The sequence below is a fragment of the Cypionkella sp. PAMC25878 genome (genome assembly GCF_058135695.1).
On sequence record NZ_CM176871.1, the window covers coordinates 1,982,899 to 2,207,369 of the forward strand.

Here is a 224,471-nt window from a genome sequence, read left to right on the forward strand (position 1 = left end):
TCGAAGTCGCCGTTGTTGACGCCGACGATGGTTTGCTCATGACCACCCGAGAATTTCACTTCGCTGAAGAATTTCTCCAACGGGCCGTATTTGGCGATCAACTCGGCGGCGGGCACCAGATAGCCCGAGGTGGAGTTCGGCTCACCGAAGGCGAATTTCTTGCCCTTGGCGTCTTCGATGGATTTGATGCCGGAGTCGGTGCGGGCAAAAGCGATGGAATAATAGCCGGTGGTGCCGTTCAGGTTTTCCTTCGTCAGTTCGACGTCCACGGCCTTAGGGTCGGTCAGGTAGATCTTGGCATAGGCCGACGCGCCGAGCCAAGCCATGTCAAGGGTGCCGCCCAGCAGGCCCTGGATCACGCCATCGTAGTCAGCCGGGGTGAAGACCTTGACCGGAACACCCAGTTCTTTTTCAATCGCGGCGCGGTAGCATTCGTTCGAGGTCATGCGGTCTTGGGCGTTCTCGCCACCCAAGATGCCGATGTTGAATTCTTTCAACTCTTGCGCATGGGCAGAGGTGATGCAGGTGGTGGCAGCCAGAACGGCGAGCAGCTTCTTCATGGTCGTCTCCAGATTGGGCCCGTTGGGGCCGGGTAAACTTTGGTGAGGGTCAGGCCAACATCGCATCGGCGTAAGCGTCGTCTTTCGGGCCGGTGATCGAAGTGGATGTGGCGGATTCGTTGAAGCTGGCGTCGGCGCCGTAGATGTCGCGGGCAACGCCGGTGGTCAGTTGGTCAGGCGTGCCGTCGAACACCACGCGACCATCGCGCATCCCGATCACCCGGTCGCAGTAGCGGCGCGCGGTGTCGAGCGTGTGCAGGTTGGCGATCACCATGCGGCCATCTTCTTCGTGGATGCGGCGCAGGGCGTCCATCACCACTTGCGCGTTCATCGGATCGAGGCTGGCGATCGGTTCATCGGCAAGGATCACCTTGGGGTCTTGCATCAAGGCCCGCGCAATGGCGACGCGTTGCTGTTGGCCGCCAGAGAGGGCTTCGGCGCGTTTGGGGGCTTGTTCGGCGATCCCCAAGCGGTCCAGAATCTGCATTGCGCGGGTGATGTCGGCATCGGACCACAGGTTGAACATCGTCGCGAAGGTGGAGCGGTGGTTCAGCAAACCATGCAGCACGTTTGAGGCCACATCCATCCGTGGCACCAGATTAAACTGCTGGAAAATCATCGCGCATTGGCCCTGCCATGCCCGCTTTTCCGCGCCGTTCAGGGTTAACACGTTGCGGCCTTCAAACACGATCTCGCCCGAGGAGGCATCGGTCAGACGGTTCATCATCCGCAGCAAAGTCGATTTGCCCGCGCCTGAACGGCCAATCACGCCCACGAAAGCCGAGCGGTCGATTTCAAAGCTGACGCGGTCCACGGCGGCTTTGTGGCCGAACAGGCGTGTGACGTTTTCGACCTTGAGCATTGCGGCCCCCTTTTGATTGAGGGGCTGATACGCCGGATTCGTGACGGTTGGTTATCGGCGGTGTGACGCTTGGGTAACAAAGAGCGCTCTGCGCAAGTCTTTGCTATGACATAGAAACTTCATCACTCTGTTACCTATCCGTCATGGCAGGCTCCTAGATCACCGCTCAGCAACCGTCGCGGCTATCCCCGACGGGTCGGCTTAACAGGAGACTTCCATGACCGTTTTCAAAACCCTGACCTCGGGCGTCAGCCTGCTGGCGATGCTGGTGGCTGGTGCTGCCTCGGCGCAGAGCCTTGACGAAATCACCGCTGCCGCGAAGAAAGAGGGTGCCTTGACCACCATCGCGCTGCCGCATGACTGGTGTGGCTATGGTGCCGTGCTGGAGGGGTTCAAGAAGAAATACCCCGAGATCGCTGTTAACGAATTGAACCCGGATGGGTCTTCGGCGGATGAGCTGGAAGCCGTGCGTGCCAACAAAGGCAACACTGGCCCGCAAGCGCCTGACGTTCTGGACGTTGGCCTGTCGTTTGGCCCTGCCGCCAAAGAAGAAGGTCTGATCCAGCCGTATAAAGTCTCGACCTGGGACAGCATTCCGGACAGCGCCAAGGATGCCGATGGCTTCTGGTACGGCGACTATTATGGCGTGATGGCGTTCATCGTGAACACCGATATGGTCAAGAACATCCCCGCTGATTGGGCCGATCTGATGAAGCCGGAATATGCAGGCGCTTTCGCGCTGACCGGCGATCCGCGCTCGGGCAACCAAGGCCTGATGTCGGTGATGTCGGCTGGCATGGCGATGGGGGCTGCTCCGGGGGCTGACTCGGCCGCCAAGGGGCTGGAGTTCATGGGTGCGCTGAACAAAGCAGGCAATTTCGTGCCAGTTTCCGGCAAGACCGGGACGATTGCGCAGGGGGCTACCCCGATCGTTGCGGCTTGGGATTACAACGCCTTGGCTTGGCGCGACACCCTTGCAGGCAACCCGAAAGCTGAAGTGATCATCCCGGCTTCGGGCACTTTGGCGGGCGTCTATGTGCAGGCGATTTCGGCTTACGCGCCGCACCCGAATGCCGCAAAACTCTGGATGGAATACCTCTATTCAGACGAAGGTCAACTCGGCTGGTTGAACGGCTATTGCCACCCGATCCGCTTCAACGATCTGGCAAAGCGCGAGGCGATCCCGGCGGATATGCTGGCGAAATTGCCTCCGGCTGCTGCCTATGAGAAAGCCGTGTTCCCGACTTTGGAAGAGCAAGCTGCACATAAAGAGGCCGTGACCGCTGGTTGGGATTCGGTCGTCGGCGTCAAGGTCGAGTAAACTCTTTGCCCGCCCTCGGCCTGTTGGTTGGGGGCGGGTTTCTTTTTAGGATCAAATAGATGAGAAGTTCCCGCCTTTGGCGTGCCCTGCCGTGGAACGTCCTGGGGGTATTGCCATTTTTGCTGTTCGCGCTGCTGTTTTTGCTGATGCCCACCGCGAATATCGTGGCGGGGGCGTTTGTCGATGACGCGGGCGGCTTTACGCTGAAGAACATTTTCAATCTCTTCACGCCCGAGATTATCAATGCGTTCTGGTTGTCGATCCGGCTGAGCTTTGCCTCGGCCCTGATCGGCTGCGCTTTGGGGTTTGCGATTGCCTTGGCGGTGGTTTTGGGCGGCTTGCCTGCTTGGCTGCGCGGCATTGTGATGACGTTTTCGGGGGTGACTTCGAATTTCGCTGGGGTGCCGTTGGCCTTTGCCTATGTGGCGACTTTGGGCCGGGTGGGCTTTGTGACGCTGCTGCTGCGCGACTGGTTCGGGGTGAATATCTACGCTTTGGGCTTTAATATGATCAGCTTCTGGGGGCTGGTCGCGGCCTATGTGTTCTTCCAAATTCCGCTGATGGTGCTGATCATCACGCCTGCGATTGACGGGTTGAAGCGCGAGTGGCGTGAGGCGGCAGAGGTGTTGGGCGCTACCGGCGGCCAGTATTGGCGCATGGTGGCTTTGCCGGTGCTGGGGCCGTCGCTGTTGGGCACGCTGGCTTTGCTGTTCGCCAATGCGTTCGGTGCTGTGGCGACGGCGAATGCTTTGACGGGGTCGCTTTTGTCGATCGCGCCGATCCTGCTGTTCAACCAAATCCGCGGCGATGTGCTGCAAGACCCGCATCTGGGTTATGCCTTGGCCTTCGCGATGATCGTGATCACCGGGATTTCCAACGGAGTCTACGTCGTGATGCGCGCCCGCTCTGAGAGGTGGATCAAATGAAGCGTATCCTTGCTTGGGCCGCGATTGCGGTTGGTGTGGTATATTTCTTCCTGCCGCTGGTGGGGATGCTGGAATTTTCGCTGAAGATGCGGCGGGGGGAATATTCGCTGGATGCGTATCGGTCGGTGATGGGTGATCCGCAGTTTCAGGCGACCTTTGGTTATTCGGTGCTGATGGCCTGTCTGACGATTGTGTTCGGTGTGCTGGTTGTGGTGCCGACGGTGTTCTGGGTGCGGCTGAAACTGCCGCGCCTGCGCCCGTTCATGGAGTTCATTACCCTGCTGCCCTTGGTGATCCCGCCGATTGTGATCGTGTTCGGCTATATCCGTTTGTTCAATACCTCCAGTTGGTTGCCGCTGACCGGATCGACGTTGGGCACCGATTTTCTGCTGATGTGCGGCTATGCGGTGCTGGCGCTGCCCTATATGTATCGTGCCGTCGATACGGGCCTCGCGGCGATTGATCTGCGCACGCTGACTGAGGCGGCGCAGAGCCTTGGCGCGGGGTGGATCACCGTTCTGGCAAAGGTGATTTTGCCGAATGTGCTGGTCGCGGTGCTGTCGGGGGCGTTTTTGACCTTTGCCATCGTGATCGGCGAATATGTCTTTGCGGCTTTGCTGGATCGGCCTGCGTTTGGGCCGTATCTGGTCTGGGCCGGGGGCAATAAAGCCTATGAACCGGCGGCTTTGGCCGTGATGACTTTCGCGCTGACCTGGGCCTGCATGATGCTGATCCAACTGGCGACCAAATTCTCCAAACATACAAGGATGCCGCGCTGATGGCGTATCTCGATCTTAGTGCGCTGCAAAAATCCTATGGCGCGAACCAAGTGGTGAAATCGTTTGATCTGGGGGTGGCGAAAGGTGAGTTCGTCTCGCTTTTGGGGCCTTCGGGGTGCGGCAAGACCACAGTACTGCGCATGGTGGCGGGGTTTGAAACGCCTACCCATGGGGCGATCAAGATCGACGGGCAGGATGTGACGCACCTGCGGCCCAATCAGCGCAATATTGGCATGGTGTTTCAGGCTTATGCGCTGTTTCCAAACCTGACGGTGGCGCAGAATGTCGGCTTTGGCTTGAAGATTGCCGGGGTGTCGGCCAAGGAGATCATTGCGCGGGTGGCCGAGATGCTGGCGTTGATCGGGTTGCCGGAAATGGGCGCGCGCTATCCGTTCCAGCTTTCGGGCGGGCAGCAGCAGCGGGTGGCTTTGGCGCGGGCGCTGGCGCCTCGGCCACGGGTGTTGTTGTTGGATGAGCCTTTGTCGGCCTTGGATGCGAAGATCCGGGTCAGTTTACGGGCGGAAATCCGCGATATTCAGCGCAAGCTGGGCATCACCACGATTTTTGTGACGCATGATCAGGAGGAAGCCCTGTCGATGTCAGATCGGGTGGTGGTGATGAACGGCGGGCGGGCGGAACAGGTCGGTGCGCCGTTTGAGATTTATAACCATCCGAAAACCCGGTTTGTGGCGCAGTTTGTCGGCACCTTGAACACGTTGGATGCCATTGTCACCAATCCGGCGGGCGGTGAGGTGACGGTGCAGGGCCAGCCCTTGCGCCTTCCCCAAGCGATTTCGGCGCAAGCGGGCGCGACGGTGGGATTGGCCCTGCGCCCTGAAGTGGTGCATCTGGAGGCGGATGCCGACCAGATCAGCCGGGGCGATTTTGCGCTGCCCGCGCGGATTGCGGCGGTGCAGTTCCTCGGCGCGGTGATCCGGGTCAAGGCCGAGACGGCGGCGGGGGCGATCTCGCTTGATCTGTTCAACCGTCCTGATGCACCGCCGCCGCCCTTGGGGGCAGAGGTGGCGCTGCGGTTCCGCGGCCAAGATGTGATCGTGTTGGCCTGAAACGGGAGCTAAAACCCTTTCGGGCGCGACAACCAGCGCGCCAAGATCGGGCCAAGCAGCAGGATCAGCAAAAACCGCGTCATGTGCATCGTCATAACGAAAGCCACATCAACCGGGGTAGAAGCGGCGATGATGGCCACCGAATCCATCCCTCCGGGGCTGGTGGCGAGATAAGCGGTCAGGGGATCAATCCCGGCAAACTGCACCAAGACCCAGGCTGCCCCACCGCAGACCGCGATCAAGGCCATGATCGAGGCGAACACCCGTGGGAAGGCCCGCAGCGCATGGCCCAAAGTGGCCGGGGTAAAGCGCAGGCCAATCGCCCAACCGATCGCGGCATAGGTCAGCGCCAGCAGCCACGGCGGCAGGTAAATCTGCATCCATCCGGTCTGCATCAGCAACATTCCCGTGCCGATGGGCAGCAGGAAAGTTGCTCCGGGCAGGCGCAATCTTTGGCCGACAAAGGCCAGAACCACGGCGAGGGCCAAGGTCTGCGCGATGCCCAACGCGGGCATCTCCGGAAACCAGATGATACTGGGCGCAGGCTCGCCCGCCACGCCAAACAGCCGTGCCACCACGGTGGCCACCACCGCGACACAGGCGACGCGTAGGTATTGCATGAAGGCGACAAGGCGGATGTCCGCGCCATACGCCCCAGACAGCAACACCATGGCCGAGGCCGCCCCCGGCGATGAACCCCAGATTGCCGTGGTGCCCGGAAGTGCGCCAGAGCGTGCCAGCAGCCAGCCCAGCAGCGCCGAGGCCGCAATGGTCGAAAGTGTGCCGGCCAACACGATGGGCCATTGGGCCGCCACCTCGGTCATCATCGAAATCGGCAGGATCGTCGCCACCATCAGCCCGACGATGCCCTGTGCCGCCGTCATCGCGGGGCCAGGCAGGGTGATGCTAAATCCACGCAGCGCGAGCATAATCGCTGCGATCATTGGCCCCAGCAGCAGGGCTGCGGGTAGGTGCAGCGCCTCAAACCCCGCAGTGATCAGCGCGGACAGCAAGGCGAGCGCTGCCCATTGCAGCACCTGCGCGCGGCGGTTTGACGGGGGCGGGGTCTGCGGCAACAGAGCGGCTTTCAGCGGAGAGTCGGAAGCAGGGATGCGCCTACCTAACGCGGGCTGCGGGGCAGGGCAATCGGCCTCGACGGCGCTTCGACCGCTCTGGACAGCTTGGCGCGGGCCTGCCAGTCTAGGGCGAATCCCAAGCCCGAGGCCGCGATGGATCACACTACCACCCGCGATCCCGACCGCGATTCTGCCGACGACCCTATGATTGAGCAAAGCCAGAGCTTTGTCGTTCTGGGCGATGTCGGGGCGCCGATCTTCGCCACATGGATCGCGCGGCATGCCCGCCGTTTGGGTCTGCGCGGGGCGATTTTGCGGCACCATGCCGAGCGGGTTGAGATGGTGGTGACTGGCCTGCCCGACCTGCTGGATGCAATGGCATTGGGCTGTAGCCTTGGCCCGCAAGAGGTTTGGGTCGAGCGGATTGATCGGACACCGACCGCGTTGCAAAATCTTAACGATTTCGCTTCGATAGCGGATTAACTTATGATCATATGTGAGGATGGCGCCGAAATTTTCGGCATCTGCTGCGGTGGCTCTGTACGAGAACGGGTTTCGGGCTTTCGGTTTTCGCGCGGGGCCGCAAGGTTTGGTTGGGGATTGTGGGGACGATAATGTCGGGGATGTGGGTTGCGAATGGCTTGTCGCAGGATTTGCCATTGGGCGTGGTGATGGCGGGCAGCTGGCAGGGGGCGGAGCTGGCGATCTGGCGCTCTGCCACTGGGCGGCTGTCGGCGTGGAATGATCGTTGCCCGCATCGCGGGATGCGGCTGTCGCATGGTTTTGTGCGCGGTGAGACGCTCAGCTGCATCTATCACGGCTGGACTTATGGCACCGACGGGGCCTGCAGCAAGATCCCGGCGCATCCGGCGATGGTGCCGCCCGCCGCGATAAAGGCCGAGGTCTATGCCTGCGTTGAAGCGGATGGCGTGATCTGGGTTGCGCCTGCGGGGACCGAAGTTGTGCTGCCGGATCTGAGCGGGCTGGTGGCGGTGCGCTCGGTCACGGTGCAGGCCGATGTTGCGGCGCTGACGCGGGGCTTGCCGGGGTTTGTGCAGCATGGCGCGGTGTGGCGTGGGCAGGTTGAGGGCGCTGCGGTGGCTTTGGTGGTGCAAGATCGCGGCGCATCGGTCACGCTGCACGGCTTGGGCGCGGGCGACCGGGTGCGGCTGTCGCGCTGGCTGGACGGCGTGCGTCGCTTGGTGGAAGAAGGGGTTTTGGCATGATCGCGCAGGCGGTTCTGAACGAATGGTATCCGGTGGCGATGGCGGCACAGGTGGGTGCGTGGCCGGGGCGACAAACCCAGCTTTTGGGCAGCGATATTGCGGTGTTTTTGGACGCTGGTGAGATTGTGGTGCAGCGCGCCGATGGGTCGGCGCTGGCGGTGTGCTTGCGCTACGGCCATGTCTGGGCCTGCCTCGGCACGCCCGCGCATGATCTGTTTCCGATCCCCGAGGCCGATCAACCGGGGCGGCGCTTGGTGGATTGCGGCGTGGTGCGGGTGAAATGCTCGCCATTGCGGGCGGTAGAGAATTTCCTTGATATCGCCCACTTTCCCTTTGTGCATACCGATGTTCTGGGGGCCGAGCCGCATACCGAAGTTGGCCGCTATGAGGTGCAAATCCGCGAAGACAGTGACGAGGTTTGGGCGACCAAGGTGCATTTCTATCAACCGCAGGCCGCGAAATCGGCGTCGGGCGGGATTGTGACGGAATATATGTATCGTGTCGCCGCGCCCACCGCTGCGGTGCTGTATAAAACCTGCCCGAACAAGCCTGACGCATGGGATGTGATCGGGATTTTTGTGCAGCCTCTGACCGAGGAATTGTGTGAGGTCTGGCCGTGGATGGCGTTGTTTGATGATGCCACGCCGCAGGCCGATCTGATCCAGTTTCAGCAGATGATCTTCCTGCAGGACCGCTCGATTCTGGAGAACCAGATTCCACGGCTGTTGCCTTTGGACCCCGGCAAGGAAATCCCGACGCAGGCGGATATGACCTCGATCGCCTATCGGCGCTGGTTGAAACGCAAGGGGCTGACCTACGGCGCGCAGATGGTGGCGGCATGAAGCTGTATGATTACGTCCTCTCCGCCAGCTGCTACAAAATCCGGCTGATGGCGACGCTGCTGGGGGTGAAGTTAGACCTCGTGGCCGTCGACTTTCATCCGGGGCGCGAACACCGCGCACTGGCGTTCCGCAACCTCAATCCGGCCGGCACGCTGCCGGTTTTGGTTGATGGCGATCTGGTGCTGACCGAAAGCACCGCGATGCTGGTCTATCTGGCGCAAGCCTCGGGGCGGGCTTGGCTGGGCGACAGCACCCCGGCGCGGGCTGCAAAAGTGCAGAACTGGCTGGCGTTTTCGGCGCGGCTGGGGGCCAGTCTGGGCATGGCGCGGCTGCATGACATGCTGATCTATCCCGGCGATATTGATGCGTTCCGTAGGGCGGGGGTGGAGTGTCTGCGCGAACTCGAAGCGCATCTGACTGAAGCGCGTTTCGCGGGGCGGATATTCCTTGAAGGTGACGCGCCGACAATTGCCGATATCGCCTGTTTCCCGAATGTCGCTTTGGCCCCGGATGGTGGGGTGACGCTGGACGATTACCCCGCAATCCGCCTGTGGTCGCGTGCGCTGCGCGCGCTGCCGGGGTTCATCGAGATGCCCGGCATCCACCGCCTGCACGAATTAAAACCCGCCCCCGAAGCCGTGCCCGCGCTTGAGGATTTGTGATGGCGTATCTGCTGAAAAACTGCGCCGCGATTGTGCCTTCGGCCAGCAATTTGGTGCTGTCGGGCCAAGATATGCTGATCACGGGCAAGCAGATTGCCGCCATCGGGCCGAACCTGACCGCCCCCGGCGCGGAAGTCATCGACGCCTCGGGCTGGTTCATTTATCCCGGTCTGATCAACACCCATCACCATTTCTTTCAATGCTTTATCCGCAACCGCGCCGATCTGGATTGGACGAAACTGTCAGTGATCGAATGGCTTGACCTGATCTATCCGATATTTTCGCGGCTGACCGAGGATCAGTTTTATCATTCCTCGGTGGTGGCCTTGGCGGAACTGATCAAACACGGCTGCACCACGGCGTTTGACCACCAATACAACTTCCCGCGCCATGCCGGGTCGCGCATTGTAGACCGCCAATTTGAGGCCGCCGATCTGCTCGGCATCCGCTTTCATGCCGGACGCGGTGGCAACACCCTGCCGAAATCCGAGGGCAGCACGATCCCGGATGAGATGTTGGAGACCACCGCGCAATTCATCGGCGATTGTGAACGGCTGATTGATACTTACCACGACGCTGGCCCGTTCAGTATGCGCCAAGTCGCGGTGGCACCCTGCCAGCCGGTGAATTGCTATAAGGATACGTTTGAAGAATCCGTGCGCCTCGCCCGCGACAAAGGCGTGTTGCTACACACCCATGTTGGCGAAGGCGAAAGCCCGGTGATCGAGGCGCGCACGGGGCGCAGAACCGTGCAATACCTTGAGGAGATGGGATTTTCCGGCCCGGACACTTGGTATGCGCATTGCTGGGAATTGACCCATAGCGAGTTGGCCCAGATGGCCACCAGCCAAACCGGCGTGTCGCATTGCCCCGAGCCGGTCTATCTGGTCGGCGCGGAAGTCACCGATATTCCGGCGATGCAGGCTTTGGGTTTGCGCGTGGGTCTGGGCTGCGATGGGGCGGCCTCGAACGACAATTCCAACCTGATGCACTGCCTGCATTCGGCCTATATGCTGCAATGTCTGGTGGCCTCGACCCGCAAACATCCGGTGCCGGACCCCTCAGCTTTCCTTGGCTACGCCACCCAAGGTGGCGCCGATCTGCTCGCGCGAAAAGACCTTGGCCGCCTCGCCCCCGGCATGGCCGCCGATCTGTTTGCCATCGACACCCGCCGTCTGGAATATGTCGGCACCCGCCACGACCCGGCCAGCCTGATCCCGAAAGTCGGCGTCGGCCGCCCGGTTGATATGACGATGATCAACGGTCGCATCGTCTGGCGCGACGGCCAGTTCCCCGGCCTTGATGAGCGCGATTTGTTCACCAAAGCCGAAGCATCCTTCCACCGCATCCTGTCTTGATCCTAAAGGAAATCCGATGACCCAAACCCGCCGCTCTTTCTTGAAAACCTCCCTCGCCGCCAGCACCGCCATGGCGCTGCCGATCCCGGCCTTCGCGCAAGACGGCGTGCTGAAAGTCGCGCTGATCGTGCCCTCGCCCGCCGCCGATGTCGGCTGGTCGCACACGCTGGAGCTTGGCACCGCAGCGCTGCAGGCCGAATACGGTGACAAGATCAAAGTCACTTTGTTGGAGAATATCGCCGAAGGCCCGGACGGCGACCGCATCATGAACAAGACCGTGGCGGACGGAAACACCTTCCTGATCCTCGGCTCGTTTGGCTATATGAACGGCGGGCTGAAGCTGGCCAAAGCGCATCCGGAAGTGTCGATCCTGCACGCCTCGGGCTATGAGACCGCGCCGAATTTCTCGCCGTTTGGCGCGCGTTATTATCAGGGCACCTACCTGATGGGGATGGCGGCGGCGTCCTTGTCGAAGTCGAAGAAACTCGGCTGTGTGGGCGCGTTTGCGATCCCCGAACTGATCACCTCGATCAACGCCTTCACCTTGGGGGCGCAGGCGGTCGATCCGGCGATTGAAGTGTCGGTGGTTTGGGTGAACTCGTGGTTCGATCCCGCTTCTGAACAGGAAGCCGCCAAGGCGCTGCTGTCGCAAGGCTGCGATGTGGTGTTCTCCAACGCGCAGGACACGCCGTCAGTGGTGGCCGCGTGTGAAGAGGCTGGGGCCTATGTGTTCAACCTGAACTCGTCGATGAAGACCTATGCGCCGAAGAAATATCTGGGCGTGGTGGGCACCGATTGGGCGCCCTACTTCAAGGCGAGCGTCGCCGCGCACTTGGCTGGCACCTTCGCGGGGGCAAGCGCGTGGCTGGGCATGGCAGACAAGTGCGTGTTCGTCGCCGACTGGAACCCGGACATTGCGCCTGACACCGTGGCGAAGATTGAGGCGGTTCATGCGACCTTGCTGGACGGCAGCTTCAGCCCGTTCACCGGGCCGCTGACCAATCAGGACGGGGCCGAGGCTGTGGCTGCGGGTGTGACCTTGGGCGATGACGCAATCCTGTCGATGGATTGGCATGTCAAGGGCGTGACCACGCCGCTGCCGAAGTAAGCCCGTGACCGCGCTGTTGTCTTTACAAGCCGTATCAAAGCGTTATGGCGCGGTGCAAGCCAATGCCGGGATTGATCTTGTGGTCGATCCCGGTTCTATCCATGCGATTTTGGGCGAGAATGGCGCGGGGAAATCCACGCTGATGAAGCTGATTTACGGGGTGGAATCGCCTGACGCCGGGGTAATCCTGTGGAAGGGGCAACCGGTGAACCTCGCCAGCCCCGCCGAGGCGCGGGCCTTGGGGATTGGCATGGTGTTCCAGCATTTCTCGCTGTTTGAAACCCTGTCGGTGGTGCAAAACATCGCGCTGATCGTGCCGGGGCGGAAGGCGGATCTGGCCCGCCGCATCCGGGCCTTGGGCGATGAATTTGGCCTGAATGTCGATCCCGAAGCGATGGTGCATGCTTTGTCAGTGGGAGAGCGGCAACGGGTGGAAATCATCCGCTGCTTGCTGCTGAACCCCGAACTGTTGATCCTCGATGAGCCAACCTCGGTGCTGCCGCCGCAAAGCGTGGCGCGGCTGTTTGAGACGCTGCGGGCTTTGCAGGCGCGGGGTATGGCGATCTTGTTCATCAGCCATAAGCTGGAAGAAATCAAAGAGCTATGCGACACCGCCACCATCCTGCGGGGCGGTCAGGTGACGGGGCGGCTGGACCCACGCGCCCATTCCGCCAAGGATCTGGCGACGCTGATGATCGGCCGCGCCATGCCGCCGCCGTTGCCTGCAACGGTGCAGGAGGTGGGCGAGGTGCGGTTGGAACTCGGCGGGTTGGATTACGTCAATGACGATCCATTTGGTGTCTCGCTGTCGGACATTTCCCTGCGCGTTCATAGCGGTGAAATTGTCGGCATTGCGGGGATTTCTGGCAATGGTCAGCAAGAACTGGCGGCGTTGATCTCGGGTGAGGTGGTGCAGGCGGGCGATATGATACGCATGATGGGGCGCAGCGTGGACGCGGTGGGCGTGGCGCAGCGCCGCAAGATGGGCTTTGCCTTTGTGCCAGAGGAGCGCTTGGGCCGCGGGGCGGTGCCGGAAATGTCTCTAGCCGACAATGCCTTGCTGACCGCGCATGGAGCGGGTCTGGTGCAGCGTGGCTTTATCCGCCGCAAACCCGAACGCGCCTACACCGCCGCCTGCATCGCTCGATATGACGTGCGCACCCCCGGCCCGGAAGCCGAGGCGGGTGCGCTTTCCGGTGGCAATCTGCAAAAGTTCATCATGGGCCGCGAGATGATGCTCGACCCCAAACTGCTGCTGGTGTCGCAGCCGACTTGGGGCGTCGATATTGGGGCTGCCACCGACATTCGCCAGCGCTTGGTGGCGATGCGCAACGCGGGGGCGGCAATCTTGGTGATTTCCGAGGAATTGGAGGAGTTGTTCCAGATCTGCGACCGCCTGCATGTGCTGCATAAGGGCCATCTGTCGCCGTCTTTGCCAACTGCGCAGACCAATGCAGAGCAGGTCGGCACCTATATGATCGGGGCAGGCGCATGAGGGTCAGCTTTATTCGCCGCGAGCGGGCCTCGCGTATGGCCATGCTGTTAGCCCCGATCGCAGCCTTTGCCTGTGCGATTGTGGCAAGCGTGATCCTGTTCACCTTGCTGGGCAAAGCCCCCGGTCAGGCGTTGTATTCGCTGCTGCTGGAACCGTTTCTGACATGGTATAACTTTTCCGAAGTCCTGCTGAAAATGGCCCCGCTGCTGCTGATTGCCCAAGGCTTGGCCATCGGGTTTCGCGCCAATGTGTTCAACATCGGGGCGGAGGGCCAGTTGATCATCGGCGCGATTGCAGCCTCGGCCCTGCCGGTGTGGTATCCGCAGGGCGATAGCGGCTTCATGCTGCCCGCGATGCTGGCGATGGGCGCGTTGGCGGGAATGGCTTGGGCTGGGATCGCCGCCATGTTCCGCACAAGGTTCAATGCCAATGAAATTCTGGTGACGCTGATGCTGTCGCTGATCGCCGCCCAAGTGCTGAATTACCTGCTGCTGGGGCCGTGGAAGGACCCGCATGGTTTTAACTTTCCGCAAAGCGTGATGTTTCCCGATGCGGCTTTGCTGCCGATCCTGCTGCCCGGCACGCGGGTGAATATCTCACTGCTGTTCGCGCTGGTGGCCAGTGCACTGGCCTATATCCTGATGCGCCACCGCTTTGCCGGTTTTCAATTGCTGGTCGGCGGGCTTGCCCCCCGCGCCGCCCGCTATGCCGGGTTCAGCGAAGCCCGCGCGATCTGGGTCAGTTTGCTGCTCGGCGGTTTGGCGGCGGGCCTTGCCGGAGCGGCAGAAGTGGCGGGACCCTTGGGCCAGTTGCAACGCTCGGTCTCGACCGGATACGGCTATTCGGCGATCATCGTGGCCTATTTGGGCGGGCTGAACCCTTGGGGCATCGTGATTTCGGCTTTCGTGATGTCGGTGATCTATATTGGCGGCGATAATGCGATGGTGTCGGCGGACCTACCGATTGCTGCGGTTTGGGTGTTCCAAGGCTTGCTGCTCTGCTTCTACCTCGCGGGCCTGACCTTCATCCGCCACAAGGTCAGCTTCACCCGCAAGCCACGGGCCACGCCATGAATGCGGTTGATTTCATTCTGGCCGGGATGCTGGCCGCTGCCACGCCGATGCTGCTGGCGGCTTTGGGCGAGATGGTGGTGGAACGTTCCGGCGTGTTGAACTTGGGGCTGGAAGGCATGATGGCGCTGGGCGCGGCTTTGGGGTTTATCACGACCTATACCTATCAAAGTCATGCTTTGGGCTTTCTGGCCGCGGGCTTGGGTGGGGCAGGGCTGTCGTTGCTGTTCGCGTTGATTGTGCTGGGGTTTGTCGCCAATCAGGTGGCGGCGGGGTTGGCGATTGGCATCTTAGGCACTGGGCTGTCCGCGCTATTTGGCAAAAGCTTTGAAAGCCTGACGATCAGCGGATTGCCGAAACTGGCGCTGCCGTTGCTGTCTGATCTGCCCGTGGTGGGAGTGCTGTTCGTGCAGGATGCGGTGGTTTGGTTGACGATAGCCCTCGCGCTGGCGATCTGGGCCACGATGAACCATTCAAAACTGGGACTGATCATCCGGGCGGTGGGCGAGAACCCGCATGCCGCCCGCGCGATTGGCTTTCGGGTGCTGCCGATCCGCTGCGCTGCGATTGGCTTTGGCGGAGCACTTGCGGGGATCGCCGGGGCCTATGCCTCGACGGTCTACACCCCGCTTTGGGCCGATGGCATGATCGCCGGACGCGGCTGGATCGCTTTGGCGCTGGTGGTGTTTGGCACTTGGCAAACCGGGCGGGTGGTGTTTGGCGCGTTTTTGTTTGGAGCTTTGTCGTTGGGCGAGTTGACGACGCAAGCGGCGGGCGTCAACATCCCGTCGCAGCTTTTGGCCTGCGTGCCCTATATCGTGACGATCCTGATGCTGGCGGTGATTTCTTCGAACCGGAGGCGGATGCGGCTGAACACGATTGCCTCGTTGGGGCAGCCGTTTGAAAAGTAGGCTTGCTGCATAGATCGCTGGGGGTTTCACACCCCCAGACCCCTGTGGGATATTTGAGCACAGAGGATGACAATTTTATTCAAATGGTTCGTAATAAGCGGCGGCAGACCGTCCCTCTCGCGGTGATTTAGCGCTCTGTTTGGCGAGGATTTCGACAAAGCTGCGCCCGGTCTTTGCCTCGGCACATAAGACGACCTGTGCCGCTGCCCGCGCATCCTCGCCCGCATCATGGTGCTGAAACTGCAACGACAGCGCCTTTTTCAGATGGCCCAGACCATGGCCGCCGTTGCCTTTGAACTCGGGCCAAGCGTGGCGCGCGATGGTGACGCTGTCGACCCAATGCAAGGCGGGCACATCGAGGCCATGCCAGCCACACGCCGCCTCTACCGCGCGCTGATCAAAGCGGGAGTGTTGCACAATCGGCTGCTGCGCCATCAGCGGCGCGAGGGCGGCGATCAGCTGCGGGAATTGCGGGGCGTGGCGAACGGCAGCGGCATCTATGCCATGCAGTTGGGTGTTGAAGTCGGAAAACGGCTCAGCAGGGTCGACCAGCAGGCTGAAATTGTCAATCTGGCCCCAATCATCGACGCAAGCGAGGCCAACCTGACAAATGCTATGCGCATTGCGGTTGGCGGTTTCGACATCAAAGGCGATGAAGCGATAGGGCGGGGTCAGATGGCCGGGGATCATCGCGCGGTCTTTGAATGGATCACAACACGCCCCAATATTCCGAAATCTGGTCAGGGCTGCAGTTTGACGCATCTGGCGATAGAAGGGCAAGCCTTGAACGGCGCTGTTAGACCTCAGCCGCCGCAGATCGCATTTGCGGCAGGCAACAGCCGTGGCAGCAGGATCGTCGCCAGCACCGCGCAGGCGGTCAGGGCGGCGATCAGCACGGTCGCGGCGGCCACGTCTTTGGCCTTGCCGATTGTGGGGTTTTCTGCGGGCGAGATCACATCGCAGAGATGCTCAAGCGCGGTGTTCAAGAGTTCGGCGATGAACACCAAGGCCACGGCAAACAGGGTCCGCGCCCATTCGGCGGCAGTGAAGTGCAAGCCCAGACCCAGCGCTGTCATCAACACGGTGGCCGCCAGATGCAGGCGGGCGTTATGTTCCTCGCGCAGGGCGGTGGCGAGGCCACGGCCAGCGTAGCGGAAGCTGCGGGCGCGGGCGGTCCATGAGAAGCGTGCGGGGGCGGGGGTGTCGGGGCGCCATGCCAAGGGCGAGGCGGGGCGCAAGCCGAGTTTATGCAAAGCGGTGCCGATGAGGCCGAGCAGGGCGATGAACAGGGTACAGCAGATCATCGGTTTGACGCTTTCTCTGCCAGCAGAGTAAAGGCGCTGTGCGGGGTGAGGGTCAGGTGCAGGGAGGCTTTGCCTTGCGCATCCGCGATCAGTTTACCGCCGATATCACCGCGCAGCAGATAGGCTTGATGCGGCTGTAACCCTGCAAAAGCAAGGCTTTGTACCTGACCCGGCTGGCGCGGATACAGCACCATCTCTAGCCCGCCTGCGGTATTGCGCGCTTTCGCTACCAAGGTCTCGGCATAATTCACCGCCTCAATATACGGCCCCGCGACCACCTGCGGTTGCATCAGCGCAGCCAGGCCACTCGCCCGGTGCGCCCGCGCCATTACCTCATGCGCCACGGCCCAAAGCGAGGCGTTTTCGCGATGCGACACCCCGGCGGCGATCACTTCGGGGCAATCCGTTTCCAGTAGCGTCAGCAGATCGCCCGCCGCCACTTCATCGCCGATCTCGCGCGCTGCCAGCGCCAACCCGGTATATCCTGCCGCCCGCGACGGGCCATAATTCCCCACATCCAGCCGCCAAATCGCCTGCCGCCACCCGCGTCCACGCAGCGCATACCGCAGGCTCTGCCACTGCCGCAGCGCCATATCGGGGGCGATGGCGTGCAGGTAAACGCACGGATAGCCCTGCATCAGCGCCCCGCCCACCGCCGGAGCCGCAATCCCGGTCAGGCTGGAGCGGAACGCCACCAGATCGCCTTTGGCCCCGATAAACTCAGCCTCCAGCCCGGCCCGCAGCGGCCCAGAAATCCGCAGCCAATGGTCAGTCCTGTGGCGGTTCGAATGGGCGCGGATCGCCGCGGCAGTGATCAGATTGCACAGGGGGTAGACCCAATGCGGCTCACACGGCAGCAGGCCAAGGCGAGAGGTTTCGTACTGCCGCGTCAGGGTCTCGATGATCTGCGGCTGGCTGTAGGTGAAGCTTTGCCCGCCGCTGATCTGCACCTGTGTCGCATCAAACGGATAGCCGCAGGCATTGGCACGCAGGGCGATTTGGGCGGCCACAAAACCCGCATACATGATGTTGCCTTGGGCAATCGGATCCGGATCGTGGCGCAGATTGCCCCACAGGTTTTCCCATGCCCAATAGCGCCAGACTTTCGGATTTTGTATCTTGATCAGCAGGTTATCCTGCGCCTGATGCAGATAGCCCTTACAGGCCGGAGCAAAGTGCGCCTGCACCAGCGCCAGTGCGAAAGCGACAAAATTCACCTGATAGCGCAAGGCTGCGGTCTGAAACGGGTCGCGATGCTCAAAGCCGTTGAATTGATCGGCGGGCTGCAAGGCGCGGTCCAAGAGCAGACGCAGGCGGGCAAGATCGGCGGGAGACAACTCGTCGGCAGAGGGGGCAGGTATAGGCAGGGCGGGACAGTTGGCGAGATGAAGGTTAAGCTGGGCGCGATGGTTCTGTGCGCGGTGCAGGGCGCGGCGCTGCCAGAGCCAGATCGCTGCAAAACCCAGTATAATCAGGGCGGGGGCGGTCAATTTTTGCGTCGGAGAGGGAGTGTTTTCCGCCGCAAGCCACGCCGCGCCCAGCCAAACCATCGGCGGTAGCAGCAGATTGCCCGTCGCAAACCAGATCAGCAGGGCCACGCCGAACAGGACGCCACCGGCCAGCATCGCCCCACTTGCGGCAAAGCCCGCTCCCGGTGCCATCAGCCCCAGCGCAAAGCCTGCCCAAGTCGCAGGTGCCAACAGCAGCAACGCCACAGCCGCGCCGAACAATGTGGCATAGACCCCCGCAGAGCACCGCAACAGCCTGCGGGTTTGTGGGCCATGTAGATGGCTCAATTTGGGGAACAGCAAAGGTTCCGCGTTTAGCAAACTACTTTGCATTGCAAAGCTACTCCACAAATAAAAGCTCAGGCCAAATCCGGTTCGGCATCGGGAAATGTGGCGGGCAAACTGGCGGCCAAGGGGGCCGCATCGCGCAGCACCTGCTCCAGCACGCTGAGGTAATCGAGAAACTGCTGCTGTCCGCTGGAGGTGATCGTCACCGCCGTATGGGGCCGGTTGTCTTCATAGCCCTTGACCACCGCCACCAGCCCGCTTTCCTGCAACACCTTCATATGGCGGCTTAAATTTCCATCGGTGAGGCCGCAATGTTGCTTCAACTCGGTGAACGACAGCCCTTTAGGATGGGTGATCAGCGCGGTCAGCAAACTTAACCGCGCTTTTTCGTGCATCACCCGGTCCAGCCCGTCATAGGCATATCGGGCGGTGGGTTTAACCATGATTGCGCCCCGCGAGATACAGGCACAGCGCCACCAGCAGCTGCCCCAGACCAAACGGCAGCCCCATCAACCACGGCGATAGCCCGCCAGTGCTGGCCAAAATCAGCGACGCAAGCCCGGCCAGAAAATACCACGCCCCTGCAATCCGCAGGCTGGCGGGCAGTCGCGCTCCCGCGCTGAACAGGCCAAGCGCGATCAGAATCTGCCACAATCCGGGTAGCAGTCCCATCGCCTCGGGCACGAATCGATAGAGCACAGCGGCGATGCTGGCCCCGGCAAGACCGGCTGGCAGGAAGGCTTCCGCCATGCTCCAGACGAACGGACCCGCCAGCCCGCCATGGTGACGCTTGGACAAAGCCCACATTTCCGTCCCGATCAGCGCCAGCGACAGCACTGCAACCCCAAGCCACAGCGTGAAATACTCCAGCGCCGTCTGCACACCCTGTTGATTTTGCCACATTGCCGCGATCAGCGCTAAAACCCCAGTTCCAGCCACCACCGTTGGCCCAAAGCCGCGAAACAGCCGCGCGCCCGCAATCTGGTTGCGGATCAGGGCTAAGTCAGCAAGGGCGCGGTTGATCTCGGTCATACCGCTTCCTAGTACGTACACTTTGCGTTGCAAAGTGCTTTGCTAAAGGCTTCAGGCTTTCACGGCACCAAACATATCGGTAAACGCGTTCCAGCGCAGGCCAGAGGCCGCGATTTCCGATTCCCTGTAAGCCTGAACCGATCTGGTGCTATTTGATCTGCTGATTGTTGACGAAGACATGGCCGTCCGGGCGGATTTCCACATCCGATTGCAGTACATCCTGATCTGGTCCGGCGTCTTTCGGCTTATCGGTCAACATCGCCAAGCCATAGCGCAGCCCGATCACCGCATCCGACGGGATCACGCCGCGCCGAATGAACTCCTCCAGCACCGCCATCCCGCCACTTATCCGGGCCGAGCCTTTGCCGGTGGGCACAGCCTTTGGGTCGCTGTTGTCCATCGTCAGCCCACCGCTGGCGGTGATCTTCGCCCCCAGCGCCTGCAGCACAAAACGGTTCAGATCCATCGCATAGATCACGGCATCCTGCTTCGCGAGGATTTGCGCCACCGACATCTTCATCACGCCCGACAGATCCAGATCAAACTGCGCCGGGTCATGCCCAAGCCCGGCGCTTGGGTCGAGCACCGCCCATCCCGCCGCATTGGTCGCGATATCGTCCAGCTTCAAGGCAAACTGCCAGGGGGCGGGCACCTTCCCCATCGGCAGCCGCGTCGTCATGCGCAGCGGGCCAAGGCTTAGCCCCACATCCTTCTGCCCCAGCTTTGGCAGATCCAGCGTGGCGGTTATCCCATCCATGCCGATCTCAAAGCTTAAGCCATCCGCAGCGAAATCGAAGCGGAAAAAGCTGGGCTTGGTTTCATAGCTCGCCGCATAGTCCAGATCAGAACCCGCATGGCTTGTCACCCCGCTGCTGCCCGAGTCCTTGCTTGTCAGCCGAACGACGAAGCCGGGCAGCATCAGCTTTGTCGCATCCACCTCACCGTCGCGTTCCGGCAAATTCAGCCAGTCGAAGCCAGCGGGCAGCGTCGCCATCAGGGTGATTTCCCCATCCCGCATCTCGCCGCGACTAAATTCTTTTGCACCAGTCTGGTCGTTTTCGGTCGAGGTATCGACACGAAACAGCGCCGAAGCCAGATGGACCTGCGCCTGCGCGGGGGGCTGCTGCGAGAAGGAAAATCCCGCGTCCAGTTTGCCGAAATCAAGATTGGCCACCGTCATGCTGCGGGCGGTGCCGCTGGTCTGCGCGGGGTCATCCGCCGCAAGCGCCACCGTCAGCTGTTCGGCCTGCAAGCTGAAGTCATTGCCCTGCGCGCTATGGCTGATCCGCAAGCGCGCCGCCACGCCACCAATACGCAAATCAAGCAAATCCTGCCCATCGCGCGTCCGCAGTTGCAACGGGCCAAGCAACCCAATCGTGACACTGCCATCGGCGGCATCGGTGGCCTCCAGCACCTCGGCCAACAGCAAAGGCTCGGTCGCACCACGCATCACCAGCCGCAGGTCGGTCAGCCGCAAGCCGTCTTTGAGCGGGGTGACTTCCGCGCTCAGCCGCATGCCCCGCGTCTCAGCTTGCGATTGCGCATTTTGCCACAGATCATCCGCCGTCAGCGCCAGCACTGGAAACGCCCATAGCCCCGCCAGTACCGCCCAGACCAACACCCGCATTCGGGCCTCCCTTGTTGCCACAAGTTCATCCAGTTTGCCTGCGCACAGCAAGCGCTATTGATAGCGCAACGCCTCAATCGGATCGAGCCTTGCGGCGCGGCGGGCCGGGAAATAGCCAAACACCACCCCGATCAGTGCCGAAAACCCAAAGGCCAGTGCCACCACCGCACCCGAGGGCGCAAACGGGATCGCCATGTACACCGAGCCGCCATAGGCAATCGCCAACCCCAAGCCGATGCCAATCGCCCCGCCCAAAAGCGACAGCACCACCGCTTCGACCAGAAACTGCAGTAAAACCTGCCCAGCACTCGCCCCCACCGCCAGCCTTATGCCAATCTCGCGCGTGCGTTCGGTGACCGAGACCAGCATGATATTCATGATGCCGATACCGCCGACCAACAGGCTGACCGCCGCCACTGACGAGAGCAGCCCGGTCAGCACGGTATTGATGCCGCCGAGCATATTCGACAGCTCTTTGCTGTCCGAGACGCTGAAATTATCCGGCTGCGTCAGCCCGATCCGCCGACGCTCGCGCAGCACAGCTTGCACCGCCGCGATACCATCTTCCGCGCTGATTGATTTGCGCAAGGCCACCGCGATGCTATCGACATTGGCATTGCCCTCCAGCCGCCGCTGCACCGCCTTGGCGGGCATCAACACCAGATCATCCTGATCCTGCCCAAAACTGCCCGAGCCGCGCGCAGACAGCACCCCCAGCACCTGACAGGCGACGTTTTTCACCCTTATACTTTGGCCGACCGGGTCAGAATTGCCGAACAACTTTGCCGCAACCGTTTGGCCCAGAACGCAAACCGCCGATCCGGCACTTTCCTCATGCGGCTCAAAACTGCGCCCCGTCCGCAGCGCCCAATTCTGCACGCGGGTGTAATCGCCACTGGTGCCATAGACCTGCGTCGCCGCATTGGCATTGCCGAACACCACAGTTTGCCCGGAACTGACCACCGGGGCGGCATAGCCCACCAGCGACAAATCCGCCAAAGCCTCGGCATCCTTCAGGCTAAACCGGGGGGCGGAGGCACCTCCGGTCGGCGGGCCAAAGCCGCGGGTGCCGGGGCGCACGGTCAGCACGTTGGTGCCGAGGGCAGCCACGCTGGCGCTGACCTGCGCCGAACTGCCTTGCCCGATCGTCACCATCGCGATCACCGCAGCGACGCCAATCACCACGCCCAACACGGTCAGAAACGTCCGCAGCTTGTTGCGGATGATGGTGGTGAAGGCGAGGCTGACGGTTTCCCACAACATCCTAAGCGCTCCGCGAGATCAGGGTAGGGGTGGCCTCATCGCGGCTCAGCTTGCCATCGGTGAACACCAGCAGACGTTGGGCGTAAGCGGCGATGTCGTTCTCATGCGTCACCATCACAATGGTGATGCCGTCGCGGTTCAGGGCTTGCAACAGCTGCATGATCTCATGGCTGCGCTGGCTGTCGAGGTTGCCCGTAGGTTCATCCGCCAAGATCACCATCGGATCACTGGCAAGCGCCCGCGCAATCGCCACCCGCTGCTGTTGGCCGCCCGAGAGCTGTGACGGATCATGGCCCTCGCGACCCTCTAGCCCAACCTTCTGCAAGGCCAACCGCGCGCGGGCAACACGCTCGACCTTCGGCAAGCCCTTATAGATCAAGGGCAATTCGACATTCTCCAAAGCCGATTGCCGGGCTAGCAGGTTGAAGCCCTGAAACACAAAGCCAAGGCAATGCCTGCGCAGCAACGCCCGGCGGTCTTGGTCTAGATCCTGCACCTCGACGCCCTGAAACAAATATTTCCCCGCCGAGGGCCGATCCAGACAGCCGATGATATTCATCGCGGTGGATTTTCCAGACCCCGACGGCCCCATGATGGCGACGAATTCTCCGCGTTCGATGCTAAGGTCCACCCCATCCAGCGCCCGCACTTCTGCCTCACCCCGGCCATAGGTGCGGGATACGCCGGAAAACTGGATCAACGGCGGCATCAGCGCGCCCCGGAGGTCTGGTCGGTGATCACCGCATCGCCCTCGGTCAGTTCACCCGTCACGACAGTAGAGCGCCCGTCCGTCGCCCCCAACACCACCGCGACCTCAGCAGGCACCCCCGCCTGCAACAGCCAGATCGACTTGCCACTGCCAAGGCCCGCAGAACCACGACTGCCGCGCGTGGGCAGGATCAGCCCGACCAGACCACCAGACGATCCACGCCCAGCCTCATGCACGGGGGGCGCATAGCGCAACGCCGCATTCGGCACCAGCAGCGCGCCCGCGACCTTATCCACCGTGATCACCGCCGTCGCCGTCATGCCGGGGCGCAGCAGGCCATCGGGATTATCCACTGACAACACCGCCTTATAGGTCACCACCTCATTGGTGGTTTCCGGGGCAAACCGCACTTGGGTGATCACCGCCGGAAAACTGCGGGCCGGATAGGCCTCAACCGTGAAATCCGCCACATCGCCAACCTTGACCTTGCCAATATCGGCCTCGTCAATATCGACCAACAGCTGCATCCGCTGCAGATCCTCCGCCAGCTTGAACAAAACCGGCGCCTCAAAGCTTGCCGCCACGATCTGCCCCGCTTCGGCGGTGCGATCCAATACCACGCCATTGATCGGGCTGCGAATCTGCGCCTTGCCCAGATCGGCGCTGACCAGATCGAGATTGGCCTCGGCCAAAGTCAAATCCGCCCGCGCAATCTCGACCGCCGCCTGCGCGCGCTGATCCGAGGCCTCATAACCCACCATATCCTTGCGTGTCGCCACCCCGCGCGCCGCCAACTCCTGTTGGGTTTTCAGCACCGCCGCCGCTTCCCGTGCCGAGGCTTCGGCTTGCGTCACCTTGGCCTTCGCCGAGGCCAGTTGTGCGCGCGCATTATCGACTTGTGCGGTCAGCTTGGTGGTATCCAACTGCGCCAGCACTTGGCCGACTTTCACCGTATCGTTGTAATCCACCAAAACGCTGGTCAAAGTCCCCGACAGTTCCGAGGACACCTCAACTTCCGTCGTCGGCTGCACCGTCCCGGTGGCTGTCACCACCACCACCAGATCGCCCTTGGCGACGGCTTCGGTCGTATAGCGCACCTCCGCCGTCCCGGCGCTGCGGCCGACATAATACCACGCCGCCGCCGCAGCCAAAACCGCCAGCACCAACACCACCCAAGGCCAACGCCGCCGCTTGGCCCCACCCCCGGCCAACATTCTGGCAATGTCATCGCTGCTTTGCATCTGCGTCCTTCGAGGCTTTGGGGGTTATACGCCACCTCCAGCACATTCCGTCTGCAACAGATGCGCCGCAGCGGCGGTTTTGCAAGCCCGGACCACAGCCTGCGCTTAACTGCCGCGATAGGTCGAATAGGCGAAGGGCGAGATCAACAACGGCACATGGTAATGCCCCTCTGCATCCGCCACGCCAAACCGGATCGGGATTTCGTCCAAAAACAGCACCTCACCCGAGGCTTGTCCCGAGGCCATCAGATATTCCCCGGCGCAAAACACCAGCTCATAAACCCCCGCCGTCAGCGCCTTACCCTCCAACATCGGCGCATCGGTGCGGCCATCGGCATTGGTCACGGTTTCAGCGATTTTCTTGTGGCTCATCCCGCTGATCCGATACAGCATGATCTTCACCCCATGCGCAGGCTTGCCCTTCGCCGTATCCAGCACATGCGTGGTCAACTTGCCCATCTTCGCCCCCATTTTGCGCCAGCCTACCCCAGCTTGCTCGCCCCCGCACCCCCTGCCAAGCCGCAAAACTCCTTTCGGGATTATTTGATAAACCTGCGTCGATATTCGATATAGTCTGAAACAAAAGGAGTCCCCCATGCCCCGCTACCCCCGCGATTTCCGAGGCCATGGCCCCGATGCGCCCGACGCTGCTTGGCCGGGTGGTGCCAAAATCGCGATATCTCTGGTGCTGAACTACGAAGAAGGCGGCGAGAACAACATCCTGCACGGCGATGGCCAGTGCGAGGCGTTTCTGTCTGACATCGCAGGCGCTGCCCCTTGGCCCGGTCAGCGCCACTGGAACATGGAATCGATCTACGATTACGGCGCCCGCGCGGGCTTCTGGCGGCTGCACCGGCTGTTCACCGACATGGATATTCCGGTGACGATCTACGGCGTCTCGACCGCGCTTGCCCGCAACCCCGAACAAGTCGCCGCGATGAAATCGGCGGGGTGGGAGATCGCCAGCCACGGCCTGAAATGGGTCGATCACCGCGATATGCCGATTGAGGAAGAACGCCGCCAAATCGCCGAGTCGATCCGCCTGCACACCGAAGTCGTCGGCGAGCCGCCGCGCGGCTGGTACACGGGCCGCTGCTCGCTCAACACCGTCGATCTGACCGCCGAAACCGGCCAATTCGACTGGATTTCCGACACCTATGACGACGATCTGCCGTATTGGCGCGAGGTGGGCGAGCGCGACCAGTTGGTGATCCCCTACACGCTGGAAGCCAACGACATGCGCTTTGCGACAGCACCGGGCTACATCGAAGGCCAGCAGTTCTTCCAATACTTGAAAGACAGTTTTGATACCCTCTATGCCGAGGGCCAAGAGGGCAGGGCGAAGATGTTCTCCATTGGCCTGCACTGCCGCCTGATCGGGCGTCCGGGCAAAATCGCCGGGCTCAAGCGCTTCCTCGACTATGCAAAATCCCACAATCACGTGTGGTTCCCCCGCCGCATCGAAATCGCCGAACATTGGGCAAAGGCCCATCCGCACAAGCGCTTCGAGCGGCCTTCTCAGATGACACGTGAGCGCTTCATCGCCGCCTATGGGAGCATTTTCGAACATTCACCCTGGATTGCCGACCGCGCCTTCGATCTGGAACTCGGCCCCGCCCATGATAGCGCCACAGGCCTGCACAGCGTCCTCGCCCGCAGCTTCCGCACGGCCAGTCCCGCCGAACGCCTCGGCGTGCTGCAAGCCCACCCCGACCTTGCGGGCAAACTCGCCGCCGCCAAACAACTCACGGCTGACTCGACCGCCGAACAGGCCAGCGCCGCGCTCGATGCCCTCACCGATGCCGAGCGCGCCCAATTCCAAACCCTAAACACCCAATACACCCAAAAACACGGCTTCCCCTTCATCATCGCCGTGCGCGACCATACCAAAGCGCAAATCCTGCAAGCCTTCCAAAGCCGCATCGCCAACGACACCGAGACCGAATTCAAAACCGCCTGTGCCCAAGTCGAACGCATCGCCGCACTGCGCCTGAAGGATCAACTGCCATGAGCCAATATTACACCCCCCCCGGTGGTCTGCCCGCCCAAACCACCCTGATGACGGGCCGCGCGGTGTTCACCAACGCCTATGCCTTCATCCCGAAAGGCTGCTTTTCCGACATCCTGACCAGCTGCCTACCGGGCTGGCGCGGGACCAAACTCTGGCTGATCGCGCGGCCCATGTCTGGCTTTTCCGAAACCTTCAGCCAATATGTGATGGAGGTGCAACCGGGCGGCGGCTCTGACGCGCCCGATGCGGAAACTGGCGCGGAACATTTCCTGTTCGTCACTGGCGGCCTGATCACCCTGACCATCGACGGTATGGGCTACGAGTTGGACGCAGGCGGCTACGCCTTCATCCCGCCCGGTGCCACATGGCGCCTGCTCGCCGAAGGCAAGCAACCCGCCCGCTTTCACTGGATTCGCAAACTTTACGAGCCCGCCCCCGGCGTCGATATCCCCCCCGCCTTCGTGATCAACGAAAAAGACGTGAACCTCAGCCTGATGCCCGACACCAATGGCGTCTGGGGCACCACCCGCTTCGTCGATCCCAATGATGTGCGCTACGATGCCCATGTCAATATCGTCACCTTCCAACCCGGAGGCGTGATCCCGTTTGAAGAAACCCATGTCATGGAACATGGCCTCTATGTGCTGGAAGGCAAAGCGGTTTACAAACTCAACCAAGACTGGGTCGAGGTTGAGGCAGGCGATTTCATGTGGCTGCGCGCCTATTGCCCGCAAGCCTGCTACGCCGCAGGCCCCGGCCGCTTCCGCTATCTGCTCTACAAAGACGTCAACCGCCACGCCAACCTGCGCGGGCCGGGTGGCTATCGGCCAAACCGCTAAATCTGCCTAAAACTTAGCTAAAATTATCATCCTCTGTGCTCAAATATCCCACGGGGAGCGCGAGGGGTGTGAAACCCCTCGCTTGTCCAGAAGTCCAAGGCGCACCATGTCCGATATCCGCCCCGAACCCCTCACTGCAGCAGCCTTCGCCCCATTCGGCGATGTGCTGGAGGCGACGGGCGATTTCCGCCTGATCAACGACGGTATGTGCCAGCGCCACCACGACCGCGCCCGCCTCGACTTCGCCCCCGAGGTCAGCCCGCAAAACCGCCCCGGCCTCTCGATCTTCAACGCAACCCCGCGCCAACTTCCCTACAGCTTCGATCTGATCGAGCGTCACCCCGAGGGCTGCCAAGCCTTCATCCCGATGACGCAAAACTCGTTCCTCGTCATCGTCACCAACAGCCCAGCCGACAAACCCCGCGCCTTCCTGACCAATGGCGCGCAAGCCATCAACCTGCACCGCGGCACATGGCACGGCGTGCTCACCCCGCTGCAAGCCCCTGGCCTGTTCGCCGTCATCGACCGCATCGGCCCCAGCGCCAATCTTGAGGAATACCGCTACCCGCAGCCGTGGGTGGTGTCAGCACTCTGACTCCGGTACATATTTCCAAGCCTTCTCAAGCCGTTCCTTGCTGAAGGCAATCGCCACCCCATTGAGCGTATGGGTACAGCAAGTACACCACGGTTCAATCGCTTCGGCTGTTAAATCCGGCGCGACCCTTTCCAACTGGTTCGCCGCATTCACCCGCAATCCGCTCCAATAGCTGTTTTCACCTAAGCGCACAAAGTCGCGCTCCTCATCCACGCGCCGCGCCACCATATGATAAAGTGCATCCCTGTCTGCAATCCGGGGCAGGGCCTCGGACACCACCTCATCCCAATCCCGCCCCAGCCGTGACAGCAAAAACCGATAGAGCGGCGTGTAGTCCAGCCCATGCCGATGTCCCGGATGCATCGAGCCACGCATCCTTTCATCTTTCATACTGGCTTTGGTATGGCGCTCCCACCGCGCCTCGCCACCGCGATCGCCATGCTCCACATGATGCGTCCGCGTATTCACGCGGCGATACAGCGGCTCTTTTTGCCCGCCCCGCATCACTTACAACTTGATATCATAAGTCACCCATTTCGCCTTCTCGGCGACCCGGTCATATAAGCCCCGCGCGCGGTAATTGTCCTCTGCGGTGATCCAGCGGATCAGCGACCAGCCCCGCTTGCGGCCGACATCCGCCACGCCTTCCACCAAAGCCTCCGCCGCCCCCGATCCTCGCGCCTCAGGCCCGACAAACAGATCGTCGAGAAATCCGCCAATACTCGCCGACAATGGCCGCGCATAGCTGCGGTAATGCGCGATCCCCACCACCACACCATCGACCTCTGCCACCAAACCTTCGGTGCCATGCGCGGGGTCCATCAGCCAGCTCCAGACCCGCGCCCGCATCTCCTCGGTCTGCGCCACGCCATAAAACGCCGCATACCCCGCATAAAGCCGCTCCCAAGCCGCCAGATCCCCTGCCGCCACTGCCCGAACAATCATCGCGTTTCCCCCCATCCCATGTCGCCCCCAGCCTAGCCAAGCTGGGGCGTCCCCGCTAGTCTGCGGCTCATGAAATTGCTCAGCTATAACATCCAATACGGCTATGGCGCGGACGGCCACTACGACCTTACCCGCGCCGCGAAAGTCATAGGCGCCGCCGATATCGTCGCCCTGCAAGAGGTCGAGCGCCACTGGTCGCGCACGCGCCACGACGACCAACCCGCGATCCTCGAACGCCTCTTGCCAAACTATTACACAGCCTACGGCCCCGGCTTTGACATGGACGCCTCGACCACCGATGGCAGCCGCGTGATCAACCGCCGCCGTCAGTTCGGCACCATGATCCTGTCGCGCTGGCCGATCCTGTGGAGCCGCCTGCATCTGTTGCCAATGCGTCGGATGCTCAGCCCGCTCAACACCCAAAACCCCGCGCTTGAGGCGCTGATCCAAACCCCGCTCGGCCCGATCCGCGTGATCTCATTGCACCTCGCCCATGTCGGCACCGAAGAACGCCTCGCCCAAATCGGGCACCTGCTGCATCTGCACGCCCAAATCCCCCGCACGGGCGGCCCATGGAGCGGCACCGACGACGAGCCTTCCCGCAACTGGACCGAATCCCAGCCCGAGCCGCCCTGCCCACAAACCGCGATCTGGATGGGTGATTTCAACTGCGAACCCGGCAGCGCGGAACACGCCCGGATCAGCGGCCAAACCCCTTACCACCCCGGCGCGCTCTATGCCGATGGCCTGACCAACGCGGTCGCGCATCTGGGCCAAACCGTGCATACACATGAGAAAATCATCGCCGGAGTAACCCGGCAGCGCCAGTTGGACCATTGCTTTGTCACGGGCGACCTTGCCCCATATCTGCGCCGGGCTTGGACCGACAACAGCGAAATCGCCTCAGACCATCACCCGCTTTGGGTGGAACTTGGCGCGGCGGGGTGAACCCCGCCCTACTCCTTGTTCAAAACAGCGTCCGATATCCGGTAGGGCGGGGTCCACCCCGCCGCGCGTTAGACTCTCCGCAAAACCGCCTCAAACGCTGCCAAGAACGTATCCACATTCGCCTTTGAGAACACCAGCGGCGGCCTGATCTTCAAAACATTCGACCTTGGCCCGGTGGCCGAGATCAACACCCGCGCCTCGCGCAAGCCATTGACGATCCGCCCGGTTTTCGCAGCATCCGCCGCCAGCGGCCCGCCCGAGACAATCTCTTGCCCCAAAAACAACCCCGCCGCCCGCAACGGCCCAAGGCAGTCAAACCGCGCCGCCAGCCCGCGCAGACCATCGGCAAAATAGCCGCCTACCACCCGCGCATTTTCCTGCAAGCCTTCTGACTTGATCACCTCCAGCACCGCCATCGCCGTCGCTGCTGCCACCGCATTGCCGCCGAAGGTGTTGAAATACCGCGCTTTTGCGCCGAAAGCCGCGATCACCTCGGGCCGCATCACCAGCCCCGCCACCGGATAGCCATTGCCCATCGGCTTGCCCAAACTCACCAGATCCGGCACGATTCCATGGCGCTGAAACCCCCACATCGTCTCGCCACAGCGGCCAAACCCCGGCTGGACCTCGTCGGCGATAAACACCCCGCCCGCCGCGCGGATCGCTGCAACAGCCGGTGCCAGAAACCCCGCAGGCCCCTCAAACACCCCATCCGAGGAGAAAATCGTATCGACAATCAACCCCGCAGGCTTGATGCCATGCCGCAGCATATCGTCAATCGCCGCCTGCACTTCTGCCGTAAACGCAGCCCCCAAATCCCCCGTCATCCGCAACGGATCAGGCGCGCGGACGGTGCGCACATGCTCACCCAGAGCGACGCCTTCACCCAAAGACGGAGACATTCCCGCAATCGCGTAAGTCACGCCATGATAAGCGTTTTCCGTGACGATAAACCCGGTGCCGCCGGTATGGGCGCGGGCAATCCGAAACGCCAGGTCATTGGCCTCAGACCCGGTGCAGGTGAACATCACATGGGAAAGCTCGGTGGGAAACGTCGCCAGCAACCGCTCGGCATAATCCAGCACGGTGTCGTGCAAATAGCGGGTATGGCTGGAAAGAATCGCCGCCTGTTTCGCGGTTGCCGCCACCACGGCGGGGTGACAATGGCCCACCGAGGCCACATTATTATATGTATCTAAATAGGCGTTGCCGTCGCCGTCAAAGAGCCAAACGCCTTCCCCCCGCACCAGATGCACCGGGGTTTCATAGAACAACCGATAGGCAGGCCCCAAAGCCTTTGCCCTGCGCGCCACCAGCGCTTGATCCTCTGCCGACAAATCGCCTTTGCCGGGCACATAGGCATTCACCATGGTTCCGTCGTTTTTCATAGGGCCTCCAAGGCGTTAAGCAGATTGGCGCGGGGCACGGCGGCAAGAGACGTTAACCCCTCCCGCGCCGTCGCCATATTGCGCAGAATATAGGGCGCGTTATCAGGGTAGCGCTGCGCCCGCGCCGAGGCGACGGTGATCGTCGTCAACATCCGCGTCGCCACCAGATCGGGGAACACCTGCCGTTCTGGCAGGGTCAGCGGCAACACCGCATGATAGGCGCGGGCGAAGTTCAGCAGGCTTTCCAGCGGCTTACTCGGATCAACGCAATAAGACGCCGCAACCGCCGCATCGCAGATCAGCGGCGTATGCACCATATCGCCAAAATCCAGAACCCCAGCGATCTCATCAGGATTGTCCGGTGATACCAGCACGTTATGCGGGTTCAGATCGTTATGCACCACCTGCCAGCGCAGCCCTGCCAACGCGGGCGCTATTGCGTCAAACCGATCCAACGCCGCTCCCGCCAGCCCTTGCAAATCATCTGGCACCGCAGGCAGCATCGGGCGCAATGCACTGGCTTGCTTGATATCCCACTGCAACACATAGCCCGCCGCCGGATGCGCAAACCCGGCCAGTCCCAGCGTCAACCGCGCCGCCATCCCGGCCATCGCGCGGGCCTGCACCGGGCTGCGCGGGGTCAAATGCTGCGGCACCCCTTCCAGATAGGTCAGCAGCCGCAACGTGCCATGTGGCGTGCTCACCTCGGTCGCCCCGCTGGTGGTGCGGATCACCTGTGGCACCGGCAGCCCCGACCCCTCCAGATGCAGCAACGCCTTGGTCTGCAAATCGGTGACCTCAAACGGCTCGGCGGGGTTGGCGAGTTTCAGCACATAGGCCTGCCCCGGTGTGGTGAGGCGGATGTTCAGATCGCGTTCCGATGTCAGCCGTTTCAGCGCACCTTCTACGCCAAAATGCGCGCGCGCAAGATTTGCAGCCTCGGCATCGCCGAGCGTTGGAGGGGCAGAGGACAACAGCTCGCCCAAGCGCGTATCGGTCATGGCAATCCCGGTTCTGGTCGGGCGCATCAGGCCTTCAAGGTGGCGAAGTGTCAAGCGCTGCGGCGCAGTTTTGATCGGGCAGGGCAGGGCGCAGAGCTTAACAAGCCCTTAATGCCATGTATCTAACCCTTTGAAATCATATAACCCATCGTCTTGTCCACGCGTGGACACTGACCCCGCCGCAGCCAACCCCCTTGCCCCGCGCCCGCCTTGCTCTAGGTTGCGAGATAACAAAGGAACCCCGATGCCCCCCGCCCTGATTGTCGCCCACGGCCAACCCTCCAGCCCCGGACCCGCCGCGGCGGAGCTGGCTGATCTCGCGGCCAAAGTGGCGGCACATCTGCCCGGCCAAACCGTCGCCTCCGCCACTCTCGCCGAACCCGAGGCCCTCAGCGAAGCCATCGCCAAACTCGGCCCCGGAGGCCTGCTGTTCCCCGTCTTCATGGCCGGAGGCTGGTTCACCCGCACCCACCTTCCCGCCCGCCTGACAACCGCAGGGGCGCAAGGCTGGCAAGTGCTGGAACCGCTCGGCTGCCTCACCACCCTACACGACCTCGCCGTGAAAACCGCCGCCGAAGCGCTGCAAACCCGCGCGGGCCCGATCATCCTCGCGGCCCACGGCTCATCCAAAACCTCGGTCCCCTCCGACATCGCCTATCATGTCGCCAACAAAATCCGCGCCGAACTGGGCTGCGCGGTCCAGGTGGGCTTCATCGACCAATCCCCGCAACTGAAAGACCTGCCCGGCCTCGGCCCCGAAGCCCTCTGCCTGCCGTTCTTCGCAGCCTCCGGCGGCCACGTCACCACCGACATCCCCGAAGCCTTGGTCCGCGCAGGTTTCACCGGAACCCAACTCCCCGCCCTCGGCCTGCGCCCGGAAATCCCCGCCCTGATCGCCGAAGCCATCCGCGCCGCAAGCCCGGTTTGCCTGCAAGAATGTCGGTTTAAGCATGGATAACGCGCATTTAGCTCAGCGTTGCGTGCCTCCGGCGGAGAATTTAGGCCAATGTGAAAGAGTAGAGAAAGGGTCGTCCTCTGCGCTCAAATATCTCCGCCGGAGGCTGCTGAACTGTCAGCCCGCGCGGCCTCAGACGGTATGCAGGTACAGATCGAAATCGACCTCTGACACCGTCCGCATCACCCGCGCATATTCGGCTGCTTTGATCGCGGTGAAGGTGCGGTGCATATCCTCGCCCAAGGCGTCCTTCAGGAACGTCGAGGCCTTCGCCGCCTCAATCGCCGAGCGCCAGTCCACCGGAATCGGCGGCGCATCCGAGGCATCGGTGTAGCCATTCCCGGTGGTTTCCGGCCCCGGATCCATCTTGTTCGCCATGCCATACCGCACCCCGGCCAGCACGGTGGCCGCCACCAGATAGGCATTGGCGTCCACCCCTGCCGGGCGATGTTCAATACGGCGCGCGCGGATGTCGCCCGCAGGGATGCGCAGGGCGACCGAGCGGTTGTTCACCCCCCACGTCGGGCTGACCGGCGCGTAGGAGTTTGAGGCAAACCGCCGCCATGAATTGGCATGAGGCGCGAAAATCAACATCGACTCGGCCATGGTGGCGCGCAGGCCGCCGATGGCGTGCAGGATGGTGTCGTTATACTGGCCCTCGACTGCCTCGATGAACACGTTCTTGCCAGCGTCATTCAGCATCGAGACGTGAAAATGCATGCCCGATCCGGCGTAATCCTCATTCGGTTTCGCCATGAAACAGGCGGTCACGCCATGCTGGCGGGCGTGATAGCGCACCATCCGCTTGAGCCGCAATAGATCATCCGCCGCCTGCATCACATCTTCGCGGTAATGCAGGGTCAGCTCATACTGGCCGGGGGCAAATTCGGAAATCAAGGTTTCCGCCTTGATACCCGCCTTGGCGGCGTCGGCGTAGATATCGTTAAACAGCGGCAACATCCCGTGCAGCTGATCCACCGAATAGACATCGGTTTTCGAGTTCCGCCGTCCGTCCAACACATCGCGCGCGGGCACCATTTTGCCCTCGGGGGACCGCTCGTTCGCCAGCAGGAAGAATTCCAACTCGAACGCGCCTGCCGGGTGCAGGCCCGCGGCGGCCAAGGCATCGACTTGGCGTTGCAGGGCATGGCGGGGGTCGGAACTCATTGGGGTGCCGTCAAGGTTATAGACGCACATCAGCACTTCGCCGCGCGGCGGCTTGCTGGCGTGGATCGGGCGCAGGGTTCCCGGTAGCGGCCAAGCGCGACGGTCGCCGTCGCCCTGGTCCCAGATCAACCCAGTTTCATGCACATCCTCGCCGCAGATATCGAGGCCCAGGATCGAGATCGGCAAATGTCGCCCGGATTTGAACATGCCCAAAAGCTCATGCCGCCGGATGATCTTGCCGCGGCCAATGCCATTGGCATCGTGCAGCACGATGTCAAACGCTTCGATCTCGGGATGCGCGTCCAGAAAGGCTTCAGCCTCGGCGACGGTGGAACCAGAGGGGCTGTGAGTATCGGTCATGGTTATCTCAAAACAATTCGGACAGGGTTTCGTCAAAGGCGGCGATCAAACGATCGACCTGACGTTTCTTGGTGGCGGGGCTGATCAGCATCATGTTGTGGAAGGGGGCAATCAGGCAGCCCCGGTTCAAGAGGGCGACATGCAGCGCGGATTCCACGGATGGTTGATGCGCCAAGGCGGCTTCGGTGCCATTGTGCAACGGGCCGGGGGCGCAGATGAACTCCACCCGCGCACCAACACGCACCACATGCCACGGCGCTTTGTGCCGGGCGATGGATTTGCCAAGACCCTGCGCCAGACGGTGTGCGAGGCTTTCCATATGGGCATAGTTTTTCGTGGTCATTACGCCCGCGAGAGTGGCCTTCAGGCAGGCGAATTGCATCGGATTGGCCGAAAGCGTGGTGCCCATGCCGGAATGGCCGGGGCTGCGGGCAGCGTTGGCCGCCTCATACCGCGCGGCGGTTTCCGGGGTCAGACCCCAGACAGCGGTGGGCATCCCGCCCGCCACGCATTTGCCAACCACAAAGATATCGGGCGTTAGGCCATACACGCCCGTATAGCCGCCGAGCCCGCTGGAGATCGTATGCGTCTCATCCATCATCAACAGCGCGCCGTATTTCAGCGACAGCGCGCGCAGCCCATCGTGGAAGCCGGGGTCGGGGAGGACCATGCAAGAATTGGTCATCACTGGCTCGGTCAGGATTGCCGCGATGTCACCCTTGGCAAGCGCCGCCTCTACCCCGGCCAAGTCATTGAATTCGCAAGCGACAGCACCCGAAGTCAGATCGGCGACTTGCCCCATCAGCCCTGCGCGATTTTGTGTAACGCCGTTGGAAAGCTCCACCATCGCGTCATCGACGGTGCCGTGATAGCAGCCGTTGAACACCAGAATTTTCGCACGGCCCGTGATGGCGCGGGCCACCCGAATGGCGAAACGATTGGCATCGGTGGCGCTGGTGGCGATCTGCCAGCGGAAATCACCGAAGCGTTCCGTGAGCAGGCGGCCTGCCTCCAAAGCATCCTCGGAGGGCAGCATATAGGTCAGCCCGCGCGTCGCCTGATGCCGAATGGCTTTTGCGACCGGGGCGGGCGAGTGGCCAAACATGCTGCCAGTGTCGCCCAAGCAGAAATCGTCGATCTCATAGCCGTCAATATCGGTGATCCGTGCGCCCTTGGCCTTGGTGATCAACGGCAGATGCGGCATCGGCCAGTCTTTCATCCAGTGCAAAGGCACACCATCGAGGAATATATCCGCACCTTTGTCGAGTGCCGCGCGGGCCTTTGGGCGGCCTTGCGCAAAACGTTTGGCTTCGCGCAGGCGCAGCTTTTGCAGACGGTCTGGGTGAATTCCGGCGATCAGAGACTCGGACATCAGGGGTACCTTTCAGGACTTGACGCCTTATGCCAAATAATTTGATCAAAAGAAAGGGGCGCGACAGCCGCGCCCCGAAATCGGAATTCGCGCGAATTCCGTCTACGATTTTCGCGCGAAAATCGGCTACCTTGCCACCCGCACCTCGATCATGCGTGGCCCGCTGTGTGGCTGGATCAGCGCCGCGTGCAGCGCTTCTGGGTCCAACGCCACGCTCGCAAACGGCAAGTCGCAGGCGGCGGCAAACGGCTCCATGTTCAGGGGCGAGGGCGAACACCCGATCACCTCGGTATTTGCCCCACGCATCGCATCGGCGATCTCGCCGAAGGCCGCGTTGTTCCACACGACATAGGTGATCGGCAAACGCTCATCCACCGCCGTGCGCAACTCACCGGGGCTGAACTGCAAGCCGCCATCGCCGATCAGGCAGATCACCTGTTCGCCCGGTGCCGCCAGTGCCGCGCCAACAGCCGCCCCCGGCCCGAAGCCCAAAGCGCCGAAACCCGTCGCGGCATTGAAGAACCCTCCCGCGCGGTCATGATCGTAGTAGAGGTTCGCGGCATAAATCGCTTGGGTGCTATCGCCAACGATCAAAGCCCCCGGCACGGCAGTGCGGATAGTCTCGACCATTTCTAGCCGCCCCGGCATCAGCACGTCCAATTCTGCTAATTCCGCCCTTGCTGCCTTGCGCGCGGCCGCAGCCCGGCCAGCCCCATCGGCCTGCTTCGGCGCGACGAGCTGCAAAAGCGCCACCATCACCGCGCCCGCATCACCGTGCAGCGCAACGCCAGCCTTGTGCCGCCGCAACTGCTTGGCGCAGATATCCACCCGGATCATCTCCGACAGATCCGGGAAACCACCGCGCACATACATGTCGTAGTCTGTCGGGCCAAATTCGGTGCCAATCGCCAGCACCTGATCTGCCGTTGCGATCAGCGCACGCGGCGCATCCAAGCTGGGCGAGGCAGGCACCACCAGCGGATGACCATACATCATGCCCCGCGCATTCACCGTCTGCACAACCGGAGCGTCCAACTTCTCGGCCAAGGCCTGCAACGCCGCCTCTTGCCCGCGCGCGCCACCGCCAGCCAAGATCACCACCGACTGCGCCGCGTTCAACTTCGCCACCGCCGCCGAAACATCCGGCACCGCCGCCACGGGCAACGCGGCAGGCGCAGGCAATTCTGCACAGTCCAATGGCATCACATCGGTCGGCACTTCGATATGCACAGGCCCCGGCCGCCCCGTCGCCATCGCGGCGAAGGCCCAGTCCAAAACCTCACCGACCTCAGACGCATCCCTGATCTGCCGGGTTGGACACAAAGGCCGCACCATCGCAGCCTGATCCGGCAACTCATGCAGCAAGCCCAGCCCCAGCCCCAAAGAATCGCGACGGTTCACCCCCGAGATCACCAGCATCGGCACCGAATCTGCCGCCGCTTGCCCCATCGCGGTCAGCGCGTTCAAAATCCCCGGCCCGGTGATCACCAAAGCCACCCCCGGCTTACCGGAAACCCGCGCATAGCCATCCGCCATAAAGGCACAGCCCTGTTCGTGCCGCGCCGTCACATGGCGCACCGAACTGCCCGACAGTCCGCGATACATTTCCACCGTATGCACGCCGGGAATACCGAAAATCACCTCAACCCCGCGCGCAGCCAGACCTTCAACCAAACGCTCACCAACCGTTTTCATGCCGCCATTCCTTGCTTCAACGCGGCATAGCGTGCGATCCGCTTGCACGCCTCAATCACCAAAGCATCGTCTTGTGTCAGGCTGATCCTGATCCAGCCCGCCAGTGCCGCGCCAAAGCTTTCGCCCGGCATCACCGCGACACCTTCATCGGCCAGCAGCCCCAAAGCAAAACACTCTCCACTCAGGCCCGTGGCGTTCACATCCACCACGGTGAACATCCCGGCATCGGGCTTATGCACCCGCAACCCATTCACCCCGTTCAGTTGTTCATAAATCAACGCAGCGCGGCGCGCGAAGCGTTCTGCCATTCCCTGCGCCACTTCCGAAGGGGCCGACACCGCCAAAGCCGTCATATCGGCGATGAAGGGTTGGTTGCCGAACAGCATGGTTTCCGCCACCGGCAGCAGCCGCGCCGAGAATTCCTCGGGCCCGACGCACCAGCCAGAGCGGAATCCCGGTGCCGCGTGCGATTTCGAAATCGAGGCCGTCACCACCACCCGATCGGCCAGATCGGCATTGTCCAACGGTGAGGCAAAGGTGCCACCCGCAAACACCAATTCCTCATAAACCTCATCACTCAGCATCCACAGATCATGCTGCTTCGCCAAAGCCCCCAAGGCCGCAATATCATCCCCCGTCAGAATAGCCCCGGTGGGATTGTGCGGCGTGTTCAGAAAAATCATCCGGCTGCGCGGGGTGATCCGGGCGGCCACATCCGCCGCCTGCATCCGAAAGCCATGCTCGGCCCGCAGCGGCACCGGCACTGCAACCGCGCCCGTGGAAGCAATCAAGCCCTCGTAAGTTGCATACAAAGGATCGCCCACCAGCACCTCATCGCCCGGCCCGGTCAGCGTCAGTAGCACCGCATAAAGCGAGGTTTGCGTGCCGGGCAGGCAGGCAATTTGCTCCGTCGAAATCGCGCGGCCCGTCCGCTTGGAATAGCGCGCAGCCAAAGCCTCAAGCAAAGCAGGCTCGCCCCGGCCATTGGAATAACCCAGACGCCCGGCATCCATCGCCCGTTGCGCTTCCGCGATCAAAGCGGGCGGAGTGGCGACATCCGGCTCGCCAATCGTCAGTTGAATGACAGGCTTACCCGCAGCTTGCAGAGCCTTGGCGCGGGCGTGAACCTCCCATTTTGCTCCACCCAGATGGGCAAGACGGTCGGTGATGGCGGCATATTTCATGGCAAAGTCCGATCTGGCTGATAAGCAGCAACAAGGTCAATGTTCAGAATGGCGCCCACAGAAGTCAGCGCGATGGCGGGGATTTCGCCAAGGGCGAAGGCTTCGGGCAGGATCGAGCCTTCCAGCCACAACCCGTCAATCACCCCATTGCAGGCGATGGCGTCGCGGCGCAGTTGCGCATCGCTGACAGGGCGGGGTAGGGCGGCAATTAGCCCCTGCAACATGTTGCGAAACGCCAAATAGTTCGCGGTGTGAATCTCGCGCATCGCGGCATCGCGGCGCACATCATGCACAAAAGCCGCCCATAGCCCCACCGCCACCGGGTCCGCCACCGGAGGGCTGACCGATGCCACCACGAAATTCGCCAGCCGCGCCATGGCGTCATCCGGTCCGCCATGCAGCACGGCTGCTGAATCCGTGGTCATCCGTTCCATCAGCCGCTGATAGGCGACGCGGGTGAGGTCTTCTTTCGAGGTGAAGTAATGCCGGATCAGCCCCGGTGTGACGCCCGCACGCTCAGCAATCGCGCGCACCGTTGCCGCATGAAGCCCGCCTTCCGCAACCAGATCGAGCGCTGCCGCGATCAAATCCTCGCGGCGACGTTCTTCACTTTCCCGGCGATAGGGGCGGCGGTCTGCCATAGCGGGCCATTCTTGTTATACGATTGTGTAATTCAACCTTAATATGAGACGGAGTTGCAGGTGTTGCAAGTCTTACGGAAAATTTTGCTGGGTTGTGCGCAAAACGCCAATGCTGCGCACAGGCGCTAGTTTAGCGCAAATTGGCCTGACCACAAAGCGGTGAAATCTAAGGCGGGCTAGGACTTTGCCCTAATGGCTCTGCCGCTTGGAGGCGGCGGTGACATCCGCCACATCCTTGTGGATGATCACATCGGTCTGCGGATAGGCCTGCAAAATCGCCCGCCGCAGCGCCGCCCCAATCGCATGGGCGTCGCGCAAAGACTGCTCGCCATCCAACTCGATATGCAGGTTGACGAAGACCTTGCTGCCCGCCATCCGGGTTTTCAGATCATGAAAGCCGCGCACCCCCGGCCAAGCGGCGGCCATATCCGCAATCCCGGTGACAATCGCGGGATCAGCGGTGCGGTCCATCAGCGCATCAAACGCCCCCTTGCCGATCCGCAGTGCCCCCACCGCCATAATCGCCGCCGCCGTCAAGGCCACCACCGAATCGATGCTGCCCAGCCCAAAGCTTTTCGACGCCCAAAGCGAAATGATCGCGCCCATGTTCGGCAGCAGATCGCCCATGTAGTGCAAACGATCGGCTGCCACCACGCGGCTGCCCGTCCGCTTTGCGACGCGACCCTGCCACCACACCAACACCACCGTCAGCGCCACCGAGACGCCCATCACCAGCATCCCCTCGCCTTCGCCAACCAGATGCGCCTCGGTCGGGCCCAACAGCCGCGTCACCGCCGCCCAAGTGATCACCCCGGCCGAGATCAACACGAAAAACGCCTGCCCCAACGCCGCCAGATCCTCGGCAGAACTATGCCCAAAGGCATGGTCCTCGTCCGCAGGCTTGGCGGCATAGATCAGCGCCGCCATAGCGCCCAGCGACACCATCAGATCCATCGCGCTATCGGCCAGCGAGGCCGCCACTGACAACGACCCGGTCGTGCCATAGGCCCAAAGCTTCAGCCCCACCATCACCCCGGCAATCGCCACCGAAGCGAGGCCCGCCGACAGATTCAACTTCATGCTGGCGGATGTGCTCATCTTACGCTCCTAAAACCCGGACCCGCGCCATACCCAAGCCGCCGCTGCAGTGCAAGCACTCTGCGGTCGCAGGCCGAACCGCAGGGCGCTAGTCTAAAATCTCCGCCGGATCGACACCCCAAAGCGATGATTTCAATATCCAGCCCTTTTCACCGCCCGCATTGACCCGACACCAATCAGCGTTACATTCCAGCAGCTTAGCAATCACACCCACTTCCGCCTGAAACGACACCCGCGCCTGCCCATCCGGGCTGTCGCGAAACTCCGCCATATCTTGCGTCACCAGCACCGATCGCGACCCCGACAGCAGGTTGAACTGCATCCAGCCACCCATGCCCTGATAATCTTCCACCCGCCGCCAGCGGTCATATTCGGCGGTGATCCTGAGCGGCATCCCCGCCGTGGTGAACACCCAGTCGATCCGGTGCGTCATCCCCGGCCCGCGCCGCACGTTGCCCTCGCGCCCCTTCAGGCTGACATAGCGCGGCAGCGGCAGATTGGTCACCGGGCCTTTGTTCGGATCGCGCGGGGTTTTGTCATCCGGCGCAGGCGTCATCGGCAGTTCTTCCTGCGCCTGCGCGCCGCCGGCCAGCAAAGCCGCCGTCATCCCCACCAAAAACTGCTTCCTGTTCATCCCGCCGCGCCCCAAATACAGACGGGGGCTTGTACCTTGCCCCGCTTCCCGCCACTTTGCCAAACAATACGCTGATTTGGAAGTGCAGGGAGGCCTTCATGCCCGCAACACGCTTAAACGTTGTCGTGACGCGACGATTGCCAGAAGCCGTCGAGACTCGGATGAAGGAATTGTTCGATGTCGAGCTGCGCGACCCCGACGTGGGCATGAGCCGCGATGACCTCGCAGCCGCGATGCGGCGCTGCGATGTGCTGGTGCCAACGATCACCGATCAGATTGATGCGGGCCTGATCGCGCAAGCTGGCGACAAGCTGAAACTGATCGCCAATTATGGCTCGGGCGTCGATCATATTGATGTCGCAACCGCCCGCCAACGTGGGATTCTGGTCAGCAACACTCCCGGCACCGTCACCGATGATACCGCCGATATGACGCTTGCGCTGATGCTGTCCGTCACCCGCCGCATCCCCGAAGGTCTGGCCGAAATGCAGGCGGGCAAATGGCAAGGCTGGTCGCCGATGGCGCATCTGGGTGGCCGGATCGGCGGTCGTCGTTTGGGCATCCTTGGCATGGGCCGCATCGGCCAAGCCGTGGCGCGGCGCGCCCGCGCTTTCGGGATGCAGGTGCATTACCACAACCGCAAACGCGTGCGCCCCGAGGTGGAAGCCGAGCTAGAGGCGACCTATTGGGAAAGCCTGGATCAGATGATCGCCCGCATGGACATCATTTCTGTGAACTGCCCGCACACCCCCTCCACCTTCCACCTGTTAAACGCGCGTCGGCTGAAATTGCTGAAACCAACGGCGGTGATCATCAACACCTCACGTGGCGAAGTGATCGACGAAAACGCTCTGGCCCGAGGCCTGAAAGCCGGTGAAATCGGCGGCGCGGGCCTCGATGTCTACGAACACGGCACCGAGATCAACCCAACCCTGCGAGAGCTCCCAAATGTTGTGCTGCTGCCGCACATGGGTTCCGCCACGGTCGAGGGCCGCATCGAGATGGGCGAAAAGGTCATCATCAACATCAAAACCTTCGCCGACGGCCACCGCCCGCCAGATCAGGTCGTGCCGGGGATGCTGTAATCATGCTGCGCCTTGCAGCTCTGCTGACGCTTGCCGCCAGCCCCGCGCTCGCCATGCTGTCGCCGTTTTATGACAGCGCCGAAAAGATCACCACGATCCTGCAAGACGCGGCGGTTGCAGATGCGCTGCGTCAGGCTCCAATCGGTGCGATCAGCAACACGGGCAGTTTCTCCGATGGGGCCGATGAATGGACGGTGCGCACGCAAGAGTGCGATCTTGTGCTCAAGTTGATCGCTAAGCCGCCCGGTATGCCGGGCAAAACCACCTATAGCGTCGAAATCACCACACTTTGCCCCTGAGGTGGTGGTTGCAAAGCTGCTTTCGGGCTGAACCGATGGAATTGGCTTTGAAAGCTGGGTTGAAATACACTTGGTCAGCCCTTACCTAGCCCGCAACAACAACACGCAAACCGGGACGGACATGGAAATCTTCACTTATCCGGGCTTTATTGCCCTGCTTCAGGTCATGGGGATTGACCTTGTCCTCGCGGGCGACAATGCCATCGTGATCGGCCTCGCCGCTGCGGGCCTGCCGAAAGATCAGCGCAACAAGGCCATTCTGGTCGGCATCATCGCGGCCACCATCATGCGGATCGGTTTTGCCCTGATCACCACGCATCTGTTGGCGATTGTCGGGCTGTTGCTGGCCGGGGGCATCCTGCTGCTCTGGGTCTGCTGGAAGATGTGGCGCGAGCTGCAACAGGGCCACGGCAGTGACAATATGGCCGAGGAATCGCTGACCGACCGCGATCTGAACGCCGATGGAACCGTCGCAGGCGGCGCGCCGCGCAAGACCTTTGCGCAAGCCGCGTGGCAGATCGTGATTGCCGACATTTCGATGAGCCTTGATAACGTGCTGGCTGTGGCGGGCGCCGCGCGTGAACATCCGACCGTGCTGGTGATCGGCCTTGTGCTGTCGATCGCGCTGATGGGCCTTGCCGCGACGTTTATCGCGCGCCTTTTGAACAAGCACCGCTGGATCGCCTATGTCGGCCTTGCGATCATCGTCTATGTCGCGCTGAAAATGATGTGGGAAGGTTGGCACGAAGTGCAGCCTTTCGTGCTGGCGCATCTGGGCTAAGACCACTGGCATCTGCCGCGAAAGCCGCCCTTCGTTTGGGGCGGCTTTTTGCTGTCACGGGTTGAAGTGTTAAAAATCTGTTAACGGCGCTAGATCAACTATCTGATATAAAGGTATAAAAAAAGGTCCCGAGTTGGGACCACCTTAAAACCTGCCGGGCAAATACGGCGTCAAATCCAATTCCGGCTGCCGCCCCGCTACCAAATCCGCCACCAATCGCGCCGTGATCGGGGCCAAGGTCAGCCCGATATGCCCATGCCCGAAAGCATGGATAACCTCCGCTCCAGCCCGGCTCGGCCCAATCACTGGCACCGAATCCGGCATCGAAGGCCGGAACCCCATCCACTCCCGATCCGGCGCGCCGAGGTCTGGGAAAATCACCCGCGCCCCCTCCACCAGCTTCCTGATCCGATGTGGCGATGGCCCAGCCGTCAGCCCCCCCAACTCCACCGTCCCCGCCACCCGTAGGCGGCCACTCATCGGACACAAATAAAACCCGCGTGCCGTCGGACAGGCAGGCCGGGTCAGGCGCGGTGAGGCCATATCCCACTCCACATGATACCCCCGCTCGGTATCCAGTGGCACGCGATCCCCCGCCTGCAACGCCAGTGCTTTCGAATGCGCCCCCGCCGCGATGATCACCCTTCGCGCCCGCAGCCGCAAATCCGGCCCCTCCACCACGATGCCATCGAACTGCCGCGTGATCGTGCGCGCCTCGGCCCGCACAAACGCGGCGCTTTTACCGATATGGGCGGCGAGGGTCTGCACCATCAGCCCCGGATCGGACAGAAACACCGCCTTCGGGAAGAACGCAGCCCCACCTTCCACGGCAGGCAAGCCCGGCTCCATTCCCGCCAGCACATCCGGCGAGATCAGCTCCACCGTGATCCCATGGCTGCGCCGAAACGCCATATCCGCCTCGGCGGCTTTGAAGCTGGCGGCAGTCTCATACAGATACAGAGCCCCCTTATGCTGCATCAGAGCCGAGCCGCCAATCCGTTCCGCCAAGCCCTGCCAACTGGGGCAGGCATCGGCGACCAGCGCCGCAATCGCCGCCGCATTGCGTCGGGTGGGGGCGGGCAGGGATTGCATGGCAAACCGCGCCAGCCACGGCAGCAGCGAAGGCAAGGCCGCGCGGCGGATGGCGAGGGGGGAGTTCTTGTTCAACAAAAGCGACGGCAGGTTGCGCAAAACATCCGGGCTGCCCACCGGCATCACCGCATAGTCGGCGATAGTGCCGGCATTGCCATAGCTCGCCCCCATACCGGGCTGGCCGGGATCCACCAGCACCACCTCGCGCCCTTCAGCCGTCAAAGCCTCGGCAATAGCAAGCCCGACGACCCCCGCCCCAAGGATCGCAATATCAGTGGTGACGTACTGGGTCATTCTGGGTCCGTAGGTAAAGGCGGCGGTTTCTGCGGTTTAAAGGCTGAAACCGCCGCTTTTCAAGTTACATGCAAGCCTCGAACAGCGCGCGGGTGTTTTCCCGCGTCATAGCAACCGGGTTGCCGCCGCAGGACGGATCTTCCAGCGCCATTTCCGTCAGCATGTCGAGATCCTCGCGCTTCACGCCCATCGCGGTCAGGTTGGCGGGGATGTTCAACTCGGCCCGCAAAGCCATCACAGCGGCGCGGAAGCCATCGAAACCACCCTTGATGCCAAGATAGGCGGCGGCTTTCTCGATGCGGTCCTCAATGGCCGCACGGTTCATGTCCAGCACCATTGGCATCACCACAGCGTTGGTGGTGCCGTGATGGGTGCCATAGACTGCGCCGACAGGGTGGCTGAGGGAATGGATCGCGCCCAGACCCTTCTGGAAGGCCACCGCCCCCATCGCTGCTGCCGACATCATATGCGCGCGGGCATCGAGATCGTTCGGGTTGGCGTAGACTTTCGGCAGGTTCTCAAACACCAGCCGCATGCCTTCCAAGGCGATGCCTTGGCTCATCGGGTGATAGAACGGCGAGGAATAGGCCTCAAGACAATGCGCCAGCGCATCCATGCCGGTGCCAGCAGTGATGAATTTCGGCATCCCCACCGACAGGGCCGGATCGCAGATCACCACCACGGGCAGCAGTTTGGGATGGAAGATGATCTTTTTCTTATGCGTCGCCGAGTTGGTCAGAACGCCTGCGCGACCAACTTCCGAACCCGTGCCAGCGGTTGTCGGCACCGCGATGATCGGGGCGATTTTGCTGGCATCGGCGCGGGTGTACCAGTCGTCGATATCCTCCAGATCCCACACCGACAGGTCTTTGCGCTGATGCGCCATCAGGGCGATCATTTTGCCAAGGTCGAGGGCCGAACCGCCGCCAAAGCAGATCACGCCATCATGGCCGCCCGCGAGATAGACCGCGATTCCGTCTGCCATATTGGTTTCATTCGGGTTCGGATCGACTTCGGAAAACACCGCAGTGCCAAGACCGTGGGCTTTCAGGATGGCTACGGCTTCGGCGGTGATCGGCAGGCTGGCCAAAGCCTTGTCGGTGACGAACAGTGGTTTTTTCACCCCTGCGGCGGCGCAATGTTCGGCCAGTTCGCTGATGCGGCCAACACCAAATTTGATCGCGGTGGGGTAGGACCAGTTCCGGTTGGGGACAGAGTGGGTCATGGTTTAGACTTTCTTCAGATGGTAGGATTTCGGGCGGGTGACCGAGAGGAAACCCAAGTAAGACAGGCTGCCGCCGCGCCCGGTGTCTTTGCAGCCGGTCCAGCACAGCGCGGGGTCGAGGTAGTCGGCGCGGTTCATGAAGATCGTGCCGGTTTCAATCTGCGCGCCGAGTGCGGCGGCGGTGTCGTAATCCTCGGTCCAGATGCTCGCGGTCAGGCCATAGGGGCTGTCGTTCATCAATTTGATGGCTTCGGCATCGTCCTTGACCTTCATGATGCCGACGACCGGGCCGAAGCTTTCCTCCATCATAACCCGCATCGAATGATCCACGTTCACCAGCACTTGCGGCGCAAGGTAGGCGCCGCCGTCATCAGCCGGGAACAGGGCAGGGTCGATCAGGGCCTTGGCACCTGCGGCCACGGCTTCGGCTATCTGGCCGCGCACCACGGCGGCGAAACGTTTGTTCGCCATCGGGCCGAGGGTTGATGAGGCCTCAAACGGATTGCCGAGTTTCAGGGTCTTCACCCAAGCCACGGCCTTTTCTACGAAGGCATCGTAGAGCGATTCATGCACATAAATCCGCTCGATGCCGCAGCAGCACTGGCCCGCGTTGAACATCGCGCCATCCATCAGGGTATCGACGGCGGCATCCAAGTTCGCATCGGCGCGGACATAGCCGGGATCTTTGCCGCCGAGTTCAAGGCCCAAGGGCGTGAAGGTGCCCGCAGCTGCGCGTTCAATCGCCTGACCGCCACCGACCGAGCCGGTGAAGTTGACGAAATTGAACGCGCGGTTGGCGATCAGATGTTCGGTGGTTGCATGGTCGAGGACGACATTTTGGAACACATCGGCGGGAATGCCCGCGGCGTGGAAGGCTTCGGCCAAACGCTCGCCCACCAGCATGGTTTGCGACGCATGTTTCAGAACAACCGTGTTTCCGGCGATCAGGGCGGGAACAAGGGTGTTGATCGTGGTGAGATAGGGATAGTTCCAGGGTGCTACGATAAACACCACACCCAAGGCTTCGCGCGCGAGGTAGCGGCGGAATTTATCGCTGTCTTCAACGGTTTGTGGGGCCAAGGTGGTGGCTGCAATCTCGGACATATATTCCGTGCGTGCATTGACGCCGCCAAATTCGCCGCCAAAGCGGGTGGGGCGGCCCATCTGCCACGCCAGTTCCTCGACGATGGTTTCGGCATTGGAGTTCAGATTAGCAACCCCGGCTTTCACCAGTGCAATACGCTCTGCCAAGGGGCGCGCGGCCCAGCCTTTTTGTGCGGCGCGGGCGAGGGCAACGGTGGCTTTCGCAGCCTCCAGCGTCAGCGGTGTCCTCTCGGCATAGACCGAGCCGTCCACCGGGGAAATCAGTTGAATTGGTTTCATAGCTTACCTCGTAGGGTGGGGTTTCACCCCACCGTTCATGCGATAGGTGGGGTAAAACCCCACCCTACATATTTACGCGCGTTCCAGCAGGCGCTGGATTTCAAAATCGGTCACCACGCGGTCGGTTTCCGAAATCTCCCACTGGGCGGCGTGGTGGTAATGCTCCACCACATCATCGCCAAACGCCTTGCGGTACATCGCCGATCCGTGCAGCAAATCGGCGGCTTCGCGCAGGTTGTGCGGGATTTCCCGCACATCGCCTGCGGTGTACATATCGCCCTGCATTTCGGGCTCCAACTCCAGCTTCTGCTCGATGCCGTCAAGGCCCGCGGCGAGCAGGGCGGCGCAGGTGAGATAGGGGTTCACATCGCTGCCGGGGATACGGCACTCCACCCGGATCGCTTTGGTATGCTCGCCACAGACCCGGAACCCTGCGGTGCGATTGTCGGCAGACCAGACGGCTTTGGTGGGCGCAAACATGCCCACGGTGAAGCGTTTGTAGCTGTTGACATAGGGGGCGAGGAATACCGTCATCTCGCGCGCATAGGCCAGCTGCCCCGCGATATAGTGCTTCATAAGCTGGCTCATGCCGTGCTTGTCTTTTTTGTCATAGAACGCAGGCTTGCCGTCGAGCGTCCACAAAGATTGGTGGCAATGCGACGACGACCCCGCCTTGCGGTGATCGTATTTCGCCATAAAGGTCACCGACTTGCCCTTCGACCAAGCGATTTCCTTGATGCCGTGCTTGACGATGCTGTGGTTGTCGGCGGTGTCCAGAGCGTCGGAGTATTTGTAGTTCACCTCCTCTTGCCCCGCATCCGCCTCACCCTTGGAGTTTTCAATGGTGATGCCTGCACCATAAAGCCCGTTGCGCACGGCGCGCATCACGTCTTCTTCCTTGGTGGTCTGGAAGATGTGGTAATCTTCATTATAGGCGCTGACGGGTTTCAGCCCGGTGAAATTGCTGTCGCGGAGGGATTCGTAGCTGTTTTCAAACAGATAGAATTCCAGCTCCGTCGCCATCATCGCATCGAAGCCCATGGCGCGGGCACGCTCCACCTGACGCTTCAGGATGTTGCGCGGCGCGTGGGGCACCGGGTTGTGGTGGTGATCCAACGTGTCGCCCAGCACCATCGCGGTGCCTTCCAGCCATGGCACCCGGCGCAGGGTGCTCATGTCGGTTTTCAGGATGTAGTCGCCATAGCCCGTCTGCCAGTTCGAGGCTTTATAGCCCTGAACCGTGGTCATCTCCATATCAACGGCAAGGAGATAGTTGCAGCAATGCGTCTCCTCCCATCCGCCATCGACGAAGAATTGCGCGTGAAAGCGCTTGCCCATCAGGCGGCCTTGCATGTCGATGCCAGCCACCAGAACGGTGTCAATTTCGCCAGCCTTCACGGCGGCTTTAAGCTCAGAAAGTGTCATATTGCCGGGCATGTCCGGGATCTCCGCTGTTGAGTTCCCCGTCTGGTGCGGGGTCATGTGCATTTGGGGCCAAAGCCCCGCCGAGAAGCCTTTAGCCGCGCGTCAACTGGCCTTCGCCTGCCGCTGGATTTCCACCAGACCCATGTTCAATACAGCCGCCAACTGATCCGCCATCACCTCGGCGGCCTCTGGCGTTGCAATCAGATCGTTGCGGATTTCCAGCATCGCATTGGGCAAGCCATAAGGCGTCGCCTGCACGCGCAAAGTATGCGTCACATCATCAGCCGCTGAATAGGGCGCGTTCAATTCGGCTTGCAGCCCGGTCAGCTTATGCGCGGCGTTCAAGATCGCCACCGACAGATGCGGGTCGGCATCATGGATCACGCCGAACTCCACCCGGCGGAGCTTGTCGTGATAGATCGGGGTGAAGGAGTGGATGGTGATCATCACAGGCTGCAGCCCCAAAGCGATGCGCTTGGCGATCAGGCTGTGCAGGCCGTTGGCCCATGGCAGATACACGGCTTCGGTCCGCGCCAGCCGCTCACTGGCCGAGATCGTGGCATTGCCGGGAATGTCGTGGATTTCCGAGCGTACAGGCATCGCCCCCGGCATATCCGGCGCACGGTTGCAGTCATAGACAAGGCGGCTCACCGGGGCGTGGATCAACACTGCACCCAAGCGCTGCGCGAGGCCGCGAGAGACCGCCAAAGCGCCGGGGTCCCAGGCGATATGTGCCATGCGCTGCGCAGGCGTCAGCCCCAGATCGCCCCACGCAGGCGGGATATGGTTGCAGGCATGTTCGCAGACCAGAATGATCCGGCCAGCGGCCTCGACATTCTCGATCACAGGCAAAAATGCGTCGACCAGCGGCACGGGCGCTTTGGGGGGCGCAGGCGTTTTGAGTTTCGTTGCACCTCGCATGGCGTCGAGTCATCCCCTAGAGTTGCTCCAAGGCTCACCTTTTGCCGCAGTTCTGTCAAGAATGTTTCTTTCGGGGCGGCGCTGATACAATCTTTTCCAAACCCTACAATTTGCGCTAGGCTTGGCGAAAGAGGAGGCCGCGATGGATGCCAGACTAAGTTTAGACGAGCAACTGCGCGCAGCTTTGCCCGATCTGACGCGGGCCGAGCGGCAACTCGCCACGCATGTGCTGTCGCATTACCCGGTGGCGGCTTTGGGCTCGATCACCATTCTGGCAAAAGCTGCATCCGTGTCCACGCCGACGGTGGTGCGGCTGGCACAAAAGCTGGGCTATAAGGGTTATCCCGATTTCCAAGCCGCGCTGAGGGGCGAGGTCGAGGCGATGCTGATCTCGCCCCTCGCCAAGCATGATCGCTGGGCGGGTGGCGTGCCCGACACGCACATTTTGAACCGCTTCGCCGATGCGGTGATGAGCAATCTGCAAGCCACCTTGGGCCAGATCGACCATGCCGAATTTGACGCGGCCGCCCGGTTGTTGGCTGACCCGGCACGGCATGTCTTCGCGATGGGCGGGCGGATCACTCATTCGATGGCGGATTATTTTACCTCGCTGATGACGATTGTACGGCCTGAGGTGACGCTGCTGTCGGACAGTTCGTCGACTTGGCAACCCGCGCTGCTGGATATGCGGCCAAGCGATGTGTTGTTGGTGTTCGACATCCGCCGCTATGAAAACGCGGTGCTGCAAGTGACGGAAATGGCAAAGGAACGCGGGGCTGAGATCGTGCTGATCACTGATCGGTGGATTTCCCCGGCTTCGGCGCATGCGCGGCACACCTTGGCCTGCCATATCGAAGCGCCCTCGGCTTGGGACAGCAACGTGTCGCTGATGGTGCTGGTAGAAACGCTGCTGGCAGCGGTGCAAGATCTGACATGGGATGTCACCGAAGGCCGGATGAAGCGGTTAGAGGAGCTCTATGCCCGCACAAGGTTCTTCCGCCGTCACCGTTAGACCCCCTGAGTTCATCCTCTGCGCTCAAATATCCTCGGGGTGAGGCGTGCCACGCCGAGGGGGCGAGCCCCCTGCACGCGCTGAAACCGCCCGCCATAAGCGTTCAAAAGCACTGCCGCCAGCAATACCGCGCCGCCAATCAGCGTGCCGCGCGACACCGTCTCGTCCAACAACAGCCAAACCCAAAGCGGGGCCAGCAGCACCTCAACCAGCGACAGCAATGTCGCCTGCGCGGCGGGCACTACTTTGCTGCCAATGGTATAAAGCAACATGCCGCCCGTCAGCGTCACTGCCCCCATCAGCGCCGAAATGGCAATCTCGGGCAGCGGGATCAGCACGGCTTTGCCAAGGATTGCCAAAGCCACCGCCCCGGCGATCATCGAGAAAAACCCGCCCAAGGCCACCGCAGGCAGCATGTTGGCGAGCCTGCCCCAGCGCAATGTCACGGTGAAAATTGCAAACCCAAGCGCCGAGACCAAAGCGGCAATATTGCCGTCCATCGCCCCCCCTGCAAGGCCGCCGCCGACCATCACCAGAATGCCCAAGGCGGCGAGAGCAATGGCAAACCATGTAAGCCCGCTCACGTCTTCGCCCAGCAACACCTGGCCCAAAATCGCGGCACACAACGGTGAGGCCGCAAACAGCAGCACGGCATTGGCGACGCTGGTGGCTTGGAACGCATAGATCGCGCCCGAGAAAGCCATCACCAGCCCAAGGCCACCCAGCACGCCGGCCCAGCCGACCGAGCGGATTTCAGTCATGATGCTGCCGCGTGCGGCAAGCCCGATCCAAATCGCCAGCACCGGCAACATCCCCGCCGAGCGCCAGAACAGGATCGCCCAAGATCCGGTATCTGGGATCAGCCGGATGATCAGCCCCTGCGTTGACCACAGCACCCCGGCAAGGATGATCAAAATTGCGCCGCTCAGATATGACATTGCCGCCCCCGTTTGCGGCAAGTTGGGCGCGACGGCGGCGCAGGTCTGGCCCAATCGCGACCTTTGCCGCATTGATCCCACCGAAACAACAGGCGAAACCGATTTCCGCGCGGAAATCGTGCACGGAATTCGCGCGAATTCCGCTGCCTCAGTAGCCGCGGGTGCGATCCACCAGATGCAACAACGGCGCGCCTGCCTCACCGCGACGGATGTTTTCCACCAGCACTTTCGCCGCTCCGGTGGCGCGGGTGTCGGCGGCGATATGCGGGGTGACGGTGACGCGGGGATGGCTCCAGAACGGATGATCTGCGGGCAAAGGCTCGATGCGAAACACATCCAGCGTGGCATGGCCGATCTGACCCGAGTCCAGTGCCGCCAGTAGGGCTGCATCGTCGATCAGCGGCCCGCGTCCGGGGTTCAGGATAAACGCGCCGGGCTTGAGCCACGACAGGCGTTCCGCGTTCAGGATATTCTCGGTTTCGGGGGTTTTCGGCAGCAATGTGACCACGATATCCGCGCCGCGTAAGGCTGCTTCCAGTCCGGCCTCACCATGAAGGCCCTGAATGCCTGCGGTCACTTTCTCGGTCCGGCTCCAGCCCACCACGTTGAAATTTAACGCCGCCAAAGCCTGCGCGCAGGCGGTGCCGAGCGCGCCCATGCCGAGCATCGCCACCTTCCTCTCGCGTGCCAAGGGTGGGCAGGCCGCGTCCCAGATATGGCCCGGATTGATGATATGGCGGTCCATGCCGAGATGATGGCGCAGCGTGTGACCGACCACCCATTCCACCATGCCCTCGGTCAGCCCGTTATCGACCATCCGGCACAACGGTTGGGTCAGCGTTGTGTTGCCAACGATGCGTTCAACCCCGGCCCAGAGGCTTAGCACCGCCTTGCAGCCGACATAAGGCGTGAAATCCTGCAATGGCGCGGAAGGCGCATAGATGATGTAATCTACTGTGGCAGGGTCAGGGGCTTCGGTCACCACTTGGGCGTCGATCCCGGCAGCCGCCAGCAACTGCGGCAGCAGGTCGCGATATTCCTCCCACACGGCGGGGGCAGAGAAAAACACGGTGAGGCTCATTTCAGGCTCCTGTAACTTCAACCGGCACTGCTCACAGCGGCATTCACCGCGAGCGCCAGAATGATGGTGTTGTAAAAGAACGAGCCGACCGAATGCAGCAGCACGACTTTGCGCATCTGCGCTGAGGAGGTGGTGACATCGCTGACCTGCGCGGTCATGCCGATAACGAAAGAGAAATACAGAAAATCCCAAGGGTCTGGCTTATCGGTGCCGGGAAACTCAAGCCCGGCGGGCGTTTTGGCCTTGCGGGGCTGATAGAACAGATAGGCATAGTGAAACCCCGCCAGCACATGCACGGCAGCCCAGCCCAGCGGGACCGAGCCCAAAGCCATCAGCCGCGCGGGTGTGCTGTCACTCGGCGCGCTGAGCACCAGAATAATTGAGGTGAGACTGATCGCCCCTGCGGCCAGCGCCAACAGCAGGATTGCGACCACGCCGGCATCATTCTGCTCGGCATGGATGCGCAATTCGTCCGAGGATGTGGTGGCCGCGAATTGCAGCATCAGCCCCAGATAGCTGACGAAAAATGCATTGGCCGCCGCCAGCACGCGCAGCTCAAACGGCAGTGGCGTCAGTTGCACCAGCAGGGCAACGACTGCGCCGATCACAAAGGCGAGCACAAAGCGGATGTGACGTTTCATAGGATTACCTCGGTCGATGCACGATGGCACTTTGCACCAGCCCAAAGGCCAGTAAAATCACCAAAGTCGCCGAGCCGCCATACGACAGCAGCGGCAGTGGCACGCCCACCACCGGAGCCATCCCCATCACCATTGCAAGATTGACCGCGAGGTAGAGAAAGAAGTTCATCGCCACGCCGATGATCAACAACTGGCTGAAACGATCCTTGTTCTGGATTGCCGCGATGATGCAAAACACCAAGACCAGCGTGTAGAGCGCCAGCAGAGAAATCGCACCGATGAAGCCGAATTCCTCGCCCAAGGTGGTGAAGATGAAGTCGGTGTGCTTTTCCGGCAGGAAATTCAATCGGCTCTGCGTGCCTTGCATGAATCCTTTGCCCGCCCAACCGCCCGATCCCAAAGCAATCTTGGCTTGGATGATGTTGTAGCCGGTGCCCAAAGGGTCTGCCGAAGGGTCCAGAAACGTATGGATGCGTTTGTATTGGTAATCATGCAGCACCTGCCACGGCGTGCCTTCCGACATGATCACTGCCGCAAGGCCGCCGCCGCCCAAAGCCGCCACCGCGCCGAAATACCACAGCGACACACCTGCCGCGAACATCACCCCGGCCCCGCCCAAGACCAGCATCATCGAGGTGCCAAGGTTGGGTTGCTTCAACACGAAATAGGTTGGCAGCAGAATAAGCGCCACCGGGATCACCACCCACAGCGGGCGCGAGACTTTCTTGTCATCCAGCCAATCGTAATAGGCCGCTAAGATCATCACCAGCGTCACCTTCATCAATTCCGAAGGTTGCAAGCGCATGAAGCCGAGATCAATCCAGCGCTGCGCCCCCATACCAACGGTGCCGAAGAAATGCACAACCAGCAAAAGCAGCATCGCCACAAGGTAAGATACCCCCGACATGCTGCGCCAGAACCAGATCGGGATGAAGGCCACGAAGAACAACAGCCCCAGACCCATGCCAAAACGCTTGATCTGCGGCAAAGCCCAAATGTCCATATCGCCGCCCGCGATAGAATACAGCATCAGCCAGCCGATAGCGGCGATGGCGGTCAACACCAAAATCAGCGCCCAGTTGATGTAGAACACCTTAGAGATGCCACTGGGCGCAAGCTTGAGGCGATATTCCAGAAAACTCATCGCCGTTTCACACCTTTGAGGCTGCGGGCTGGCTGCCATCGGGCAGACGCAACCGCAGCTCTTTCATCCTGGTCTCGATCGTGCCGCGCTGATCGGCGGGATAGGCGGTCAGCGGCGGGATGCCCCCGGTCAGGGCGCGCAACAACGCATCGCGCGCGATCGGCCCGGCCACGGCGGAGCCGCCGCCGCCGTGTTCCACCACCACCGACACCGCATAGCGGGGCGCATTGGCGGGGGCAAAGCCGACAAATAGCGCATGGTCGCGCAAGCGCCACGGCAAGGCTTCGTTCTTCGTAGCCCCGCTGCGCTTTTCGGCATCGGAAAAGTTACGCACCTGTGCTGTGCCAGATTTGCCGCACATCTGCATGGTGTCATCGGCAATCCGCGAGCCACGCCCGGTGCCATGCGGACCGTTCACCACCTCATACATCCCCATCTGCACCGCGCGCAGTTTCGAGCCATCGACACCCAGCCCCTCGCCCTCGGCAATCGGCACCTCAATGTCGTTCACCGAATGGATGATGCGGGGGGCTACTTGTTTGCCGCTAGCGATCCGCGACGCCATCACCGCCAATTGGAGTGGCGTGGCCAGCACATAGCCCTGACCGATCGAGGCGTTGATGGTGTCGCCGATCACCCAAGCCTGACCGTAGCGTTCCTGCTTCCACGCCTTGTTCGGCATCTTGCCTTCCGAGATTGCCGACATTGGCAGGTCGTGGCGGATACCAAGCCCGAGACTGCGCCCGGTTTCGGCCATCTTGTCGATGCCAACTCTTTGACCAACATCATAAAAAAACACATCGCAGCTTTCTGACAAGCCGCGTTTCAGATTGACCGAGCCATGCCCGCCGCGCTTCCAGCAGTTGAATCGGATGCCGCCCATTTCGATATAGCCGGGGCAATGGACTGCGGTATTTTCATCAATCACGCCCGCTTCCAGAGCGGACAGTGCCGTCACCATCTTGAAGGTTGATCCCGGCGGATAGGCCCCCTGCACCACCTTATTCGCCAGCGGGCGGTGGTCATGCTCGGTCAAAGCGGCGTAATCGGCGCTGGAAATCCCGCGCACGAACAGGTTCGGATCAAACGAGGGTGAGGATACCGCCGCGATGATGTCGCCATTGTTGACATCCATCACCACGCAGGCGGCACTTTCCTCGCCTAAGCGGGCTTGGACGAAATTCTGCACATCGGCGTCAATCGTCAGCCGCAGGTCTTTGCCTTTCAGACCTTCGGCGCGGTCCAATTCGCGCATCACCCTGCCAACATGGTTGACCTCAATGCGCTTGGTGCCTGCCGTCCCGCGCAGCGTGTCTTCCATCCATTTCTCGACCCCGATCTTGCCGATCTGAAACTTTGGGATCATCAGCAGTGGGTCGATGGACTCGCCGGTTTCTTGCTGCTTTGTGCGCAGTTCTTCCAAGTCTTTTTCCGAAACGGGGCCGACATACCCCACGATATGCGCGAAATCAAAATCGCGTGGATAAAGTCGGCTCAGTCCAGATTCGGGTGTCACGCCGGGCAGGGCGGGGGCGTTGATGGCGACTTTGCTGAAATCGTCCCAGTCCAAACGCTCGGCCACGGTGATCGGCACGAAGGCAGAGTTCACCCTTGGGTTCAGCTCTTTCATCGCGTCGGCAAGATCCGCGGCGGTCATCGGGATAATGTGGCTGAGGCGGTTGAGCACCTCTTCCACTTCGGCATCGGTTTTGCCGGCGTTTTCGCGGGTGATCACCACGCGGTAATTCTGCTCATTCCCAGCGATCAGCTTGCCGTTTCGGTCTTGAATCAAGCCTCGCGCCGGGGGGATCAGCCGGATGCTGACACGGTTTTCTTCGGCCAGCAGGCGAAACTCATCGGCCTGCTCGACCCCGATAAACCGCATCCGCGCGCCCAATGCCGCGACCATCGCCGCCATGCAACCGCCCATGAACAACGCCCGCCGCGTCACCGAGCGTGAGGTGGCTTCAGTATCGCGCGGCGCCCGTCTCACATCCGTCTCCCATAAGCATCAATTTCGCCCATCGCAGGCTTGTGCAGGTCCAGCACATAGCGCGACAAGAACACCACGACTGGATAACACAGAACCGACCAAACCACCTGGATCATTGCAAATCCAAAGCCGGTTTGCGGCACCAGCACCATCGCGAAGAACGTCCGATATACCAGCAGCATTGCCACCATCAGACCCGAGACCAATAGCCATTCAACCCCAAAGTTCAATTCACGAGTCAGTGCAACGCGACCCCGCACGAACTCTGAAGCCAAAAGCACCAGTGCTGTCCAGAGGCCGGGGGGTCGATCCAGCAGCATATCCTCCAACAGCACCACGGCGGCGATCAGCAGGGCAGGCAGGTAATCCGGGCGGCGCATCGTCCAGGCAAAGATGATGCAGAGCAGCAAATCTGGGCCCGGCGTGCGGTTCAGCCAGACGGTGAAACGGCACCACCCGGCAGTCTCGGCGCAATCTGACATCATCGCCATCGGCAAAGGCAGCAGCCGCCAGAACAGCAGCAGCAGGGCGATGGCCACGAACAAAGCGCGGTGCAGCCAAACCTCACGCGCGGCGGGGTCAACCATTGCTGGCTCCCGTCTCGGAGGCGGGCTCTGGCGTGGTTGGCGGCTTTGGCGGCCCCTGCACCGGGGGGGATGTCACCAAAGCACCCGGATCGGTGATCGGCGTCAACTCATGGCTGCGCAGCACGCGCAGGAATTCGAGGCGCTGGTAGTCCGCCGACAAAGCCACCCGCAGCCGCTTGTCGGTGCCCAGCACGACCGAGCCCACCAGCAACCCCGCCGGAAACATCCCGCCATCGCCCGAGGTCACCACCCTGTCGCCGGGCCGCACCTCATCGGGGTCTTCCAGAAAATCCAATGGCGGCAGGTCTGAGTTGTCGCCCGACAGCAGCGCCTTCTGCCCGGAGGGCTGCACCGTCACCGGCACCCGGCTGTTGCTGTCGGTCAGCAAGATCACCCGGCTGATCTGCTGACCCACCCCGGAAATCCGGCCCACCAGCCCGATACCATCCATCGTCGCCCAGCCGTCCTTAATGCCATCGCGCGCGCCGACATTCAGCAACACCGACTGGCGGAAGGGTGATCCGCTATCGGCCAAAACCACCCCCGTCACATGGGTCAGCATCGGATCCAGCCGGACATGGTTCAGATCGAGCAGCCGGGCATTCTTCTGCTCCAGCTGCAACGCCGCCTCTTTCCACGCCTTCATCTGGCGCAATTCCTCGCGCAACTGCTGGTTCTGCTCATAAAGCCGCGCGTAAGATTGGTAATTGTCCAACACCCCCGCCGTCCATGTGACCGGCGCCGCCGCCCATTGAAAGCTGGGCACGAAGCGGTCGACCAAAGCCGCGCGGAAGCGTTCCACCCTTGGGCTGTCGATGCGCCACAAAAAGAACAGCCCCAGCATCAACAGAATCAGCAATCCCACCAGAACCCGGCGCAGCGGGCGGTGGAACTCTTCTGGATCAATGCGGTTTCTTGCCATGACTGGCCCGTTTCACTTGAAAGACCGGAGGACCACCGGTTTAGCTATCGTAGTCGATAACGTGGCGCAGTTGCTTCTCATATTCCAGCGCTTTGCCGGTGCCCAAAGCCACGCAGTTCAGCGGCTCATTGGCGACCGAGATCGAAAGCCCGGTTTGTTCACGCAAGCTTAGGTCCAGATCACCCAACAGCGCACCGCCGCCCGTCAGCATGACGCCACGGTCGACGATGTCAGCTGCCAAATCCGGTGGAGTTGTCTCCAAAGCTTGCATCACCGCATCGCAAATCTGCTGCACGGGTTCCGACAGAGCCTCGGCCACTTGCGCCTGATTGATCTCGGTTTCCTTCGGCACACCGTTCAACAGGTCGCGCCCGCGAATGGTCATGCTGGCCCCACGCCCATCATCCGGCATCCGAGCGGTGCCGATGCTGGTCTTGATACGCTCAGCGGTGGATTCACCGATCAGAAGGTTCTGATGACGGCGCAGATAGCTGATAATCGCCTCATCCATCCGGTCACCACCGACGCGCACCGAGCGCGCATAAACGATATCGCCCAACGACAACACCGCGACTTCCGTGGTGCCGCCGCCGATATCCACCACCATATTGCCAGTCGGATCGGTGATCGGCATCCCCGCCCCAATCGCTGCCGCAATCGGCTCTGCAATCAACCCGGCGCGACGCGCACCTGCCGACAAAACCGACTGCCGGATCGCGCGTTTTTCCACCGGGGTGGCACCATGCGGCACGCAGACGATGATTTTCGGTTTCGAGAAGGTCGTGCGCTTATGCACCTTGCGGATGAAATGCTTGATCATCTCCTCCGCCGCTTCAAAGTCAGCAATCACCCCATCGCGCATCGGGCGGATCGCTTCAATCGACCCCGGCGTGCGGCCCAGCATCAGCTTGGCATCCTCGCCCACCGCCAGCACCTGCTTTTTGCCGTCCTTGGTGTGGTAGGCGACCACCGAAGGCTCGTTCAGCACGATGCCCTTGCCGCGGATATAAACCAGCGTATTGGCGGTGCCGAGGTCGATCGCCATGTCAGACGAGAAAATGCTGGAGAGGATAGACATGCTGAGGTGATCCTTGAGGCCCGCGAAAAACAAACGCCCGCGACTCAGCTTGTGACCGAGGCGGGCGCTTTCATATAAGACCATGCCAGAGGTAGGGAAAGGCCCGAGCTTTTTTAGTCGCGCCTTTCCGCCTTGGACAGCAAGCTTGCAGTTTTCCCACTTTAGGGCCGCAAGACTGGGCTGCTCTAGCCCTGATCTTTGTAGTTTACCGACTTTTTGTCACTATCGGGGGCCGATTTCTGCCGTCGTACCACCAGTTTATTCAGCGCGTTCACATAAGCTTTAACAGATGCGACCACCGTATCGGTGTCCGCCGAGGCTCCGGTGACGATGCGACCGTCTTCTTCCATCCGCACTGAAACCGTGGCTTGCGCGTCGGTGCCTTCGGTCACGGCCTGCACTTGATAGAGCTGCAAACGCGCCGAATGTGGGAACAGCATTTTCACCGCATTGAACGCCGCATCGACCGGACCGTCACCTGTGGCATCAATCGAATGATCCACCCCGTCGATGGTCAGCGTCAATTCCGCCTCACGCGGGCCTTCGGTGCCGCAGACCACGCGCAGGCGTTTGACTTGAATGGAATCGTGCGCGTCATTGGTGGCTTCATCGGCAACCAAGGCGAGCAGGTCTTCGTCATAGACCTCCTTTTTGCTGTCGGCCAAAGCCTTGAAGCGCACGAACACGTCGTTCAGCTGGTTGTCGGCCAACTCGTAGCCGAGTTCCTTCAGTTTCGAGCGCAACGCCGCGCGGCCCGAGTGTTTGCCCATCGAGATGTTGTTCGCGGTCAGGCCAATATCCGCCGGGCGCATGATCTCAAAGGTTTCAATGTTCTTCAGCACACCATCTTGGTGGATGCCGGACTCATGCAGGAAGGCGTTCTTGCCGACGATGGCCTTGTTGAACTGCACCGCAAAGCCCGAGACGCTGGAGACTCGGCGCGACAGGTTCATGATCTTGGTGGTATCGATGCCGGTGCGGTACGGCATGATATCGTTGCGCACTTTCATCGCCATCACGACTTCTTCCAGGGCCGTGTTCCCCGCGCGTTCGCCCAAACCGTTGATCGTGCATTCGATCTGGCGCGCACCCGCCTCAACCGCAGCCAGAGAGTTCGCCGTCGCCATGCCCAGATCATTGTGGCAATGAGTGGCGAAAATTACGCTGTCCGCCCCCGGCACCCGCTCCAGCAACATGCGGATCAAGTCAGCGGATTCGCGCGGGGCGGTGTAGCCGACGGTATCGGGAATGTTGATCGTGCTGGCCCCGGCTTTGATGGCGATTTCGACCACTCGGCACAGATAATCATGCTCGGTCCGGGTCGCATCCATTGCCGACCATTGCACGTTGTCGCACAGGTTGCGGGCATGGGTGACGGTGTCGTGGATGCGGGTCGCCATCTCATCCATCGTCAGGTTCGGGATGGCGCGGTGCAGGGGGGAGGTGCCGATGAAGGTGTGGATGCGCGGCGAGGGCGCGTGTTTCACCGCCTCCCAGCAGCGGTCAATGTCTTTGTAATTGGCCCGCGCGAGGCCACAGATGGTGGAGTTTTTCGAGCGTTTGGAGATTTCGGTGACGGCGGCAAAATCACCTTCGGAGGCGATGGGAAAGCCAGCCTCGATCACATCGACGCCCATTTCATCCAAGAGGCTGGCGATCTCCAGCTTTTCATCATGGGTCATGGTGGCGCCGGGGGATTGCTCGCCGTCGCGCAGGGTGGTGTCGAAGATGATCACTTTGGGCTGAGATTGCGCCTGCTCGGCGCGGGAGGGTTGCGATTTAGCGGCTTCGGCGCGGGATTGCGCGGCGGTGTCGGTCATGGGTTTATTCCTTGAAGAGTGTTGCTGCTTTCCGGGCGCTGATCACTTCCGAGCGGTCGCACCCAAGGGCACGCTCAGAAGCGGGTAAGAAGCAGCAGCCCACGGGAAAGCGGCGCGCTGGGCGCGGCGCAGGTCGAGGTGATGATAGTTTCCCGTGCCATGTTGGCGACTATACGGCGGATTTGTTGGAAGGGAAGGGGGGTATGGTGAAAAAGTGGTGCCGCTTCGGGGGGCATCGACCCCCCGCTCGGCGGCGCTGCCGGGGGATGAGTTTGCGGGCGGTGCGCGGGTGAGAGGGGGAGCCTCCGGCGGGAGTATTTGGGAAAGAGCAATTCTGCGAGAGGGGATTGGGGGGGGCGGAGGTGTAGGGGTTTGTCCGCGCGTGGGCAGGGTTGTAGATGTAATAATTACAATGGGTTAACCGGGGTAAGTTCATAGAATCTTAACCTTTGCGCTCGGGTGGGCTTGGCGGCAAAGGTGGCTGAGTGGTTTTGTCGGCGGCGGCGGGCTGGGGCAGCCAAAGGCGTGTCGTTGCGCTCGGTTCTGCGGCATCTGCCATCGTGTGGATCAAGATAATATTCGATGCGCAATGGCGAAGTGGCCGCCACGGGCTATCTTTGCGCCGTTGGTGCGCAGCAGAGATAGTGCAGCACAGGGTTGGAGGATCGCGATGCGGGCATTGGTGATTGGGGCGTCGGGCGGGATCGGGGCGGCTTTGGCGGGGGCTTTGGCTGCGCAGGGCGAGGTGGTGGCTTTGTCACGCTCTGCCGATGGGTTGGAGGTAACGGATGAAGCCTCGGTTGCGCGGGTGTTGGGTGGGGTGTTGGGGAGGTTTGACTGGGTGTTCATCGCCTCGGGGGCTTTGGGGGTGCCGGAGAAATCGCTGAAAGCTGTGTCGGCGGAGGCGATGCTGGAGCAGCTCGCGGTGAATGCGGTGGGGCCAGCGCTGCTGATCAAGCATGTGCTTCGGCTGTTACAGAAGGACCGGGTGGCGCGGGTGGGGGTGTTGTCGGCCCGCGTGGGGTCGATTGGCGACAATGCTTTGGGCGGCTGGTATTCTTACCGGGCGGCGAAGGCGGCGCTGAATCAGATCGTGCATACGGCGGCGATTGAGCTGGCGCGCAGTCATCCGTTGGCGGTGCTGGCGTGTTTGCATCCGGGTACTGTGGCCACATCGTTTACGGCGGGGTATCCGGGGCAGAAGGACGCCGCTGATCTATCCGCCGCGCGGTTGATTGCGGTGCTGGGTGGGCTGACCCCGGCCCAGTCGGGTGGGTTTTATGATTATGCGGGCAAGGCAGTGCCGTGGTGACGGCGGGCGCTGGCCCGATGCCTGCCGCTTAGGGATTGGCCGGGGCGGCCGTTTCGCCTGCGGGCGGGGACGCGTCTGCAGGGGCGGTGGGTGGTTCGGGAGCCGCTGGGGCCGCAGGCGTTGCAGGGGCTTCGGGTGGCTGTGGCTGCGCCGGGGCATTGGGGAGTGGGCCGACTAGCACACCAGCTTTCCAGATACCTTCCGAGATTTCACCGCCCTTATAGGTCAGTTTGCCCGCGCCCTCGCGCTTGCCTGCGACGAAACCGCCCTCGTAGCGATCTCCCGTTGGATAAATCGCGATGCCATTGCCCTGCATTGCGCCTGCCAGCCAATCGCCGCTGTAGCTGAAGCCGTCGGGTTGCGTCAAAGCGCCCTTGCCATCGCGCAGGCCCACTTTGAAATTGCCCTTGTAGACCGTGCCATCCGCCCAAGTCGCGGTGCCGACGCCTTCACGCACGCCAGCTTTCCACGCGCCTTCATAGCGGAAGCCATCGGGGTAGCTCATGCTGCCGATGCCTTCAGGCTTTTCGCCGACCAAAGCCCCGGTGTAGGTCGCGCCATTGGCATAGACCGCCGTGCCTTGCCCGGTGATAGCACCTTTCAGCCATTGGCCCGCGTAGCTGGAGCCATCGGCATAGCTGATCTTGCCCGCGCCCTCTGGCTGATCGGCTTTGAAGCCGCCCTCATAGGTGGAACGGTCGGCATAGATCATGCGGCCTTGACCCTGCATCTGGCCCGCCACCCAATCGCCCTGATAGCTGCTGCCATCCTTGGCGGTGAATGTGCCCTTGCCGTCGCGCTTGTCAGCCTTGAAGCTGCCCTTGTAGATATCGCCATTGGCATAGGTCTCAGTCCCCTTGCCGACCCGCAGGCCCTCGACGAAATCGCCCTCGTAGACATCGCCATTCGGTTGGATCAGCTTGCCCAGACCGTTGATCTGACCGTCTTTCCACGCACCGACATAGGTTAATTTGTTCGGCATGGTCAGCGTGCCGGTGCCTTCGCGCGCGCCTTTGACCAAGGTGCCTGTGTAGGTGGTGCCATCAGGATAGCGGATCACGCCCTCGCCCTGCTTTTCGCCCATCTGCCAGTTGCCCGCATAGCTGTAGCCATTGGCATCGGTCAGCTTGCCTTGACCGTCATGTTTGCCCTCGGTGAGCGCGCCGACATAGACCGAGCCATTGGCATAAGATGCGCGGCCTTGCCCGGTCATTTTGCCACCGCGCCAGTCGCCGTCATAGGTGCCGCCATCGGCGAAGGTGATCTTGCCTTTGCCCTCGGGCTTGCCGGCAGCGAAGTGACCCTCGTAGACTGAGCCGTTTGGGTAATGCGCCACGCCCATGCCGCGGATTTCGCCACCGACCCATTCGCCCGCGTATTCATAGCCGTTCGGCAAGCGGTAGGTGCCGGTGCCATCTTGCAACCCATTGACGAAGGTGCCCTCGTAGACCGAGCCATCGTCATATTGCTTGCTGATGATCTCGCCTGCGTCCTGTGCCAGTGCCACCCCAGCCAGAGCCACCACCATCGCCGCCGCCAAGCCTGTGTTGCGCATCACCATTATCCCTGTTGTCGCGGCGCACCCTAGCCGAGCCCGCGCCCTGCTGACAAGTCGCCCGCTTGGCCTTCCCCTCGGCTCTGAACCTGCTAGAACCGGGAAAACCCTAGCCCGGAGCATAACATGGCCGCGACGTTCCGCCTGACCCTCGCCCAGTTGAACCCCAGTTTGGGCGCGATCGAGGCCAATGCGGCACTAGCCTATGAGGTCTGGTTGCAGGGACGCGCGGCGGGGGCGCAGATGGTGGCGCTGACCGAGATGTTCATCACCGGGTATCAGACACAAGATCTGGTGATGAAACCGGCGTTTCATTTGGCTGCGATACAAGCGGTGGAGGCTTTGGCCGAGCGGATTGTCGATGGCCCGGCGCTGGGGATTGGCGGGCCATGCGTGAAGGATGGTCTACTTTACAACGCCTATTACGTCCTTGAGGGCGGCAAGATTGCGGCCACGGTGTTGAAGCATGAACTGCCCAACAGCGATGTGTTTGATGAAAAGCGGGTGTTCGCCTCGGCGCCGCCGCAGGGGCCGTATCGGGTGGGGCCGCTGCGGATTGGCTCGCCAATTTGTGAAGACGCCTGGCATGCGGACGTGTGTGAGACCTTGGCCGAGACCGGGGCGCAGATCCTGCTGGTGCCGAATGGGTCGCCCTATCATCGCGGTAAACCCTCGGTGCGGACCAATCTGATGGTGGCGCGAGTGATCGAGACCGGGTTACCGCTGGTCTATCTGAACATGATCGGCGGGCAGGATGATCAGGTGTTTGACGGGGCCTCGTTTGTGCTGAACCCCGGCGGGGCATTGGTGGCGCAACTGCCGCAGTTCGATGCTTGCGTGACGCATGTGGATTTTGTCGAAACCGATGATGGCTGGCGGGCTTTGCCGGGGATCATGGAGAAGATGCCGATCTCCTACGAGGCTGACTACCGGGCCATGGTGATGTCTTTGAAGGATTATCTTGGCAAGACCGGGTTTAAGAAGGTTTTGTTGGGGCTGTCGGGCGGGATTGATAGCGCCATTGTGGCAGCCGTTGCCGCCGATGCGATTGGGCCGGAAAACGTGCGCTGTGTGATGCTGCCGTCGCGCTATACCTCGGCGCATTCGCTGGACGACGCGGCGCAGGTTGCGCGGGCTTTGGGCTGTCAGTTGGACACGGTGTCGATCTCGGGCGCGCAGGAGTCTGTTTCGCGCGCGCTGGAACATCTGTTCGAGGGCACCGCTGAAGACGTGACCGAAGAAAACGTGCAGTCCCGCCTGCGCGGGTTGTTGCTGATGGCGATGTCGAACAAGTTTGGTGAGATGCTGCTGACCACGGGCAATAAATCCGAGATGGCGGTGGGCTATTGCACGATTTATGGCGATATGAACGGTGGCTATAACCCGCTGAAAGACCTGTATAAAACTCGGGTTTTTGACACCTGCCGCTGGCGCAATGACAACCATCGTCCTTGGATGCTGGCCCCCGCAGGCGTGGTGATCCCGCCGCGCGTCATTGATAAGCCGCCGAGTGCCGAGTTGCGCCCCGATCAGAAGGATGAGGACAGCCTGCCGCCCTATCCGGTGCTGGATGCGATTTTGGATGGGCTGGTGGAGCAAGAGCTTTCGGTCGCTGATCTGGTTGCCAAGGGGTTTGATCGCGCCACGGTGAAGAAGGTCGAACATTTGCTGTATATCAGCGAATACAAACGCTACCAATCCGCCCCCGGCACAAGGCTGACCCGCCGCGCCTTTGCAGGCGACCGCCGCTATCCGATTGCGAACCGCTGGCGCGACAACGCCTGATGCCGCTCTATATCCTCGCTGCCTTCCTCGAAATCGCGGGCTGCTTTGCGGTCTGGAGCTGGTGGCGGGGGGCATCGGTATTGTGGCTGGTTCCCGGTGCTATTGCTTTGGCGGGCTTTGCATATGTGCTGGCTTTGACGCCGCCGAGCCACGCGGGGCGCAGTTATGCGGCCTATGGCGGGGTTTATATCGCGGCGTCGCTTTTGTGGCTTTGGTTGGTTGAGGGCAGCAAGCCCGACTGGGCCGATTTTGGCGGTGCGGCCTTGGCTTTGGCCGGAGCGGCGCTGATTTTATGGGCCCCGCGGGGCTAAACCGCGCTGATTTCACACTGCGGCAACAGGCGTTCGACATCGGGCAAGTGGCAGAGCTGCGTGGCATCCGTCGTCACCGCCGCACTGGCTGCGGCCGCGCCATAGGCCAATGCCTGAGCTGAATCCATCCCTCGCGCAAGGCTGAGCACGAAGCCCGCCACAAAGCTGTCGCCCGCGCCGACCGTGCTAACCACCTGCACTTTCGCGGCTTTCGCAAACACGCGCCGCCCGGCTTCGGCCATCACCGAGCCATCCGCGCCGCGTGCCACGATCACCCGCTGTGCGACGCCGCGCTTGACCAGATCAGAGGCAAAATCAGCACTTTGCACGCGCGTTTCCAGCGTGTGCCCCGCGATGCTTTCGGCTTCCTCGCCATCCATCCGCAGCACAAATAATCCGGGGATCGGATGGCTGACCGCTTGGCGCAGCGGCGCGCCCGAGGTATCCAGCACCACGTTCAAACCGGGCATCGAGCTGGCCAATCGTTCAGGAAAATCCACTGGAACCCCCGGCGGCTGGCTGCCCGAAATCACCCCAATCGCACCGGGTCGGGCCGAGGCCCGCAACAGCATGAACACGCGGTCCTGATCGATCTCTGACCAGATCGGCCCCGGCAGCATGAAGCGGTACTGCCGCCCGGTCTTGGCTTCGGTGACGGTCAGGCTTTGCCGGGTTTCGCCGGGGGCGGTCAGGGCCAGAAAAGGCACGGATTCTTGCCGGATCAGCCCGGCCAGACGATCGCCGGTCAACCCGCCCAACGCCACCAGTGCCAGGCTTTCGCCGCCCAAAGCCGCAATCGCGCGGCTGACGTTCAAGCCACCGCCACCGGGATCGAGCAGCGGTTCCGAGCAGCGCAACTTCTGATCCGGCACCAATTCCGCCACTCCCGTCGCCATATCCAGCGCGGGGTTCAGGGTGAGGGTCAGGATAGGCGTTTGCTGGGAGACCATGGGACCGTGGCCTTATTCGACGATCTCAATGGTATTCTGAAAAGTGCCTACCTTTTCAGAATTCTTATCGCGCAAGGTGGTTTCCAGCACATAGCGACCGGGGGCGATACCCGACAATGTATAGGTCAGATTGGCCTGAAACTCACGGTTCTGGTAGCGCGAGGTCAGATCGAGATTAGCGACCGACGGCAGTTCCCCCAGCACTTCGCCCGCCTCGGTCATCACCTTCAAGTCGACAATAAAACCAATGGTGTAAAGCCCATCACCGCCCGAGCCATAGCCAAAACCAAACGGCTCGGCATAGATCAGAATCGGCTCGCCGCCTTTGAACTTTTCATCCGGGCGCGGATTGTAGATGCCATATCCCGCAGCGGGTTGCGTCACCAGAACGGTCTGATGAATGCCGATGTCCTTGCTGCTGTCCCAGACCGTCGCGAGCAGGGCGTTCGCTGCATCTATAGCCCCACTGGCATTATCGGCGGCCATCAAAGCCTCAATTTCAGCGGCTTTATCAAGCACCGGCCCGGCACCGGCAGGCATTGCAAGCGCTGTGCCGAGAACAACGGCGGCGACGGTTTTGGCAAACATGGATCAACTCCCCAATTTCAGATTAAAATCATCACACTGCACGGGCAGGATAGAACTGACATGATAGAAAGATTTTCGCGCGCTGTCCAAGCGGCAAGCGTGCTGGGGCGTGGATTGTTTACTCCCACCACGGATCAATCGCGCCGATTTCTTCGTCGCTCCAGCCGAAGTGATGCGCGAGTTCATGCACCAAGACATGGGCGACCAGTTCTTGCAGGGTGACATTGCCGCGTTCGACCCATTCATCCAAGATCGGGCGGCGGAACAGCCAGATCATATCGGGCTGAAGCGGTTGATCGGACACGGATTTCTCGGTCAGCGGGGTGCCATCGTACAGGCCCGTCAACTCGAACGGGCTTTCGCAGCCGAGTTCGGCGAGCATCTCATCGCTGGCAAAATCCTCGATCCGCAGCGCGACTTGCTGGGCAGCCTCGCGATAGGGCAGCGGCAATTCGGCGATGGCCGCGCGGGCGAGGGCCTCGATTTGATCGGCGTCTGGGGCGGTCAGGCTGGCATGGGGCGTGGTCATGGCCGCAGCCTAGCCGCCGCGCGGAAAGCTGCAAGGCGATAACTGGACAAACGGCGGGTCATATGACAGGGAAGGGCGGTTGCAGGAGAGCCGACATGACCGATCGTCCCACGATTACCCGCTTTGCCCCATCGCCCACCGGCTATATCCATGTCGGCAATTTGCGCACGGCGCTGATGAACTATCTGATCACCCGCAAGGCTGGCGGCACGTTCATTCTGCGGTTGGATGACACCGATCAGGAACGCTCGAAACAAGAATACATTGACGGGCTGCTGTTCGATCTGGAATGGCTGGGTCTGCATTGGGATCGGGTGGAACAGCAATCTCTGCGGTTTGATCGCTACCGCGAGGCGGCGGACCAGTTGCGCGCGGCGGATCGGTTCTATGAGTGTTTTGAGTCTCCGGTGGAGTTGGATCTGAAGCGCAAGAAGCAACTGAACATGCACAAGCCGCCGGTCTATGACCGCGCGTCGCTGCGGATGACGGAAGATGAGAAGGCCAAAGCGCGCGATGAAGGCCGCGCGGGCTATTGGCGTTTCCTGCTGGATCAACAGCGGATTGAGTGGAATGACGGCATCCTCGGGCCGATCTCGATTGATGCGGCCTCGGTGTCTGACCCGGTGCTGATCCGGGCGGATGGGCAGATTTTGTATACCTTTGCCTCGTCGGTCGATGACATTGATATGGGCGTGACCTCGATCGTGCGCGGGGCGGATCATGTCACCAACACCGCGACGCAGATCCAGATCATGCAGGCGATGGGCGGCACGCCGCCGAATTTCTCGCACCACTCGCTGCTGACCGGGCCGAAGGGGGAGGAATTGTCCAAGCGTCTGGGCACGTTGAGCCTGCGCGACCTGCGGGCGCGGGGGGTGGAGCCGATGGCACTGCTGTCGCTGATGGCGCGACTGGGGTCATCGAAGCCGGTGGAATTGGCGTCCTCGATGCAAGACCTGATCGACGGCTTTGATATCGGCAGTTTTGGTGCTGCCCCGACGAAGTTTGACGCCGAAGACCTGTTCCCGCTGACCCGCGCGCATGTGCAATCGCTGCCGTTGGCAAATGTGTCTGAGAAGATCGCGGCACTGGGCGTGCCCGCCGACAAGGCCGAGTTGTTCTGGAACGTCGCCAAGGCCAACATCACCGTGCTGGCTGATCTAGAGGGCTGGTGGGTGCTGTTCCGCGATGGAGCAACTCCACTCGTCGATGACGAAGACCGCGAATTCGTGGCGCAAGCCTTTGATATGCTGCCCGAAGGGCCGTGGACTACCGCAACTTGGGGCGAGTGGACCAATGCGGTGAAAGAGGCGACGGGGCGCAAGGGCAAAACCCTGTTCCGCCCGCTGCGCCGGGCTGTCACGGGCTTGGATGCAGGTCCAGAGATGGCTGACGTGATGCCCTTGCTGCAAAAGCGACCAAAACTTTAATAAAATTTGGTCATCCTCTGCGTGAAAATATCCTGGGGATCCGGGGGCTAGCCCCCGGTCACTCCGCCAAATCAGCGCGCCAGAACCAACCAGCCTGCGATCTCGGCCAACTGCTGCATCGCCCCCAAAACATCCCCGCTTTGCCCGCCGATCTGGCGCAGGGCGATACGGGCGAAGATCAGTTGCGCTGCGGCCATTGCGGCCAAGACACAGAGCGCAGAGGGCCATGGCAGCAAAACCGCCAAGCCAAGGCCTGCCAGCGCCAGCCCGACCATCGCACGCGCAAAGCTGGTGGCAGCCGCTGATTTCCCCATGCCATCGCTGCGCGCGGCGGGCAGCCACAGCAGGGTAAACCCCAACCCGGCACGGCTGGATATCGCAAGCGCGATCACAGCGAAGGGCGCGAACGCAGGCTGATGCGCGGCCAAAATCGCCAAAGCCTGCCAGCGCAGGCCCAGTGACAGGATCAACGCCAGACCGCCATAGCTGCCGATGCGGCTGTCGCGCATGATTTCCAGCTTGCGGTCGCGGTCGCGGCCGCCGCCAAAGCCGTCGGCGCAGTCGGCAAGGCCGTCTTCATGCAACCCGCCCGTCGCGATCACACTTGCGGCCAAAGCCAGCCCCGCCGCCAAGGCGGACGCTATGCCAAGCGCCAAAGCCCCGGCCAGAACCGCCGCTGCGATGCCGCCCACCAGCGCCCCCGCAAGCGGAAACGCCCAGACCGCAGCGCCAATGGCGGGGGCTTCGGCCATCTGCCCCGCAGGCAGGCGGGTCAGCAGCATTACCGCCAACTGAACCTCTGCCGCGCGGGCGCGCAGCGGTGTCATGCCTCGGAAACTCCGGCCTCGCCGAAGGTGGCCATGCCGTTATGACAAGCAAGCGCGCTGCGCAGGATGCCCAAAGCCAAAGCCGCGCCCGAGCCTTCGCCCAAGCGCATGTCAAACTCCAGAACCGCGCGTTTGTTAAGTGCGGCCAGCAGCTTGCGATGCCCCGGCTCGGCGCTTTGGTGGCCGACAAGGCAGTGATCCAGCAGGGCCGGGTTCGCCGCATAAAGCGCCGAGGCCGCAGCGGTGCAGATAAAGCCATCTAGAATGACCGGGATGCGCGCGGCGCGTGCGGCCAGAACTGCGCCACAAATCGCCGCCTGCTCGCGCCCGCCCAAGGCCGCCAGAACGCCCATCGCGGACAGGCCTTTGTGGCGCGCAAGCCCGGTTTCAATCGCGGCGATCTTGCGCTTGATGCCGTCGCTGTCTGATCCGGTGCCAGTCCCGACCCATCCGGCGACCTCACCGCCAAACAGCGCTGAGGCCATGGCGGCGGCAACGGTTGAATTGCCGATGCCCATTTCGCCCAGGATCAGCACATCCGCCGTCACATCCACCGCATCCGCCCCGGCCTGCATCGCGGTCAAAGTCTCGGCCTCGGTCATCGCGGGGCCTTGGGTGAAATCGGCGGTGGGGCGGTCAAGTTCAAGTGCGATTACCGACAGCTCCGCCCCATTGGCGCGGCAGAGTTGGTTGATCGCGGCACCGCCTGCCTGAAAGTTGCCGACCATCTGTGCGGTCACCGCCTGCGGATAGGGGTTGACGCCTTGGGCGCAGATGCCGTGGTTTCCGGCGAAAACTAGGGCTTGGGCGCCGGCGATCTGCGGACGGGCCGTGCCACGCCAGCCCGCCATAAACACGGCCAATTCCTCCAATCGCCCCAAAGATCCCGGCGGTTTGGTCAGGCAGTTTTGCCGCGCAAGCGCGGCGTCGGCGGCTTTTGTATCGGCTTGCGGCAGGGTTGCGGCCAGATCGGCGACGGCGGCGAGCGTGGTCAGTTTCATCATTTCACCTTCATTGGCAGGCCCGCGACGGCGAGGATCACCTCATCCGCCTCGGCTGCGATCCATTGGTTCAGGGTGCCTGCTGCATCGCGGAACGCGCGGGCAAGGGCGTTTTCGGGCACGATGCCCATGCCGACTTCATTGGTGACAAACACCACCGGGCTGGACTGGGCGGGCAGGGCGGCCAGCAAAGCCTGACCCGCCGCGCGCCAATCGTGGTTGCCCAGCATTAGGTTGGTCAGCCAGAGCGTCAGACAATCGACCAAGCGCGGGCCTTTGCCATTGGTCGCGGTGAGGGCTGCGAGCAAATCCAAAGGTTCGGCATGGGTGATCCACTCGGGTCCGCGCCGTGCCTGATGTTCGGCGATACGGGCGCGCATCTCCTCATCCCAAGCCTGCGCAGTGGCGATGTAATGCGCGGGGCGACGTTCGGCTTGGGCCATCTGCAAAACGCGAATCTCCGCGATCCGGCTTTTGCCAGAGCGCGCGCCGCCGGTGATCAGGATGGTTTTGTGCATATCGGCCCTTGCCCCTTGGCTGATGTCAAAGCAGAAACGGGGCCAGCGCGAAAGGAGAAATGCGACCGTGCCTGCTGATGCCCCGACAGATGCCCCGACACAGACCGCGACAGATTGCCAGACCGAGATCATGCTGATCCGCCACGCACCCGCGCTGACCGAAGGGCGGATGGCTGGGCGGCGTGATGTGGCGGCCGATTGCAGCGATGCCTTGGCCTTTGCGGCTTTGCGCGGCGCGGTGGGGGCGGTGGATCATTGGCGGATCAGTCCGGCCTTGCGCTGTGCGCAGACAGCGGCGGCGCTATGGCCTGACCTTGCGCCGGAACAGGACGCGCGGTTGTGGGAGCAGGATTTTGGCGCTTGGGAAGGGGTTCCTTTTACCGATTTGCCGGATTTGGGGGTGCTGTCGGGGGCGGTACTGGCTGCGCATCGCCCACCTCAGGGCGAGAGTTTTCTGGATCTCTATGAGCGGGTGACGCCTGCCTTGCTTGAGGTCGGGTCGCTGGGCGGTCGCGTGGTGATCGTCGCCCATGCCGGAGTGATCCGCGCGGCTTTGGGGCTGGCTTTAGGAGTGCCTGAATTAGGGTTGGCGTTTCAAATCGCGCCACTGTCGCTGACCACGCTTGTGGCGCTTCCGGGCGGGGTGTTTTCGGTGGCGGGCGTCAATCGGATGCGGCGATGAGGCAGGATACCCTCCGCGTCGCGGGGCATTTTGGCGAGTTGTTGCAAGGGCGGATCGGGCGCGATGGCCCGGTGGCGCTGGTGACCTTGCCGTGCCCGGTGCTGGGGGTGACGGCAAGCCTTGCAGCTGGGCAGGGGTTTGCGATCACCGAGGCCAGCGCTGCGATCATCCCCGAAGAACGGGCTGTCAAACTGCTGTGTTTGTTAGGTCTTTCAATCTCTGGCAGGCTCGGTTTCGCGGCGGAGATGCCCCCCGGCGGTGGCGCAGGTGTCTCGACGGCTGCCTTGGTGGCACTTGCGGGTTTGGCGGGTTGGCAGGGAGAGCCGATGGCTCTGGCGCGGGCCTGTATTGCGGTGGAAGGGGCGTCGGACCCATTGATGCTGCCGCTGCCGTCGCAGACACTTTGGGCATCACGTCATGGGGAAATTCTTGCCACGCTGCCGCTGCCGCCCGAAATGGAGGTCATCGGCGGATTTTTCGGCCCGCCGCGCCGCACCGATCCCCGGGACATGGATTTTCCCGATATTGCGGATCTGATCCCGCAATGGCAGGACGGCTGCGCTGCCCGCGATCTACCACGCATCGCAGCTCTGGCCAGCCTGTCGGCAAGCCGCACCTTGGCACATCGCGGGGCGCAAAGTGATCCTATCGCGTCGCTTGCAGTAGACCTTGGGGCCTTGGGCTATGTCATCGCTCATACTGGGGCGGCGCGGGGGCTGATCTTCGCGCCCGGTGAGGTTCCGCAGCACGCCAGCGTCGCTTTGCAGGCTGCGGGCTTGCGCGGTATCCTCCAGTTTCGAGCCGGAGGGGGCAGATGAGTTTTGCCGCGATGATGCTTGTGGCGATGGTGTTGGACAGCGCAATCGGCTGGCCTGCACGGCTTTACGCGGTGATCGGCCATCCGGTGACGTGGATCGGCGCGTTGATCCGCTGGCTGGACCTTGCGCTGAACCACGATGCTGCCCCTGATCTATCGCGTCGGATAGCTGGGGTCGCGACGGCGCTGGTGGTGATTGGCGGCACAGGCGGGCTGGCGTGGGCATTGCAATCTGCATTGCCTGTGGGCTGGCTGGGCATCCTGATCGGCGGCGTTTTGGCTTGGCCACTGCTGGCGCTGCGCGCGATGTACGCCCATGTTGCGGCGGTGGTTTCGCCGTTGCAAAACAACGATCTGGTGCAGGCGCGCGTTGCGGTGTCGATGATCGTCGGGCGCAACGCTGCGGTGCTGGACGAGGCGGGCGTGGCGCGGGCGGCGATGGAAAGTCTGGCCGAAAACACCTCGGACGGCATCGTTGCGCCGCTGTTTTGGGGAGCCATATTCGGTTTGCCGGGGATTGCTGCCTATAAGGCGATCAATACGCTCGATTCGATGATCGGCCACCGCACGCCCCGGTTTGAGGCGTTTGGTTGGGCCTCGGCGCGGATCGACGATCTGGTCAATCTGATCCCAGCGCGGCTGACGGGGGCGGTATTTGCGTTGGTCTCCACCGCCCCGCGCCAAGCCGCGAAAGTGATGTGGCGTGATGCTGGCCTGCACCGCTCGCCCAACGCGGGCTGGCCTGAAGCCGCGATGGCTGCAGGTCTTGCTGTGCGGCTGTCGGGGCCGCGGGTTTATGCCGATCGTATCGCTGACGAGCCTTGGGTCAATGCGGGTGCCGCCGACCCAACCCCTGCCGATCTGCAACGAGGCCTTGCGCTTTATGTCCGGGCGATGTTTGTGCTGGGCGCAGCGCTGCTCGGTTTAGCGCTGGTCTGAGGGGGCAGATGCGCGATCACGGGGGAAATATTGACGGGGCCATCGCCTGCTTTGGCGGCACCGATTGGATTGATCTGTCCACCGGCATCAACCGCGTGGCCTATCCGATCCCGGTTTTGCAGCCTGAGGATTGGACGATGCTGCCCACGCAAACCGCCAAGCAAGCCCTGCTGAACGTGGCCGCCAAAACCTACCGCTGCACCGCCCCGATGCTGGCGGTGGCAGGCGCGCAAGCCGCGATTCAGATGATCCCGCGGCTTGCGAAGCCGGGAAAGGCCCGCGTGCTGGGGCCGACCTATAACGAACATGCCGCCGCTTTGCGCGCCGCTGGCTGGAGGGTTGAACAGGTCAGTCAGTTCGGCCAGTTGGCGGGGGCTGACCTCGCGGTGGTGGTGAACCCCAACAACCCCGATGGCCGTTCCTACCCGCCCGCCGACCTGCTGGCTTTGGCGGGGCAGGTCGGGCGGTTGGTGGTGGATGAAAGCTTCGCCGATGCGCAACCGGAGGTGTCTTTGCTGCCGCAAGCCGGGCAGTCGGGTCTGCTGGTGCTGCGCTCTTTCGGCAAGTTCTACGGGCTCGCTGGGGTGCGGTTGGGCTTCGTGATTGGCTGCGCTGAGGATATTGCGGCGCTGCATGAAATGTGCGGGCCGTGGCCTGTGAACGGTGCGGCGCTGCGGATCGGGGCTGCGGCCTTGGCAGACAAGGCTTGGGCCGAGGCGACGGTGCAGCGCTTGCGGTCTGAAGTTGTACAGGCCGATGCTTTGGCATTGGCGGCAGGCTGGCAACTGATCGGCGGTTGCGAATTGTTCCGTAGCTATGAGACACCGGATGCAGAAACCGCACAAATCCGGCTGGCAAAACAGCAAATTTGGAGCCGTATCTTTCCCTATTCGAACCGATGGCTGCGGATCGGCCTTCCTGGCTCATCCGCCGAATGGGCGCGGCTGACTCGCGCGTTGGAGGCCTGATGCAGTTCACCGCAGACGAATCCGCCACCCTGTTGCGCATCCTGCAATGGCGTCGTGACGTGCGGCATTTCCGCCCCGATCCGGTGGATGAGGCGGTGCTGGAGCGGCTGCGCGCTACGATGGATTGTGCGCCCTCGGTCGGCAACGCGCGGCCGTGGCGGGTGATCCGCGTCGATGATCTCGCCCTGCGCGCTGCCGTGCGCGCCAATTTCAGCCGCTGCAACGCCGAGGCCGCCAAGCTTTACACTGGCGAAAAGCATGCGGAATATCTGGCGCTAAAGCTGGCGGGGCTCGAGATGGCCCCGGTGCAACTGGCGGTGTTCAATGTGATGCACCCCGAGGCCGGGCATGGTCTTGGCCGCCAAACCCTGCCCGAAACCCTGCGCCAATCGACGGCGATGGCGATCCATACGTTGTGGCTTGCGGCGCGGGCCGAGAATTTGGGCCTCGGCATGGTCTCAATTTTGGAACCGCATGACATCGAGGCGTTGCTGGGCGTGCCTGAGGATTGGGAATTTGCCGCCTATCTTTGCCTCGGCCATCCCGAATTTATGGACGATACCCCGCTGCTGCACCGCACGGGCTGGCAAGAAAACACCCAGACCGAATGGCCGCGCCGCTAGCGCGCCAAGGCCAGCAAGGCATTGACATCGACATGGGTTTCTAGATGCGCAGCCAGCGCGTCCAGCACCGCATCCACCCCCGCCGCGTAGGTTAACCTTGAGGCCTGCGCACCGATCTGGCGGAGGAATCCTGCGCGAAACGCATCATTGGCGAACATGCCATGCAGATAACTGCCCATCACGCAGCCATCCGCTGAAACTGCCCCCTCGGGCTGTCCATCCACATAGGCGAACGGGCGGGCGCGATCCGGGCCTTCTGTGCGACCAATGTGAATCTCATAGCCCTGCATCGGTAGTCCTGTGGCTGCGTGAACGGCCTCGGTCCGCGTCAGCCGCTTGTCCGGCGTCATCACGGTTTCCACCGCCAAAGCTGCAAGCCCCAGCGTCTCACCCGCCAACCCTTCAATGCCCTCAGGATCGCGCACGATCTGGCCCAGCATCTGATAGCCGCCACAAATCCCCAAGACGCGACCGCCCCGCCGCAGATGCGCAGCCAAATCCACATCCCAACCCTGCGCACGCAGATAGGCCAGATCGCCCCGCGTCGACTTGGAGCCCGGAATGATCACCAGATCGGTATCGCCCGCAATCACCTCGCCCGCCCGCACCATCTGCAAGCTGACGCCGGGTTCCTGCGCCAGTGGGTCGAGATCATCGAAATTGGCAATCCGCGAAAGTGTCAGCGCCGCGATGTTATAGCCGCCCGCCCCGCCGCCTTTTGGCAGGTCTAAAGCATCCTCGGCAGGTAGTTTCGCCGCATCCGTGAAGAACGGCACCACGCCAAAGCCGCGCCAGCCGGTGCGGCTTTCGATCAGGTTGTAGCCGTCGTCAAACAACCGTGGATCGCCGCGAAACTTGTTGATCAGGAAGCCTGCGATCATCGCATTGTCCGCAGGGTCCAGCACCGCCTGCGTGCCGATAATCTGCGCGATCACCCCGCCGCGATCTATATCTCCGGTCAGGATTACTGGGCAATCCGCCGCCCGCGCAAAGCCCATATTGGCGATATCGCCGTGGCGCAGATTAACCTCCGCCGGGCTGCCCGCACCTTCCACGATCACCAGATCATATTGCGCCTTCAACCGGTTGAAGCTGTCCAACACCGGCATCATCAACGAAGGCTTCAGCGCCGCATAGTCCCGCGCTTTCACTGTTGCGATGCGCTTGCCCTGCACCACAACTTGGCTTCCCGTCTCGGACTCGGGCTTCAGCAACACCGGGTTCATGTCGGTGTGCGGCTCCAGCCCGCAAGCCAGAGCCTGCAAGGCTTGTGCGCGGCCAATCTCACCGCCGTCCGCCGTCACTGCCGCGTTGTTCGACATATTCTGCGGCTTGAAGGGTGCGACCGAAAGCCCGCGCAACTTTGCTGCACGGCACAGGCCTGCGACCAGCAGCGACTTGCCGACGTTCGAACCCGCGCCTTGGATCATGAGGGCGGTCATTTTGGGACGTCCAGCCGCGCTTTTGCACAACCTACGGAAGCCTCCGGCGGGGATATTTTTGCCAAGATGAAAGCCAAAGGCGGGCGCAACACCTCGGGCCGATAGATCGGGGGAGGTGTTGCGCTTTCACCTTGGGCGACCATCGGGGTCCCCCCCTGTGCCGCATGACCTGTCTGACACACGATAGTTAACACTTCGTTGCTTTCATCTTGGCTCAAATATCCCGGGGGTTTGGGGGCTGACCCCCAATCTGTCAGTTCAGCAGGCGCAACACATCAAAACTCCACCCCCGGCTGCGCCTTGATGCCGGATCGGAACGGATGCTTGATCAACGTCATCTCTGTCACCAGATCGGCGGCCTCAATCAATTCGGGTTTCGCGTTGCGCCCGGTCATCACCACATGCGTCAAGGGCGGTTTTTCAGCGGCAAGAAATGCCAGCACCTCGACGATATCGAGGTAATCATAGCGCAAGGCGATGTTGATCTCATCCAGCAGCACAAGACGGTTGCTGGGATCGCGGATCAACTCTTTCGCCTTCTCCCATCCCTTAGCCGCCATCGCGATATCGCGAGCGCGGTCCTGAGTTTCCCAAGTGAAGCCTTCGCCCATGGCGTGGAACTCGCACAGATCGGCGAAATGCGTCTCGATGATCCGCCGCTCGCCGGTATCCCAGGCGCCCTTGATGAACTGCACCACCGCACAGGGCATCTCATGCGCAATGCAGCGCAGAATCATCCCGAATCCGCTGGAGGATTTACCCTTGCCCGCCCCGGTATGCACGATCAGCAGGCCTTTATCCCCGGCCTTGCCCGCCATGATCTTATCCCGCGCGGCCTTCTTCTTGGCCATCTTGCGTGCGTGGCGGGCGTTTTCGTCACCCGAAGTGTCGGTATCGGGGGTCGCTTCAATCACGGGCAGCTCTGGGTCGGCCATCAGGTGTTTTCCGTTGCTTGACAAGGGAGGCGGTTGTGCCGCAGGTGGGCATGCGCTGGTTCCTGTTTATGACAGGCGAAGAGGGAATGCGAAAGGGGGCGACCCCGAAAGCTGCCGCCCCCGCGACCGTGACCGGAGAGGTTGCCCGAGGCCACTGGAGCAATCCGGGAAGGCGGGCCACCGTGGGGGGCAACCTCTGTATCCGCAAGCCGGGAGACCTGCCAGCGCGCGACTGAACGGGCGAACGGGGTGTTTCGCAACCAGCAGGCAAGGCCCCTTGGCCGTGCCTTTCTGGCCATCCCATCGCTCAATTTGGATAGGCCGATGACCGTAACGCTGCATGTCTGCACCACCTGTAAGGCCGGAGAGGTCGTAGAAGACGGTGAAGCGCTGCCGGGGGCGCGGCTGCATGCGGCCTTGTTGGCGGGCGACATTCCCGAGGGTCTGCGCATCGTCGGCGTCCCCTGTCTGTCCGCCTGCAATTCTGGTGCAGCGGTGGCGCTTTCAGCCCCCGGACGCTGGTCCTATGTCTATGGCCGTCTAACCGAGGCCGATGCACCTGATATTCTTCTCGGTGCCGCCGCCTATCTCGCCGCCCCCGATGGTATCGTGCCGTGGCGTGCGCGCCCGGTAATTTTCCGCAAGCAAAGCCTTGCCCGTATTCCCCCTTTGGAGCTTCCCGATGTCTGATCTTGCAAAAATCCCCGTTACTGTGATCACCGGCTTTCTGGGCGCGGGCAAAACCACGCTGATCCGCCATTTGATGCAGAACCCGCAGGGCAAGCGCTTGGCGATCTTGGTCAATGAGTTCGGCACCGTTGGCGTCGATGGCGACATTCTGAAATCCTGCGCCGATGCGAACTGCCCGGTGGAGAACATCGTCGAGCTGGCCAATGGCTGCATCTGCTGCACCGTCGCCGATGATTTCATCCCGACGATCGAGGCTTTGATGGCGCTGCCCGTGCGCCCCGATCACATCATCATTGAGACCTCGGGGCTGGCGCTGCCGAAACCGTTGTTGAAGGCTTTCGACTGGCCCGCGATCCGCTCTAAAATCACCGTTGATGGCGTGATCGCCTTGGCCGATGCCGAGGCGGTCGCCGCTGGCCGTTTCGCGCCTAATGTAGAGGCGGTGGATGCGCAACGCGCCGCTGATCCCTCCCTTGATCACGAAACCCCGCTGTCCGAGGTGTTTGAGGATCAAATCGCCTGCGCCGACATTATCCTGATGTCAAAGGCCGATCTGGCGGGGGAAGCTGGCCTTGCCGCTGCCCGCGCCGTAATCATGGCGGAATCTCCGCGCTCGATCCCGATCTTGTCGATGTCCGAAGGCATCATTGACCCCGCTTTGATCCTTGGCCTGAACGCAAAGGCCGAGGATGATCTCGCCGCGCGTCCCTCGCATCACGATGGTCATGATGATCACGAGCATGACGATTTCGACACCGTGGTGATTGATCTGCCCGAGATCAGTGATGTTGATGCGCTGGTGGCCGCGATCCAGCGCCTTGCGACCGAGCAACACATCCTACGCGTCAAAGGCTATGTCGCTGTCACCGGCAAGCCGATGCGCCTGCTGGTTCAGGCGGTGGGCGCGCGGGTGCGGCATCAGTTTGACCGCCCGTGGGGGGGCAGTCCGCGCCAAGGTCAGCTCGTGGTGATCGCCGAGCATCACCACGTTGATCTGGCCGCGATCCGCAGCGTGCTGGGGGCCTGAACCATGCATGTCGTCTTCCGCGAAAGCCATGGGCTGGAGGATACACAAACCCCGTTCGATCTGGGTCAGACCCCGGCCGAACTGGTGGTTTTGTCGTTTTCCGACAGTGACCTAGGGGCTTTCGCGGCGGGCTGGCATCGTGCGGCACAAAGCGGAGCGGGTACCAAGCTGCCCACTCTGCGCCTCGCCAATTTGGTCGCCCTACAGCACCCAATGTCGGTCGATACCTACGTCCAGCAAACCCTGCCGGGCGTCAAAGGCATCCTCGTCCGGCTGATTGGCGGCGAGAATTACTGGCCCTACGGGTTGATGCAGTTGCAAGACCTCGCCCGTCGTCAGGGCATCGCCTTGGCCGTCCTGCCCGCCGATGGCCGTGAGGATAAGACGCTCGACGCCCATTCCACCCTGCCCATCAGCACCCTGCGCCGCCTCTCGGCCCTGTGCGATGCCGGAGGCGCGGTCGCCGCCCAAGCCGCTTTGGCACAGCTTGCCCTTGCCGCTGGCCTCTACGCAGGCCCAGTGATGGGTGACAAAACCGTCCCCGATTGCGGCTGGTATGACCCCGATCTTGGCGTGATCCCTCAGCCCGCTGCTACAGGCCATGCCATCGCCATCACCTTCTACCGCAGCTACGTCACCGCCGCCGACACCGACCCCGTCGATGCCCTGATCCGCGCCTTCCGTGTGCGTGGCTTTGTAGCCTACGGCCTGTTCGCCCCTTCGCTGAAAGCCACCGGAGCCGACGCTTTCCTGCGCGCCGCCCTAGCCCATCTGAACCCCGCCGCCATCGTCAACGCCACCGCCTTCTCCGCCCGTGGCAGTGACGGCACCACCCCCCTAGACGCAACTGGCTGCCCCGTCTTCCAAGTCGCCCTCTCCACCGCCCGCAAGCGCGACTGGAGCGCTTCCGAGCGTGGCCTCTCCCCCGCCGACCTCGCCATGCACGTTGTCCTGCCCGAAGTCGATGGCCGCATCTTTGTGGGCGTGGTCAGCTTCAAATCGCCGGGAAAACGCGACCCCGATCTGCAATTCTCGCGCTTCGCCCACCGCGCCGATCCTATGCGCATCAATGCCGTGGTGGACCGCATCCTCGGCTGGCAACACCTTGCCACCACGCCTGCGCCGCAGCGCAAACTGGCAGTGATCCTGTCCACCTATCCCGGCCGTCCCGACCAGATTGCCCATGCCGTTGGCCTTGATGCCCTCGCCAGCACCGAGGCCCTGACCACGGCCCTAGCCGCCGCAGGCTACGCAGTTCAGCCCGCCGAAAACCTCGCCCAAGCCCTGACCACCGAAACCCTGACATGGCCGCTCGACGCCTACAAAACCGCCCTCACCAGCCTGCCAGAACCCCTCCAAGCCGCTCTCGGCGCGGCATGGGGCGCACCTGAATCCGACCCCGCCGCCCACAACGGCCACTTCCACTTCGCCGCCACCCTTGCAGGCCAAGCCCTGATCGCCCTGCAACCCGAACGCGGCACCGTGACCAGCCGCGAAACCGACTACCACGACCTATCCCGCACCCCGCGTCACGCCTATGTCGCCTTTTACCTCTGGCTGCGCGCGCAAAACCTACACGCCCTGATCCACATCGGCGCACATGGCACGCTGGAATGGCTGCCGGGGAAATCGGTGGCCCTGTCCACCGAGTGCTGGCCCGAAGCCCTGACCGGACCGCTGCCCGTGGTCTATCCGTTCATCGTCAACGACCCCGGCGAGGCCGCGGCAGCCAAGCGCCGTATCGGGGCTGTCACGTTAGGCCATGTCCCACCGCCTTTGGCGCAAAGTGCCACCCCCGAGAACCTGCTGCGCCTTGAACGCCTGCTCGACGAATACTCCACCGCCGACGGCCTAGACCCGTCCCGCCGCAACCGCCTGATCGCTACCATTCGGGATGAGGCACAAGCCTCGGGGGTTGAGGCTGACCTTGGCCTGGACCAAACCGCCAGTCCCGCCGAGGCGATCACGCGTATTGATCGGTTCGTATGCGATATCAAAGAAAGCCAGTTCGGCGACGGCCTGCATGTCTATGGCCAAGCCCCCGGGGAAACCGAGGGTCTGCTGACCGCGCTTGCAGGCAAGCGCGTCAACGCTGGGCCCGCGGGCAGCCCATGGCGGGGCCGCAGCGATGTGCTGCCTACAGGCCGCAACCTTTATTCTGTGGACCCCCGCGCTGTGCCTTCGCGCGCCGCCCATGCCCAAGGCGTCAAGCTGGCCGAAGAACTGCTGCGCCGCCATCTGCAAGACAAGGGTGACTGGCCGAAGGGGCTGGTGATCGACCTTTGGGGATCGGCCACCATGCGCACAGCCGGGGAAGAACTGGCGATGGCGATGCATCTCGCGGGGCTTGCGCCGAAATGGGATGACGGATCAGAACGGGTGTCCGGCTTTGAAATCCTGCCCCTCGCGCTGCTGGATCGCCCTCGCATCGACGTGACTTTGCGCGTGTCCGGCCTGTTCCGTGACGTGTTCGGCGGGTTGTCCCAACTATTCGACGCCGGGGCCGCAGCTTTGTCACAACGCGACGAAGCCGCCGACATGAACCCCTACATCACCGCTGGTCCCCGTGTGTTCGGCCCGAAACCGGGGCTTTACGGTATGGGGATGGAGCCTGCGTTAGAGGATTACACCCCCGAAGGACGTGCTGCGGCAGGTGAGGCTTGGCTGTCAGGCTCGGATTGGACCGTTGATGCCAAAGGCCAAACCCAGCACAACCGGGCCGCTTTGGAAGACCGCCTGCGGGCCGCTGACGGTTATGCCCATGTGCAGGATCTGGTGGAAACCGACATCCTTCTGGCCCCCGATTATGCCGCCCATGAGGGCGGTTTCGCCGCCGCCATGGCCGCGATCGGAGCCGCCGAGCCTGCGCTTTACCACATCGACGCCACCCGCCCCGATGCCCCGAAAGCCCGGCTTGTCGCCGAGGAAATCGGTCGCGTGGTGCGCGCCCGCGCCGCCAATCCAGATTGGGCGAGCGGCATGATGCGGCATGGCTTCCGGGGGGCGGCAGAGGTCACGGCGACGCTGGACAACCTTGCCGCCTACGCGCATCTGACCCGCAGCGTGCCCGCGCATCTCTTTGATTTGTATCACGAAGCCACTTTGGGCCGTGCCGATCTGGTGGCCTTTATGGCAGCGGAAAACCCTGCTGCCCTCGCCGCGCTGCGTGCGCGGTTTCAGGCGTTGCAGGATGCAGGCCTGTGGATCACGCGCCGCAATTCCATCGCGGCCATGATGGGGGCAGGGGAATGAGCACGCCCGTCATCCAAGGTTGGTGCCCCGGAGCCTTGCGCCCGATGCAATCCGGCGATGGCTTGGTCGTCCGTGTCCGCCCCCGTGCGGGCCGTCTAACCCCCGATCAAGCGCGCGGCATTGCCCAGCTTGCAGCGCTTCACGGCAACGGGCTGATTGATCTGTCCAACCGCGCCAACCTGCAACTGCGCGGCGTCACCGAAGCCAGCCATCCCGCCCTGATCGACGGCCTGCGCGGGCTCGATTTGATCGACACCGATGCGACCGATGAGGCCCGCCGCAACATTATCGTCTCGCCGTTTTGGACGGAGGGGGATGGCTCGCAAGAGATCGCTGCGGCGTTGGCCCAAGCACTTAGCGCTCAAGATGCGCCCAGTTTGCCGGGCAAGTTTGGTTTTTCGATTGATCTTGCCAAGTCTTCCACCATCCGAACAGCCCCCGTTGATATTCGCATCGAGTGGCACCTGTCTGGCTGGTTGGTGCGCGGCGAAAGCTTCGTCACTGGCGCAATGGTCGATACTCCAGAAGCAGCGGCAACCGCCGCACTAGAATTGGCGCGCTGGTTTGTGGACAGTGGCGGGGTCGAAGGCGGGCGCGGAAGAATGGTTCGGCTTTGGCAAAATGAACCTCGAAATACCCGGCATGATCGCCTGCCCCTGCGGTTTAGGGAAGGCAGCGATGCAATGCTTGGGAACGCCCCGCCTCCCAAACCGGGGGCATTCGCGCAAGGCCAACTGGTCGGCTTTGAGTTTGGCCAGATGCAGGCCGAAACCCTCGCCCAGCTTGGCGACCTAGGCCCTCTACGCGTCACACCTTGGCGGATGCTGCTGATCGAAGGGCTGACCGAGGCCCCGCAAATCCCCGGTCTGATCACCCGCGCCGATGATCCGATGTTGCGGGTGATCGCCTGTACCGGTGCCCCCGGTTGCCTGCAAGCCCATGCCGCCACCCGCCCGCTCGCCCGCGCTTTGGCCCCTAAACTCATCGAAACCCTGCATGTCTCTGGCTGCGCCAAAGGCTGTGCCCACCCGACCGCAGCGCCCCTGACCCTGACGGCCACCCCCACAGGCTTCTCCCTGATCCGCAACGGCACCGCCTCTGGCACTCCGCTGCGCGAAGGGCTATCCGCCGATGACCTCACCGAAACCAATATCCTGAACGAGTTCCCCTGATGCCGCACAGCTACATCACCGATGGCGCCGAGATTTACCGCCGTTCCTTCGCGATGATCCGCGCCGAGGCCGATCTCGCCCGATTTACGCCCGAAGAAGAAATCGTCGCGGTGCGGATGATCCATGCCGCCGGAATGGTTGGGCTTGAGGCGCATATCGAATTTTCCCAAGGCATGGCGATTGCGGCGCGGGCTGCGCTGGAAGCAGGTGCGCCGATCCTATGTGATGCGCGGATGGTGTCCGAAGGCGTCACAAGGGGCCGGATGCCTGCGGGCAATCAGGTGATTTGCACGCTGCATGACCCTGCGGTGATCGCTTTGGCGAAGGAAATGGCCAATACCCGCTCCGCCGCCGCCTTGGAGCTTTGGCGTCCCCACCTCGCTGGGGCCGTTGTTGCCATCGGCAATGCCCCCACTGCCCTGTTCCACCTTCTGAACATGCTGGAAGACCCCGCTTGCCCGCGCCCTGCCGCGATCATCGGCTGCCCGGTCGGTTTCATCGGGGCGGCGGAATCGAAAGCGGCATTGATGGAGGTGCTTCCGGTGCCGTCGCTGATCGTGCGCGGACGGCTGGGCGGCTCGGCGATCACCGTGGCCGCGATCAACGCGCTTGCAAGCCGGGTGGAGTGAATGGGCAAGATCATCTGCACAGGCCTTGGCCCCGGCGACCCCGATCTGATATCGGTGAAATCTGACCGATTGATCCGGGCGGCAGCGCATGTCGCCTATTTCCGCAAGGCGGGGCGGGCAGGCCAAGCGCGGCAGATCGTGCAGGGGATGCTGGCATCGGGTGTTGTCGAATATGCGATGGAATACCCTGTCACCACGGAAATGCCGTTCGACAGCCCGGAGTATAACGATGCTTTGGCGCAGTTTTATGATGATTGGGCCAACTGTTTGGCACAGGTCGCGACGACCGCCGATGTGATCGTGCTCTGCGAAGGCGATCCGTTCTTCTACGGCTCTTTCATGCACCTGCACACCCGCTTGCAAGGCCGCGCCGAGGTCGAGGTGATCCCTGGCATCACGGGTATGACAGGCTGCTGGAACGCCGTTGGCACCCCCTTTACTTGGGGCGATGATGTGTTGTCGGTGTTGATGGCGACGCTGCCCGAGGCCGATCTGATCACCCATATGCAGCGCTCTGACGCGATGGTGATTATGAAAACTGGCCGCAATCTGCCGAAAGTGCGCGCCGCGTTGGAGCACGCCGGGCGGCTGAACGATGCATGGCTGGTTGAACGCGGCACCATGCCGACCCAACGCATCGCCCGGCTGTCCGAAGTCGATGTCACCGATTGCCCGTATTTCGCCATCGTGCTGGTCCACGGCCAAGGCCGCCGCCCGGAAATTGGCGGTGTCGAATGAGCGGTTGGCTGGCAGTCGCGGGCCTTGGCCCCGGCGCGGAAAACATGGTGACGCCAGAGGTCCGCGCCGCTTTGGCCGAGGCCACCGATGTGATCGGTTATTTCCCCTATGTCGCCCGTATCGCCCCGCGCCCCGGCCTGAACTTGCATGGCTCGGACAACCGGGTTGAAATTGACCGCGCCGATCATGCCCTGCGCCTTGCGTCCGAGGGGGCAAAGGTGGTGATCGTCTCCTCCGGCGATCCCGGCGTCTTCGCAATGGCCTCGGCTTTGTTTGAAGCGTTGGAAAATCGACCCGACCTGCACCATTTGGATATCCGCATCCTCCCCGGCATCACCGCCATGCTTGCCGCCGCCGCCCATGCCGGCGCGCCCTTGGGTCACGATTTCTGCGCGATCAACCTTTCCGATAACCTCAAACCATGGCCCCTCGTCGAACATCGCGTCCGCCTCGCGGCCCAAGCCGATTTCGCGATGGGCTTCTACAACCCGCGCTCCGCCAGCCGTCCGCACCAATTCGCTCGCGCCTTAGAAATCCTGCGCGAGGAATGTGGCCCCGACCGCCTGATCACCTTCGCTCGCGCAGTGTCCACCCCGGAAGAACGCATCCAGACCGTCACCCTCGCCGAAGCCACGCCCGAAATGGCCGATATGCGCACGGTTGTGATCGTCGGAAATTCCGCCACCCGCCGGGTTGGCCGCTTCGTTTACACACCGCGTTCCGCATGAGACAGCCAAGCCATCACCTCGGCCACCGAGCCCACCATGCGCCGCGCGGGCAGGGCCGGGCGGTCGATCAGGATCACCGGAAGGCCCAAAGCGCGGGCGGCGATCAGCTTAGCCTCTGCCCCCGCGCCACCTGCATTCTTGGCAACGATATGGCTGATATTATGCTGCATCAGCAGCGCCTTATCGCCCTCTACCTCAAACGGCCCGCGCGCCAGAACCACGGTGCAGTCGGGCAAGGGCGGCGTATCGGGCGCATCGACCAGCCGCAGCAGATAGTGGTGCGGCTTGGCGGCGAAGCCAGCCAAATTCTGCTTGCCGATCGCCAAGAAAACCCGCGCCGGGGCGTCTGGCAGGGCTGCAACAGCCGCCTCCATGCTACCCACATGAGTCCAACGGTCGCCTACCCCCGCCACCCAAGGCTTGCGCTCCAGCCCCAGCAATGGCACTCCAGCCTGCGCACAAGCCTCCATCGCGTTGCGGCTTATCTGCGCGGCAAAGGGGTGCGTGGCGTCGATCACGGCGCCAATCCGTTCAGCGCGCAGATAGTCCACCAGCCCCGCCACGCCGCCAAAGCCGCCGACCCGCATCGGCAGGGGCTGCGCCACCGGGCTATCGGTGCGCCCGGCGTAAGAGAACACCGCATCCTGCCCCGCAGCAGCCATGGCCCGCGCCAACAGGCTGGCCTCGGTGGTGCCGCCCAGCAGAAGGATGCGAGTCATGGGTAAGCCTTGGGTTGCGATCATCGGTCTGGGTGAGGATGGCTTGGCGGGCCTATCGGATGCAAGCCGTGAAGCTTTGGCGCGGGCTGAAATCATCTTCGGTGGCCCGCGTCATTTGGCCTTAGTGGCGGCAGGCGATAAGGGCCGTGCTTGGCCGATCCCGTTTTCGGTGGCCCCCGTTCTGGCCCACAAGGGGCAAAACGTGGCCGTGCTCGCCTCGGGTGATCCGTTCTGGTTCGGCGCGGGCAGCAGCCTGACCGCCCAGCTTTCCCGCGACGAATGGCAAGCCTTCCCTGCGCCCTCGACCTTCCAGCTTGCCGCTGCGCAAATCGGCTGGCAGATGGAGGAAATCACCTGCCACGGCCTGCACGCCGCTCCCTTTGCCCGCCTGCGCCCCGCGCTGACCAAAGGCGCGCGGGCGATCTGCCTGCTGCGCGACGGCGACGCGCCGCAAGCCCTTTCGGCATGGCTGATCGAACAAGGCTTTGACGCCAAGCTGAGCATTCTGGAATCCCTCGGCGGCCCCAATCAGCGCATCCGCCAGACCACCGCCGCCGCTATTGCGCTGACCGACATCACTGCCCCGGTCGCCGTCGCCATCGAGATCACTGCAGGCAAGGGTCTATCGCGTGCCTTTGGCCTCGACGACGCCCTGTTCGCCCATGACGGCCAGATCACCAAACGCCCGGTGCGCGCGCTGACGCTCTCTGCCCTCGCGCCCCGCGCAGGTGAATTGCTGTGGGACATTGGCGCAGGCTCCGGCTCGATCTCGGTCGAATGGTGCTTGGCGGGGGGGCGCGCGCTGTCGTTTGAACTCCGTGCCGACCGCGCCATCAACATCCGCACCAATGCCGCCAGTTTCGGAATAGACCACCGGCTGGCCTGCATCGAAGGCCCGGCAGCCGAAACCCTCTCCGGGCATCCGCTGCCTGATGCCGTCTTTGTCGGCGGCGGTGGCAATGCGGCGCTTTACGATCAACTTTGGCACATCCTGCCCGCAGGCGCCCGCATTGTCGCCAATGGCGTCACCTTGGAAACCGAAAGCCTGCTGGCACAGCAACACGCTCAACGCGGCGGCACGCTTCTGCGCATTGACCTAGCCACGGCCGCCCCTTTAGGCCGGATGCGTGGCTGGGATGCCACCCGCCCGGTCGTGCAGTGGAGCGTCACAAGATGATCGTTGCAGGCATAGGCTTTCGCAAAGGTGCCAGGATCGACAGCCTGCGCGATGCTCTGCGCGCTGCAGGGGGCGAAAAGGCGCAGGCTCTCGCCACCGCCGAGGACAAAGCTGACTCCCCTGTCATCCAAGCCCTTGCCGCTGAAATGGCCCTGCCCCTGCACGCAGTTCCCTTGGAAAGCCTGCAAAACCAAGCCACCCTCACCCAATCCGCCCGCGTCCAAGCCCACTACGGCACTGGCAGCCTTGCCGAAGCCGCAGCGCTTGCCGACGCTGGCCCCGGCGCACGGCTTTTAGGCCCCCGCGTCACATCCCAAGACGGCAAGGCCACCGCAGCCCTTGCCGAAAGGAGCCCCATATGACCATCCATTTCATCGGCGCAGGCCCAGGTGCGCCCGATCTGATCACCCTGCGTGGCCGTGATCTGATCGCCTCCAGCCCAGTCTGCCTTTATGCCGGATCGCTGGTGCCGCAAGCGCTGCTGGCGCATTGTCCGCCCGGTGCCAAGATCATCAACACCGCCCCCTTGTCGCTGGATGAGATCATAGCCGAACTCGCCGCCGCCCATGCCGCAGGCCAAGATGTCGCCCGCCTGCATTCAGGCGATCTGTCGGTCTGGTCGGCGATGGGCGAACAACTCCGCCGCCTGCGCGCCCTGAATATCCCCTATGACGTGACCCCCGGTGTGCCCTCCTTCGCCGCCGCCGCCGCAGCTTTAGCCACCGAATTGACCCTGCCGGGCCTGACCCAATCGGTGGTTCTGACCCGCACCTCTGGCCGCGCCACCGCGATGCCAGACCGCGAGAATCTGCCCGCCTTCGCCGCCACCGGGGCCACCCTCGCCATCCATCTGTCCGTGCATGTGCTTGAAAAGGTTGTCGCAGATCTGACGCCGCACTACGGACCCGATTGCCCCGTCGCCGTGGTCTGGCGCGCAACTTGGCCGGATGAGCGTATCGTCCGCGCGACACTTGCCACTCTGCAAACCGCCATTGGCGCGGAAATGGAGCGCACGGCGCTGATCCTTGTCGGCCCCGCTTTGGCCGCCGAAAGCTTCGAGGAAAGCCGCCTCTACGCCGGGGATTACGACCGCCGCTTCCGCTCCGTCGGCACCGAACCCCGCTTCCCGGACGCCAAATGAATCCCCCCGGCCTCCTGATTTCCGCCCCCGCCTCGGGCACCGGCAAGACCACGCTGATGCTGGGTCTGCTCGCCGCCTTTCGGGCGCAGGGGCTTAACGTACAGCCGTTCAAATCCGGCCCCGACTACATCGACCCCGCCTTTCACGCCGCAGCCTCGGGCCGCGCTTCGGTCAATCTGGACAGTTGGGCGATGACCCCGACGCGGATCGCAGGGCTGGCTTCGGTAGCGGCAGACGCCGATCTGATCCTCGCCGAAGGCTCGATGGGCCTGTTCGATGGCGTTGCCAAACCGGGGGAATTCGGCTCTGGGGCTAGCGCCGATATCGCGGTGATGATGGGGTGGCCGGTGGTGCTGGTGCTGGATGTCTCGGGCCAAGCGCAATCCGCCGCTGCCGTCGCCATCGGTTTCGCCAAAATGCGCCCCGAGATGCCCTTCGCCGGGGTCGTCTTAAACCGCGTCGCCTCACCGCGCCACGAAGCCCTGGTCCGCGCAGGGATGGAGGCGGCGGGTATCCCGGTGCTGGGCGCGCTGCCGCGTCGCGCCTCAATCGCACTGCCCGAGCGGCATTTGGGCCTCGTGCAGGCCGAAGAACAGCCGCATCTGCAAGCCCTGTTGGCCGAAGCTGGGGCGTTCATTGCCGAACACCTCAACCTCGACACCCTGCGCGCCGCCGCCCGTGGCCATCTGCCGCCCGCGCAACCGCTGAAAATCATCCCGCCCGCCAACCGCATCGCCTTGGCTCGCGATGCCGCGTTTTCTTTCGTCTATCCGCATCTTCTGGCCGGATGGCGCGCGGCGGGGGCCACGATCCTGCCATTCTCGCCGTTGGCTGACGAAGCACCTGATCCCAGTGCTGAAACCTGCTGGCTGCCCGGCGGCTACCCCGAACTTCATGCCGGAAAACTCGCTGCCAACGCGTATTTCCGCCAATCCCTGCAAACCTTCGCCCAGACCAAACCGGTGCATGGTGAGTGCGGCGGCTATATGGCGATGGGTGCGGGCCTGATCGACGCGCAAGGTGAGCGCCATAAAATGACCGGGCTTCTGGGGCTAGAGACCAGCTTTGCTAAACGCCGGATGCATCTGGGCTACCGCCTAGCCCAAACACACGCACCACTGGCTGGCCATCCGGCCAATACCCGCCTGCGCGGCCATGAGTTTCACTATGCCACCATCCTTGCCCAGCCCGATGCGGCCCTTGCGCATGTCACCGATGCGACCGATACCATGGTGCCTGAAACCGGCTCGCTCCGCATCCAATCGGGTGGCGGGCAATCCTCGGGCACCTTCTTTCATTTGATCGCAGAGGCGACATGACTGGCTTTGTTTCCTTCGTATCCTCCGGTCCCGGCGACCCGGATCTGCTGACGGTCAAGGCCGTGCAGCGCTTGGCCGCCGCCGAAGTCGTGCTGTTTGACGATCTGTCTTCCGGCCCGATCCTTGGCCATGCCGCGCAAGCCGATCTGATCGCGGTCGGCAAAAGGGCAGGGCGACCCTCGCCGAAACAAGATCACGTCAGCCGCCTGCTGGTCGATCACGCTTTGGCAGGCCAGCGCGTCGTGCGGCTGAAATCCGGCGATTGCGGTATGTTTGGGCGTTTGGAGGAGGAAATCGTCGCGCTGCAAGCTGCTGGCATTGCTTACGAAATCATCCCCGGTGTCACCTCTGCCTCTGCCGCCGCGGCCGCCGCTGGCATCCCGTTGACCCGCCGCCTCACCGCGCGGCGCGTGCAGTTCATCACCGGGGCGGATGTGACCGGAAGCTTGCCGGAAAGCACCAATATGGCCGCCCTCGCCGACCCGATGGCAACCACCGTTGTCTATATGGGCCGCCGCACCTTCGCCGATCTGGCGAGCCGCTTGATCGCCCATGGTCTGCCCGCTGACACGCCCGCGCTGCTGGCTGAAGCCGTCTCAACCCCCGATCAACAAATCACCCGCCACACCATCGCCAGCCTCGCCGCGCATCTGCAAACCGCGCAAAGCCCGCATCCAGCGCTGATCTTCTACGGCCCCTTGGCCGAGTTCCCGGCATGAGGCTTTACGTCTGCACCCTATGCCAGTTGGGCCGTGAGGGCTTTGCGAACACCTTGCGCGCAGCCCTGCCCACCGACGTCGAAGTGCTTGAAATCGAATGTATGTCCGGCTGCACCCGCGATCAGACCATCGCCTTTCGGGCGGATGGTAAAACCGCCTATCTGTTTGGCGACATCACAGCCGCTGATCTGCTCGAGCTTGAAAATTTCGCCCGCCTCTATGCCGCCTCGCCAGACGGCAATTTCGCCGATGCCCGTGTATTGGGAAATCTGCGCACGAAGGCCATCGCGCGCATTCCCGGCTAGGCCATTCGCATCAAAGTGTCGGCGTTGCGCCTTCAAAAGCCGTATTTCCGCTTGACCCAAACCGGGGCTTAGGCGACTGATGAAGGGGCATGGTGTTCTAAAAACGCAAAGCGTCTGAACTGAAACGAGAATGAGGAATGGGTGGACCAATCGGCACCCCAAGCCTCAGCCGCCCCCGCGACTGTATGCGGTGAGCGGCCTTCCGAAATGCCACTGGCTGACGGCTGAAAAGCCTCAAGCTGGGAAGGCGGAAGGTCGCTAAGACCCGCGAGCCAGGAGACCGGCCGTGCAAAGAAACGCTAAACACCGTCGGGTGTGACGGTATGGAGAGTAAAATGACCACGAAGACCCTCGCTTCCAGCAAAGCCACCGCACTGATGTCAGTGCTTTTTGTTGCTATGATTGGCGCCTCGACCGTGTTTCTGACCGGTTTTGCTCATTCGCAAACCCTACATGACGCAGCACATGATGTGCGTCACGCTTCTGGCTTCCCCTGCCACTGAACGCATGATCCAACGTATGGTGACCAGCGCGGTGTTCGCTGGTTTTGCAGCAGGCCTGCTTGCGGCCCTGCTGCATTTCGCATTCGTGCAGAAGCTGATCCTTCTGGGCGAAGACTATGAAACCGGCGCATTGGTGCATTTCAACGGTGTGGCAGCACCTGCGGAAGACCAGGATCATGCCGCCCCCGAAGCGCCAGCGGCAGATGCAACGGCTCCGGCTACGCCCGAAGCTGTCGAGGCTGACGGCCATGAGCACAAGCACGAGGCCGCTGAGGAAGGCGGCGCATTCGCGCGCAATGCTTCGACCAGTCTGTTCTACGGCCTTGAGTTTGTCGGCTATGCCCTTGTTCTGGTCGCAGGTTATGGCCTTGCAGAAGTGTTCGGCAAACGTGTGACCCTGCGCGAAGGCCTGCTCTGGGGTATCGCGGGCTACGCCGCCTTCCAACTGGCCCCGGCGATGGGGCTGGAGCCTGAACTCCCCGGCACCATGGCCGCCGATCTTACCGCGCGTCAGATCTGGTGGATTGGCACCGCGATCTGCACCGCTGCCGCTTTGGGCCTGCTGGGCTACGGCAAGGGCGTGGCTTCGGTGATCGGCGCGGTCGCTCTGCTGGCTGTCCCGCATGTGATCGGCGCGCCCGAATTGGACAGCTATTCCGGCGTTGCACCGCCCGAACTGGCCTCAACCTTCGCGGCACGCTCGCTGGGGGTGGGTCTGATCGTCTGGTCGGCTTTGGGCGCGCTGTCGGGTTGGCTCTGGTCGCGCCCGCAGTAAGGTTGACTAAAATCAACGCGCGCCAATCCTTGCGGTTGGCGCGCGTTTTGCTGCAAATAGCGCAGTTTTAGGAGGCGCCATGTTTGATCTCACCCTCACCCTCATCGGGATCGGCACGGGCAATCCCGACCATCTGACCCTGCAAGCCATCAAGGCGATCAACGCTGCTGATCTGATCCTGATCCCCCGCAAGGGCGAGGGGAAAGCCGATCTGGCCGAATTGCGCCTCGCGATCTGCCGCGATGTGCTGACCAACCCTGCGACCCGGATCGTGGAGTTTGATCTGCCGGTGCGGGACGAAACCATCGCGGACTATAAGGCGCGGGTTGAGGATTGGCACGACCGGATCGCGGACGTGTGGCGGGCCGCGATTGGGGCGGCGGAGCGGGTGGCTCTGTTGGTTTGGGGTGATCCGAGCCTGTATGATTCCACGCTGAGGATTGCTGCGCGGTTGGTGCCGAGCGAGCGGGTTCATGTGGTGCCGGGGGTGACGTCAATTCATGCCCTCACAGCGGCGCATGGGATGGCTTTGAATGAGATTGGGGCGCCGTTTATCGTGACCACGGGGCGGCGGTTGCGGGAGGAGGGGTTTCCCAGCGGCGTTGATACGGCGGTGGTGATGCTGGATGGGGAGTGTTCGTTTCAGACGCTGGACCCTGCTGGGGTGAGTATCTGGTGGGGGGGGTATGTGGGGATGAAGGAGGAGATGATTGTCGAGGGAGAGCTGGCCGAGGTGGGCGCGCGGATTGTGAGCCTGCGGGAAAAGGCGCGGGCGGCGCATGGGTGGATTATGGATATTTATCTGCTGCGGCGCGGGTAGGTTTAGGGGTGTGTCCACGCGTGGACAAGCAGTTGGTTTATGGTTTTTCAAGGGGTTAGCTGGGGGTCGGTAAGGGTTTTTTAAGGTTTGGGCGTGGTGGAGTGGAGCCCCATCCTATAGACCCAACGCTTTGCGGAGTGCCGCATTGGCGCGAGTTTGCCAGCCTTTGCCACCTTGTTTCAGGCTTTCCAGCACATCGGGGTCGAGGTAGAGCGTGACGCGTTGCTTGCGTTCCTCTGGCGGCAGGGGCGGGCGGCCGAGATAGCCGTGTTTTTGCAGATCGGCGACCAGTTCGGGGAAGGCCCAGATCGGGCGAAATTTTGCGAGTTCTTCATCGGTCAAAGGTTGAGCGTCAGGATCAGACAGCGCGGCGGCGGTGATCTCGGCATCTTCCTCGGGCGTCAGCGGAGCCACATAGGGCCTTACTTTTCGGGCGTGCTCCATCTTTGCCGTTCCCTTTCATTCGCCTTGCGCAGGCTGATCAATCGCCGAGTTGCGCCGCGTTCGGTGTAAGCGATGAAATACAACCGCGCCCCAACCATCCCGAGCGCAGCCTTGCGATCCTCGCCATAGTCAAAGCGTTCGTCCATCCAGATTTCCGCCGAAAGCCAGTCAAAGCCAGCTATGGCCGCAAAATCCACGCCATGCTTGGCGAGGTTGGCTTGGCGCTTTGGCTCATCCCAGTCCCACATTTATATGCATACATTAAGGGGAAATGCAAGGGTGAGGATAGGGGAGGGATGGTTAAGGAAGTGTGAAAGGTCGGGGGTGAGAGCTGCGATGTGTGAATCTGCTTAATGGAGCGGAACCACATATTCTAAACGTGTTTGGAGAAGTCCATAAACCTTCCAAAATAATCGAAAAGACCAGCAAGACGCCTATCCATATATTCTTCAATCTCCGCAATCTCGTCAAAATGCTCGTTCCAAGCCGAGGAATCGGTGTCCGACCCGTCCAATCTTCCGACAACTATGGCGTGGCGCCGTGCTTTGACAAATATTTCAAACAAGTCTTCGTGAAATTCCTTTCCAAAGAAAAAGCGCGCGCGTTGTGCCGTATCTAAAAATGAATAAATTTGATTGCTATCTGGTCGTTCGGATTGCGAATATCTTGTCAGCAAAAAGTGAGTTTCTCTAAAGATCGAGAATCTTTTTTCAAACAGCTTTTCTCTCAACGTTGCTTGGTTTGTTTGCCATTGTTGATACGCAACGTAAGCAACCACTAGGGCTATTGTTGGAGTCAACAAAGCAGAAAGCACCTGAACAATTTGGAGTGGAGTTGTGCAGCTTATCCCCTCACACATCCAACTCCTCCACAAACCGTGCGTTTTCCTGAATATACTGGAAGCGCAATTCAGGCTTCTTGCCCATCAAACGCTCGACCAGATCGCCAGTCTCGCCCGGTGCATCCTCGTCAATCGTGACGCGGATCAGTTTGCGGGTGGCGGGGTTCATCGTGGTGTCTTTCAGGTCTTTGGCGTCCATCTCGCCCAAGCCCTTGAAGCGTTGCACGTCGATTTTGCCTTTACCGCCCAAACCCTTGGCCAGCCAAAGCTCTTTCTCGGCATCGTCAGCCACATAAAGCCGCCGCGCGCCTTGGGTCAGGCGATACAGGGGGGGGCAGGCCAGATACAGATGGCCTTTGTCGATCAGCGGGCGCATTTGGGTGAAGAAAAAGGTCATCAGCAGACTGGCGATATGCGCGCCATCCACGTCAGCGTCGGTCATGATGACGATTTTATCGTAGCGCAGGTCATCGACTTTAAAGCGGCTGCCCATTTGCACGCCCAAAGCCTCACAAATGTCGCGGATTTCGGAGTTGTCGTTGAGTTTGCCGGAAGCGGCACCAAGCACGTTGAGGATTTTACCCTTCAGCGGCATGATGGCTTGGGTTTCACGATCGCGCGCGCCTTTGGCGGAACCGCCTGCGCTATCGCCTTCGACGATGAACAATTCGGTATTGTCCCGGGTTTTGGATGAGCAATCGGTCAGTTTCCCCGGCAGGCGCAGCTTTTTAGTGGCGGTCTTGCGCTGGGTCTCCTTCTCTTGCTTGCGTTTCAGGCGTTCTTCGGCGCGCAGGATCAGGAAATCCATGATCGCGCCTGCGGATTTTGAATCTGACACCAGCCAGTTATCAAAATGGTCGCGCACGGCGTTTTCGACGTAGCGGGTGGCTTCTTCGGTCGCCAAGCGGTCTTTGGTTTGGCCGACGAATTGCGGTTCACGGATGAAAACCGAGATTAAGGCGCAGCCCCCGGCGAGCATATCGTCGCGGGTGATGAGTTCGGCTTTGCGGTTTTTGGTAAGCTCGCCGTAGGCGCGGATGCCTTTCAGGATCGCGGACCAGAAGCCGAATTCATGGGTGCCGCCTTCGGGGGTGGGGACGGTGTTACAGTAAGATTGCAGGAAGCCGTCGCGCACCGGCGACCAGTTGATCGCCCATTCGACCGAGCCGGGGACTTGGAATTTTTCCTGGAAGCTGACTTTGCCCGCGAAGGGGCGGTCGGCGTAGGTGGTGGTTTTTTCCAGCGTATCGGACAGGTAATCGGCGAGGCCGCCGGGGAAGTGGAAGGTGGCCTCTAGCGGCGTGTCGCCGTCGGGGATGGCGGATTTCCAGCGGATTTCGACACCGGAGAACAGGTAGGCTTTGGAGCGAACCATTCTAAGCAAACGGGAAGGGCGGAAGTGGTGGCTGCCGAAGATTTGCGGATCTGGGTGGAAGGTGAAGGCGGTGCCGCGGCGGTTGGGGGCGGCGCCGATCTTGGCGATCGGGCCGAGGGGCGTGCCGCGCGAGAAGCTTTGGGCGTAGAGTTCTTTGTTGCGGGCGACCTCGACATAGAGGTGATCGGAGAGGGCGTTGACCACCGAGGAGCCAACACCGTGCAAACCACCTGAGGTCTCATAGGCTTTGCCGTTGAATTTGCCGCCCGAATGCAGGGTGCAGAGGATGACCTCAAGCGCGGATTTGTCGGGGAATTTCGGGTGCGGATCGACCGGGATGCCGCGGCCATTGTCGCGCACGGTGAGCGAGCCGTCGGCGTGGAGTTCGACCTCAATGCGGTTGGCGTGGCCTGCGACGGCCTCGTCCATCGCGTTGTCGATGATCTCGGCGGCGAGGTGGTGGTAGGCGCGTTCATCAATGCCGCCGATATACATGCCGGGGCGGAGGCGGACGGCCTCTAGCGGCTCCAGCACCTCGATCGAGGAAGCGTCGTAGGTGTCGGGCGTGCCGGAGAGGAGGTCGTTGGCCATGCGTGCTCGATTCTTGTTTTGCGGCTTTGGGGGGGATTATCACAGATCGGAGGGGAGGGGCGCAAGATGTGGGGGTGTTGCTGGATTGCGATACGGGGGGTAGGCTGTGGAGAAACATCGGGGGGCTGAGATGCGGGTATTGTTTACGGGCGGGTCGGGCAAGGCGGGGCGGCATGTGGTGGCCTATCTGGCGGCGCAGGGGCACAAAGTGCTGAACGTGGATCGGATGGCGTTGCGGCTTGCCGGAGTGGCGGATTTGAACGCGGATATTTGTGACTCGGGCCAGATGTTCAACGCGATGGCGGCGCATATGGATGGGGCGGAGTTGGACGCGGGGGCGGCGCCGCGGTTTGATGCGGTGGTGCATTTTGCCGCGGTGCCTGCGCTGATGTTGCAGGCGGAGAATGAAACCTACCGCGTCAATGTGATGGGCACTTATAACGTGCTGGAGGCGGCCTGTAAGCTGGGTATTCCGAAGGTGATCATTGCCAGTTCAGAGACAACCTACGGGGTTTGTTTTTCCAACGGAGTTGTCGATCCGAAAGTGCTGCCGCTGGAGGAGGATTACGATATTGATCCGATGGACAGCTACGGCATGTCAAAGAAGGTCAATGAAGCCACGGCGCGGAGTTTTCAGCGGCGCTTTGGCAATGACATTTATGCGTTGCGGATCGGCAATGTGATCGAGCCGCAGGAATATCGGACTCGGTTTCCCGAGTTTTTCGTTGATCCGGGGCAGCGGCGGCGGATCACCTTCAGTTATATGGATGCGCGGGATCTGGGGCAGATTGTCGATCTGGCTTTGCGGAAGGATGGGCTGGGGTTTCAGGTTTTCAATGCCTGCAATGACACCAATTCGGTCTGTCAGAGCAATCAGGAATTGCTGGCGCGGTTCTTCCCGAAGGTGCCTTTAAGCCGCCCGGTTGGGGCGCGGGAGAGTTTGCTTTCCAATCGGAAGGTGCGGGAGGTTTTGGGGTTCCGGCAGCAGCATGATTGGCGGGACTATGTGGATGATCCGACGGTGTGATTGGGGCGTGTCCACGTGTGGACAGGGTAGAGATGGGTTTAGGATCAAGGGGTTGAGGTGAGGTGGTAAGGGTTTGTTAAGGTTTGAGGGCGGGGGGTGAAGCCCGCCCTACGGAAGATGCTTGAAGGCGACCAACGGCGACATTCAGTGAGTTTTGTGACGACAAACAAGGAGAAGAAAATTGCGGGAAGAAATAATACAAACCTTTGAGGTGAAAGTCCTTTATGTAGATATGATTTTAGGGGACTCTGACTGGCAACCTGAGTTCAATGCAAAGATAAATGATGCAGGCTTCACTTTTACTGGAGGTCTTTATGTCGGTTTGGATATCAGTGGCGGCTTTGAGGATGATTTTTTTATGGGGTGCTATGTCCCGGTTGCGCGACGGGTAGAACCGATTAAGCGACCGCCGGAAAATGGGGGAGAAGCTTCAATGCCCGAATTCATGGAGTATCGCGCGTTTGCGCATCAATCTGATTGGGGAGCAGCTTTTGTGAATGGGCTAATTGCGGCAAATCGGGGCAAACTGCCGACAGAATGGATGAAAGCTGCAATGATGCGACTTGAGGCTGTTAGCGTTGTGAACTGAACGTCATGATCACGAATGAGAAGATTGCCTTGCCAAATCGTAGAGAGCGCCGCATTTCGATCATTCCCTTGGTCTGTTTACAACCCTCTAAGCACCACACCCCGCCCGGAATCAAGGCGCTTGCGCCGCCGGGCAGCGCCTCACCGCCCCCACGGGCAGGCGCTATTGCAGCGTCCCGCGCCGAACTTCTGGGGAGTTGGTTGAGGCATAAAGCGCCTAGAACAGATGTTGCAGCGCCCACCCGGCGGTCAGGCGCCGCCCTGTGGTGGGATTGGGGCGAGGAGAATGGTGGGGTAAAACCCCAGCCTACGGGCTACGCGGGTTCTGCCGAACGCGCTTCCCACATCGCTTTGAACGCGGGGCGGGATTGGCAGCGGTCTAGCCATGTTTTCACGGCTGGGAATTCACCCAGCAGCGTGGGGTGGCTTTGGGCGTAGCGGACGACTTCGGCCACGTTGATATCGGCGGCGGTGAAGCGGTCACCGACCAGCCAGTCATGGCCTGTGAGATGCGCTTGCAGCCGGGAGAGCGGGCGGCGGAGTTTCTCGGCATTGACGGCGATGCTGGCTTGGCCCTCGGCGGTTTTGTCGCCGCCATCACCGATGATATAGAGGATCTCCAGCGCCGGGGTTTCCACCGAGGTGGCGGCGAACAGCGACCATTGCTCCATCAGCGCTGCTTCGGCTTTGTTTTGCGGACCGAGCGTGCCGCCATGGCAGCGGGCGATATGTAGGGTGATGGCGAGGCTTTCGGTCAGCACCAGACCGTCTTCGGTATAGGCGGGGATTTGGCCTTGCGGGTTGACCGTGAGATAGCTGGCGGAGGTGGTGTTCAGCGGCGTGTCTGCGGCTTTGGGGTCTGCCAGCCGATAGCCTTGGATCACCGGGACATGGGTAAACGGCAGACCGAGTTCTGTCAGCAGCCACAACGGGCGCGAGGCGCGGGAGCGGTAAACTCCGTAGAGGGTGATCATGGGCGGGCTCCTGTGGTGGCGATTTTGCAGTATTCTTAGGCAAAGATCGCGGCGGCGGAAAGGGGCGGCGGCGGGCTTCGCGGAATTCGGAAGATTCCTGACGTTTGCTGCGCTGCGGCGACAGGATTTTACTTGCCGTAACGGCAGGCTTGCGCCACCACAGACAGATGTCCGAGCCGAAGTCCCCAGCTGACGCCGCGCAGACGCCCTCGCGCGAGGATAGAGCCGAGATTGTCGATCGGCTCTATGAGGTTGCGCTTGACCCGATCCGGCTGGAAGATCTGCTCGATGTCTGGGAAGGCCGGATTGCGCCTTTGCGCAGCGGGCCGGGGCATGATCCGGTGCAGTTGGATGACCCAGAGATTGAGGCGCATATGGCGCGGGCCTCGGTTTTCCTCGATCGGTTTGAGGCGACGCGCGGTGATGGTGGTTACCGCTCGGTGCTGGAGGATATTCCGCGCTCGGCGGCATTTCTGAGTGACGGTGGGCCGGTGCTGGCGGGGCATAATCGACCTGCGGCGGTGGCGTTTGGGTTGAAGGAGGGCGCGCGTTTATCTGACCTGCCGTTTGAGGTTGAGGATATTGCGCTGTTGCGCGGGGTGATTGCATCGGTCGCGGCGGGCAAGGCCGCGAAGGTGATCACCTTGCGGATGCGGTCCCATCGCACCGGTAGTCCGGTGATCGTGCGGGTGGGGCCGGTGGAAAGCCCGGGCTCAAAGCCGCTTGCGCTGGTGATGTCCACCGAACTGGTCTGGCCCGAGGGTTTTGAGCTGACGGTGCAAGAGGCGTTTGGGCTGACAGCGGCGGAAGTCGAGATCGTGCGCGGGATCACACTGGGGCTGCCGGTGAAGGATATTGCCGAGGCGCGGGGCCGCTCGGCCGAGACGGTGCGCACGCAGGTGCGCTCCATTTTGGCGAAGACCGAGACGCATAGCCAGTCAGAGCTGGTGCGGGTGGTCTTGGGGCTGATGGATGTGGCGGTGCTGCCCTCGGAAGGGGCGGTGGTTGTCGCCAAAGCCGGGACGCTGGAGGCGTTGGCGTTTCAGCAGATGCGGGGCCCGGATGGGCGGCGGTTGGAGTGGATCGAGTTTGGCCAGCCCTCGGGTGCGCCCTGCGTGTTCATGCATCTGGATTTCGGGCTGATCCGCTGGCCTGCCAGTGCGGAACGTGCGGCACGGCGGCGTGGGATGCGGGTGATCGTGCCGGTGCGGGCGGGCTATGGCCGCACCGAGTTGCATCCGAAAGGCGTCGGGCATCTCGAAGGCGTTACGGCGGATTACATCGCGGTGCTGGAGCATCTGGGGGTGCGGCGCGCGGCGGTGATCGCTTTGGGCGCGGATTTGCGTTTTGCGATGAGTTTGAGTTTGGAGCGTCCCGAGATGGTGACGGGGATTTTGGGCTGCGCCTGTCAGTTGCCGTTGCGCACGGCGGCGCAATATGAGCGGATGGATAAGTGGCAGCGCTTTATCCTCGCCAATGCCCGCTATGCGCCGAAAATCCTGCCATTTCTGGTCAAGGCCGGGTTTTCCTTGGCGCGGCGGTTGGGCAAAGAGAAGTTTTTCGCGCAGGTGAATGGCGGCTCGCCTGCCGATATGGCGGCCTTTGCCGACCCGGAGATTCGCGAGGCGATGCTGGCGGGGTCGGAAGTGTGTTTGGGCGAGCGGGTTTTGGCGTCGGAGGCGTTCACGCGCGAATGTATCGGATCAGAAAAGGATTGGTCGCATCTGGTCAAGCGGGTGCAGGCACCGGTGGTGTTGTTGCAGGGCGATCAAGACCCGCAGACCCCGGTGCAGACCATCCGCGAGTTGATGGCGGAATATACCCATCTGGATATCCGCTTTATGCCGAACACCGGGCAGTTGCTGTTCTTCAAGGAATGGCCGCAGGTGTTCGAGGTGTTGGAGCGATTTTTGCCGAGGCGGTGAGAATCTGGTGGGCCTTACCGCAATTTGGGTATGCGGGCGGGGTGGGGCTTGCGCTATCAAAGGGTATGTTCAGAAGCGCTTAGCTGGAACCTTTAAGACGAAAAACTTTTTCCCCGAAGAAAGGGCGGTGGCATCTGGGGTGCCGCCGCCTTTCTTGTTTGCGCGTGTGCTGTTGGTGCGGCGCGATGTACTGAGAAGGCGGTGCCGTCCGCAGAGGTATGAGGCGGAAAAGCAAAGACGCTGGGGGCGCGTTTGCCCGCCGAATGGAGCCCCTTTGAACGGCGCTGCCGGGGATCGGATGGGCGGGCGGTTTGCAGCTTGCAGCGGCAGCAGCCGCAGGAGGGGGCTCGATGCCCCCGATGGCGGCACATGGTTATGGGGTTGTGCGGGCGGAGTGCTCCGCACGGGAGTATTTCGAAAAGAGCAATTCCTTGTGCGGGGAATAAGTGGCGGGGTGACACCGAGAAATCAGCGTTCCCTAGGGTCAGTTTATTCGCGCGCCTACCGCAATTTGGGTATGCGGCGGCGCTGAGACTCGGGCTATCAAAAGATATACTCAAAGCCGTTTGTTGGAACTTTTGCGACCAAAGCGTTTTTCCCCGAAGAAAGGGCGGTGACATCTGGGGTGTCACCGCCTTTCTTGTTTCGGGGCCTTTCTTGTTTTGGACCGCGAGGATCAGGCTTCGCTGGGGTATTTCAGGCCGATCTGGGCGCGCAGGGTGTCGAGGGTTTGCATGATCTGCACGGTTTCCTGAGGCGATAGGATGGCGCTTGCGATCTTGCCTGCGGCGATCAGCGCTTCGGCTTCCTCGGCTTGATACTGCATGCCGCGGCCAATGCGGGGAGCGTTGAAGGTCTCTAGCAGGGTGTTGTCACTGGCGTAGACGCGGAAGCTGGTGGGTTCGTACCAGACGCGGTCGATCTCAATGCGGCCTTTGGAGCCTACGACGCAAGCGCGGTTGGGGCCGGCGCTGTCGGAGGAGGACAAAGTGGTGGCGATGGCGCCCGAGGCATAGTGGAAGATCGTCGCCACTTGCGCATCGGCCCCGGTTGCGCGGAAGGTGGCGGAGGCGTGCATGGTGTCGGGTTTGCCCAAGATGTCCCAGGTGAAGGAGATCGGGTAGATGCCGAGATCGAGCAGCGCACCGCCGCCGAGGGCGAGGTCGTTCAGGCGGTGTTTCGGGTCATCGGAGAGTTTTTGGCGATGGTCGGCGGTGATCGAGCGGACCTCGCCAATCGTGCCAGCGGCGATGATGTCGCGGATGCGGTGCATGTGGGGCAGAAAGCGCGTCCACATCGCTTCCAGAACCAACAGGCCTTTGGCGCGGGCGAGGGTGGTGATCTCGATGGCCTCAGCGGCATTGATGGTGAAGGGTTTTTCGACCAAAATATGTTTGCCCGCATTCAGCGCCAGCTTGGCTGCCGCGACATGCTGCGGGTGTGGGGTGGCGATATAGATGATGTCGACATTCGGGTCGGCGGCGAGGGCTTCGTAGCTGGCGTGGGCTTTGGGGATGTTGAAGGCTTTCGCAAAGCGTTCAGCGCTGGCGGCGGTGCGCGAGCCTACGGCGGTGACGCTATGACCGGTCAGGTGCAGGTCTGTGACGAACAACTCGGCGATCCAGCCGGTTGCCAGAATTCCCCAGCGGATTTTATCAGCCATATGTTTGATCCTATACGTGTTTTCTGGCCGCCGTGGCGCGGCACGGAGCGTTTGATGGGGACAGCGTAGGGCATCGGCGGCTGGAATGCCAACCGCGGTTGAGAGGTTTTGACGAGGGGCTACGGGGATTGTTGTGGCAAGGCGGCGAGTCAGTTGCCCACAGAGTCATTGCTGGCGATGAAGCGGTAGCCGACGCCGGGTTCGGTCATGATGTAGCGCGGGTTGGCGGCGTCGTCGCCGAGTTTGGCGCGCAACTGTCGGATGAACACCCGCAAGTATTGGCTGTCTTCTGCGTGGGCGGGCCCCCAGAGCGTGCCGAGGATCATCGACTGGCTGACCAACCGACCGGCGTTGGAGGCGAGCATCCACAGCATGTCAAACTCGCGTTTGGTCAGGTGCAGGATTGTGCCGTTTTGGCTGACTTGGTGTAGGGCCGCATCGATGCGCAGATCGCCTGCTGTGATAACGGCGGGGGCGGAGTCATTCGGGCTGCGGTCGCGCAGCAGGCTGCGGACGCGGGCGAGCAGTTCTTTGACGCTGAAGGGTTTGACGACGTAATCCTGCGCACCTGCATCTAGGGCGGCGACCTTGCCCGCCTCATCGGCGCGCACAGACAGTATCAGCACGGGCATCGTGCTCCACCCGCGCAGATCGCGCAGCACGCTCAGGCCATCGGCATCGGGCAGGCCGAGGTCGAGGATCAGCATCGCCGGGGTTTCGCGGGCGGCCGCCAGCAGGCCTTCGCGGGCGGTGGCGGCCTCGATCACATCATGGCCATCGGATTCCAGCGCCACGCGCAGAAAGCGGCGGATCGGGGCTTCATCGTCGATGACGAGGATACGGGCGGTTGTCATATGGCTTTCGAGGGCTCAGGTTTGGGCTGCGGTGAGGATTTGCAGCGTGATCACGATACGCGTGCCGGTGCCGTTTGGCCATGTGGCTTCGGCGCGGATGGAGCCACCCATGGCTTCGATCAGGCCTTTGCAGATCGCCAAGCCTAGCCCGGTGCCTGCGCGTTGGCGATCGCCGCTTTCAACCCGGAAGAACATCTCGAAGATGCGGTCGCGGTCTTCGGGGGGGATGCCGGGGCCGCTGTCGGCGATGGTCAGGGTCAGCAACGTGCCGTTGGTTTTGGCCGAAAGCGTGATCTCGCTGCCTTCGGGCGCATATTTGGCGGCGTTGTCGATGATGTTGAACAGGACTTGTTCCAGCAGCACTGGATCGGCTTGGACTTGCGGCAAGGGTTGCGGCAGATCGGTGGTCAGCGGATGCAGCCGCAGGATGGCGCGCATGCGGTGGCGGGCGGAGCCTACGACTTCGGCCAGATCGACGGCGGTGAGATGGGGGTGGAGTGCGCCATGGCCAAGCCGGGTCATGTCGAGCAGGTTTTGCACATAGCGGTCGAGGCGTTCACCTTCTTCGCGGATCAGTTCGGCCAGCTCTAAGCGGCTGGCCTCGGGCAGATCGTCGGGGTCAGTCAGACTGCCTGCGGCGCCGATGATGGTGACAAGCGGGGTGCGCAGGTCGTGGCTGACCGAGGACAGCAAAGCGGTGCGCAGGCGTTCGGTCTCGGTGGCAAGGCGGGTGGAGGCGAGGTCTTCGGTCAGCCGTAGGCGCTCCAGCGCCAGCACGATCTGATCATTGAGCGCATCCATCAGGCGTTGATCCAGCCGGGTCAGCGCGCCGTCGTCGCTAAAGGCGATGCCGAGAACACCCAAGCGGTTTTCGTTGGTTTTCAAGGGCATGAAATACCAGCGCGCGGTGGGCAGGGTGTCTGATCCACGCCCGGCGGGCTGGCCTTTGTCCCATGCGAATTGGGCGGCGGTTTGATCGCGGACTTCTAGGCGGTCTTCGGGGGGGAAGCCGCCGACGACTTGCAGCGTTTCGCTGGCATCGGGCATCAGCAGGATGCTTTCGCAGCGCAGGCTTACCGCGACATGGCTGACCACTGCCCAGATCAGATCATCGCGCTGGGCGGCGGCGGCGACTTTGCGGCTGAAATCGTAGAGTTTGTTGGTGCGGTCGGCGATTTCGGTTTGCACGCGGACGCGCTGGCGCAGGCGGGCGGCGAGGTTGCCGGTGATCAGAGAGGCCACGAGGAACAGGCAGAGGGTGAGCACTTCGCCGCGGTCGGTGATGGTGAAGGTCCAGCGCGGCTCGACGAAGAAGAAATCGTAAGAGAAAAAGCCGAGGATCGAGGCGAGGATGGCGGGCAGATTGCCTTGACGCGACGCCACGAGCACCACGGCGGTCATGAAGATCACCGACAGGGATGCCACGGGGAACAGCCTGTCGGCCAAAGTGGCGGCGAGATTGGCGAGCAGAGTAATGCCGATAGCCTCGGCGATGCCGCGAAGCGGGGTCAGGGTGAGGCGGGGGCGTTCTGAGGCTAGGCGTTCGTCGGGTTGCGAGGCGACGGTTATCTCGAACGACCCGGCACCGCGCATCAGGTTTTGCACCACGTCTTCTTGCAGCCAGCGGGTGAACCACGGGCGGCGGCGGGGGTAGCCGACGATGATGCGGCGGACATTGCGCGCGCGGGCATAGGACAGGATGGCGCTGGCGGTGTCGTTCTCGGCCTCTAGGGTTGCCACCTCGGCGCCTAGGCGTTCGGCGAGGCGCAGGGCGGTGGAAATTCGGTCACGCTGCGCTTCGCCAAGGTCATTCTGGCGGGCGGAGGTGACATTCACCGCGATCCAATCGGCGCGGGCGCGGTCGGCTGATCGCTTCGCCACGCGGATGGCTTCGCGGGCGGCGGGGCTGTCGTTCAGGCAGACAAGGATGCGCTCTTGGGTAGGCCACGGGCCTTCGATGGCATTGGCGGCCATATGCTCGCGCAGTTGGGCATCGACACGGTCGGCGGCGGTGCGCATCGCGAGTTCGCGCAGGGCGGTGAGGTTGCCTTTGATGAAGAACGAGGTGAGGGCGCGGGCGGCCTGATCCTGCGGATAGATTTTGCCAGCTTTCAGGCGTTCCAGAAGTTCATCGGGGGGCAGGTCGATCAGTTCGATCTCATCGGCGAGTTCCAGCACCTGATCGGGGACGGTTTCACGGACGCGCACGCCGGTGATGCGGGCGACGGTTTCGTTCAGGGTTTCAATGTGTTGGATGTTCAGGGTGGTGTAGACATTGATGCCAGCGGCCAAGACTTCGGCCACGTCCTGCCAGCGTTTTTCGTGTCGCCCACCTTCGGCATTGGTATGGGCCAGCTCGTCTATCAGCGCCAAAGTGGGGCGGCGGGCGAGCAGGGCATCCAGATCCATCTCGGTCAAAGCGCGGTTTTTGTAGAGCACGGGTTTGCGCGGCAGCAGGGGCAGGCCTGCGAGTTTCGCCTCGGTCTCGGCGCGGCCATGCGTTTCTATGACGGCGGCGAGCACATCGACGCCCTTGGCCCATTCGCGGTGGCCGTCGTCCAGCATCGACCAAGTTTTGCCGACACCGGGGGCCGCGCCGATGAAGATCTTCAACCGCCCACGGCCTTCGCGGTTGGCGCGGTCCAACAGGGCTGCGGGCGAGGGGCGGGTGTCGGTGTCAGCCATGGCTTTGGCCCCTAGCCGCAAAGCCTGCGCTGCGGTAGTTTTGCCGGGAATAAGGGAGGAAAGTTTGTGTCTGCATCATCCCGTGATCCCTGCCGCGTGTGGCGTAAACTGGCGCAAATGAACCGACTTGCCAACCATCGCTTGCATGGTGCCTGCGCGCTCCTGTCGGCAGAGGAGTATGCCGCGCCGCGCGTGGGTTTTTTCCCGTCCATCCGCGCGACGTTGAACCATATTTTGCTGGTGGATCGATTTTATATCAATGCGCTGGAGGGCAATCGGCTGGACCGTGCAGCGCTGGACGATGCGCGGGGGTTGGTGACGCTGGAGGCGCTGGTTGTGGCGCAGGGCGCGTGTGACGCGCGGTTGTTGGCGTTTGTAGGGGGGCTCACGCCCGAGGGGCTGGCCCGGATCGTCAGTGTGGATCGTGGCGAGCGGCAGCAACTTGACCGGGCGGATGATCTGCTGTCGCATCTGTTTCAGCATCAGACGCACCATCGTGGGCAAGCTCATGCGATGCTGTCTTCGACAGCCATAGCCCCGCCGCAGTTGGACGAGTTCATCGTCGGCGATGATGCGGCAGCTCGGGCGGCGGATATGGCCGCCCTTGGCTGGACCGAGTCCGATCTGATGCGCTGAGGCGGTCATTTCGGCAGGGGGAAGGCCGCATCCAGCGCGAGGTTGGTTTGCAGCACATTTACCGTCGGCTCGCCATACAGGCCCAGCAGTGGGGCTTTGGTTTGTTGTGCGATCAGCGCTTGCACGGCGGCGGGATCGGCGTTGCGGGCGGTGGCGATCCGGGCGGCTTGGGCGGCGGCGTTTTCCGGGCTGATGTCGGGGTCTAGGCCAGAGGCCGAGGTTGTTACTGCATCAATCGGTGCCTCTGCGCCGTTCTCGGCGGTATAGGCGGTGCGGCGTTCGGCGACGCTGGCGATCAGGGATGCGTTGGTGGGGCCGAGGTTGGAGGCTCCAGACGGGGTCGCGCCGTAGCTTGAGGCCGAGGGGCGGGGGTGCAAATAGACTGCTTTCGTGAAGGACTGCGCGATCAGGGCAGAGCCTACCACCGCGCCACCTTTCTCGATAAAGCTGCCGTTGGCTTGGGTCGGGAACAGCGCCTGTGCCGCTCCAGTGATTGCCAAGGGATAGGCGAGGCCTGTGAGCAGGGTGAAGCCAAGCGTGAGGGTGATTGCGGGACGAAGATGGGAAAGCATGATGGGCTCCTTAGGCCAGATTGAGCGCGACGAGGGCGAGGTCAATCGCCTTGATGCCGATGAAGGGCACGATCAGGCCGCCTAAGCCGTAGATCAGCAGATTGCGGCGCAGCAGCACCGCTGCCGAGGAGGGGGTGTATTTCACGCCGCGCAGCGCGAGGGGGACGAGGGCAATTAGGATCAGCGCGTTGAAGATCACCGCCGACAGGATCGCCGAATTGGGCGAGGCGAGGCCCATGATGTTCAGCACTGCGAGGCCGGGATAGGCGCCTACAAACATCGCCGGAAGGATGGCGAAGTATTTCGCCACGTCATTGGCGATGGAGAAGGTGGTCAGCGAGCCGCGCGAGATCAGCAGCTCTTTGCCGACCATGACGATTTCGATCAGTTTGGTTGGGTCGCTGTCGAGGTCGATCAGGTTGGCTGCCTCTTTCGCCGCCGGGGTGCCTGCGTTCATCGCCACGCCCACATCGGCTTGCGCCAAGGCGGGGGCGTCGTTGGAGCCGTCGCCGCACATCGCGACCAAACGGCCGCCGGATTGTTCGCGCTTGATCAGGTCTAGCTTCATTTCCGGCGTGGCTTCGGCGAGGAAATCATCGACTCCGGCCTCAGCCGCGATGGCGGCGGCGGTCAGGGGGTTGTCACCGGTGATCATCACGGTGCGGATGCCCATGGCACGCAGTTCGGCAAAGCGTTCGCGCACGCCGGGTTTCACCACGTCTTTCAGATGCACTGCGCCGAGGATGGTGAAGCCTTTCGACACCAGCAGCGGCGTGCCACCAGACCGCGCAATCGCGTCAATTTCTAGCGCGAGGGCGGGGGCGGGGATTTGCGTGGTCAGGCGCACCACGGCGTCGATGGCCCCTTTGCGCAGGCTGGTGCCGTCGGCCAAGTCCAAGCCAGACAACCGGGTCTGAGCCGTAAACTCCACCGGAGAAGCCCCCGTCGGCAGCGCAATATCTTTGCCCAGCAGCGCGCGGGCTTTCTCAACAATCGAGCGGCCTTCGGGGGTTTCATCGGCCAGCGAGGCAAGATAAGCCGCCTCGGCCAAGGTGGCCATATCGACACCCGGCGCGGGGATCAGGGCGTCGGCCATGCGGTTGCCGAAGGTAATGGTGCCGGTTTTGTCCAGCAAAAGCGTGTCGACATCGCCTGCGGCTTCAACGGCGCGGCCGGATTTGGCGATGACGTTGAACTTCACCAGACGGTCCATCCCGGCGATGCCGATGGCGGACAGCAGGCCACCGATGGTGGTGGGGATCAGTGTGACGAATAGTGCGCCCAGCACGACGACGGGGATGTTCAGCCCGGCAAAGCTGGCGAAAGCGGGCAGGGTGACGACGACGAACAGGAAGATCAGCGTCAGCCCGGCGAGCAGGATGTTCAGGGCGATCTCATTCGGGGTCTTTTGACGCTCGGCGCCTTCGACCAAGGCAATCATGCGGTCCATGAAGCTTTTGCCGGGCTCGGCGGTGATGCGCAGCACCAACCAGTCGGAGACGACCGTGGTGCCGCCGGTGACGGAGGAGCGATCGCCACCCGCCTCGCGGATCACCGGGGCGCTTTCGCCGGTGATGGCGCTTTCGTTCACCGAAGCGACGCCGCGCACGGCCTCACCATCGGTGGGGATGATATCGCCCGCTTCGACCAGCACGAACTGGCCTGCTTGCAACTCATCAATCGGGGTCAGCAGAGCGACATCGAATTCGCTTTGCGGGCCCTCCAGACGTTTGACATAGCCTTTGGTCTTGGTGGCACGCAGGGTGTCGGCGCGGGCTTTACCGCGACCTTCGGCCAAAGCCTCGGCAAAGTTGGCGAACAGCACGCAGAGCCAGAGCCAGATTGAGATATGCAGCGCTGGCCAGCCGCCGACCGTGCCGCTGCCAATATCGCGCAGCGCCAGAATGGTGGTCATCAGGGCGACGACCGCTGTGGTGAAGATCACCGGGTTGCGGGCAAGGCTGCGCGGATCAAGTTTGACGAAGGTTTGACGCAGGGCTGCTGGGGCCAGATCGCGCAGGCTTGCGGTTGGGATAGGGTTAGACATGATTTCAAGTCCTTAAAAGCTTTGGCCAGCAATGCGCGCGGTTTCTTCCGCAATCGGTCCAAGGGCCAGCACAGGAAAGAAGGTGAGTGCGCCGAGGATCAGCACGGTCAGGATCAAGAGCGTGACGAACAGCGGCCCATGGGTCGGGAAGGTGCCTGCGGTGGCCTCAGCCTTGGTTTTGCGCGACAACGAGCCTGCAATCGCCAAGACCGGAATGATCATCGCATAGCGGCCAAGGATCATCACCAGACCCATGGCGGTGGTGTGCCACGGCAGCGATGCCCCCCAGCCGCCGAAGGCCGAGCCGTTGTTGCCGGTGGCGCTCGAATAGGCGTAGAGCACTTCGCTGAAGCCATGCGGGCCGGGATCTTGAATCGCGGCCAAGGCGCTGGGTAGGGTGGAAGCAAACGCGCCGACCACCAGAATACCCAGCGGCATGGACAGGAAGCCCACCACGGCCAGCGTCACTTCGCGGGCTTCGATCTTGCGGCCAAGGTATTCGGGGGTGCGGCCCACCATCAGCCCGGCCAAGAACACCGCGATGATGCAATAGAGCAGCATGCCATAGAGGCCGGAGCCGACACCGCCGAAGATCACCTCACCGATCTGCATGAACACCATCAGCACCATGCCCGACAGCGGCATAAAGCTGTCATGCATCGCGTTGACCGAGCCGTTCGAGGCTGCCGTGGTGGACGCCGCCCACAGCGAGGACAGCATTGCGCCGAAGCGGGCCTCTTTGCCCTCCATATTCGCGCCGATGCCAAGGCTCGGGTTGCCTGCGGTCTCGTAGAAATGGATCACCGCAAGGCCCGCCAGCAGCATGATGCCCATGGCGGCAAAGATCGCCCAACCTTGGCGGCGGTCGCGTGCCATGGAGCCGAACAGGAAGCAGAACGCCACCGGGATCAGCAGGATCGACAAGCATTGTGCAAGGTCAGATGCAATCGTCGGGTTCTCAAACGGATGCGCCGAGTTCACGCCGAAAAAGCCACCGCCGTTGGTGCCGAGTTGTTTGATGGCGATCTGCGCTGCCGCAGGGCCGCGCGGGATGATCTGTTCAGCGCCTTCAAGGCCCGTGGTATGGACCGCGCCCAGCAGGGTCTGCGGCACACCTTGGGCAGCCAGATACAGCGCCAGCGCAATCGACAGCGGCAGAAGAATCCACAGCGTCGCGCGGGTCATATCGGCCCAAAAGTTGCCCAAGCCGCTATCTTTCGGGCCGGTAAAGCCCCGGATCACCGCGACGCCCACCGCCATACCGCTGGCGGCCGAGACGAAGTTTTGTACGGTCAGCCCGGCCATTTGGCTGAGGTAAGACAGTTGCGCCTCGCCGGAATAGGCTTGCCAGTTGGTGTTGGTGATAAAGCTGATCGCGGTGTTGAAGGCGAGATCGGGCGACATCGCGCCAATGCCATCGGGGTTCAGCGGCAGATAGTCCTGCAAGCGCAGCAGGGCGTAAAGCACCACAAAACCCGCTAAGTTGAAGGTCAGCACCGCCATGGCGTAAGCGGTCCAGTTCATCTGGCGGTCGGGGTCGACGCCCGCGCCGCGCAGCACAATGCGGTCGACCCAAGCCAAAGCCGGGATACGGGCCTCAAACACTCGTTGCATCCAGACAGCTAAGCCAAGGCCAAGTGCTGTCAGCACGGCGAAGTAGAGAATGTATGAAATCAGGGTCATCATTTGCCCCTAGAAACGATGGGGGGCGATCAGCGCCACCCCGAGATAGACGAAAAGCCCCGCCGCAACGGCAAGGCCTAGGATCAGGTCGAACATGATTTCCTCACAGACGGTCTAGGATGCGGATCAGCGCCGCACAGCCGCCAAAAGCGGCAAAGGTTAGGGAGAGGTAGATGAGATCGGACATGATGTGCTCCGGGATTGACCCGTGTGTTTTGCCAGAGCCCCGCGTGAGGGCGATATGTCGAAGGTGAGGCTTTCGCGTAAAGGCGGCGTAAAGATGGGTGGGTTGGGGGTGGGGCCTTGCCGCAAGATGAGGCCTTTCAGGGTAATTGAGGTTCGGATCGGCTGTGCCAGCGGGTGTGCTCGATGCTTGCCATGTCGGTAACAGGTTCAAACCGGGGTGTTGTGCTGCAGCAAACGCTGTTGCTCCGGCCCACAGAGGGCGCGAAAGGGTCGACTTTCGGCAAGGCTGTGAGCAAGCAGGTGGCGGAGGCGCCGAAGCGCGCGTTGCCCGCTATTGCTGCGCTTCGCGATCCCCGCGGCGTATGATCGCCCCCGTGGTGCGATTTCCCTCGCGCAATGTGCGCCAGTAACGGCGGGCCTGTTTGGGTGATATATCGGCCCATGGGTTTAAACAATCGCATGGGTTGAAGGTGAACGCTCTCTATGATCTTGCTCAGATAGTGACCAACCGCCAAGGCTATGCCGCGCGCAGTCCTGTCGCCGTTGCGCAGAGCGTGCAAACCGTGCTGCCCGCCGGTAAGCTTTGATTTCGGTTTTTGCAGGAGTTTTCCATGAACGCCAACCTGTTCGACATTCTTGCCCGCTCGATCACCGATGCCGGGGCCACGGCGATTGAGACGCTGGACGGCGCGCGGATCACCTACGCCGATCTGGTCGCCCGCATCGGCCGGATGGCCAATGCGCTGGTGGCTTTGGGGGTGAAGCCGGATGACCGTGTGGCGGTGCAGGTGGAAAAATCGGTCGAGGCGATCATCCTCTATCTTGCCACCGCCCGCGCGGGTGCGGTGTTTTTGCCACTGAACACCGGCTATACGGCGGCTGAGATTGCGTATTTCATCGGTGATGCGGAGCCGAGTTTGTTTGTCTGCGACCCTGCGCGTGCGGCTGATCTGACACAGGCCGCTGAACAGGCTGGGGCGCGGATGGTGACGCTGGATGCCAAAGGCAAGGGCAGCCTGAGTGATGCCGCAGCCTCGGCCCCTTCAGGTTTTGACACAGCGCTGCGCGACAAGGACGATCTGGCGGCGTTGTTGTATACCTCGGGCACCACGGGGCGTTCGAAAGGTGCGATGCTGACGCATGGCAATCTGGTGTCCAACGCGCTGACGCTACGCGAGGCGTGGCGCTACACCGACAAAGATGTGCTGATCCACGCCTTGCCAATTTTCCACACCCATGGGCTGTTCGTGGCCACAAACGTCACGCTGTTCTCGGGCGCGTCGATGATCTTGCTGCCGAAGTTCGACACCGAGCGCATCTTTGATCTGATGGCGCGGGCGACGGTGCTGATGGGGGTTCCGACTTTTTACGTCCGCCTGCTGGAGGATGATAGGTTGAATGCAGAGACCACCGCCCCTATGCGTTTGTTCGTTTCGGGTTCGGCTCCGCTGCTGGCCGAAACCCACCGCGCATGGCGGGTGCGCACGGGTCATGCGATCCTTGAGCGTTACGGCATGACCGAGACCAATATGAATACCTCGAACCCCTATGATGGCGCGCGGGTGGCGGGCACGGTGGGGCTGGCGCTGCCAGGGACTGAGGTGATTGTGACTGACCCTGAAAGCGGCGTGGAGCTGCCACAGGGTGAGATTGGCATGATCGAGGTGCGCGGGGCCAATGTGTTCAAAGGCTATTGGCGGATGCCGGAAAAGACTGCGGCCGAACTGCGCGCGAACGGCTTTTTCATCACCGGCGATCTGGGGCGGATCGACGACAACGGCTATGTCCATATCATCGGGCGCGGCAAGGATCTGATCATCACTGGCGGCTACAACGTCTATCCCAAAGAGATCGAGGCCGAGATTGACGAGATCCCCGGCGTGCTGGAATCCGCAGTGATCGGCCTTGCGCATAAGGATTTCGGCGAGGCCGTGACGGCGGTTGTTGTGCCCACGGGTAGCCCTGCGCTGACCGAAGCCGCCATCGTCGCGGCATTGGAAGACCGTCTGGCGCGGTTCAAGCAGCCCAAACGGGTGGTTTTCATGGACGAGCTTCCGCGCAATACCATGGGCAAAGTGCAGAAGAACCTGCTGCGCGACCAGTACGCGGGGCTGTATCACAAGTAGGGCGTTCGCAAGCTGGGCGAGATCTGGTCTGCCATACCGACGCGCGGCATACGGGCGATTGCCTTCGCTGCAGGGGCGGGGACGAGGTGGCAGGGCATTTCTGTATCGGTCCTGTGGCTCCATCTCGCGCATGTCATGACAGCTGCGGGTTGCGCGGAGGCGGGGTTTTGCAGCGATGCTGGCAAGCGATCTGTTGGGCTGCGGATAGGGCGCGTCTGTTCCGACCGACCGCCGCCAAAGCGGCCTGGGCCTGAAGCCGCCATGGGTGTCGTCCTGAGCGACGCGTGCCACTTCAAAGATATGTCACGCGCGCGCCAACTGCTGCTGCAAGATTTGCAGGCTGTTGCTTGCCACCGCCCATGCAGCGGCGGAACCGACCACATATCGGGTCTGCCGGGCGCGCGAGACCGCCACATTGAGAATTTTGGCGGGGCGCGCCGCCCATTGCCGTGCCCTGACGCGTTTCGGAACTTTGCGGGCCATCACGGGTCTTTCTGCGTTTGCAATTTTCGACAGCGGTCCAGATCGGACGAAGGATCTTGGGATTTACTGCAGATATTGGGCCGCAATGCGGCCAGAGGGTTGGTCAGCGGGGCAGGCTATTCATATGCCGCAAGTATCAAGCTTAGCTGATTTAGCCGTCTAATCACGGCGGTGAGAAAGGGTGAATTGCCGGCATCGAACGCCAAGGCGGCGCGTCGGATGCGGCGCCCTTGGCCCGACACAGGACATTCTTTGATGAAAACCAGAACCTTGGGCAGCAATGGCCCCGTTGTTTCAGAGATCGGCTTTGGCTGCATGAGCCTGACCGGTGTTTATGGTGCTGTCCCCGAGCGCGCCGATGCCATCAGTCTGATCCGCGATGCCTATGATCTTGGCGTCACCTTCTTTGACACCGCCGAGTCTTATGGCCCATGGATGAACGAAGATATTGTTGGCGAAGCACTGGCATCTCTGCGCGATAAGGTGGTGATTGCCACCAAATTTGGCTTTGACATTGACCCTGTCACTGCTGCCCGCAGCGGCGGCGTCAACAGCCAGCCCGCGCAGATCCGCCGGGTGGCCGAGGCCGCGCTGAAGCGGTTGAAAACCGATCGCATCGACCTGTTTTATCAGCACCGCGTCGATCCGGCCGTGCCGATTGAAGATGTGGCGGGCACGGTGCGCGAGCTGATTGCCGAGGGTAAGGTCGGGCATTTTGGCTTGTCCGAAGCCGCGCCCGCTACGATTCGCCGCGCTCATGCGGTGCAGCAAGTCGCGGCGGTGCAAAGTGAATACTCGTTGTTCCACCGCGAGCCCGAGATTGAATTGCTGCCGACGCTTGCTGAGCTTGGCATCGGCTTTGTGCCGTTCTCACCGCTGGGCGCGGGCTTTCTGACCGGGGTGATCACCGCCGAGACCACCTTCGCGCTGGGGGATTTTCGCACGATGGTGTCGCGCTTTAGCACAGAAGCGCGCGGGGCCAATCAGGCGCTGGTGGGTCTGGTCAGCGCCGTGGCCGCGCGGCACGGTGCCACGCCGGCACAGGTGGCGCTGGCATGGCTTCTTGCGCGCGGCGCGAAGATCGTGCCGATCCCTGGCACCAAGCGCTTGGCCCGTTTACGGGAAAATCTTGGCGGTGCGGCGCTGAGCCTGACGCCTGAAGACCTGCAGCAGCTTGACCACGGCAGCGCTGCAATCTCGTTGGTGGGGGAGCGGTTGCCAGCGGCCATGCTTGCGATGACCGGGCTTTAACTCTGGCGCTGTCTTGCGACTTGAGTGCGGCGTCAGCCGCTAGCCGCGCCAACGCAGCCTATCGACCCGCAATGAAAATGCAGGCGAGCCGCGCAACCGCGATGGATAGTAAAGGTGGTAGCCGGGGAAACTCTGGCTCCACTCTTGCAAGACAGGCACTACTGCACCGCGGTCGATCCACGGTTGCAGGTGTTTGTCGGTCAGGCAGCACAGCCCCAAACCAGCCACTGCCGCTTCGATGATCAGATCGGGGTCATTGCTGATAAACTGGCCTTCGACCTGACATTGACCGAGCGGTCGCCTTGGCCGAACTCCCACGCATAAAGCCCGCCGAGGGTGGGCAGGCGCAGGTTGATGCAGTTGAAACGCGTCAGATCGGCGGGGGTTTGCGGCTGGCCATGCTGGGCCAGATAGCTTGGTGCGCCTGCCACCAGCATCTTCAGATCGGGGCCGATGCGCAACGCGATCATGTCTTTTTTGACGCTTTCGCCCAAACGTACCCCAGCATCAAAGCGGTCTGCGACGATGTCGGTGAACTTCTGATCCACAGAGATTTCAATATTGATGTCAGGGTAGTCCTGCATCAGATCGCGCGCCTTGGGAAACAGGATTTCCCGTGCGGCATCGCGGCTTGAGGTGATGCGGATGTTGCCCGCCGGACGGTCGCGCAGCGCGTTCAGGCTATCCAGCCGCGCCTCGATATCATCCAGCGCGGGGCGCAGCGCTTCGGCCAGCTTTTCACCGGCATCGGTCGGCGAGACGTTGCGGGTGGTGCGGGTCAGAAGCCGCAGCGCCACGCGATCTTCCAACCGCTTGACGGTATGGCTGAGCGCAGATTGCGAGGTGCCCAGCCGCGCCGCCGCCTTGGTGAAGCTGCGTTCCTCATAGACGGCCAAGAAGGCCACAAGATCGCCGAGTTCATCGCGCTTCATTTATGAACCCTATGCAACTTGCGGTGTGGCAATGATATCATAAAAGGATGACTGAATTCTATCCTCAGGGGCGCGCGCCTTGGCTAACGCGCTGAGCTGGGGCGCCGCAGCGCCGTCATGGCGTAATGCACAGCGCTTGCTGCAATGCACCAACCCTGCGAGCGCTGCGGGGAAAGTGAGACGATTTGGTTCGGCCAGCTCTTGAACAGTAATCGCGGCGACGGGCATGATTGCGGCGCGTAGCGCCGAACGTTTCGCGGTGGGTTTCATGCAGAGCCCTATCAGTTGGGGATGGCGGTCTGCCGTCCAATATGCAGCAACTTGAAAGTAAGACTAGCCGGGGGGCGGATGAGAGGGGCAATCCCGCTTGGGTTCATGAGCGCGGAGGATAAATGCCGCAGTGCTGTGTCAGGTGGCTGCAATACGGGCGCGGAGTTCTGCCAGATCGGCGCGGACGCGGTCGGGTTCTTGCGCCAGCGGCTGGTTGTCGATGTCGCGCACGCCATCCAGACCGCCGGGGCGGTCGGGGTTTAGGGCGGCAAACAGTGGCGTTAGATCGGTTTGCTCGAGTCCGCGTTCGGTGATCAACTCAAAGCTTTTGCGGTTGGCGGCGGGGCAGGTCAGGCTTTCGATCAAAACCCGTGCGATCTGCTTGCGGCCCACGGCACCATCGGACGGCGTGCCAGAGCGGCGGGTATCGCCTTGTAATAGCAGAAGCTTCTGCATCTCGGTGGCGTTGTAATCGAACCAGCCGGGGCGGATGATGGTGTAATTTTGACCGCTGGCGCCAGCAACCGCTCAGCGCGGCGCTTCCAATCATGCGACTCGCTGCTGCGTTGATAGCTGGTTTCGCAGACGGTCACGCCGATGGCGGTCATCAGAGCGATGCGCGTCCGGCGCGGGCCGGTCACCGTCAACAGATCGCGCAGCCCAGTATAATAGATCGCTTCGGAAGCGGCCTTGCCACCACCATCGGCGTTGACAGTCAGCACCACGGCATCGACGCCTTGCACTGCGGCGGTGAGGGTTTCGGGGCGGGTGAGGTCACCTGCCAGCAGTTCCACCTCTTTGGGCAGAGTGCGCCGGGCGCGGTCTACATCGCGGACCAAAGCGCGGACGCGGTGGCCTTGGCATAGGGCTTGATCGACCACGGGGCGGCCAATGCTGCCAGTGGCCCCGATGATCAGAACGGTGCGTGCAGGCATGGAGTTTCCTTTCAGATTAGGCGGCTTTGTGCGTCTTGTCGGCGCGAATAACGAAGGATAGCGTCACGATCAGACCCAGCCCTTGCAGCACTGCTGCGCCGTAAAGTCCGGCCGAAATGCCGTGGGTCAGCATCGCGTCTGAGGTGGGTGCTCCCCGCATCGCTGCGGCAAATACCGTCACCAGCACGGCCAGACCCAACGTGCTGCCCAACTGATGTGCCGCGTTGACCAGCCCTGAGGCCGCACCTGCATCCTGTGGTGTCACCCGGCGCACTCCGGCGACGGTCAGCGGTGCCAGAGCCGCGCCATTGCCAAGCCCGATCCACAGCATTGGCAGGCCGACGGCGATCCCATAGCTGGCCCCGGCTTGCGCTTGCGCCAGCCAAACAAGGCCAAGCGCTGCGCAGAGGAAAGCTGCCGCCAGTACCACGCCGCTGCCAAAGCGCCCGAGCAGGCGGGGCAGCAGCAGTGAGATCAGGAAGGTCACCACGGTCATCGGCAGAAATCCGAACCCGGCCTGCACGGGGGTCATGTGCAGAACGCCTTGCATCAGTTGGGTGCTGAAGAAGAAAAAGCTGACCATCGCGCCCAGAAACAGCGCCCGCGCGCCGTAAGCCCCGGCACGGCCTTTGTCGGCAAAGAGCCGCAAAGGCAGCAGCGGCTGCGCGGTGCGGGCTTGCATCCCCAGAAAGCAGGCGACCAGCGCCAATCCTGCGGCGACCAAGCCAAGCGTCAGGTGATCCTGCCAACCCGAGCTGGCCGAGCGCACGATGCCAAAGACGAGCGCGCCCATGCCAACGGTCGAGGTGACGGCTCCGGCGATATCAACCCGCCCCGGCGTGGGCTTGGTTTCTACCAACAGACGCGCGGCGGAAAGATACAGCCCGAGGCCGACAGGAACATTGATCAAAAATCCCACGCGCCACGAAATCCAGCCCGCAAAAATGCCGCCCAGCACCAGCCCAAGGCTCGCGCCAACTCTGGCGGTCGAGGCATATTGCGACAGCGCGCGGTTGCGCTCCTCGCCTTCGGCGAAATGGGTGGACAGCAGCGCCAGTGTGGTCGGGGCAAGGATCGCCGCACCGATGCCTTGGACTGCCCGCGCGGTGAGCAGCGTCGCGGGGTTCGGAGCAAGTCCAATCACCAGTGACGCCAGTGTGAACAGGGCAACCCCGGCCAGATAGACCCGACGGCGGCCAAACAGATCACCCGCCCGCGCGCCCAGCATCAGGAAGCCACCGAAGCTGAGCGTATAGGCGTTTTGCACCCAGCTGAGCCCGGCCGGGGAAAAGTCCGAGCCGTCCCGTATATCGGGCAAGCCGGTGATGACGATGGAGGTGTCCAGCAGGATCATCAGATAGCTTGCCAGCACCACGATCAGCACAGCGCGCTGCTGGCGTGCGGCATCAGGGCAGACAGCCGACCCGGCGGTGCCGGTCGGTTCAGTCAGGGTTGCGAGTGTCATGTTAGTGCTTTCAGCCCTACGGGGCGGGGTAATCGGCGTCGCAGACATGCTCCAGCCAATCAACGGCGCGGCCATCCAAGGCTTCGGCGATGGCGATATGGGTCATGGCAACGGTGGGAGACGCGCCGTGCCAATGCTTTTCGTCCGGCGCGAACCAGACGGTATCTCCGGGGCGGATTTCCTCGAGCGGGCCGCCTTCGCGCTGTGCCAGCCCCAGACCTGCCGTCACGATCAGCCGTTGACCCAAAGGATGCGTGTGCCAAGCCGTGCGTGCGCCGGGCTCGAAGGTGACAATCGCACCGCCCGCCCGCGCCGGGGCCGTGGCGTTGAACGCGGCGTCAATGCGGACGGTGCCGGTAAACCAATCTGCGGGGCCACGGGCCGAGGCTGTGGTGCCGTTGCGTTTGATCTCCATGATGGGCTTCCTTCGATGGGGGAGTGGTGGTGGCTGCGTGGGTCAAGCTGACAGTGAGGCCATGTCGATCACAAAGCGATAGCGCACATCGGATTTCTCAATCCGCGCGAAAGCGGCGTTGATCTCGTCCATGCGGATCATCTCGACGTCCGGCAGGATGCCTTTTTCGGCGCAGAAGTCGAGCATCTCTTGCGTCTCGCGGATGCCACCAATCGGCGAGCCGGCGATGCGGCGACGGCCCAGCAGCAGGGGCACGGTCGAGATTTCTGCCATCGGGCCAACTTGCCCGACGATCACCAGCGTGCCGTCAACGTCTAGTAGCGGCAGATAAGGGTTCAGATCGTGTTTCACCGGTACGGTGTCGATGATCAGATCAAAGCCGTTCGCCGCTTGTGCCATTGCCTGTAGGTCGGATGACATCAACAGATCCGCCGCGCCAAGTGCCTTAGCATCCGCCTTCTTGTCCGCCGTGCGGCTGAGCACGGTCACATGCGCACCAAGGCCCGCCGCCAGCTTGACCGCCATATGGCCAAGCCCGCCCAGACCAATGACGCCGACCCGGCTGCCGGGGCCGACATTCCATGTGCGCAGCGGCGACCAAGTGGTGATTCCGGCACAGAGCAGCGGTGCGGCCTTGGCGATATCCAAGCCCTTGGGCATCCGCAAAACAAACTCCTCACGCACGACAAGGTGTTTAGAGTAGCCGCCGTAGGTCATGTCTTTGCTGATGCGATCCCGCCCACCATAGGTGCCAGTATTGCCTTCGCGGCACAGCTGTTCTTCGCCGTTTTTGCACTGATCGCACTGCTGGCAACTGTCGACCATGCAGCCCACGGCCACATGATCCCCCGTCGCGTATTTCGTGACAGCCGATCCAACCTCAATCACCCGGCCGACAATCTCATGTCCCGGCACGGCGGGGAACGTCGTCCAGCCCCAGTCGTTGTGCGACCAATGCAGGTCAGAATGGCACACGCCGCAGTAAAGGATTTCCATTACCACATCATTGGGGCGGGGTACGCGGCGGGTGAAATTGAACGGGGCAAGGTCTGAACTGGTGCTGTCCGCTGCATAGCCGATGGTTTGCATGGGGAGACTCCGTTGGGTTTGTCGCCAAAATGACGGCTGTTGGCAGGTGATATAGCCCACCGCAGGTCCTGCGATTAGCCGTCGGTCTGACCTTAGGTTCATGCTGGAAATTCATGAGTGAGGCGGTGTTGGCGTGGATCTGATCCCAGAGTGGGGCGAGGATGTTTCGCGATGGCTGACCGCTTATCCAGATGGTGCACCTGCACCGAACGGTCATCCGGGAGGTTGCCTGTCGTCAGGCAGGCTTGCGGTGCATTGAGCTGAACGGGCGCGCAAGATGCGGTGGGAAGGTTGCAAATCTAGGCTCGGCAGGTCAGTCGGTTGCGGTAAACTTGCGCATCAGGCCGGCGGTGGCCGAGAGCAGGACGATCATCACGCCGTAGCCAACCGCCGTCACCGTCAACCCCAGTTGCGGCAACAGCAGCCCTGCGATCAGGGTCGGTGCGCCGAAGGCGGCGTAGCTGAGGGTCAGGATTGCTGCGAAGAACTCGCCGCGTTCATTTGGTGTGCTGAGCGGGATCAGCGTGCGCAATGCCCCGTAAAAGCAGGTGCCAAAGCCCATGCCTGCAATGGAGAGCGCCACAAGGTAAAGTGGCAGCGAGGGCAGCGCCATGCCGATCAGGGTCAGCGCCGTGCCGATGGAAAGCGCTGCGGTGCCACCGAGGGTGATCTGACGCGGGGTGCGATGGCGTGCGAGATAGCAGGCGAGTGCGCCCATCCCTGACAGCAGCGTGACGACAAAAGCCTGCATCAGACTGCTGTGCAGCCCGAAGATCCGCGCGACGATGGGCGCGCCGAGGGACAGATAAAGCCCGCCCGTCGCCCAACCTGCGATGATCGCCGGGGCCGCCTGCCAAAACGCGGCGCGGGCGCGGGGTGGCAGGCCGATACGGGGACGGAGGGCTGACAGCAAGCCTTCGTGCCGGGGTGAGGTTTCGGGCAGGGCCCAAATGGCGGCGGATAGGACCAGACAGAGCAGGATCAGCCCGTCGAACACATCCTGTTTCGGGGTTGCCGCCACGGTCATGATAAATCCTGCGGCCAGCGCACCGAGGGCCAGCCCGATCAGCGGGATCACCGAATTGACAATGGCTGCGCTGCCGGGGTTCGACGGCGGCTCTAAATCCACGATGGTCGCCGAAAGCGTCGAGAGCAGCAGCGCGCAGGCCACGCCTTGGATGGCGCGGGCGATCAGCAGGCCTTCGACCGTGGCGGATTGCTCGAACACCAGCAAAGACAGCGCGAGCCCGGCAAACCCGACAGACAGAACCGGGCGACGGCCCAGATGGTCCGAGCATGACCCGGCGGTGAGCAGCGTTGCCAGCAGGAACACGGTGTAGACTGCAAAGATTCCGGTCAGCGCCGGGTCAGAAAAGCCGATGTCGCGCTGCAAGACCGGATAGAACGGCGAGGGCGCGCTTGCGCTGGCCATCATCAGCATCAGGCCAATCAGCACGATGGCAAAGCCCGCGCGGTGTCTTGCGGTATAGGGGATCTCAATTTGCATTATACACTCACGGGGCGCTGGCTGGTTTATTGTTCGATTATTTTCGAACAATTTCCTACTACCCTTGCGGCGACTGTTCAACTATATTCGAACTATGAGCGAAGATATCCCTTTTCCAGTTGGAGAGTTGCCGCATCCCGCCCGCGCGGATTTGGTGCTTGCGCAGGTGTTGTTTGCCCTCAGCGATCCCGCACGCCTTGCGATCGTTGCCCAACTGGTCGCAGGCCCCGTCGATATGGCGCGCTGCCAGTTGCAAGACCCCAGCATCGCCAAATCCACCAAATCGCACCTGATGCGGGTGCTGCGTGAGGCGGGCGTGATCCGCAATGACCCCAAGGGCAGGGGCCGAACGCTCAGCCTGCGCCGCGACGATCTGGATAGTCGCTTTCCCGGTTTGCTGGACGCGATCCTGTCCAGCGCGCCGCCGAATGACAGCACCGATCTGACTTGACCCAAGGCGCGACGGGACAGAAATATGGTCGCGGTATGTTGAGTTGAACAGCGCGACCTCTGCCTTCGGAGGTGAACTGACCAATACGGGCATCGATGCGTGTCCTGTTTCTGACGGCTCCGGGTGGTGGCCTTATGTTGCGGCATCCTTATGGGTATCGCATCGCTATCCTTGGCCGTCGTCCACATGATGTGCGCGAGGCCAAGAGGCGAGCAGTTGTTGCGTGTACTCGGCCTGCGGCGTTTGCAGGACCGTGGCGCAATCGCCTTGCTCGACAATACGACCGCGATGCCTCACCGCGACCTGATCGGCAATCAGCCGCACCACTGCCAGATTGTGGCTGACCACCAGCAGGGCCACCGCGGTTTCAACACTGATCTCTTGCAACAAATTCAGCAAATCGCCCTGAACCGAGACATCGGGACCGGCGGTTGGTTCATCCGCCGCCAGAATGCGGGGACGGAACAGCAGGGCGCGGGCGATGGCGGCGCGACGGGCCTGACCGCCGCTGATCTGATGCGGATATTGATCAACCACGCCCGGCGGCAGGCTCAGCTGTTGCAGGACGTCCGCCAGCCGGGCGCGGATCTCGTCGCGCGACTCGCCCAGTCATCCAGCCACCTCGTCCATCGACTGACCAATCCGGCGGCGCGGCGACAGCGATTGCGCCGGATCCTGAAAAATTGGTTGGATCGTGGTGATCAGGCTGCGAAAATCGCGCTGGGCAGCTGGCTGCACCGCCCCCATCAGGGCAACCTGACCCGCGCTCAGCCGCTGAAGCCCTAGAATGGCGCGCAAAAGCGTAGTTTTGCCAGAACCGCTTTCCCCGACAATGCCGAAACAACTGCCAGTGGGGACCGCGACTGAAACGCCGTTCAGCGCCCGGAAGGAGCCAAAGGTCACGACGGCGGCCGCCACATCAATGGCTGCGGGTGGGGCTATGGTGTCAGAATGCATCGGGCCTCCTGACCGGGTTTGCCTGCCAATGGCCGCAGATCGGGGTGTGCTGCGGTGCAATCTGCTACGGCGTGGGCACAGCGCGGCGCATAGATGCAGCCCTTGGGCAAATCCCGCAGGGCGGGCAGCTCGCCGCGGATCACCTGAAAGCTTTGCGCCAGTGGCGGATTGGCCCGTGGCGCGTCGATCTCGACATCGCCGGTAAAAAGATCGGCGGTATAGGGATGCGCCGGGTGACGGACCACATCAGCCATCGCGCCGCGCTCGACGATTTCACCGGCATAGATCACCGCCACCAGATCGCAGTAGCGCGCCACCAGACCCAGCGAATGGGTGATCAGCAGGATCGAACAGCCGATTTCATCGCGCGCATCTGCGCCTCGACGTTCACATCCTGCGCGGTGGTCGGCTCATCTGCGATCAGCAGGCTGGGCCGCGCCAGCAGCGCCATTGCGATGACCACACGTTGCCGCATGCCACCGGATAGCTCGTGCACATGGTTACGCACCCGCGCCTCGGGGCGGTCAAAGCCAACCGCTGCCAGTGCGCCAACCGCTCGTGTCTGCCTTTCGGCGTGGTTTGCCTGTGGGTCACAGCGGCGCAGCACCTCGTGCAGATGCGCCCGGATGCTGAACACCGGATTGAGCGAGGCGGTGGGATCCTGAAAAATCATCGCAAACTCATGCCCCCGCAGGTCCGCCAGCGCGGCGCTGTCGCTGCATTCAATCTTGCGGTCGCGCAACATGATCTGGCCGCCGCGTACCCGCGCATTTGGGGCCAGCAAGCCCATCAGGGCCAGCGCTACCGTCGATTTGCCGCTGCCAGATTCGCCCACCAGCCCGATGATTGAGCGCGGCGGAATGTCGAGCGAGATGTCACGCAGCACCGGGCTGGGCGCGGCACCCCGGCTGGTAAATTCAAGCGACAGGTTGTGCAGACCAATGGGGCCGCTGCGGTTTGCATCCTGCATCACATCCGCCCTTTCAGCTTTGGGTCAACCGCGTCGCGCAGGGCCTCGCCGAGCAAGGTGCAACCCAGCATAGCCGCCGCCTCATTGTGCAATCGGTCAAATTCGTCGCTGGTCCAGCGCTGCCAGTTCCACAAACCGACTTGCGAGCCCAGAAACCATTGGGTCTGAAAGCTGGGGTCGAATTTGGAGGCATAGGTGATCGGCGTCAGTTCCAGATCCTTTGCCGCATCCCCGACCCCATCGCCCAATAGGCACCGGGGTCCAGTGCGTTGATGGTCAGAGTGATGCCGATTTCGGACAGATTGGCCTGCACGATCTGGGCGATGGCCTGCGACGTTGAATCGTTCAGGCAGGTGAAGGTCAGCGCGATATTGCTTTGCCCTGCCTCGGCCAGCAGCGCCTGTGCTGCGGCAATGTCGCGGTTATAGACCGGTGCTTCGGCCCAATAGCCCAGCAGTGGCGGGGCCAGCAGAGCATTGGCCCGCCCGACCTTGCCAGCATAGGCTCCGTCGATCACGGTCTGAATATCCATCCCCAGCCGGATCGCCTGACGCACCCGCAGATCGGTCAGCGCGCCCTTTTCGACGTTCAGACTGACCCAAATATTGACCCAAGAATAGTCAATCCCCTCTATCTTGACGACCGCCACGTCACTGTCTTTGGCCAGCTCATCTTCGGCTGTTCCATCCGCTTCGGTCAGCGCCGTTTCCTTAGCCAGCAGCAACAGCAAGGCGGTGCGCGGCTCTACAATCGGCTTTAGGATGATCTGCCGGAATGCGGGCATATCGCGGTCCGCATAGTCCGGGTTTGCCTCTAACACCACCTGATCGCGGGGCTTCCAGTCTTTGAAGACATAGGGCCCTGATCCGATTGTGCGGGTGGAAATCCCGGGGCCGAGGGCTTCGGTGGCCTTTTTAGACAGGATCGACCCCGAGCGGTCACAGATGGCGATCACCCAGATGGCGGGGGGCTGGATGCTGTAGGATCAGCTTGCCGGTATAGGTGCCCGTCACTTCAACCCGGTCCAACGCAGCAAAATCGTCAGCATAGGGCACCTTGGCACCCTGCGCGTCGGGGGTGATAAAGCGCTTATTCTGTTGAAAAGCTCAGCTTGATTGGCCGACTGATCGCTGATTCACTTTCAGTTGGGTTGGTGGGGGTGGGCGGCGATGATGGGACCGCGGCAAGAAGCGCAGGGCGCTCTGTTTTACGAGTTCTCAATCGAAGGACATGTTCCGCCAGACCGCATGCTGCGTTCGGTCGACCGGTTCGTTGATCTCTCTGGCCTTCGTCAGCATCTTGCGCCCTTCTACAGTTCCACGGGGCGGCCATCGGTTGATCCAGAGTTGATGATTAGAATGCTTCTTGTCGGCTATATTATGGGGATCCGGTCGGAGCGTCGGCTTTGCGACGAGGTCCATCTTAACCTCGCGTATCGCTGGTTTTGTCGCTTGGATCTGAATAAGCAAGTCCCCGACCATTCGTCTTTTTCCAAGAACCGGCATGGCCGCTTCCGGGACAGCGATCTTCTACGGCATCTGTTCGAGACGGTGGTTGCCCGCTGCATCTCAGAAGGGCTGGCGAGCGGCCAGCGTTTAGCGGCGGAGGCCAGCCTCATTCCAGCAGATGCAAACCGTAAGAACTCGACGCCACAGGCTGATTGGGAACCTAGGGCCATCAATCCCGAAGATGCACCACGGGCTGTGCGGGAATATCTTGCCACCCTCGCCGCTGCGGCTTTTGGTTCAGCCAGACCAGTTGAGCCAAAGTTCACATCACATTCCGATCCGGCATCGCAATGGACCGGGGCGCGGGGCGGGCCTGCCTATTTTGCCTATTTCACCAATTATCTGATCGACACCGATAACGGTGTTATCCTCGATGTGGAAGCCGCCCACTCGATCCGCCAAGCCGAGGTTGGGGCGGAGCGGACGATGATCGAGCGCGTGAACGATACGTTCGGCATAAAGCCGGAACGCCTGATCGCGGACACGGCCTATGGCAAGGGCGAGATGCTTGACTGGCTGGTTCAGCAGCCTGGGATCGCGCCGCATATTCCGGTCATCGACAAATCAGGGCGCAAGGACGACACATTCGTGCGGGCCGACGTCGCCTATGATGCTGAGAGGGATATTTGCACCTGTCCGGGCACCAAGGAACTGAAGCAAACTCGCCGTGCATTTGCAAAGCCCAGAGAGAAGAGCCCGGACGCAGATGGCATGCTCCGGTACAGGGCCAGCAAGGCAGATTGCGATGGCTGTGCTTTGAGATCGCGATGCTGCCCGAAAGAACCTTCGCGCAAAGTGACAAGGTTGATTTACGAGCCATCCCGCGATGTGGCCCGGGCGATCGCTCGGACAGAGCAATACCCAATCTCCTGCGAGCTCCGGAAGAAAGTCGAGACGCTTTTTGCACATCTGCAGCGGATTCTCGGCCTGAACCGTCTCCGATTGCGCGGCCCATTCGGCGCACACGATGAATTCCACCTCGCGGCGGCCGCCCAGAACCTCAGGAAGCTCGCAAAGCGCCTGCCCACACCAACAGTAGCCCGACCAGCGTGATCGAGAGACGTGCGCGCAAATGACGAGCCCATGTCATCGCGGCTCACACGCCGAGGTTTTCAACAGAATAAGCCCGAAGCGGGCAATTGGAATTGCAAATTGGTTGCGTTTCGTTCACCCTTCATGCGCCAAACTGTCTGGCCTCGGCGCTGCATCAATTTTGGCAGTACGTTCTAGGGGCTGTGGACATTTAGGATTCCCATTGGGTGGATATCGTGATTCAAGCTTCCTTTTGAGGAGGTATGAATGCGGGCTGAACGTTTTGTCATTTCTGACCGGAGTTGGCGGCTTCTCGAGCCGCTTTTGCCGGGCTCGTTGCGGACGCGCGGGGTGACGGCGAAGGACAATCGGCTGTTTCTTGAAGCCGTCCTTTGGAAGGTCAGGGTTGGCGGTCCATGGCGTGACCTGCCGCCGGGTTTTGGCGCTTGGAACTCTGTGTTCCGGCGGTTTCGCCGCTGGGCGCAAGCCGATGTATTTCAACGTATTTTCGACGCCATATCGGGGGAGCCTGACTTTGAATACGTCCTCGTTGATGGCACCATCATCAGCGCGCATCAGAAGGCGAGCGGCGCAAAAGGGGGACTCGAAATCAAGCGATTGGGCGCTCGAAAGGCGGGCTGACGACGAAGGTTCTGGCGCTGACAGACGCGCTTGGCAATCTGGTGCGCTTTGTGCTTCTGCCGGGTCAGCGCAGCGAAATTACCGGGGTGCCGGACCTGATCGAGGGGCTGAGCTTCAACGCCCTGATGGCCGACAAAGCGTTTGACGCAAACCACCTGCGCGCCGAGTTGGACCGCAGGCAAGCAGAAGCCGTCATCCCCGCCAAACGCAACCGCATCCTGCACATTCCCCACGACGCCGAAGCCTACAAATGGCGACACCTCATCGAAAACTACTTCAGCAAGATCAAGGAGTTCAGAGGCGTAAACACAAGGTACGACAAAACCGACACAAGCTACCGCGCAACGTGGAGCATCGCCGCAACAATCATTGCGCTGCGCTAAATGTCCACGGTCCCTAGCAACTGTATCTGTCAGGACGTCGGGGTTGCCCATTTCTGACGGCTCTTGCACAACGCATTAGCGATGGTGACCAGCTTTCTGGCGACGGCGGTGATGATGACCTTGTGCGGTTTTCCGGCCTTGCGGAGGCGATCTGCGAAGGATCTCAGGCTTGGGTTATGATGTGCCGCGACCAAGGCTGCTTGGAACATCACATGCCGCAGGGCACGGCGACCACCGGCGATGGCCCGTTTCCCGCGAAGTGTTCCGCTGTCATGCGCGACCGGAGCCAATCCGGTGAGTGCGGCAGCTTCTTCGCCGGTGATGGTGCCGATCTCAGGCATTTCGGCGATCAGCATTGAGCTGGCAACCGGGCCTATCCCCGGGATGGAGCGGAGAACGGTGGCCATTTCCGACAGGTGATCATCGCTTGCGATGGCCCGGGTGATCCTGTCTTCCAGTTCCTTGATCAGGATATCGAAACGTTGCTTCAACTCAGTGTCGATGTCCTCGAACATTGCGGCGGTGCCGAGTTTCTGAAGCGCGCGGAATTGGGCCAGCAGCCGTTTGCGCATCTCAACCAGCTGGGCTCGTTTTGACGTCAAAGCTCTAAGAAGGCGCAGCTTTTCGGCGGGACGACGGCGGCCTGCTTCGGGCCGGAAAGCGAAAAAGCGGGCGATGAGTTCCGCATCTATCCGGTCGGTCTTGGCGCGCGTGCCGCGGCTTTGCGCAAACGCTTTCACCTGAGCGGGGGGCACCTGGCGGGCTGCAACGCCTTCTACCTCCAGAAGCGCCCAGAGCTGCCATTCTTGACCGCCACTCGACTCAAAACAGACGACGGCATCTCTGTCCCGGGCAAGATCCGCCACAACAGCATGACCTGCCGGAGCGTTTGGCACTCTGCAGCGATGCCCGTCGGGCAGGCAATGAAGGTCCAGCCAGTCGCGGCTAACATCTATGCCGATGATGCGGCCATGTGATAGATTATCCATGCTCTCTTCCTTCTGGTGCGCGGTCCTGAAAAGGCCGCAATCAACTGTTCGAGACGATGAAGAGAGGCGGTGCCGACAGGCTAGAAAACGTGGTCTTGCCACAAGGGTCAGACGTCGCGCACCACCCCGCCATCGGCCCTGGCCGGGACCGGTGACGGGGCCAGTTTAGCAGAACGCAGATACAGAAGGGTCTGTTGATGTTCATCTTGTGCGCATCACTGTTGCCGCGAGGGAGATGAACGCGCTGAAGCTTTCGTCTGTTTTGCAGCAGCGCATGGCGATGCCTCTGTATTCCTTTAGTTTTCCGAAGAAGTTCTCGATCAGGTGCCGCCATGTGTCGGTGTGGCGGTCGAACTCCGCCGGGAAGCGGCGGTTGCATTTAGGGGGTATGACTGCTTCGATCCCTGCGCCGGTCAGCGCATCGCGCAGCCAGTTGGCGTCGAAGGCGCGATCCGCGAGGAACTGGCCGCAGGACAGCCCTTCGATCAGGGCTGCGGTGCCACGCAGGTCGTGCGCCTGTCCGGGCAGCAAGCGGAAGTTGATCATGTTGCCGAGTGCGTCGGTCAGGGCCATGATCTTGGTGGTTATGCCGCCGCGAGAACGTCCGATGGCCTGGCTCTGAGTCCCCCTTTTGCGCCCTGACCGTGGCGGTGGACCGTGACGATACTGCCGTCGATCATGGCGTATTCGAAGTCGGCATCTTCGGCCAACATCCTGAACATACGATAGAATGCGTCGGCCTTCACCCATCTGCGGAACCGTTTGAAGACTGAGTTCCACTTCCCGAAATCCTCGGGCAGGTCGCGCCAAGGGCAGCCGGTGCGCGCGATCCAGAGAACGGCCTCGACAAAAAGGCGCGGATCAGGCCCCGTGCGACCGGGATCACATTCCCGGCCAAGACAGTGCGGGGCGATGGTTTCCCATTGGGCGTCGGTCAAAGCGGTGCGGATCAAGGTTGCCTCCCATTTGGCAACCTTGAATCACTCAGAAACTAATTTGGGAATCCTCAAACGTCAACAAACCCTAATCGAATAAGCGCTCATTTTGGTCATGCGAATGGCAGCGTGAAGTGAAGCCTAGGAACGCGCACCACCTGAATCATGGAGTTGCGCCACATCGCGCAGGCTTGGAAATCAACAGGCGTCCTTTCATCGGTAGTTTCGCTCACCTTGGCCAAGGCTAGAGCTTTGCCCCCGCGAGCCGACGACGCTCTACCCTTGCACGGATTGCGGCTACGTCTGTCACGGGTGTCGCGGCAAACAATTGCTGCGTATAGGGATGCTGCGGATTTGCGAACAGCGCCTCACGACTACCTTGCTCAACTGCTACACCCTTGCTTAACACCAGCACGTCATCGGCGATGTAGCGCACCACGGACAGGTCATGGCTGACGAAGACATAGGTCAGGTTGAATTCGTCCTGCAAATCGGCGAGCAAATTTAGTACCTGCGCCTGCACCGACAAGTCCAGCGCAGAGACTGGCTCATCCAGCACAAGCAATGCCGGGTTCAGCATCAATGCGCGCGCGATGGCGATGCGCTGGCGTTGGCCGCCCGAAAACATATGTGGGTAGCGGTTGAAATGTTCGGGTTGCAGGCCAACCTTGGCCAGCATCGCCTCGGCCTTCTCGCGCCGCTCGGCAGCCGAAAGCGGCGTGTTGATCAGCAGCGGCTCCATCAGCACATCGCCGACCTTTTGGCGCGGATTGAGGCTGCCGTAGGGGTTCTGGAAAACCATCTGCACTTTGGACCGCATCTCGGGCGTCAGGCGTTTGCGACTGATGTTGATCTCCTGGCCATCAACCTTCAATACACCACTGGAGGGGGCATCAATCAGCGCAATGATACGGGCCAGTGTCGATTTGCCCGAGCCGCTTTCGCCGACAATGGCAAGGGTCTTGCCCTTTTCCACCGCGAAATCAACGCCTTTGACGGCGCGCACATGCTTGGTGGCCGCAAACATTCCACCGCTGACCAGATAATCCTGCGTCAGCGCTTTGCCTTCGATCACCACGGTCATAGCTTTGCCTCCGCTGCCATGAAATCGGCGACAGTGGGCAAACGATCCCCCTTGGCATTCTCGGGCAGGGCCGACAACAGCGCGCGGGTGTAGGAATTCTGCGGGTTTTCAAACAGGCTCAGCACATCGGCTTCTTCCATCTTGCGCCCTTTGTATTGGACGATCACACGGTCGGCGGTTTCGGCGACGACACCCATGTCATGCGTGATCAGGATCAGCGCCATGCCGTGCTTTTCCTGCAAATCCATCAGCAGATCGAGGATTTGCTTCTGGATCGTCACATCCAGCGCCGTGGTGGGTTCATCCGCGATCAGCAGCCGCGGGTTAGAGGCGATCGCCATGGCGATCATCACGCGCTGGCATTGACCGCCCGACATCTGGTGCGGATAGGCGTTCAGCTTGGTTTCCGGCTCGGGGATGCCTACGGCGTTGAAAAGTTCGACCGCGCGGGCGCGGGCGGCTTTGCGGTCCATCCCGAGATTGAAGCGCAAGACTTCCTCGATCTGGAAGCCCACGGTGAAGGACGGGTTGAGCGAGGCGACGGGTTCCTGAAAGATCATCGTGATCTCACGCCCGATCAGCTTGCGGCGCTCTGCCGCGGTCATCTTCAGCAGATCGCGGCCGTCGTAGGTCATCTCATCTGCGGTGACGGTGGCGGTGTCGGGCAACAGGCCCATCACCGCAAGCATCGACACCGATTTGCCCGAGCCACTTTCGCCGACAATCGCCAGCACTTCGCGCGGGCTGACCGAAACATCGACGCCATCGACAGCGGTGAAGGCCCCGGTTGAGGTGGCAAAGCGCACGGTCAGGTTTTTGATATTCAAAAGGGCCCCGGTTTGTTTCTCCATGGCTCAGCTCCGCTTCAGCTTGGGGTCGAGGGCGTCACGCAAGCCATCGCCCATCAGGTTGATCGCCAGCACCGAGATCAGGATGGCAAGGCCGGGCAGGGTAACGACCCACCACGCGCGCAGGATGAACTCGCGCGCTTCGGCGAGCATGGTGCCCCATTCCGACGAGGGCGGCTGTGCGCCCATGCCAAGGAAGCCAAGGGCGGCGGAATCGAGCACGGCGGACGAGAACGACAAGGTGGCTTGCACGATCAGAGGGGCGAGGCAGTTCGGCAGGATGGTTTTGAACATCAGCCGCATGGTGCCTGCGCCTGCGACACGGGCGGCGGTGACGTATTCGCGCTCTTTCTCGCCCATCACGGCGGCGCGTGTCAGGCGGGCGAAGTGCGGCTGATAGACGATGGCGATGGCGATCATTGCGTTGGTCAGGCCCGGCCCCAGCACTGCCACCAGCACCAAGGCCAGCAGCAAGGACGGGAAGGCGAGGATGACATCCATCACCCGCATGATCACGGTATCGACCCAACCGCCGAAGAACCCAGCCAGCAGGCCGACGAAAATGCCGCCGATCAGCGCAATGGCGACCACGACGATGCCGATGAAAAGCGAGTATTGCGCTCCGTAGATCAGCCGGGACAGCATATCGCGGCCCACAGCATCGGTGCCAAGCAGGAAGCTTGTGCTGCCGCCCTCTTGCCAGAACGGCGGGGCGAGCAGCGCGTCGCGGTATTGTTGGGTGGGGTCATGCGGGGCGATGACTTGGGCGAAGACGGCCAAGATCACCAAACCGATGAACACCCACATGCCGACCACCGCGCCGCGGTTTTGCCTGAAGTAGAACCAGAAATCGGCCAGCATCTGACGGCGGATCGCGGCATCGCTGAGTTTGATGGCTGTATCGCTCATTTGTGGCGGATCCTCGGGTTGATGAGGCCATAGGTCAGGTCGACCAAGAGATTGACGAGCATCACCAGCCCCGCAATCAACAAAAGCCCGCTTTGCACGACCGGATAGTCACGGCGCGAGATGGAATCGATCATCCACTTGCCGATGCCGGGCCATGAGAAAATCGTCTCGGTCAGGATGGCACCTGCCATCAGCACGCCGATTTGCAGGCCGATGGTGGTGATCACCGGGATCATCGCGTTGCGCAGCGCGTGCACTCCGATGACGCGCGACGGCGACATGCCCTTGGCGCGGGCGGTGCGGACGTAATCTTCGCCCATCACTTCCAGCATCGCCGAGCGGGTTTGGCGCGCAATCACGGCCAAGGGGATGGTGGCCAACACGACGGACGGCAGGATCAGATGCGAGATTGCTGAGGTGAACGCGCCCTTTTGCCCGGAAATCAGGCTGTCGATCAGCATGAATCCGGTCACATCGGGGAAGAAATACATCAGCGAAATGCGGCCTGATACCGGGGTCCAGCCCAAGATGCCGGAAAAGAAGATGATCAGCAGCAGGCCCCACCAGAAGATCGGCATCGAAAAACCCACCAAAGCGGCGGTCATCGACACCTGATCAAACCACGAGCCGCGCTTGATGGCTGCCATCACGCCGACGGGCACACCGATCAGGGTGGCGATCAGGATGGCGACCAGACCGAGTTCAACCGTTGCCGGGAACAGGGTCAGGAATTCGGCCATCACCGGTTTTTTGGTGACCAGCGAGTTGCCAAGATCGCCGTGGAACAGCCGGCCGAGGAAATCGAAATATTGCACCCAAAGGGGGCGGTCAAAGCCAAGTTGTGCCGAAAGCTCTGCGTGACGTTCGGGCGAGATGCCGCGTTCGCCTGCCATCAAAAGTACCGGATCGCCGGGCAGGATGCGGACAAAACTGAAGGCAATCAAGGTGATGCCCAGAAACGTTGGCACCAGATACAGCAGTTTGCTGAGAATGAATCTGATCATGTGAGGATCCTTAGGCCAACACGCGGCCAAAATGTCGGATGCGCGGGGAGGGCCCCCGCGCATCCGGTTAGAGTGGCTGACTTATTCAGTCAGATCGACGGTATCGAAGGTGAAATCGCCCAAGGGGCTCATCACGAAGCCGGTGACGTTCTTGGCCATCGGCACATATTGCGTCGAATGGTCGAGCGTCGCCCAAGGGGCTTGATCCTTGAAGATCACCTGTGCTTGTTCGTAAAGCTTGGTGCGCTCTGCCACGTCCGAGGTCTGCTTGGCTTTCGACAGCAGATCCGAGAACTCTTGGTTGCACCAGAAGGCGCGGTTTGCGCCGCCCTTGCCAGCCGAGGCGCAAGACAGCAAGACGCCCATGAAGTTGTCGGGGTCGCCATTGTCGCCGGTCCAGCCCAAGATCACCGCGCCATCGCGGCCCGGCTCCATCGACTTATCAAGGTATTCGCCCCATTCGTAGGAGACGATCTCGACCTTAACGCCGACTTTGGCGAAGTCTTCCTGCATCAGTTCTGCCGCACGACGGGCGTTCGGCATGTAGGGGCGCTGCACCGGCATCGCCCAGATCTTCATCGACAGATATTTGACGCCTTCGGTTTCCAAAGCGGCCTTGGCTGCAACCGGATCGTACACATCGTCAGCGATGGCGTCGTTATACGACCACATTGTCGGCGGGATCGGGTTTTTGGCAACTTGGCCAGCCCCTTGGAACACAGCGTCAATGATCGCCTGCTTGTTCATCGCCATGTTCAGCGCCTTACGCACCTTCGGATTGTCGAACGGCGCTTGGGTGGTGTTATAGGCGAGGTAGCCGACGTTCAGGCCAGCCTGCTCTTCGACTTTCAGGTTCGGATCTTCTTTGATCGCCGCCAGATCAGCCGGAGCTGGGTAGGGCATCAGTTGGCATTCGCCAGCTTTCAGCTTTTGCAGGCGCACAGCGGCATCCGGGGTGATCGCGAACACCAGATCGTCGATCTTCGGGGCGGGCCCCCAGTAATCCGGGTTTTTGGCGTAGCGGATCACCGCGTCTTTTTGGTAGGCTACGAACTTGAACGGGCCGGTGCCGATCGGGGCGTTGTTCAGATCTTCCTTGGTGCCAGCGGCTTCCAGCACGCTCGCGTATTCCGCCGAGACGATTGAGGCGAAGGGCATCGCGATGTTCGCCAGGAACGGTGCTTCGGGACGGGTCAGCACGAATTTCACGGTGTAATCGTCAACCTTGACGATGTCTTTGATCAGCGAGGGCATCTCCATCGAGTTGTAATACTCATAGGTGATGCCAGCGATATATTGGTTCCACGGGTGATCTGCCGAAGCTTGGCGCTGATAGCTGAAGATCACGTCATCGGCGTTGAAATCGCGCGACGGGGTGAATTTTTCGTTGGAATGCCACTTCACACCCTGACGCAGCTTGAAGGTGTATTCCAGACCATCCGCCGACACTTCCCACGATTCCGCCAGACCGGGCTCAACTTCGGTTGTGCCTTTTTTGAACTCAACCAGACGGTTGTAAATCGGGTGGGCCGAGGCATCAAAGGTGCCGCCAGCGGTGTAGGGGGCCGGATCAAACCCCTCGGGCGAGGCTTCCGAGCAGTAGACGAAGGTCTTGGCAAGGGCAGGCATGGCGGTGGTCATCGCCAATGCGGAGGCCGCAATCAGGATGCGGGATAGCATTTTCATGTCTTGGTCCTTTCACTCTCTGTTAAGCACTGTTCCAACCCATTCAGGCGGGCCGGTTTTCTTCATGGGCGCAGTTGCGAGTGCGCCTCAGGTCGTCGTGTTTCCGAACGGATCATCGAGCCGCTCGGCCGGGGGCACAAACCAGCGGGGGCCGGATTGTGTCATGTAAACAATATCTTCCAGCCGCACGCCGCATTCGCCGTAAACGCACAGCATCGGTTCGATGGAAAAGCACATGCCTGCCGCCAAGGGTGTGTCATTGCCGCCCACGATATAGGGTGCCTCGTGAATGTCGATGCCAAGGCCGTGGCCCGTGCGATGCGGCAGGCCGGGGACGCGGTAGCCGGGGCCGAAACCCGCAGCCGTCAGCACGCCGCGTGCGGCATCATCGACCGCGCCGCAGGTGACACCGATCTGTGCCGCAGCGAAGGCCGCACTTTGCGCCTGACGCTCCAATTCCCACAATTGACGTTGCCGGGGCGTGGGGGTGCCGAAAACATAAGTGCGGGTGATGTCCGAGGCGTAGCCGTGCAGCGTGCCGCCCATATCAAACAGCACCATATCGCCTTGTTGCAGAATTTGCGGCTCTGGCACGCCATGCGGATAGGCGGTGGCCTCGCCGAATTGGGCGGCAGCGAACAGGGGTTTCAGACCAAGTGCCACATGGGCTGCAAGGATGAAATCGGTGACTTCGGTGGTGGAAATCCCTGCGCGCAAGCCCGCATGGACCGCCTTTTGCACCGCGAAACTGGCATTCATAGCGGTTTGCATCAGTGCAATTTCGGCGGCGGATTTGCACTGGCGTTGTGCCTCGATCATGCTCTGTGCCGAGATCACCGGCCCTGCAATTTGTGCCATCAAGCCTGCGGCGAACACAAACGGGGTGGCCAGATCAAGCGCCAATCCGGCACCCGGGGCGACCATGGCGCGCAGCTCGGCGGCGATCAGGGCGTAGGGGTTTTCGTGTTCCTCCCACGCCACAACATCGCCATCCAGTCGCAACAGGCTGCGCAGTTTGGGGAATTCGAACTGGGGCGAGACATAGATCAGCGCACCCGAAGACGGCACCAACGCGCCATGGATCCGCTCTGACAGGCCCAAACGTAGCCCGGTGTAGTAGATCAGCGACGAGGAGGCATCCAAGCCAGACCGCCTTGACCCCATCCCGCTGCATCCGCGCCTGAAGCCCGGCCAGACGCATCTGCAACTCTGTCGGCTCTATCGCTGCGGCTTGAACGGGGCGGAAGGCGGCGAGGGCGGTCGCAAAATCGGTCATTCACGGTCCATTGTCTGTTTGCGACGCATGTGGGGCAAGCAGCGCCAAACCGGCGCAAGGCACGGTCGTGGACGTCGTGCCAAGCTCCCCATCGACACGCTTTTGCACCTAACCCAGATTGGATCCGATATACAATATTAAAGTTCTTCCCGATTTGATGGCAAGTGGGTAGACCGTTCAGCAAATGCGGGGGGCACTATGGCGCTTAAGGGTGTGGACGTTTCCAAGATGGTCTCGGCAGGTGGGCTGGTCTTTGAGGCGTTGCGCCGTGCAATCATCGAGGGCGAGTTGAAAGACGGCGATCCGCTGCGTCAGGATGAAATCGCGCGGCTGTTTCATACCAGCCGTATCCCTGTGCGCGAGGCGATCACCATGCTGGAACAGCAGGGCCTGGTGAAAAACCACCGATTCAAGGGGGCAGTCGTGGTCGGCCTGTCCATCGCAGAGTCCAGCGAGATTTTCGATTTCCGCTGTATCATTGACGCGCATGTAATTCGCGCCGCTGTACCGCATATGACGCCAGCGCTGATTGCCGAGGCCCGCGCGATTTGTGACGCCTTTGCCAGCACCACCGATCCGATGCGTTGGGGCGATCTGAACCGCGCCTTTCATATAACGCTGTATCGAGCCAGTAATCTGCCGTTTCATCTGGGCACGCTGACCAACGCGATGGACCGGCTGGACCGCTATTTGCGCGCACAACTGTTGCTGACCGATGGTCATGCCCGTTCAAATGCCGAGCATCTTGATATCTTGGAAGCCTGCGCACGCGGCGATGCAGATGCCGCAGCCAATCTGACCGTCGCGCATATCCGTAGCGCCCAATACGCGTTGCGCCAGCATCTGGCGAAGATCCAGGCAAAGTTCGGCACCTCCGAAACTATTTAGCTCGTAGCAGACGTGTTGCCTTTGGCCGTAGATAACGGCCCAAAGCCACCGTTAAGGCGATGTTTTCGCGGAGAATACGCCTTCCCCAAACCTGCTGCAGTAAGCCGCTGGCCTTTGCGTCCATGTCAAAGTGAACTCGGTACAAACAAACAGGTAGAAGCCCGACGCACTTTTTGATGGTGCGCAATCTGTTAGCTACGCAGCGCACCGAAGTTCTGTTTCTTCCCCAACAATTTCTCACAGCTTTACATTCTGACCGCACCTCAAAGCCGGTGTAAGCTTGGCACAAAGCCGCCCCTCAGTTCATTGGTTTAAACCCGAAATTTGCAGCACGATCATGTCATGGTCTGAAAGCGGTTTGTCCCATTTGTCAGTCGATGCGATGATTTGCGATTGTGCGATCTGCAACCCGCGCGTCAGAAACCAGTCCAACTTCATCGCGCGGTTAGGCCAGCGGGTGATCTGGCTGGCGCGTGTCGTCATTGCGGTTTCGGGGCCGCCGTGAATCATGAAGCCCCGTCGTGTCGCATGGGCAAACAGCGTCTCGTCCCGCCAATCGCCGCCGATATGGTTGCCAGTGTTCAGATCGCCGCCGATGAGCAGCGGCAGGCTGGGGAACGTGGCCTCTAGCGAGTCGATCAAAATGCAAAGCTGGGTTTCACGCTGGGCGGCGTCTGCGTTGCTTTCCAGATGGGTCGAGACCATCACAACCGGCCCCGCTTCGGTCTGGATCACCGCGCCAATCGCCAACCGTTCACCCAAGCGCGACTGATCGCCACCCGAAAGAAACCAGAAGCGTTGCCCAGGCAGGCGCAGCAGGAAGGGCTGCACCAGCGGTGTTGCGGCAAGAACTGCATTACCGTGAAAGCCCAGACGGTTATGGTTGTCGGTGCAGAATTCGAGTTCAGTTTCCGACCCTAGACCAAGCTCAATGAATTCAACCCCATACGCATAGACCATGCCAAGGGTCGAGGCGACTGCGGCAGTGGTGTGGGCCTGCGCGGTGCGGGCCATGCCGTTATCCATCTCGGACAGCAGCACCACCTGAGCACGAGATGTGGCGATTTTGACGGCAGATTCAGTTGGGAACAGGCAGCGTTCGAGGTTCCACGCGGCAACGGTGAAGGGGAAACCGAGCGGCTCGGTGGGTGCTGTGCCGCCCACCTCGACTGAGTTCATGCAAGACAGAGTCGCCAAGCGAACATCATGCGACGCCACATTGCGAGGGAGCTCGGCAATCTGGTTCCGCTCGGTTTGGGAAAGCCCGGTTAGCTGCGGTGTCGTGGCAAAGATCATGCCGGCACAGGGGTAAGGGTCGCGATAGTGTGCGCCTGCTCCAGCCGTTTGCCGCTGATGGTGTCGAACAGGTGCAGCTTGTCGGAAATCACCGACAGGCACATCTCATACTGAAGCGGTGTTTTCGGGTCCAGTGATAACACCAGCGCCTGCCCATCGATGCTGCCATGCACCAGACGTTGCGCGCCCAGTTCTTCAACGAAATCGACTTTGAACGGCAGGCCAGTCGCAGAGATGTGCAGATCTTCGGCGCGGATGCCCAGAGTGACAGCGCCATGCGCGGGCACGGCGCGACCGGTTTCGATCACATGGCCGCCGATCCGCAGACGGTTGCCGTCAACTGCGGCGTCCAGCAGGTTCATCGCGGGTGAACCGATGAAACTCGCCACAAAAGTCGTCGCCGGACGGTGATAAATTTCCAAGGGCGCTCCGACCTGCTCGATCCGGCCTGCGTTCAGCACCACGAGACGATCGGCCAACGTCATCGCTTCTAGCTGGTCATGCGTCACATACAGCGATGTGGTGGCAAGCCGCTTTTGTAGGCGGCGGATTTCACCGCGCATCGACACCCGCAGCTTGGCGTCGAGGTTGGATAAGGGCTCGTCGAACAGAAACGCCGCAGGCTGGCGCACGACGGCGCGGCCCATGGCGACGCGCTGACGCTGACCACCCGACAGGGCACGCGGCTTGCGGTCAAGATAGGGGCCGAGTTCCAGCATACGGGCAGCTTCGGCCACGCGCGCCTCAATCTCGGCTTTCGGAGTTTTGCGGTTTTTCAGGCCGTAAGCCATGTTTTCGCGTACTGACATATGCGGGTAAAGCGCGTAGTTCTGGAACACCATGGCGATATCACGGTCGGCGGGATCGACCTTGTTGACGACGCGGTCACCGATTTTGACCTCGCCCGCCGTGATGTCTTCCAGCCCCGCCACCATCCGCAGCAGGGTGGATTTTCCGCAGCCCGAGGGGCCTACCAGCACAATGAACTCGCCATCCTGTATGGTCAGGCTGATGTCGGTGATCGAGGGTGCGCTTGCCCCCGGATAGGTCTTTGAGACGTCAGTTATCGTGATCGCGGCCATTATTTATCGCTTTCCGTCAGGCCCTTGATGAACCAGCGCTGGAACACCACCACCACCAGAACCGGCGGAAGCAGGGCCAGCACCGCAAGGGCAAAGGCTTCGTTGTAATCGGGGATCTGGCTGCCGACCCAGACTTGCAGGATCTGCTTGATGCCGCGCATCAGGGTGAAGAACCGCTCATCCGTGGTCATCAGCATCGGCCAGAGATACTGGTTCCAGCCATAGACGAACATGATGATGAAGATCGCGGCCATCATGGTTTTTGACAGCGGCAAGATCACGTCGATGAAGAACTTGACCGGACCTGCGCCGTCGATCCGGGCGGCCTCTAGCAGCTCATCCGGGATGGATTTGAAGAACTGCCGGAAATAGAATGTGCCCGTGGCCGAGGCCAGTAGTGGCAAGATCAGGCCTGTGTAGCTGTTCAACAGGCCCAGCTGCGACATCACCTGATAAGACGGCATGATCCGCACTTCCAACGGCAGCAACAGCGTGGTGAAGATCACCCAGAACATCAGCGTGGCAAAGCGAAAGCGGAAATAGACCAAGGCATAAGCCGCAGCCATCGACAGCACGATCTTACCCACCGCAAAGCCAATGCCAAGGATCAGTGAGTTCATCACCATCCGCGCGCCAGTGACCTGTCCGGTAAACCCACCCTGTCGCGTCAGCACGGTGTGATAGGTCTCATAGCCATCGTTGCCGGGCAAAATTTGCAGTCCGCCTGTGTGGATTTCAACCGCCGTGTGGGTAGATGTCATGATCGCAACCACCACAGGCATCACCATGAACAGGGTGCCAAGGATCAGGATCAGATGGTCTAAGGGGCGTGTCCGGTTCACCATCTCACCCGTAATGGACGCGGCGTTCCAGCCAGCGGAATTGCACCAGCGTCAGCACCAGCACGACCAGCATCAGGATCACCGATTGCGCGGACGAACCGCCAATGTCATTGCCGCGGAAGCCGTCGAGGTAGACCTTGTAAACCAGCGTGATCGGGTTGTTGGCAGCCTTGTCCTTCACCATCACGTCGATCACCGCAAAGGTGTCAAACAGCGCATAGGTGATATTGATGATCAGCAGAAAAAACGCCGTCGGGGCAAGCAACGGCAGGATCGCGGTAAAGAACCGGCGCGCGCCGTTCTTGCAATCAATCAACGCCGCCTCGCGCACGCTTTGTGGGATGCTCTGCAGGCCGGACAGGATGAAGATGAAGTTATAAGGCACCTGCTTCCAGACCGACACGAGGATCATCGCGAAGGCGGTGTCGAAGTAGTTCAGACCCACCTTCATGTCCCAGCCAAACCATGCGGCGAGTTTGACGAAGGGGCCGATGTGTTGGTCAAACAGCATCATCCCGATCAGCCCCGCCACCGGGGGCGCAATGGCGTAGACCGAGATCAGCGCCGTGCGATAGGTGGAGCGCGCGCGGATCACCTGATCGGCCTTCACCGCCAGCAGCAGGCCAAGACCCAGCGAGAACGCGGTGACAAGAATGGTGAAAATCGCGGTGAAACCCGCGATATGCCGGTATTCGGCAGAGCCCAAAGCGTCGGTGTAATTGTCAAAGCCCACAAAGGTTGACCCAAAACCGAAGGGGTCTTCGATGTAGAACGACGAGGTAATCGCCTGCGCCGAGGGCCAATAGAAGAACACGAAGATCACCGCCAGTTGCGGGGCCAGAAACAGCCACGGCAAGAGCGGACGGTCAAACTGCACGCGCTTGGCGGGCTCGGGCCGTGCGGTGGCGCGGGCGATCCAGCGGCGGATCGGGCCAGAGGCCGTTTGGGTGGCATCGGTCATTGGGATTCACGTCACAGGATCAGGGGGGCAAAACAAAAGCCGGGCCTGCACTGTGGCAGGCCCGGCATATCGCACTAAACTATCAGCCTGCGGTCTTGGCGAACTTCGCCAGCAGCTCGTTGCCTTCGGTCTCAATGGCCTTGAACGCGTCTTCGACGGTGGTTTCGCCCGAGAAGATTTTGTTGAATTCACGCTCTTCGACAGCGCGGATCTGCGGGTAGAAACCCAGACGATAACCTTTCGACCATTCGCCCGTCGGCAGCAGCAGTTGTTTGATGCCGACTTCAGCGACTGGGTGCTTTTCGTACCAGCCTTCGGCTTTCGATGCCTCATACGCCGCCTTGGTGATGGCGACATAGCCGGTGGCCTGATGGTAGAAGGTCTGAATCTCGGTCGTGGTCAGGAAGTTGAAGAAATCCGCCGAGCATTTGTTCTCAGCCTCGGGTTTTCCCGACATCGCGAACAGGGCAGCGCCGCCGATGAACGACGATTTGTTGCCTTCGCCAATCGCAGCGACGTAGGGGATGAAATCAGCCGAGAACGGCATGGTTGCGGTCTTGGTCAGCCCGCCGAACGAACCCGAAGAGCCGATCCACAGCGCAACCTTGCCCTCTTCAAACGGCTTTTGGTTGTCAGCCCAGCCTGCGCCGTAGAAGCCGAACAGACCCGCGGTGTGCCATTCTTTCAGCTTGTTCCAGAACGCGATCATCTCAGGTGCGGTGGCGTTCAGCGTGGTGCCGTCGATGCTGTCATAACCGTTGTGGTTCGACGCCATCTGGATGTTATTGCGCGAGAAAAAGTTCTCAAACAGCATCCAGGTCAACTGGCTGGCCGCCAGCGGCACATAGCCCGCTTCTTTCAGCTTGGGCGCCACGGCCTCAAATTCTTCCCAGGTTTTCGGCGGCGTCACACCGGCCTTGGTGAAGGCATCGGTGTTGATATACATGATCGGCGCCGACGAGTTGAACGGCATGCCGATGAATTTGCCATCGGCATCGGCGTAGAAGTTGCGGATGCCGTCGATGAAAGCGTCGCGGTCCAGCGTGTGGCCGTTTTGCGCCAGCAGGTCTTCGGCGGGGATCGTCGCCCCCTTGGCGCTGATAATGGTGGCGGCCCCGGCATCAAACACTTGCAGAATGTTCGGCTGCTCGCCCGACCGGAACGCCGCGATGCCCGACGCCAGCGCTTCCTCATAAGTGCCTTTGGACACCGGGGTGATCGCGCAAGCCGTCTGTGCCGCGTTGAACTTCTCGGCCACCTGATTGATCACCTGCTCGTTCGCGCCACCCATCCCGTGCCACCAAGTGATCTGGACGGGTGCGGCAAAGGCTGCATTGGTGGTCATCGCAAGAGCGCCGATGACAGAGAGAGCTTTTTTCATGGTGGTTCCTTTCGGGAGATTTGGGCGGAACCTAGAAAATGGGGGTAACAGCTTTGCGATGGTTATGTATCGGAGGCGAGACATTTACATTGGTGACAGCTTGCCAGCGAGACTGGGGCCGTTGCTCTGTCGAAGGCTTTGCCGTCTGAGCACAATGGACCAGCCGCTGTTTCGTTCCGGTCAGGTTCTCATGTTAAGCGGCCTTTCGTTCGAAAGCCACGGAGCTTTTCCAGCCGAAGGCGGGGTGTCTGCGGCGTGGGTTGTAGAGGCCGTTGATGTATTCGAAGAGGGCGAGTTCGACCTCTCGTTGGGTCTGCCAGTTCCTTCGCTATACGATTTCGGCCTTGAGGGATTTGAAAAAGCTCTCGACGGCGGAATTATCATGGCAATTGCCTTTGCCGCTCATCCGCTGCCCGACAGCGGAGGTTTACATCAGTGAGAGGGGACGCCTTGAAGCCGTGCTTGCGCAGCAGCTTCTGATAGTCGTGGACAAGTATTGGGCGGATTCAACCGGTCGTCGCAACACCCTGACCTTGGAGGTGTAGATGACGACTGGAAAGCGAAAATCCGAACGGTCCATGCGGCGCAGATTGTGCTCGCCAGGACGTTCGCCTGTCTGGCAGCGTGTGAATCTGTGTCGGTTCTGGCGGTGGATCGCAGCAGGTCTCTGCAGTGAAGATGCCGGTGTCGCAGCCGGTGTTTCTGCTCCTGTCGCAAGCCGTTGGTTTCGGAGTTCTGGCGGAATGCCTCCCACACATTTGGCCACATCTGCGCCGCAGCCGCAGGGCCGCAATCTTTCCTTTGCCGAGCGTGAGGAGATAGCCTTGGAATGCGCGCGGAAGACCGGGGTGCGCGCCATTGCACGCAAACTGGGGCGTTCGCCCAGCACGATTTCCCGCGAGATCAGGCGTAACTCCGCGACCCCTAGCGGGGATTTCGATTACCGTGCCATCACCGCGCAGTGGCATGCGGACCGTGCTGCCCAACGCCCCAAGGCCAGCAAGCTGGCGAACAATCCTGCCCTGCGTGACTATGTGCAGGACCGGCTCGCAGGCCTGATCGCCACGCCGAACGGCGTCGCTTTCGATGGGCCTGTCGTGGTATGGAAGAAACGACGGGCGGTTCACCGGCAAAGTCGACGCTGGTCCTTGGCATGGAGCCCGGAACAGATCGCGCAGCGGCTGAAGGCGCACTTCCCCGAGGACCTGACCATGCGCATCAGTCACGAAGCGATTTATCAAGTGCTCTACATTCAAGGACGCGGCGCCCTGAAGCGCGAGCTTTCCGCCTGCCTGCGCTCAGGCCGGGCGCTGCGTCTTCCCCGAGAACGTGCGCGGAACCGAGGCAAGTCTTTTGTCGGGGATGCGTTGATGATCAGCGATCGCCCGGCAGACGTCTGTGACAGGGCGGTGCCAGGTCACTGGGAAGGTGAGCTCATTCTCGGTCTGGGCAGCTCGGCGATCGGAACCTTGGTCGAACGAACCACGCGCTTCACGATGCTGCTGCATCTGCCGCGAATGGAGGGCCATGGAAAGGTCAAGTCCATCAAGAATGGGCCGGCTCTTGCCGGTCATGGTGCCGAAGCCGTTCGCGACGCAATCGTGGGGACCATCATGGACCTCCCAGCACACCTGCGCAGATCCCTAACCTGGGACCAGCGCGCCGAGATGACACAACACGCCCAGCTCCGGATCGACACCGGTCTCGACGTTTACTTTTTGCGACCCACAAAGTCCTTGGCAGCGAGGCAGCAACGAAAATACCAATGGTCTGCTTCGCCAATACTTTCTCAAGGGAACGGATATCAGCCAACACGGTGCGGATGAATTGAATGCCGTTGCCAACGCGCTGAACACGCGCCCACGCAAGACACTCGGCTGGCAGACACCAGCAGAAGCACTCGACCGCCTGCTCGAAACGGATATGATCGAAGGTGTTGCGACGACCGGTTGAATCCGCCTAGGCTGCCCCTGTCGCTATGATGAATGCATCCCTTTGGTGGCCTTCGCAGGGCGATGGCCATGTTCAAGGCGCGGATCGCCAAGTCCTTCTTCATCCAGATGGCTGCAGCCCTTACCTTTCTGATCGAAAGCGACACCTACAACTTGAAGTTCGCAAGCGAACCCGAGGCCGCCCTGCATGGCCGTACTATTGGGCAGGCACGCGGACGTGGCCTTGGTGGCTCATCTTCCATCAACGGCATGGTCTATGTCCGCGGCAACGCGAAAGATTACGATCAATGGGCCAGTCTTGGCGTCGAGGGAGGAGTTTCAACGATTGCATGCCGTTCTTCAAGAAGATGGAGCGTTTTGATGCAGGCCGCGATCCGATGCACGGCGGCAATGGCCCGCTCAGCATCACCCGAAGTGCGGCCAAACATGCCTTTTATGATGCCTTCCAACTGGCAGGCGAGCAATACTACCTATCTGCGGCAGGCGATTATACAGCGGCGCGCAGGAAGGTGTGCATGTCACCCAAGCCATCATTCAGGGCGGCAAGCGTTGCTTAAACGCCGAGGCCTATCTGCGCACGGCGATGGCGCGGCCCAACCTGACCGTGCGCAGGGTGCCTTGTCGAGAAGATCGTGTTTTCCGGCACCACCGCGCAGGGCGTCACTTACCTGCGCAACGGTCAACCCGAAACAGTCAGGGCGGAGCGCGAGGTGATCCTTACGGCGGGCACCATTGGCTCGCCACATATCCTGATGCTGTCCGGTGTGGGCGAGACCGCACATCTGAAACACCACGGCATCCCGCTGGTCGCTGATCTGCCCGGCGTGGGGCAGGGGCTGCAAGATCACGTTGTAGCCTCGCTGCGTTTCCGCTCCAACGGGGCAGATGCGATCAACCGCAGTCTGGAAAGTCTGCTGGGCCGTGCCAAGCTGGGTTTGGAATGGCTACTATTCAAAAAAGGCCTTGGTGCCACCAGCTTCTTTGAAGTGGGTGCGTTCTTTGACGGCGGCAGCGGCAGCGATTACTTCAACCTCCAGTATGAATTCCTGCCATTCTTGGCCGATTTCCAATCCGGCAAGGTCGTGCTGGGCGACGGCTTTCAATATTTCATCAGCCAGATGCGCCCACACAGCCGAGGCTCCATCCGGCTAAAATCCAGCAACCCCAGTGTTAAGCCTGCCCTGAGTTTCAACTATTTTGAAGACAGCCGAGATATGGTCGAAATGGTCGACGGTGTGCGTAAAACTCTGGAAATGGCCGGACAACAGGCATGGCGCAAATACTGCACCGGTCAGTTGGACGAGGTGCGCCACACCTCCACCAATGACGAGATTGAAGCCTTCATCCGCAACGTCGCCAACCCCGAGCACCACCCCGTCGGCACCTGCCGGATGGGCCGAGATGCGGGCGCTGTCACCGACGCGGCGGGCTTGGTGCATGGGCTTGATCAACTGCGCATCGTCGATGGCTCGATCCTGCCAAAGATCCCCTCCGCCAATGTGAATGCCCCAATCATCATGGCGACCGAGAAGATTGCGAGTGTGATCACCCGAAAGAGGTGCGCCGCCAAACGATAGCGCGCGGCATTCACGTTCGCGCGCCGTGGCTGTAAAATCGCCTATTTTGCACAGCTTTGCGCTGGCGGTGGAGTCTGCCGAGCGTTGTCACGGAAAATGCAGGGATGGTGGCACAGTTCTACATCAGGCAGGTCTACATCAGCTGGGTTGTGTTGACAGGCGGCCTGACAGGTTGGTTCTGTCTTTTCCGATCATCAGCACGCTGCTATCTGGCGCGAAAAGGGCTGACAGCGGAAGCATCGCCGCACCGATTGGCGAAGCGTCTGGCCCGAACTGGCCCGATACTATGGCCGGTTCCACGATGCCGATCGCGCTCATCTGTTGGAATTGCGCTTGCACGCGCGCGTGCAGGTCATGGTGAATCGGTCGCGGCAGGATGCTATCCAGCACGATGGCTTCGATGTCGATGACGGCGGTGATGGCAATGATCGCCTCTGCCAAGGCATTGGCGCAATCGTCGAGCCATTCATAAAGCGGCGCATGGGCTCCGACGGGCAGCGGGTCTAATTCGCGGACACGGGTGATCTCTATGCCGCGTGACTTTAGATGGTTGACCAGCACATAGATCGAGGCGCGGTGCAGCAGGCTTTGGTACCGGCCCTTGTGCGGGGCGACCGAATCCAGTTTTGACGGCGACACCGGCAAGGGACCGAGTGCTGCACTGTTGCCGTGCGGCCCCGTGTGCACCTTGCCGCCTTGCACCAGCCCGCCGCCTACGAAAGTGTCGATCGAAATATGCATGAAATCGCTGTAACGGCGACCGGTGCCTTGCAGCAATTCCGCAAGCGCTGCAGAGGTCGCATCGTTTTCGACGAAGACCGGCGTTTTGGGGTCGAGCGCGAAGAATGTCGTCAGATCAATGACCTCCCACCGCGCGCCAAGATCCTCTGGAAAGTCCAACTCATCGCTCCACAAGCCCAGAAAATAAGGCGAGGCGATGCCGAGGCCGACAATGGTGGCATCGCCCAGACTGCCGACGATCTGGTTGAAGTTATCCAGAACAGTATTTCCCGCCTTTCGCACCAGATCTGGGTCGGGGAAACGGTATTCATGAGTTTCGCGGGCCCGAATTTCTCCTGTGAAATCAACCAAGACCGCCTCTAGCGCTCGGCGCCCAATTTTGATGCCAACGCTGTAAACCCGTTCCGGCGTCAAACGATAGAGAGTTGAGGGAGATCCACGCTGGCCAAACCTTTTTCCAACCTGCTTGACGAATCCAGAGGCTTCCAGCCCGTCGACGATGACAGCCACAGCAGCGGGTGTCAGATGGGCGGCTCGGGCCAGATCCGACTTGGAGGCCTCCTTCATGCGGCGCAGTGCATCGAGGACAAAGCGTTCGTTATAGCGCCGAAGCTTACTGGAATTGCTGCCTTTTCCTAACAAAACCAGCGTCTCCTGTCACTTTTTCGGGTCTTTCCCGTTTGGTCGAGCCCGCATTGGCGACGCGCCACCTCAACGTCTCATTGTGTCCGACACTGACCGTAGGAAGCAGGGAAGTCAATTTAACAGTTGCAACCGGGTTTTATTTATTATAGCAAATTGAAAAAAGAAATACCTCTGGGAGGAGTTATCTCGCACATGAATGTTGGTGTAAATCCGGCTGGCTTTGCCGATGCGGATCAGACGGCCCCGATTGCTTTGGTGGATGTCACTAAGGTGTTTGGCGGCACGGTCGCGCTGCGGGATGCCTCGTTTCAGCTACGACGCGGTGAAGTGCTGGCGCTGCTGGGGGAAAACGGCGCGGGCAAAAGCACCTGTGTCAAACTGCTGGCGGGGGTTCATGCGCCAACCGAAGGCGGCGTGCAGATTGATGGCATACCCGTCACCTTCCGCTCGCCCCACGATGCGCAAGCCGCTGGGGTAGCGGTCATGCACCAGCATCCGGGCCTGTTCCCTGATCTGTCGGTGGCGGAAAACATCTACATCGGCCACATGCCGCGCGACCGCTTTGGCGGCATCGACAACGCCGCGATGATTGCAGGCGCACGCCGTGTGCTGGAAACCGTCGGCCTAGATGTGCGCGCCGATGTGCCGCTGGGGCGGTTGCGGATTTCCGAACAGCAGTTGGTGGAAATTGCCCGCGCCTTATCGCTGGATGCCCGCGTGTTGATCATGGACGAGCCGACCGCCGCGCTGTCGCAGCGCGAGGTGGAACGCTTGTTCACCGTCGTGAACGATTTGCGCCGGCACGGCGTGGCGATGATGTTCGTTGGCCACCGGATGGATGAGATTTTTCGCATCGCCGACCGTATCGCAGTTCTGCGCGACGGGCGTTTGATCGGCGTGCATCCCAAGGCCGAACTGGGGCGGGCCGCCGCGATTTCGATGATGGTGGGGCGAGAGGTGACAGACCTTTACCCCGAACGCACCGCCGCCCCCGGCAAGCTGATGCTGGAAACCCGAGGCTTGTCGCGCAGCGGCGCGTTTGCCGGGATTGATCTGCACCTGCACGCGGGCGAAGTGGTTGGCCTTGGCGGGCTGGTCGGATCGGGGCGGACCGAGATTGCGCGGGTTTTGTTTGGCATCGACCAACCGGATGCCGGGGAAATTCTGCTCGACGGCCAAGTGATGCGCATCGGTTCTGCCAAGGCGGCGATGGATGCGGGCATTGCCTATGTGTCGGAAGACCGCATGGGGCAAAGCCTTGTGATGGAGTTCTCAATCCTCGACAACGCCGTGTTGCCCAGCCTTGACGCCGCCGCTGTGGGCGGGATTTACCAGACGGATCGGGCGGTTGGTCTGGTGGCGGGTTGGCTGGAGCGGATGAAGTTGCGCTTTGCCAGCTACGACCAGCCGGTCAACCAGTTGTCGGGCGGCAATCAGCAAAAGGTGGTGCTGGCGAAATGGCTGCGCTCTGGCCCACGCATCCTCATTCTGGATGAGCCGACGCAGGGGATTGATGTCGGCACCAAGGCCGAAGTCCATGCGATGATTGCTGATCTGGCGAGCAAGGGTATGGCGATCTTGCTGATTTCCTCGGAAATGCCGGAACTGATCGGCAACTGTGACCGCATCATTGTGCTGCGCGAAGGCCGCAAAACTGCGGAGTTTGCGCGGGGCGAGGCCACCCAAGAAAAGGTACTGGAGGCCGCAACCAAAAGCGGTGAGCAGGAAAGCCATGCGGTTGAAATGGCGCGGGCAACGCCCGTCAAAGGCCCGCTCGATTTCCTGAAACGGCGCGAGTTTGGCCTGCTCGCTGCAATGCTGGCGATTGCGATTCCCGTCACCATCATCAACCCGCGCATGATCTCTGCGGCCAACATCACCGCCGTGTCGATGGATGCCGCGCTGGTCATCGTGGCGGCACTGGCGCAAATGCTGGTGCTGATCACCCGCAACATTGATTTGTCGATTGCCGCCGTGATCGGGCTTGCGGCCTATATGGCGGCTAGCATGGTGCAGGCCTATCCGGGGCTGGACCTTGCGGTTGGTCTGGCAACCGCCTGCAGCGTGGGTCTGATTGCAGGTTTGATCAACGGGCTGGTGGTGACCAAAGGCAAGATCCCGGCCATTGTCGTGACCCTCGCGTCAATGTCGATCTTTCGCGGCTTCAACTCGCTCTGGGCGGCGGGAAATCAGGTGAGTGCGGATGAGGTGACGGAGCGGTGGCTGGCGATGACCAGCCTCCGGGTTGCGGGTATTCCGTTCATCGTGTTGATTGCGGCGGCGATTTTGGTGATGGGCTATGTGTTTTTGTACCGCACGGCGATGGGGCGCGAGCTGTTTGCCACCGGATCAAACCCCGATGGTGCGCGGCTGATCGGTATTCCAGCGGATCGGCGGATCATTGCGGCCTTCGCGATTGCGGGTCTGCTGGGGGGATTGTGCGGCGCACTTTGGGCCTCACGCTACGCGACAGTGGACGCCCGCGTGGCGCTGGGATTCGAGTTGACGGTGATCGCCTCGGCTGTCGTCGGCGGTGTGGCGATCCGGGGCGGGGCGGGCACCTTGCTGGGCATCATCTTGGGGGCGTTCACCCTGCTGATCATCAAGAACGGGCTAACGCTGGTGCGGGTTGATCCGCTGTGGCTGCAAGGCGTCTACGGGCTGGTGATCCTTGTCACCGTGGGCATTGACGCCTTCATCGTGCGCCGGGCGCAAAAAGCGCGGGAAAGGAAGATCGGATGACGTTCCTTCGTAAACTCGACTTCTGGGACATGTTGCTGGCCGGGTCCTGCCTTACGGTGGTGCTCTATGCGGCGATTTTTGTGCCGAATTTCCTGTCGGCGTTCAATCTGTCACAGCTTGCGGCGAGTGCCTCGGAAAAAGCGCTGCTGATCCTGCCAATGGCATTGCTGATCATCACCCGCGAGATTGATCTGTCGGTGGCGTCCATGCTGGCGCTGACCTCGGTGGTGTTCGGGCTATTGGTGCAGGCAGGCGTGCCGACGTTGGTGGCCATCCCGCTGACGCTGATTGCGGGCGGCGTGCTGGGGGCGTTCAACGGCTATCTGGTGACGTCGTTCGGGCTGCAATCCTTGGTCGTCACCCTTGGCACGATGGCGCTGTATCGCGGCATTGGCTACATCCTGCTGGGCAGCGGCTCGGTGAACATTCTCCCCGATGCTGTTGTTGATTTCGGCATCAAGAACCTCCCCGGCACGCAGATCCCGTGGACCATCATGCCGTTTTTGCTGTTGGCGCCAGTGTTTGCAGTGGTGCTGCAAAAGATGCCCGTCGGCAAACGCATCTATGCCATCGGCGGCAACCCCGAGGTGGCCAAATACTCCGGCATCAACACCAAGCGCATGATCTTGCGGTTGTTCATCACCTCAGGCGTCGTCGCGGGGGTAGCGGGCATCGTCTACACCGCGCGGCTGTCGAATGCGCGGGCCAACAATGCGTTGGGGATGGAGCTGGACGTGATCACCATCGTGCTGCTGGGCGGGATTTCCGTGTTTGGTGGCAAGGGCAAGCTGACAGGCGTTTTGTTGGCGCTGGTGCTGATTGCGGTGATCCGCAACGTGCTGGCGTTGAACGAGATCGGCGGCGACGCGCAGGGCATGATCATTGGCCTGTTGCTGATCGGCTCGCTGCTGGTGGGGAATTACTGGCGCTCTGCCCAAGAGAGCCTGCACAGATCGCGCTCTTTGCGCGGAACGAAGGGGTAATTTCGGGCCCCGAACAGAAACCCGATTTCAGTGGAGGAAAAAATGAAATCGCTTAAACTTACCCTTCTGGCATCTGTTGTGATGTTTGCCGCCGCCCCTTTGGCCTTCGCGCAGGAATGTGCCACGGCTCCGGTTAAGGTTGGCTTCTTGCCGAAACTTGATACCGACCCCTATTTCCAAGTTGCCAAGCAGGGCGCTGAGGAGGCCGCCAAGGAAATCGGTGGCGAGGTCATTCAAGTTGCTCCGTCGCAGGCCACGGCTGAAGCCCAGATCGAATTCATCAATAGCCTCGTGTCGCAGCAGGTTGGGGTGATCGCAATTTCTGCCAATGATTCCAATGCAGTTGCGCCTGCCCTGAAGCGTGCCATCGAGCAGGGCGTTCGGGTGATTTCTTATGATTCCGATGTCGCCAAAGACGCGCGTTCGGTCTTCGTCAATCAGGTCAAGGGCGACAGCCTTGCCGAAATGATGCTGGAAAGCGCGTTCGATCTCACCGGCGGCGAGGGCGAATTCGCCATCCTTTCCTCGACCCCCACCGCGACCAATCAGAACGCTTGGATCGACTTCATGAAGGCCAAAATGGCGGCCGAGCCGAAATTCGCCAAAATGAAGCTGGTGCAGGTGGCCTACGGCGAGGAAAGCGAGCAGGTCAACCAACAGCAGGCTCTGGCTTTGGTTCAGGCCTTCCCCGATCTGAAAGCGATCATCGTGCCTGCTGGCATTGGCCTGCCTGCCGCCGCCCGCGCGCTGGAAGAAGCGGGCATGATGGGCAAGGTCAAACTGACGGGTCTGGCCCCGGCCACCCTGATCGCCAAATATATCACCGACGGCTCGGCGCAAGATATCTGGTGGAACGTGACGGACCTTGGCTATCTCACCTATCAAACCGCACAGGCGCTGGCGCAGTGCAAAATCACCGGCAAAGAAGGTGAAAAGTTTACTGCGGGGCGTTTGGGCGACTACACCATTGGCAAAGATGGTGAGTTGGTGCTTGGGCCGGCCAAAATCGTGACTCCGGCGAACTTGGCTGAATTCAAGTTCTGATCAATCGTCTTTGGGGGCGGTAAGGCCCGCCCCCTCAAATTCTAATCACTCAAAAGGTTGTGCCCGATGAAAGTGCTGCTTGCAGGCGAGACGTTTCTTGGGACAACCACGGTTGCTTCGGGTGGCGATACCATTACCAGTGCCAGTTGGTCGAACGGGGCAGTGGCCTTCAATGCGGCACTTGCTGTAGCTGGCATCTCTGTAACACAGATCGGTGGCGAGCATTGTGGCGCGGATTTCCCCCGCAGCTTGGCTGAATTGGCCGCATATGACGCGGTGATCCTGTCGGATGTTGGCGCGCTGACGCTGCTTATGACGCTCGATGCGCGCCAAGGGAAGGTCGGCCCCAATCGGCTGGAGGTGCTGAAAGCCTATGTTGAAGCAGGTGGCGGGCTGATGATGGCAGGCGGCTATATGGGCTTCCAAGGCATGTTCGGCACCGCGCGCTTTGCCGATACGGCGGTGGAAGATGTGCTGCCGGTGCGGTGTTTGCCCCACAGTGACGGGCTAGAAGTGCCAGAGGGGTTGGCCGCGACCCTGCTGGATATGGCGCATCCAATTTTCGCCGGAATAGACCAGCCTCTGCCGCCGATACTTGGGTTGAATAAGTTGGAATTTCGAGGCGATGATACCGCGACCCTATTGGCGATCTGCCGCTATCGTGGCAAGGATTGGCCACTGCTGGCAGTGCGCGACTATGGCAGGGGCCGCAGCGTGATCTGGTCGACAGATATCGGTCCGCATTGGTTGTCGCTCGATTTTCTGGGCTGGCAGCTTTATGGCAGGCTGATGACGAATATCGTGACTTGGGTTTGCCGAGGTGACGGTATCCGTTAAGGATATTGCAACAAAGGGGGAACCCGATGACTGAAGCGAAGCAAGGGTTACCAAGCCCCTGGTCCAACAACCCAATGGCGCAAAAGCTGATCGAACATCTGCTTGCATTGAAAGGCCGCCGCATCATTGCCATCGCAGGCGCGCCGGGCAGTGGCAAATCAACGCTGAGCGACTATCTGGTGACCACATTGAACCAGCGCAGACCAGAGTCCAGCGCGGTTGTCCCGATGGACGGCTTTCATTTTGACGATGCTGTTTTGCACGCCCGGGGTACTCATGCGCGCAAAGGTGCCCCGTTCACGTTTGATGTGGGTGGGATGGCGGCGGCGTTGGGGCGGCTGAAACAGAATACCGAAACCGAAATTGCCGTGCCGGTGTTTGACCGCAAGCTTGAAATCTCGCGCGCGGGCGGGCGGTTGATTTCAAAAGATACCGCACTGCTTTTGGTGGAGGGCAACTACTTGCTGCTGGATCAATCTCCCTGGGCAGCGCTGCGGCCGATCTATGACCTGACCGTCTTCCTGCATGTCCCGCTTGCAGATCTCGAAAAGCGGCTGGTGCAGCGCTGGATTGACCACGGGCTCGACCCGGCCGCCGCCCGAAAACGCGCGCTTGAAAATGATCATGAGAATGCAAAGCTGGTTGAGAACCTTAGCGTGGTTGCCGATTTCACGCTGACCGAGTAAACAGAGATACGGGAGAAATAACAAATGCCATCAAAACTAGACCAACTGCGCAGTATGACGACCGTGGTTGCTGACACCGGCGATATCGAAGCCGTGCGTCGGCTGAAGCCGGTCGATTGCACCACCAACCCGTCCATTGTGTTGAAAGCACTTGAATCGCCCGATTTTGCCGAGGCGATGACCGAGGCGGTGTCTTGGGGGGCCAAGCAGCCGGGTGACCGTGAGGCGCAGATTGCCGACCGTTTGGCGGTATCTGTCGGTGCGGCGCTGGCGGGTTTGGTGCCCGGACGTGTTTCGACCGAGGTTGATGCCGATCTGTCGTTTGACACCAAAGCCTCTATCGCGCGCGCGACGGCGATGATCGCGCAATACGCCGAGCGCGGTATCGGACGCGAGCGGATTTTGGTGAAACTGGCCGCAACTTGGGAAGGCATCCGTGCCGCCGAAGAACTGCAAAAGGCCGGCATTGACTGCAATCTGACGCTGGTGTTCAGCCGGGCTCAGGCGATTGCTTGCGCCGATGCGGGCGTGTACCTGATCTCGCCCTTCGTCGGTCGGATCACCGATTGGTACAGCAAATCGCTGAACCGCACCTTCACCCCCGATGAAGACCCCGGCGTGCAATCGGTGCGCGATATCTACAATTACTACAAGGCGCATGGCATCAAAACCGTCGTGATGGGGGCCTCGTTCCGCTCGACTGGTCAGATAGAGGCGCTTGCGGGCTGTGACCGCCTGACCATCAGCCCGGCCCTGCTGCAACAGCTTGGCGACAGCGACGGCACGATTGCGCGGGCGCTCTCGCCGGACAGTTTCGCAGCCGTTGAAAAGATCGACATGGACGAGCGCGCCTTCCGCTGGGCTTTGAACGAGGATGCTATGGCCACGGAAATGCTTGCCAGCGGCATCCGGGGCTTTGCCAAAGATCTGGTCAAATTGCGTGAGATTGTCCGGCAGAAACTCGGCTAAGGGCCAGAATTTCGGTGGCGTGCAGCTTTGCGGTATTGCAAAGGCGCTGTCCGCCGCTGGCTTTCAGACGGATTATCTGAACGAAGGGGGCGTCGGTCCAAATCACAGGCCGATGCCTCAACTTCCTGCCGCTGCCATCGCCGCTGACCCGGGGGCTTTGCGCATGGTTTTGCGGTTGGCGCCAAGGCCCAGCCAGCGGAGCGGGACGTATCGCAACTTGCGTTCAGAGCGCGCAGGTCCGCGCGCGACCACGCTATAGTGAGCCCGCGCGCAGGCTATTTTTGCCCGAGGGCAGTCGTATAACGCGGTGATGACATGGAGAGAATCAATCGTTATCTAGGCTCCAGACCCATTAACTTTGACAGCCAGAAGAGCACGGTTGCGGCGAGAGCGATGGCGCATCGGTCGTATCGGGTTGCGACCCGGCGCCAGTCCTTGAGCCTTCCGAACATGATCTTGATGCGGTCACGTCGTTTGTAGCGGCGGCGGTCGAAGCGGATTTTCTTCCTGCGGCTCTTGCTGCCAGGGATGCAAACCCGTATCCCTTTGTCTTTAAAAACTTCTCGATACCAATCCGCGTCATACCCTCGGTCGGCCAGAAGTCACTCTGCCTTCGGCATGTGGCCCAGCAGGGCCGCAGCACCTGTGTAATCGCTGACCCGTTGCCCGGCAGGCGATGCTTGCATCGCCGAGAGGGTCGCCTGCGGTCATGAAGAACTTCAACGGCCGTCCCTTGGCATCGGCGATGGCATGGAACTCTTGGTGTTCAGCCCCCCTTTCGTGCGCCCGATGGCCCGTCCGCGCCCCCCTTTTTCACGCGCAGGCTGGAGGCCGTGCGGTGCGCTTTCAGATAGGCCGCATCGATCATGATGGTCTTGCGTTCCGCAGCCTCGGACGCGAGGCCCATCCATGATCCGGGCGAAGACCCCCATCCCGCTCCATCGCTTCCAGCGGTTGTAGAGCGTCTTTGTTTGATCCCACGGTTTGTTGGTGCGATCCTTTCTCAGGCATGGAAGGAAGCAACATGGGACAGGTTCGTCGCGGGAGCGCCACGATCCCGTTGCCCGGCGGGTGAATGCATGCATTCGCCGAGAGGGGCGCACGCCGTCAGAGCCGCAATACAGCGATCACAAGCTTCGCTCGCGCAGCTGAGCCGGGGACTGGGCATCAACCCCAAGACGGTGGCGAAATGGCGCAAGCGCGCGACGGTCGAGGATATGAAGACCGGGCCGTCGGAGCCGCGGTCCACCGTTCTGACAAAGGCCGAAGAGGCGATGATTGTCGCGTTTCGGCGCCATACGCTGCTGCCGCTGGATGACTGCCTCTATGCATTGCAACCGTCGATCCCGCACCTGACCCGTTCGGCGCTGCACCGGTGTCGGCAACGGCACGGCATCTCCCGCCTGCCCGACGTCGAGGGCGAGAAGCCCAAACGCCAGAAGTTCAAGCGCTACCCGATCCATTGGCCGAGAGGCGATGCTTGCATCGCCGAGAGGCGGGTTCTTTCACATCCGCTGCCCGGCAGTGGTTTGCCTGCAAACCACAAGAGCGGACATCGCTGAGATGCAGACCGCTGAAGGCAAGCTCTCGCTCTTCGTCGGCATCGACCGGACAGCCAAGTTCGCCATCGCGCAACGCGTTGCAACGGCTGACAGACGCACCGTCTGGGAGTTCCTGCAACACATGCTCGAGGCCGTGCCCTATCAGGTTCAGACCATTCTCCCCGATCGAGCCATTGGAAGCGCCACGGGTTCAAGCCCAATGGCGAGGGGCATCCGGTTCGCCGAGCGGCCACGGAACCGCAATACCATCTACTCCCGGCCAATGCGCTTCGACATGATCTGCGAGGCCAACGGCATCAAGCACCGATTGACGAAACCCAACCACCCATGGACGAACGGCCAAGTCGAGCGAATGCTTCTCGGCGTTTGACGGCAAACACCTGTCAGCCAACCGAACCGCACGATCAAGGACGCGACAGTAAAGCGCTTCCACTACGACAGCTATGATCAGCTGCGCACGCACCTTGCCGACTTCCTGGCCGCCCACAACTTCGCCCGAAGGCACAAGACGCTGAACGGCCGCACGCCCTACGCATACATCTGCAAAATCTGGACATCAGAGCCAGATCGATTCATCCTAAACCCGATCCACCGGATGCCGGGACTGAACACTTAGGTATTCATTTGTGCGCTGCCTGCTCTGGGGTTTGCAGATCAGGCCCGCCGCAGGACCTGCACATGTGGCACAACGGGAGGGGCTTCGGTGGGCAGACGCGCGACCGATACCAGCGAAAGCTGACCCGCGCAGCCTTGGCTGAGGATCGACGCGCCAATATCCGATGTCACCGCATTCGGGTTGCCGTTCATGTAGGTGCGCCGCGACCCTGCAAGATCAATCGGCGCATACCAAGCCCCCGTCGCAAGCTGCACCACGCCTTGCCGGATCGCATCCGACACCTGCGCCGAAGCCAAAACCGCACCGCGTTCGTTCCAGATGTTCCAGATGCGGATCATATTGCCATCAGCAATCCCCAAGCGTGCCGCATCTTAGGGATTCATACGCGCAACCTCGCGGCAATGGCGCTTGCCGCCCATGCTGACCGCGCCAAAATCAAGCTGTCCGCCGTCGCTGCGGGCGCAAGCGGGCCATCGGCACGCGGTCCCCGATGGTGCTGCCGTTGATGCCGAACCAGCGCTGGTCGCTCGACTTCGTGTCCGACCAACTCACCCCCTCTAGGCAGATTGCTTCACAATCGCCTGCCGGGCAATGGATGGTTACCGCTTCCGGATCATGACCGTGGTCGATGACTGCACGCGGGAATGCTTGGCTCTGATGGCCGACACCTCACGTCGGGGGGCACGGGTGGCGCGTGAACTGGCCACGCTATTCGACGCCCGCGGCAAACCCACGACGGTGCTCAGCGATCGACGAAGATCAGAAAACGATCCGGGGGATCGTTTTCCTGAGGGGGGCCAGTTCACCTCGAACGCGATCCTGACTTTCGCCGATGACCGCAAGATCGACCGGCACTGCATCGCGCCCAGCCAGCCGACCCAGAACGCCATTATCGAGAGCTTCAACGGACGTCAGCGCGACGAGATGCTGAACGAGACACTGTTCCCGTCCCTACACTATGCCCGGATCACGCTCGCTGCCTGGCGCACGGATTACACCACCGAACGACCCCATTCCCGACTCGGCTGGCAGACGCCTGCCGCCTTCGCCCAGACCTTCACATCGCAACGGGGCCCGACGCAGCGCAACCCGCAAAGCTTCGCGCCAGCCCCGTCGTCCAACCCGCCCAAAAGGGCAAAACGCAAACCCGGGGTCTCGCTCACGCTGGATAAAAGTTGGGGGCAACGTCACAGTCGTCTCAACGTCGGGAGATGGCCGGGAATGCGGTGGCGCGTCGCGGGGTCAGCATAGCCTTGGCCTGCCGGGCGTTCAGTCTCGGCGAGACTTGCTATCGCTACAGCCCGAACCATTGCCGAGCAATGGGGCATCGGTGGCATCACACCCGCCCAGAAACTGAAAATGGCTGCGTAAGTTCTACGAATGCACCCCGTTAAAAATGGGGGGGATTACCCAGTCACAGATTCACGTCGATTTCGTCTGCGCTGCGGGTAAAAATGGACGAGCCGCAGGGAGGACAGAAAAATCGCCCGGCATAGTCGTGTGTTTCGTAGAAGATTGGAACGCCCGGAGATGCACGGCGAAGGCAACGCCCGCAGACCGCCTCGCCCGATAAACGTGATTTTTCCGCCGCATTTACAGCCTTTCCGAGCACAGGGACAGGATCGGCCCCGGTGACGTGCAGTTCGGCATTGCTTGCACCAGGCTTGCGTGCCATCCACGGCACATTCCCACGCAGCCGCGTCAGCTGGCCGAACGGATCGCCCATGGTTACCATTAAGCAAATCGCAAACGCCGTTGGGGTGTCCTCGGCAACCGTTTCCCGCGTGCTGAATTTTGACAGCACGCTGTCGGTCAGCCCGCAGACCCGCAAGGCCATTGTCGAGACGGCAGAGGCGCTGAACTACGCCACCCCGCGCAACCGCAAACCCGCAGAGCACAAGCTTGATCGCAAAATCGCGCTGGTGCATTTTCTGCGCCCGGAACAAGAACTGATCGATCCCTATTATGTGGCTATCCGGTTGGGCATCGAAAGCCGCTGCAACGATCTGAAGTTTGACACCGTGCAGGTCTACCACACCGATTCCGTGCCTGACCCGACATTGCTGAAATCGGCCGCCGGGGTCATCGTCGTCGGATTGCACAGTCAGACCGAAATCGACTGGGTGCTGCGGCACAATTCCACGGTGGTTTTTGCCGATTTTTCGCCGGACAGCGACGCCTATGACAGCATCCGCAGTGATCTTGATCTGGCAATGCGCAAGCTGTTGCAGGCGCTGGAGGATCAGGGCTATCGCAGGATGGCGTTTGTCGGCTGGGAAACCGCCAGCACCCGCAGCGCCACAGGCGTCGCGGACCGCAGGCTTCCGGCCTATGTGGAATGGATGCGTGCGCGCGGGCGCTATGAACCCGAGTTGTGCCAGATTGGCGATAACACCGAGCAAAGCGGCTATGATCTGACGCGACAACTGCTTGAAACCGGGCAGCGACCGGATGCGTTGATCACCGGTAACGACAATATGGCGGTTGGTGCTTACCGCGCCATTCATGAATTCAACCTGAAAATCCCCGCCGATATTGCGGTGGCCAGCTTTAACGACATTCCGGTCGCGCAATTTCTGAACCCTCCGTTGACCACCGTGCGCCTACCTGCCGAAGAGATTGGTCAAACTGCGGTGGAAATGCTGGTTGAACGGCTAGCCGGGCGCAGCACGCCGAAATGTGCGTTGCTGGCGTCGCGTCTGATCCTGCGCTCTAGCACACGGCAAAAGCCGCGATCAGTGCCTAAGTAAAATTTTACTAAAATAATTTGCGCGATGTTTCTGAACGCGCTACGCTTCATCCCACGAGACCAGAAAATGAGTCTCGATCATGGGAGGAAAACATGAATAAGATGCTCGCACGTGTGCGAAATACGGCTATTTTTGCCTCAGGCATCAGCTTGTTGGCCCTGAGTTCGGCCATGGCTACCGAGATTACGGTTTGGAGCTGGGATCCGAACTTTAACGGTGCCACGATGAAAGAGGCGGCTGCGCGCTACGCCGTCACCCACCCCGATGTGACGGTGAACCTCGTCGATTTCGCCAAGGCTGACCTTGAGCAGAAGCTACAGGCGCAACTGGCATCCGGCACAACCGAGGGTCTGCCCGACATCGTTCTGGTCGAAGACTACGGCGCCCAGAAATACCTGTTGTCCTTTCCCGGCGCGTTCGAGCCCTTGGACGGCAAAATAGATTACAGTGGCTTCGCCCCCTACAAGGTTCAACTGGCCACCGTGGACGGCAAAACCTATTCGCTGCCTTTCGATTCCGGCGTGACCGGCCTGTTCTACCGCACTGATATTCTGGCCGAGGCAGGCTTTACCGCAGCCGATCTGCAAGACATCACTTGGGACCAGTTCATCGACATCGCCAAGGTCGTGAAGGAAAAAACCGGCCACCCGATGCTGGGTATTGATCTGAACGATGCTGGTGCGTTGCGTGTCTTGCTGCAATCGGCGGGCAAGTGGTATTTCACCCCGGATGGTCAGCCCGACATCGCAGGAAGTGCGACGTTCAAGGCGGCGCTTGAAACCTATGCCAAGCTGTTGCAGGCCAAAGAGATTTACAAACCCGTCTCTGGCTGGACCGAGTACACGGGCGGCTTTACCAGCGGTGAGGTGGCTTCGGTCTTTACTGGCGTCTGGATGACGGCCACGATCAAGGCGGCTGACATGTCGGGCAAATGGGGCGTGGCACCCTTGCCGAAACTGGCAGGTGTTGAAGGTGCCACCCATGCATCAAACCTTGGCGGGTCCAGCTGGTATGTGCTGTCGTCGTCGGCGGAAAAGGATCAGGCCGTTGATCTGCTCGCCGAAATTTGGGGCAAGGACGTTGATTTCTACCAGAAGATTCTGGTCGATCAAGGCGCCGTTGGCTCCCTTCTGGCCGCGCGTGAGGGCGATGCCTATAAGGCGACCGATGCCTATTTCGGCGGGCAGGCGGTGTGGCAAAGCTTCTCTGACTGGTTGGCCCAAATCCCACCGGTGAACTACGGTATCTTCACCAACGAGGCAGATGCAGCGGTAGCCGCCCAGCTTCCGACGCTGGCCAACGGTGGCTCGGTGGATGACGCGATTGCCGCGATCGACGCGCAAGTGCGCGCGCAGATCCAGTAATCCAAACCCTGACCGGGGCACAACGGCCCCGGTCTTCACCTTGCAGGACTAAATCTGCGCCGCCTGATCGGCGGCGGTGCAGGCAGGCTGTCGGCTGCAAGTTACGGTGGGTTCTGTAGGCAAATGTCCGAGGGGAAGATGGCAAAATCACGTATTGGCCGGGCGGAACAGCTGAACGGTTGGCTGTTCATCGCGCCGGCACTGGTGCTGTTGGGCATCTTCATGATCTATCCGATCCTGTGGTCGCTGTGGATGAGCTTTCAAACCGGGCGCGGGATGAACCACAGCTTTGGCGGCTTCGCCAATATCATCCGGCTTACGCAAGACCCGGTCTTTATCCGTGCGTTGACCAATACCTGCATCTTTCTTGTGGTGCAGGTGCCAATTATGATCGTGCTGGCACTGTTGTTCGCAGCCGCGTTGAACAACCCCAACCTGCGTTTCCGCAGATTTTTCCGGACGGCGATCTTTCTGCCCTGCGTGACCTCGCTGGTGGCCTATTCCATTCTGTTCAAGTCGATGTTCGCCAGCGACGGGGTGATCAACGACCTTGCCATCGCGCTGCACCTGATGGATGCGCCGATTTCTTGGCTGGGCGATCCGTTCTGGGCGCGGGTGGTGATCATTCTGGCGATCACCTGGCGTTGGACCGGCTACAACATGATCTTCTATCTTGCCGCCATGCAGAATATCGACAAGTCGATCTACGAGGCGGCCCGGATCGACGGGGTTCCGGCTTGGGCGCGGTTCGTCTACATCACCCTTCCGATGCTGAAGCCGGTGATCTTGTTTACCACAGTCATTTCCACCATCGGCACGCTGCAATTGTTTGACGAGGTGAACAACATCACGCTGGGCGGGCCATCGGATTCGACGCTGACCCTGTCTTTGTATATCTACAACCTCACCTTCAAATTCATGCCCAGCTTTGGCTATGCCGCAACGGTTTCCTACGTGATCGTAGTGCTGGTGGCGGTGCTGTCTTACCTGCAATTTCTTGTCGCTAGGGACCGCAAAGCATGAGCCGCATTGCCACAAACCTTCGCGCCGGACTGGTCTATGGCCTGTTGTCACTGGCAGCTTTTTTGTCGATCTTTCCGTTCTTCTGGATGCTGGTCGGCACCACCAACACCGCCGCTGACATCATCAAGGGCAAGGTCAGTTTCGGCGGCGCGCTGTTTCAAAACATCAGCAATCTGTTTGCCCAAGTGGATATGCTGCAGGTGTTCTGGAACTCGGCTTTTCTGGCGGTGGTGGGCACGATCCTGACATTGGCCGTCTCGTCTTTGGCGGGCTACGCCTTTGAGATGTTTCAGTCCAAAACACGCGAACGGCTGTTTTCGGTTCTGCTGCTGATCCTGTCGATCCCGTTTGCGGCGATCATGGTGCCGTTGTTCGTGATGATGGCAAAACTGAAGCTGATCAACACGTTCACCGCCATTCTGCTGCCCATCATCGCCTCGGTCTTCATCATCTTCTACTTTCGTCAGGCGACCAAAGCCTTCCCACGGGAATTGCGCGATGCCGCCAAGATCGACGGGCTGAAAGAGTGGCAGATCTTTATCTACATCTATCTGCCGGTGATGCGGTCGACCTATGCCGCTGCCATCATCATCGTGTTCCTCGCGAACTGGAACAACTATCTTTGGCCGCTGATCGTCTTGCAAACCAATGAAAATAAGACGTTGACGCTGGTTATCTCGTCGCTGGCCTCGTCCTATTACCCCGATTACGGCGTGGTCATGGTGGCGACGGTTTTGGCGACCCTGCCCACTGTCATCGTTTTCTTCCTGCTTCAGCGGCGCTTTGTCGAAGGGCTGACAGGATCTATCAAATAAGGGTTCTTCTTTATGCGCGTCGGCACTGACTTCAACGACAACTGGCTTTTCGAAGGGCGCGACATCGTGCGCCTGCCGCACAACGCGGTGGATCTACCGTTTTCGTATTTTGACGAAACCGCCTATCAACGCGGCTTTACCTATCAAAAGACCTTCACCGCTGATCCGGAATGGCAGGGGAAAGAGGTCTCGGTGCGGTTTGACGCCGCGATGGCCAATGCGACCGTGCTGCTGAACGGGGTCGAACTGGTCACCCATGCCGATGGCTATACCCCGTTCGAGGCGCGGTTGACGGGTCTGCTTTCGGCGGGCGAAAACACCCTGACCGTGCGTATCGACGGCAGCGAAAACCCCGAGATACCTCCCTTTGGTGGTGTGATCGACTATCTGACTTATGCAGGGCTTTACCGCGAGGCGTGGCTGATCGTGAAAGCTCCGGTGTCGATCGGATTGCACAAGATTGAAACGCCGGAGGTGTTGGCCGCGCAGAAAACCGTCACGGTGGATGTGGAGCTGGACAACCCGCAGGCATTGCCTGTGTCAGGCACTCTGAAAGCCACCCTGCGGAATAGTGCGGGCACAGCCTTGGCAACCGTAAGTGCAACTGTGAACGGCGCGCGGGTCCGGATGGAGATGCGCGGGCTGACGGGCATAGACCTGTGGGATTTGCAAAACCCGGTGCTGTATCATCTGGACCTAGAGCTTGATACGCCGCAGGGCAGGGATGGCACCTCCAGCCGTTTCGGTTTCCGTGAGGTTAATTTCACCCCAGATGGATTCTCCCTGAACGGCAAACCGCTGAAGCTGCGCGGGTTGAACCGGCACCAATCCTTTCCTTACGTCGGCTATGCGCTGGGTCGTGCCGCGCAGGAAAAGGATGCGGATATCCTGAAATTCGATCTGCGGCTGAATACGGTGCGGACCTCGCACTATCCGCAATCCACCTATTTTCTGGACCGCTGCGATGAGATCGGCCTGTTGGTGTTTGAGGAAATTCCGGGCTGGCAGCATATCGGCGGCGAGAAGTGGAAGGCGGAATCGGTGGAAAACGTCCGGCGCATGATCCGCCGCGACTGGAACCATCCGTCGATCTTCATCTGGGGGGTGCGCATCAATGAATCTAAGGATGACCATGATTTCTATACCGAAACCAACCGGGCGGCCTTGGCGCTTGACCTGACACGCCCCACCGGCGGCGTGCGCTATATCACCGACAGCGAGTTGTTGGAAACCGTCTACACCATGAACGACTTCATCCTTGGCAACGAGGAACAGGGCGGCAATCGCCCCCGCACCCCGCTGCGTCCGCAACAGGAAGTGACCGGGTTGGACCGGGTGGTGCCCTATATGATCACCGAATTTGGCGGCCATATGTATCCGACGAAAAGCCACGATCAGGAACAGCGGCAGGCCGAACATGTATTGCGGCATCTGGAGGTTCTGAACGCGATGTATGGCGATCCACAGATTGCCGGGGCGATAGGCTGGTGCGCGTTTGACTACAACACCCACAACGATTTCGGATCGGGCGACCGGATTTGCCATCATGGCGTGATGGACATGTTCCGCGAGCCAAAATTTGCGGCCGCTGTCTATGCCAGTCAGGGCGACCCGGCGGAGGGCGTGGTGATGACTCCGGTCACCTTCTGGGCGCGGGGCGAGCGCAATATTGGGGGGGTGTTGCCGCTGATCATCCTGACCAACTGCGACGAGGTGGAACTGCGTTATGGCAACAACGCGGCAAAACGGGTGAAGCCTGCGCGCGACAGGTTTCCACATCTGCCCTATGCCCCGGTGATCGTGGATTCCACCAACTTTACCAAGGAAGAACTCGGTCTGTGGGGGATGAAATGGCAGGCGGTGACGATCACCGGCCTGATCGACGGCCAACCCGCCGCCGAAGCCCGCTTTGTCTGCGATGCGCTGCCAACGCGGTTGGAAGTGTTGGCGGATCAAACCACGATCGGGCAGCGTGATGCGGTGCGGGTGATGATCCGCGTGCTGGATCAGGCAGGCCACAAACTGCCGTTTTTCCCCGAGCCGGTGACGATTGAGGTCAGCGGTGCTGGCCGCCGCCTTGGCCCGGCCACCGTGCCGTTGCGGGCGGGGGCCACCGGGGTATGGGTGCAGGCGACGGGCGCGGGGGCGATAGAAGTGAAGGTTCACTGTGATCGTTTGGGCGTGGTCACAACACATCTTTCGGCCGAATAGGGGATATCGGATGAGCGGGTTGAAACTACGCGGGGTTCGGAAGTCTTACGGCGCGGTCGAAGTGATCAAAGGCGTCGATCTGGATATCGCGCCGGGCGAATTCGTGGTGTTTGTCGGGCCGTCAGGCTGTGGCAAATCCACGCTGCTGCGGATGATCGCGGGGTTGGAAGAGATCACGGCGGGGGATTTGTTCATCGGTGACACCCGGATGAATGAGGTCGATCCCTCGCGCCGGGGCATCGCCATGGTGTTTCAAAGCTATGCTCTCTACCCGCATATGACGGTGCGCGAAAACATGGGGTTCGCGCTGCGCTTTGCCAAGAAGCCGAAGGATGAAATTGCACGGCTGGTGGACGAGGCCGCGCGGATTCTCGAACTGGAACCGCTGCTGGATCGCCGCCCGAAGGATCTGTCGGGTGGTCAGCGGCAGCGCGTGGCCATCGGGCGCGCCATCGTGCGCCATCCTGATGTGTTCCTGTTCGACGAACCGCTGTCCAATCTGGACGCCGAACTGCGGGTGCACATGCGGATCGAGGTTGCGCGGCTGCACAAGGAACTCGCCACCACCATCATCTATGTCACCCATGATCAGGTCGAAGCGATGACCTTGGCGGACAAGATCGTGGTGATGCGCGCGGGCGTGGTAGAGCAGACAGGATCGCCGCTTGCTCTTTACGATGATCCCGACAACCGGTTTGTCGCGGGTTTTATCGGCAGCCCAAAGATGAACTTTCTGGCGGGCGTCGTCACCGGTGACGGCGTGCGCTTGCCGGAATTTGGCGACCAGATCATCCCTCTGGGCCGTCTTGCTAAAACGCCCGCAGAGGGAGCCGAAGTGACGGTCGGCATCCGACCAGAAAGCTTCAAGCGCGGCGGTGAGGCGGTGTTGGACCTGACCATCGAGATTGTTGAACATCTGGGCAATGAAAGCTTCGCCTATGCGCGACAGGCCGGTGGTCAATTGCTGACGCTGGCGAGTGACGACGGGCGGGCGTTGCAACCGGGCCAACGCATCGCGGCGCGCTTCGATGCGGCGCAAGTCATGCTGTTTGATAAGGCAGGCAAGCGGATGCGCTAGCCAAATCTGGCAATCAGGGCGGGACGCGCCCTTCGATATCGACACACTAAAGAGAGGGTTTTCGGATGAAAACGACAGGCTGGGGTATTATCGGTCCGGGCGCGATTGCGCAGAATTTTGCAGATGGTTTGGCCGAGGCGCCCTCGGGCCGTCTTGTCGCCATCGCCAGCCGCGATGAAAACCGGCGCGCCGCCTTCGGGTCGCGCAACGGGGTGGACCCGGCGCATCGCCATAAGAGCTACGCCGAATTGGTGGCTGATCCCGCCGTCGATGCGGTCTATATCTCGACCCCGCATCCGTTCCATGCCGAACACGCTTTGCTGGCCTTGCGGGCGGGTAAGCCGGTGCTGGTGGAAAAACCGGCAGGATTGACGGCAGCGCAGGTTTCGGCACTGACTGAACTCGCGGCGCAATCGGGCCTTATGTTCGCGGAAGCCTATATGTATCGCTGCCACCCGCAGATCGCGCGTCTGCTGGAAATCCTGCAAAGCGGTGAAATCGGCACGCTTCGGCACATTCGCACCCAGTTCGGCTTTGCCGCCGGGTTCAACCCGACGTCGCGGCTCTACGACCGCGCCCTTGGTGGTGGTGGCATCATGGATGTGGGCGGCTATCCGGTTTCACTGGCGCGGCTGGTGGCGGGGGCGGCGGTGGGCAAGGCTTTTGCCGATCCGATTGGCGTGAAAGGCAGCGGTCTCATCGGCCAAAGCGGTGTCGATGAGGTGGCTTATGGTCTGCTCAGCTTTGAAGGCGGTTTCACGGCAGAGGTCGCGTGCGCCATCGCCCGCCGGATGGACAATCGTGCGGTGATCGAAGGCGACAAGGGCCGGATTGAACTCGCCGACCCTTGGGTTCCGGGCCGCAATGCCGGACCATCGGATACCACAATCACCGTGACGGTCGGCTCGGTGACGCGGATTGAGGAATTGCGCCACCCGCAACATCTGTTCGCCTTTGAGGCAGAATTGATCAGCCGCGCCGTGGCCGAAGGGGCAACCTCTGCACCCTTTCCAGCGCTTTCCCCTGCCGACAGCCTTGGCAATGCTGTGGTGCTGGATCGTTGGCGGGCCGAGCTGGGCTATGTCAATCTGGCGGAAGACCCGAAAACCAACCGCGCCCTGCCGCCGGTGCTGCCGCAGGGCCTGCCACAAATTCCGAAAGCCACCATCGAGGGTGTCGCCCTGCCAGTCAGCCGTCTGGTGATCGGATGTGACAACAAAGGCGATATCGGTGCGGGCTCTGTGGTTTGGGATGCATGGATCGAGGCCGGGGGCAACGCATTTGACACCGGCTTTGTCTATGGTGGCGGTGCGCATGAAGCGGTGCTTGGCCAGTGGATCGCCAATCGCGGTGTGGTCAAAGACATCGTGGCGATCGTGAAGGGGGCGCATTCGCCGTATTGCACACCGCGCAGCATCGGCGCGCAACTGGAGATTTCGCTGACCCGGCTGGGGCTTGACCACGCCCCGATCTACATCATGCACCGCGACAATCCGGCGGTTCCGGTGGGGGAGTTTGTTGAGGCGCTGAACGCCCTGCATGTTGCGGGTAAAATTGGCATCTTCGGCGGCTCGAACTGGTCGGTGGCGCGTCTGACCGAAGCGAACGCCTATGCGGCAGCGCACGGGTTGCAACCGATGCGGGTGTTGAACAACAACCTGTCGCTGGCGGTGATGGAACGTCCGGTTTGGGCCGGTTGCATCAGCTCAAACAATGCCGAAACGCTGGACTATCTGCGGCAAACCGGCACGACGCATCTCAGTTGGTCGTCGCAGGCGCGGGGCTATTTCTTGCCAGAGCCGCTGCGGGCCCGATTGCCCGCCGACATTGGCCCCGAAGAATGTTTCGGCAGCCCCGCCAACGCCGAGCGCCGGCGTCGGTCTGAAGCCTTGGCGGCAAAATACGGCGTCAGCGCGCATAACATCGCAACGGCGTGGGTGTTGGCGCAGGATTTCCCGTCCTTTGCCTTGGTCGGCCCACGCAGCCCCTTGGAAATCGCCACCACATTGCCCGCCTTTGGACTGCAACTTGGCGCGGATGTGGTTGGCTGGCTTAATCTCGAAACTGACGTCGCGCCGCTTTGAGTGCACGCCGATCGGTTTTGTCCGGTATATATGATCTTGGCGGGAGGGGCGCACGCCCAACCTGCCAAGATTTGACCCGGCCCTGGCAGCGCTCACCTTCAGGGTCTGCCACATCTAGGATTGGTGGCGCAGCATGCTGCTGTGAATCCGGTGCCAGCTGGATCAACTCGTGGCACTTACCTGTCTCGGAAGCACCCGGGCGGGGTATGAGGCTATACAGCTCACCGCTGGTTAGAGCTTTTTGTCCAGCATCAGCGTGATTTCGCGACCCTCGCCTCGGATACAACCGACCGAGGCATCACAGGTTGCCGCGTAGTCTTTATCGAGCAGATTGCTCACACCAAAGGCGACCGAATAGCCGTCTTTTCATAGCGGAGCACCACGTTGGCCAACAGATAGCTGTCAACCGAGCGGGTGTTCGCGGTATCGCCCCAAGATTGACCGACATGGCGCAGACCACCGCCAAGGCGCAGGCCCTCAGCGCGTCCGATAAAGGCGTAATCTGTCCAGGCCGAGGCCCGATTGTACGGCGCCAGCGGCGTGCGGTTGCCAGCATCGCCATCGTTCGACTTGGTGATTTTGGCGTCGAGATGAGTATAGCCTGCCATCAGAGAAAGCAGTTCGGTCAGCCAAAACCAGAGGCCATGTCGATCAAAATTTGGCTAGTTAAGTATATAATTCCCTAATATTTGGTAAACGACACCCCCATAGACCATTGATTTCATTAAGGCGCAATTTTGGCCACGCGTGGGCACCCCCTTATCCCAGCCAAGCATAAAAAAACCGCGCCGATCCTCTGGCGCGGTCAGGTGTCCCGGATAGGGCATCGGGGAGGGGTCAGGCCGTCTCGGCCAGCACGCAGCCAAATTTGGCACGCGGATAATCATAAGCGCCGATTTTTGAGGTCGCATAGCCGCCGCCCACCAGCCCTTCGGCCAGCTTCACCGCAGCACTCACCCCATCAATCACCGGCACCCCGGTGCGGCGTTGCAACCGCTCGCAAAGGTCCGACATGCCAGCACAGCCCAGCACGACAGCCTCGGCTCCGTCGACATCCCGCGCGGCTTCAATCTCGCGCACAAGTCGCGCCTCGGCGGTGATCGGATCGGATTCCAGCGCCAGAACCGGCATATCCACCGCCCGCACATTCCGGCAGCGATGCCCCACCCCGTAAGCCTCGACCAGATCTTCGATGATCGGCACCGAGCGCGGCAGCGTCGTGACAATCGAGAACCGCGTCGCAATCGTGGTCGCCACCTGCACCGCCGCCTGACAGATCCCGATCACCGGCCCCTTCGCAATCTCGCGCGCCGCAGCAAGCCCCGGATCATCGAAACACGCGATCACATAGGCATCCACCCCCCGCGCCTCACCGTCGCGGATCAGGTCCAGCATGGCAGGCACCGACAGCGCCTCATCGGCATGCCCTTCAATGCTGGCGGGGGTGCCTTTGGGGTTCACCGCCTCTATCTCGGTGCCGGGAAACGCACAGCGCCGGGCGCTTTCCCCGATTTGTTTGGTCATCGAGGCGGTGGAATTCGGGTTGATCACCAAGATCTTCATGGCTCAGGCCCTTACCTTCAGACGGTCTTGCACCGAGGCAAGGCCGGGAGATGGCATCACAAATTGCCGATCCGAGGTGATGTAATTGTCGCCATGCAATCGCGCGATCGGCTGGTAGCGGTCGGGGTCAACGTAACGGCCCTCGGCATCCAGACAGTCGCGCCGCACATGCATGTGTAGCACCTCGCCCAGCACGATCACCCGGCGGTCATAGTCGATCAACCGCTCCACCCGACATTCCATCGCGCAGGGACTTTCCTTCACCCGCCGCGCGGCCACCTGATCGCAGGGCGCCGAGGTCAACCCGGCCAGCGAAATCTCATCAATATCCGCAGCCACAGCAAGCCCACAGACCAACATGGCATCGGCAATCGCCATATCCACCATGTTGACTACGAATTCACCGCTGCGACGAATATTGCGTACGGTGTCTTTTTCCTGCCCATCGGCTTTGGTCTGAATGCCAAGGATAACAATCGCCGGATCATGCGAGAACACGTTGAAAAAGCTCATCGGCGCCGCGTTATCTTGCCCCGTCTCGGACAGGGTTGAGACAAGCGCAATCGGTCGGGGACCCACAAAATTGGTCAGCAGGCGATAGCGATCCTGTGCCGTGATCTGGGTGAAATCAAAATCCATCGGCGTTCCTGTCGGTAAGGCCTGTCGGCGTTTAGGGGGGTGCGGACCCGGTGAGAATCCATCGGTATTATTTTCGGTTGCTGTTATCAACAATATTGTCTACATTTTTGTAGTCAACATCAACCTGCCGTACAGATTGACTTTTTGAGGCAAGCAGCAAGAATACGCGTTGAACCAAGGAGCCTACATGTATCACAGCAAGGAAACCGTGATCGGCCCGACCGCCGAGATTTGCGAGCGTATCTGGCTGTCGATTGCAGAAAAGCGGCTTAGGCCCGGCGCGCGGCTGAAAGAAGAGCAGTTGGCCGAGATTTTTGATGTCAGTCGGGCGCGGGTGCGACAGGCGCTTGCGGTGTTGGAAAGCGACGGTCTGGTGACCATCGTACCGAACCGGGGGGCCTTCGTCGCAGAGCCGGGAGTGGACGAGGCTCGCGACGTGTTTCATGTGCGCAAACAGATCGAAGCCCGCGTCATGGAGCGACTGGTTGACCGCATCACTGATGACCAAGTCCCGCAGCTGGAAGCGCATCTGGCGCAAGAGCGTGAAGCCGATCAACGTGGTGATACCTCGGCCACGATCCGGCTTTCGGGCGGGTTTCACCTGTTGCTGGCCGAACTCGCTGGGTCTAGCTTTTTATTTGGCATCCTGCGCGATCTGATTTCGCGCAGTTCGTTGATCACGGCAATCTATCGTTCGCAGCATTTGCACAACTGCGGCCCAGATGAACACGCCGCTTTGATTGAACGGATCCGTTCTCGCGACAAAACGGGCGCCACGCGGATCATGCTGGACCACCTTCAGCACGTTGAGGACGAGTTGGATCTGACCGAAGAAATACCGACCAGCCGCGATCTGAGGCATGCGCTGGTCTGAGCAAAGCGTTTCTTTCGCGTAAGGCAGCTGCCGGTCCAAGCTGGTGGCTCCAACTGCTATCTAATGCCCAAAGCGGTAAGCGAGGTCGTCAGGATAGCCCCGCCGATCATTGCACGAAAAATGGCCAGCCTTTGCCTTTCGTCCGCGCCGGAACTCTTATCTCCGAGATCAAAATCTTCTGCGCAGCGTGGCAAAGCGCTTTGTCAGGGTTGAGGAAATCAGCCCGCAGCATCCGGACAAACGCGATATCCTGCTGACACGCTGAGCGCGAGGCTCATTCACTTTCACTGCCAGAAGAGGGTGGTAGCCGCGAGTGAGATGGCCGAGAGGAAGATGATCGGGCATCGATCATATCGGCTGGCGACCCGGCGCCAGTCCTTCAGCCTACCGACCATGATCTCGATGCGGTTGCGGCGTTTGTAGCGGCGGCGATCGAAGCGGATCTTCGTCTTGCGGCTTTTCCGGCTGGGGATGCAGATCCGTATCCTATTGTTTCTTAGAGGTTTCCGATACCAATCTGCGTCATAGCCGCGGTTTGCCACAAACCATTCTGCCGATGGCATGCCGCGCAGCAGGGCCGCCGCTCCGATATAGTCGCTGACCTCGGCTGCTGTCTTGAAGAACTTCAGCGATCGCCTCTCTGGCATCGGCGATGGCATGGAGCTTGGTGTTCATGCCCCCTTTTGTGCGCCCGATGGCCCTTCCGCGCCCCGCTTTTTGACCTGTTCAGCCCCTTCGGTTGGGTCAGAGACTATCTCAAACTGGATTAAATCCTGGGAGCAGCGTCTGTGCCCGGTCGCTTGACAGGCTGGGCACAGAGACGCTTAAACATGCTTCGAGAGCCCGTTCATGTGGATCTTCAGCCGGGCATAGAACAGCCGATCGCCGATGATGTGCAGACGGTTGACGCCGGGGATGATTTCTGCCGCATTGGCGCGCGGCGACAGGCGACGCCAATCCACCAGATTTAGGCCTCGGCTTAGGCTGTCGCCCGCGCTGAACGAGGCAACCGGCACATTCAACGGCGCAAGGATGTGGCGGCGAAATACCAGCGCATTGTCGATCAGCACCCAGAACGTGTGCTCGCGACTTGCCACTTCGGGCCCGTCGGTTGGCAGCGGATCAGCCTCATTGCCGATAAAGCGCGGGAATTGCGCGTAGCATTCCGCAGCCATCGCGCCGATCAGGCGATGCCATTCGCTGCGCATCTGGCTGTATGACAACCAATCGTCCAGCTCTGCCTGAAGACGGGCGCGCTCGCCGGGGGCAAAGCGCGGCACTGCACTTGGGGCGAAATCGCGGCCCAGATCGCAGACATCCACCTGCACGATCAGACGGATATCGACATCGTTTGCCAACTGCCGCGCGGCTTCCCATGCCAGCAGCCCGTCCCAAGACCACCCCAGCAAAGCACAAGCGCGGCCGCGCGGATATGGTCGACATATTCGGCGACCATATCCCGCACCGATACATTCATCGCTTTGGTTTCATTCAACGAATGGCACAAAAATCCGGTGGCGGGTTGATCCGCCCTCAAATATTCGGTCAGGCGCAGATATTCACGGGTCGATACCAACAGGCCGGGGAAGCAATACAGCCGCGGCTTACTGCCACCAGCGCGCAAAGTGGTCGCGCTGTGTCCTGTGGCATTGCCGGCGCTGATCCTTGCGGCCAGTTCGCGCACGGTTGGGGCGTCGAACAAATCCGCCACAGTTAGCGCCACTTGCGGCCACAGCTTGCGTAGCCGCACCAGAACCTTCGGCGCCGTCAAAGATCGCCCGCCCGTCGCGAAGAAATCATCGGTGACGCCAATCAGATCATGGCCGACCTCGGCGCGCCAGACCGCCAAAATCTCTGTTTCCGCCCGGCCCACTGCGGATTCACCTTTCGCACGGCGCTGCACCCGGCCCGGCAAAGGCAGGGCGGTGCGGTTCAGCTTGGCGTTGGGGTTGGTCGGCATGCGGTCCAGCACCACCACCACCGCCACGGGCTGCATATGCTTGGGCAGTCTTGATGCCAGCGAAGCCAACAGATCCTCGCCTGCCACTCTGGACGGTGCCACGACATAGCCGACCAACCGCTTGTCGCCATCTTCGTCGCGCAGCAGCACCAAAGCCTCACGGACGCCGGGTTCGGCCAGCAAAGCCGCCTCAATCTCGCCGGGTTCAATGCGGTAGCCGTTCAGTTTCACCTGAAGATCGCCCCGACCGCGGAATTCGATGGTGCCGTCCTCGCGCCAACGACCCAGATCGCCGGAACGATACAGCCGCGCGCCCGCAGGCCCACCCAGACGCGGACCGAACGGATCGGGGATAAAGCGATCTGCAGTGGTGCCGGGGCGGCCAACATAGCCGCGCGCCACACCTGATCCGCCGAGGACGTGTTGAAGCGCATCGCCGAGCTTTACAAGATTGAGGCAGAGATCAGGGGCTTGATCCCAGAGAACCGCCACGCCATCTGCCAAGACCAGTCAGCGCCGAAGATCGTCGATTTTGAGACTTGGCTCACCCACCACCGCGCCCGCGTATCTGCCAAATCCCCCTTGGGCGAGGCGCTGAAATACATCGCAAAATATTGGACTGGCCCTTGCTGGTTCTTGGTTGATGGCCGGATTGAGATGGACAGCAATGCTGTCGAGCGAACAATCCGGCCCATCACCCTGAACCGAAAGAACGCCCTCTTCGCCGGGCACGATGCCGGTGCCGAGAACTGGGCCACCATCGCGCCCTTGGTCGAGACCTGCAAACTCTGCCTGCAAACCGTGAGGGGGGCCCCTTCGCACCGTCAGCGACGGGACATGGTGCTCCTCGCCCATATACGCGATCAGCACCGGCTGAGCTTGGGCAGCGGCGGCAGACCTCGTATGACCGCGGAGCTGAACGAGCTGGGCTTTCGTGTCGGCCAGCGCCGCGTCGGGCGACTTATGCGCCAGAACGGCATCCAGGTCATCCGCAGCCGAAAGTTCAAGCGCACCACCGACAGCGACCACGCCTTCAACATCGCGCCGAATCTTTTGCGACAAGACTTTGCGACGAGCGGACCCAACCAGAAATGGGCGGGGGACATCACTTACGTTTGGACCCGTGAAGGCTGGGTCTATCTGGCGGTTATCCTGAACCTGTTTTCGCGCCGAGTGGTCGGCGGGGCTATCAGCAACCGTATGAAGCAGGATCTCGCTCTGCGCGCACTGAACAGGGCGATCGCGATCCGCAGACCGCCGCCAGGCTGCATTCACCACACGGACCGCGGCTCGCAATACTGTGCCCACGACCACCAGAAGCTTCTGCGCAAGCACGCGCTGACGCCCTCCCCTCTCACGGATGTAAACATCCGCTGCCGGGCAGCGGATGAGCGGGAAAGGCAATTGCTATGACAATTCTGTCGTCGAAAGCTTCTTCAAGTCGCTGAAGGCCGAACTGGTCTGGCGCCGCAACAGGCAAACCCGTCGCAAAGTCGAAGTCGCCATCTTCGAATACATCAACGGCTTCTACAACCCGCGCCGAAAACACTCTGCCCTGGGATGGAAATCACCCGTGGCCATCGTACAGGTCTTCGCCCATGAGATCAGACCAACCGATATCGTCCTGTTCCGGGAGGCGCTGCATTGGGGGAAATATTTTGAATTGTCATTGCCTGCTGACGGATCAGTGCCATTTTTGTCCTTTGATGATGACTGCTTCTATCGACAGTGGGCGCTGGATATCGGACAGGATGATGGCGCGACGATGGAAACGGTTTTCGAATGCTCCAGCGCTGCGGGAATTATGGCAGCCGTGAACGCAGGCCTTGGTGTTGCGCTGTTGAGCGATCGTTATCTACGCCCAGATATGGAGGTGGTCAGGGATCGCTTGCCCGTCCTCCTATGCTTGCCTATGTCATCCGCCGGGCGCGCAAATCAAGAAATCCGGCGCTGGATAGCCTGATCCGGGAGATTAGCGAAGAAATAAGCCGGAATGGCGGCCTGTCGCTGGTGGCCTGACAGATACCGCTGTTGTCAGAGGACAGCTACGGCCTCAAAGCGGCGTTGCTCAGATCGGCTGCGCAAGGGCAATTTCCTGCCCTTGGCGTTTGTTAATTCAGAGCCCCATAGGATTACGCCGACAGACGGCGCTCGCCTACCAGCGACACGGCCAACGCGGCCATGGTTTCCGCGACGCGGTGGCAGGCGACGCGGCTGCCGTCATTGTAGGCCTGCATCTCGGGGCGTTCCGCCGCACAGCGCGCGTCGGCTTGCGGACAGCGGGGGTGGAAGGTGCAGCCTGAGGGCGGTTTCATCGGGCTTGGTACCTCGCCCGATTGCACCTCACGGTCGCGCTTGGGATCGGTGACGTTGGGAATGGTTTCCAAGAGAAGCTGCGTGTAGGGGTGCTTAGGGTTGGCAAACAGCACTTCGGTGGCCGCCTGTTCGACGATGCGGCCCAGATACATCACCGCGATCTGGTCGGACATGTGGCGCACCACGCTCATGTCATGGCTGATGAACAGATAGGTCAGCCCCATTTCATCCTGCAAGCGCCGCATCAGGTTGAGGATTTGCGCTTGCACCGAGACATCGAGGGCCGAGGTCGGCTCGTCACAAACTAGAAACTCGGGCTCGGTCGCAAGGGCACGGGCGATGGAAATGCGCTGGCGCTGGCCGCCGGAAAACTCATGCGGGAATTTGCGGCCATCGCGGGGGGCAAGGCCCACTGTGGTCAGCAGTTCACCGACGCGTTCGGTGATTTCAGCCTCGGTGTCGCGCAGTTTCAACTCGCGCAAAGGTTCGGCGATGATGTCGAACACCCGCCAGCGCGGGTTGAGGCTGGCATAGGGGTCTTGGAAAATCATCTGCGCTGCCAAGGGCTTGCCGTTCTTGCCATTGGCAAATTGCATCTGGCCCGTGGTCGGGCTGTAAAGCCCGGTCACCAACCGCGCCACGGTGGATTTGCCGCAGCCGCTTTCGCCGACAAGGCTGAGGCAGCCACCAGAGGGTACGCTGAAACTGATGTCGTCCACGGCGCGCAGATAGGCTTTGGGCTTGCGCTCGATCACCCGGTTCAGCCACGGGGCCGAGACGTTGAACAGCCGCGACAGGTGGGTGACGGTGAGGGCGGAAGTGGGGGCGTTCATGCGGCGCTCTCCTGTGCGGGTTGGTTCAGAAAGCAGGCGCTTTGGCCCGATCCGCTGGGGTGCAGGTGCGGGCGCTCAACGCGGCAGCGCGGCATCACCTGCGGGCAGCGCGGGTTGAAGGCGCAGCCTTGCGGGATCGCATCCAGACGCGGCATCGAGCCATCGATCTGTTGCAGACGTGGCACCCGTGCGCCCAAAGTGGGGATCGAGCCCATCAGGCCGCGCGTGTAAGGGTGGCTGGGGCGGGCTATCACATCGGCCACCGGGCCGATTTCAACCAAGCGCCCGGCATACATCACCGCCACCCGGTCGGCGGTTTCGGCAATGACGCCCATGTCATGCGTCACCAGCATCACCGCCGTGCCGTTGTCTTTGCACAGGCGGCGCAAAAGCGAAGTGATCTGGGCTTGGATCGAGACATCTAAGGCCGTGGTGGGTTCATCCGCGATGATCAGTTTCGGGCGGGCGGCGAGGGCGAGGGCGATCACCACGCGCTGCCGCATGCCGCCTGAGAATTGGTGTGGGAAGTGGTCAACGCGGGTTTCGGGGCCGGGGATGCCGACCTCGGCCAGCAAAGCGATGGCGCGGTTGCGGGCTTCGGTGCGGTTCAGCGGCAAATGCAGGCGGATGGTTTCGATCAGTTGTTTGCCGACCGAAAACAGCGGGTTGAGCGAGGTGAGCGGGTCTTGGAAGATCGCGCCGATTTCGCGGCCACGGACCTTTTCCATTTCGCGATCTGTTAATTGGTCGATACGGCGACCGTTCAGCCAGACCTCACCGCCCGCGACATGGCCGGGGGGCTCCAGCAGGCCCAACACGGCCAATCCGGTCATGGATTTACCCGCGCCGGATTCGCCGACTACGCCAAGGATTTCACCGGGCTGGATGGTTAGGCTGATATCGGCAAGGGCTGTGACGGTGCCGTGGCGGCCAGGAAATTCCACCCGCAGGGCGCGGACATCAAGCATGGGGGTTTGGGTCATGGCTGTGCTTCCTGTCGGATCGGGTAGCTTGGCGGGAACAATTCAGCGACTGGACGGTGCTGCCAGCTGCGCTCGGGGTATTTTGCCAGCAGGCCGTCGAATTGCGCTTGGGCGCGGGTTTGGGCGGTGGGCATGTCGATGCCTGCGACGCGGCCTTCGCACATTGACAGGCGACCGTCGACAAAGGTGGCTTGGGTGACTTTGCCAGAGCCGCCTGCGATCAGCGTGGTGATCGGATCAATCGCCGGGGTCATTATGGCATCATCCAGTCGGAACACCGCAATATCGGCGCGGGCATTGGGTTTCAGGCAGCCAATATCGGTGCGGCCCAAGGCGCGGGCACCGCCCAAAGTGGCGGCATCCCAGAAATCGGCGCTTTGCTGGTGCGGGGCAGTGGGGTCAGCGATGCGGGCGGTCATCAGGCCGGTGAGCAGGTTCAACAGCATGTCGGCGGGGGCGGTATCGGTGCCCATCGCGATGTTGATGCCGCGCGCGCGAAGGCCGCCGAAGGAGCGCAGGATGGAGCCGCTGCGTGCCGAAACCAGCGGGCAATGCACGACGCTGATGCCGTTTTCTGCGTAGTGGGCGAGGTCGGTTTCGGTTGCATTGGTGGCATGGGGGGCGAGGATGCGGTCGTTGAGCAGGCCTTCGCGCGCCAACCAATCGGGGGCGGTGGTGCCGTGCAGGGCTTGGACGGTCTGCACCTCCATCGCGCCTTGCGCCATGTGCAGGCGGACGCGGCAATCCAGATCGCGGGCGGCGTCCATGGTGCGTTTCAGCAGGGACGCGGTGCAGGTTTCCACCCGGTCGGGGGCGAGCATGCCGTTGATCAGGCCGTTGTGGCGACCATTTTGGGCGGCGATGAAGGCGATGGCGTCGTTCAGGCCCGCCATGCCGCGGGGTTCGTCGAACTGCGGGCGCATTTGGCCGGGGGCATCCAAGACCATGCCACCCGCGCGGTAGGCGGGGGAGAGGTAGACACGCAGGCCCATCTCGCCTGCGGCCTCGGCGGCGGCGGTGAATTCGGCGGTGGTTTCGCCCCATGCGCGGTAGAACAGGGAGGCGATTGGGGCGGCGGTGGTGATGCCGTTCAGCAGCAGTTGCGCGAAGGCGTAGCGTTTCTGGAAGGAGAGTTCTTCGGGGGTATACATCTCATAGGGGCCGCGCTCGATATAGCTGCGCGGCCAGACCCGGCCTTTGGCCCAGCCGGGGTTGTGGTCGATGCTGAGGATGGTGGTGTCGAGATCGGAGAGCGCATCAAGGTCGATCAGGCCCGGCGAGATCAGGGCGCGACCAAGGGCGATGCGGCGGGCGACTTCGCCTTCAAAGGGTTGGCCGACATGCAGGATGCGGCCGGATTCGAAGACGATTTCGCCGTTGGGGATCAGGCAATGGCCGCCGTTAGCATGGCCGAGCACCCAATCAGCGGTGAGGGCGGTGCGGCCTGTGGGGTGCTCGCCAAGCTTCAGGTCTTGAAATACACTCATGGCATGGTGATCCCCGGCAGGGTCAGCGCACCATTGCGGGCGACCACGCGGCCAGCTTTGACCACCAGCGGGCGGGGGGATTCTTCGACGACGGCATGGGCGAGGGTTTCGCCTGCGACGAGCGTGAGATCGGCCACAGCGCCAACCACCAGCCCCAAAGCCTCAAGACCCATCGCATCGGCCCCGCCGCGCGAGGCGGTATCGAGCAGCAGTTCCAACTCGTCATCGCGGCGCATGCGGTTTTTCATCCCCACGATGCGGGCGCGGTGCAGCATGTCGGGCTGTCCCCACGGGCCCCAAGTGTCGCGTATACCGTCGCAGCCCATCCCCACCTTGATACCTGCCGCGCGCATGTCTTGCAGAGATGGGACTTCGGCAGAGGGGTGGCCGGTGGTGAAAATGCGGATATCTTCGCGGGCCACCTGCTCCATCAACGGGCCAACCCGGTGCGGGTTGGGCATGCCCAGACAGAAGCAATGCGACACACCGACCTTGCCCTGCATCCCGTGGGCGCGGGTGCGGGTGATGATTTCTTCCAGCGTGAAGGCCCCGAGTTCGCCGTATTCGTGCAGGTGAATGTCGATGGGTTTGCCGTGCTTTTCGGCCAGCCGGAAGATCGCATCCAACGAGGCTTTCGGGTCGCGGTCCATCGACGACGGGTCAAGCCCGCCGACCACATCGGCGCCCATCGCCAAGGCTTCGTCGAGCAAGTCATAAACGCCGGGGCGGATCATCAGGCCAGATTGCGGGAAGGCGACGATTTGGATATCGACAGCCCCTTGCAGCGCGCCACGGGTGCGCAGCTTGCCCTCCAGCAGGGTCAGCTTGTGGTCGTGGTCCACATCGACATGGCTGCGGATATGGCCGGTGCCGTTGGCGATCAACTGCAAGGCGTGCCGCATGGATTGGCGGTGCACGTCGAGGCACAGCGGGATACGCTCGTTGCGTTCGTTGTCGATCAGGTCTTGGAGATCGCCGCCCTTGCGGCCTGCATACCAGCCCATGCCCCAAGTGGTTTTGTCGAGATGGGTGTGGGCATCGACCAGCGCCGGGATGGCAATCGCGCCTTGGCCGTCTTCAACTGCCACGCCATCGGCGGCAAGGTTCGGGCCAATCGCCGCGATACGGCCCGCGCGGATCAACATGTCGGTGGCAGCCCCAGCCATCGGACGGATATTGCGGATCAAAAGATCGGTCATCACTTACCTCAGTTTCGGGTTCAGGGCATCGCGCAGCCAGTCACCCAGAAGGTTGACCGACACGACAAGCAGGCAGAGTTGCAGCACGGGGAACAGCACGATCCACCACATGCCAGAGAACAGGAATTGGTTGCCAAGCCGGATCAGCGTGCCAAGGCTGGGCTGGCTGGGCGGCATTCCGATGCCAAGGAAAGACAAAGTGGCTTCGGTCAGGATCGCCATGCCGAAGTTCAGCGTGGCGGCGACAAGGATCGGAGTCAGCGTGTTGGGCAAGATGTGACTGAACATGATGCGACGGGCGGGCACTTTCAGCAGTTGGGCGGCCTGCACATATTCCTTGCGCCGCTCCACCGCCGTTTGGGCACGTACGGTACGGGCATATTGCACCCAACCACTGAGCACGATGGCGAGCACCAGCACGCCCGCAGCCCCAACATCTCGCAGGGCGGGCGGCAGCAGTTCGCGGACGATGGCACTGACCAGAATGGCGATCAGGATGGTGGGGATCGAGAGCAGAATATCGCCCACCCGCATCAGGGCGTTTTCGACAAAGCCGCCGTAATAGCCCGCAGCCAGCCCCGATCCGATGCCGATGATCAGCGCGAACACCACCGAGGCGATGCCGATCAGGATCGAGATGCGGGAGCCATACAGGATTGCAGACAGGATATCGCGGCCTTGGGTGTCGGTGCCGAGAAGGTAGGGCCACTGGCCACCCTCCAGCCAGATCGGTGGGATTTCGGCGTTCCACAACTCCAGTTGCGCCGGGTCAAACGGGTTTTGTGGCGCATAGAGTGGTGCTGTGAAGGCGCTGATGATCAGCACGGCCAGTAGGGCGGCGGCAAACACCGCGCTGCGTTGGCGGGTGAACGAGTACCACAGATCGCTTTGGCGGATCCGGGCCAGCAGGCTTGGAGAGCTAAGGTTTACGGTCATGGATCAGGCCTTTGCATTGCGCAGGCGCGGGTCGATCAGCGCATAGGTGATGTCCACCAGCGTGTTCAGCGCGACAAAGATGAAAGAGACGATGCAGAGATAGGCGGCCATCACCGGGATATCGACAAAGGTGACGGCTTGGATGAACAACAGCCCCATACCCGGCCATTGAAAAACGGTTTCAGTGATCAGCGCGAAGGCGATCAGGGAGCCGATGTTCATCGCGGTCATCGTCACCACCGGCATCAGACAGTTGCGCAGGGCGTGGCTGTAATGCACGCGCCAGGCAGGCACGCCACGGGCGCGGGCGAATTTGATGAAGTCGGATCGCAGCACTTCCAGCATTTCGGCGCGCACCAAGCGCATGACCAGAGTGATCTGGTAGAAGGACAAGGCGATAGAGGGCAGGATCAGGGCGGCGCGGCCCGAAGGGGTCAGCAGGCCGGTGGTCCACCAGCCGATGTTCACCACATCCCCGCGACCAAACGCGGGCAGGATGTTGAACATCACCGAGAACACCAGAATAAGCATGATGCCGATGACGAAACTGGGCAGTGAGACGCCGATGATCGAGAGAAACTGCAGGCTTTCGGAATACCATTTGCCGCGATGGATGGCGGTGATCACCCCCAGCGGCACACCGACCACCAGTGAGATGATCGTGGCCATCAGCACCAGTTCGATGGTGGCGGGGAAACGCTCGGCAATCAGGCTCATCACCTCTTGCTGGTTGCGGTAAGAGATTCCGAAATCGCCCTGCACGGCGTTGGTGACAAAGTGCAGATATTGCATCGGCATGGATTGGTTGAGGCCAAGGCGTTCGCGCAACTCATCCCGCTCGGCCTGGGTGGTCTGTTCGTTGACCATCAGCTGCACCGGATCGCCGACAAAGCGGAAGATCATGAAGGCCATCAAGGCTACGACAAGCATGACAAAAGCCGCGTTCGCCAGCCGTTTTATCAGGAAAACAATCATGTGACTGGCTCCGTAAGGGGTGGGGCCCGGCGCGCAATACGCCGGGCCAGCGATTTCGCTTATTCGGTCATCCGGGTCAGCCAGTGCCGACCTTTGTTGTCCGAAAGCTGCACCACGCTTTCCACCTTGTCAGAGGTCGCCCAAGCCATCGGCTGCTGGTGGAACGGCAGCATGATCGACTCATCCTTCACGATCTTCAGCGCCTGCGATTCCAAAGCCAGCCGCTTGGTGCGATCCAGTTCGGTCGAGGCTGCGATGATCAGCTTATCCAGTTCAGGATAGGACCAGCCGCCCCAGTTGAACACCCCGGCCTTGTCGCTTTTGGTCTGGAACACTTGCAGCAGGATCGAATAGGCATCCAGCATCGGCTCGTTCGCCCAGCCAAAGCTGAACATATCGGCTTCACCATTGGTCTGTTTGATCTGCTGCACGGCGTTCGGGCCAATGCTGAGCGTCGGCTTCAGACCCACGCGGGTCAGCATCGAGACCATGGCGTTGCAGATTTCTTCCTCGTTCAGCCACACATCATTGGCGCAGACGATTTCAAACGCAAAGCCTTCGGCGCCGAGTTCCTTGATCATCGCGGCGGCTTTGTCGGGATCGTAGGCGGTCGGCACGTCCAAGGCGGCATCATAGCCGGGGATCGCCGGGGCGACGACGGTGCCGGTCACACGGGATTTGCCGCGCATCACCTTGTCGCGGATCAGGTTGAGGTCGATGGCCAGCGCCACAGCCTCGCGCATTTCTTTGTGCTGGAAGAAGTTCGGCTGACCGTTCGCCAGTTTGTCGTGGAAGTTGAAGCCGAACATGATGGTGCGCAATTCATTCGCTTCCATCACCTTGACGCTCGGGGTGGCCTCAAGGCGCGGCAGATCCTGCACCGGGGCTTTTTCGGTGAAGTCGATCTCACCCGACAGCAGGGCGGCGACGCGGGTTGCATCCGAGGCGATCGGGGTAAATTCGATGCGTTTCAGGTTGTGCTTGGGGGTATCCCACCAGTTATCGTTGACCACCAGCACGGTCTTGCTGTCGGGCACCCGGCTTTCGACGATGAATGGGCCTGTGCCGTTGGCGTTGAAGGTCGGATAACCTTCGACCTTTTTGGCGACATCGGTCGGCAGTTCGGCGTGATGCTCTTTCAGCCAGCCTGCGTCGAACATGTGGATGTTGGTCAGATCGTTCAGCAGCAACGGATAGGTGCCCACCAGTTCGATATCGACGGTGTAGTCATCGACCTTGGTGGCGGATTTATAGGCGGGCAGGTTGCCTTTCAGCGGGCTGTCGGGGTGGCTGACGCGCGCCAGCGACGACACCACATCATCCGCCGTGAAGTCAGCGCCGTCGTGGAATTTCACGCCGTGCCGCAGCTTGAAGCGCCAGATGTTGTTTGGCAGCACTTCCCATTCGGTCGCCAATGCTGGTTCGATCTGAAGATCGGCATTGTAGCGCACCAAGCCTTCATAGACGTGGTTCAGAAAGCTGATGGTGAAGGTGGAGCCGTAGGAATACGGGTCCAGCGAGTTGATGTCGCGGGCAGCGCCCCAACGCAGAGTCTGCGCCGATCCGGCGGTGGCAAAGCAGGCGATGGCTACGCCGGCCAGCAGGGTGGATTTGAAAAACATGGTCTGTCCCTGTTGCGGGCCCGTCTCGTCTCGGTCTTTCGCCGGGATTCGCGGGCAGATGATGAACGCTGCGGCGAGTGCAGTCGTCCTGCTTCTACTGTCAGAATTGCGGACCATTTTGTCAATAATTTTGTCGACAATATTTTCGACATAGGAATTTTTGCCTAACTCCTTGGCAATTTGTACAAATATTGAACCCTATCAAAACGAAGCAGCCCGAGATCAAGCTCCGCTCTGCCCTGATAGTGTTATCGAAAGATTCGACCAGATGGTCAGTTTGCAGCTTCATACGCAAGATAGCTCTGCGTTGGTCGATAGCATTCATGGGGATGCGATCCCGAGGTGCAGTGTTGATTCTATTTGAGATCGTTATCGGCGATGTTAGGGGAGTAGCCTATGGGCTATGGTGACGGGGGACACAGTGAACTCCGCACTTGGCCAATGCTCAGCCGTTCCCGTGCTTACATGGATGTTGGCCAAACTGAGTTTCGGATCATCACTATTGAACAGGCAGAAGAACCAACGACACTGGCCCCAGACGTGTCAAAAGCAACGCGTATGAACCCAACAATCAGGAGGATCACATGATATTTTCTCTCTCCCGCCGTGCCAGTTTGAGCTGCGGCCTTGCCTTGGCCGCCAGCTTTTTGGTGGGTGCCATGGAACCTGCGCGTGCGGATGCGCTGGACGACATCACCAAAGCAGGCGTCATCAAGGTTGGAATCTTTGAAGATTTCCCGCCCTTCGCCTCGCTCAATGCCAGCATGAAAATCGAGGGCTATGACACAGAAGTTGCAGACAAGCTTGCGGCAGCACTGGGCGTCAAGGTCGAGTTGGTCGGCATTACCGGGCAGAACCGGATTCCGTTTCTGACCGAAGGCAAAGTCGATCTGCTGCTGAGCATCGGCTACAGTGACGAGCGGGCGCAGGTGGTGGACTATACGGATGCTTATGCCCCCTATTATATCGCAGTCATGGGTCCGAAAGATGTCGATGTCAAAGACGCGGCTGGCCTTTCGGGCAAAACCATCGCGGTGAACCGCGGCACTCTGGAAGACACCGAAGTGACCAAGGTTGCCCCGGCAGATGCCGACATCCAGCGCTACAGCGACTATAGCGGCGTGATCTCGGCGTTCCTTTCTGGTCAAGCGCAGTTGATGGTGGTTGGCAATGATGTGGGTGCCACAATCCTTGCGCAGAACCCGGCGATTGAGCCGGTTGAGAAGTTCCTGCTGCTGACTTCGCCGTCGCAAATGGCGGTGAAGAAGGGCGAGACACGGCTGCAAGAGGCGCTGAACACGGCACTGGTGGCCATGAAAGCCGATGGCGAGCTGAACGATTTGGCCGTGAAATGGCTGAAGCAACCGCTGGTCGAAGGTTTCTAAGTCAACCATGGGTTACGCATTCGATTTCAGTGCGATTTCGGAAAATATCGGCCTGCTCCTGCATGGGGCGGGCCTCACGATTGGTTTGACGGCGATTGCGGCAACCGTTGGCATGGCGCTGAGCATCGGCGGGGCGGCTGCGGCCCTATGGGGTCCTGGCTGGTTGCGCAGGCTCGTCGGAGTGTATGTCGAACTGATCCGCAACACGCCGTTCATTGTGCAGCTTTTCTTTATCTTTTTCGGGTTGCCCAGCCTTGGCGTGAAGCTGACGGCCTTCGAGGCGGCAGCCTTGGCGATGACCATCAACCTGACGGCTTATGGCATCGAGATTGTCAGGGCGGGGATTGAGGCGGTGCCACCGGGGCAGCGCGAAGCGGGCTTTGCGCTGGGCATCGCGCCGATCTCGACGTTTATCTATATCGTTCTGCCGCAAGCGATTGCCGTGGTTTATCCGGCTTTGGTCAGTCAGATTGTGATTACCATGTTGGAATCGGCGGTTGTTTCACAGGTCGCTGTCACCGATCTGACCCATGCGGCCGATCTGATCCAATCGCGCACCTATCGCGCGTTTGAGACCTACTTTGCGGTGACCCTGATCTATCTGGGCATGGCACTGCTGATGCGCTGGTTGTTCAACCGCGCCGGACGACAGCTTTTTGCGGGGAAACGCTGATGGTTACGCTGTCACTTGCCGATATTATCCCTTTCCTGCTGCTGGCCGCGCGCTGGACGCTGTTGCTGTCGGCCATCGCCTTTGTCGGAGGCGCTACCGGGGCGACGCTGCTGTTGCTCTGGCGTTATGGCGCGCCGAAGGTTGGGGGCGTTGCGACCTCGCTTTACATTCAGCTTTTTCAGGGCACGCCGTTGTTGCTGCAACTGTTTCTGGTGTTTTTTGGGCTGCCGCTGCTAGGGGTTGAAGTCTCACCTCTGGCTGCAGCGGGGATTGCGCTGACCTGCTATGCCAGCGCGTTTTTGGCCGAGATCTGGCGCGGCTGTGTCGATGCCATTCCGCGCGGGCAATGGGACGCCAGTGCCAGTTTGGGGATGAATTTCCTGACGCAGATGCGCTATGTGATCCTGCCGCAGTCGCTGAAGATCGCGGTGCCGCCGACGGTCGGCTTTCTGGTGCAACTGTTGAAAAGCACCGCTTTGGCCTCAATCGTCGGCTTTAACGAATTGACCCGATCCGGCCAGATTGTCGCCAATGCGACGTTCCAGCCCTTCCTGATTTATGGTCTGGTGGCGCTGATCTATTTTGCCATGTGCTACCCGCTGACCGTTGGTTCCCGCGTTCTGGAACGACGGATGCGGATTTCCCGCTAATACTGGAGAGAAAAATGGCAGACCTGCCAGACCCTTCCGCACCGATGATCGAGATGCGCAACGTCAACAAATGGTATGGCGAGTTTCAGGTTCTGAAGGACATTTCCCTGACCGTGGCCAAGGGCGAGCGGGTCGTGATCTGCGGTCCTTCGGGGTCGGGAAAATCGACCGCGATCCGCTGCATCAATCGGCTGGAGCAACATCAATCCGGGCAGATTTTCGTCGAGGGCGTCGAGCTTACCGATCAGATCAAGAACATCGAGCATGTGCGGCGTGAGGTTGGCATGGTGTTCCAGCAGTTCAACCTGTTTCCGCATCTTTCGGTGTTGGACAATCTGACCCTCGCACCGCGCCGGGTGCGGCATCAATCGCGCAAAGAAACCGAAGCGCTGGCGATGGAATATCTCGCGCGGGTGCGGATTGCCGAACAGGCTCACAAGTTTCCCAGCCAGCTTTCCGGCGGTCAGCAGCAACGCGTGGCGATTGCGCGAGCGCTTTGCATGGAGCCGCATATCTTGCTGTTTGATGAACCGACATCGGCGCTGGACCCGGAAATGATCAAAGAAGTGTTGGATGTCATGGTGGAGCTGGCCGAAAGCCACATGACGATGATCTGCGTGACCCACGAGATGGGTTTTGCCAAGACGGTCGCCGACAAGGTGATCTTCATGGATCACGGCAAAATCGTCGAAGTTGCCCCGCCGGATGAATTTTTCTCCCAGCCCAAGAATGAGCGGACAAAACTGTTTCTCAGTCAGGTTCTGAAGCACTGACCCATGCCCGCTATCCGACGGCTCTCGGCAGCCCAACCATCCGCTTGGCGGCATTTTTCTGGGCTGGCTGTTGGCCATGCGCCAAACGAAGTTCTTTCAGAAACACCGATAGGACCGGTTTCTTTTCCTCAGTCTTGCGGGTGACCAGATAGACGGGATTCTGGTAACCTAGGGTTGGTTCCAGAATTGGACGCATCTGATCGAGCGCCACCCAGTGTTGTGCGACATGCACTGGCAGGAAGCCAATATAGACGCCCGACAGAATGAACGCCGCGACGCTTTCCATCAAGTCAGCCACCGCCGTTGATGCCAGTTTGATCCCGGGTGGCAGCTTTTCTGGCGCAGCATAGGCACGGCGCACGAATTGCTGATCCTTCAGATCGGCTATCCCGATCTCATGATCTGGGGCAAACAGAGGATGGCCGTGGCCACAGTACAGCGCCTGCCGCTCTTCAAAGATATCTTCATACTCCAAATAGGGTGAATGTTGGCCGCAGGCCCCCAATCCCATATCGCAACTGCCCTCCAGCACCATACGCTCGATTTCAGAGGGCGAAGTGACACGAATGCTGCACTGAACCTCGGGGGCCTTGTGATGGAAGGCCGCGATGGCCTGATGCAGGCAACAGACGGGGTTGGTGATCAGGCTATCCAGCATTCCGATGGCAAGATTACCGGTCAGGCAGTTCCGCGCGGCCCCTGCGTCAGAGCGGAACTCGTCAAGCGCCATGAACAGGCGCTGGCTGGCCTGATAGATAAGCTGGCCGCGCTCGGTCAAACGGAAACCGGAGCGCCCCCGTTCACAAAGTCTGACGCCCAGCCGCTGCTCTAGCGAGGTCATGTGGGTACTGATCGTCGACTGGCTGATGTTCAGATCAATTTGCGCCGCCGAAAACCCGCCAGCTTCCACAACCTTGGCAAAGACCTTGAGAAGCCGAATATCGCCTTCGGTGAGATTGCTCAGCATTCAAGCCCCTTTCGGAGAAACCATGGTCTGGATGCGCGGTTTGTGCTGTGCGTCAATGCCAGCGAAGCCGATCCGAGCCGCAGCGAAAACCGGACGCCCGTTACATTGATGTGCCGAAAACTACGCTTTGGCAATTCGATATTGTTCAGTCCTTTGGTGTTTGCAACCATCTTCGCAGACGGCCGTGCGGGTCAACCGATGCGGGCAATGTCGCAAACGTCCATGGGGAGACTGACATGACTTCGTTTACCAGACGGCAAGCACTGCAGACCGCCGCCGCCACTTTTGCGGCAAGTTCGATCGGCTTCATGAGCCGCGCCGCGAGTACCACCGAGCTTACCGTCGTCGAATGGGGCGGTGGTGTGGTCGATGCGATGAAGCAGATCGCGGCCAAGCAAGATGCGGTGACGATCAACTGGGTGCTGCATCAGGGTGGGTCCGGCGCGATCCTGCCCAAGATCAAGGCAACCTGGCCGACTGCCGAGTTTGATTATGTTGCGGGCTGGGAAGGCTCGTTCAACGGTATGCTCAAAGAAGACTGGCTGGTGCCGGTCACCGTGGAAATGGTGCCGAACTTGGCCGATATTCCTGAAAAGATCATCGTGAAAAATGCCAAAGGCGAATGGATGGCGGTGCCGCGTGCTGTGGGCGGTATCTATTTCGCCTATCGCTCGGACATATGCCCGATCGAGATCAAGAGCATCGACGATCTGTTCGACCCGAGCCTGAAGGGCAAGATCTGCTGGCCCGGCCCGACCCAGAGCATGATGCTGCAACTGGTGGCGCTGGCCCTGCACGCGGGCGGCGACGAGAACAATCTGGAGCCGGGTTGGGAGCTGATGAAAAAACTGGCAGCCTCCGGCAACATTGGTCGGATCGCTGTGACGGACACCGATTTCACCACGTCGCTGACCAGCGGCGAAACCGTCGCAGGGTTCTATTCGGAACCGCAGCTGACCTCGGTGGCCGAGGCTTTCCCGGTGGCCCGCCTGACCAAAACCGAAGGTATGCCGGTGTTTCTGTATCAAAGCGGCTTTGCGGTGTTCCAGAACCGGCCCAACCTTGATGCCACGCTGGCCTTCATCAACTTCGCGATCAGCCCCGAGATGAGCGAACTTTATGCTCAGGTTGCCGGCGAGGCCCCGTTGAATGTGAAAGCCAAGACGCCTGACAACCTCAAGCATCTGTCGTTCACGCCCGAGGAATTCGACAAATTCGTCTATGTGCCGGATTTCAACGTCGTGCTGACGCAGCAGGACGCGTGGGCCAAGCGCTGGGAAGATGAAATCGCGCCGCTGCTCTAAGCGAACAGGCGTAGATCACTGATGTAGATCACTGATAAAGGGCAGGGGGACACAGAAGCATGTTTAACAATCGTTTACCAAACCCCCTGTTCCTGCCTGCTGCGACCATCTTTCTGATGCTTTTCACCTTGCCGATGGCGGGTTTGTTCGTTGAAAGCCTGCATACCTATGTTCCGGGCAGCATCGGTTCGGCTGCCGATGCGCCGTTTACGCTTGCCAACTACGGCGAACTGGTCAAGCCTTCCTTCGCCCGGTTCTTCTTTCAGACCCTGCGCATCAGCCTGTTCGCGTCGCTGGCGGGGGTGTTCTTTTCACTGCCACTGGCCTATTGGATGGCCCGAAAGCTGCCTGCGGACTGGCGGGTCATTGCCGTCGGCTTTTTTGTGACCCTGATGTTTCTCAGCGTTTTGGTGCGAACCTACGCCTTGGAACTGACGTTCGGCGCGACCGGGCCGCTTGGGCCCGTCCTGCAGTCGCTGGGCATTTCAACCAACAGCCGGGGCTATATCGAGATTCTCGTCGGGGTGGGCCTGCTGCATTACATCATCCCGATGTCGGTATTGACCCTGCTTGGAACCTATCAAAACATCGACCCAAGGCTGACCGACGCCGCGCAGGTGCTGGGTGCCCCGGCTTGGCAAGCGCATCTGTCGGTGACGCTACCGCTGTGTATGCGCGGTATTCTCGCGGCCTTCCTGTTCGGGTTCACCTTTTCGATCAGTGCTTTTGTCATCCCGATGATCTTGGGCAAGGGGCGCGTGCTGTTCATTTCCAACCTGATCTACACCCGCTTCAGCGAGATCGCCAATTACCCGAGTGGAGCGGCGATATCGGTCGTGCTGTTCGTGCTGGCGATGCTGATCGTTTATGCAATGACCCATATGGTCAACAAATGGTGGCAACAATGACTGGTCGCCGTGCTGATGACCTGATCCGATTTGCCTGCAAGGCGATGAATTGTCTGATCATTCTGTTCTTGCTAACCCCCATCGCTGTCACCACTTTGATGGCCTTTGACGCGCGGGATTACCTTGGGCCGTTGCCACCACCGGCTTTGTCACTGCGGTGGTTCAGCGCGTTTTTCTCGGACAGCTATTTCCTGAATGGTCTGGTCACCAGCGTCAAGCTGGCCTGCCTATCGGTCACCATCTCGCTTTTTGCCGGAGTGGCCACCGCCTATGCCGTTGATCGGGCGCGTTTTCGCGGCAAGGAGGCAATGGTGTCGTTTTTCCTGTCGCCGCTTGTGGTGCCGCCCGTGGTCACTGGCTTCGCCTTGCTGCTGTTTTTGTCGAAGATTGGGGTGATTGACGGCTTCGCCCGGCTGTTGTGTGGCCATATCATCATCACGGTGCCCTATACGATCCGCGCCACGCTGGCGTCGATATCCGGCATCGACAAATCTTATACCGAGGCTGCGCTGATCCTTGGCGCCAATGAACGGCACGCTTTCTGGGACATCACCTTGCCGCTGGCCCGCACCGGTATTGTCAGTGGGGCGATCTTTGCCTTTGCGGTCTCGATGGATGATGTCGCCGTCTCGATCATGCTGACCGATGCCAAAACCTATACGCTGCCGATTGCGCTGATCAGCAGTATGCGGGCCAATTTCAACCTGTCGATCGCGGCGGCGTCGGTGATGCTGATGGCGATGACGATCCTCCTGATTGTTCTCCTTGAGAAACTTGTCGGCCTGAACCGCGCCATCGGTCAGGGCACCTTTCGTTGAAAGCACAGATCATGAATGCGTCAAATGAGGTCGTTCTCACATTCGACAATGTCGCCAAATCCTTCGGGGGCGTCCGTGCCGTCGCTGGCCTCAGCTTCTCCGCCGTTGCGGGCGAAACTCTGGCGATTTTGGGACCAAGCGGTTGCGGCAAGACCACCACGCTGCGCCTGATTGCGGGCTTTGAGGAACCCGATATCGGGACCATTGCAATCGGCCGCGAGTCGATGATCGGCAAACGCCCCTATGAGCGCAACGTCGGGCTGTTGTTCCAGCACTACGCGCTGTTTCCCCATATGAGCGTACGGGAAAACGTCGCTTACGGTTTGAAGTACCGGAAATGGCCCAATGCAGAAATTGCAAGCCGGGTGGATGAAATGCTGCGGCTCGTGCAGCTTGAGGATTTCGGAGACCGCCGCCCGCAGCAGTTGAGTGGTGGTCAGCAGCAGCGCGTCGCTCTGGCCCGGGTCCTCGCTACGAAACCCAAACTGGTTCTGCTGGACGAGCCGCTGTCAGCCTTGGACGCAAAATTGCGCGAAGAACTTGGGGCCGAGCTGAAGCGTATTCTGACCGAGGTGGGCTCTACCACCATCGTTGTGACCCATGATCAGGATGAAGCGATGAGCCTCGCAGATCGGATCATCGTGATGAATCGAGGCGGGATTGACCAGCAAGGCTCGCCCAGCGACATCTACTCGCGTCCGGCGACGCAGTTTGTTGCGACATTTATTGGCCGCAGCAACTGGCTTGGCGGCAGCCTCAAGCTGAACAACAGCGGCGGTTTTGCCAATGTTGTCATGGACTCAGGGGTAGTCCTTACCACCGGAAACCCCGGTCTTGGCGACGATGTGGCCGTCAAGGTCGGAATCCGGCCAGAGCGCATCTCCATTGTGGGCACGCATGAAGATGACCGGATGACAGGCGCCAATCAGTTTCCGGCGACGGTGGTCACTGCGATCAGCATGGGGGCCGAAAATCATTACCACGTCAGTTGCAGCGCAGGGACGCTGATGGTGGTGGAGCCGGGTGGGCGCGGCATGTCGTTTTCTCGGGGCGACCGGGTCAAGATCGGTTTCCGGGCCGAGGATTGTGTGCTGTTCCCGAGCAGGGACGCGGCCTGAACCAACAACTTCAACAGAGCGCGGCACATCGACAATTCCGAGCGGGCTGTGCGGCGGGCCGATCCGGTGCGGACTCGGCTGCGGGTAAATAGAGGGCGGATTATGGCGACATGCGGCGAATATCTGGTTAAATTGCTGGAAGCTTATGGGGTCGAGCTGATCTTCGGCATCCCCGGCGTACATACGGTTGAGCTTTATCGCGGACTGCCCGCCACACGCATCCGCCATATCACCCCGCGCCACGAGCAGGGGGCCGGGTTCATGGCAGACGGCTATGCGCGGGTGTCCGGCAAGCCTGGTGTGTGCTTCATCATCACCGGTCCTGGGATGACCAACATCACCACGGCCATGGGCCAAGCCTATGCCGATTCCGTGCCGATGCTGGTGATTTCCAGCGTCAATGATCGGCGGCATCTGGGTATGGCGCAGGGGCGCTTGCATGAATTGCCGTCGCAAAGCGGTCTGGTGGCCGGAGTGGCCGCCTTCAGCCATACCGTGCTGGACCCGGTCCAACTGCCCGAGGTTCTGGCGCGCGCCTTCGCGGTGTTTTCTTCGGCGCGGCCACGCCCGGTGCATATCGAAATTCCGCTGGACGTTATCGTGGCCGAAGTCGATGACAGCCAACCCATTGCTTGGGCTCTGCCGGAGCGCCCTGCCGCGCAAAGCGGGGCAATCGCAAAGGCGGCGGCACTGCTGCGCGCGGCCCAGAGCCCGCTGATCATCGCCGGGGGCGGGGCGCAGGATGCGGCTCTGGAAATACGCGCGCTTGCGGACCTGTTGGACGCGCCGGTGTTCATGACCATCAACGGCAAGGGCATCCTTCCACCGTCTGATCCGCGCGCTTTGACGGGCAATCTTGGCATGGAGCCATTGCGCCGCGCACTGGCCGAGGCGGATGTGGTTCTGGCCATCGGCACCGAGTTCGGCGAGACCGAGATGTATCCCGAACCACATCCCGTTGAAATCGGCGGCAGGTTGATCCGCATCGACATTGATCCGCAGCAGTTGGTGACACATTTTTCAGCGGATATTCCGATTGCAGCGGACGCGAAGCTTGCAGCGCAAGCATTGATTGCGGCGTTGGGGGGTAACCGCGAGGATCGCGCAGGTGCCGCGCGCGCGGCGTCAATCCGGGCCGCGGTAATGCATGGTCTGTGGCCTGCCTGCAAAACTCACGGTCGGATCATGGATCTGGTCAGCCGCACCCTGCCGGATGTGATTGTTGCGGGCGATCAGACCGAGCCTGTCTATTGTGCCAATCAGTTCTATCAGGCCCCGCGCCCGCGATCCTATTTCAACTCTAGCACCGGCTACGGCACGCTGGGGTATGGGATGCCCGCCGCCTTCGGGGCCAAACTGGCGGCGCCTCTGCGTCCGGTTGTCTGCCTGATGGGCGACGGCGGTATTCAGTTTTCCATTCAGGAACTCGCCTCGGCGGTGGAGGCTGGTATCGCGGTGGCGATCGTGGTCTGGAACAATGCGGGTTACGGCGAGATCAAGGCCTTCATGGCAGATCGCGGCATACCGCAGATCGGCGTCGATATTTTTACCCCTGACTTCACCGGGATCGCCACCGCGATGGGCTGTGCCGCAAGCCGTCCGGACGACAGTGTGGCCTTTGCAGCGGAATTGGCGCGGTCGGTTGGACGCGCTTTTCCGACCCTGATCGAAATCCGAGCCGGATCGCCGCTCGCGATGGAGTTGGGCGCATAGCCTAGCGGCAGGATCGCTACCATCGGGGCGGACGAAGCTTGTCCCCGCCCCCTTTCACAGCGCCAACGCCCCTGTCGCGCAGAGGATTGGCGTTGTGACAGTCAAGCAGACCGGTCACAACAGCCGTGCGCGCAAAACTTCCATGGCTTCGTGATCCTGTGCCACGGGTTTTCCCGTCTGATGTCCCAGCAGCGCCCGGCTTAGCCGCGAACTGCGCCTTCCAGTGCCGTCTTCAGATCGACAATCAGATCGTCGGGATGCTCCAGCCCGACCGAGAGCCGGATCAGCCCTTCGGTGACGCCTGCGCGTTCCCGTGCCTCTGCCGTTACGCCAGAATGGGTGGTCGAGGCCGGGTGGCAGACCAGCGATTCCGTGCCGCCAAGGCTGACCGCCAGCTTGAACAGTTGCAGACCGTTGACCACACGGAAGGCCAAGGCGCGGTCATTGTCGACCACCAGCGCAAAGGTCGAACCGGGGCCGGTGCATTGCCGATCATAAACCGCGCGTTCTGCCAGGCTGATCGCATGGTTCGGGTGCAGCACCTTGCAGGGCAGAATGTCTTGCGCTGCCAGCCATGCCGCCACCTTGGAACCACTTTCCGCCGCCCGCTCCATTCGCAGGGTCAGAGTTTCCATCGACCGCGCCAGCATCCAGCTTGAATGCGGGTCAAGCTGAAAGCCAAACGCGCTGCGGCTTTGGCGGATTGGCTTGATCAGATCGGCGCGGCCCGTCACGCCGCCCGCCACCAGATCGGAATGGCCGCCGACATATTTCGTCAGTGAATAGACGCAGATATCGGCCCCTAGCTCGATCGGGCGTTGAAATACTGGCCCCAGCATGGTGTTGTCGCAGACGATCAGCGGGCGCTGGCCCGAAACCTCGGCCCATTCATCAACCACGCGGCGCACCATGGCGATATCGGTCATCGCATTGGTCGGGTTGGCCGGGGTTTCCAGATAGACCATCTTCACCGGCCCATGCCGCGCGGCCTTTTCCAGCGCATAGAGCAGCATCGAATCCGACAACCCGTCGGTGAAGGGGATCGGCTTGATGCCCCAGCCGGTCAGCACCTTGCCAATCAGGGTTTCGGTGCCGCCATACAGCGGCGTGAAATGCACAATGGCATCGCCGGGACGGGTATGGGTTAAAAACACCGCCGAAATCGCAGCCATACCGGAGGAGGTCAGCAGCGCGCGCTCGGCGCCATCGAACAGCGCCAAACGGTCTTCGACAATCTCGGTGTTGGGGTGGTTGAAGCGGCTGTAGACCAACCCGCCCGCGCCGCCGCCCTGCGGTGCCGGTTTGCGTCCCGCCACCACATCAAAGAACTCCGCGCCTTCTTCGGCGCTGGTGAAGGCAAAGGTCGAGGTCAGGAAAACCGGCGGCTTCACCGCGCCCTCGGACATCTTCGGGTCGTAGCCATAGGACATCATCTGCGTCGAGGGATGCAGGCGGTGACCGCCGATATGGGTGCGGCGGAAATCACTGTCGTTGGTCATGGAAGCCTCGCTTTGGTCTGCGGTTATGCAGGCAATATTAGACTGTCATCCAGAGAGAAGTCCGGCTATTTTCGCCATAAATTGCGTAGGAAATAGAGGTTTTGCGCTATGGAATTGGATAGAATTGACCGAAAAATACTATCGGCTCTGGTCGAAGATGGCCGGGCCAGCGTTGAGGCGGTGGCCGAAAGGGTGGGGCTTTCGCCAACCCCGGTGCGACGGCGCATCCGTGCGCTGGAAGAACAGGGCGTGATCCGCGCTTATCGGGCCGAGATTGACCCGGAAAAATGCGGGCTGGAAACCCAGCTTTACGTCTTCATCAAGCTGAAAAGTCATGATCGGGACACCATTGAGCGGTTCGAGGACTGCGTCCGCCGCCAGCCGGAGTTTCAGCAATGCGCGCTGATCACCGGCGCACATGACTACCTTCTGACCATCCGCATCCCCAGCGTGAAGGAATACAACCGCTACATCCGCGAGATTCTGGCCGAATTCCCCGGCGTCTTCGGCATCGAGACCAGCGTAGTCCTCGGCTGCATCAAGGACAACCCGACCCTGCCGCCGGAGCGATAGCGAGATCCCGCGTCAGATCGAGCGGTTTCGACAGCTTCAGCTGTGGCGTCGGCATAAAGATCGGCGTCGCGCTTTTCCCCATGCGCAGATCACAGCAGGCGGACTAGTTTGTCTGTGGTGCCGAAATCGCCTTTTGCCGACGAGAAATCGACTGAATCCAGCTTCGCAACTCGGTTCCGAACGGTTTTTCCAGTGCTGCGGGGTCCCAGGCCAACGAATAGGGTTGTGGCAGTTTAAGTCGGATGTCGAAGGGCACGACAAGTCGTCCCGACGCAATATCCTCGGCTGCCATCGAAAGCTGCGCCAATACAAAGCCCCGGCTGTTGATCGCCGCATCAATCGCAGCACTGGACATCGAAAAGGCAACCTCCCCCAGTGCTTTGCGCCGCGGCACGCCAACATGGGCCGCCCAAGCGCTCCAGCCGGGTGCCGCACCCTGTGCGCGATCCCATTCGATCCCCAAAAGCGGCGCATCGAGTATGTCAGCGGGCACCTCCAGTTTGAGCCGGGTGAGGAGCGCAGGAGAACAGGCGGGGACGACCCAATCTGTAAACAGCTCGGTCCGATGATCAAAGCGGGTTATCAGATCGCCGTAGGACAGGCGGAAATCGACATCGTCTGTTCCAAAGCGAGGTTCAGTATCATCTCCAATCAAACGCACCGTTGCTGTCGGATGCGCGGATTGCCAATCGAACAACTGCGCACCGATCCATTTCGAAGCCAGCGACGGCAGGCAGGAAATCGTCAGTGTAGCTTCTGAGCGCGTGCGCTCTATTTTTCTTTGCGCGTCGCGCAGCGCATCAAACGCGGCTTTGACGTCATCATGATAAAGCCTCCCGCGAGTCGTCAAGGCGATTAACTTACCCTTGCGTTCGACCAAGCGCAGCCCGACCTCTGCCTCGGCTTTGCGCAGCTGCTGGCTGACAGCCCCCACCGTCACGCCCAGTTCAGCCGCAGCTGCCGTGGCACTGCCCAGACGGCCAAAGGCCTCAAAAGCCTGTAACGCGCGCATGGATGGAAGTTTCTGCAAAGCCGCTGCTCCACTCCGGGCATGGTTTAGTTTTTCTACAATAGAACGCAGAAGCAAGTGCTTTTTGAATCGGTAGATGCAGGCTAGCAATATGTCTACACATAAGTTCGGGAGCACATCATGTATCTACGCAACAGCTGGTATGTCGCAGCATGGGATCATGAGGTAGGCGACGGCCTTGTCCCGGTAAAAGTGCTGGGTGAAGCCATCGTTTTATACCGCAAGACGGACGGCGTTGTCGCGGCGCTTGAAGATGCCTGCCCGCACCGCAAACTGCCGCTGTCGATGGGTCGGATTAAAGGCGACACGGTTGAATGTGGCTATCACGGCCTGACGTTTGATTGCACGGGCACCTGCACGCGGGTTCCGGGGGTGGAAAAAATCCCGCATGTGGCGCGGGTTCAGTCTTATCCGATCGCGGAACGCTATGGCCTGCTCTGGGTTTGGATGGGGGACGTCGACAAAGCCGACCCGGCGTTGATTTTCGATGTGGATCATTGGGGCGACCCCGCTTGGGGCCTCAATCGCGGCGAGTCGATGGTGCTGGATTGCAATTATCTGCTGATGACCGACAACCTGCTTGATCCGTCACATGTGGCTTGGGTTCACCAATCGTCCTTTGGCAATGCCGCCGCTGAAGAGGCTCCGCTGGAAACCACTGTCGGCAATGATGGCGTGACGGTTTGGCGTTGGATGCTGGATGTGGAGCCTGCGCCGTTCTACGCGCCCTATTTGGTGTTCAAAGGCAAATGCGACCGCAAGCAGCACTATGAGGTGCGCTATCCGGCGGCGGCGATCATCAAGGCGATCTTCTGCCCTTCCGGCACGGGCGGCGAGGGCAAGCCGTTGCACCCTGATACCTTCCTGATGGACAGCTATAATTTCATGACCCCGGTCGATGAAAACCAGACCAAATACTACTGGTTTCAAATGCGCAATTTTGCACCGGATGATGCCGAGATTTCGGCGCAGTTCGCCAAATCCGTGCGCGGTGCCTTCGATGAAGATCGGGCTGTGCTGACAGCGGTTCACCAAGGATTGGCCCATAAACGCACGCCAAACCTTGATCTGAAGATCGACCTGGGCCCGATGCGCTTTCGTCGCAATCTGGCCAAACTGATTGAGGCAGAGTTGGCCGAGAAAGTCGCGGCTGAATGACGCCCGGTATCGACCAGTCTGCGCAAGGCAAAAGTGGCTTCCGCGACCTGAAAGTGGTTGCGAAAATCGTTGAAAGCAGCCTGATCACGTCGTTTCATCTGGAAGCGGCGGATGGATCGGCGTTGCCTGCTTTCCGTCCCGGTCAGTTTCTGGTGTTCAAGATCCCCTCGGGCGATGGCAAAGGCACTGTGCTGCGCAACTATAGCCTGTCCGGCGCGCCGGATGATCTGAGCCACTACCGCATCTCGGTCAAGCGCGAGCCGTCGGCGGGGCCGGGCTTGCCGGTCGGCTTAAGTTCAAATTACCTGCATGACTGCATCGGTGTTGGCGATGTGTTGGGCGTCGACGGCCCGCGCGGTGCATTTGTGCTGGATGAGGTGAGCGAGCGTCCGGTTGTTCTGCTCAGTGGCGGGGTCGGGCTGACGCCGATGGTGGCGATGCTGCATGCGCTGGCGCGTCGTTCGGCCCGTCGCGCCTTGTTTCTACACGCCTGCGAAAACGGCGAGGTGCATGGCCTTCGCGATGAGGTCAATGCGCTGATCGGGCAACGCCCCGGCCTGTCGGCGCATTATTGCTATCGTGCGCCAAGTGCCAGGGATCGGTCTGCGGGCCACTTCCATAGCGAAGGGTTCATCAGCCGCGGCGCGATGCAAAACCTGCTGTGTCTGGACGAGTATGACGTCTACCTTTGCGGCCCGCCGCCGTTCATGCAGGCGATGTATCAAACCCTGCGCGGTCTTGGTGTCGCCAAGGACCGGATCGCCTATGAGTTCTTCGGCCCTGCCACGCTGCTTGACGCCGAGGCCAAACCGAAGCCGATCACCGAGAAAGTCGCTACTACTACGGCACCCGCCGCCGGGGCGATCACCGTCGAGTTCCGCAAGTCTGGCATAGTTGCCGCATGGAACGCTGCCGCCCAATCGCTTTTATCCTTTGCCGAAGATCAAGGCATTCAGCCGGATTTCAGCTGCCGTGCGGGCATCTGCGGCACTTGCACATCGCGGATCATCTCCGGCGAGGTGAGCTATTTCGAAGACCCTCTCGAAGATGTAGCGGCTGGCGAATTGCTGTTGTGCTGCGCGCGTCCGAAAACCGCCATTGTATTGGATCTGTGATGACCGCTTCGCTCGAAACCAAAGCAAACTCCGGCGCGGCCTCTGCGGCGTTGCGGGTCAATCCGTATGTGGCCGCCCTGCGGCCCTATAACGCGGGGATGTCGCTGGCACGTGCCCGGGCGCTGAGTGGGCATGACGATTTGGCGCGGCTTGCCAGCAACGAAAACCCCGATGGCTGCGCGCCCGCTGTTTTGGCGGCTTTGGCCAGCGGTGGTTTTGAGCCTTGGCGCTACGCTGATCCGGCCTGCACCGCGCTGCGTGAAGCTTTGGCGGCGCGGCTTGGGGTCGATGCAAACGTGATCGTGGTGGGCAATGGCTCAGAGGAAATGATCGCCGCAATTTCGCGTGGCGTGCTGGTCGCTGGCACGCAGGTGGTGACCGTGGTGCCAAGCTTTGGGCTGCACGAGATCGAACCCTTGGCGGCAGGCGCCTCTGTCCTGAAAGTGCCGATGACCGCGACGGCGGGTTTTGATTTGCCAGCGCTTGAGGCCGCAATAGCCGTCGGCCCGCGCGTGGTGTTCTTGTCTTCGCCTTGGAACCCGGTTGGGCCTGCGCTGAACAAGTCGGCCTTGCAGCGCCTGATCGCCACCGTGCGGCCCGGCACGTTGTTTGTGCTGGACGAGGCCTATTTCGAATATGCTGATGCAAGCCTGCCTGATGGTATTGAGGTGCTACGCAACAGTGGCATCGCCTACGTCGTGTTGCGGACCTTTTCCAAAGCTTACGGTTTGGCCGGGCTGCGCGTCGGCTATGCCGTCTGTTCAGACCCCGAAATTGCGCGGGTGATCGCGTCGGCTAAGACCCCGTTCAACGTGAATGGGGCGGCGCAGCTCGCCGCCGTGGCAGCGCTGGAGGATGAGGCGTGGATGAAGGCCTCGGTCGCGCGCATCGTGACGGAGCGAGACCGCGTGGCCGCTGACTTGGCCGCATTGGGGCTTCATGCCGCCCCGTCGCAGACCAACTTTCTGTTCTTTGACACCGGGCGCGACAGCACCGAAATGGCTGCAGCCCTGTTGCAGGACGGCATCATCGTAAAGCCATGGCGCGAAGCGGGTTATACGACATGGCTGCGCGCCACGATTGGCAAGCCTGCGGACAATGAACGCCTGATTGCCTCGCTTCGCAAGCAGGTGGCCTGATGATGACGGAGCTGGCAGCAACCCCAGACCGCTCAGCGTTGCAACAAGCGTTGAGCGCGGCTGTTGGCGCTGCCCATGTGCGTGATGAAGCGGCACCAGACCACGGTGCTACGTTGTTTGTCCTGCCGGGATCAACCGCCGAGGTCGCCGCCGTCGTGGCCATCGCCCGTTCGCATGGGGTCAGCATTGTTGCGCAAGGCGGCCATACCGGTTTGGTGGGCGGTTGCCAGTCACATCCCGGTCAAATCGTGCTGTCACTGACCCGGATGGCGTTGATTGAAGCGGTATATCCAGACGAGCGTGTGGCCGTCGTACAGGCGGGCGTGGCGCTGGAAGCGTTGCAGACTGCAGCGCTGACGCATGGGCTGGAACCCGGCATTGACCTTGCCGCGCGCGGAACGGCTACGATTGGCGGCATGGTGTCGACCAATGCGGGTGGCATCATGGCGCATCGCTACGGGGTGATGCGGCATCGCGTGCTGGGGCTGGAGGCGGTTTTGCCCGATGGCACGATCTATTCCGACATGACACGCGTGGTGAAGAACACCGCAGGTTATGATCTGAAGCACCTCTTTATCGGCGCGGAAGGCACGCTTGGCATCGTCACCCGGGTGGTGATCAAGCTGGAGCAGCAGCCGCAGTCCACCGCCACGGTGATGCTGGGCCTGCCATCGGTGGCTGCGGCACTGGAGGCGATCAGCCTCGCGCTGCGCTGTGATGCAGGGCATTTGCGGGCGGCTGAAGGGCTGTGGCAGTCCTATATTCAACTGACCGCGCGGGCACAGGGTTGGTCGGAACCAAGCTTTCCACTGGATCAGCCGATCTGTCTTTTGGTGATGCTGGGCGGCGGCGATCAAACTAATCTGAACGAGGGTATCGAGCAGATCTTTGGCGCGATCCTCGATCGCTACCCAACCTCCACCGGCATCATCGCCGCGTCCAAACGGCAAGAGGCCGATTTGTGGCGGCTGCGCGAGGATACCGATCAGCTGTACCGCGCTCATGCGGCAGCCCCGTCTTATGATGTCTCGGTGCCGCTGTCCGAAATCGCGGCCTATGTTGACCTTGTAAACAGCGGTCTGGCCCAGATTGACGGTGGCATCACACCCTATGTCTTTGGGCATCTGGCCGACGGCAATCTGCATATTGTGCTGAACCGCGCAGGTCCGCTGGAGGCCGCCGTATCCAGTGCTGTGGAGCATGTGCTTTACGACATCTTGCGCGACCTTGGCGGATCGTTTTCTGCCGAACACGGGGTAGGGGCCAAACGCATATCCGCCTTGGTTGCCACCACTGACCCAGCGAAGCTTTGCACGATGATGCGGGTCAAGCAGGCCCTAGACCCAGACCTGATCATGAATCCCGGCAAAGTTCTGCCGCTCCAGCCCTTAGCCCGCGAGAAATCCCAATGATGCAACCGCGCGATCTGACGCAATCCACCGACACCAGCCTGCCGTTCGCGTTGGACTATGCCACGATGCGTCAGCGGTTTCTGACGGCCGCCCGTGCAGCGGGTGCGGCCCTTTCGGAACACGTCCATCCGCTGCATGGGCCTGATGGCAAAACGATTGCCACGGATGTAGCCCTGATCGGGCATGCGGATGCTCCCAAGCTTATGGTGCTGATTTCCGGCACGCATGGGGTGGAAGGGGCTTATGGCTCTGCCTGCCAAGCGGCGTGGCTGGGGCAAAAGGCGCATTGGGCGCTACCCGAAGATACCGCCGTTCTGATGATCCATCTGATCAACCCCTGGGGCACAGCTTGGTCGCGCCGGGTGAATGAAGACAATGTCGATCTGAACCGGAACTTCATTGATTGGACCATAAAGCCACCGGAAAATCCGGGCTATGCCGATCTGCATCCCGCCTTGGTCGTGGCGGCATGGGATGGGCCAGAACGGATCATGGCGGATGAGGCTTTGGCCGCATTGACCAGAACCAAGGGTCAGACCGCGGTGTCTTCGATCATCGAGGCCGGGCAATACGCCTTTGCAGACGGGCTGTTCTATGGTGGCGATGCCCCAGTCTGGTCGAACCGCGTACTGGCCGCCGTATTGGCCGAGTTTGGTCAGAAAGCCGGGCAGGTCATTGTGTTTGATCTGCACACCGGAGCAGGGCCATATAGCTACCCCGCGTTATTGTCGGTCAGCCCGGTCGATCATCCCGGACTGCCTTGGGGCGGGCAGATTTTCGGCCCCGCGATGGTGCCAGTCATCACCGGTGCAAGCGCTACGACCCAGACAGGTATCGCGGCCACGGCCACTGGCTATGTCTCGGATTTCGTGCGCAAGGCCATGCCGCAAGCGCGGGTGCTGCCCTTGGTGATGGAATGTGGCACGCTGAGCAGTGCCGAGATGCAGCGCCGTGTTGTCGATGACAACTGGCTTCACCTTTACGGCAAGCCCGAGTCCGAGCGCGGCCAGCGCATCAAGACAGACTTGCTGCACGGCTTCATTCCGCAAGACGACAGCTGGCAGCAGATATGCCTTGTCACCAGCCTGCGCCATTTTGACAGGGCCTTGGCCGTGCTGAAAACGGTCGAAGCAAAACCGGGTGCTGCGGCCGTGCGAACGATTCCTGTGGCGGTTGTCCCCAAGGGCATCCCTGCGGTCGAAGTGGTTGATCTGCATAAATCCTTTGGTGCGTTGGAGGTCTTAAAGGGCGTAAACCTGACCGCCTATCCGGGCGAGGTGGTGTCCATGATCGGCTCCTCCGGGTCGGGCAAAAGCACCATGCTGCGCTGCATCAACCTGCTGGAGCAACCAAACTCTGGTCGGGTGGTGATTGACGGTGAGTTGGTGCGGATGAAGGCCCATGCCAAAGGCGGCAAGACAGCCGCCGATCCGCGCCAGATCGAACATATCCGCGCCCGTGTCGGGATGGTGTTTCAGAATTTCAACCTTTGGCCGCATATGACGGTGTTGGAAAACATCATCGAGGCACCGATCCATGTCCTGAAAGAGGCGCGCGCCGACGCGGTGGAGCATGCGCATGGCCTGCTGAAAAAGGTTGGGCTTTCCGAAAAGCACGCGCATTATCCCAGCCAACTTTCCGGCGGCCAGCAACAACGCGCCGCCATCGCGCGCACGCTGGCGATGCGCCCGAAAGTTATGCTGTTTGACGAGCCGACCTCGGCGCTGGACCCTGAATTGGTTGGCGAGGTGCTGCGCGTGATCCGCCAGCTCGCCGAAGAAGGCAACACCATGATCCTTGTGACGCATGAGATGCAGTTCGCCCGTGAAGTCAGCCACAAGGTGTTGTTTCTGCATCAAGGCCGTGTCGAAGAAGAAGGCCCCCCGGCCGATCTGTTCGGCCAACCGCGTTCCGAGCGTTTGCGCCAGTTTCTGGCCCGGACGTTCTGAGACTGACACTGTGATCGAGTTAGCCAGAACAGGGTGAAATCGGTGCGGTGAAGACCAAAAAGAAACCAAATTCAACAAGGAGACGGACATGAAATTGAAAGTTCTTTCGCTCATCGCTTTGCTCGCAGGGGCAGCGACGGGCGCACAGGCCGAAGGCCAGCTGAAGATCGGCACCGAAGGCGCCTATCCGCCGTGGAGCATGGCCGACGCCAACGGCGCGGTCACCGGCTTTGACGCTGACGTGGGCAACATGCTGTGCACCAAGCTGGCCATGGAATGTGTGTTTGTGGTTCAGGCCTTTGACGGCCTGATCCCGGCGCTGCAGGCCAAACAATTCGACATCATCATCTCGGGCATGTCGATCACCGCCGACCGCAAGAAGGAAATCAACTTCTCGACCGGTTATGCTGAACTGGCCAACAAGGTTGTCGTCGCCAAAGATTCCGACCTTGCGGGCATCACAGAGATCCCGGCGCTGTTGGCAGCACTTGACGGTCACTCGGTTGGCGTGCAAGCGGGCACCACGCACGCCCATTTCATGGAAAAGCTGGCCCCGACCGCGACGCTGAAATCCTACGGCACCTTGGATGAAATGCAGATCGACCTTGCCAATGGTCGCGTCGATGCAGGCTTTGCGGATGCCTCTGCGCTGCAAAGCTTCCTTGACAAGCCCGAGGGTGCGGACTTCCAGTTCGTCCCGGTCAACATCACCAGCACCTATGACCCGACCTTGGGAGAGGGCATCGGTGTCGGCATCCGTCAGGATGACACCGAACTGAAAGCCAAGATCGACACCGCCCTTTGCGAGTTGATCGCGGATGGTTCGATCAAGGCCTCCAGTGAGAAATGGTTCAAAATGGATATCTCGCGCCCCTGCCAATAACGCGGGCCGGGATTTCAGGAACAGGCCGCGCCCGGCCCAAAGTTGGGCGCGTGCTTCAGAGAGCAGGGTAAAGCAATGGAATTTGGCTTAGTGCAGGTATGGGAGGGCGGCTGGGTCGGAGCAATCCTGCGCGGTGCCGCTGTCACCATCGCCGTCGGTGTGGCCAGCATGATCTTCGGGCTGATCATCGGCACGATCTGCGGCCTGATCAAGTGGCGCGCGGTTTTCGGGCTGTCGCAACTGGTTGATCTCTACACCTCGGTCATCCGCGGCGTGCCAGAGCTGTTGATCATCTACCTGCTGTTTTTCGGCTCGGTTGAATTCGTCACCAAGATCGCGACGGCCTTCGGCTTCGCAGAACTTGCCGACGCAGGCTATGCGTTCTTTATCACCGTGGCCGCGATCAGCGCCATTTCGGGTGCCTATTCGACCGAGGTTATACGCGGGGCACTGGCGGCAATTCCAAAGGGCCATATCGAGGCCGCCGTCGCGCTGGGCCTGCCAAGCCGCCGCATTTTCGCGCGCATCATCGCCCCTCAGATGCTGCGCATCGCCTTTCCGGGGATCAACAACGTCTGGCAAACCACGATCAAGGACACGGCGCTGGTTTCCGTCGTCGGCCTGCAGGAATTGATGCGCACCGCCTTCATCGGCGCGGGATCAACGCGCAATCCGCTGATCTTTTACGCCATTGCGGCCGGAGTTTACTTGATGATCACCCTGATCAGCCAAGTCGGCTTCAACAAGGTCGAAGCCGTTTTGTCATCTCGGAAAGCGAGCTGAGCGATGGAACTTATTCAGCTGGCCGTTCCGGTGCTGCTCAAGGGTCTTTGGATGACCCTGACGTTGACAGCCATTTCCGTCGCCATCGGATTTAATCTTGGCCTCGGTCTTGCCCTTATGCGCGGATCAGAAAACCCTTGGGTGTCAGGGTTTGCGCGTGGCTACAGTACCGCGTTTCGGGGCACCCCGCTTTTGGTGCAAATATTCCTGATCTACTACGGGCTTGGACAGATCAAGTTCGTCCACGACACGCCCGTCCTGTGGTGGATTGTCAGCGAGGGTTCGCGTTGCGCGGTACTGGCGCTTGCGCTGAACACCGCAGCCTATACGTCGGAAATCCTGCGCGGTGGACTTGTTGCGGTGCCCGTCGGTCTGGTCGAAGCGGCCAAGGCCTGCGGCATGTCACGCATGGTGCGGTTTCGCCGTATCGAGTTTCCGCTGGCGATCCGTCAGGCCTTGCCCGCCTATGGCAATGAGCTGGTGTTGATGGTCAAGGGCACCAGCCTTGCCTCGACCATCACGGTTCTGGAAATCACCGGCTACGCCAAGCGCCTGATGAGTCAGACGTTTGCGATTTTCGAGGTTTTTGCCATCGCGGGGGTGCTCTACTTGATCCTGAATCTTGCTTTGATCGGCGCGATCCGATTGGTCGAGCGCCGATTGATGCGCCACACTCAGCCCGCAGCGCAAAGCCTCGCTGCAGATGCGGTGCAGGCAGTCTGACATGAAACTGCTAGAATAACCTGGCGGACTTGGCTTGATGATGCCCGTTGGCCGAGAAATTCGGCGGAAAGGGAAAGATAGTTGAGTTGAGGCGCGGTCGAACCAAGCCGTTGCATGACCCCTGTGAAGTGCCGGGCAACAGACACTTATGACCGCGAAATATAGGGCCTTAGCTGTCAAATGTCGCTGGGTGCAATGATTGCATCGGCAATCTCAGTCACTGACGTCTTCGATTTCAGGGGATTCTCCTGGATTCGCGCATAGGATTCCTGTTCCGAGATATTTCGTTCGCAAGACAGAATGGCAACGGCTTGCTCGATCCGCGGTCGGGCGCGCAAGGTCTCGTCGAGAGATTTGATCCGTTGTTTCAGTCGGCTTTCATGCCCGGCCATACCCAAGGTAGTCGTGATCGCGGCAAGGACTCCAAAAATCCGCAGCGGCTTGGACAGAACACCGTGGACGTGTTGGCGTTCGATTTCCTCTAAAATATCTGGGGTTTCATAGGCGATGATCGCAACCCCTGCCGCATCGCCGCCTTCGGTCATCCATGTCGCCGGTTCGGCCTGCCCGGAACCGCTGAGAAGAACGATCGCGACATCATAGGGGTCGGAAAGCTGGGGCGGCGACGGCCACTGGCTATGGGTCTGGCAGCCAATGCATCGAAGCTGGTCGACCAGCATTTTGCGGTCCTCGTCATCAGGATGGATGACAAGAATGCGGACCCGGTGCAGGCGACGCAGCAGAGAGTTTTGCGCGTTGGGAGGGAGGTCACTCATAAGGTCATCATTGCGCTGACCGAACGATCATAGGTATTCAAAGAGGGGTCGGCGCGAATCACGGTCGGTGATTGCCAGATAATGTCACATTGCCCGGCCCATTGGCTTTGCCGATCAGCGGTCGAATTGAGAAATGATTGGTCTCGGTGTCAATATACACATCTCCGCCCGGCGCTTTGAACGCGGCACCGGACAGAGCTCCGAGGATGGCGCCGGTATCTTCCGATGCAGCCAGTTCAAGGGCGTTGGGATAGAAATGCAGCAGAGAATAGGCGACTTCGCTGTAAACCCCCGGCCCGCCGGAGCCATGCTTGCGGCGAAACTTGACAACAAAAGCCACGTTGGCAGGGGTGCGCAAGCGTTCCGAAATAGAGGGGCAACAGCCAAATGGCCAAGCCGCGCCTCGGGTCGCATTTGGGCAAGTTCAGATTCGGTTGCGGTCAATGAAGCGATCGGGGCGCGGATAGCGGCCTCGGTCACCTCGGCATAGGCATCATTGAAAGCGACACTATTGCGGCCCACTATCGTTGAAAGAACGGCATCTGCCCCTTGTGACGTCACCAGCTTTGCGGCTTGCATGGGTGCACACGCGCCGTCCATCGAAGGACTGCCAGACACCCATCATCCGGGGTACCCGGACGGGAAGCATTGGCAAAACCAAGGCGTCCCAATCGCCAAGTCCAGCGGCCAAAGGCGCGCCGCGGTCTGCCCTGATCTGCTGGGCTTGCAAAAGATCCTGCGCCTCAAGCTGGCTGTCTGCCTCCAGATGGGGGCGGGTGACTGGCGAGAAACTGGCACCGGTCAGGGCAGGCAACGGTCGATGATAGGCCGTCGCCTGCACAGTGCAGAATGGCGTTTGACCTGCCCCCCGGAAACGCCCTCATTTTAATGTAGAGTCTGGCCAACCCTGAAGGAGCAGACGAATGCGAAAGAGCCGTTTCACCGAGACCAGATTATTGGGATGATCAAAGAGCAGGAAGCCGGGCTGACTGTGGCAGAGGTCTGCCGCAAGCGCGGCATCAGCCCCGCGAGTTTTTACAAGCTGAAGGCCAAATATGGCGGGATGGACGTGTCTGATGGCCGACGCCTTAAGCAGCTCGAGGACGAGAACGCAAAGCTCAAGCGGCTTGTGGCGGACACGATGCTGGACGTTGTCGTGCTGCAAGACCTGCTGGGAAAGCGCTGACGACACCTGCCCAGCGGCGCGAAGCGGCGATCAAGGCGCTGCGGGACCACAAAATCTCGCAGCGTCGGGTCTGCGACCTAGTTGGTGTCGACCCCAAGGCCGTGCGGTGCGCCCGCCCGCCTGATCATGCGGATATCCGCTGTTTGATTCCACGGTTTGATGGTGCGATCCTTTCTCAGGCATGGAAGGAAGCAACATGGGACAGGTTCGTCACGGAAGCACCACGATCCCGTTGCCCGGCAGGTGAATGCATGCATTCGCCGAGAGGCGCACGCCGTCAGAGCCGCAATACAGCGATCACAAGCTTCGCTCGCGCAGTTGAGGCGCGAGCTGGGCATCAACCCCAAGACGGTGGCGAAGTGGCGCAAGCGCGCGACGGTCGAGGATATGAAGACCGGGCCGTCGGAGCCGCGGTCCACCGTTCTGACAGAGGCCGAAGAGGCGATGGTCGTCGCGTTTCGGCGCCATACGCTGCTGCCGTTGGATGACTGCCTCTATGCATTGCAACCGCCGATCCCGCACCTGACCCGTTCGGCGCGGCACCGGTGTCTGCAGCGACATGGCATCTCCCGCCTGCCCGACGTCGAGGGCGAGAAGCCCAAACGCCAGAAGCTCAAGCGCTACCCGATCCATTGGCCGACAGGCGATGCTTGCATCGCCGAGAGGCGGGTTCTTCCACATCCGCTGCCCGGCAGTGGTTTGCCTGCAAACCACGAGAGGGGACATCGCTGAGATGCAGACCGCTGAAGGCAAGCTCTCGTTCTTCGTCGGCATCGACCGGACAGCCAAGTTCGCCGTCGCGCAACGCGTTGCAACGGCTGACAGACGCACCGCCTGGGAGTTCCGGCAACACATGCTCGAGGCCGTGCCCTATCAGGTTCAGACCATTCTCCCCGATCGAGCCATTGGAAGCGCCACGGGTTCAAGCCCAATGGCGAGGGGCATCCCGTTCGCCGAGCAACCCCGGAACCGGAACACGATCTACTCCCGGCCAATGCGCTTCGACATGATCTGCGAGGCCAACGGCATCAAGCCCCGATTGACGAAACCCAACCACCCATGGACGAACGGCCAAGTCGAGCGAATGCTTCTCGGCGTTTGACGGCAAACACCTGTCAGCCAACCGAACCGCACGATCAAGGACGCGACAGTAAAGCGCTTCCACTACGACAGCTACGATCAGCTGCGCACGCACCTTGCCGACTTCCTGGCCGCCTACAACTTCGCCCGAAGGCACAAGACGCTGAACGGCCTCGCGCCCTACGCATACATCTGCAAAATCTGGACATCAGAGCCAGATCGATTCATCCTAAACCCGATCCACCAGATGCCGGACTGAACACTTAGGGGGGAAGCCATGCCAAAATCCACCGATTACGCGGCAAAACTGCCGGATAGTAGCGGGCACATTGCCTATGACGCCGCCGAAGACAGCGTCTGGCACGATCTGATGGCGCGGCAGATGCCGTCGGTGCAGCAGCGGATGGCCAGCCCCTACCTTAACGGTCTGGCACAGTTGCGCTTGCCGACCGACCGCGTCGCGCAATGCGCCGAGGTCACAGAAGCTCTGCGTGCGACCACCGGCTGGCGGGTTGAACCGGTGCCAGCCCTGATCGTCTTCTGGCGGTTTTTCGCGCTTCTGGCGGATCGCTGTTTTCCGGCGGCCTCGTTCATCCGGCGGCGTGAGCATTTCGATTACATCGAAGAACCCGACATTTTCCATGAGATATTCGGCCATGCACCGCTGTTGACCGATCCGCGCTTTGCCGGTTTCAGCCATGCCATCGGGCAGGCGGGGATGCGGGCGGAGAAGGCCGATTATGCGTGGCTGATCCGGCTCTATTGGTTCACCATCGAGTTCGGTCTGACGCGGGAAAACGGGGTGCTGAAGGGGTTGGGCTCGGGCTTGGCTTCCTCCATCGCCGAGTTGCAATGGGCGACCTCGGGCCAGCCAGAATTGCGGCCGTTCGATGTGATCGACATTCTGCGCACACCCTACCGGATCGACATTCTGCAACCGGTCTATTTCGTGATCGAGGATCTGGACGATCTGTTCGCGGCAGCCCAGCGTGACCTGCTGGCAGATGTGGCCACGGCGCGCGCGCTGGGGCTGCATGCGCCCAAATATCCACCGAAGGCGGTTTGAATGACCCTGTGCGATCTGACGCAGCGCAAATGCGCGCCCTGTCAAGGCGCAGGTGCAACGCTGCCTGATCCAGCGGCAATGATGCTGGGCCTACATCCCGACTGGCAGCTGGACGGCAGCCGACTTTTGCGCCGTTTTACTTTCAAGGGTTTTGCCAAAGCGGCGGAGATGGCCAATCTCGCGGCTTGGCTGGGCGAGAAGATGGGGCATCACCTGGATGTGGGTTTCGGGCGGGGCTACCTTCACCAGCCACGAACTGGGTGGCTTAGCCGCGAATGATTTCATCTGTGCCGCCCGCTTGTATGCCATAACGGCCTGACCAAATCGGGGCCAAGACCGCAACCCGAACACGCAAACCCCAAGGCCGCAATCAGTAGCGATCACCCCTTGCCGCTTGCCGTCAGAGCAATCCCTTTAAACCGGGCGAGTTCGTTTTCGCTCGGTTCTTGCCCACAAAACGCCAGCAGATAGGCGCGGGCCCGTGAAAACCGCACGCCCAAGTCTTCGCAAATATCCAGCGTATTCTGCCCGATCTGGGTGAAATACAAAACCCGCGCCCGCACCAGCGCATCGGTCTCGTCAAAACCATGGCGCAGAAACATGCCGGTCAGCGCATCAAGCCGCTGCTGATCCGCGCCGGAAACCACCTTAAGCACGTCAGGCGCGCGCCGGGCCCAGAGCCGAACCGCAACGTCCAGATGCGGGTCAAACAGGTCTTCGTTCACCCAGCATTCGAACACATTCAGGATCGCCTCGCAGATCGTATGTGCCGGGCGCAAAGCCCGCTGGAGGATCGGCCCGGTATTTTTCTCAAGCCACTGCTCCAGCATCTGGTCATGCAAATCCTGCGGGCTTTTGAAGAACCAGTAGAAGCTAGAGCGCGAAACGTTCAACTGCTTGGCCATGATCTGAATTTTGACCCGGTCGATTCCGTCTCGGATCAAAGTCTGCAACGCCAATTTCAGCCAATCCGGCGCGCGAGCAGGACTACCGCCCTGGTTCCATGTTATTCATGGCGGGCGCGGGCTGCCCGAACGCCTTTGACCGTGAGCGTGGTCGCAGACCCGGCAATCTGCAGGGTTATCTGGAAACCCTGCGTCTGCAGCAATGCTTTGACGTCATCCACATGCACGGCCCCTCGGTCGAGCCGCAGGATGTGCCGATCCATCTGCGCCATTACGCGATGATGAAGGGCCAGCTGGAAAACTGCGACAAGCCGCTGTTTGTCTATCCGCGCGGGCGTCAGCAGGTTGAAGAAAGCTTTGAGATGATCCGCCTTGCGCGCGGCTTGGATGCGGCTGGCTTCGTGGACGGCGTCTGGGCGACAACCGTGATCAACTCTAACTCACTGCGCCAGTTGGATATTCCGATGTCGCGCGGCATTATTGACTTCGCGCGGGCTGGTCAAATGTCGATCATCACGCCGTTCTGTCTGGCCGGGGCGATGGCCCCGATCACGGTTTCCGGCGCGTTGATGCTGCAACATGCCGAGGCGATGGCGGGCATCACGCTTGCCCAGATGACCCGCGCTGGCGCGCCGGTGTCTTACGGCGGCTTCCTGTCGAACGTTGATATGAAGTCCGGCTCGCCGGCTTTTGGCACGCCCGAACATATCCGCGCCTGTATCGGGTCGGGCCAGTTGGCGCGGCATATTGGCCTGCCATGGCGCTCGGCCACCGGGGCGGCGTCGAACACCGCAGATGCGCAAGGGGCGTCCGAGACGATCATGGCGCTGTGGGGCGCGCTGCTCGGCAATGCGACGGTGACGGTCCATGCGGCAGGCTGGCTCGAAGGTGGTCTGACGCTGGGCTACGAGAAATTCATCCTCGACATTGAATCGCTGCAGACGATTGCCGAACTTGCCAGTCCCGCCCCGGCGGACGAAGCCGCCTTGGGCTTTGACGCCATTGCCGAGGTGCAGCCGGGCGGCCATTTCTTCTCGGTCGCGCATACGATGGAGCGCTATCAGGCGGCGTTCTATCGTCCGCTGGTGGCGGATCTGTCAAACCACGGCGCTTGGACCGAAGCCGGGGCGCTGAGGGCTGATCAGCGGGCAACAGCGATCTGGAAGCAACGGCTTGCCGATTTTACCCCGCCAGAAGCCTGCGACGGTGTAGCAAATCGGCTTGACGGCTTCGTACGATCCCGCCGCGAATCCGCTGGTGCGCCACCCGAAGACTGATGGTTTTGCCGTGGCTCGCGGGGTGAGTCAGTCAGAATTTGTGTACAGATCTGAATATACAGTCATCAATGTACACAAAAATAGAAATCCTCAGCGATAACCTGCGGCCTGCAACTCAAACAGTTCCGCATAGCGGCCCGATTGCGCCAGTAGTTCCGCGTGGGTGCCAGAGCATTCAACCCGGCCGTCAGCCAGCACCAAAATCCGATCTGCCATCCGCACAGAGCTGAAACGATGCGAGATCAGGATGGCGGTTTTCCCCGCACTCAGCTCTTTGAACCGTTGGAATACCTCAAACTCTGACCGTGCGTCTAAGGCGGCGGTGGGCTCATCCAAAATCAGCACCTCGGCCCCCCGCATATAGGCCCGCGCGATGGCCAGCTTTTGCCATTCACCCCCCGAAAGCTCGACCCCATTGCGAAAGCGTTTGCCGATCATCTGATCATATTGCTTCGGCAGACCGTCGATCACCTGATCAGCCAGACTGCGGCGGGCGGCGTCCACAATACGCGGGCGGTTGTCGCGTTCTTCAATCCGACCCACCGCGATATTATCGGCAGCGCTGAGGTTGTAGCGCATGAAATCCTGAAAAATCACCCCCATCGCCCCGCGCAAACCGTCCAGATCATATTGGCGCAGGTCTTGACCATCCAGCGTGATGCGCCCCTCATCGGGGTCATACAGCCGCGCCAACAGCTTCACGAGGGTGGTTTTGCCCGCACCGTTTTCCCCCACCAATGCCAAAGTTTCACCCGCGTGCAGGGAGAAATTCAATCCCCGCACCGCCCAGCGTTCTGCTCCCGGATAACGGAATCCGACATTCTCAAACACGAAGCCTTGGCGGATCGGATTGGGGAAGACCAGGGCATCGGGGGCCGAGAGAATCTCGGGTTGAACCTCGAAAAAGCTGAACAGATCATCGAGATATAGCGCCTGCGCTGCGGTAGAGGAGAATGAGGTCAGCAGGCCTTCCAGCAGCCCGCGCAGCCGCAGGAATGAACCCGACAGAAACGTCAGATCACCCAGCGATAACTGCCCCGCCAAAGTGCCCGCAATGATCCACGCATAGGCGGCGTAATAGCCCAGCGTGCCAAGCGCTGTCAGCACACCGCCCCACAAAGCCCGCTGTTGGGCGATCTTGCGACTGGCGGCATAGAAGCTTTCCGAAAGCTCGCGGTAGCGGTCGGTCAGAAAGCCGTTCAGCCCGAAGATCTTGACTTCTTTAGCAGATTCCACGCTCGCAGCGGTTTGGCGGACATAGTCGAGTTCACGCCGCTCGGGTGTGCGACCAAAATCCAGCGAATAGGTTTGCGCGTTGAAATGCGCCTCGCCGATGAAAGCCGGGATCAGCGCCAAGGCCAGCAGCAGGATCAGCCATGGATTGAAAATCACCAAGCCAGTGGCAAAGGTCGCCACGGTGACTAGGTTCTGCATCTGGGTAAACAGCAGGCCCATCAGCGTCATCCGCCCGCTGGCCTGCCTGCGCGCGCGTTCCAGCTTGTCCTGAAACTCGGCATCCTCGAAATCTTCAAGATCGAGCGTGGCGGCATGTTCCATCAGCCGGATCGAAGATGACATCGTCAAACGATCCGACAGTAATGTGTCGACCAATCCAACCACCCGGCCCAACACATCCGACAGGATCGCCAGCGCAAATTCGGCCAAAACATAGCCGATCAACAACCCCAGCGCATCGCTGTTCCACCAGCCCCACAAATCAGCCGGGCGGTTTGGCAGCGCCGACAGCCGCACCACCTCGTCGATGATGAGCTTGCCGATCCACAAAGCCGCCACCGGAAGCACGGCGCGGATCAGGCGCAGCACCATTGATATCAGCATCAGTGCACGGCTGGCTTGCCACACCAGCATCAGGAACGGCCAGAGGTTGCGCAGCGCGGAAAACCGCGCGCGGAAAGAGGCGGGGGCAGGGGGCAGACGTGCGGAACTCACCAAACTTGGGTCTCCTTCGCCCCAAAGCCAGTTTGGCAGAAGGCGCGGGCGGGGAAAAGTGCGAACCGCGTGATGGATCATCACAGGTTGTTGGTTGCCCCAGCGCCGCAGTCAGGCGGGATGGAAAATCGCGCGTAAGCGATCAGGGTCAATCGCGCGGCAAACATGCCCCGGCGGCTTGAAGGTCGCCACATCTTCGCCCGCAACCATCGCGTTGACGATGGCTTCTTCGACCGCCTCAACCGACGCCAGATACAGCGGGTCGATGTGCTCGCCGTTCAACTCTTGTTTGCTCAGCACGGCGGGCGCAAATTGCGGCACTGGGCCTGCGTTGGCGGTCGAAAACGCCATGAAAATATCACCTGAATTGTTGCCCCCCGGCGTGCCGCCCCGCCCGATGCCAATGGCCGCGCGTTTGGCCACCTGCCGCAGCGACAGCCCTGACAAAGGCGCGTCTGTGGCGATGACCACAATGATCGAGCCCATTTCAGTCGCGTGAAGTGAATCCTCAGGCATCAACTGGCCCACCGGGCGGCCCAGAATGGTCAGCCATGGTAGGATGCCGTGGTTGGCTTGCACCAAGGCGGCGACGGTGTAGCTTTGCCCGCCAATCTCGATCCGGCGCGACGAAGTTCCGGTGCCGCCCTTGAACTCGTAACAGATCATGCCGTTGCCGCCGCCAGTGGACCCCTCGGCCACCGGGCCCATGCTGGCGGCATTCAGCGCGGAGATGGCATGTTCGGGCTGCACATGCAGCGCGTTGATGTCGTTCAGAACACCATCATAGGTCTCGGCCACCACCGGCATCGCCCAAGCGTGATGGTTCTGGAAATAGTCCGCATAGGTGTCGATCATCCAACGTGTCGCCCCGCTATGCACCGCCCCCACGCCATGGGTGTTGGTGATGCAGATCGGGCCGACGAAATAGCCCGCATCATGGATCCAATGCGTGCCGGTCATCTCACCATTGCCGTTCAGGGAATATTGCCCCGCCCAGACCGGCATCGGCACATTGCCCGGACGCGGCAGAATGGCGGTGACACCGGTGCGCATGTTGCGATCAGGGTCGGTCAGGGTGCAAAACCCCACCGCGACGCCCGGCACATCAGTGATCGCATTCAGCGGACCGGGGATGCCGGGAAACGGCAAGCCAAGATCGCGGGCCCGCGGTTTTTGGGCCAGTTTTGCGTTCGTGTCTTTCATCTCATTCTGTCTTTCTGGCGCGCAGCCATAATCCCAAAGCCGCGATCACGATGGAAGCCGCGATCATCATGGTTGCAATGGCGTTAATCTCTGGCTTCACCCCCCGGCGCACCATGCCGAAGATGAAGACCGGAAGTGTCGTGTTGTCTGTGCCAGCGACGAAATAGGTGATCACCAGATCATCCATCGAGATCACGAAGGCCAGTAGCGCCCCACCCACGATCCCCGGTGCCAGTTGCGGCAACAGCACCTTGCGCAATGTCACCCATTCCGACGCGCCCAGATCGGCAGAGGCCTCCTCCAGCGCCGGATCAAGCCCCGCGATGCGGGCCTGTACGATGATGAAGACATAGGAGGTCAAAAAGGTGCAATGCCCGATGATGATGGTCAGCATCGACAGGTTCATCCCGATGGTGACAAAGAAAATCAAAAGGCCAATGCCCAGCACAATATCGGGCATCATCATCGGCAGCATCAGGAAGCCGTTGTAAAACCCTTTCGCCTCAAAGCGGTAGCGCGCCAAAGCGATGGCCGTCGCCGTGCCGATCACAGTGGAAATCGTTGTGGTGACGACAGCCACCGTCAGCGAGGTGCGCAAAGCCCGCAGCATCTGGTCGGTGCTTTCGATATAGGCGGCGCGGTTGTTGGCGTCCGCCGCGCGACTGCCAAGGCCAAGCAAGCCGCGATACCAATCAAAGGTAAAATGCTCCCAGATCATCATGTTGACGGGGTTGGAGTTGAACGAATAGCCGATGATCACCAGCAATGGCGCGTAGATGAACAGGAAAAACACCAGCGAGAACAAAGTCAGCGCGGCCCAGCCAATCGGATTACGCATTCTGACAGCCTTTGCGCTTGGCTGCAGCCGTGGAGCCCAGCAGCACCGCCAGTACCACCGCCATCACGATCATCGACAGCGCCGAGCCAAACGGCCAGTTGCGCGCCGACAAGAACTGTTGCTCAACGAGATTGCCGATCATCAGCCCCTTTGCGCCGCCCAGCACATCCGGCACGATGAAGTTGCCGACCGAGGGGATAAACACGATCACCGCGCCGCCCAAGATACCGGGCAAGGTCTGCGGCAGCACCACTTTCAGGAAGGTCTGCAACCGCGTCGCGCCAAGGTCCATCGAAGCCTCAATCAGCGCGCGGTCAAGGTTATCGACCGCCGAATAGAGCGGCAGGAACATGAATGGCACCATGACATAGACCATGCCCAGCACCACAGCGGCGGGAGTGTAAAGAATTTCCAGCGGCTCGGAAATCACACCGACGCCGATCAACACCGTGTTCAAAATCCCCGAAGGTTTCAGGATCAACAGCCACGCATAAAGCCGCACGATCAGGCTAGAGAAGAACGGCAGCGTGATCAGAAACAGAAACAACATCCGCCAGCGGTTGGGCAGGCGGCTGACCCAGAACGCCACCGGATAGCACAGGATCAGGCACAGCAAAACCGTCAGCGCGGCAAAACCCAGACTGCGCGCGAGGATTTGCAGATAGATCGGCTCGTAGACCTCGATGATGTCATCGGCCCAGCCAAAGATGCGGCCATAGTTCCAATGGTAAAACGCCCATTCCACGCCACCATAAAGCCCCGGAGTCAGGAAAGAAAACAGCGCGATGATCAGCAAGGGCAGCAGGAAGAACACGCCCAGAAACAGCGTCACCGGGGTTAAAAGTGTTGCCAGCACAAGGGTTTGTCGCCGGATGGCCATCACGCGGCCTCCAGCACATGCGGCGCTGCGGGATCATAGGCGAGATGCACGGCGGTGCCTTCTTTGGGGGCGGATGCAGAATCACGGGCGGTGACGCGGATTTCCGGGCCACCGACGGCGGGCTGCACGAACAGATGCAGGTCAGCGCCCAGATAAACCGCCTTTGTTACGGTCGCGGCGATGCCTTGATCTGCCAAAGTGAAATCCGCCGGACGCAGCACGGCCACGGCTTTGTCTCCGGCTTTGGCCGTTCCTGCTGGTAGCAGCAACTCCAACCCCTCAACTGTGCGGGCCAAAGCTTGCCCCGCCTCAATCCGGTCAATGGTCAGTGCAAAAAGATTTGTCTCGCCGATGAACTCAGCGACAAAGCGGTTTTTCGGATGGCGGTAAATCTGGCGCGGGGTGCCGATCTGCTCGATCCGGCCCGCCCGCATCACCACAATGCGATCCGACATGGTCAGGGCTTCTTCCTGATCATGGGTGACGAAGATAAACGCGATGCCAAGAGTGTTTTGCAGGGTTTTCAACTCGATCTGCATCTGCTGGCGCAGATTGCGGTCCAGTGCCGACAGCGGCTCGTCCAACAGCAACAGCCGAGGCTTACCAATGATCGCCCGCGCCAAGGCCACGCGCTGACGTTGCCCGCCGGACAGTTGCGACGGTTTGCGCGTACCCATTCCGGTCAGCCCGACCTTTTCCAACGCCTCGGCCACCGCTCGCTCGCGGCTTGCACGATCTTCACCGCGCACTTCCAAAGCATAGCCCACATTGCGCGCCACAGACATGTGGCTGAACAAAGCATAGCTTTGAAACACCGTATTCACCGGGCGACGGAACGGCGGCAGCGTCGAAAGATCAGCCCCATCCAGCAAGATCGCGCCGCCATCAAGGGTCTCAAACCCCGAAATTGACCGTAGCAAGGTGGTCTTGCCGCACCCCGAAGGCCCCAGCAGCGTGACAAATTCATGCGCGCCGATGTCGAGATCAATCCCATCAAGTGCTGCAAACCTCCCGCCTTCAGGTGTGACGAATTCGCGCCGCGCGTTGCGGATTTCAAGAAGTGCCATGTCAGATATCCCGGTGAGCAGAGGCGGCCCACAAAGGGCCGCCCAATCATTGCCAAGCTTTATTGTGCCGTGCGAATGGTGTTCCAAGCCCGGTCATACAGCTTCAACGCAGCCCCAATATCCTCAAAGATATGCAGCCGCGCGATGGTCTCTGGCCCCACCGTGATATTCGGATTGTTCTTGATCTCGGCCGGGATCAACTCACGCGCGGGCACGTTGGCGGTGCCGTTATACTGCTGCGCCACGTTCAGCGCGGCGATCTCGGGGCGCAGGTAGAACTCCATGAATTTTTTGGCGTTTTCCTTATCCGGGGCGGAGGCCAGCACGCAGATGTTTTCCTGATACATCGTCGCCCCTTCCGAGGGGATCATGTATTTGATTTCGGGTGTCTGAGTGAAAAACACATTGCCGCCGACAAAGAAATGCGCCGCCGCAATATCGCCCGAGGTCATCATCGCCATGCTGTCATAAGAAAACGCCGAGACGCTGGCCTTGTGCGCCAGAATGTAATCCGTCGCCAGTTTGATATCCGCCGGATCGGCCGAGTTCACCGACTTGCCACTCGCGATCAGCCCAATCGCCAGCACTTCGCGCATATCATCCAGCAAGGTGATCTTGCCGCCGGTCTTTTCCGGCACCGCAAAGAAATCCGCCCAAGAACTGATCGGCCCGGTGATCTTCTCGTTATAAAACACCCCCACCGTGCCCCAAGCATAGGGCAGGCAATAGCTGCTGGTCGGGTCTTCTTTCGAGCGCAAGTTCGCGGGATCAATGTTTTTGAAATCGGGCGACAGGTTAATGTCGGTCTTTTCCAGCAAGCCCAGCTTCAACATGATGTCGTTCATATGCACCGAGGGGAACACAATGTCGTATCCCGTGGCACCTGCCTGAATTTTCGCCAACATTTCCTCGTTCGAGGAATAGGTGTCCAACGTCACCTTGATGCCGGTTTCTGCGGTGAATTTCGTCAAAATTTCGGGGTTGATGTAATCGCCCCAGTTATACAGGGCCAGTGTTTCCTCGGCCTGCGCCGCACCTGCCATCAGGGCCAGTGCAACGGCCACTCCTAAAGCCTTCATGGTGATCTCCCGGTTGGTGCCCTTGCCTCACCGCATTGGCAAAATCTGTTGGTAGCGGCGAGTCGAGCATGTTATGGTTATGACAGAATGCTACCATAACAAATAATTGATGTAAACGCTGTCATGAATAATCGAACCGAAACTCCCGAAGATTCGCCCCTTGCCGCGCGTTTGCGCAGCCTTTCCGGTGCCCTGACCAAATCGGAGGCAGTCATTGTGCAATGGCTTATTCTGAACGAGGCCACCTTGGGGCTGGAGACCGGTGCCTCAATCGCCGCCAAAACCGGCGTCAGTGAAATCACCGTCAGCCGATTCCTGAAGCGCGCCGGGTTCAAGGGCCTGCAAGGCCTGAAGGAAGACCTACAGGCGGCGCTGGTGCATACCCATATCTCGCCGAGCGAGCGCTATTTCCGCCTGTTGGATGGCGAGATAGGCGCGATCCTGAAACGCGATGCAGATGCGGTGCTGGCGCTGGCGCATGAGGTCGACAAGCCAACATGGCCCTTGGCCATCGACGCCATCGCAGAGGCGGATGAGGTTTTTGTTATCGGATTCCAAACCATTCGCGGTATTGCTGAAGACTTCACCCGCAGGCTCTCCATCGTGCGCGGCTCGGTGCGGTTCCTGTCACCGCATGACGGCGGGCTGGTCGAATGGATCCCCTCCTTCCGCCGCGCCAGCGAAAAACGCTGCTTGGTGCTGGTCGACATGGCCCCTTACGCGCGCGAGGCGCTGCCGATCATCCAGACCGCCCGCAAGTTGGGCATGTCGGTGGTGGTGGTGACGGATGAGTTGAACACCTGGGCCGCCCGCGAAACCCCATTCGTCTTCCACGTAACCACCAAAGTCGATGCGTTTCTGGAAAGCACCGGGTCGATGACCACGCTGATGAACGTCATCATCCACGCCGTCGCCGGGAAATTCCCCGACAAGGCGCGCAAACGCATCAAGGATTGGCCGCCGATCATGCGGGATTTGGGGCTATATTGACCGAACCAAAACCTATGGCGTTCTGATCCCATAGGCCTCGATTTTGCGATACAGCGTCGGTCGCGAAATCCCCAGCGCCAGCGCTGCCTTGCTGAGATTGCCGTGGTGACGCTTCAGGGCGTCTTCAATCAGCCTGACTTCGGCCTGTTTCAGCGAAGCATCGCGCGCAAGGGTTGGCTCTTGCGTCGCAAACACCTCGCTCAATCCGGTCTTGGCCACGCATGGCGCGGTGATTTCGCTGGGCAGATCGGCGAGCGTCACCGTGCGCGATTTCGCCAGACTGTGCAGCCCCAGCACCACATTGCGCAGCTCTCGCACATTGCCGGGCCAGACATGCGCCATCAGCGCCTCTTGCACCTCGGGGCTGAAGATCAGCCGATCGCGTCCCGTCTCAATACAGATCTTGCGGATGTAATGCTCGGCAATCAGCAGAACATCCTCGCCGCGCGCGTGCAGCGGCGGGATCGTCAGCACCAAGGTGCTCAGCCGATAGAACAGATCGCGGCGGAACCGCCCGGCTTCCACCTCGTCGCGCATGGCTCGGTTGGTCAGCGACAACACGCGCAAAGCTTGCGCAGGCGGATGCGGGCCGTGCAGGCGCGCGCTGTGTTCCTCAAGGATGCGCAGCAGGTAAAGCTGCGTCTCTGCCGAGGTTTCGCCGATCTCGTCCAGACACAGCGGCGCTGTGTCCCCCGACTCCAGCGGTTGCAGCAGCGCATCGCCAAACATTTTCGGGTTCATTGCCCCACAGTTGACAGTGCGAAAGCAATCGCCACTTTCCGGCGACATCCGCGCGTGGATCAGCCGGGCAAACAACTCTTTGCCAACGCCAGTTTGCCCCTCAATCAATGTCGGCTGATTGGCCGAAGCGATGCGCTGGGCGGTATCCAATGCCTCTAAGATCGCCTCGCTTTTGCCGACGATCTTCAACCCTGTCGTGCCGATTAAAACGCCCGGCAGGGCCGGAGCAGAGGGCCGCAACACGGCGGCCGCTTGGGGTACTTTCGGTCTTTGCCGGAAGGCCAGCGCCGCCCCCTTGATCATCCCGTCGATCTCGATCAGCCGGATGTCATCGCAGCAATGTGTGCTGGGCAAAGCGGCGGCGATTTTTGCTTCGGAAATGCCATCGGGCAATTCCAGAAAATGCGCGCCCAGCCCCAGATCCTGATCCGGTCGCCCGACATTGACGCCGCTGTTGCGGCTGAAGATCAGCCTGCCGAAACGGTCGATGATCGCAAAGCCGTCCGAATTGTCCATCGCTCGACCGGGCAGGCTGCCCATCGTCGCCTCCATCAGCCGAATGTTCATCAGCGATTGCTCTTGCTGTAGCACCAGTTCGATGTCGCGGGCGGCGGTGGCGGCGAAGGCGGCGTTGTGCTTTTGGAAAATTCGGGTCAACCCGGACAGATTGACCACCCCGATGATGCTGTGATCAATCGGATCACGGATCGGGGCGGCGGCACAGCTCCACGCCTTCATGCCCTCGCAGAAATGCTCCTCGCCATGCACATACACTGGCTGCCCTGTCCACAGCGCGGTGCCGATCCCGTTGGTGCCCGAGGCATGTTCGCTCCACAACCCACCGACCGACAGGTTGATCTTGCAGGCTTTGCGCAGGGTGGAACTGTCGCCGACCGTCTCTAGGATGACGCCGTCGCGGTCGGTCAGCAGCAGCATCGCCTCCGCCCCCGACAGCAGATCGCCGATCCGCATCATCGAGGCCCGCGCCGCCCGGCGCAACTCGGCCTGATCATGGCTCGATTTTGTCGCCACCTCGCCGCGTTCCAAGGAGGGTGCCGCGAATTGCTCTGGCTTGATGCCCGTGGTGGTGGACCGCACCCAAGATTGATAGATCAACGAGCGCACTCCGGTCATCGGCAGGCTGGGTGCGTTGCGGTTTGACAGAAACTTGTTCCAGGCCCGCGAGGTTTCCCGTGGGTCTACATCGGTGAAGTCAATATCTGGACGTGCGGCTTTAGGCCCGCTGCGCTGGTCAGATGTCATCATTTAAGTCTCCTCCCGTAGACTTAAGCTTCGGCGCAGGGCAATCTTATGGTGATCTGCTCCTGCTTCGCCCGAAGTTCGTATCGGCATCAATAAAGTTACGCGATGTCAAGTCGCGCTTTGATGTCGTCGGCAAGCTGGTCTTCCGTATAGGCGCGGTTGATCACCCGTTGCGCCAGATCCGCGATTTTTTCAACAATTTCAGGCTCTAGCGGGCTGATGAACCCATTCGCTGCCGTTGCGATAAAAAAGCATTTCTCGCCATTCAAGCGTTTGATTTCACCTAGGAAAGCCAGTTGCACCCCGGTGTTGCTATCCGCAAGCACCACCCGCCCGTTCAGGCTGACGCGCACATAAGGCACCGCTTCATCGGGTTTGCGTGGCGCGGCCTGATCGACAATGATCAATCCCTGCGCCTGCGGCGGCGGAGCCGCCTTGCGGGCCTTGTCCTGCGAATACTTGCCGCCGCTCAGCGTATCGGCCAGCTTCTCAATGGTGCCCCAGTTGCGCTGAAGATATTCTTTGGCGCGCTTGTCTTCCGGCCGTGTCGCGCTAAGTCTTGAACGTATATCCAATCGACTCACTCCTCGGTGTGCGATGGGTGTCATTTTGTCGCAGGCTAACATAGCCTGCGGTTTTTCGTGCATTGCATCGAAACCGGGCAAAAAACCCAATCTGGTGTAACGAAGCGTTACACGGGGCTAGTTGGGCCGCTGTTCGCCACCCGGCTCGGTCTTGCTTTGGATTTTTGCGCCCAAACGGCCCTCACTGATCCAGCGGGCGGCCAGCACAAACGCGCCGGTGGCGAAGTCGCGGCCATGGGCTGCGATCATTTCCTCGCCAATCAGGGCGATGCGTTGAAAGAACGCGTCCTTGCTTTTTTCTTCTGTGGTGAGTTCTGCGGTCATCGGAGTACTTTCTGTGAACAGGGTCAGGATTTGAACATGGCGTCGGGGAATTCGACCAAAGCTGCAGAGCCATCGGTTCCGGCAAGGGCGAGGAAGCGGCCATCCTGCGACCAGACCATCGCGGTGATCCCGGCGCCGGTATCTTCGCGCAGCAAAATTTCGGATGGCTGGCCGATCTCTGCAAGGCTCAGCAGCCCATTGGCATAGCCGACCGCCACCA

General features: G+C 61.1%; 214 protein-coding genes, 17 pseudogenes and 2 riboswitches (2 of these 233 only partly in view). Of the genes and pseudogenes, 108 read left to right on the plus strand and 123 right to left on the minus strand.

Annotated features, from left to right (window positions below; translation table 11 throughout):
* Together phnD and phnC are read right to left on the minus strand one after the other, a co-directional pair.
* Positions 1-560, minus strand: partial view of a phosphonate ABC transporter substrate-binding protein gene (gene phnD, locus ACS5RD_RS09550; protein WP_489930990.1) — the 5' portion only. 331 nt of this gene lie to the left of the window's left edge; 560 of the gene's 891 nt are visible here — the first part of the coding sequence; its start codon is at positions 558-560; its stop codon lies beyond the left edge, outside the window.
* A gap of 49 nt (positions 561-609) precedes the next feature.
* Positions 610-1,422 (minus strand): phosphonate ABC transporter ATP-binding protein, encoded by an 813-nt coding sequence (gene phnC, locus ACS5RD_RS09555; protein ID WP_054007327.1) that lies wholly within the window; start codon positions 1,420-1,422, stop codon positions 610-612.
* 217 nt (positions 1,423-1,639) lie between these two features.
* On the opposite strand from phnC, the gene ACS5RD_RS09560 reads away from it, so the two are divergent.
* Genes ACS5RD_RS09560 through ACS5RD_RS09575 form a run of 4 tightly spaced genes read left to right on the plus strand, consistent with a single transcriptional unit; the run spans position 1,640 to position 5,515 of the window.
* Entirely contained in the window at positions 1,640-2,743 is a 1,104-nt protein-coding gene (locus ACS5RD_RS09560) for an ABC transporter substrate-binding protein (RefSeq protein WP_489930991.1), read from the plus strand.
* 59 nt (positions 2,744-2,802) lie between these two features.
* Positions 2,803-3,669, plus strand: a complete 867-nt coding sequence (locus tag ACS5RD_RS09565) for an ABC transporter permease (protein WP_489930992.1) — start codon at positions 2,803-2,805, stop codon at positions 3,667-3,669.
* Entirely contained in the window at positions 3,666-4,448 is a 783-nt protein-coding gene (locus ACS5RD_RS09570; RefSeq protein ID WP_489930993.1) for an ABC transporter permease, read from the plus strand. Before ACS5RD_RS09565 ends, ACS5RD_RS09570 begins: the two co-directional genes overlap by 4 nt.
* Positions 4,448-5,515, plus strand: coding sequence for an ABC transporter ATP-binding protein (locus tag ACS5RD_RS09575; RefSeq protein WP_489930994.1), 1,068 nt, complete (start codon positions 4,448-4,450; stop codon positions 5,513-5,515). Before ACS5RD_RS09570 ends, ACS5RD_RS09575 begins: the two co-directional genes overlap by 1 nt.
* Positions 5,516-5,523: 8 nt before the next feature.
* Here ACS5RD_RS09575 and ACS5RD_RS09580 read toward each other — a convergent pair whose 3' ends face one another.
* Complete coding sequence (locus ACS5RD_RS09580; protein ID WP_489930995.1) at positions 5,524-6,591, minus strand: AbrB family transcriptional regulator; 1,068 nt, start codon at positions 6,589-6,591, stop codon at positions 5,524-5,526.
* Positions 6,592-6,744: 153 nt separating this feature from the next.
* Here ACS5RD_RS09580 and ACS5RD_RS09585 point away from each other — a divergent pair, with 153 nt between their 5' ends.
* The 9 genes from ACS5RD_RS09585 (at position 6,745) to ACS5RD_RS09625 (ending at position 15,263) form a co-directional block, all read left to right on the plus strand.
* A complete protein-coding gene (locus ACS5RD_RS09585) occupies positions 6,745-7,074 on the plus strand; it encodes an acylphosphatase (protein WP_489930996.1) in 330 nt (109 codons plus the stop codon).
* A gap of 131 nt (positions 7,075-7,205) precedes the next feature.
* On the plus strand, positions 7,206-7,817 hold the full coding sequence (locus tag ACS5RD_RS09590) for a Rieske 2Fe-2S domain-containing protein (protein ID WP_054007321.1): 612 nt from the start codon (positions 7,206-7,208) through the stop codon (positions 7,815-7,817).
* Complete coding sequence (locus ACS5RD_RS09595) at positions 7,814-8,659, plus strand: aromatic ring-hydroxylating oxygenase subunit alpha (protein WP_054007320.1); 846 nt, start codon at positions 7,814-7,816, stop codon at positions 8,657-8,659. The genes ACS5RD_RS09590 and ACS5RD_RS09595 overlap by 4 nt, the downstream gene beginning before the upstream one ends.
* Positions 8,656-9,321, plus strand: coding sequence for a glutathione S-transferase family protein (locus tag ACS5RD_RS09600; RefSeq protein WP_489930997.1), 666 nt, complete (start codon positions 8,656-8,658; stop codon positions 9,319-9,321). Before ACS5RD_RS09595 ends, ACS5RD_RS09600 begins: the two co-directional genes overlap by 4 nt.
* On the plus strand, positions 9,321-10,679 hold the full coding sequence (locus tag ACS5RD_RS09605; protein ID WP_489930998.1) for an amidohydrolase: 1,359 nt from the start codon (positions 9,321-9,323) through the stop codon (positions 10,677-10,679). The genes ACS5RD_RS09600 and ACS5RD_RS09605 overlap by 1 nt, the downstream gene beginning before the upstream one ends.
* 16 nt (positions 10,680-10,695) lie before the next feature.
* Positions 10,696-11,787, plus strand: a complete 1,092-nt coding sequence (locus ACS5RD_RS09610; protein ID WP_054007317.1) for a BMP family ABC transporter substrate-binding protein — start codon at positions 10,696-10,698, stop codon at positions 11,785-11,787.
* Positions 11,788-11,791: 4 nt separating this feature from the next.
* Positions 11,792-13,282, plus strand: a complete 1,491-nt coding sequence (locus ACS5RD_RS09615; protein WP_489930999.1) for an ABC transporter ATP-binding protein — start codon at positions 11,792-11,794, stop codon at positions 13,280-13,282.
* Positions 13,279-14,355: an ABC transporter permease gene (locus tag ACS5RD_RS09620; RefSeq protein WP_054007315.1), complete on the plus strand. Its 1,077-nt coding sequence runs from the start codon at positions 13,279-13,281 to the stop codon at positions 14,353-14,355. The genes ACS5RD_RS09615 and ACS5RD_RS09620 overlap by 4 nt, the downstream gene beginning before the upstream one ends.
* On the plus strand, positions 14,352-15,263 hold the full coding sequence (locus tag ACS5RD_RS09625; RefSeq protein ID WP_054007314.1) for an ABC transporter permease: 912 nt from the start codon (positions 14,352-14,354) through the stop codon (positions 15,261-15,263). Before ACS5RD_RS09620 ends, ACS5RD_RS09625 begins: the two co-directional genes overlap by 4 nt.
* A gap of 75 nt (positions 15,264-15,338) precedes the next feature.
* On the opposite strand, the gene ACS5RD_RS09630 is transcribed toward ACS5RD_RS09625, so the two are convergent.
* The 10 genes from ACS5RD_RS09630 to uraH form a co-directional block, all read right to left on the minus strand.
* Entirely contained in the window at positions 15,339-15,953 is a 615-nt protein-coding gene (locus ACS5RD_RS09630) for an exonuclease domain-containing protein (RefSeq protein WP_489931000.1), read from the minus strand.
* Positions 15,954-16,066: 113 nt separating this feature from the next.
* Complete coding sequence (locus ACS5RD_RS09635) at positions 16,067-16,567, minus strand: diacylglycerol kinase family protein (RefSeq protein WP_489931001.1); 501 nt, start codon at positions 16,565-16,567, stop codon at positions 16,067-16,069.
* Complete coding sequence (locus ACS5RD_RS09640; RefSeq protein ID WP_489931002.1) at positions 16,564-18,408, minus strand: linalool dehydratase/isomerase domain-containing protein; 1,845 nt, start codon at positions 18,406-18,408, stop codon at positions 16,564-16,566. The genes ACS5RD_RS09635 and ACS5RD_RS09640 overlap by 4 nt, the downstream gene beginning before the upstream one ends.
* Positions 18,409-18,434: 26 nt before the next feature.
* Positions 18,435-18,806 (minus strand): transcriptional regulator, encoded by a 372-nt coding sequence (locus tag ACS5RD_RS09645; protein ID WP_054007311.1) that lies wholly within the window; start codon positions 18,804-18,806, stop codon positions 18,435-18,437.
* On the minus strand, positions 18,799-19,395 hold the full coding sequence (locus ACS5RD_RS09650) for a hypothetical protein (protein WP_489931003.1): 597 nt from the start codon (positions 19,393-19,395) through the stop codon (positions 18,799-18,801). The genes ACS5RD_RS09645 and ACS5RD_RS09650 overlap by 8 nt, the downstream gene beginning before the upstream one ends.
* 148 nt (positions 19,396-19,543) lie before the next feature.
* Entirely contained in the window at positions 19,544-21,022 is a 1,479-nt protein-coding gene (locus ACS5RD_RS09655) for a DUF2125 domain-containing protein (RefSeq protein ID WP_489931004.1), read from the minus strand.
* Positions 21,023-21,076: 54 nt separating this feature from the next.
* Positions 21,077-22,285 (minus strand): ABC transporter permease, encoded by a 1,209-nt coding sequence (locus ACS5RD_RS09660; protein ID WP_489931005.1) that lies wholly within the window; start codon positions 22,283-22,285, stop codon positions 21,077-21,079.
* A gap of 1 nt (position 22,286) precedes the next feature.
* Positions 22,287-22,994 carry an ABC transporter ATP-binding protein gene (locus ACS5RD_RS09665; protein WP_489931006.1) on the minus strand — a complete coding sequence of 236 codons (708 nt, stop codon included), beginning with the start codon at positions 22,992-22,994 and terminating at the stop codon, positions 22,287-22,289.
* Complete coding sequence (locus tag ACS5RD_RS09670) at positions 22,994-24,235, minus strand: efflux RND transporter periplasmic adaptor subunit (RefSeq protein WP_489931007.1); 1,242 nt, start codon at positions 24,233-24,235, stop codon at positions 22,994-22,996. The genes ACS5RD_RS09665 and ACS5RD_RS09670 overlap by 1 nt, the downstream gene beginning before the upstream one ends.
* A gap of 105 nt (positions 24,236-24,340) precedes the next feature.
* The gene (gene uraH / locus ACS5RD_RS09675) at positions 24,341-24,694 is read right to left on the minus strand and encodes a hydroxyisourate hydrolase (protein ID WP_082351669.1); all 354 of its coding nucleotides are present in this window, start codon (positions 24,692-24,694) and stop codon (positions 24,341-24,343) included.
* A gap of 136 nt (positions 24,695-24,830) precedes the next feature.
* On the opposite strand from uraH, the gene puuE reads away from it, so the two are divergent.
* The 3 genes from puuE to ACS5RD_RS09690 all read left to right on the plus strand — a co-directional run bounded on the left by puuE (position 24,831) and on the right by ACS5RD_RS09690 (position 27,680).
* Positions 24,831-26,246 carry an allantoinase PuuE gene (gene puuE / locus ACS5RD_RS09680; protein ID WP_489931008.1) on the plus strand — a complete coding sequence of 472 codons (1,416 nt, stop codon included), beginning with the start codon at positions 24,831-24,833 and terminating at the stop codon, positions 26,244-26,246.
* The gene (locus ACS5RD_RS09685; RefSeq protein WP_489931009.1) at positions 26,243-27,085 is read left to right on the plus strand and encodes a bifunctional allantoicase/(S)-ureidoglycine aminohydrolase; all 843 of its coding nucleotides are present in this window, start codon (positions 26,243-26,245) and stop codon (positions 27,083-27,085) included. The genes puuE and ACS5RD_RS09685 overlap by 4 nt, the downstream gene beginning before the upstream one ends.
* 106 nt (positions 27,086-27,191) lie before the next feature.
* On the plus strand, positions 27,192-27,680 hold the full coding sequence (locus tag ACS5RD_RS09690) for an ureidoglycolate lyase (protein ID WP_489931010.1): 489 nt from the start codon (positions 27,192-27,194) through the stop codon (positions 27,678-27,680).
* Here the strand turns inward: ACS5RD_RS09690 and ACS5RD_RS09695 are convergent.
* Entirely contained in the window at positions 27,669-28,184 is a 516-nt protein-coding gene (locus ACS5RD_RS09695; protein WP_202905627.1) for a hypothetical protein, read from the minus strand. The genes ACS5RD_RS09690 and ACS5RD_RS09695 overlap by 12 nt on opposite strands.
* Before the next feature lie 3 nt (positions 28,185-28,187).
* Positions 28,188-28,625: a GNAT family N-acetyltransferase gene (locus ACS5RD_RS09700; protein WP_489931011.1), complete on the minus strand. Its 438-nt coding sequence runs from the start codon at positions 28,623-28,625 to the stop codon at positions 28,188-28,190.
* Between the two features lie 69 nt (positions 28,626-28,694).
* Between ACS5RD_RS09700 and ACS5RD_RS09705 the strand changes: the two genes are divergently transcribed.
* A complete protein-coding gene (locus ACS5RD_RS09705; RefSeq protein ID WP_489931012.1) occupies positions 28,695-29,573 on the plus strand; it encodes an endonuclease/exonuclease/phosphatase family protein in 879 nt (292 codons plus the stop codon).
* 68 nt (positions 29,574-29,641) lie between these two features.
* Here ACS5RD_RS09705 and ACS5RD_RS09710 read toward each other — a convergent pair whose 3' ends face one another.
* Together ACS5RD_RS09710 and ACS5RD_RS09715 are read right to left on the minus strand one after the other, a co-directional pair.
* Positions 29,642-30,961 (minus strand): aspartate aminotransferase family protein, encoded by a 1,320-nt coding sequence (locus tag ACS5RD_RS09710; RefSeq protein WP_489931013.1) that lies wholly within the window; start codon positions 30,959-30,961, stop codon positions 29,642-29,644.
* Positions 30,958-31,989 (minus strand): phosphotransferase, encoded by a 1,032-nt coding sequence (locus ACS5RD_RS09715; RefSeq protein WP_489931014.1) that lies wholly within the window; start codon positions 31,987-31,989, stop codon positions 30,958-30,960. The genes ACS5RD_RS09710 and ACS5RD_RS09715 overlap by 4 nt, the downstream gene beginning before the upstream one ends.
* Before the next feature lie 217 nt (positions 31,990-32,206).
* On the opposite strand from ACS5RD_RS09715, the gene ACS5RD_RS09720 reads away from it, so the two are divergent.
* Positions 32,207-32,920, plus strand: coding sequence for a sirohydrochlorin chelatase (locus ACS5RD_RS09720; RefSeq protein WP_489931015.1), 714 nt, complete (start codon positions 32,207-32,209; stop codon positions 32,918-32,920).
* Positions 32,921-33,049: 129 nt separating this feature from the next.
* Here the strand turns inward: ACS5RD_RS09720 and ACS5RD_RS09725 are convergent, their stop codons facing one another.
* From ACS5RD_RS09725 to ACS5RD_RS09755, 7 genes are all read right to left on the minus strand, one after another.
* On the minus strand, positions 33,050-34,444 hold the full coding sequence (locus tag ACS5RD_RS09725; protein WP_489931016.1) for a glutamine synthetase family protein: 1,395 nt from the start codon (positions 34,442-34,444) through the stop codon (positions 33,050-33,052).
* Positions 34,445-34,451: 7 nt separating this feature from the next.
* Entirely contained in the window at positions 34,452-35,816 is a 1,365-nt protein-coding gene (locus tag ACS5RD_RS09730) for an aspartate aminotransferase family protein (RefSeq protein ID WP_489931017.1), read from the minus strand.
* A gap of 126 nt (positions 35,817-35,942) precedes the next feature.
* Entirely contained in the window at positions 35,943-37,511 is a 1,569-nt protein-coding gene (locus ACS5RD_RS09735) for a 5-guanidino-2-oxopentanoate decarboxylase (RefSeq protein ID WP_489931018.1), read from the minus strand.
* Entirely contained in the window at positions 37,508-38,695 is a 1,188-nt protein-coding gene (locus ACS5RD_RS09740) for a pyridoxal phosphate-dependent aminotransferase (RefSeq protein ID WP_489931019.1), read from the minus strand. The genes ACS5RD_RS09735 and ACS5RD_RS09740 overlap by 4 nt, the downstream gene beginning before the upstream one ends.
* Complete coding sequence (locus tag ACS5RD_RS09745) at positions 38,692-39,336, minus strand: TetR/AcrR family transcriptional regulator (protein WP_489931020.1); 645 nt, start codon at positions 39,334-39,336, stop codon at positions 38,692-38,694. Before ACS5RD_RS09745 ends, ACS5RD_RS09740 begins: the two co-directional genes overlap by 4 nt.
* Positions 39,337-39,525: 189 nt before the next feature.
* A complete protein-coding gene (locus tag ACS5RD_RS09750) occupies positions 39,526-40,434 on the minus strand; it encodes a cation diffusion facilitator family transporter (RefSeq protein ID WP_054007292.1) in 909 nt (302 codons plus the stop codon).
* 88 nt (positions 40,435-40,522) lie between these two features.
* The gene (locus tag ACS5RD_RS09755; RefSeq protein ID WP_489931021.1) at positions 40,523-41,068 is read right to left on the minus strand and encodes an SH3 domain-containing protein; all 546 of its coding nucleotides are present in this window, start codon (positions 41,066-41,068) and stop codon (positions 40,523-40,525) included.
* A 98-nt stretch (positions 41,069-41,166) separates the two neighbouring features.
* Between ACS5RD_RS09755 and ACS5RD_RS09760 the strand changes: the two genes are divergently transcribed.
* From ACS5RD_RS09760 to ACS5RD_RS09770, 3 genes are all read left to right on the plus strand, one after another.
* Positions 41,167-42,153, plus strand: coding sequence for a 2-hydroxyacid dehydrogenase (locus tag ACS5RD_RS09760; protein WP_489931022.1), 987 nt, complete (start codon positions 41,167-41,169; stop codon positions 42,151-42,153).
* Positions 42,154-42,155: 2 nt separating this feature from the next.
* Positions 42,156-42,452: a hypothetical protein gene (locus ACS5RD_RS09765; RefSeq protein ID WP_489931023.1), complete on the plus strand. Its 297-nt coding sequence runs from the start codon at positions 42,156-42,158 to the stop codon at positions 42,450-42,452.
* A 121-nt stretch (positions 42,453-42,573) separates the two neighbouring features.
* Positions 42,574-43,233: a TerC family protein gene (locus tag ACS5RD_RS09770; protein ID WP_489931024.1), complete on the plus strand. Its 660-nt coding sequence runs from the start codon at positions 42,574-42,576 to the stop codon at positions 43,231-43,233.
* Between the two features lie 144 nt (positions 43,234-43,377).
* Here the strand turns inward: ACS5RD_RS09770 and ACS5RD_RS09775 are convergent, their stop codons facing one another.
* The 5 genes from ACS5RD_RS09775 to ACS5RD_RS09795 all read right to left on the minus strand — a co-directional run bounded on the left by ACS5RD_RS09775 (position 43,378) and on the right by ACS5RD_RS09795 (position 49,573).
* Positions 43,378-44,619, minus strand: coding sequence for an NAD(P)/FAD-dependent oxidoreductase (locus ACS5RD_RS09775; protein WP_489931025.1), 1,242 nt, complete (start codon positions 44,617-44,619; stop codon positions 43,378-43,380).
* 64 nt (positions 44,620-44,683) lie between these two features.
* Positions 44,684-45,844 (minus strand): iron-containing alcohol dehydrogenase, encoded by a 1,161-nt coding sequence (locus ACS5RD_RS09780; protein WP_489931026.1) that lies wholly within the window; start codon positions 45,842-45,844, stop codon positions 44,684-44,686.
* 3 nt (positions 45,845-45,847) lie between these two features.
* Entirely contained in the window at positions 45,848-47,227 is a 1,380-nt protein-coding gene (locus ACS5RD_RS09785) for an aldehyde dehydrogenase family protein (RefSeq protein ID WP_489931027.1), read from the minus strand.
* A 72-nt stretch (positions 47,228-47,299) separates the two neighbouring features.
* On the minus strand, positions 47,300-48,664 hold the full coding sequence (locus ACS5RD_RS09790; protein ID WP_489931028.1) for a glutamine synthetase family protein: 1,365 nt from the start codon (positions 48,662-48,664) through the stop codon (positions 47,300-47,302).
* 90 nt (positions 48,665-48,754) lie between these two features.
* Positions 48,755-49,573 (minus strand): N-formylglutamate amidohydrolase, encoded by an 819-nt coding sequence (locus tag ACS5RD_RS09795; protein WP_489931029.1) that lies wholly within the window; start codon positions 49,571-49,573, stop codon positions 48,755-48,757.
* 142 nt (positions 49,574-49,715) lie between these two features.
* Here ACS5RD_RS09795 and ACS5RD_RS09800 point away from each other — a divergent pair, with 142 nt between their 5' ends.
* Entirely contained in the window at positions 49,716-50,585 is an 870-nt protein-coding gene (locus tag ACS5RD_RS09800; RefSeq protein WP_489931030.1) for a MurR/RpiR family transcriptional regulator, read from the plus strand.
* An 11-nt stretch (positions 50,586-50,596) separates the two neighbouring features.
* On the opposite strand, the gene ACS5RD_RS09805 is transcribed toward ACS5RD_RS09800, so the two are convergent.
* The 9 genes from ACS5RD_RS09805 to ACS5RD_RS09845 all read right to left on the minus strand — a co-directional run bounded on the left by ACS5RD_RS09805 (position 50,597) and on the right by ACS5RD_RS09845 (position 60,789).
* Entirely contained in the window at positions 50,597-51,523 is a 927-nt protein-coding gene (locus ACS5RD_RS09805; RefSeq protein ID WP_489931031.1) for a DMT family transporter, read from the minus strand.
* A gap of 148 nt (positions 51,524-51,671) precedes the next feature.
* Positions 51,672-52,604 carry a 2-hydroxyacid dehydrogenase gene (locus ACS5RD_RS09810; RefSeq protein WP_489931032.1) on the minus strand — a complete coding sequence of 311 codons (933 nt, stop codon included), beginning with the start codon at positions 52,602-52,604 and terminating at the stop codon, positions 51,672-51,674.
* Positions 52,605-52,621: 17 nt separating this feature from the next.
* The gene (locus tag ACS5RD_RS09815; protein ID WP_489931033.1) at positions 52,622-53,245 is read right to left on the minus strand and encodes a DUF1345 domain-containing protein; all 624 of its coding nucleotides are present in this window, start codon (positions 53,243-53,245) and stop codon (positions 52,622-52,624) included.
* 4 nt (positions 53,246-53,249) lie between these two features.
* Entirely contained in the window at positions 53,250-54,389 is a 1,140-nt protein-coding gene (gene rodA / locus ACS5RD_RS09820) for a rod shape-determining protein RodA (protein ID WP_489931034.1), read from the minus strand.
* 7 nt (positions 54,390-54,396) lie between these two features.
* Positions 54,397-56,382, minus strand: a complete 1,986-nt coding sequence (mrdA, locus tag ACS5RD_RS09825; RefSeq protein ID WP_489931035.1) for a penicillin-binding protein 2 — start codon at positions 56,380-56,382, stop codon at positions 54,397-54,399.
* Positions 56,379-56,969: a hypothetical protein gene (locus ACS5RD_RS09830; RefSeq protein WP_054007279.1), complete on the minus strand. Its 591-nt coding sequence runs from the start codon at positions 56,967-56,969 to the stop codon at positions 56,379-56,381. The genes mrdA and ACS5RD_RS09830 overlap by 4 nt, the downstream gene beginning before the upstream one ends.
* Positions 56,962-57,891: a rod shape-determining protein MreC gene (mreC, locus tag ACS5RD_RS09835; RefSeq protein WP_054007278.1), complete on the minus strand. Its 930-nt coding sequence runs from the start codon at positions 57,889-57,891 to the stop codon at positions 56,962-56,964. Before mreC ends, ACS5RD_RS09830 begins: the two co-directional genes overlap by 8 nt.
* A 40-nt stretch (positions 57,892-57,931) precedes the next feature.
* Positions 57,932-58,969 (minus strand): rod shape-determining protein, encoded by a 1,038-nt coding sequence (locus ACS5RD_RS09840; protein ID WP_054007360.1) that lies wholly within the window; start codon positions 58,967-58,969, stop codon positions 57,932-57,934.
* Positions 58,970-59,154: 185 nt separating this feature from the next.
* Positions 59,155-60,789 (minus strand): 2-isopropylmalate synthase, encoded by a 1,635-nt coding sequence (locus ACS5RD_RS09845; RefSeq protein ID WP_489931036.1) that lies wholly within the window; start codon positions 60,787-60,789, stop codon positions 59,155-59,157.
* A 670-nt stretch (positions 60,790-61,459) separates the two neighbouring features.
* Here ACS5RD_RS09845 and ACS5RD_RS09850 point away from each other — a divergent pair.
* Positions 61,460-62,101: an SDR family NAD(P)-dependent oxidoreductase gene (locus ACS5RD_RS09850; RefSeq protein ID WP_489931037.1), complete on the plus strand. Its 642-nt coding sequence runs from the start codon at positions 61,460-61,462 to the stop codon at positions 62,099-62,101.
* A 28-nt stretch (positions 62,102-62,129) separates the two neighbouring features.
* Here the strand turns inward: ACS5RD_RS09850 and ACS5RD_RS09855 are convergent, their stop codons facing one another.
* Entirely contained in the window at positions 62,130-63,662 is a 1,533-nt protein-coding gene (locus ACS5RD_RS09855; RefSeq protein ID WP_489931038.1) for an MORN repeat-containing protein, read from the minus strand.
* A 120-nt stretch (positions 63,663-63,782) separates the two neighbouring features.
* Between ACS5RD_RS09855 and ACS5RD_RS09860 the strand changes: the two genes are divergently transcribed.
* The gene (locus ACS5RD_RS09860; protein ID WP_489931039.1) at positions 63,783-65,441 is read left to right on the plus strand and encodes an NAD+ synthase; all 1,659 of its coding nucleotides are present in this window, start codon (positions 63,783-63,785) and stop codon (positions 65,439-65,441) included.
* Positions 65,441-65,752, plus strand: a complete 312-nt coding sequence (locus ACS5RD_RS09865; RefSeq protein ID WP_054007275.1) for a YnfA family protein — start codon at positions 65,441-65,443, stop codon at positions 65,750-65,752. The genes ACS5RD_RS09860 and ACS5RD_RS09865 overlap by 1 nt, the downstream gene beginning before the upstream one ends.
* Here the strand turns inward: ACS5RD_RS09865 and ACS5RD_RS09870 are convergent.
* From ACS5RD_RS09870 to ACS5RD_RS09880, 3 genes are all read right to left on the minus strand, one after another.
* A complete protein-coding gene (locus ACS5RD_RS09870) occupies positions 65,749-66,702 on the minus strand; it encodes a 1-phosphofructokinase family hexose kinase (RefSeq protein ID WP_489931040.1) in 954 nt (317 codons plus the stop codon). The two genes, ACS5RD_RS09865 and ACS5RD_RS09870, sit on opposite strands and share 4 nt — an antisense overlap.
* A gap of 12 nt (positions 66,703-66,714) precedes the next feature.
* The gene (locus ACS5RD_RS09875; protein WP_489931041.1) at positions 66,715-67,290 is read right to left on the minus strand and encodes a hypothetical protein; all 576 of its coding nucleotides are present in this window, start codon (positions 67,288-67,290) and stop codon (positions 66,715-66,717) included.
* Between the two features lie 118 nt (positions 67,291-67,408).
* Positions 67,409-67,819, minus strand: coding sequence for a metallopeptidase family protein (locus ACS5RD_RS09880; protein WP_489931042.1), 411 nt, complete (start codon positions 67,817-67,819; stop codon positions 67,409-67,411).
* Between the two features lie 95 nt (positions 67,820-67,914).
* Between ACS5RD_RS09880 and gltX the strand changes: the two genes are divergently transcribed.
* The gene (gltX, locus tag ACS5RD_RS09885) at positions 67,915-69,249 is read left to right on the plus strand and encodes a glutamate--tRNA ligase (protein WP_489931043.1); all 1,335 of its coding nucleotides are present in this window, start codon (positions 67,915-67,917) and stop codon (positions 69,247-69,249) included.
* A 71-nt stretch (positions 69,250-69,320) separates the two neighbouring features.
* Here gltX and cobS read toward each other — a convergent pair whose 3' ends face one another.
* Genes cobS through cobU form a run of 3 tightly spaced genes read right to left on the minus strand, consistent with a single transcriptional unit; the run spans position 69,321 to position 71,595 of the window.
* Complete coding sequence (cobS, locus tag ACS5RD_RS09890) at positions 69,321-70,076, minus strand: adenosylcobinamide-GDP ribazoletransferase (protein WP_489931044.1); 756 nt, start codon at positions 70,074-70,076, stop codon at positions 69,321-69,323.
* On the minus strand, positions 70,073-71,077 hold the full coding sequence (gene cobT, locus ACS5RD_RS09895) for a nicotinate-nucleotide--dimethylbenzimidazole phosphoribosyltransferase (protein WP_489931045.1): 1,005 nt from the start codon (positions 71,075-71,077) through the stop codon (positions 70,073-70,075). Before cobT ends, cobS begins: the two co-directional genes overlap by 4 nt.
* Positions 71,077-71,595 carry a bifunctional adenosylcobinamide kinase/adenosylcobinamide-phosphate guanylyltransferase gene (gene cobU / locus ACS5RD_RS09900; RefSeq protein ID WP_489931046.1) on the minus strand — a complete coding sequence of 173 codons (519 nt, stop codon included), beginning with the start codon at positions 71,593-71,595 and terminating at the stop codon, positions 71,077-71,079. The genes cobT and cobU overlap by 1 nt, the downstream gene beginning before the upstream one ends.
* A gap of 67 nt (positions 71,596-71,662) precedes the next feature.
* Between cobU and ACS5RD_RS09905 the strand changes: the two genes are divergently transcribed.
* The 5 genes from ACS5RD_RS09905 to bluB are packed head-to-tail and all read left to right on the plus strand — an operon-like array spanning position 71,663 to position 75,624.
* A complete protein-coding gene (locus tag ACS5RD_RS09905; protein ID WP_489931047.1) occupies positions 71,663-72,277 on the plus strand; it encodes a histidine phosphatase family protein in 615 nt (204 codons plus the stop codon).
* The gene (locus tag ACS5RD_RS09910) at positions 72,274-73,095 is read left to right on the plus strand and encodes a propanediol utilization protein (RefSeq protein WP_489931048.1); all 822 of its coding nucleotides are present in this window, start codon (positions 72,274-72,276) and stop codon (positions 73,093-73,095) included. Before ACS5RD_RS09905 ends, ACS5RD_RS09910 begins: the two co-directional genes overlap by 4 nt.
* Complete coding sequence (gene cbiB / locus ACS5RD_RS09915; RefSeq protein ID WP_489931049.1) at positions 73,092-74,033, plus strand: adenosylcobinamide-phosphate synthase CbiB; 942 nt, start codon at positions 73,092-73,094, stop codon at positions 74,031-74,033. The genes ACS5RD_RS09910 and cbiB overlap by 4 nt, the downstream gene beginning before the upstream one ends.
* Before the next feature lie 8 nt (positions 74,034-74,041).
* A complete protein-coding gene (cobD, locus tag ACS5RD_RS09920) occupies positions 74,042-75,001 on the plus strand; it encodes a threonine-phosphate decarboxylase CobD (protein WP_489931050.1) in 960 nt (319 codons plus the stop codon).
* Positions 75,001-75,624 carry a 5,6-dimethylbenzimidazole synthase gene (gene bluB, locus ACS5RD_RS09925; RefSeq protein WP_489931051.1) on the plus strand — a complete coding sequence of 208 codons (624 nt, stop codon included), beginning with the start codon at positions 75,001-75,003 and terminating at the stop codon, positions 75,622-75,624. Before cobD ends, bluB begins: the two co-directional genes overlap by 1 nt.
* Here the strand turns inward: bluB and ACS5RD_RS09930 are convergent.
* Both ACS5RD_RS09930 and cobO read right to left on the minus strand, forming a co-directional pair.
* Positions 75,621-77,066: a cobyric acid synthase gene (locus tag ACS5RD_RS09930; RefSeq protein ID WP_489931052.1), complete on the minus strand. Its 1,446-nt coding sequence runs from the start codon at positions 77,064-77,066 to the stop codon at positions 75,621-75,623. The two genes, bluB and ACS5RD_RS09930, sit on opposite strands and share 4 nt — an antisense overlap.
* 275 nt (positions 77,067-77,341) lie before the next feature.
* Positions 77,342-78,001, minus strand: a complete 660-nt coding sequence (gene cobO / locus ACS5RD_RS09935; RefSeq protein WP_054007263.1) for a cob(I)yrinic acid a,c-diamide adenosyltransferase — start codon at positions 77,999-78,001, stop codon at positions 77,342-77,344.
* A 39-nt stretch (positions 78,002-78,040) separates the two neighbouring features.
* Positions 78,041-78,241, plus strand: a riboswitch (cobalamin riboswitch).
* An 84-nt stretch (positions 78,242-78,325) separates the two neighbouring features.
* Between cobO and ACS5RD_RS09940 the strand changes: the two genes are divergently transcribed.
* The 7 genes from ACS5RD_RS09940 to cobJ are packed head-to-tail and all read left to right on the plus strand — an operon-like array spanning position 78,326 to position 86,237.
* On the plus strand, positions 78,326-78,691 hold the full coding sequence (locus ACS5RD_RS09940) for a DUF1636 family protein (RefSeq protein ID WP_489931053.1): 366 nt from the start codon (positions 78,326-78,328) through the stop codon (positions 78,689-78,691).
* Entirely contained in the window at positions 78,684-79,718 is a 1,035-nt protein-coding gene (gene cobW / locus ACS5RD_RS09945; RefSeq protein ID WP_489931054.1) for a cobalamin biosynthesis protein CobW, read from the plus strand. Before ACS5RD_RS09940 ends, cobW begins: the two co-directional genes overlap by 8 nt.
* A 3-nt stretch (positions 79,719-79,721) precedes the next feature.
* A complete protein-coding gene (gene cobN / locus ACS5RD_RS09950) occupies positions 79,722-82,970 on the plus strand; it encodes a cobaltochelatase subunit CobN (protein ID WP_489931055.1) in 3,249 nt (1,082 codons plus the stop codon).
* Positions 82,967-84,142, plus strand: coding sequence for a precorrin-3B synthase (gene cobG, locus ACS5RD_RS09955; protein WP_489931056.1), 1,176 nt, complete (start codon positions 82,967-82,969; stop codon positions 84,140-84,142). The genes cobN and cobG overlap by 4 nt, the downstream gene beginning before the upstream one ends.
* Entirely contained in the window at positions 84,142-84,771 is a 630-nt protein-coding gene (locus ACS5RD_RS09960; RefSeq protein WP_054007258.1) for a precorrin-8X methylmutase, read from the plus strand. The genes cobG and ACS5RD_RS09960 overlap by 1 nt, the downstream gene beginning before the upstream one ends.
* On the plus strand, positions 84,772-85,509 hold the full coding sequence (locus tag ACS5RD_RS09965; RefSeq protein ID WP_489931057.1) for a precorrin-2 C(20)-methyltransferase: 738 nt from the start codon (positions 84,772-84,774) through the stop codon (positions 85,507-85,509).
* Positions 85,506-86,237: a precorrin-3B C(17)-methyltransferase gene (gene cobJ / locus ACS5RD_RS09970; protein ID WP_489931058.1), complete on the plus strand. Its 732-nt coding sequence runs from the start codon at positions 85,506-85,508 to the stop codon at positions 86,235-86,237. The genes ACS5RD_RS09965 and cobJ overlap by 4 nt, the downstream gene beginning before the upstream one ends.
* Here cobJ and ACS5RD_RS09975 read toward each other — a convergent pair.
* Positions 86,216-86,956, minus strand: coding sequence for a cobalt-precorrin-6A reductase (locus ACS5RD_RS09975; RefSeq protein ID WP_489931059.1), 741 nt, complete (start codon positions 86,954-86,956; stop codon positions 86,216-86,218). The two genes, cobJ and ACS5RD_RS09975, sit on opposite strands and share 22 nt — an antisense overlap.
* Here ACS5RD_RS09975 and cbiE point away from each other — a divergent pair.
* The 9 genes from cbiE (at position 86,955) to cobF (ending at position 93,715) form a co-directional block, all read left to right on the plus strand.
* A complete protein-coding gene (gene cbiE, locus ACS5RD_RS09980; protein ID WP_489931060.1) occupies positions 86,955-88,133 on the plus strand; it encodes a precorrin-6y C5,15-methyltransferase (decarboxylating) subunit CbiE in 1,179 nt (392 codons plus the stop codon). The two genes, ACS5RD_RS09975 and cbiE, sit on opposite strands and share 2 nt — an antisense overlap.
* Complete coding sequence (locus tag ACS5RD_RS09985) at positions 88,130-88,495, plus strand: cobalamin biosynthesis protein (protein ID WP_489931061.1); 366 nt, start codon at positions 88,130-88,132, stop codon at positions 88,493-88,495. The genes cbiE and ACS5RD_RS09985 overlap by 4 nt, the downstream gene beginning before the upstream one ends.
* Positions 88,492-89,274, plus strand: a complete 783-nt coding sequence (gene cobM / locus ACS5RD_RS09990) for a precorrin-4 C(11)-methyltransferase (RefSeq protein ID WP_489931062.1) — start codon at positions 88,492-88,494, stop codon at positions 89,272-89,274. The genes ACS5RD_RS09985 and cobM overlap by 4 nt, the downstream gene beginning before the upstream one ends.
* On the plus strand, positions 89,271-90,593 hold the full coding sequence (locus ACS5RD_RS09995; protein ID WP_489931063.1) for a cobyrinic acid a,c-diamide synthase CobB: 1,323 nt from the start codon (positions 89,271-89,273) through the stop codon (positions 90,591-90,593). The genes cobM and ACS5RD_RS09995 overlap by 4 nt, the downstream gene beginning before the upstream one ends.
* Positions 90,590-91,312, plus strand: a complete 723-nt coding sequence (cobA, locus tag ACS5RD_RS10000; protein WP_054007250.1) for a uroporphyrinogen-III C-methyltransferase — start codon at positions 90,590-90,592, stop codon at positions 91,310-91,312. Before ACS5RD_RS09995 ends, cobA begins: the two co-directional genes overlap by 4 nt.
* Positions 91,309-91,617 carry a DUF1636 family protein gene (locus ACS5RD_RS10005; protein WP_489931064.1) on the plus strand — a complete coding sequence of 103 codons (309 nt, stop codon included), beginning with the start codon at positions 91,309-91,311 and terminating at the stop codon, positions 91,615-91,617. Before cobA ends, ACS5RD_RS10005 begins: the two co-directional genes overlap by 4 nt.
* Positions 91,618-91,690: 73 nt before the next feature.
* A riboswitch (cobalamin riboswitch) is annotated at positions 91,691-91,920 on the plus strand.
* Positions 91,921-91,952: 32 nt separating this feature from the next.
* Entirely contained in the window at positions 91,953-92,120 is a 168-nt protein-coding gene (locus ACS5RD_RS10010; RefSeq protein ID WP_489931065.1) for a CbtB domain-containing protein, read from the plus strand.
* A gap of 4 nt (positions 92,121-92,124) precedes the next feature.
* Positions 92,125-92,895, plus strand: a complete 771-nt coding sequence (locus ACS5RD_RS10015; RefSeq protein ID WP_489931066.1) for a CbtA family protein — start codon at positions 92,125-92,127, stop codon at positions 92,893-92,895.
* 79 nt (positions 92,896-92,974) lie between these two features.
* Positions 92,975-93,715 (plus strand): precorrin-6A synthase (deacetylating), encoded by a 741-nt coding sequence (cobF, locus tag ACS5RD_RS10020; protein WP_489931067.1) that lies wholly within the window; start codon positions 92,975-92,977, stop codon positions 93,713-93,715.
* A 114-nt stretch (positions 93,716-93,829) separates the two neighbouring features.
* Here cobF and ACS5RD_RS10025 read toward each other — a convergent pair whose 3' ends face one another.
* The 4 genes from ACS5RD_RS10025 to parE all read right to left on the minus strand — a co-directional run bounded on the left by ACS5RD_RS10025 (position 93,830) and on the right by parE (position 96,966).
* Positions 93,830-94,159, minus strand: a complete 330-nt coding sequence (locus ACS5RD_RS10025; RefSeq protein ID WP_489931068.1) for a BrnA antitoxin family protein — start codon at positions 94,157-94,159, stop codon at positions 93,830-93,832.
* Positions 94,138-94,407: a BrnT family toxin gene (locus ACS5RD_RS10030; protein ID WP_489931069.1), complete on the minus strand. Its 270-nt coding sequence runs from the start codon at positions 94,405-94,407 to the stop codon at positions 94,138-94,140. Before ACS5RD_RS10030 ends, ACS5RD_RS10025 begins: the two co-directional genes overlap by 22 nt.
* Before the next feature lie 125 nt (positions 94,408-94,532).
* Entirely contained in the window at positions 94,533-95,018 is a 486-nt protein-coding gene (locus tag ACS5RD_RS10035) for a hypothetical protein (protein ID WP_489931070.1), read from the minus strand.
* Complete coding sequence (parE, locus tag ACS5RD_RS10040) at positions 95,011-96,966, minus strand: DNA topoisomerase IV subunit B (protein ID WP_489931071.1); 1,956 nt, start codon at positions 96,964-96,966, stop codon at positions 95,011-95,013. Before parE ends, ACS5RD_RS10035 begins: the two co-directional genes overlap by 8 nt.
* Positions 96,967-97,096: 130 nt before the next feature.
* Between parE and ACS5RD_RS10045 the strand changes: the two genes are divergently transcribed.
* Both ACS5RD_RS10045 and ACS5RD_RS10050 read left to right on the plus strand, forming a co-directional pair.
* Positions 97,097-97,993, plus strand: coding sequence for an NAD-dependent epimerase/dehydratase family protein (locus ACS5RD_RS10045; protein WP_489931072.1), 897 nt, complete (start codon positions 97,097-97,099; stop codon positions 97,991-97,993).
* Between the two features lie 181 nt (positions 97,994-98,174).
* Positions 98,175-98,582 carry a hypothetical protein gene (locus tag ACS5RD_RS10050; protein ID WP_489931073.1) on the plus strand — a complete coding sequence of 136 codons (408 nt, stop codon included), beginning with the start codon at positions 98,175-98,177 and terminating at the stop codon, positions 98,580-98,582.
* 313 nt (positions 98,583-98,895) lie between these two features.
* Here ACS5RD_RS10050 and ACS5RD_RS10055 read toward each other — a convergent pair whose 3' ends face one another.
* The gene (locus ACS5RD_RS10055; protein ID WP_489931074.1) at positions 98,896-99,555 is read right to left on the minus strand and encodes a glutathione S-transferase family protein; all 660 of its coding nucleotides are present in this window, start codon (positions 99,553-99,555) and stop codon (positions 98,896-98,898) included.
* Between the two features lie 167 nt (positions 99,556-99,722).
* Between ACS5RD_RS10055 and ACS5RD_RS10060 the strand changes: the two genes are divergently transcribed.
* Positions 99,723-101,480, plus strand: a complete 1,758-nt coding sequence (locus ACS5RD_RS10060; protein WP_489931075.1) for a bifunctional helix-turn-helix transcriptional regulator/alpha/beta hydrolase — start codon at positions 99,723-99,725, stop codon at positions 101,478-101,480.
* Positions 101,481-102,156: 676 nt separating this feature from the next.
* On the opposite strand, the gene ACS5RD_RS10065 is transcribed toward ACS5RD_RS10060, so the two are convergent.
* From ACS5RD_RS10065 to ACS5RD_RS10075, 3 genes are all read right to left on the minus strand, one after another.
* Positions 102,157-103,143 (minus strand): Gfo/Idh/MocA family protein, encoded by a 987-nt coding sequence (locus ACS5RD_RS10065; protein ID WP_489931076.1) that lies wholly within the window; start codon positions 103,141-103,143, stop codon positions 102,157-102,159.
* Positions 103,144-103,292: 149 nt separating this feature from the next.
* On the minus strand, positions 103,293-103,997 hold the full coding sequence (locus ACS5RD_RS10070; protein WP_489931077.1) for a response regulator: 705 nt from the start codon (positions 103,995-103,997) through the stop codon (positions 103,293-103,295).
* Positions 103,998-104,012: 15 nt separating this feature from the next.
* Positions 104,013-106,682 (minus strand): ATP-binding protein, encoded by a 2,670-nt coding sequence (locus ACS5RD_RS10075; RefSeq protein WP_489931078.1) that lies wholly within the window; start codon positions 106,680-106,682, stop codon positions 104,013-104,015.
* A gap of 66 nt (positions 106,683-106,748) precedes the next feature.
* Here ACS5RD_RS10075 and ACS5RD_RS10080 point away from each other — a divergent pair, with 66 nt between their 5' ends.
* Positions 106,749-107,318 carry a DinB family protein gene (locus ACS5RD_RS10080; protein WP_489931079.1) on the plus strand — a complete coding sequence of 190 codons (570 nt, stop codon included), beginning with the start codon at positions 106,749-106,751 and terminating at the stop codon, positions 107,316-107,318.
* Between the two features lie 5 nt (positions 107,319-107,323).
* Here ACS5RD_RS10080 and kdpC read toward each other — a convergent pair whose 3' ends face one another.
* From kdpC to kdpF, 4 genes are read right to left on the minus strand one after another with little or no spacing between them, the layout of a single operon-like run.
* Positions 107,324-107,890 (minus strand): potassium-transporting ATPase subunit KdpC, encoded by a 567-nt coding sequence (gene kdpC / locus ACS5RD_RS10085; RefSeq protein WP_489931080.1) that lies wholly within the window; start codon positions 107,888-107,890, stop codon positions 107,324-107,326.
* Between the two features lie 10 nt (positions 107,891-107,900).
* Entirely contained in the window at positions 107,901-109,937 is a 2,037-nt protein-coding gene (gene kdpB / locus ACS5RD_RS10090) for a potassium-transporting ATPase subunit KdpB (protein ID WP_489931081.1), read from the minus strand.
* Positions 109,938-109,949: 12 nt separating this feature from the next.
* The gene (gene kdpA / locus ACS5RD_RS10095; protein ID WP_489931082.1) at positions 109,950-111,620 is read right to left on the minus strand and encodes a potassium-transporting ATPase subunit KdpA; all 1,671 of its coding nucleotides are present in this window, start codon (positions 111,618-111,620) and stop codon (positions 109,950-109,952) included.
* A 9-nt stretch (positions 111,621-111,629) separates the two neighbouring features.
* On the minus strand, positions 111,630-111,716 hold the full coding sequence (gene kdpF, locus ACS5RD_RS10100; RefSeq protein ID WP_054007232.1) for a K(+)-transporting ATPase subunit F: 87 nt from the start codon (positions 111,714-111,716) through the stop codon (positions 111,630-111,632).
* 512 nt (positions 111,717-112,228) lie between these two features.
* On the opposite strand from kdpF, the gene ACS5RD_RS10105 reads away from it, so the two are divergent.
* Both ACS5RD_RS10105 and ACS5RD_RS10110 read left to right on the plus strand, forming a co-directional pair.
* Positions 112,229-112,393, plus strand: coding sequence for a malonyl-CoA decarboxylase domain-containing protein (locus ACS5RD_RS10105; RefSeq protein ID WP_489931083.1), 165 nt, complete (start codon positions 112,229-112,231; stop codon positions 112,391-112,393).
* 24 nt (positions 112,394-112,417) lie between these two features.
* The gene (locus ACS5RD_RS10110; protein WP_489931084.1) at positions 112,418-113,932 is read left to right on the plus strand and encodes a malonate--CoA ligase; all 1,515 of its coding nucleotides are present in this window, start codon (positions 112,418-112,420) and stop codon (positions 113,930-113,932) included.
* A gap of 303 nt (positions 113,933-114,235) precedes the next feature.
* Here ACS5RD_RS10110 and ACS5RD_RS10115 read toward each other — a convergent pair whose 3' ends face one another.
* Positions 114,236-114,415 (minus strand): hypothetical protein, encoded by a 180-nt coding sequence (locus ACS5RD_RS10115; RefSeq protein ID WP_489931085.1) that lies wholly within the window; start codon positions 114,413-114,415, stop codon positions 114,236-114,238.
* Positions 114,416-114,670: 255 nt separating this feature from the next.
* Here ACS5RD_RS10115 and ACS5RD_RS10120 point away from each other — a divergent pair, with 255 nt between their 5' ends.
* A complete protein-coding gene (locus ACS5RD_RS10120; protein ID WP_489931086.1) occupies positions 114,671-115,666 on the plus strand; it encodes an aldo/keto reductase in 996 nt (331 codons plus the stop codon).
* Positions 115,667-115,705: 39 nt separating this feature from the next.
* Here the strand turns inward: ACS5RD_RS10120 and ACS5RD_RS10125 are convergent, their stop codons facing one another.
* The 9 genes from ACS5RD_RS10125 to ACS5RD_RS10165 form a co-directional block, all read right to left on the minus strand.
* Complete coding sequence (locus ACS5RD_RS10125; protein WP_489931087.1) at positions 115,706-115,984, minus strand: LysR substrate-binding domain-containing protein; 279 nt, start codon at positions 115,982-115,984, stop codon at positions 115,706-115,708.
* Positions 115,909-116,598 carry a LysR family transcriptional regulator gene (locus ACS5RD_RS10130; protein ID WP_489931088.1) on the minus strand — a complete coding sequence of 230 codons (690 nt, stop codon included), beginning with the start codon at positions 116,596-116,598 and terminating at the stop codon, positions 115,909-115,911. The genes ACS5RD_RS10125 and ACS5RD_RS10130 overlap by 76 nt, the downstream gene beginning before the upstream one ends.
* A 9-nt stretch (positions 116,599-116,607) precedes the next feature.
* The gene (locus tag ACS5RD_RS10135; RefSeq protein ID WP_489931089.1) at positions 116,608-116,868 is read right to left on the minus strand and encodes a hypothetical protein; all 261 of its coding nucleotides are present in this window, start codon (positions 116,866-116,868) and stop codon (positions 116,608-116,610) included.
* A 138-nt stretch (positions 116,869-117,006) separates the two neighbouring features.
* Complete coding sequence (locus ACS5RD_RS10140; RefSeq protein ID WP_489931090.1) at positions 117,007-117,261, minus strand: hypothetical protein; 255 nt, start codon at positions 117,259-117,261, stop codon at positions 117,007-117,009.
* Positions 117,231-117,803, minus strand: a complete 573-nt coding sequence (locus tag ACS5RD_RS10145) for an NAD(P)H-binding protein (RefSeq protein WP_489931091.1) — start codon at positions 117,801-117,803, stop codon at positions 117,231-117,233. Before ACS5RD_RS10145 ends, ACS5RD_RS10140 begins: the two co-directional genes overlap by 31 nt.
* A 16-nt stretch (positions 117,804-117,819) precedes the next feature.
* Positions 117,820-119,268 carry an MFS transporter gene (locus tag ACS5RD_RS10150; RefSeq protein WP_489931092.1) on the minus strand — a complete coding sequence of 483 codons (1,449 nt, stop codon included), beginning with the start codon at positions 119,266-119,268 and terminating at the stop codon, positions 117,820-117,822.
* A 16-nt stretch (positions 119,269-119,284) separates the two neighbouring features.
* Entirely contained in the window at positions 119,285-119,683 is a 399-nt protein-coding gene (locus tag ACS5RD_RS10155) for a (R)-mandelonitrile lyase (RefSeq protein ID WP_489931093.1), read from the minus strand.
* Between the two features lie 42 nt (positions 119,684-119,725).
* A complete protein-coding gene (locus ACS5RD_RS10160) occupies positions 119,726-120,772 on the minus strand; it encodes an NAD(P)-dependent alcohol dehydrogenase (RefSeq protein ID WP_489931094.1) in 1,047 nt (348 codons plus the stop codon).
* A gap of 313 nt (positions 120,773-121,085) precedes the next feature.
* Positions 121,086-122,279, minus strand: a complete 1,194-nt coding sequence (locus tag ACS5RD_RS10165) for an MFS transporter (protein WP_054007222.1) — start codon at positions 122,277-122,279, stop codon at positions 121,086-121,088.
* 94 nt (positions 122,280-122,373) lie between these two features.
* Here ACS5RD_RS10165 and ACS5RD_RS10170 point away from each other — a divergent pair, with 94 nt between their 5' ends.
* Positions 122,374-122,730, plus strand: a complete 357-nt coding sequence (locus tag ACS5RD_RS10170) for an ArsR/SmtB family transcription factor (protein WP_054007221.1) — start codon at positions 122,374-122,376, stop codon at positions 122,728-122,730.
* Positions 122,731-122,895: 165 nt separating this feature from the next.
* On the opposite strand, the pseudogene ACS5RD_RS10175 reads toward ACS5RD_RS10170, so the two are convergent.
* The 5 genes and pseudogenes from ACS5RD_RS10175 to ACS5RD_RS10195 form a co-directional block, all read right to left on the minus strand.
* Positions 122,896-123,687, minus strand: a pseudogene (locus ACS5RD_RS10175) (ATP-binding cassette domain-containing protein).
* Entirely contained in the window at positions 123,669-124,004 is a 336-nt protein-coding gene (locus tag ACS5RD_RS10180; RefSeq protein ID WP_489931095.1) for an oligopeptide/dipeptide ABC transporter ATP-binding protein, read from the minus strand. Before ACS5RD_RS10180 ends, ACS5RD_RS10175 begins: the two are co-directional and overlap by 19 nt.
* Before the next feature lie 20 nt (positions 124,005-124,024).
* Positions 124,025-124,657, minus strand: coding sequence for an ATP-binding cassette domain-containing protein (locus tag ACS5RD_RS10185; protein WP_489931096.1), 633 nt, complete (start codon positions 124,655-124,657; stop codon positions 124,025-124,027).
* Positions 124,657-124,905, minus strand: a complete 249-nt coding sequence (locus tag ACS5RD_RS10190; RefSeq protein WP_489931097.1) for a hypothetical protein — start codon at positions 124,903-124,905, stop codon at positions 124,657-124,659. Before ACS5RD_RS10190 ends, ACS5RD_RS10185 begins: the two co-directional genes overlap by 1 nt.
* Positions 124,863-125,612 (minus strand): ABC transporter substrate-binding protein, encoded by a 750-nt coding sequence (locus tag ACS5RD_RS10195; RefSeq protein ID WP_489931098.1) that lies wholly within the window; start codon positions 125,610-125,612, stop codon positions 124,863-124,865. The genes ACS5RD_RS10190 and ACS5RD_RS10195 overlap by 43 nt, the downstream gene beginning before the upstream one ends.
* Positions 125,613-125,826: 214 nt before the next feature.
* Between ACS5RD_RS10195 and ACS5RD_RS10200 the strand changes: the two genes are divergently transcribed.
* The gene (locus tag ACS5RD_RS10200) at positions 125,827-127,218 is read left to right on the plus strand and encodes an IS1182 family transposase (protein WP_489931099.1); all 1,392 of its coding nucleotides are present in this window, start codon (positions 125,827-125,829) and stop codon (positions 127,216-127,218) included.
* Between the two features lie 246 nt (positions 127,219-127,464).
* A pseudogene (locus tag ACS5RD_RS10205) lies at positions 127,465-128,222 on the plus strand (IS5 family transposase).
* Positions 128,223-128,251: 29 nt separating this feature from the next.
* Here ACS5RD_RS10205 and ACS5RD_RS10210 read toward each other — a convergent pair.
* From ACS5RD_RS10210 to ACS5RD_RS10245, 8 genes are all read right to left on the minus strand, one after another.
* Entirely contained in the window at positions 128,252-129,211 is a 960-nt protein-coding gene (locus ACS5RD_RS10210) for an IS110 family RNA-guided transposase (RefSeq protein ID WP_489928140.1), read from the minus strand.
* Between the two features lie 201 nt (positions 129,212-129,412).
* Positions 129,413-130,164 (minus strand): IS5 family transposase gene (locus ACS5RD_RS10215; protein WP_489927828.1). Its coding sequence is split into 2 segments (ribosomal slippage): positions 129,413-129,834 and positions 129,834-130,164, totalling 753 coding nucleotides; the frame shifts between segments, so codons are not numbered across the junction.
* Positions 130,165-130,390: 226 nt separating this feature from the next.
* The gene (locus ACS5RD_RS10220; RefSeq protein WP_054007215.1) at positions 130,391-131,230 is read right to left on the minus strand and encodes a dipeptide ABC transporter ATP-binding protein; all 840 of its coding nucleotides are present in this window, start codon (positions 131,228-131,230) and stop codon (positions 130,391-130,393) included.
* Positions 131,227-132,081, minus strand: coding sequence for an ABC transporter ATP-binding protein (locus ACS5RD_RS10225; RefSeq protein WP_489931100.1), 855 nt, complete (start codon positions 132,079-132,081; stop codon positions 131,227-131,229). Before ACS5RD_RS10225 ends, ACS5RD_RS10220 begins: the two co-directional genes overlap by 4 nt.
* A gap of 3 nt (positions 132,082-132,084) precedes the next feature.
* On the minus strand, positions 132,085-132,987 hold the full coding sequence (locus ACS5RD_RS10230) for an ABC transporter permease subunit (RefSeq protein ID WP_489931101.1): 903 nt from the start codon (positions 132,985-132,987) through the stop codon (positions 132,085-132,087).
* Positions 132,984-133,991: an ABC transporter permease subunit gene (locus ACS5RD_RS10235; protein ID WP_054007212.1), complete on the minus strand. Its 1,008-nt coding sequence runs from the start codon at positions 133,989-133,991 to the stop codon at positions 132,984-132,986. The genes ACS5RD_RS10230 and ACS5RD_RS10235 overlap by 4 nt, the downstream gene beginning before the upstream one ends.
* Before the next feature lie 81 nt (positions 133,992-134,072).
* Entirely contained in the window at positions 134,073-135,671 is a 1,599-nt protein-coding gene (locus ACS5RD_RS10240) for an ABC transporter substrate-binding protein (protein ID WP_489931359.1), read from the minus strand.
* Between the two features lie 93 nt (positions 135,672-135,764).
* Positions 135,765-136,820, minus strand: a complete 1,056-nt coding sequence (locus tag ACS5RD_RS10245) for a M24 family metallopeptidase (protein ID WP_489931102.1) — start codon at positions 136,818-136,820, stop codon at positions 135,765-135,767.
* Between the two features lie 331 nt (positions 136,821-137,151).
* On the opposite strand from ACS5RD_RS10245, the gene ACS5RD_RS10250 reads away from it, so the two are divergent.
* On the plus strand, positions 137,152-137,841 hold the full coding sequence (locus ACS5RD_RS10250) for a GntR family transcriptional regulator (protein WP_489931103.1): 690 nt from the start codon (positions 137,152-137,154) through the stop codon (positions 137,839-137,841).
* Positions 137,842-138,144: 303 nt separating this feature from the next.
* On the opposite strand, the gene ACS5RD_RS10255 is transcribed toward ACS5RD_RS10250, so the two are convergent.
* The 6 genes and pseudogenes from ACS5RD_RS10255 to ACS5RD_RS10280 all read right to left on the minus strand — a co-directional run.
* On the minus strand, positions 138,145-139,038 hold the full coding sequence (locus ACS5RD_RS10255; RefSeq protein ID WP_489931104.1) for an endonuclease/exonuclease/phosphatase family protein: 894 nt from the start codon (positions 139,036-139,038) through the stop codon (positions 138,145-138,147).
* Between the two features lie 95 nt (positions 139,039-139,133).
* Positions 139,134-140,219 carry a sn-glycerol-3-phosphate import ATP-binding protein UgpC gene (locus tag ACS5RD_RS10260; RefSeq protein ID WP_489931105.1) on the minus strand — a complete coding sequence of 362 codons (1,086 nt, stop codon included), beginning with the start codon at positions 140,217-140,219 and terminating at the stop codon, positions 139,134-139,136.
* The gene (gene ugpE / locus ACS5RD_RS10265) at positions 140,219-141,064 is read right to left on the minus strand and encodes a sn-glycerol-3-phosphate ABC transporter permease UgpE (protein ID WP_489931106.1); all 846 of its coding nucleotides are present in this window, start codon (positions 141,062-141,064) and stop codon (positions 140,219-140,221) included. Before ugpE ends, ACS5RD_RS10260 begins: the two co-directional genes overlap by 1 nt.
* 1 nt (position 141,065) lies before the next feature.
* A complete protein-coding gene (locus ACS5RD_RS10270; protein WP_489931107.1) occupies positions 141,066-142,022 on the minus strand; it encodes an ABC transporter permease subunit in 957 nt (318 codons plus the stop codon).
* An 82-nt stretch (positions 142,023-142,104) separates the two neighbouring features.
* A complete protein-coding gene (locus tag ACS5RD_RS10275; protein ID WP_489931108.1) occupies positions 142,105-143,403 on the minus strand; it encodes an extracellular solute-binding protein in 1,299 nt (432 codons plus the stop codon).
* A 193-nt stretch (positions 143,404-143,596) separates the two neighbouring features.
* A pseudogene (locus ACS5RD_RS10280) lies at positions 143,597-143,891 on the minus strand (IS3 family transposase); the annotation flags it as partial.
* Positions 143,892-143,948: 57 nt separating this feature from the next.
* Here ACS5RD_RS10280 and ACS5RD_RS10285 point away from each other — a divergent pair.
* The 5 genes and pseudogenes from ACS5RD_RS10285 to ACS5RD_RS10305 all read left to right on the plus strand — a co-directional run bounded on the left by ACS5RD_RS10285 (position 143,949) and on the right by ACS5RD_RS10305 (position 146,932).
* Positions 143,949-145,356: pseudogene (locus ACS5RD_RS10285) on the plus strand (IS30 family transposase).
* Positions 145,357-145,463: 107 nt separating this feature from the next.
* A pseudogene (locus ACS5RD_RS10290) lies at positions 145,464-145,655 on the plus strand (GMC family oxidoreductase N-terminal domain-containing protein); the annotation flags it as partial.
* Between the two features lie 29 nt (positions 145,656-145,684).
* Complete coding sequence (locus tag ACS5RD_RS10295; RefSeq protein ID WP_489931445.1) at positions 145,685-145,912, plus strand: hypothetical protein; 228 nt, start codon at positions 145,685-145,687, stop codon at positions 145,910-145,912.
* A gap of 66 nt (positions 145,913-145,978) precedes the next feature.
* Positions 145,979-146,197 (plus strand): annotated as a pseudogene (locus ACS5RD_RS10300) (GMC family oxidoreductase N-terminal domain-containing protein); the annotation flags it as partial.
* Entirely contained in the window at positions 146,180-146,932 is a 753-nt protein-coding gene (locus ACS5RD_RS10305) for a GMC family oxidoreductase (protein WP_489931360.1), read from the plus strand. The pseudogene ACS5RD_RS10300 and the gene ACS5RD_RS10305, both read left to right, overlap by 18 nt.
* Positions 146,933-147,070: 138 nt before the next feature.
* Here the strand turns inward: ACS5RD_RS10305 and ACS5RD_RS10310 are convergent, their stop codons facing one another.
* The gene (locus ACS5RD_RS10310) at positions 147,071-148,240 is read right to left on the minus strand and encodes an ROK family transcriptional regulator (RefSeq protein WP_202905597.1); all 1,170 of its coding nucleotides are present in this window, start codon (positions 148,238-148,240) and stop codon (positions 147,071-147,073) included.
* Between the two features lie 270 nt (positions 148,241-148,510).
* Here ACS5RD_RS10310 and ACS5RD_RS10315 point away from each other — a divergent pair, with 270 nt between their 5' ends.
* The 6 genes from ACS5RD_RS10315 to tal all read left to right on the plus strand — a co-directional run bounded on the left by ACS5RD_RS10315 (position 148,511) and on the right by tal (position 155,579).
* Positions 148,511-151,060, plus strand: coding sequence for an ATP-binding cassette domain-containing protein (locus tag ACS5RD_RS10315; RefSeq protein ID WP_489931109.1), 2,550 nt, complete (start codon positions 148,511-148,513; stop codon positions 151,058-151,060).
* Complete coding sequence (locus ACS5RD_RS10320) at positions 151,057-152,043, plus strand: ABC transporter permease (RefSeq protein ID WP_489931110.1); 987 nt, start codon at positions 151,057-151,059, stop codon at positions 152,041-152,043. The genes ACS5RD_RS10315 and ACS5RD_RS10320 overlap by 4 nt, the downstream gene beginning before the upstream one ends.
* A gap of 42 nt (positions 152,044-152,085) precedes the next feature.
* Complete coding sequence (locus ACS5RD_RS10325) at positions 152,086-153,087, plus strand: rhamnose ABC transporter substrate-binding protein (RefSeq protein ID WP_489931111.1); 1,002 nt, start codon at positions 152,086-152,088, stop codon at positions 153,085-153,087.
* A gap of 66 nt (positions 153,088-153,153) precedes the next feature.
* Positions 153,154-153,924 carry a glutamine amidotransferase gene (locus ACS5RD_RS10330; RefSeq protein ID WP_489931112.1) on the plus strand — a complete coding sequence of 257 codons (771 nt, stop codon included), beginning with the start codon at positions 153,154-153,156 and terminating at the stop codon, positions 153,922-153,924.
* Between the two features lie 26 nt (positions 153,925-153,950).
* A complete protein-coding gene (locus tag ACS5RD_RS10335; protein WP_489931113.1) occupies positions 153,951-154,610 on the plus strand; it encodes a nucleoside triphosphate hydrolase in 660 nt (219 codons plus the stop codon).
* Positions 154,611-154,634: 24 nt separating this feature from the next.
* Positions 154,635-155,579: a transaldolase gene (gene tal, locus ACS5RD_RS10340; protein ID WP_489931114.1), complete on the plus strand. Its 945-nt coding sequence runs from the start codon at positions 154,635-154,637 to the stop codon at positions 155,577-155,579.
* 332 nt (positions 155,580-155,911) lie between these two features.
* Here tal and ACS5RD_RS10345 read toward each other — a convergent pair.
* A pseudogene (locus tag ACS5RD_RS10345) lies at positions 155,912-156,550 on the minus strand (IS5 family transposase); the annotation flags it as partial.
* A 108-nt stretch (positions 156,551-156,658) separates the two neighbouring features.
* Between ACS5RD_RS10345 and ACS5RD_RS10350 the strand changes: the two are divergent.
* Positions 156,659-157,757, plus strand: a pseudogene (locus tag ACS5RD_RS10350) (integrase core domain-containing protein).
* Positions 157,758-157,795: 38 nt separating this feature from the next.
* On the opposite strand, the gene ACS5RD_RS10355 reads toward ACS5RD_RS10350, so the two are convergent.
* Complete coding sequence (locus ACS5RD_RS10355) at positions 157,796-158,116, minus strand: molybdopterin dinucleotide binding domain-containing protein (protein WP_489931115.1); 321 nt, start codon at positions 158,114-158,116, stop codon at positions 157,796-157,798.
* Positions 158,117-158,199: 83 nt separating this feature from the next.
* On the opposite strand from ACS5RD_RS10355, the pseudogene ACS5RD_RS10360 reads away from it, so the two are divergent.
* Positions 158,200-158,876, plus strand: a pseudogene (locus ACS5RD_RS10360) (integrase core domain-containing protein); the annotation flags it as partial.
* Positions 158,877-158,944: 68 nt separating this feature from the next.
* Positions 158,945-159,061 (plus strand): annotated as a pseudogene (locus tag ACS5RD_RS10365) (IS3 family transposase); the annotation flags it as partial.
* Between the two features lie 110 nt (positions 159,062-159,171).
* Here ACS5RD_RS10365 and ACS5RD_RS10370 read toward each other — a convergent pair.
* Positions 159,172-159,483: a hypothetical protein gene (locus ACS5RD_RS10370; RefSeq protein WP_489931116.1), complete on the minus strand. Its 312-nt coding sequence runs from the start codon at positions 159,481-159,483 to the stop codon at positions 159,172-159,174.
* Here ACS5RD_RS10370 and ACS5RD_RS10375 point away from each other — a divergent pair.
* From ACS5RD_RS10375 to ACS5RD_RS10405, 7 genes are all read left to right on the plus strand, one after another.
* Positions 159,482-160,507: a LacI family DNA-binding transcriptional regulator gene (locus ACS5RD_RS10375; RefSeq protein ID WP_489931117.1), complete on the plus strand. Its 1,026-nt coding sequence runs from the start codon at positions 159,482-159,484 to the stop codon at positions 160,505-160,507. The two genes, ACS5RD_RS10370 and ACS5RD_RS10375, sit on opposite strands and share 2 nt — an antisense overlap.
* 92 nt (positions 160,508-160,599) lie before the next feature.
* On the plus strand, positions 160,600-161,871 hold the full coding sequence (locus ACS5RD_RS10380; RefSeq protein ID WP_489931118.1) for an ABC transporter substrate-binding protein: 1,272 nt from the start codon (positions 160,600-160,602) through the stop codon (positions 161,869-161,871).
* A 138-nt stretch (positions 161,872-162,009) separates the two neighbouring features.
* Complete coding sequence (locus ACS5RD_RS10385) at positions 162,010-162,894, plus strand: carbohydrate ABC transporter permease (protein WP_489931119.1); 885 nt, start codon at positions 162,010-162,012, stop codon at positions 162,892-162,894.
* Complete coding sequence (locus ACS5RD_RS10390; RefSeq protein WP_489931120.1) at positions 162,891-163,709, plus strand: carbohydrate ABC transporter permease; 819 nt, start codon at positions 162,891-162,893, stop codon at positions 163,707-163,709. The genes ACS5RD_RS10385 and ACS5RD_RS10390 overlap by 4 nt, the downstream gene beginning before the upstream one ends.
* A gap of 12 nt (positions 163,710-163,721) precedes the next feature.
* A complete protein-coding gene (locus ACS5RD_RS10395; protein ID WP_489931121.1) occupies positions 163,722-165,920 on the plus strand; it encodes a glycoside hydrolase family 2 protein in 2,199 nt (732 codons plus the stop codon).
* 10 nt (positions 165,921-165,930) lie between these two features.
* The gene (locus ACS5RD_RS10400) at positions 165,931-166,998 is read left to right on the plus strand and encodes an ABC transporter ATP-binding protein (protein ID WP_489931122.1); all 1,068 of its coding nucleotides are present in this window, start codon (positions 165,931-165,933) and stop codon (positions 166,996-166,998) included.
* Between the two features lie 65 nt (positions 166,999-167,063).
* Positions 167,064-169,082, plus strand: coding sequence for an aldo/keto reductase (locus tag ACS5RD_RS10405; RefSeq protein ID WP_489931123.1), 2,019 nt, complete (start codon positions 167,064-167,066; stop codon positions 169,080-169,082).
* A 335-nt stretch (positions 169,083-169,417) separates the two neighbouring features.
* Here ACS5RD_RS10405 and ACS5RD_RS10410 read toward each other — a convergent pair whose 3' ends face one another.
* The 3 genes from ACS5RD_RS10410 to ACS5RD_RS10420 form a co-directional block, all read right to left on the minus strand.
* Positions 169,418-169,711, minus strand: coding sequence for a TonB-dependent receptor domain-containing protein (locus tag ACS5RD_RS10410; RefSeq protein WP_489931361.1), 294 nt, complete (start codon positions 169,709-169,711; stop codon positions 169,418-169,420).
* Positions 169,712-169,919: 208 nt separating this feature from the next.
* Positions 169,920-170,645 carry an aspartate/glutamate racemase family protein gene (locus ACS5RD_RS10415; protein ID WP_489931124.1) on the minus strand — a complete coding sequence of 242 codons (726 nt, stop codon included), beginning with the start codon at positions 170,643-170,645 and terminating at the stop codon, positions 169,920-169,922.
* A 3-nt stretch (positions 170,646-170,648) separates the two neighbouring features.
* On the minus strand, positions 170,649-171,284 hold the full coding sequence (locus ACS5RD_RS10420; RefSeq protein ID WP_054008844.1) for a flavin reductase family protein: 636 nt from the start codon (positions 171,282-171,284) through the stop codon (positions 170,649-170,651).
* A 187-nt stretch (positions 171,285-171,471) separates the two neighbouring features.
* On the opposite strand from ACS5RD_RS10420, the gene ACS5RD_RS10425 reads away from it, so the two are divergent.
* Complete coding sequence (locus ACS5RD_RS10425) at positions 171,472-172,158, plus strand: GntR family transcriptional regulator (protein WP_054008845.1); 687 nt, start codon at positions 171,472-171,474, stop codon at positions 172,156-172,158.
* Between the two features lie 284 nt (positions 172,159-172,442).
* Here the strand turns inward: ACS5RD_RS10425 and ACS5RD_RS10430 are convergent.
* From ACS5RD_RS10430 to ACS5RD_RS10440, 3 genes and pseudogenes are all read right to left on the minus strand, one after another.
* Positions 172,443-172,878 (minus strand): annotated as a pseudogene (locus ACS5RD_RS10430) (IS5 family transposase); the annotation flags it as partial.
* 104 nt (positions 172,879-172,982) lie between these two features.
* Positions 172,983-173,516 carry a hypothetical protein gene (locus ACS5RD_RS10435; protein ID WP_489931125.1) on the minus strand — a complete coding sequence of 178 codons (534 nt, stop codon included), beginning with the start codon at positions 173,514-173,516 and terminating at the stop codon, positions 172,983-172,985.
* The gene (locus ACS5RD_RS10440; RefSeq protein WP_489931126.1) at positions 173,489-174,520 is read right to left on the minus strand and encodes an AMP-binding enzyme; all 1,032 of its coding nucleotides are present in this window, start codon (positions 174,518-174,520) and stop codon (positions 173,489-173,491) included. Before ACS5RD_RS10440 ends, ACS5RD_RS10435 begins: the two co-directional genes overlap by 28 nt.
* A gap of 9 nt (positions 174,521-174,529) precedes the next feature.
* Here ACS5RD_RS10440 and ACS5RD_RS10445 point away from each other — a divergent pair.
* From ACS5RD_RS10445 to ACS5RD_RS10455, 3 genes and pseudogenes are all read left to right on the plus strand, one after another.
* A pseudogene (locus tag ACS5RD_RS10445) lies at positions 174,530-174,907 on the plus strand (IS66 family transposase); the annotation flags it as partial.
* A gap of 3 nt (positions 174,908-174,910) precedes the next feature.
* A pseudogene (locus ACS5RD_RS10450) lies at positions 174,911-175,697 on the plus strand (IS3 family transposase); the annotation flags it as partial.
* Positions 175,674-176,081, plus strand: coding sequence for a LysR substrate-binding domain-containing protein (locus ACS5RD_RS10455; protein WP_489931362.1), 408 nt, complete (start codon positions 175,674-175,676; stop codon positions 176,079-176,081). The pseudogene ACS5RD_RS10450 and the gene ACS5RD_RS10455, both read left to right, overlap by 24 nt.
* Positions 176,082-176,250: 169 nt before the next feature.
* Here the strand turns inward: ACS5RD_RS10455 and ACS5RD_RS10460 are convergent, their stop codons facing one another.
* From ACS5RD_RS10460 to ACS5RD_RS10490, 7 genes are read right to left on the minus strand one after another with little or no spacing between them, the layout of a single operon-like run.
* A complete protein-coding gene (locus ACS5RD_RS10460) occupies positions 176,251-177,267 on the minus strand; it encodes an ABC transporter ATP-binding protein (protein ID WP_489931127.1) in 1,017 nt (338 codons plus the stop codon).
* A complete protein-coding gene (locus ACS5RD_RS10465; RefSeq protein ID WP_489931128.1) occupies positions 177,264-178,250 on the minus strand; it encodes an ABC transporter ATP-binding protein in 987 nt (328 codons plus the stop codon). Before ACS5RD_RS10465 ends, ACS5RD_RS10460 begins: the two co-directional genes overlap by 4 nt.
* Entirely contained in the window at positions 178,247-179,737 is a 1,491-nt protein-coding gene (locus tag ACS5RD_RS10470; RefSeq protein WP_489931129.1) for an amidohydrolase family protein, read from the minus strand. Before ACS5RD_RS10470 ends, ACS5RD_RS10465 begins: the two co-directional genes overlap by 4 nt.
* Positions 179,734-180,936: an amidohydrolase family protein gene (locus tag ACS5RD_RS10475; protein ID WP_489931130.1), complete on the minus strand. Its 1,203-nt coding sequence runs from the start codon at positions 180,934-180,936 to the stop codon at positions 179,734-179,736. Before ACS5RD_RS10475 ends, ACS5RD_RS10470 begins: the two co-directional genes overlap by 4 nt.
* Before the next feature lie 3 nt (positions 180,937-180,939).
* The gene (locus ACS5RD_RS10480) at positions 180,940-181,872 is read right to left on the minus strand and encodes an ABC transporter permease (protein ID WP_489931131.1); all 933 of its coding nucleotides are present in this window, start codon (positions 181,870-181,872) and stop codon (positions 180,940-180,942) included.
* Between the two features lie 3 nt (positions 181,873-181,875).
* Complete coding sequence (locus ACS5RD_RS10485; protein ID WP_489931132.1) at positions 181,876-182,847, minus strand: ABC transporter permease; 972 nt, start codon at positions 182,845-182,847, stop codon at positions 181,876-181,878.
* Positions 182,848-182,906: 59 nt separating this feature from the next.
* Positions 182,907-184,469, minus strand: coding sequence for an ABC transporter substrate-binding protein (locus ACS5RD_RS10490; protein ID WP_489931133.1), 1,563 nt, complete (start codon positions 184,467-184,469; stop codon positions 182,907-182,909).
* Positions 184,470-185,053: 584 nt separating this feature from the next.
* Between ACS5RD_RS10490 and ACS5RD_RS10495 the strand changes: the two genes are divergently transcribed.
* Genes ACS5RD_RS10495 through ACS5RD_RS10510 form a run of 4 tightly spaced genes read left to right on the plus strand, consistent with a single transcriptional unit; the run spans position 185,054 to position 187,950 of the window.
* Positions 185,054-185,854 (plus strand): transporter substrate-binding domain-containing protein, encoded by an 801-nt coding sequence (locus ACS5RD_RS10495; protein WP_489931134.1) that lies wholly within the window; start codon positions 185,054-185,056, stop codon positions 185,852-185,854.
* 7 nt (positions 185,855-185,861) lie between these two features.
* Positions 185,862-186,527, plus strand: coding sequence for an amino acid ABC transporter permease (locus tag ACS5RD_RS10500; RefSeq protein WP_489931135.1), 666 nt, complete (start codon positions 185,862-185,864; stop codon positions 186,525-186,527).
* Positions 186,527-187,177 carry an amino acid ABC transporter permease gene (locus tag ACS5RD_RS10505; RefSeq protein WP_054008859.1) on the plus strand — a complete coding sequence of 217 codons (651 nt, stop codon included), beginning with the start codon at positions 186,527-186,529 and terminating at the stop codon, positions 187,175-187,177. Before ACS5RD_RS10500 ends, ACS5RD_RS10505 begins: the two co-directional genes overlap by 1 nt.
* Positions 187,178-187,191: 14 nt before the next feature.
* The gene (locus ACS5RD_RS10510) at positions 187,192-187,950 is read left to right on the plus strand and encodes an amino acid ABC transporter ATP-binding protein (RefSeq protein WP_489931136.1); all 759 of its coding nucleotides are present in this window, start codon (positions 187,192-187,194) and stop codon (positions 187,948-187,950) included.
* 10 nt (positions 187,951-187,960) lie between these two features.
* Here ACS5RD_RS10510 and ACS5RD_RS10515 read toward each other — a convergent pair whose 3' ends face one another.
* A complete protein-coding gene (locus ACS5RD_RS10515; protein ID WP_489931137.1) occupies positions 187,961-188,917 on the minus strand; it encodes a LysR family transcriptional regulator in 957 nt (318 codons plus the stop codon).
* A gap of 236 nt (positions 188,918-189,153) precedes the next feature.
* Here ACS5RD_RS10515 and ACS5RD_RS10520 point away from each other — a divergent pair, with 236 nt between their 5' ends.
* The 5 genes from ACS5RD_RS10520 to ACS5RD_RS10540 all read left to right on the plus strand — a co-directional run bounded on the left by ACS5RD_RS10520 (position 189,154) and on the right by ACS5RD_RS10540 (position 194,778).
* Positions 189,154-190,221 (plus strand): ABC transporter substrate-binding protein, encoded by a 1,068-nt coding sequence (locus ACS5RD_RS10520; RefSeq protein ID WP_489931138.1) that lies wholly within the window; start codon positions 189,154-189,156, stop codon positions 190,219-190,221.
* 59 nt (positions 190,222-190,280) lie between these two features.
* The gene (locus ACS5RD_RS10525; RefSeq protein WP_489931139.1) at positions 190,281-191,129 is read left to right on the plus strand and encodes an ABC transporter permease; all 849 of its coding nucleotides are present in this window, start codon (positions 190,281-190,283) and stop codon (positions 191,127-191,129) included.
* Positions 191,126-191,947 (plus strand): ABC transporter permease, encoded by an 822-nt coding sequence (locus ACS5RD_RS10530; RefSeq protein ID WP_489931140.1) that lies wholly within the window; start codon positions 191,126-191,128, stop codon positions 191,945-191,947. The genes ACS5RD_RS10525 and ACS5RD_RS10530 overlap by 4 nt, the downstream gene beginning before the upstream one ends.
* Positions 191,948-191,958: 11 nt before the next feature.
* A complete protein-coding gene (locus ACS5RD_RS10535; protein ID WP_489931141.1) occupies positions 191,959-193,065 on the plus strand; it encodes an ABC transporter ATP-binding protein in 1,107 nt (368 codons plus the stop codon).
* A gap of 102 nt (positions 193,066-193,167) precedes the next feature.
* Positions 193,168-194,778 carry a 5-guanidino-2-oxopentanoate decarboxylase gene (locus ACS5RD_RS10540; RefSeq protein ID WP_489931142.1) on the plus strand — a complete coding sequence of 537 codons (1,611 nt, stop codon included), beginning with the start codon at positions 193,168-193,170 and terminating at the stop codon, positions 194,776-194,778.
* A gap of 200 nt (positions 194,779-194,978) precedes the next feature.
* On the opposite strand, the gene ACS5RD_RS10545 is transcribed toward ACS5RD_RS10540, so the two are convergent.
* Entirely contained in the window at positions 194,979-196,277 is a 1,299-nt protein-coding gene (locus ACS5RD_RS10545; RefSeq protein WP_489931143.1) for a cystathionine gamma-synthase family protein, read from the minus strand.
* Between the two features lie 108 nt (positions 196,278-196,385).
* Between ACS5RD_RS10545 and ACS5RD_RS10550 the strand changes: the two genes are divergently transcribed.
* On the plus strand, positions 196,386-196,850 hold the full coding sequence (locus tag ACS5RD_RS10550; protein WP_489931144.1) for an Lrp/AsnC family transcriptional regulator: 465 nt from the start codon (positions 196,386-196,388) through the stop codon (positions 196,848-196,850).
* Between the two features lie 103 nt (positions 196,851-196,953).
* On the opposite strand, the gene ACS5RD_RS10555 is transcribed toward ACS5RD_RS10550, so the two are convergent.
* Complete coding sequence (locus ACS5RD_RS10555; protein WP_489931145.1) at positions 196,954-197,880, minus strand: LysR family transcriptional regulator; 927 nt, start codon at positions 197,878-197,880, stop codon at positions 196,954-196,956.
* A gap of 120 nt (positions 197,881-198,000) precedes the next feature.
* Here ACS5RD_RS10555 and ACS5RD_RS10560 point away from each other — a divergent pair, with 120 nt between their 5' ends.
* From ACS5RD_RS10560 to ACS5RD_RS10600, 9 genes and pseudogenes are all read left to right on the plus strand, one after another.
* Positions 198,001-199,038 (plus strand): aromatic ring-hydroxylating dioxygenase subunit alpha, encoded by a 1,038-nt coding sequence (locus tag ACS5RD_RS10560; RefSeq protein ID WP_489931146.1) that lies wholly within the window; start codon positions 198,001-198,003, stop codon positions 199,036-199,038.
* Positions 199,035-200,153 (plus strand): 2Fe-2S iron-sulfur cluster-binding protein, encoded by a 1,119-nt coding sequence (locus ACS5RD_RS10565; RefSeq protein WP_489931147.1) that lies wholly within the window; start codon positions 199,035-199,037, stop codon positions 200,151-200,153. The genes ACS5RD_RS10560 and ACS5RD_RS10565 overlap by 4 nt, the downstream gene beginning before the upstream one ends.
* The gene (gene hisC, locus ACS5RD_RS10570) at positions 200,153-201,292 is read left to right on the plus strand and encodes a histidinol-phosphate transaminase (protein WP_489931148.1); all 1,140 of its coding nucleotides are present in this window, start codon (positions 200,153-200,155) and stop codon (positions 201,290-201,292) included. Before ACS5RD_RS10565 ends, hisC begins: the two co-directional genes overlap by 1 nt.
* Complete coding sequence (locus ACS5RD_RS10575) at positions 201,292-202,704, plus strand: FAD-binding oxidoreductase (RefSeq protein WP_489931149.1); 1,413 nt, start codon at positions 201,292-201,294, stop codon at positions 202,702-202,704. The genes hisC and ACS5RD_RS10575 overlap by 1 nt, the downstream gene beginning before the upstream one ends.
* Positions 202,704-203,765, plus strand: a pseudogene (locus ACS5RD_RS10580) (DUF2817 domain-containing protein); the annotation flags it as partial. The gene ACS5RD_RS10575 and the pseudogene ACS5RD_RS10580, both read left to right, overlap by 1 nt.
* 99 nt (positions 203,766-203,864) lie before the next feature.
* A complete protein-coding gene (locus ACS5RD_RS10585) occupies positions 203,865-204,653 on the plus strand; it encodes an ABC transporter ATP-binding protein (RefSeq protein ID WP_489931363.1) in 789 nt (262 codons plus the stop codon).
* 88 nt (positions 204,654-204,741) lie between these two features.
* Complete coding sequence (locus tag ACS5RD_RS10590) at positions 204,742-205,536, plus strand: transporter substrate-binding domain-containing protein (protein ID WP_054008873.1); 795 nt, start codon at positions 204,742-204,744, stop codon at positions 205,534-205,536.
* 75 nt (positions 205,537-205,611) lie between these two features.
* The gene (locus ACS5RD_RS10595; protein ID WP_489931150.1) at positions 205,612-206,319 is read left to right on the plus strand and encodes an ABC transporter permease; all 708 of its coding nucleotides are present in this window, start codon (positions 205,612-205,614) and stop codon (positions 206,317-206,319) included.
* A gap of 3 nt (positions 206,320-206,322) precedes the next feature.
* Positions 206,323-207,042 (plus strand): ABC transporter permease, encoded by a 720-nt coding sequence (locus ACS5RD_RS10600; RefSeq protein WP_489931151.1) that lies wholly within the window; start codon positions 206,323-206,325, stop codon positions 207,040-207,042.
* 176 nt (positions 207,043-207,218) lie between these two features.
* Here ACS5RD_RS10600 and ACS5RD_RS10605 read toward each other — a convergent pair whose 3' ends face one another.
* The 3 genes and pseudogenes from ACS5RD_RS10605 to ACS5RD_RS10615 all read right to left on the minus strand — a co-directional run.
* The gene (locus tag ACS5RD_RS10605) at positions 207,219-207,818 is read right to left on the minus strand and encodes an ANTAR domain-containing response regulator (RefSeq protein WP_489931152.1); all 600 of its coding nucleotides are present in this window, start codon (positions 207,816-207,818) and stop codon (positions 207,219-207,221) included.
* 58 nt (positions 207,819-207,876) lie between these two features.
* The gene (locus ACS5RD_RS10610) at positions 207,877-208,176 is read right to left on the minus strand and encodes a transporter substrate-binding protein (protein WP_489931153.1); all 300 of its coding nucleotides are present in this window, start codon (positions 208,174-208,176) and stop codon (positions 207,877-207,879) included.
* A gap of 17 nt (positions 208,177-208,193) precedes the next feature.
* Positions 208,194-208,418: pseudogene (locus ACS5RD_RS10615) on the minus strand (transporter substrate-binding protein); the annotation flags it as partial.
* Between the two features lie 323 nt (positions 208,419-208,741).
* On the opposite strand from ACS5RD_RS10615, the pseudogene ACS5RD_RS10620 reads away from it, so the two are divergent.
* The 4 genes and pseudogenes from ACS5RD_RS10620 to ACS5RD_RS10635 all read left to right on the plus strand — a co-directional run.
* A pseudogene (locus tag ACS5RD_RS10620) lies at positions 208,742-209,144 on the plus strand (transposase); the annotation flags it as partial.
* A gap of 56 nt (positions 209,145-209,200) precedes the next feature.
* Positions 209,201-210,343, plus strand: a pseudogene (locus tag ACS5RD_RS10625) (integrase core domain-containing protein).
* An 18-nt stretch (positions 210,344-210,361) separates the two neighbouring features.
* The gene (gene phhA / locus ACS5RD_RS10630; RefSeq protein WP_489931154.1) at positions 210,362-211,150 is read left to right on the plus strand and encodes a phenylalanine 4-monooxygenase; all 789 of its coding nucleotides are present in this window, start codon (positions 210,362-210,364) and stop codon (positions 211,148-211,150) included.
* Positions 211,151-211,429 carry a 4a-hydroxytetrahydrobiopterin dehydratase gene (locus tag ACS5RD_RS10635; RefSeq protein ID WP_489931155.1) on the plus strand — a complete coding sequence of 93 codons (279 nt, stop codon included), beginning with the start codon at positions 211,151-211,153 and terminating at the stop codon, positions 211,427-211,429.
* Between the two features lie 101 nt (positions 211,430-211,530).
* Here the strand turns inward: ACS5RD_RS10635 and ACS5RD_RS10640 are convergent, their stop codons facing one another.
* Positions 211,531-212,103, minus strand: a complete 573-nt coding sequence (locus ACS5RD_RS10640) for a TetR/AcrR family transcriptional regulator (protein ID WP_489931156.1) — start codon at positions 212,101-212,103, stop codon at positions 211,531-211,533.
* A 50-nt stretch (positions 212,104-212,153) separates the two neighbouring features.
* On the opposite strand from ACS5RD_RS10640, the gene ACS5RD_RS10645 reads away from it, so the two are divergent.
* The gene (locus ACS5RD_RS10645) at positions 212,154-213,332 is read left to right on the plus strand and encodes a trimethylamine methyltransferase family protein (protein WP_489931157.1); all 1,179 of its coding nucleotides are present in this window, start codon (positions 212,154-212,156) and stop codon (positions 213,330-213,332) included.
* 90 nt (positions 213,333-213,422) lie between these two features.
* Here ACS5RD_RS10645 and ACS5RD_RS10650 read toward each other — a convergent pair whose 3' ends face one another.
* From ACS5RD_RS10650 to ACS5RD_RS10675, 6 genes are all read right to left on the minus strand, one after another.
* A complete protein-coding gene (locus ACS5RD_RS10650) occupies positions 213,423-215,282 on the minus strand; it encodes an ABC transporter ATP-binding protein (protein WP_489931158.1) in 1,860 nt (619 codons plus the stop codon).
* Positions 215,283-215,393: 111 nt separating this feature from the next.
* A complete protein-coding gene (locus tag ACS5RD_RS10655; RefSeq protein ID WP_489931159.1) occupies positions 215,394-216,485 on the minus strand; it encodes a DmpA family aminopeptidase in 1,092 nt (363 codons plus the stop codon).
* A 1-nt stretch (position 216,486) separates the two neighbouring features.
* Complete coding sequence (locus ACS5RD_RS10660; RefSeq protein ID WP_489931160.1) at positions 216,487-217,323, minus strand: ABC transporter permease; 837 nt, start codon at positions 217,321-217,323, stop codon at positions 216,487-216,489.
* Positions 217,316-218,203, minus strand: coding sequence for an ABC transporter permease (locus ACS5RD_RS10665; RefSeq protein WP_489931161.1), 888 nt, complete (start codon positions 218,201-218,203; stop codon positions 217,316-217,318). The genes ACS5RD_RS10660 and ACS5RD_RS10665 overlap by 8 nt, the downstream gene beginning before the upstream one ends.
* A complete protein-coding gene (locus tag ACS5RD_RS10670) occupies positions 218,203-219,270 on the minus strand; it encodes an ABC transporter ATP-binding protein (protein WP_489931162.1) in 1,068 nt (355 codons plus the stop codon). The genes ACS5RD_RS10665 and ACS5RD_RS10670 overlap by 1 nt, the downstream gene beginning before the upstream one ends.
* A gap of 59 nt (positions 219,271-219,329) precedes the next feature.
* A complete protein-coding gene (locus ACS5RD_RS10675) occupies positions 219,330-220,349 on the minus strand; it encodes a polyamine ABC transporter substrate-binding protein (protein ID WP_489931163.1) in 1,020 nt (339 codons plus the stop codon).
* Between the two features lie 123 nt (positions 220,350-220,472).
* Between ACS5RD_RS10675 and ACS5RD_RS10680 the strand changes: the two genes are divergently transcribed.
* Positions 220,473-221,339 carry a MurR/RpiR family transcriptional regulator gene (locus ACS5RD_RS10680; protein ID WP_489931164.1) on the plus strand — a complete coding sequence of 289 codons (867 nt, stop codon included), beginning with the start codon at positions 220,473-220,475 and terminating at the stop codon, positions 221,337-221,339.
* 12 nt (positions 221,340-221,351) lie between these two features.
* Here the strand turns inward: ACS5RD_RS10680 and ACS5RD_RS10685 are convergent, their stop codons facing one another.
* The 4 genes from ACS5RD_RS10685 to ACS5RD_RS10700 all read right to left on the minus strand — a co-directional run.
* The gene (locus ACS5RD_RS10685; RefSeq protein ID WP_489931165.1) at positions 221,352-223,346 is read right to left on the minus strand and encodes a sigma-54-dependent Fis family transcriptional regulator; all 1,995 of its coding nucleotides are present in this window, start codon (positions 223,344-223,346) and stop codon (positions 221,352-221,354) included.
* Positions 223,347-223,441: 95 nt separating this feature from the next.
* Complete coding sequence (locus ACS5RD_RS10690; RefSeq protein WP_489931166.1) at positions 223,442-223,990, minus strand: hypothetical protein; 549 nt, start codon at positions 223,988-223,990, stop codon at positions 223,442-223,444.
* 54 nt (positions 223,991-224,044) lie between these two features.
* Positions 224,045-224,251, minus strand: coding sequence for a hypothetical protein (locus ACS5RD_RS10695; RefSeq protein ID WP_489931167.1), 207 nt, complete (start codon positions 224,249-224,251; stop codon positions 224,045-224,047).
* 23 nt (positions 224,252-224,274) lie between these two features.
* Positions 224,275-224,471: the 3' portion of a WD40 repeat domain-containing protein gene (locus ACS5RD_RS10700; protein ID WP_489931168.1), read on the minus strand. The gene runs 910 nt beyond the window's last position; only the last 197 of its 1,107 coding nucleotides appear in the window; its start codon lies off the right edge, out of view — the gene reads right to left on this strand; its stop codon occupies positions 224,275-224,277.

Excerpts from the sequence above, each read along its gene's own strand:
- phnC (WP_054007327.1), bottom strand. The coding sequence starts at position 1,422 with ATGCTCAAGGTCGAAAACGTCACACGCCTGTTCGGCCACAAAGCCGCC.
- ACS5RD_RS09560 (WP_489930991.1), top strand. The coding sequence starts at position 1,640 with ATGACCGTTTTCAAAACCCTGACCTCGGGCGTCAGCCTGCTGGCGATG.
- ACS5RD_RS09565 (WP_489930992.1), top strand. The coding sequence starts at position 2,803 with ATGAGAAGTTCCCGCCTTTGGCGTGCCCTGCCGTGGAACGTCCTGGGG.
- ACS5RD_RS09570 (WP_489930993.1), top strand. The coding sequence starts at position 3,666 with ATGAAGCGTATCCTTGCTTGGGCCGCGATTGCGGTTGGTGTGGTATAT.
- ACS5RD_RS09575 (WP_489930994.1), top strand. The coding sequence starts at position 4,448 with ATGGCGTATCTCGATCTTAGTGCGCTGCAAAAATCCTATGGCGCGAAC.
- ACS5RD_RS09585 (WP_489930996.1), top strand. The coding sequence starts at position 6,745 with ATGGATCACACTACCACCCGCGATCCCGACCGCGATTCTGCCGACGAC.
- ACS5RD_RS09590 (WP_054007321.1), top strand. The coding sequence starts at position 7,206 with ATGTCGGGGATGTGGGTTGCGAATGGCTTGTCGCAGGATTTGCCATTG.
- ACS5RD_RS09595 (WP_054007320.1), top strand. The coding sequence starts at position 7,814 with ATGATCGCGCAGGCGGTTCTGAACGAATGGTATCCGGTGGCGATGGCG.
- ACS5RD_RS09600 (WP_489930997.1), top strand. The coding sequence starts at position 8,656 with ATGAAGCTGTATGATTACGTCCTCTCCGCCAGCTGCTACAAAATCCGG.
- ACS5RD_RS09605 (WP_489930998.1), top strand. The coding sequence starts at position 9,321 with ATGGCGTATCTGCTGAAAAACTGCGCCGCGATTGTGCCTTCGGCCAGC.
- ACS5RD_RS09610 (WP_054007317.1), top strand. The coding sequence starts at position 10,696 with ATGACCCAAACCCGCCGCTCTTTCTTGAAAACCTCCCTCGCCGCCAGC.
- ACS5RD_RS09620 (WP_054007315.1), top strand. The coding sequence starts at position 13,279 with ATGAGGGTCAGCTTTATTCGCCGCGAGCGGGCCTCGCGTATGGCCATG.
- ACS5RD_RS09625 (WP_054007314.1), top strand. The coding sequence starts at position 14,352 with ATGAATGCGGTTGATTTCATTCTGGCCGGGATGCTGGCCGCTGCCACG.
- ACS5RD_RS09630 (WP_489931000.1), bottom strand. The coding sequence starts at position 15,953 with ATGATCCCCGGCCATCTGACCCCGCCCTATCGCTTCATCGCCTTTGAT.
- ACS5RD_RS09635 (WP_489931001.1), bottom strand. The coding sequence starts at position 16,567 with ATGATCTGCTGTACCCTGTTCATCGCCCTGCTCGGCCTCATCGGCACC.
- ACS5RD_RS09640 (WP_489931002.1), bottom strand. The coding sequence starts at position 18,408 with ATGCAAAGTAGTTTGCTAAACGCGGAACCTTTGCTGTTCCCCAAATTG.
- ACS5RD_RS09645 (WP_054007311.1), bottom strand. The coding sequence starts at position 18,806 with ATGGTTAAACCCACCGCCCGATATGCCTATGACGGGCTGGACCGGGTG.
- ACS5RD_RS09650 (WP_489931003.1), bottom strand. The coding sequence starts at position 19,395 with ATGACCGAGATCAACCGCGCCCTTGCTGACTTAGCCCTGATCCGCAAC.
- ACS5RD_RS09655 (WP_489931004.1), bottom strand. The coding sequence starts at position 21,022 with ATGCGGGTGTTGGTCTGGGCGGTACTGGCGGGGCTATGGGCGTTTCCA.
- ACS5RD_RS09660 (WP_489931005.1), bottom strand. The coding sequence starts at position 22,285 with ATGTTGTGGGAAACCGTCAGCCTCGCCTTCACCACCATCATCCGCAAC.
- ACS5RD_RS09665 (WP_489931006.1), bottom strand. The coding sequence starts at position 22,994 with ATGCCGCCGTTGATCCAGTTTTCCGGCGTATCCCGCACCTATGGCCGG.
- ACS5RD_RS09670 (WP_489931007.1), bottom strand. The coding sequence starts at position 24,235 with ATGCAAAGCAGCGATGACATTGCCAGAATGTTGGCCGGGGGTGGGGCC.
- uraH (WP_082351669.1), bottom strand. The coding sequence starts at position 24,694 with ATGGGCAAGTTGACCACGCATGTGCTGGATACGGCGAAGGGCAAGCCT.
- puuE (WP_489931008.1), top strand. The coding sequence starts at position 24,831 with ATGCCCCGCTACCCCCGCGATTTCCGAGGCCATGGCCCCGATGCGCCC.
- ACS5RD_RS09685 (WP_489931009.1), top strand. The coding sequence starts at position 26,243 with ATGAGCCAATATTACACCCCCCCCGGTGGTCTGCCCGCCCAAACCACC.
- ACS5RD_RS09690 (WP_489931010.1), top strand. The coding sequence starts at position 27,192 with ATGTCCGATATCCGCCCCGAACCCCTCACTGCAGCAGCCTTCGCCCCA.
- ACS5RD_RS09695 (WP_202905627.1), bottom strand. The coding sequence starts at position 28,184 with ATGCGGGGCGGGCAAAAAGAGCCGCTGTATCGCCGCGTGAATACGCGG.
- ACS5RD_RS09700 (WP_489931011.1), bottom strand. The coding sequence starts at position 28,625 with ATGATTGTTCGGGCAGTGGCGGCAGGGGATCTGGCGGCTTGGGAGCGG.
- ACS5RD_RS09705 (WP_489931012.1), top strand. The coding sequence starts at position 28,695 with ATGAAATTGCTCAGCTATAACATCCAATACGGCTATGGCGCGGACGGC.
- ACS5RD_RS09710 (WP_489931013.1), bottom strand. The coding sequence starts at position 30,961 with ATGAAAAACGACGGAACCATGGTGAATGCCTATGTGCCCGGCAAAGGC.
- ACS5RD_RS09715 (WP_489931014.1), bottom strand. The coding sequence starts at position 31,989 with ATGCGCCCGACCAGAACCGGGATTGCCATGACCGATACGCGCTTGGGC.
- ACS5RD_RS09720 (WP_489931015.1), top strand. The coding sequence starts at position 32,207 with ATGCCCCCCGCCCTGATTGTCGCCCACGGCCAACCCTCCAGCCCCGGA.
- ACS5RD_RS09725 (WP_489931016.1), bottom strand. The coding sequence starts at position 34,444 with ATGACCGATACTCACAGCCCCTCTGGTTCCACCGTCGCCGAGGCTGAA.
- ACS5RD_RS09730 (WP_489931017.1), bottom strand. The coding sequence starts at position 35,816 with ATGTCCGAGTCTCTGATCGCCGGAATTCACCCAGACCGTCTGCAAAAG.
- ACS5RD_RS09735 (WP_489931018.1), bottom strand. The coding sequence starts at position 37,511 with ATGAAAACGGTTGGTGAGCGTTTGGTTGAAGGTCTGGCTGCGCGCGGG.
- ACS5RD_RS09740 (WP_489931019.1), bottom strand. The coding sequence starts at position 38,695 with ATGAAATATGCCGCCATCACCGACCGTCTTGCCCATCTGGGTGGAGCA.
- ACS5RD_RS09745 (WP_489931020.1), bottom strand. The coding sequence starts at position 39,336 with ATGGCAGACCGCCGCCCCTATCGCCGGGAAAGTGAAGAACGTCGCCGC.
- ACS5RD_RS09750 (WP_054007292.1), bottom strand. The coding sequence starts at position 40,434 with ATGAGCACATCCGCCAGCATGAAGTTGAATCTGTCGGCGGGCCTCGCT.
- ACS5RD_RS09755 (WP_489931021.1), bottom strand. The coding sequence starts at position 41,068 with ATGAACAGGAAGCAGTTTTTGGTGGGGATGACGGCGGCTTTGCTGGCC.
- ACS5RD_RS09760 (WP_489931022.1), top strand. The coding sequence starts at position 41,167 with ATGCCCGCAACACGCTTAAACGTTGTCGTGACGCGACGATTGCCAGAA.
- ACS5RD_RS09765 (WP_489931023.1), top strand. The coding sequence starts at position 42,156 with ATGCTGCGCCTTGCAGCTCTGCTGACGCTTGCCGCCAGCCCCGCGCTC.
- ACS5RD_RS09770 (WP_489931024.1), top strand. The coding sequence starts at position 42,574 with ATGGAAATCTTCACTTATCCGGGCTTTATTGCCCTGCTTCAGGTCATG.
- ACS5RD_RS09775 (WP_489931025.1), bottom strand. The coding sequence starts at position 44,619 with ATGACCCAGTACGTCACCACTGATATTGCGATCCTTGGGGCGGGGGTC.
- ACS5RD_RS09780 (WP_489931026.1), bottom strand. The coding sequence starts at position 45,844 with ATGACCCACTCTGTCCCCAACCGGAACTGGTCCTACCCCACCGCGATC.
- ACS5RD_RS09785 (WP_489931027.1), bottom strand. The coding sequence starts at position 47,227 with ATGAAACCAATTCAACTGATTTCCCCGGTGGACGGCTCGGTCTATGCC.
- ACS5RD_RS09790 (WP_489931028.1), bottom strand. The coding sequence starts at position 48,664 with ATGCCCGGCAATATGACACTTTCTGAGCTTAAAGCCGCCGTGAAGGCT.
- ACS5RD_RS09795 (WP_489931029.1), bottom strand. The coding sequence starts at position 49,573 with ATGCGAGGTGCAACGAAACTCAAAACGCCTGCGCCCCCCAAAGCGCCC.
- ACS5RD_RS09800 (WP_489931030.1), top strand. The coding sequence starts at position 49,716 with ATGGATGCCAGACTAAGTTTAGACGAGCAACTGCGCGCAGCTTTGCCC.
- ACS5RD_RS09805 (WP_489931031.1), bottom strand. The coding sequence starts at position 51,523 with ATGTCATATCTGAGCGGCGCAATTTTGATCATCCTTGCCGGGGTGCTG.
- ACS5RD_RS09810 (WP_489931032.1), bottom strand. The coding sequence starts at position 52,604 with ATGAGCCTCACCGTGTTTTTCTCTGCCCCCGCCGTGTGGGAGGAATAT.
- ACS5RD_RS09815 (WP_489931033.1), bottom strand. The coding sequence starts at position 53,245 with ATGAAACGTCACATCCGCTTTGTGCTCGCCTTTGTGATCGGCGCAGTC.
- rodA (WP_489931034.1), bottom strand. The coding sequence starts at position 54,389 with ATGAGTTTTCTGGAATATCGCCTCAAGCTTGCGCCCAGTGGCATCTCT.
- ACS5RD_RS09830 (WP_054007279.1), bottom strand. The coding sequence starts at position 56,969 with ATGGTTGACCCCGCCGCGCGTGAGGTTTGGCTGCACCGCGCTTTGTTC.
- mreC (WP_054007278.1), bottom strand. The coding sequence starts at position 57,891 with ATGGCAAGAAACCGCATTGATCCAGAAGAGTTCCACCGCCCGCTGCGC.
- ACS5RD_RS09840 (WP_054007360.1), bottom strand. The coding sequence starts at position 58,969 with ATGTCTATCCTCTCCAGCATTTTCTCGTCTGACATGGCGATCGACCTC.
- ACS5RD_RS09845 (WP_489931036.1), bottom strand. The coding sequence starts at position 60,789 with ATGACCGACACCGCCGCGCAATCCCGCGCCGAAGCCGCTAAATCGCAA.
- ACS5RD_RS09850 (WP_489931037.1), top strand. The coding sequence starts at position 61,460 with ATGCGGGCATTGGTGATTGGGGCGTCGGGCGGGATCGGGGCGGCTTTG.
- ACS5RD_RS09855 (WP_489931038.1), bottom strand. The coding sequence starts at position 63,662 with ATGGTGATGCGCAACACAGGCTTGGCGGCGGCGATGGTGGTGGCTCTG.
- ACS5RD_RS09860 (WP_489931039.1), top strand. The coding sequence starts at position 63,783 with ATGGCCGCGACGTTCCGCCTGACCCTCGCCCAGTTGAACCCCAGTTTG.
- ACS5RD_RS09865 (WP_054007275.1), top strand. The coding sequence starts at position 65,441 with ATGCCGCTCTATATCCTCGCTGCCTTCCTCGAAATCGCGGGCTGCTTT.
- ACS5RD_RS09870 (WP_489931040.1), bottom strand. The coding sequence starts at position 66,702 with ATGGTCTCCCAGCAAACGCCTATCCTGACCCTCACCCTGAACCCCGCG.
- ACS5RD_RS09875 (WP_489931041.1), bottom strand. The coding sequence starts at position 67,290 with ATGTTTGCCAAAACCGTCGCCGCCGTTGTTCTCGGCACAGCGCTTGCA.
- ACS5RD_RS09880 (WP_489931042.1), bottom strand. The coding sequence starts at position 67,819 with ATGACCACGCCCCATGCCAGCCTGACCGCCCCAGACGCCGATCAAATC.
- gltX (WP_489931043.1), top strand. The coding sequence starts at position 67,915 with ATGACCGATCGTCCCACGATTACCCGCTTTGCCCCATCGCCCACCGGC.
- cobS (WP_489931044.1), bottom strand. The coding sequence starts at position 70,076 with ATGACACCGCTGCGCGCCCGCGCGGCAGAGGTTCAGTTGGCGGTAATG.
- cobT (WP_489931045.1), bottom strand. The coding sequence starts at position 71,077 with ATGAAACTGACCACGCTCGCCGCCGTCGCCGATCTGGCCGCAACCCTG.
- cobU (WP_489931046.1), bottom strand. The coding sequence starts at position 71,595 with ATGCACAAAACCATCCTGATCACCGGCGGCGCGCGCTCTGGCAAAAGC.
- ACS5RD_RS09910 (WP_489931048.1), top strand. The coding sequence starts at position 72,274 with ATGAGGCAGGATACCCTCCGCGTCGCGGGGCATTTTGGCGAGTTGTTG.
- cbiB (WP_489931049.1), top strand. The coding sequence starts at position 73,092 with ATGAGTTTTGCCGCGATGATGCTTGTGGCGATGGTGTTGGACAGCGCA.
- cobD (WP_489931050.1), top strand. The coding sequence starts at position 74,042 with ATGCGCGATCACGGGGGAAATATTGACGGGGCCATCGCCTGCTTTGGC.
- bluB (WP_489931051.1), top strand. The coding sequence starts at position 75,001 with ATGCAGTTCACCGCAGACGAATCCGCCACCCTGTTGCGCATCCTGCAA.
- ACS5RD_RS09930 (WP_489931052.1), bottom strand. The coding sequence starts at position 77,066 with ATGACCGCCCTCATGATCCAAGGCGCGGGTTCGAACGTCGGCAAGTCG.
- cobO (WP_054007263.1), bottom strand. The coding sequence starts at position 78,001 with ATGGCCGACCCAGAGCTGCCCGTGATTGAAGCGACCCCCGATACCGAC.
- ACS5RD_RS09940 (WP_489931053.1), top strand. The coding sequence starts at position 78,326 with ATGACCGTAACGCTGCATGTCTGCACCACCTGTAAGGCCGGAGAGGTC.
- cobW (WP_489931054.1), top strand. The coding sequence starts at position 78,684 with ATGTCTGATCTTGCAAAAATCCCCGTTACTGTGATCACCGGCTTTCTG.
- cobN (WP_489931055.1), top strand. The coding sequence starts at position 79,722 with ATGCATGTCGTCTTCCGCGAAAGCCATGGGCTGGAGGATACACAAACC.
- cobG (WP_489931056.1), top strand. The coding sequence starts at position 82,967 with ATGAGCACGCCCGTCATCCAAGGTTGGTGCCCCGGAGCCTTGCGCCCG.
- ACS5RD_RS09960 (WP_054007258.1), top strand. The coding sequence starts at position 84,142 with ATGCCGCACAGCTACATCACCGATGGCGCCGAGATTTACCGCCGTTCC.
- ACS5RD_RS09965 (WP_489931057.1), top strand. The coding sequence starts at position 84,772 with ATGGGCAAGATCATCTGCACAGGCCTTGGCCCCGGCGACCCCGATCTG.
- cobJ (WP_489931058.1), top strand. The coding sequence starts at position 85,506 with ATGAGCGGTTGGCTGGCAGTCGCGGGCCTTGGCCCCGGCGCGGAAAAC.
- cbiE (WP_489931060.1), top strand. The coding sequence starts at position 86,955 with ATGGGTAAGCCTTGGGTTGCGATCATCGGTCTGGGTGAGGATGGCTTG.
- ACS5RD_RS09975 (WP_489931059.1), bottom strand. The coding sequence starts at position 86,956 with ATGACTCGCATCCTTCTGCTGGGCGGCACCACCGAGGCCAGCCTGTTG.
- ACS5RD_RS09985 (WP_489931061.1), top strand. The coding sequence starts at position 88,130 with ATGATCGTTGCAGGCATAGGCTTTCGCAAAGGTGCCAGGATCGACAGC.
- cobM (WP_489931062.1), top strand. The coding sequence starts at position 88,492 with ATGACCATCCATTTCATCGGCGCAGGCCCAGGTGCGCCCGATCTGATC.
- ACS5RD_RS09995 (WP_489931063.1), top strand. The coding sequence starts at position 89,271 with ATGAATCCCCCCGGCCTCCTGATTTCCGCCCCCGCCTCGGGCACCGGC.
- cobA (WP_054007250.1), top strand. The coding sequence starts at position 90,590 with ATGACTGGCTTTGTTTCCTTCGTATCCTCCGGTCCCGGCGACCCGGAT.
- ACS5RD_RS10005 (WP_489931064.1), top strand. The coding sequence starts at position 91,309 with ATGAGGCTTTACGTCTGCACCCTATGCCAGTTGGGCCGTGAGGGCTTT.
- ACS5RD_RS10010 (WP_489931065.1), top strand. The coding sequence starts at position 91,953 with ATGACCACGAAGACCCTCGCTTCCAGCAAAGCCACCGCACTGATGTCA.
- ACS5RD_RS10015 (WP_489931066.1), top strand. The coding sequence starts at position 92,125 with ATGATCCAACGTATGGTGACCAGCGCGGTGTTCGCTGGTTTTGCAGCA.
- cobF (WP_489931067.1), top strand. The coding sequence starts at position 92,975 with ATGTTTGATCTCACCCTCACCCTCATCGGGATCGGCACGGGCAATCCC.
- ACS5RD_RS10025 (WP_489931068.1), bottom strand. The coding sequence starts at position 94,159 with ATGGAGCACGCCCGAAAAGTAAGGCCCTATGTGGCTCCGCTGACGCCC.
- ACS5RD_RS10030 (WP_489931069.1), bottom strand. The coding sequence starts at position 94,407 with ATGTGGGACTGGGATGAGCCAAAGCGCCAAGCCAACCTCGCCAAGCAT.
- ACS5RD_RS10035 (WP_489931070.1), bottom strand. The coding sequence starts at position 95,018 with ATGTGTGAGGGGATAAGCTGCACAACTCCACTCCAAATTGTTCAGGTG.
- parE (WP_489931071.1), bottom strand. The coding sequence starts at position 96,966 with ATGGCCAACGACCTCCTCTCCGGCACGCCCGACACCTACGACGCTTCC.
- ACS5RD_RS10045 (WP_489931072.1), top strand. The coding sequence starts at position 97,097 with ATGCGGGTATTGTTTACGGGCGGGTCGGGCAAGGCGGGGCGGCATGTG.
- ACS5RD_RS10055 (WP_489931074.1), bottom strand. The coding sequence starts at position 99,555 with ATGATCACCCTCTACGGAGTTTACCGCTCCCGCGCCTCGCGCCCGTTG.
- ACS5RD_RS10060 (WP_489931075.1), top strand. The coding sequence starts at position 99,723 with ATGTCCGAGCCGAAGTCCCCAGCTGACGCCGCGCAGACGCCCTCGCGC.
- ACS5RD_RS10065 (WP_489931076.1), bottom strand. The coding sequence starts at position 103,143 with ATGGCTGATAAAATCCGCTGGGGAATTCTGGCAACCGGCTGGATCGCC.
- ACS5RD_RS10070 (WP_489931077.1), bottom strand. The coding sequence starts at position 103,997 with ATGACAACCGCCCGTATCCTCGTCATCGACGATGAAGCCCCGATCCGC.
- ACS5RD_RS10075 (WP_489931078.1), bottom strand. The coding sequence starts at position 106,682 with ATGGCTGACACCGACACCCGCCCCTCGCCCGCAGCCCTGTTGGACCGC.
- kdpC (WP_489931080.1), bottom strand. The coding sequence starts at position 107,890 with ATGCTTTCCCATCTTCGTCCCGCAATCACCCTCACGCTTGGCTTCACC.
- kdpB (WP_489931081.1), bottom strand. The coding sequence starts at position 109,937 with ATGTCTAACCCTATCCCAACCGCAAGCCTGCGCGATCTGGCCCCAGCA.
- kdpA (WP_489931082.1), bottom strand. The coding sequence starts at position 111,620 with ATGACCCTGATTTCATACATTCTCTACTTCGCCGTGCTGACAGCACTT.
- kdpF (WP_054007232.1), bottom strand. The coding sequence starts at position 111,716 with ATGTTCGACCTGATCCTAGGCCTTGCCGTTGCGGCGGGGCTTTTCGTC.
- ACS5RD_RS10110 (WP_489931084.1), top strand. The coding sequence starts at position 112,418 with ATGAACGCCAACCTGTTCGACATTCTTGCCCGCTCGATCACCGATGCC.
- ACS5RD_RS10115 (WP_489931085.1), bottom strand. The coding sequence starts at position 114,415 with ATGGCCCGCAAAGTTCCGAAACGCGTCAGGGCACGGCAATGGGCGGCG.
- ACS5RD_RS10120 (WP_489931086.1), top strand. The coding sequence starts at position 114,671 with ATGAAAACCAGAACCTTGGGCAGCAATGGCCCCGTTGTTTCAGAGATC.
- ACS5RD_RS10130 (WP_489931088.1), bottom strand. The coding sequence starts at position 116,598 with ATGAAGCGCGATGAACTCGGCGATCTTGTGGCCTTCTTGGCCGTCTAT.
- ACS5RD_RS10135 (WP_489931089.1), bottom strand. The coding sequence starts at position 116,868 with ATGAAACCCACCGCGAAACGTTCGGCGCTACGCGCCGCAATCATGCCC.
- ACS5RD_RS10145 (WP_489931091.1), bottom strand. The coding sequence starts at position 117,803 with ATGCCTGCACGCACCGTTCTGATCATCGGGGCCACTGGCAGCATTGGC.
- ACS5RD_RS10150 (WP_489931092.1), bottom strand. The coding sequence starts at position 119,268 with ATGACACTCGCAACCCTGACTGAACCGACCGGCACCGCCGGGTCGGCT.
- ACS5RD_RS10155 (WP_489931093.1), bottom strand. The coding sequence starts at position 119,683 with ATGGAGATCAAACGCAACGGCACCACAGCCTCGGCCCGTGGCCCCGCA.
- ACS5RD_RS10160 (WP_489931094.1), bottom strand. The coding sequence starts at position 120,772 with ATGCAAACCATCGGCTATGCAGCGGACAGCACCAGTTCAGACCTTGCC.
- ACS5RD_RS10165 (WP_054007222.1), bottom strand. The coding sequence starts at position 122,279 with ATGCAAATTGAGATCCCCTATACCGCAAGACACCGCGCGGGCTTTGCC.
- ACS5RD_RS10170 (WP_054007221.1), top strand. The coding sequence starts at position 122,374 with ATGAGCGAAGATATCCCTTTTCCAGTTGGAGAGTTGCCGCATCCCGCC.
- ACS5RD_RS10185 (WP_489931096.1), bottom strand. The coding sequence starts at position 124,657 with ATGCAGGATGCAAACCGCAGCGGCCCCATTGGTCTGCACAACCTGTCG.
- ACS5RD_RS10200 (WP_489931099.1), top strand. The coding sequence starts at position 125,827 with ATGATGGGACCGCGGCAAGAAGCGCAGGGCGCTCTGTTTTACGAGTTC.
- ACS5RD_RS10210 (WP_489928140.1), bottom strand. The coding sequence starts at position 129,211 with ATGGATAATCTATCACATGGCCGCATCATCGGCATAGATGTTAGCCGC.
- ACS5RD_RS10220 (WP_054007215.1), bottom strand. The coding sequence starts at position 131,230 with ATGACCGTGGTGATCGAAGGCAAAGCGCTGACGCAGGATTATCTGGTC.
- ACS5RD_RS10225 (WP_489931100.1), bottom strand. The coding sequence starts at position 132,081 with ATGGAGAAACAAACCGGGGCCCTTTTGAATATCAAAAACCTGACCGTG.
- ACS5RD_RS10230 (WP_489931101.1), bottom strand. The coding sequence starts at position 132,987 with ATGAGCGATACAGCCATCAAACTCAGCGATGCCGCGATCCGCCGTCAG.
- ACS5RD_RS10235 (WP_054007212.1), bottom strand. The coding sequence starts at position 133,991 with ATGATCAGATTCATTCTCAGCAAACTGCTGTATCTGGTGCCAACGTTT.
- ACS5RD_RS10240 (WP_489931359.1), bottom strand. The coding sequence starts at position 135,671 with ATGCTATCCCGCATCCTGATTGCGGCCTCCGCATTGGCGATGACCACC.
- ACS5RD_RS10250 (WP_489931103.1), top strand. The coding sequence starts at position 137,152 with ATGGCGCTTAAGGGTGTGGACGTTTCCAAGATGGTCTCGGCAGGTGGG.
- ACS5RD_RS10260 (WP_489931105.1), bottom strand. The coding sequence starts at position 140,219 with ATGGCCGCGATCACGATAACTGACGTCTCAAAGACCTATCCGGGGGCA.
- ugpE (WP_489931106.1), bottom strand. The coding sequence starts at position 141,064 with ATGGTGAACCGGACACGCCCCTTAGACCATCTGATCCTGATCCTTGGC.
- ACS5RD_RS10270 (WP_489931107.1), bottom strand. The coding sequence starts at position 142,022 with ATGACCGATGCCACCCAAACGGCCTCTGGCCCGATCCGCCGCTGGATC.
- ACS5RD_RS10275 (WP_489931108.1), bottom strand. The coding sequence starts at position 143,403 with ATGAAAAAAGCTCTCTCTGTCATCGGCGCTCTTGCGATGACCACCAAT.
- ACS5RD_RS10295 (WP_489931445.1), top strand. The coding sequence starts at position 145,685 with ATGCCGTTCTTCAAGAAGATGGAGCGTTTTGATGCAGGCCGCGATCCG.
- ACS5RD_RS10310 (WP_202905597.1), bottom strand. The coding sequence starts at position 148,240 with ATGAAGGAGGCCTCCAAGTCGGATCTGGCCCGAGCCGCCCATCTGACA.
- ACS5RD_RS10315 (WP_489931109.1), top strand. The coding sequence starts at position 148,511 with ATGAATGTTGGTGTAAATCCGGCTGGCTTTGCCGATGCGGATCAGACG.
- ACS5RD_RS10320 (WP_489931110.1), top strand. The coding sequence starts at position 151,057 with ATGACGTTCCTTCGTAAACTCGACTTCTGGGACATGTTGCTGGCCGGG.
- ACS5RD_RS10325 (WP_489931111.1), top strand. The coding sequence starts at position 152,086 with ATGAAATCGCTTAAACTTACCCTTCTGGCATCTGTTGTGATGTTTGCC.
- ACS5RD_RS10330 (WP_489931112.1), top strand. The coding sequence starts at position 153,154 with ATGAAAGTGCTGCTTGCAGGCGAGACGTTTCTTGGGACAACCACGGTT.
- ACS5RD_RS10335 (WP_489931113.1), top strand. The coding sequence starts at position 153,951 with ATGACTGAAGCGAAGCAAGGGTTACCAAGCCCCTGGTCCAACAACCCA.
- tal (WP_489931114.1), top strand. The coding sequence starts at position 154,635 with ATGCCATCAAAACTAGACCAACTGCGCAGTATGACGACCGTGGTTGCT.
- ACS5RD_RS10375 (WP_489931117.1), top strand. The coding sequence starts at position 159,482 with ATGGTTACCATTAAGCAAATCGCAAACGCCGTTGGGGTGTCCTCGGCA.
- ACS5RD_RS10370 (WP_489931116.1), bottom strand. The coding sequence starts at position 159,483 with ATGGGCGATCCGTTCGGCCAGCTGACGCGGCTGCGTGGGAATGTGCCG.
- ACS5RD_RS10380 (WP_489931118.1), top strand. The coding sequence starts at position 160,600 with ATGAATAAGATGCTCGCACGTGTGCGAAATACGGCTATTTTTGCCTCA.
- ACS5RD_RS10385 (WP_489931119.1), top strand. The coding sequence starts at position 162,010 with ATGGCAAAATCACGTATTGGCCGGGCGGAACAGCTGAACGGTTGGCTG.
- ACS5RD_RS10390 (WP_489931120.1), top strand. The coding sequence starts at position 162,891 with ATGAGCCGCATTGCCACAAACCTTCGCGCCGGACTGGTCTATGGCCTG.
- ACS5RD_RS10395 (WP_489931121.1), top strand. The coding sequence starts at position 163,722 with ATGCGCGTCGGCACTGACTTCAACGACAACTGGCTTTTCGAAGGGCGC.
- ACS5RD_RS10400 (WP_489931122.1), top strand. The coding sequence starts at position 165,931 with ATGAGCGGGTTGAAACTACGCGGGGTTCGGAAGTCTTACGGCGCGGTC.
- ACS5RD_RS10405 (WP_489931123.1), top strand. The coding sequence starts at position 167,064 with ATGAAAACGACAGGCTGGGGTATTATCGGTCCGGGCGCGATTGCGCAG.
- ACS5RD_RS10415 (WP_489931124.1), bottom strand. The coding sequence starts at position 170,645 with ATGAAGATCTTGGTGATCAACCCGAATTCCACCGCCTCGATGACCAAA.
- ACS5RD_RS10420 (WP_054008844.1), bottom strand. The coding sequence starts at position 171,284 with ATGGATTTTGATTTCACCCAGATCACGGCACAGGATCGCTATCGCCTG.
- ACS5RD_RS10425 (WP_054008845.1), top strand. The coding sequence starts at position 171,472 with ATGTATCACAGCAAGGAAACCGTGATCGGCCCGACCGCCGAGATTTGC.
- ACS5RD_RS10460 (WP_489931127.1), bottom strand. The coding sequence starts at position 177,267 with ATGAACGCCCCCACTTCCGCCCTCACCGTCACCCACCTGTCGCGGCTG.
- ACS5RD_RS10465 (WP_489931128.1), bottom strand. The coding sequence starts at position 178,250 with ATGACCCAAACCCCCATGCTTGATGTCCGCGCCCTGCGGGTGGAATTT.
- ACS5RD_RS10470 (WP_489931129.1), bottom strand. The coding sequence starts at position 179,737 with ATGAGTGTATTTCAAGACCTGAAGCTTGGCGAGCACCCCACAGGCCGC.
- ACS5RD_RS10475 (WP_489931130.1), bottom strand. The coding sequence starts at position 180,936 with ATGACCGATCTTTTGATCCGCAATATCCGTCCGATGGCTGGGGCTGCC.
- ACS5RD_RS10480 (WP_489931131.1), bottom strand. The coding sequence starts at position 181,872 with ATGACCGTAAACCTTAGCTCTCCAAGCCTGCTGGCCCGGATCCGCCAA.
- ACS5RD_RS10485 (WP_489931132.1), bottom strand. The coding sequence starts at position 182,847 with ATGATTGTTTTCCTGATAAAACGGCTGGCGAACGCGGCTTTTGTCATG.
- ACS5RD_RS10490 (WP_489931133.1), bottom strand. The coding sequence starts at position 184,469 with ATGTTTTTCAAATCCACCCTGCTGGCCGGCGTAGCCATCGCCTGCTTT.
- ACS5RD_RS10495 (WP_489931134.1), top strand. The coding sequence starts at position 185,054 with ATGATATTTTCTCTCTCCCGCCGTGCCAGTTTGAGCTGCGGCCTTGCC.
- ACS5RD_RS10500 (WP_489931135.1), top strand. The coding sequence starts at position 185,862 with ATGGGTTACGCATTCGATTTCAGTGCGATTTCGGAAAATATCGGCCTG.
- ACS5RD_RS10505 (WP_054008859.1), top strand. The coding sequence starts at position 186,527 with ATGGTTACGCTGTCACTTGCCGATATTATCCCTTTCCTGCTGCTGGCC.
- ACS5RD_RS10510 (WP_489931136.1), top strand. The coding sequence starts at position 187,192 with ATGGCAGACCTGCCAGACCCTTCCGCACCGATGATCGAGATGCGCAAC.
- ACS5RD_RS10515 (WP_489931137.1), bottom strand. The coding sequence starts at position 188,917 with ATGCTGAGCAATCTCACCGAAGGCGATATTCGGCTTCTCAAGGTCTTT.
- ACS5RD_RS10520 (WP_489931138.1), top strand. The coding sequence starts at position 189,154 with ATGACTTCGTTTACCAGACGGCAAGCACTGCAGACCGCCGCCGCCACT.
- ACS5RD_RS10525 (WP_489931139.1), top strand. The coding sequence starts at position 190,281 with ATGTTTAACAATCGTTTACCAAACCCCCTGTTCCTGCCTGCTGCGACC.
- ACS5RD_RS10530 (WP_489931140.1), top strand. The coding sequence starts at position 191,126 with ATGACTGGTCGCCGTGCTGATGACCTGATCCGATTTGCCTGCAAGGCG.
- ACS5RD_RS10535 (WP_489931141.1), top strand. The coding sequence starts at position 191,959 with ATGAATGCGTCAAATGAGGTCGTTCTCACATTCGACAATGTCGCCAAA.
- ACS5RD_RS10540 (WP_489931142.1), top strand. The coding sequence starts at position 193,168 with ATGGCGACATGCGGCGAATATCTGGTTAAATTGCTGGAAGCTTATGGG.
- ACS5RD_RS10545 (WP_489931143.1), bottom strand. The coding sequence starts at position 196,277 with ATGACCAACGACAGTGATTTCCGCCGCACCCATATCGGCGGTCACCGC.
- ACS5RD_RS10550 (WP_489931144.1), top strand. The coding sequence starts at position 196,386 with ATGGAATTGGATAGAATTGACCGAAAAATACTATCGGCTCTGGTCGAA.
- ACS5RD_RS10560 (WP_489931146.1), top strand. The coding sequence starts at position 198,001 with ATGTATCTACGCAACAGCTGGTATGTCGCAGCATGGGATCATGAGGTA.
- ACS5RD_RS10565 (WP_489931147.1), top strand. The coding sequence starts at position 199,035 with ATGACGCCCGGTATCGACCAGTCTGCGCAAGGCAAAAGTGGCTTCCGC.
- hisC (WP_489931148.1), top strand. The coding sequence starts at position 200,153 with ATGACCGCTTCGCTCGAAACCAAAGCAAACTCCGGCGCGGCCTCTGCG.
- ACS5RD_RS10575 (WP_489931149.1), top strand. The coding sequence starts at position 201,292 with ATGATGACGGAGCTGGCAGCAACCCCAGACCGCTCAGCGTTGCAACAA.
- ACS5RD_RS10590 (WP_054008873.1), top strand. The coding sequence starts at position 204,742 with ATGAAATTGAAAGTTCTTTCGCTCATCGCTTTGCTCGCAGGGGCAGCG.
- ACS5RD_RS10595 (WP_489931150.1), top strand. The coding sequence starts at position 205,612 with ATGGAATTTGGCTTAGTGCAGGTATGGGAGGGCGGCTGGGTCGGAGCA.
- ACS5RD_RS10600 (WP_489931151.1), top strand. The coding sequence starts at position 206,323 with ATGGAACTTATTCAGCTGGCCGTTCCGGTGCTGCTCAAGGGTCTTTGG.
- ACS5RD_RS10605 (WP_489931152.1), bottom strand. The coding sequence starts at position 207,818 with ATGAGTGACCTCCCTCCCAACGCGCAAAACTCTCTGCTGCGTCGCCTG.
- phhA (WP_489931154.1), top strand. The coding sequence starts at position 210,362 with ATGCCAAAATCCACCGATTACGCGGCAAAACTGCCGGATAGTAGCGGG.
- ACS5RD_RS10635 (WP_489931155.1), top strand. The coding sequence starts at position 211,151 with ATGACCCTGTGCGATCTGACGCAGCGCAAATGCGCGCCCTGTCAAGGC.
- ACS5RD_RS10645 (WP_489931157.1), top strand. The coding sequence starts at position 212,154 with ATGTTATTCATGGCGGGCGCGGGCTGCCCGAACGCCTTTGACCGTGAG.
- ACS5RD_RS10655 (WP_489931159.1), bottom strand. The coding sequence starts at position 216,485 with ATGAAAGACACGAACGCAAAACTGGCCCAAAAACCGCGGGCCCGCGAT.
- ACS5RD_RS10660 (WP_489931160.1), bottom strand. The coding sequence starts at position 217,323 with ATGCGTAATCCGATTGGCTGGGCCGCGCTGACTTTGTTCTCGCTGGTG.
- ACS5RD_RS10665 (WP_489931161.1), bottom strand. The coding sequence starts at position 218,203 with ATGGCCATCCGGCGACAAACCCTTGTGCTGGCAACACTTTTAACCCCG.
- ACS5RD_RS10670 (WP_489931162.1), bottom strand. The coding sequence starts at position 219,270 with ATGGCACTTCTTGAAATCCGCAACGCGCGGCGCGAATTCGTCACACCT.
- ACS5RD_RS10675 (WP_489931163.1), bottom strand. The coding sequence starts at position 220,349 with ATGAAGGCTTTAGGAGTGGCCGTTGCACTGGCCCTGATGGCAGGTGCG.
- ACS5RD_RS10680 (WP_489931164.1), top strand. The coding sequence starts at position 220,473 with ATGAATAATCGAACCGAAACTCCCGAAGATTCGCCCCTTGCCGCGCGT.
- ACS5RD_RS10685 (WP_489931165.1), bottom strand. The coding sequence starts at position 223,346 with ATGATGACATCTGACCAGCGCAGCGGGCCTAAAGCCGCACGTCCAGAT.
- ACS5RD_RS10690 (WP_489931166.1), bottom strand. The coding sequence starts at position 223,990 with ATGCACGAAAAACCGCAGGCTATGTTAGCCTGCGACAAAATGACACCC.
- ACS5RD_RS10695 (WP_489931167.1), bottom strand. The coding sequence starts at position 224,251 with ATGACCGCAGAACTCACCACAGAAGAAAAAAGCAAGGACGCGTTCTTT.